This window comes from Sphingobium lactosutens (assembly GCF_013393185.1).
GTDB classification, from domain to species: Bacteria; Pseudomonadota; Alphaproteobacteria; order Sphingomonadales; family Sphingomonadaceae; genus Sphingobium; species Sphingobium lactosutens_A.
The window spans coordinates 115,343-340,366 of record NZ_QJQX01000052.1; the positions used below are offsets into that span (position 1 = coordinate 115,343).

The window sequence follows — 225,024 nt, forward strand, 5'->3', positions numbered from 1 at the left end:
GCCGACACCGTGTCCGTCCGTTTGGCGATGCCCTGCAACGGTGTGAACTTCGGCGCTATGGCCGATCGACAACTGCCTTGCGACACTGTGAACTTCTGCGCAAACGGGCATTTTTACGGCATCCAGTGACAGTGTGAACTTCGGGGGTGGAATGACGCAATCGGTCGGCAGCGATTATGTGATGGACGCACGGCGGGACCGGCTGGTCATCACCGCCTCGGCGCTGGGCACGGTGTTCGAATGGTATGATTTCTATATCTATGGCGTGCTTGCGCCGATCATCGGGCGCACCTTCTTCCCGACCGACAATCCGACCGTCGAACTGCTCTACACGCTGGCCGGGTTCGCCATCGGCTTCGCCTTCCGGCCGATCGGCGCGATGCTGTTCGGCTATCTGGGCGACAGGCTGGGACGAAAATATACCTTCCTTGCCACCATCATCCTGATGGGCGCGGCGACGGCGGGCGTGGGCCTCACCCCATCGGCGGCCAGCATCGGCATCGCGGCCCCGATCATCCTCATCCTGCTGCGGATCGCGCAGGGGCTGGCGCTCGGCGGCGAATATGGCGGCGCGGCCATCTATGTCGCCGAACATGCGCCGGCAGGAAAGCGTGGCTTCTATACCAGCTTCATCCAGGCGGGCGTGATCGGCGGCTTCATCCTGTCGCTGATCGTCGTGGTCGGCACGCAGTGGATCGTCGGCAAGGCGGTGTGGGACAGCTGGGGCTGGCGCATCCCCTTCATCCTGTCGCTGCTGCTGCTCGGCATATCGCTCTGGATGCGGTTGATGCTGCGCGAAAGCCCGGTCTTCACCGCGATGAAGGCCGCTGGAACGCAGGCGAAAAACCCGCTCAAGGAAGCCTTCACCGCGCCGGGCAACAAGCGGCGGATGTTCGTCGCCATGATCGGGATCGCGGCGGGCTTCACCGTCATCGCCTATACGGTGATGTTCCAGGCGCTCTATTTCCTCCAGAACGGCCTGCATGTCGCACCGGGCATGGCCCAGTTGCTGGTCGGCGGCAGCGCCTTCGCCGGGGTCGCCAGCTTCATCTTCTTCGGCTGGCTGTCCGACCGGGTGGGGCGCAAGAAGCCGATCGTCATCGGCTATGCACTGGTGCTGCTGCTGACCCTGCCGCTCTACCAATATATGGGCGGCACGGCGAACCCCGCCCTGCAGGAGGCCGCAGCCCGCGCCCCGGTGGTGGTAGCTGGCCCCGATTGCCATTTCGATCCCTTCGCCAAGGTGCAGGCCACATCCTGCGGCAAGTTGCTCGATCATTTGTCAAAGCGCGGCATCCCCTATGACAAGAAGGAAGCATCCGCTCCGGCCGTGGCGATCGGCGATATCGCGGTGCATGACCTGACGCCGCAGGGGCTGGACGCCGCCCTGGCGGCGGGCGGCTATGATTTCGGCGCGGTGACGCCGGACTGGCCACGCGCGCTGAAGCTGTTCGGCGCGCTCCTGCTGCTCTGGACGCTGTCGGGCGCGACCTATGGGCCGGTTGCGGCGTTGCTGTCCGAATATTTCCCCGCGCGCATCCGCTATTCCTCTCTCTCCATCCCCTATCATATCGGCACGGGCTATTTCGGCGGGTTCCTGCCGCTGGTCAGCCAGTATATCGTCGCGCGGACGGGCAATCCCTATGCTGGCCTGTGGTATACGCTGGCGGTGGTGGCGCTGGCGCTCGTCACCTGCCTGGTCGCGCTGCCGGAAACGAAGGATCGCCCCCTCGACGCCTGAGGCCGGGGGCGCTATCGGCACCGTCATGCACGGCTATATCGCTCCGCTGCGCCTGCGCCTGGATGGCGACGCGCTTGTGTCCAACTGGCGCTGGCTTGCGGCCATGAGCGGCGGCGCGGCCTGCGGCGCGGCGATCAAGGCGAACGGCTACGGACTGGGCGCGGTCGAGGTGATGACCCGGCTGTTGCGTGCGGGATGCCGCGATTTCTTCGTATCCAACTGGGGAGAGGCAGCGGCGGTCGAGCATCTTCTGGCGGATGGCATCAGCCTGTCGGTTCTGCATGGCGTGCGGCAGGAGGATATGGCGCAGGCGCTCGGTTCGCGCGCCCGGCCCGTATTGTGCACGCCCGAACAGGTGGCGCGCTGGCGCGCTGCGGGCGGCGGCCGATGCGATGTTATGATCGACACCGGCATGAACCGGCTCGGCCTCGACTGGCGCGGCGATGTGGTCTTTGCGGTCGAGGGCCTGGAAATGGCGACCCTGCTCAGCCATCTCGCCTCAGCCGACGAGGATACGATGCTCAACGCGGCACAGCTGGACCGCTTTCGTCAGATCCGCATTCGGGTATCAGCACCACGCTACAGTCTCGCCAACAGTGCAGGCATCTGTCTGGGAACGGATTTCGGGTTCGATCTGACCCGGCCCGGACTGGCGCTCTATGGCGGCATCCCTTCGCCCATCGCTGCGCAACATATTCGTCCGGTCGTCCAGCCTCAGGCCCAGATATTGCAACGCCGGCGCGTGCTCGCGGGCGACGCGATCGGCTACAATGCGACGCATGTTGCGGAAAAAGATCTGGAGATAGCGGTCCTCAATCTCGGCTATGCCGATGGTTATCTGCGCGGCTTTTCCGGACGGGGCGCCGCCTGCCGCGATGGCGCGCGCCTGCCCGTGCTGGGGCGGGTATCGATGGATCTGGTGGCGGTCGATGTCAGCGCTCGCCCTGACGTGGGTGAAGGCGAATGGCTCGACATCGCCTATGATCTTGGCGAAGCCTCCGCCGCGTCGGGCCTGTCGCAATATGAACTGATCACCGGCCTTGGCGCACGGTACGACCGGCTCTGGATCTGATACGGAAAAGGCCGCCGATCCTTCCGGACCGGCGGCCTTTCGTTCCATCAGCGCTGCATCAGCGCTCGATGCACATGGCGACACCCATGCCGCCGCCGATGCAGAGCGTGGCAAGACCCTTCTTCGCGTCGCGCTTGCCCATTTCGTAGAGCAGGGTGGTCAGGACGCGCGCGCCCGACGCGCCGATCGGATGACCGATGGCGATGGCGCCGCCATTGACGTTGACCTTTTCCGGATCCCAGCCCAGTTCCTGCCCGACCGACAGCGCCTGAGCGGCGAACGCTTCATTGGCCTCGATCAGGTCGAGATCGGCGACCGACCAGCCCGCCTTTTCCAGCGCTTTGCGGCTGGCCGGCGCCGGACCGATGCCCATGATCGACGGATCGACGCCGCAGGTCGCGAAGCCGGCGATCCGACCCAGCACGGTCGCGCCACGCTTGGCGGCGGCATCGGCGGTCATCAGCACCAGCGCGGCGGCGCCGTCATTGATGCCGCTCGCATTGCCGGCGGTGACGGAGCCGTCCTTCTTGAAGGCTGGGCGCAGTGCCTGCATGGCTTCGATCGTGGCGCCGGCACGGATATATTCGTCCTGGTCGACGATGGTGTCGCCCTTGCGCCCCTTGATCGTGACCGGCAGGATTTCGTCGGCGAAGCGGCCCGCGGCGCGCGCAGCTTCCGCCTTGTTCTGGCTTGCGACGGCAAAGGCGTCCTGCGCCTCGCGGCTGATCTGATATTTTTCCGCCAGATTTTCGGCGGTGATGCCCATATGATAATTGTTGAAGGCGTCGGTCAGGCCGTCATGGATCATCGTGTCGACCAAAGTCACCGGACCCATCTTCGCACCGGGGCGCAGCAGCTGGGCGTGGGGCGCCAGCGACATGCTTTCCTGGCCGCCGGCGACCATGATGCTGGCATCGCCCGCCCGGATCGCCTGAGCCGCCAAGGCGACGGCGCGCAGGCCCGAACCGCAAAGCTGGTTGAGGCCGATCGCGGTGCGTTCGACCGGAATGCCGGCATTGACCGCCGCCTGACGCGCGGGGTTCTGGCCCTGTCCGGCGGACAGTACCTGGCCGAGAATCACTTCATCCACTTCCTCCGGCGCGACGCCTGCCTGGGCAAGTGCGGCAAGGATCGCCTGACGACCAAGTTCATGCGCGGGAGTCGAACCGAAAGCGCCCAGAAAGCTGCCGACCGGCGTACGTTTGGCGGCGGTAATGACGATATCTGACAATGCCTTGATCCTCATTGGTGGTAGATGTTTTCTCGCAACCGCACATAGCATCAACCGCCATGGCTGGAAAGCCAAAGGGACAGCGGTTCCCACAGCATTTCGCGCGCGCGGCCGCCCACGACCATGCCGACATGACCAAGCGACAGACTGCGTTCTTCGCGCAAGCGAGGGCCGGCCGCGGCGGGCACGATGCGATCGCTGGTGGATACGACCGAGAGGCTGGGGCAATCGAGATCGTCAGGATTGACGACACGGCCGTCAATCCGCCACCGGCCGTGGCCGCTGTCGTTGGCGGCGTAGAAAGTTTCGAACAGGTCACGGCCCGCTGCGAAGGTCAGCGGCGCGCCACCATTGGCCCAGTCCTCCACCGCCAGAAAGGCGCGCTCAGCATCCGAACCCGCGTGCGCATCGGCGAAGGCGGCATATTTGCGAATGGTCCGCGCCGGGTCCATCGCCCAGAAGCCCGATTGCAGAACTTCCATCGGCACATAGCCGATGCGTTCGCACATGGCCCTGGCGCCTTGCCACAGGCTGCCGATCAGGTCGTGGTCGGCCGCGGGAAAGCCGTCGAACTGCCAGGGTGATGCGATGGTCGCGATCGCGGGGAATGCACGTATTGCCGCAGCGCCGAGCGCTAGGCTGCCACCCAGGCAATAGCCGACGAGGATCGGTGGCCGGCGCAGGGTGGAGAGCATCGGCAAAAGCCGCTCCGTCACATGGCCGTCAAGCCCGAGCTTCGCGTCTTCGGCCGTCGGCGCGCCCCAGTCGACCAGGTAGGCATCATGGCCTGCTGCGGCCATGTGGCGCAGCAAGGATCGGCTCTCGGAGAGGTTCAGCACCTGTGGCGGATTGATCAGCGAAGGGATGAAGACCACGGGGAAACGGGCATTTTCTGCGCCATGGTGCAGCAATCGTGCCGGTCCCGCGCTCGCCACGCAGCGCCCCTCCGGCGCGGGAGGCGGACGGATCGCCGCCTGATATTTGCGCAGGCCCAGGAAGGCTCGGCGGCGAAGTTCGGGATCGCCCTCGGTTTCGCGCCATAAAATATTGAGAAAAAGGGGTAAAGGCCGCGGCCCATGTTGCGGTGCGGCATCATCTTGTGCTAATGCGATATGTGCAGGTGTGGGAGAGGAATCCATGACCAAATCCAAGACCGTCAATGAATCAGAACCGGTCGTCATCAAGAAGTACGCCAACAGGCGGCTCTATAATACCGAAACTTCCAGCTACATCACGCTCGATCTGCTGTCGCAGATGACTCGCGAGGGGCGCGAGTTCGTCGTCGTCGACGCTAAGACGGGCGAAGATATCACGCACAATGTGCTGACCCAGATCATCATGGAAGAGGAACAGCGTGGCAAGAACATGCTGCCTGTCAATTTCCTTCGCCAGCTGATCGCCATGTACGGCGATTCGATGCAGTCGATGGTGCCGCAATATCTGGAAGCGTCGATGGACGCCTTCCGCAAGAACCAGCAGCAGTTTCAGGAAGCCATGAAGGGCGCGTTCGGTGGCGGCCCGCTGGCGGAGATCGCCAAGCGCAACATGCAGATGTTCGAGGCTGCGGCCAGCGCGTTCGGCACCGGCGTACCGGGCATGCCCGGCATGACGCCGCCCACGGCTCCGGCGACGTCGGAAGGCAGCAAGGATGAGGAGATCAACGATCTCAAGGCCCAGCTCGCTGCGCTCAATGCAAAGATCGACAAGCTGAGCTGATCCCATCATGGCAAAGGCTGATCGGCTGGAGCGCCTCGATATCCGCCGCGAGGAACTGGAGGGCGAATATCGGGACGCCCTGATCGCGGCGTTGCGCGTGACGGCGGGCGGCCGTTGGGGATTGTTTGGCCACCATAAGGATAAGGCGGCGATCGCCCGCACCGCGCCAACGATCGCCGCGCTGACCGAACTTGCGGACGAGATTGACGCGATGCGCGATACGCTTGGGCTGGAGCCTTTTTCGCTGCATGAGGATTTCATGGCGGCGCGCGGTCCCGCCGCTGCCGATGCGGTCGGCGAACCGAAACAGGCCCTGGCGTGGCTGGAGCGGCTGGACGCAACCGTCTGACTGCTCAAGGGGTCGACAGGCATGGCGCGTCTGGCCTATGGCGCGCCATTCTTCTTTTCGACTAGCCAAGGTCCGATACCCGTGAAGCACGCCCTCAATGTTACTCGCGAACAGGATTTCGCCGCCTGGTATCAGGCCGTCATCACCGAAGCCGACATGGCGGAAGAGAGCGGCGTGCGCGGCTGCATGGTCATCCGCCCCTGGGGCTATGGCATCTGGGAACGCATCCAGACGCTGCTCGATGCGCGGATCAAGCAGACCGGTCATGAGAATTGCTATTTCCCGCTCTTCATTCCGCTCAGCTATTTCGAGAAGGAAGCCGAGCATGTCGACGGCTTCGCCAAGGAAATGGCGGTCGTCACCCATCATCGCCTGATCCAGAAGGACGGCAAGATGGTGCCGGACCCCGAAGCGAAACTGGAAGAGCCGCTGGTCGTGCGCCCGACGTCGGAAACGGTGATCGGCGCGGCCTTCAGCCGATGGGTGCAGAGCTGGCGTGACCTGCCGGTGCTGATCAACCAATGGGCGAATGTCGTCCGCTGGGAAATGCGGACCCGCATGTTCCTGCGCACCAGCGAGTTCCTCTGGCAGGAAGGGCATACCGCTCACGCCACCGTCGACGAGGCGATGGAAGAGACGATGAAGATGCTGGAAGTCTATCGCAGCTTCGCCGAGGAATGCGTCGGCCTGCCGGTCGTCGCGGGCGAGAAGCCGGAGAATGAACGCTTTCCCGGCGCCGTCGCGACCTATTCGATCGAAGCGATGATGCAGGACGGCAAGGCGTTGCAGGCCGGCACCTCGCACTTCCTGGGCACGACCTTCAGCCAGGCGCAGAATATCAAGTTCCAGAATGCCGAAGGTAGCCAAGAACTGGCCCAGACGACCAGCTGGGGCATGTCGACCCGGATGATCGGCGGCCTGATCATGGTCCATGGTGACGATGACGGCCTGCGCGTGCCGCCGCGCGTCGCGCCCTATCAGGTCGTAGTCGTGCCGATGCTGCGCGATACCGACGAGGACGCCGCGATCGTCGATTATTGCACCGATCTGGTGAACCAGCTGAATGGCCTGGATGTGTTCCGCGAGCCGGTCCGTGCACTGCTCGACAAGCGCCCGGCCAAGGCCGCGAACAAGCGCTGGGGCTGGGTCAAGAAGGGTGCGCCGATCGTGATCGAGGTTGGCGGCCGCGATGTCGCCGGCGGCAATGTCTCGGTCATCCGTCGCGATCGCCTCTATCGCGAGGATGGCAAGCTCGACAGCCAGATTGTCGCCAAGGGCGATTTCGTCGCCGGCGCGGTCGCGATGCTGGAGGAAGTGCAAGCGTCGCTCTTCGCCGATGCGAAGGCGCGGCTGGACGGCAATATCGACAAGTCGATAGCCGATCTCGATGCGCTGAAGGCCTATTTCAACGCCAGCAAGAAACCGGGCTGGGCGCTGGTCCAGTGGGCGAAGCCGACCGGCGCGGAACTGGACAAGGTCGTGCAGTGGCTGAAGGGCGAGAAGCTGACCCTGCGCAACGTACCGACTGACGCGGAAGCGGCTGACGGCACCTGCATCTTCACCGGTGGGCAGGCCGTGGAGCGCGTGCTGGTCGGGCGGAGCTACTAAGTTCCGTTCGTTTCGAGCGAAGTCGAGAAACCCGTCTCGACTTCGCTCGAAAGAGTCAGTTACAGCACATATTTGCTGAGGTCGGTGTCGTGCGCCACCGCCGACAGTTGCTTGTCGACATAGGCCTGGTCGATCACCAGCGTTTCGCCGCGGCGATCCTCCGCCTCGAAGCTTACATCCTCCAGCAGCTTTTCCATCACCGTCTGGAGGCGGCGAGCGCCGATATTCTCGATCTCGCTATTCACTTCGGCAGCGATCTTCGCGACGGCGCGGATGCCGTCGGGCGTCAGGTCGATCGTGACTTCCTCGGTCGCCAGCAGCGCGCGATATTGCGCAACAAGGCTCGCCTTGGTGTCGGAGAGGATGGCGACGAAATCCTCCTCGGTCAGCGCCTTCAGCTCGACCCGGATCGGCAGGCGGCCTTGAAGCTCCGGCAGCAGGTCGCTGGGCTTGGCGACATGGAAGGCGCCCGACGCGATGAACAGGATATGGTCGGTCTTGAGCGGACCATATTTGGTCGAGACGGTCGTTCCCTCGATCAGCGGCAGCAGGTCGCGCTGCACGCCTTCGCGGCTGACGGAGCCACCGCGCACGTCACTGACGGCGATCTTGTCGATCTCGTCGAGGAAGACGATGCCATTCTGTTCGGCGCTGGTGATGGCGACGCGGGCGACGTCGTCCTGATCCAGGCGCTTGTCCTGCTCTTCCTCGACCAGCTTGTCCCAGGCGTCGGCGACGCGCATCTTGCGGCGCTTCTTCTGCTGCTGACCGAAGGCCTTCGACATCATGTCGCTCAGGTTGATCATGCCGACCTGGCCACCCATGCCGGGGATTTCCATCGGCATGGACGGGCTATCGGCGACCTCCACCTCGACCTCGACTTCGTTCATCTGGTCGTTTTCGATCTTCTGGCGGAAGGAGAGGCGCGTGGCCTCGCTCGCTTCCTTGCCAGTCAGCGCATCGAGCAGGCGGGCCATGGCGGCTTCGGACGCGGCCTCGCGCACAGCTTCGCGGCGACGGTCCTTCTCCAGACGCACTGCTTCCTCGACCAGATCACGGACGATCTGCTCCACGTCGCGGCCGACATAGCCGACCTCGGTGAACTTGGTGGCCTCAACCTTGACGAAGGGCGCATCGGCCAACTTGGCGAGGCGGCGGCTGATCTCGGTCTTGCCGCAGCCCGTCGGGCCGATCATCAGGATATTCTTGGGCGTCACCTCGTCGCGCAGGTCGGCGGACAGTCTTTGCCTTCTCCAACGATTCCGCAGCGCCACGGCGACCGCGCGCTTGGCGTCATGCTGGCCGATGATATGCGCGTCGAGCGCGGCGACGATGGCTTTAGGGGTCAGGTTGTCGTTCATGATCTTTTCTTGAAATCTCAGGAAGCGCTGTCGAGCGTTTCGATGGTGAGTTGATCGTTGGTGTAGACGCAAATGTCGGCCGCGACGCCCATCGCCTTGCGGGTGAGGGTTTCGGCGTCATTCTCATATTCCACCAGCGCACGCGCCGCGGCGAGAGCGAAATTACCGCCCGAACCAATCGCGGCCACGCCGCCAAGCGGCTCCAGCACGTCGCCATTGCCGGTGAGGATCAAGGTGACATCCTTGTCGGCGACGATCATCATCGCTTCCAGGTTGCGCAGATATTTGTCGGTGCGCCAGTCCTTGGCGAGCTCGACGGCGGCGCGCATCAACTGGCCGTTATGGCGCTCCAGCTTGGCTTCGAGCCGCTCGAACAAGGTAAAGGCGTCGGCGGTTGCGCCGGCAAAGCCGCCGATCACGGACCCGTCATGCAGGCGACGAACCTTGCGGGCATTGGGCTTCATCACTGTCTGGCCCATGGAAACCTGACCGTCGCCGGCAACGACGACCTTTCCATTCTTGCGGACGGACATGATGGTGGTGCCATGCCAGACCGGCATGGACGAACTGCGTTGGTCATTCATGGCGCGGCATATGGGACGCGTCATGGCGCGGTGCAAGTCGGGCTTTTGCGCGAGCCAGACCGTGTCATTTCTGGGGCAATATTCTTACAGTTTTATCAGGAACAAATTTCGGTCAATTGACATTGTGCATCGCACAACGAATGATCGAAGACCGGAAGGAGTTGCCATGTCTCTCAAGGCCAGAGCACAGGAAAAGGTCGAACGCGCGGGTATTTCCAATTACTCGTTCGATCAGGATGTGCTGGTCATGTGCGGCGTGCGCTACACCATCGAGACTTGCGATTGCGGCGAACCGGATTGTGACGGCGTCCGGCTGCGCAAGAATGCGACCGCGATCGGCCGCATCCTTCAATAACTCAGGAGAGGGGCGGAAAAGCCCGCCCCGACACCTGCCCTTAATGCATTGCATCCTTCCCGGCGCGACCCACCGATTCGATATCCCGGCCCACACCCTGCACCGTGTTGCAGGCGGCGAGGGCGGTAAGCAGCAGGCTTCCAATCACCAGAGCGATGGTTTGACGCATTTAGGCTATACTCCTGAACATTTGACGCGCTTTTATAGGCGTTGATCGGCGCGTCAGGAAAGCATTTTGCATCAAATCGAAGGACATGTGTTGACAGGCCGCCCAGCCGATGCCAAAGGCCGCCTCCTCCTTACAGGGGGCGCGTAGCTCAGCGGTAGAGCACACCCTTCACACGGGTGGGGTCACAGGTTCAATCCCTGTCGCGCCCACCATGACCTTCCGGTCATGGCAGGACATATTATTTCCCGGCATTGATCTTTTCCGTCGCCACGCGCTAAGCCTGGGCCATGAAGCGGTGCGTTCGCGCGCCGACCGGAAAGGACGAGCATGCCCCCCTATCTGAAGAGCAGCGCAGCCATCGGCGCGCTGTTGCTGATTTCCGCAACTTGCGCGCAGGCCCAGGAAAAGCTGACACTGGAGCGTGTCTTCGCCAGCCCCGATCTGGCCGGGCCGCAACCTCGGGCACTGAAGTTGTCGCCTGACGGTTCGCTGGTGACTTTGCTCAAGCCCCGCGCCGACGAGAAGGAGCGGCTCGACCTCTGGGCGATCGACAGCAAGACCGGCGCGGAGCGGATGCTGGTCGATTCGAAGAAGACCGGCAGCGGCGCGGAACTCAGCGAAGCGGAAAAGATGCAGCGCGAGCGCGATAGGAGCGTCGCAGGTAGCACCGGTATCACCAGCTATGACTGGTCGTCGGACGGCAAGTCCATCCTCGTGCCCGTCGATGGCGACCTCTATCTCGCGGCGCTGGATGGGAGGGTCACGCGCCTGACCGACACGCCGGATGGCGAACTCAACGGAGTAGTCAGCCCGAAAGGCGGGTTCGTATCCTTCGTGCGCGGCGGCAATCTCTTCACCCAGCCCATCGGTGGCGCGGAACGCCAGTTGACGCAGGGCGCCAGCGACACGATCAGTTGGGGCGTCGCGGAGTTTGTCGCGCAGGAGGAAATGGACCGCCGCACCGGCTATTGGTGGTCGCCGGATGACAGCCGCATCGCAGTCGCGCGTGTCGACGAAAGCCCGGTGGGCATCGTCACCCGCACCGCGATCGGCGGGGAGGGGACCAAGGTCTATCAGCAGCGCTACCCTGCCGCCGGCACGCTCAACGCCATCGTCGATCTCTATGTGATGAAGCCTGATGGTTCGGGACAGGTGAAGGTCGATCTGGGCACCGAGAAGGATATCTACCTCGCCCGCGTCGACTGGTCCAAGGACGGCAAGACGCTGTATGTCCAGCGCGAGAACCGGGACCAGAAGCGGCTCGACCTTCTGGCCGTAGATCCGGCGACCGGCAAGGCGAAGATCGCGCTGACAGAGACCGCGAAAAGCTGGATCAACCTTTCGAACAATTTCCATTCCTTGAAGGATGGCAGTTTTCTCTGGTGGTCGGAAAAGAGCGGCCATGGTCATCTCTATCGCGTGAATGGCGCCAAATGGACGGCGCTTACCAGCGGCGACTGGGACGTGCGCGATGTGGTCGGCGTCGATGAGGCCAAGCAACTGATCTATTTCACCGGCAATCGCGAAACGCCGCTGGAGCAGCAGCTTTACGTCTCGCCGCTGGGCAAGCCGGGGCCGGCAATGGCGCTCACCCAGAAAGGCTGGTGGAACGACGCGGTCATGGACGCCGCAGCGACCCGCGTCGTCGTCACTCGGCAGAACAGCGACCAGCCCAAGCAGGTCTATCTCGCCGACAACAGCGGCAAGCAGTTGCAGTGGCTTTCGGAAAATGCACTGACGGGCAGCCACCCCTATGCGCCCTATGTCGCCAGCCATGTAAAAACGACCTTCGGCACCGTAAAGGCATCGGACGGCACGACGCTCTATACCAAGATCATGACCCCGCCGATGGAACCGGGGAAGCGCTATCCGGTCTTCATGATCCATTATGGCGGTCCGGGCGGCGGGCGCCAGGTGACGAACACATGGAGCGGCGCGCTCAACCAGTATCTGGTGGATCGCGGCTGGATCGTCTTCGCCATCGACAATCGCGGCACGCCCGATCGCGGCAAGGCGTTCGAGGATCACCTCTATCGCGCCATGGGCACGGTGGAGGTCGAGGACCAGTTGAAGGGGGTCGAGTGGCTCAAGGCCCAGCCCTATGTCGATCCCAGGCGGATCGCGACCTATGGCTGGTCCTATGGCGGCTATATGTCGCTGAAGCTGCTGGAGAAGGCGCCGGGCGTCTTCGCCGCCGCCGTTTCCGGCGCGCCCGTGACCAGGTGGCAGCTTTACGACACCCATTATACCGAGCGCTATCTCGGCCAGCCGCAGGACAAGCCCAGCGCCTATCCGGCATCAGGCGCGGTGGACGAGTCGGTGAAGATCAGGGATCCGCTGCTGCTGATTCATGGCATGTCGGACGACAATGTCGTGTTCGACAATGCGACCGCGCTGATGGCCAGGATGCAGGGTGCGGCCGTGCCGTTCGAGATGATGGCCTATCCCGGCCAGACCCACCGCGTGGGCGGGCCGGGCATCAGCGTCCATCTTTGGCGGACGATCGAGGACTTCCTCGCCAAACGGGCCGGCGGCCCCGCCGCCGACTGACGGAGCAGCTATCGCCAGGCGTGGAAGATCGCCCGGCGATAGCGATCCTTCCTGCGGAAGGGCATGGCCCATCTGCGCCAGCCCTGATTGTCGAGCGCTTCCGGCACGACCTGGAAGCGCGAATAGCCAAAGCGTCGGCACATTTCGCGCAAGGCCAGAATATTGGGCGCCCAGAAATTGGTCGCATCCCGATCAAGCTCCAGCTCCGTGAAAAGGCGCATGGCGGGCACTGGCTCATGCCGCAAGGCAGTCACGGTTTCGATCGCCAGATGCTCCAGGCTCATCGCGGCGGCCGCCTGCAGCGTCCGATAGGGGTCGGTGACGTGGTAAAGAACGCCGAGCAGCAACACGGTGTCGAACTGGCCCAGTTTCTCTACCCGATGATCGGCGACATCCAGGTCGAGCGATCGGACCTTGGACCCGAAGCGGGCATGCGCATGGTTGAACCCGCTCTTGTCGCCCCAACCGGGCCCCGACCAGCAGAAATGGTCCGTCGCCAGCACCTCAGCCGCTCCGCGCCGTTCAGCTTCGAACGAGAAAAAGCCGTCCCATGCGCCGATGTCCAGGACCCGGCGGCCGGCCATCGGCATGGTGAAAATCTGATCCGCTTCCTCGCGCAGCGACTCCAGCGGCTTTATGCCGTCGACATATTCGCCATCGGGAAATTGGAAGCTGTGGAACCAGCGCTGGGGCAAGGGCGGCAGCGGCGTTGACTGCATCGACGTAAAATCCGGTGACAGGAGTGAAGCGGGAGAGGGCTGTTGCGGTGGATCGGCTATTTGCACGCTATCTGACGGACAAGCCCTTCTTTCTGGACAAACGCCGCAGTATCGCTATGGCGCGCACTCCGCAATATTGCATATGAGTGGAGAGTTTAGTCATGGGTTACAAGGTCGTCGTCGTTGGTGCCACCGGTAATGTGGGCCGCGAGATGCTGACCATTCTCGCCGAACGCGAGTTCCCGATTGACGAGATCGCGGCGGTTGCATCCGCCCGGTCGCATGGCACCGATGTCGACTTCGGTGACACAGGCAAGACGCTCAAATGCAAGAATATCGAACATTTCGACTTCACCGGCTGGGACATCGCCCTGTTCGCCGCAGGCTCCGGCCCCACGGCCGAGTATGCGCCCAAGGCGGCGGCGGCCGGCTGCGTCGTGATCGACAACAGCTCGCTGTATCGCATGGACCCGGACGTGCCGCTGGTCGTGCCCGAAGTGAACCCGGACGCGATCGACGGCTATAAGAAGAAGAACATCATCGCGAACCCTAACTGCTCGACCGCACAGATGGTCGTGGCTTTGAAGCCGCTGCATGATGCCGCGAAGATCAAGCGGGTCGTCGTCGCCACCTACCAGTCGGTGTCCGGCGCGGGCAAGGCGGGCATGGACGAGCTGTTCGAACAGTCGCGCAACATCTTCGTCGGCGATCCGGCCGAACCGAAGAAGTTCACCAAGCAGATCGCCTTCAACGTAATCCCGCATATCGACGTCTTCCTGGACGATGGCTCGACCAAGGAAGAATGGAAGATGGTAGCGGAAACCAAGAAGATCCTCGACCCTAAGGTGAAGGTCACGGCGACCTGCGTGCGCGTGCCCGTGTTCGTCGGCCATTCCGAGGCGCTCAACATCGAGTTCGAAAACGAGATTTCGGCCAAGGAAGCCCAGGACATCCTGCGTGAAGCGCCGGGCGTGATGCTCGTCGACAAGCGCGAGGATGGCGGTTACGTCACGCCGGTCGAATGCGTGGGTGACTATGCGACCTTCATCAGCCGCGTGCGTGAGGATTCGACCGTGGACAACGGCCTGTCGCTCTGGTGCGTCAGTGATAACCTGCGCAAGGGCGCGGCGCTGAACGCGGTGCAGATCGCCGAACTGCTGGGCCGTCGTCACCTCAAGAAGGGCTAAGTCGCCCGCATGACCTTCGGCGCTGTCGCGATGTGGAAAGCCATTCCGTTCGCGCAGCGCCGGATGATCTGGCTGTTGCTGGCCGCCATCGGCTTCGCCAATATCGCACAGCCCTATCCCGATCTCGCGCCGCTCCAGCATGGGCCGACGGTTGCGCTGATATTCGCGGCCCCGTGGCTGTTGCGGCGATGGCCACTTTCAACCTCCGCTTTTGCCTGTCTCTGGCTGTTCCTACTGCTCCACACGCTCGGTGCACGCTGGATATACAGCTATGTGCCCTATGACGATTGGGCGCGGACGATCAGCGGTCATGACATCTCCAGCCTTTTCGGCATGACGCGCAACGGCTTCGACCGACTGGTCCATTTCAGCTTCGGCGCGTTGCTGACCTTGCCAATTGCGGAATGCGCGCGCCGCCATGGCGGCCTGCCGTGGCCATGGAGCCTGACCTTCGCCTTTGCCGCTATCGGCCTCGGCAGCGCGGTCTACGAGATATTCGAATGGCTTCTGACGGTTGTCGCAGCCGGCGACACCGCCGACTATTATAATGGCCAGCAAGGCGACATCTGGGACGCGCAGAAGGATATGGCGATGGCGCAGATCGGATCGACGCTCGCTGTCATCGCACTCTTGCGCCGCAGGGGCTGACGCCATATCGGCAAGCCGTTCCCGCCAGACAAGGACTTGTCCGATGACCGACCTTCAGATCGAACGCCATGACATCCAGGGACGAGACGGGCTGCCCATCGCGGTGCATGTGGTCGGGCAGGGGCGCGACCTTGTCCTGATCCACGGCTATTTCTCCAATGCCTTCACCAACTGGATCCGCTACGGTCATGCCGCCCGACTGGTGGAGGCCGGATTCCGCCTGATCCTGCCGGACCTGCGCGGCCATGGTGAGAGCGCCAAGCCGCACAGCGCGACCGCCTATCCGCCCGACGCGCTGACCGACGACAATCTGGCGCTGGTCGAGCAGATGGGCCTCACCGACTATGATCTAGGCGGCTATTCGCTGGGTGCGCGCACCACGGTGCGGATGCTGGCGCGTGGGGCATCGCCGCGCCGCGTCATCCTGGCAGGCATGGGTTTGCGCGGGTTGGTGAAGACGCTGGACAAAGGCGGTTATTACAAGAATGTCCTGACCAACCTCGGCACGTTCGAGCGCGGCACGTCCGAATGGATGACCGAGGCTTTCCTCAAGACCACCAAGGGCGATCCGGTGGCGATGCTGCACATCCTCAATACCTTCGTCGACACCGATGAAGCGACGATCGCCGGCTTCCAGCAGCCGACCGAAGTAATCTGCGGGGCGGACGATCAGGATAATGGAATTGCGCAGGAGCTGGTCGAGATATTGCCTAACGGTCGGTATGTGGAGGTTCCCGGCAATCATATGAATGCCGTCACCCGCAAGGAACTGGGGCAAGCGATGGTCGATTTTCTGACCGCTTGACTGTATCGCCGGACCAAGCCACCTTCCCCTTATAACCGATAAGGGGAACCCCATGAAAATCGCTATCTCGCTGGCCGCTCTTGCGGCCGCCCTCGTTGCTTCGCCGGTGATGGCGCAGCAGGCGCCTGCTACCGCGCCGACCGCCGCTGACGCCGAAGCCTTCCTCACGAAGGCAGAGAAGAGCCTGTTCGACCAATCCATCATCAGTGGCCGCGCCGCGTGGATCAACGCGACCTATATCACCGACGATACGGACGCGATCGCCTCCTATTTCGGCGCGATCGATACCAAACAACGGGTCGACTATGCGCTGGAAGCCGCGAAATATGCTACCGCGCCGGGCCTGAGCGAGGAGACGAAGCGCCGGTTGACGCTGCTGCGCACCGCGCTGACGCTGCCCGCGCCGACCACGCCGGGCGCAGCCGAGGAACTCAACGACCTCGCGACCAAGCTGCAGTCCGCCTATGGCAAGGGCAAGGGCACGCTGAAGGGCCAACCGATCAACGGCAGCGACATCGAAGAGCAGATGGGGGAGAACCGCAACCCCGAAGAGCTGAAGGAAATGTGGGTCAGCTGGCACGACAATGTCGGCGCGCCGATGCGGCAGGACTATGCGAAGCTGGTGAGCATCGCCAATGCCGGCTCCAAAGAACTGGGCTTTGCCGACACCGGCGCAATGTGGCGGTCCAAATATGACATGCCGGCCGATGACTTCGCCAAGCTGACCGACAAGATCTGGGCCGAGGTGAAGCCGCTCTATGACGAGTTGCATTGCTACACCCGCACCAAACTCAACGAGACATATGGCGACGCGGTCCAGCCCAAAAACGGACCGATCCGCGCGGACCTGCTCGGCAATATGTGGGCGCAGGAATGGGGCAATATATACAAGATCGTTTCACCCGAAGGCGCGGGCGACCTGGGCTATGACGTAACCGACCTGCTCAAGGCCAAAGCTTATGATCCAGTCAAGATGGTGAAGGCGGGCGAGGGCTTCTACAGCTCGCTCGGTTTCGAGGCGTTGCCGCAAAGCTTCTGGGATCGCTCGCAAATCGTAAAGCCGCGTGATCGCGAGGTTGTGTGCCATGCCTCCGCCTGGGATCTGGACAACAAGAACGACATACGCATCAAGATGTGCACGAAGGTGAATGGCGACGATTTCGTCACGATCCATCATGAGCTGGGCCATAATTATTACCAGCGGGCCTACCAGATCCAGAAGCCGCTCTATCTGGATGGCGCCAATGACGGTTTCCATGAAGCCATCGGTGATTTCGTCGCGCTGTCGATCACGCCCGACTATCTGGTGAAGATCGGCCTGCTCGACCCCGCCAAGGTGCCGGGCACGGACAAGGATCTAGGCCTGCTGCTCCGCCAGGCGATGGACAAGGTCGCCTTCCTGCCCTTCGGCCTGCTGATCGACAAATGGCGCTGGGGCGTGTTCGACGGGTCGATCCCGGAAAACCAGTATGAAAAAAGCTGGACCGACCTGCGCCTGAAATATCAGGGCATCATCCCGCCGGTGTCCCGCGACGAGACGAAGTTCGACGCCGGCGGCAAATATCACATCCCGGGCAACACGCCCTATACGCGCTACTTCCTGGCGCGCGTGCTCCAGTTCCAATTTTACGAGGCGGCGTGCAAAAAGGCAGGCTGGAAAGGGCCGCTTCATCGCTGCTCCTTCTATGGAAACAAGGAAGTAGGCGCGAAGCTTAACGCGATGCTGGAGATGGGCGCGTCAAAGCCCTGGCCCGACGCGTTGCAGGCGTTCACCGGCAGCCGTGAAATGTCGGGCAAGGCGCTCGTCAATTACTTTGCTCCCCTGCAAAAGTGGTTGATTACGCAAAATAAAGGCAAGTCCTGCGGCTGGTAAAAGCGAGTAAATCTTGGTAAACGGCCGGCGCATGAATGTGTCGGCCGTTATTCTTTCCCTGTTGTTTGGAACAAGCGTCGTCATGGCCGTCGCCATGGCGGTCGCCTGGCTGCATTTCGGGCGCCAGAAGCATGTGCTGACCTGGACGGCGTCCTATGCCGTCGCCATGCTGCAATGGCTGGCCAATGCGGGCGGCTATTTCCTCCAGAGCCGTGCGCTGCTCATCCTTGCCGGGATCGGCCTGGTCAGCAGCGCCACGTTGCTGGCGATCGGCATCCGGCAACGGTCGGGCCAGACCGCATCGGTCCGGCTGTTCGCCATTCCGGCGCTCGTCGCCATCGTCGCGACCAGCATCGCCATTTCACCCATCGGCAGCCAGGCGATGCAGGGCATGATCATCCCCGCTTATGTCGGCGTCTTGATGGCGATCAGTGCGATATCGCTCTGGCCCCGCGACAGACGCTTCACGTCGCCGGAGGTCGCCTTTTTCGCATTGCTGGTTGCCTTCGCCCTGGGGCAAATGGCCCTGGCGGGGTCGGCCGTCCTGATCCGCGGGCCGGATGAAGGCAAGGAACTCTACCGCGCGATCCTTAGCCTGTTCATGCCGTCCATCTATGTCGGGACCGGGGTGGCGGCCATATTGGTCGTTGCGGGCGATCTGGCGCAACAATTGCGCCGGCAGATAAGGCATGACCCCCTGACCGAGGTGCTCAATCGCCGTGGGCTTGATGAGGCGGCCGAACGTGCCATAGCGCAGGCGCGCCGCCATCATCGCTCGCTTGCGCTTGTCGTCTGTGATCTGGATGGATTCAAATTGCTCAACGACAGCCATGGCCATATCGCCGGCGACCAGGCGCTGCATGGCTTCGCCCAACTCCTGACCCTTGCCGTGCGCAGGGGGGATATTGTCGGGCGCATGGGCGGCGACGAGTTCGGGTTGCTGCTGCACGACACCGATGCCGACATGGCGGCCGAGGTCATGGAACGGGTGCGCGTCGAAACCGGCCACCTGCTGCTCCCGCGCGTGCCCCATGCACGGCTTGAGGCCAGTTTCGGGGTCGCGGAACTGAGGGAAAGCGACGCCCGGCTGGAGGACATGGTCGCGCGCGCCGACGAGGCCCTCTACACCGCCAAGAAGGACGGCAAGAACCGGGTCAGCATCGCGCGATCCGCAGCCTGACCCGGCCTCTCCCTTACCGGAAGGGCGGTTCGTTGAATGCGCGCAGCTTCCGGCTGTGCAGCTTCGCACCTTCCTGACGCAGCAATTCGCAGGTCATGAGGCCGACGCGCAGATGGCCGGCGATAGCTTCCTCGTAGAAGCGGTTGGCCTGCCCCGGCAGTTTGAGTTCGCCATGGATCGGCTTGTCCGAAACGCAGAGCAGGGTGCCGTAGGGTACGCGGAAACGGTAGCCCTGGGCCGCGATGGTCGCCGATTCCATGTCGATGCCGACCGCCCGCGACAGGCTGAAGCGAAGCGCTGAGCTGGAATAGCGCAATTCCCAGTTTCGGTCGTCGGTCGTCACCACCGTCCCGGTGCGCAGGCGGCGCCTGAAATCCTCCGGATTATTGCCGCCCAATATGGATTCGGCCGCCGTCGCCATCGCGACCTGCACCTCCGCGATTGCCGGTACCGGAATCTCCGGGGGCAGCATGTCGTCCAGCACCTTGTCATCGCGTAAATAGGCATGGGCCAGCACATAGTCCCCGATCCGCTGGCTGGGACGCAAGCCGCCGCAATGGCCGATCATCAGCCAGGCTTCCGGGCGGACGACCGCAAGATGATCGCAGATCGTCTTGGCATTGGAGGGGCCGACGCCGATATTGACCAGGGTGATGCCGCTGCGATCGGGCGCGATCAGGTGATAGGCTGGCATCTGATGCTTGCGCCAGGCGCTGTCGGCGATCATCCCCGCCGGGTCCGCCGTCTCGGGCGTCACATAGACGCCGCCGGCGCCCGACAGGGCTGTGAAGCGGCTGCCTTCCCGCTGCAGTTCCGCGCAGGCCCAGGCAACGAATTCATCGACATAGCGGTGATAGTTGGTGAACAATATATAGCGCTGCACATGTTCGGCGGGGGTGCCGGTATAATGTTTCAGGCGCGCCAGCGAAAAATCGGTGCGCAGCCCGTCGAACAGCGCCAGGGGCCGGTCGCCGTCGGCATCGGGCATGAAAAGGCCATCCGCGATCTCATCGCCAATCTCGGCCAGTTCGGTCGCCGGGAAATAGCGGGCCAGTTCCGTTGGCGGGGTGCCGTCGAGCGCACTGATGTCCAGACCGTCCAGCACATAGGGGAAAGGGATCTGCTGATCGCTGAGGCCGGTTTCGACCTCCACGCCATAGTCGCGGACCAGAAGGTCGATCTGTTCCGCCAGATAGTCGGCGAACATGGCGGGCCGGGTCACGGTGGTGACGTAGCGGCCCGGCTTTGACAGGCGGGCGAAGGAACGGCCCGGGGGTGGAGCGTTGCTGTCGCTATGGTGGGTGATCCGCAATTCGGGATAGCAGAAGCGCCGCTCGGTGCGCGCCTCCGCCGGCGGGATGCTGCCATCACGGGCATAGGCCCGCATGGCATCGCGCAGATTTTCGATGGATTGCTGATAGATGCGGTCGAGTTGCGCGACCGTTGCGCTGCCGATGCTTTGTGTCATCGCCCCCTGTTACCGTCTTTGCGTGACGGAAGGAAGACGCTGAAAATGCTGCGCGCCGGATTTGCCGGTCCGGCGCGCAACAGCCGGCTCAGAGCTGTTCGAGCATATGGTCGGCCGAGGAAACCTTGAAGTCGCCCGGCGCCTCGACGTTCAGTTCGGCGACGACGCCATCCTTGACGACCATCGAAAAGCGCTGGCCGCGCGTGCCCAGGCCGAATTTGCTGCCATCCATGGTCAGGCCGACGGCCTGCGCGAAATCGGCATTGCCGTCCGCGAGCATCGTCACCTTGCCCTCGGCGCCGGCCGACTTGCCCCAGGCGCCCATGACGAAGGCGTCATTGACGGCGGTGCAGGCGATTTCATCGACACCCTTGGCCTTGAGCGCCTCCGCCTTCTCGATGAAGCCGGGCAGATGCTTGGCCGAGCAGGTCGGGGTAAATGCCCCCGGCACCGAGAAGATGGCGACGGTCTTGCCCGCGAAATAATCGTCCGAAGGAACGGCTTCGGGGCCATTCTCGGTCATCTTGGTGAAGGTGGTGCTGGGAAGGCGATCGCCCTTGGAAATGGTCATGACTTGTCTCCTGGCCTTTGACGCGCGGGAGGTCGGGCCTGGGGGACCGACTGTCAAGACGCTGGAGCCGGAATATGTCGCGGCGCCCCGTCGGTGCGGTCGCTCGTCCTTGGCAAGCCGTCATGGCTGTCTATATTCCCCTCATGACAGAGGCGCCTTTCTATGGCGGGCATTTCCTGCTCGCTCTCCCCGGCATGCAGGACATGCGGTTCGATCATTCCGTGATTGCGCTGTGCGTCCATGATGCGCAAGGCGCGCTGGGCATCGCCGTCGGCGAGGAAATGGAGGGCGTGCAGTTGCGCGACCTGCTCGAAAGCTTCGATATTGACGGCAGCCAGGTGCCGGACGTGCCGGTGCTGCGCGGCGGCCCGGTGGAACCACGGCGCGGTTTCGTGCTCCATTCGCTCGATTGGGGCGGGCAGGATATGGTCACGGTGGGCAACCGGTGGGGCCTGTCGGGATCGCTGGACATATTGAAGGCGATAGCACAGGGACGCGGCCCGGCCCGCTATCTGATCGCCCTGGGCTATGCCGGATGGGGGGCAGGACAGCTGGAGGAGGAGTTGACGGGCGAAAGCTGGTTCCTCGCCGATGGCGATCCGGAATTGCTGTTCGACACTCCGGCGCGGCGTAAATGGGCGGCGTCCTTTGCGGCGGCGGGAGTCGATTCGACTCACCTGGTCAGTGGCGCCGGCTCGGCCTGAAACACCCGATCCATTTTTTCCGGAAAACAGGATCATTTCGGTATCGCAACAAAGCTACCGATCGGCCGATTATTCCCTGAACGTAACTGAACCAAATGCGGTAAATTTCCGCTAACCATTCCCGTTTGGATAGTGGAAATTCCCCGGACATGATTGTCACCCTGGGGCAATTGAACGGGGGTTCTCATGAATAAGCTTGTGATCGCGGCGCTTGCCGCAACGATGCCGCTCGCCCCGGCGACGGCGTCGACCTGCTGGAACAATGCGGCCGCAGAAGCCGCACAGATCCGTAATTTCGAAGTGATGTTGATGGTGTCGGCGCTGCGGTGCCGCACGGGGGAAAATGATTTCCTGCCCGCCTATAACCGGTTCGTCCGGGAAAAGCGGGCGGCATTGCTGGAGGTCAATGAAGCGCTTCGGTTGCACTTCATCGATGCGGCGGGACCGGTGAAGGCGCTGGACGCCTATGATGATTATGTCATCAGCCTTTCGAACAGCTATGGCGCGGGAGTGAGCGGCCTGGCCTGCCGTGATCTGGAATCGCTGGCTATGGCCGCCACGGCCCTGCCGGCCGACCGGGCATCGCTGCTGAAGCTGACGGCGGCGGCCGGCATCGCACCGCGCCTGAACGGCGCACGCTGCGACGACGTCGTCCGCATCGCACAGGCCGCGACGGCACCGGCCTCTGCAGAACCGGCGCAAAATGTCGCGCTGGCGGCGCCGGCGACCACCACTGCGATCGCGCCAAAGGCGCCCACGGCCAAGGCCGGACCTGCGGATTAGGACATAAAGAAAACTTTATATTGTGTTGCCATCTCAGGCGGCGATTGGTAAAGCCCGACCATCGCCGCCGCTTGTATTTCATCGGCGGCTTGGCACATTCTAAGCTAACGGAGACACGCTCGTGGCCACCGCACCCGCCACCCAGGCGCAGGATTATGTGATCGCCGACATCGCCCTTGCCGGCTTTGGCCGCAAGGAAATCGAGATCGCCGAAACCGAAATGCCGGGCCTCATGGCCCTGCGCCAGGAATTCGGCGCCGCGCAGCCGCTCAAGGGCGCGCGCATCACCGGTTCGCTGCACATGACGATCCAGACCGCCGTTCTCATCGAGACGCTGGCCGATCTGGGCGCTGAAATCCGCTGGGCATCGTGCAACATCTTCTCGACCCAGGACCATGCCGCCGCCGCCATCGCCGCGCGCGGCATCCCCGTCTTCGCCGTCAAGGGCGAGACGCTGGAAGAATATTGGGACTATGTCATCCGTATCTTCGACTGGGGTGACACGACCTGCAACATGATCCTGGACGATGGCGGCGACGCCACCATGTTCGCCCTGTGGGGGGCGCGCGTCGAGGCAGGGGAGGAACTGTTCACCCCGACCAACGAGGAAGAGGAAATCTTCGTCGCCACGCTGAAGCGCTTCCTGGTCGAGCGTCCGGGCTACCTGACCCAGACCGTCGCCGCCATCAAGGGCGTGTCGGAAGAGACGACCACGGGCGTGCATCGCCTGTACGAACTCGCCAAGAAGGGTAAGCTGCCTTTCCCCGCGATCAACGTGAACGACAGCGTCACCAAGTCGAAGTTCGACAATCTCTACGGCTGCAAGGAATCGCTGGTCGACGCCATCCGTCGCGCCACCGACGTCATGCTGGCCGGCAAGGTCGCAGCCGTCGCCGGTTTCGGCGATGTCGGCAAAGGCTCGGCCGCTTCGCTCCGCAACGGCGGCGCCCGCGTCCTCGTGACCGAAGTCGATCCCATCTGCGCACTCCAGGCCGCGATGGAAGGCTATGAAGTCGTGACGATGGAAGAAGCCGCCAAGCGCGCCGACATCTTCGTCACCGCCACCGGCAATGCCGACGTCATCACGCTCGACCATATGCGCGAGATGAAGAATATGGCGATCGTCTGCAACATCGGCCACTTCGACAGCGAGATCCAGATCGCCGCCCTGTCGAACCTGAAGTGGACCGAGATCAAGCCGCAGGTCGACGAAGTCGAATTCGCCGACGGCAAGAAGATCATCGTGCTGGCCAAGGGCCGTCTGGTCAATCTGGGCTGCGCCACCGGCCACCCCAGCTTCGTCATGTCATCGTCCTTCACCAACCAGGTGCTGGCCCAGATCGAACTGTGGACCGGCGGCGAGAAATATCAGAATGAAGTCTATGTGCTGCCCAAGCATCTGGACGAGAAGGTCGCCGCGCTGCACCTCGAAAAGCTGGGCGTGAAGCTGAGCAAGCTGACCCAGAAGCAGGCCGACTATATCGGCGTCCCTGTCGAAGGGCCGTTCAAGCCGGATCATTACCGCTACTGAGGCGGAACGAAAAAGGGGGAAGGCGGCAACGCCTTCCCCCTTTTTCTTGGCGCTTTGCTGTCACAGACCGCAAATCTTTCTACAGCCCGCTTCCCGCTGCGCCCGACTTGCGATAGGTCGGTGCCGATTATGAACAGGGACGGGCAGGTTCAGCGGAAAAAGGGGACAGGCGCATGACGTCGTTGTCGCCCATCGCTGCCATCATATTGGGGGTCGTTCTGGCGGCCTGGCTGGGCGCCGCGATCTGGGCGCTGGTCAGCGGGCAGCGAATGCGCCGCGAAGGTACGCAGGCGCAAGGCAAGCTGGATCGGGTGACGGTCCTGCTGGCTTCGGCACCCGCCGCGCCCATCATTATCCATCCCGACGGACGGCTGGAAGCCGCAGATCGCCTCGCCAAATGGCTGGGCAAATCGCGCGTGCCGACCTTTGTGTCGGAACTGACCGCGCCCGACGGTGGCCTTGAACCCGATGATGCGGCGCTTCTGGCCAATGAAATCGCGTCGGCGCAGCGCGCCGGCAAGAGCTTCGCGCTGCCGGTGCGGGGGCTGGGATCGTCCCGCCTGCTGCTGGTACGCGGCGCTCCCGCGAATCCGGGCCTCGCGACCAGCGGTGGCGTCGTCCTTTGGATTTTCGACGCCACCGACAGCCAGAGCGAAATCCAGGCGCTCAAGACCCAGGTCGACCAGTTGCGCGATGCGCTGGAAGCGCTTGCCGGGCTGGTGGAAGCTGCGCCTTTTCCCATGTGGCACCGCACGCCCGACCTCCGATTGAGCCTCGTCAACAGCGCCTATGTCGGTGCCGTCGATGGACAGGATGCGCGCGATGTCATCATGCAGGGCATCGAACTGGTCGAATCGGTCGGCGGCGTACCGCCAGAGGCTGCGGCCGCCGATGCCATGGCTCGCGATGAACTGGTCGAGCGGATGGTCCCCGCCACGATCAAGGGTGAGCGCCGCACGATGCGCGTCGTTGACGTGCCGCTCGGCGATGCCGGAATCGCCGGCTATGCCGTCGACCAGCATGAACTGGAGCAGGCGCGTGTCGAACACCGGCGTCTGGAAGCGGCCCAGCGCGACCTGCTGGACCGTCTTTCCGCAGGGGTGGCGCAATTTGGCCCCGACCGCACATTGCGCTTTTGGAACCAGCCCTTCATCAGCCTGTTCGGGCTGCGCCAGGACGCACTAGCCGACACGCCCCTGTTCGAACGTGTCCTCGACCAGATGCGCGATGCCCGTCGTCTGCCGGAACATCGCGACTTTCCCGCCTGGCGGGGAGAACGCCGGAACTGGTTCCTCTCGCCCCAGCCGCTTGAGGAAAACTGGCTGTTGCAGGACGGCACCCATCTGCGCGTCTACGCCCAGCCGCTGCCCGACGGTGGCCTGCTGCTGATCTTCGAGGATCGCACCGAGCAGGTCCAGCTTTCGAGCGCGCGCGACACCTTGCTGCGGGTCCGTACCGCAACCTTCGACAATCTGTTCGAATCGATCGGGGTCTTTTCCGCCGACGGTCGCCTGCAAATGTGGAACAGCCGCTTCCGCGCCATATGGGGCGCGAATGAGGATATGCTGGCGACCCATCCCCGCATCGACGATCTGATGCGCGAGGTTCAGTCGCGCCTGACTAAGCCGCAGCAATCGAACCTGGTCCGCGAACTGGTCCGCACCGCCACGGTCGAGCGCAAGCAGCGGATGGGCCATGTCGGTTTTGCCGATGGACGCATCTTCGAATTCGCCGCCATCCCGCTGCCCGACGGCAATGCGCTCTTCACCATGCTCGACGTGACCGACAGCCGCCGGGTGGAGCAGGTACTGCGCGACCGAAACGAGGCGCTGGAGCAGGCGGACAAGATCAAGACCGCCTTCGTCACCAATATGAGCTATGAACTGCGCACGCCGCTGACGACGATCGCCGGCTTCGCCGAGATGATGAGCGCGGGCTATGCCGGCGAACTGAGCGATTCGGCCAAGGACTATGTCGACGGCATCCTGCAAAGCACCGGTCGGCTGTCGATGCTGATCGACAACGTGCTGGACCTGACCCAGGGGGAAGCGGGCACGTTGCCGATCGAGCGCGCGGTCGTCGATCTGGCCGCCATTTCCCAGGCCTGCGTCGATCGGCTCAGGACCGAAGCGGCGGCCAAGGGCATGGAATTTGCCATTCGGATCGAGCCTTCGCTGGGCAGCGTCCAGGGCGACGCGCGCCGGATCGGCCAGGCGATCGATCATCTGCTGGAAAATGCGCTGCGATATTGCGGCCGTGGCACCCGCATCCTGCTGCATGGCGACGGTAGCGCAGACCGTGTGCGCATCGTGATTTCGGACAATGGCCCGGGCATCCCGTCGGCCCAGCAGGCAGCCATTTTCGATCCGGTAGCCCGGGCCGAGCAGGCGCGGGCCGGCAGCAAGGCAGGCATCGGCCTGCCGCTCGCGCGCCAACTCGCCCAGGCCCATGGCGGCACGTTGCAGCTCATGTCGGAAAAGGGGCAGGGGACCATGGTCGTGATCGAGTTGCCGCGTGGCTGAGAGCGACATGCTGCTGGCGGACGAAGCCGCCATGTTCGATCTTGGCCGGCGGATCGCTGCCGACGTCCGCATCGGCGATGTGATCGCATTGGAAGGCGGCCTCGGCGCCGGGAAGACCACCCTTGCCCGCGCGATATTGGAGGCGTTGGGCCTGGAGGGAGAGGCGCCCAGCCCCAGCTTCGCCATCGTCCAGCCCTATGACGTGCCCGAGGTCCGCCTGCCTGTCGCCCATGTCGATCTCTATCGGCTGGATGATGCGGAGGAAGCGGAGGAACTGGCGCTGGGCGATTATCTGATGGACAGCCTGCTCATCATCGAATGGCCCGGCCGGCTGGGCGGCGCTTTATGGCCGCACAGCCTCCGCCTGCATATCACAATCGAACCGAATGGCGCGCGGCGCTTGACAGCAGACGTGCCGGAGGCTTGGACGGATCGATGGTCCCGACTATGATCCCGCCCGCTTCTGCCGCCGATTTCCTCGCCAAGGCCGGCTGGCCCGACGCCGCCGTCGTGCCGCTGGCAGGCGACGCCTCTTTCCGCCGCTATTTCCGGGTCGTCGACGGCGGTCGGCGCGCCGTCCTGATGGATGCGCCGCCACCGCATGAAGATCCGCGCCCCTTCATCGCCATAGCCGAGCATCTGGTCGCCGACGGTTTCGCGGCCCCCCGCATCCTGGCGCGCGACCTGAACGAAGGCCTCGTGCTGATCGAGGATTTCGGCGACGATCGGCTGAAGGAGCATGTCGAGGATCAGCCCGGCGAGGAACTGGCCGTCTATGGCCGAGCCATCGAGCTGCTGGCGGACCTGCACAAGCTGCCGGCGGCCGAACTCCCCCCCTATGATCGTGCCGTCTATCAGCGCGAAGTGGGGCTTGTGACCGAATGGTATTGTCCGGCCATCGGCCTGAAGGTCGATGAGGATGCCTATGTCCGCGCCTGGGATGAAGTGCTGCCGATCGCCGAGCAGTCGGCCAGCCCCATCGTCACGGTCCTGCGCGACTATCATGCCGAAAATATCATGCTGATCGACCGGCCAGAGGCAAGGGGCCTTGGCCTGCTCGACTTTCAGGATGCGCTGGCCGGTCATCCGGCCTATGACCTGGTGTCGCTGCTGCAGGACGCGCGGCGGGACGTTTCACCTGCGGTCGAAGCGGCGATGCTCGCTCACTACAAGGCGATCGCATCCCCGCCGGGCGATTTCGACGCCGCCTATGCCGTCCTTGGCGCACAGCGCAACGCGAAGATCATCGGTATCTTCACCCGCCTGTGGAAGCGGGACGGAAAGCCGCGCTATTTGTCCTATCTCCCGCGCATGTGGGGCCTGCTGGAGCGCGACCTTACCCATCCCGCTCTCGCGCCCGTGGCCCAATGGTTCGCCGCCAATATCCCCGCCGACAAGCGCCACAACGCGCTACAGGAGTTCGCCCCCGAATGATCGACACGGCGATGCTGATGGCCGCCGGCCTTGGCAAGCGAATGCGTCCGCTCACTGCGACCCGGCCCAAGCCGCTGGTCAAGGTCGCCGGCAAGCCGTTGATGGACCATGCGCTGGACCGGCTGGAAGCCGGCGGCATCCGCAAGGTCGTGGTCAACGTCCATTATCTTGCCGATACGGTCGAAGCGCATCTGCGCGCCCGCAAAGGGGGCATGGAATTCGTCATTTCCGACGAACGCGCCAAGCTGCTGGAGACAGGCGGCGGCCTCATAAAGGCGAAGCCGCTGCTCGGCGACCGGCCGATCGTCTGCGCCAACAGCGACAATCTCTGGATCGACGGACCGCAGGAAACGCTGGGCATGATGCAGCGGCTCTGGGATGAGGAGCGGATGGATGCGCTGCTGCTGCTGGTGCCGCTGGCGCGCGCCTATTGCCATAAGGGGCCGGGCGATTTCCACATGGACGCCAATGGCCGCCTGAGCCGTCGCAAGCCCGCCCATGTCGCGCCGTTCGTCTATACCGGCGTGCAGATCATATCCCCGTCGGTGCTGCGCGATCCGCCCTCGGACGTCTTCTCCACGAATGTCTTCTGGAACCGTGCTATCGAGGCCGGACGCCTCTATGGCGTTTCGCACCAGGGACTATGGTTCGACGTCGGCACGCCGCAGGCCATTCCCGTCGTGGAGGCGATCCTCACCCATGGGTGAGCGGACGCGGCCAGCGCTTTACACCATCCCGGCGCACCGCGCCTTCGCCGATGCGCTGGTGACGGGGCTGTTGGCGCTTCATGGCGAAGATGTCCGGTCGCTGGCGCAGGGCATGATCCTTTTGCCGAGCAATCGCGCCGTTCGCGCGGTGCGGGATGCTTTCGTCCGTCAGTCCAAGGGCGGCCTGCTGCTGCCCCGACTGGTGACGATCGGCGATCCCGACCTGGGCGAGCAGGTGGGCAGCGCGCTCGATCCTCTGGGGGAGGGCGATCCATTGCCGCCCGCCATTGCGCCCGTGCGTCGCCAGATGATCCTGGCGCGCATGGTGCAGGATGTGAAACCGGGAACCGACGCGGCGCTGGCGCTGCAACTGGGGCAGGCGCTGGGCAGCGTATTGGACCAGATGCAGGTGGCGCAGGTGCCGGTCGGCGCGTTGCGCAACCTTAACCTGTCGGCCGAATTGTCCAGCCATTGGCAGGCATCGCTCACCCTGTTTGAAATCCTCCTGTCGCGCTGGCCGGCGGAACTGGCGCGACTGGGCTGCATCGACCTGGCCGACCGGCGCAACCGCCTGTTTGATCGGCTCGCAGCGCGGTGGAAACAGGCGCAGCCGGCTGGCTTCGTGGCTGCGGCGGGCATTTCCACCACCGCGCCCGCCATCGTCCGGCTGTTGCGTTGCATCGCGGAAATGCCGCAGGGCATCGTCGTCTTCGCCAGTCTCGACCAGAATATGGACCAGGACGCCTGGGATGCGATCGGGCCTTTCGATCCGGACCCCGTGACCGGCCGCGTGCCCGCTCCGCACGAAACCCATCCCCAATATGCGCTCAAGCGCCTGCTGGACGGCATGAGCGTAACGCGCGAGGATGTGGCGCAATGGCGCTGGGGAAGCGAGCATGATGCGCGCGCCGTGCGCGGCCGTAACATCTCCAACGCCATGCTGCCGCCCCGTCTGACGGGCCGCTGGCGCGACCTCAAAACGGCGGACCGCTCGCTTTCCGGGGTTGAGGCGCTGGAGGTCGCGACCCCTGGAGAAGAGGCGCAGGCCATCGCCATCGCCCTGCGCGAGGCGCTGGAGACGCCTGAGCGGACGGCTGCGCTGGTTACGCCCGATCGGCAACTCGCCACCCGGGTGTCGGCGCACCTTCGGCGCTGGGGCATAGAGGCCGACGATTCCGCCGGCCTTCCTCTGTCGCGCCTGCCGCCCGGCACTTTGCTGATCGCCATGACAGAAGCGGTGGCGGAACGTTTTGCGCCGGTCGCTCTGCTGACCCTGCTCAAACATCCGTTGGTGATGCGCGGCGAAGGACGCCTTGCCTGGCTTGATGGCGTGCGCGGTCTGGACCTGCTGCTGCGTGGCCCCCGCCCGCAGGCAGGGCTGGTCGGCATCGACCTGCTGCTCAAACCGCGCGGGGACGATGATCGGCAGCGGCGACTGCGCGACGAAGTCCGCGCCTGGTGGCCGACAGCGCGCGCGCTGCTGGACCCGCTGGAGGAAGGCGCGCGCATCGCCGCCGATCTGGCCGGCCAACTGGCGATGATCCGCACCCAGGCCGGAGCCCTGTCCGGCGACATGGTCTGGTCGGGGCATCAGGGTCACGCCGCCGCCGATATCTTCACAGAAATGGAGGCCTTCGCGCTGGAAGGCCCACGGCAGGCGGACATACGCGCGCTGCCGCTCCTGCTCGAACATATGCTGGCAGGCTTCGCCGTGCGTCCTCCGCAGGGCGGGCATCCGCGCATCGCGATCCTCGGCCTGATCGAGGCGCGGCTGGCGCAGGCCGACCTCATGATTCTGGGCGGCCTGAATGAAGGGACATGGCCGGGCCTGCCGGCGCCCGATCCCTGGCTCGCGCCGCGCGTCCGCCGCGAACTCGGGCTGCCTGGGCTGGAAAGCCGCATCGGTCTTGCCGCGCATGATTTCGCCAGTGCGCTGGGTGCGCCCAATGTGCTCATCACCCGCGCCCGGCGCGGCAGCGGCGGTCCGGCGGTGGCGTCGCGCTTCTGGCTGCGGCTGAAGGCGATGGCGGGTGGGCAATGGAAGGTGGCGGATCGCTACGCCCGCCTGGCGCAGGCGATCGATCGGCCGCATGTCCACACGCCCGAACGGCGCCCGGCGCCGGTTCCGCCTTCGTCGGTCCGGCCAAAACTGATCCCCGTCACCGATGTCGATCGGCTGAAAGCCGATCCCTATGCCTTTTATGCCCGGCGTATCCTGCGGCTCGCCAGGCTCGATCCGGTCGATGCCGACGCCGGGCCGGCGTGGCGCGGCACCGCGGTGCATGAAATCCTCCAGCATTGGGCGGAGGAGAAGAGGTTCGATCCCACCGATCTGGAAGCACGCGCCAGGGCCATGTTCGAACGACCCGAAGTGCATCCGCTGCTCCGCGCCCTGTGGCAGCCCCGGCTGATGGAGGCGATCCGCTGGATCGCCGCCGAAGTGGTGAAGGACAAGGCCGCTGGCCGTACCATCCTCGCGGTCGAGCAGGAGGGACGGGCGGAGATTGCCGGCGTTACCCTGATGGGAAAGGCCGACCGCATCGATCGACTGACCGACGGGCGTATCGGCATCATCGATTACAAGACCGGCAAGCCACCGAGCGCACGGCAGGTCAAGGCGGGGTTCGCCCTGCAACTCGGCCTGCTGGGCATCATCGCCGAACTGGGCGGCTTCGACGGGCTGGGTTCCACACCCACGGCCGGCGATTTCGAATATTGGTCGCTCGCCAAGAAGGGCGATCAGTTCGGCTTTCGCGAAAGCCCGGTCGATCCGCTGGGCAAGCGCGACAAGATCGTGACCGATCGCTTCACCGCCCATGCCCATGAACTATTTGAGGGCGTGGCGAACGACTTTCTGCTCGGGTCAGCGCCCTTCCGCGCGGAGATCAATCCCGAAGTGGCCAATTATGGCGATTATGACCAGCTGATGCGGCTGGAGGAATGGTATGGCCGCGACGATGGCTGACAGGCCGCGCCCCTTGCAGAAGCTGCTCGGCGATCAGGCGCGCGCCGCTGCGCCCGCCGCCCATGTCTGGCTATCCGCCTCGGCCGGCACCGGCAAGACCCATGTGCTGACCGCGCGCGTCTTCCGCCTGCTGCTTCAGGGCGTGCGGCCGGAAAATATCCTGTGCCTGACCTTTACCAAGGCTGGCGCGGCCGAAATGGCCGATCGCATTCATGACCGGCTGGCTGGCTGGGTGCAACTGGACGGTCCGGCGCTCGCCGCCGACCTGATGGCGCTCGGCGAGGATATAGGCCCGCAGATGCAGGATAAGGCGCGGCGGCTCTTTGCCGAGGTGCTGGAGTCGACCGGTGGCGGCTTGCGTATCCAGACCATCCATGGTTTCTGCCAGCAATTGCTGGCCGCATTCCCGCTGGAGGCGGACCTTGCGCCAGGCTTCCGTCCGCTCGACCAGCGTGAACAGGCCAGTCTGGCGCGCGAGACGCTGGCCGACCTCGCCGTGCGGGCGCAGGAGCAGGGCGACGAGCGACTGATCGGCGCGCTCCAGGCGCTTAGCCTGCGATTGGGGGAGGGCGGCGCCGAACGGTTCCTATTGCGCTGCGCGGGGTCGGGCAGCGCGCTCGACACGCTGCCCGATTCCATATTGCCGTGGCTGGCGACACAATTCGATCTACCGGAAGGCGATATAGATCAATGGCTTGCTGAACAATGTTCCGACGATATGTTCGACATGCGGACGCTCGATGGCATCGTCCGCGCCAATATCGACTGGGGTAAGGGGCGCGGGCTTGAACGATGCGATCGTATCGCCACCTGGCGCGCTCTTGATCCGCAAGGCAGGGCCACCACCCTTGCCGACCTCCACCGCGCCTGGGCGAAGGCGGATGGCGACCTGGTCGACGCCAAGGGCTGGGTGCCGCCGATCGACGGCTATCTGGAGATGGCGTCGCGGCTCTACGATCGCTGCTGCGACCTGATCGCGGTCAAGCTGCGCGCCGACTATGCCGCATTGCTGGCGCAGGCGCTCCATGCCGGTCGCGCCTATGCCCGCGATTATGCGCAGGCCAAGGCGCTGGCGGGCGCGGTCGATTTTGACGATCTGATCGCCCGGACCGCGCGTCTGCTGGAGCAGGACGGCATCGCCGAATGGATCCGCTACAAGCTCGACCAGCGCATCGACCATATATTGGTGGATGAGGCGCAGGACACCAATGCCGCCCAATGGCGCATCGTGCGCACCCTGGCCGAGGAGTTTTTCGCCACGGAATGGGAACCGGGCCAGAAGGTACGGACCATCTTCACCGTGGGGGATTTCAAGCAGGCGATCTTCGGTTTCCAGGGCACCAGCCCGGAGAACTTCAGGGCAGCGCAGCTATTGTTCCAGCGTGACGCCGACCGATCGGGCCATGATTTCTTCAACCTCTCGCTCGACCAGAGCTTCCGGTCGACGCCTGCGGTCCTCGACGTGGTCGATCGCACCCTCTCGACCCTGCGCGCGGAGCGGCTGGGGCTGGGGCCGGGCGATGTACGGCATATCAGCGCCAACCGGCATCCGGGCGAAGTGCAACTCTGGAAGCCGGTCATCGCCAACCTCAATGAGGATGCGGAGGGCGAGGAGGATTGGGCGGCCGATCAGGAGCGCGTCCTTGCCGCCCGGATCGCGCGCCAGATCCGGCAATGGATCGACGATGGGCTGATGCTCGAAAGCCAGGGCCGCCCCGTGCGCGCAGGCGACATCATGATCCTGGTGCGCCGTCGCAGCGAACTGGCGCGGCTGATCGTCGCGCGGCTCTATGAGGAACAGGTGGCGGTGGCAGGGATCGACCGGCTCCGCCTGAATGCGCCGTTGGCGGTGCGTGATCTGCTGGCGGCGCTGCGCTTCGCGGTCCAGCCGGAGGATGAACTGAACCTCGCCGCGTTGCTGGTGTCGCCTCTGATCGGCTGGACGCAGGACGAATTGATGCAGCGGCTGATCGGTCGCAAGGCCGGTCTGTGGCGGCATCTCAACCAGATATTGACCGATGCCGAGCTTGCACCGCTGCGCGGACTGCTCGCCGCCGCCGATTTCACCACCCCCTATCGCTATCTGGAAGCGATCCTGTCCGGCCCGATCGACGGCCGCCGCCGTCTGGTGGAAAGATTGGGCATAGAGGCGGCGGACCCGATCGAGGAATTGCTCAACGCCGCGCTCGCCTTCGAAGGCGACGATCACCCTTCGCTCCAGCGCTTCATCGACTGGTTCGACCGGGGCGAGGTGGAGATCGTCCGCGATGCCGCCGCGCAGGGCGACATGTTGCGGCTGCTGACGGTCCATGGCGCAAAGGGCTTGCAGGCCCCCATCGTCATCCTCGCGGACGCTTGCATGGACCCGGACGCGGGCCAGCGGAACGATTCGCTCGAATGGAACGGCCTGCCGATCCTTGCCCCGCGCAAGGCCGAGCGGCAGGGACCGATCGGTGATGTGGCGGAAGAGGCCGCCGCGGAGGAGCGCCGCGAACATTGGCGCCTCCTCTATGTCGCGCTCACGCGCGCCGAGGAGAAGCTGATCGTGGCCGGCTCGCTGGGACCGCGCGCCAAGGGGGAGGTGAAACCCGAAAGCTGGTTCGCGGCGGTCGACGGCGCCATGCTCTCGCTCGGCACGGAGTGGGAGGCCGATCCGCTGTGGGGGGCGACGCGGCGCTGGCGCGGGACCGAACCGTTGCAGCCAAAGAAGGCTGGACAGGAAAAGGTCGAGGACCGCCCGACAATCGCGGAACCGGCCTGGCTGCGCGCCCCGGCGCCGGTCGAGGCGCGCCCGCCGCGCCCGCTTGCTCCATCCGCCCAGGTGGAAGATGACGTGCCCTATCCTCCGCCGACACCTGCCATGCGCGCGGCGGCCGAGCGCGGCCGCTGGCTCCATCGCCTGTTCGAGCGATTGCCCGATGTCCCGGCCGACCGACGCCGGGATGCCGCCGACCGTTGGCTGGTCGAGCAGGGCGCGGAGGATCGAGCGATCCGTCATGACGTCATCGAGCAGGCCCTCGCCGTGATCGACGCGCCTGCCTTCGCCGACCTGTTCGGTCCTGACGCGCTGGCCGAGGCGCCCATCGCCGCAGTCGTGGGCGAAGCGGTGATCGCCGGCACCGTCGACCGGCTTTGCATCGGCACGGATCGCATCCAGCTGGTCGATTTCAAGACCGGCCGCATGGCTCCCCGATCGCCGGACCATGTACCGGTCGCGCATGTGCGGCAGATCGCCGCCTATGTCGCCGCGCTTGAGGTCATCTTTCCCGGCCGGACGATCGAGGCGGGGCTGCTCTATACCAGCGGCCCGCACCTTGTCGTCATGCCGCCGCGCCTGCTGGCAACGCACAAGCCCGGCTTTGTGCCCACGCAGGAGAATTTGCCGCTCTGGCCCGTTGAGCCGGATGCGCACCCATCCTAGATATCGCCCAACATAAGGAGATCAAAGCAATGGCCACCAAGGCAGTTACCGATGTCAGCTTCAAGGCGGACGTGATCGATTCCGACAAGCCCGTGCTTGTCGATTTCTGGGCCGAATGGTGCGGCCCGTGCAAGATGATCGGCCCGGCCCTGGAGGAAATCTCCGAGGAACTGGCGGACAAGGTCACGATCGCCAAGATCAACATCGACGAAAATCCGGACGCGCCGGGTCAATATGGCGTGCGCGGCATCCCGACGATGATCCTGTTCAAGAATGGCGAAGTCAGCGCGACCAAGGTCGGCGCGGCCCCCAAGAGCGCGCTCAAGGGCTGGATCGAAAGCGTCCTGTAAAAGGGCAGGGCCGGCCACGAGCATTTTCAAGTTGACCGTTTACGGTCAACGGCTCGGAAAATGCGGCCCCAAAAGCAAGTGATGCGTTTTCACGTAATGTGAAAACGCATTACGTCAGCGGGATCATCACCGATCTGGCATAGGTCGGGCGTTCGCGCAGCCGGTCATACCAGGCGCGCACATGCGGCACGTCGGGTCGCTCCATATCCAGCGTGAAATAGGTATGGGCATAGACCCCCATCGGCACGTCCGAGACACCGAAATGGACACCTGAAAGCCAGGGTTGGACGGCAAGCGCCTGATCCAGGATCAGCATGGCTGCACCGGTGACCTGCGCGGACCTGGCGATGACTTGTCCATCCCGCTGTCCCGCTTCGCGACGCACAAGGTGCAGGAAGGCATCGCGCTGGGCGTCGGCGAAAGAAAATTGCCAGTCCATCCATTTGTCGGCCTGCGCCCGGATAACGGGATCATCGGGCCACATCTCAGCAGGCGCATAGCGGGCGGCGAGATACCGCAGGATGGCATTGGATTCCCACAACAGGACGTCGCCATCCTCGATCGTAGGGATCATCTGGTTGGGATTCTTGGCCCGATAGGCCGCGTCCATGCCGAACGTGCCGCCGACATCATGGCGGACGTGGGGCAGGGCGATCTCGTCGGCGAACCAGGCGACCTTCTTCACATTATGCGAGTTCAGTCGACCCCAGATCGTCAGCATGCCAGTCCCTTTCTATCCGAACAGCGTCGCCGCCGCCCTGTCCCAAAGACGCGGCGAGGACGCGCCCATCAATCCGCGGCGCAGATCGCCAACGACATAGGGCGATCCATCCGTCCGCTGACAGCAACCGCCCGCTTCGTTGACGAACAATGTACCGGCCGCATGATCCCAGGGCAGGGTTCGCGCGAACACCGACACGTCATTCTGGCCGAGTACCAGCCGCGGATATTGTTCGGCGGCACAACGGGGAATATCCACCAGCGTGAAGCTGGACTGCGACCGCCGCTGGATGTCGGCGCGATCTTCCGGCGACATGAAATAGACCGCCAGCGCCGCGATCGGCAGTTCGCCACCACTTTCGCGCGCCCGTACCTGCTCGCCATCGATATGACTGCCGCCGCCCAGCATAGCATGGCACAGCCGTCCGGTCAGCGGGTCCAATATCCAGCCGGCCAGCGTTGCGCCGCCGTCGACCAGCGCCACCATGATGCCGAAGGGCGGCTGACCCGACGCGAAATTGCCGGTGCCGTCGATCGGATCGACGATCCAGTTGAGGCCATCGCCTGCCCGTTCCAATATGCTGGGGTCGGCGGCGCAGGCTTCCTCGCCGATGATCCCGGCTTCCGGCAGGATAGCCGCAAGACCTTCCGCCAGGCGGAGTTCGCTCTCCTTGTCGGCGATGGTGACGAAGTCGTTGGCGGCCTTTTCGCTGACCTCGTCGGCGGCCAGATTGCGATATCGCGGCATCACGATATCGCGCCCCACCTGCCGCATCAGCGAGACGACGGGATCATGCAGTTCCAGCATCATCAGCTACGATAATCCGCGTTGATCGAGATATAGCCGTGAGTAAGGTCGCAGGTCCAGATGGTCGCGCGCCCTTCGCCCAGGCCCAGCTCGACGCCGATTAGGATATCCTGCCCCTTGAGGTGCGCCGCAACAGGCGCCTCATCATAACCCTCGACGGCGAGGCCGCCGGTTGCCACCTGCGTGGCGCCGAAACGGATGGACAGCTTGTCCCGATCCGCCGGTTCGCCCGCCTTGCCGATCGCCATGACTACACGGCCCCAATTGGCGTCTTCACCGGCAATGGCAGTCTTCACCAGCGGAGAGTTGGCGATCGACAAACCTATGCGATGGGCGCTTTCGTCGCTGGCGGCGCCTTCGACCGTGATCTCGATGAACTTGCTAGCCCCTTCGCCGTCGCGCACGACCAAATGCGACAGCTGGCGGCACAGGTCCGACAGGGCCGCATGGAAGGCATCGGCACCGGCATCGTCCATCGATGTGAGCGGCACGTTGCCCGCCTTGCCCGTGGCGAAGGCCAGCACCGTGTCGCTGGTCGACGTGTCGCTGTCGACGGTGATGCAGGAGAAGGTCCGCTTGTTCGCCGCGGACAGCATCTGTTGCAGCAGCGCCGGATCGATCGCGGCGTCGGTGAAGATATAGCCGAGCATCGTCGCCATGTCCGGCGCGATCATGCCCGATCCCTTGATGATGCCAACCAGTTCGACCCGGCTACCGCCGACCATGGCGGAAACATGTGCGCCCTTGGGATAGGTATCGGTGGTCCCGATCGTGATAGCGGCATCTTCCCAGCTACAGGGGAGGGCGGTGAACGCGGCTTCAAGACCCGATTCAGCCTTGTCGATCGGCAAGGGCACGCCGATCACGCCGGTCGAGGAGATAAAAATATCCGACGGCTGGCAGGACAGGTGATTGGCGACTTTGGCGGCGATCGCCTCGACCGCCGCGCGCCCGCGGTGGCCGGTGAAGGCGTTGGCGTTGCCGGCATTGACCACCAGCGCTCGCGCAGATCCCAGTGGGATCGCGTCGCGACACCATTCCACCTCGGGCGAAGGGCATTTGCTCTGGGTCGTTACGCCAGCCACTGCCGTGCCGGCATCCAGTTCCACATAGGTGAGGTCGCACCGCGTCCACGCCTTGTATCCGGCGCGGGCGGTGCGTAGCATCACGCCGTCAATGGAGGGCAGGTTCGGGAATGAGGCGGGTGCGAGGGGCGAGCGCTGGGTCATGGCGCGCGAAATGGGGCAAAATCGGGCAGGGGTCAATTGTTTCGACGGCGATGCTGGCCGCTTTGGGCACCAGCCTGTCTCCCGGCTCCGCTGCGCCGCTGGCCAAGCCGCATCCGGCCATTCCGCGCACCAGTCCGGGCGAATGGATCACCCCGGCCGATTATCCGATTTCGTCGGCCAGGCGCAAGGAAACCGGCGTCACCGGCATTCGCCTGACGATCGACACGGACGGTTTCGCGCAGGATTGCGTCGTCACTCAGGACAGCGGCAATGTCCTGCTGGATCAGACAAGTTGCGCAATCATACGCGCTCGCGCCTGGTTCCTGCCGGCAACCGACGACAATGGCGCGCCGATGGTGGGCCATTGGACGACGCGGATAACCTGGCGGCTGCCGGGCACCCCGGACGAGCATCAGAAGCCGGAGGAAGCGGAAGAAGTGGCGCAAGCGGAAGCGATGGAGCGGCAGCTTGAACGCTTCCAGCAAAGCTTCGAGAGCTTTTCGAGCGAAACCGCGTTCATCGTCCATGAAGACGGCCGGATAAGCGATTGCGAGCAGCGCTTCGTCGGGGCGATGGCGGCGCAGTTCACGCCCTTCCGCTGCAAGACCATGCCTCCGGCCGGAGTCCCCTTCAAGGATATGGACGGCATCGCCACGGCCAAGCGGGTCGTCATGCGCTACAGCATCGACATGACCGATCCCGGCACCGACGGATCAACGCCGGGCGAATGACCGCAGATAGAGCCGTCCAATCCCGTCAGGCATTTCCAGCGTGCGGTATCCTCGCCTGCGTGCATAATCGACCAGCCCATCGTCGGGCCGCATCGGCAATTTCCGCGTCCCGGCTTCATAGCCCGTGAGGATGGCATCGGGCGGATCGCGGTCCAGATCGCGCAACGTCGCCGGGATGATCACATGGACCTGCCGGGCCAGGCGTGGGCCGATCGTCCAGCCCGTGCGATAGGCGAAAGGACCGGGCGCAAAGCGCGGATCAAGCTTCAGCCCGCTCCCCAGAATCATGTGTGGCGACAGCGTTGCGACATCATCGCCTCCGCCCAGCGCCCGGACCTTCATTCCCGCCCAATGCGCGGCGCCTTCCGCCTCCAGCACCGGCGATCCGTTGCGCATCATCGATCCGACATGGCGGATCGCCGGCAGCAGGCCGGGAATGACGCTGAGGCACAGGAAAGCGACCAGCATGTGTCGGCGTGATGCGGTCCAGCAGCGCGCATCGTCGAACAGATAACCGAGCGCCAGCGCCATCGGCGGGAGCAGAGGCATAACATATTGGACCTGCGACGGCGTCGGCAGCGCCGCACCGATCAGCGCGCCCCCGGTCATCCAGATCGCCAGCCGCCGCCCGGGCGACCGCACCTGCCGGCGCGTGGCGATCCAGTTGGCGACCAGCAGGATCAGGGCGGCCAGCGCCGGGCCCTTCCACAGATATTTGAGCAGGTCGGTCAGCTTTTCGACGCTGCTCAGTTCGTCAAATGCCCCATTGGCCGCATACCAGGCGTGGGGCGCAGTCGCGCCATAGGTCAGCACCCCATAAAGAAAGGCATCGGGCGCGAGCACCCACACGACCAGCATCGGCGCCAGCCCCAGGGCCGCACCCGCGGCCAGCCAGCAGCCCCCACGCACGCCGCCACGCCCCCCGGTGCTGATGACGAAAAGGCCCGTCATCAGCCCGAGAGGGGCGAAATTCAGCTTCGTCGCGATCGCAAGGCCAAACAGCGATCCCGCCGCCAGCCAGTATCGCGGCGTGCAATGGCGCAGGGCCAGCAGGCTGGCGACCAGCCCCATGGACGACAGGAGCGTAGGCAGCATGTCGTTGCGCACCACGCTGCCGGTAAACTGGAAGGATGCAGTCGCGGCAACCAGCAGGGTGGCCACCACGGCGTTGCCGCGCGAAATGCCCGCGATCCGCTGCGCCATCCCTAGCGCCAGCAGGGTGCAAAGCCCCGTCGCCGCCGTCGCCAGGCGCATCGCAAGCACCATATGGCCGGGGAACAGCCATGCGAGCGGGGCATAGGCCCAGCTGTGCAGCGGCGGCTGGAGATAGAGGAAGTCGCGAAAGACCAGCAAATGACTGCTGAAATAGGCGCCCGCGACATATTGGCTTTCATCATGATCGAACGGCGTCGCAATGGCGGTCAGACCGAACCAGATGGTCAGCGCCATCGCCACAACGATGACTATGGCTATGGGCACGGCGCGGCCACGCGCCGGCGCCAGGACGGATTGCCGATACACTCTCTTTTGCGACCCCTGCTTTTGCTGCGCCCTTGTGGCGCAGCCGGCGCGAAGTGCCAATCCCCCGCGCCGTCCTTCCGCCGTCACCCGGCAAAACCACCTGCCGCAATATGATGACGGCTTTGCTACAGCCCCGATTAAGGCGCTGCTTGATTGACTAAAGGATGTGCCGTGCCTAAATCGCGGCGCATATCTGCGTGCAATCCTCGCAAGGGGAGGGTGCGCTTGTTTCCCAGGCCCCTATCGTCAGGAATTTGCATGTTCGGCGCACTCGCCAAGTCCATCTTCGGATCGTCCAACGAACGTTATGTGAAGTCGCTGGGCAAGATCGTCGACAAGATCGCCTCCTTCGAATCCGCGATCCAGGCGCTGAGCGATGAGGAACTGGTGGCGCAGACTGCCAGGTTCCGGGAACGGCTTGCTGCCGGCGAAACGCTGGACGACCTGCTGCCCGAAGCCTTCGCCACGGTGCGCGAAGCGTCGGTGCGTGTGCTGGGCATGCGCCATTTCGACGTGCAGATGGTGGGCGGCATCGTCCTCCATCGCGGCGAGATCGCCGAAATGCGCACGGGCGAGGGCAAGACGCTGGTCGCCACCGTCGCGACCTATCTCAACGCGCTGGAAGGGAAGGGCGTCCACGTCGTCACCGTAAACGACTATCTGGCCAGCCGCGACTGCGAATGGATGGGCCAGGTCTATCGCTTCCTCGGCCTCACCACCGGCGTGATCGTGCCGAACCTGTCGGAAGACCAGCGCCGCGAAGCCTATGATGCCGACGTCACCTATGCGACGAACAACGAACTCGGCTTCGACTATCTGCGCGACAATATGAAATATGACCGCGCCTCGATGGTCCAGCGGCCGTTCAACTATGCGATCGTCGACGAGGTGGACTCGATCCTGATCGACGAGGCGCGCACGCCGCTCATCATCTCCGGCCCGACCGACGACAAGTCGGAACTCTATGTCGCGGTCGATGCGATCGTGAAGCAGATCACCGAAGCCGACTATGAAAAGGACGAGAAGCAGCGCAGCGTCACGCTGACGGAAGACGGCACCGAGAAGATCGAGCGGCTGCTGGAGGCTGCCGGCCTGCTTCAGGGCGACAATCTCTACGATTTCGAGAACACCCAGGTCGTGCACCACGTCAATCAAGCGCTGCGCGCCGTGGTGATGTTCCGCCGCGACATCGATTATATCGTGAAGGACGGCAAGGTCGTCATCATCGACGAGTTCACCGGCCGCATGATGGATGGCCGCCGCTGGTCGGATGGCCTGCACCAGGCGGTGGAGGCCAAGGAAGGCGTCAATATCGAGCCGGAGAACCAGACGCTCGCCTCGATCACCTTCCAGAATTATTTCCGCATGTACCCGAAACTGGGCGGCATGACCGGCACGGCCGCGACCGAAGCGACCGAATTCTACGAAATCTACAAGATGAACGTCGTCACCATCCCGACGAACCGCCCCGTGCAGCGTGTCGACGAGGAAGATACGTTCTACAAGAATCTGGAAGACAAGTTCCGGGGCATCGCCAAGACGATCAAAGTCCATGCCGAGCAGGGGCAGCCGGTGCTGGTCGGCACCGTGTCGATCGAAAAGTCGGAAATGCTATCCGAATTCCTCAATCAGGAAGGCGTGAAGCATGCCGTGCTGAACGCCCGCTTCCATGAAAGCGAAGCGCATATCGTGGCGCAGGCGGGCCGCAAGGGCGCGGTAACGATCGCCACCAACATGGCTGGACGCGGTACCGACATCAAGCTGGGCGGCAATCTGGAAATGCGCGTCGAGGACGAACTGCGCGATGTTCCAGAAGGCCCGGAACGCGATGCCGCGATCGCCCGGATCGAGACGGAGATCGAGGCCGAGAAGCAGGAAGTGCTGGCCGCCGGTGGCCTGTTCGTCCTCGCGACCGAACGCCATGAAAGCCGCCGCATCGACAACCAGCTGCGCGGCCGTTCGGGCCGCCAGGGCGATCCCGGCCTTTCGCGCTTCTACCTCAGCCTCGACGATGACCTGATGCGCATCTTCGGCCCGGACACGATGTTCGCCAAGATGATCCGCTCCAACCTTGAGGATGGCGAAGCGCTGCCCCCATCCAAATGGCTGAGCAAGGCGATCGAGACCGCCCAGAAGAAGGTCGAGGCGCGCAACTACGACATCCGCAAGCAGGTCGTCGAATATGACGACGTGATGAACGACCAGCGCAAGGTCATCTACGAACAGCGTAGCGACATCATGGATGCCGACACGGTCGACGATGTCGTCACCGACATGCGCCGCGAGACGGTCAATGATCTGGTCGGCGCATCCTGCCCGCCCGGCACATATCCCGAGCAGTGGAACATGGAGCGCCTGAAGGCCCGCACCGCCGAAATCCTGGGCCTGGATCCTGATTTCGATGCATGGCTGGCCGAGGATGCGGTCGATCCCGAAATGATCGAGGAGCGCCTGGTCGCGCTGGCCGACGACGCCGTGGCCGAGAAGGTGAAGGAGGTCGAGGCAAATGACTGGCACATGATCGAGAAATCGATCCTGCTCCAGAGCCTGGATCATCACTGGAAGGAGCATCTGGCGACGCTCGACGCGCTGCGCCAGGTCGTACACCTGCGCGCCTATGCGCAGAAGACGCCGATCAACGAATATAAGCAGGAATCCTTCGCCCTGTTCGAACGGATGCTGGAAAATATCCGCGAGGATGTGACCGGCTCGATCGCGCGGGTGCAGTTCCGCATGGAGCAGCCGCCGTTGCAGGATTATGGCCTGCCCGTGCTGCCCGACTTCATCACCACGCATATCGATCCCTTCTCGGGCGAGGACAACAGCGCGGATATCGATGCGGGACAGTTGGGCGGCATCACCACCATGATTCCTCGCGCGCCGGTGGCCACTGCGCCGGCCGGTGAGTTCGCCAATCTAGACATCAGCCGCAATGCGCCATGCCCCTGCGGTTCGGGCCAGAAATACAAGCATTGCCACGGCGCGCTGGCCTGACCGGCGATCCCGATCCGATGATGGTGCCGGGCTGGTTAACCAGTCCCGGCAGCATTTCGGCAAGGTTGCGTTGTCATTCTGTTCCGTAATTCCGGGGGGCTAACCGGAGGAATGGAATGGAGCAGCTGGTCTATCGCGCGATCGCCGAAAAGCGGCGCGACCGGCGCTATCATGTCGATATCGAAGGCAGGCTGGTCGACGACGACGGGGTGACGCAAACCGTCGTGGTGCGCAATGTTTCGATCTACGGCGCGATGCTGTCGGGATTGACGCCCCCGCAAATAGGAGCACGGGTCGTTCTGATCCTGCCCTATCTGGAACGCGACGCCACGCTCATCTGGAGCCGGGGCGAACAATGCGGGCTGCTGTTCAACAGTCCCGTGGATCCGGTTGCCATCCTGGCCAATGCCGGACCGGTTTCGCAATCCATGACCGCGCCCGATCGGCGTATCCAGTAATCTGGCGGTAATCCGGCATCGGCTTGGCGAAGCCGACAATCCCGCTTGTCTGCCTGGCGGGGAAGGGTGTAAGCTGTGCCGACAGGCCATGAGGCGTTTCCTCATGCCGAGACGATGTTCAGGCTGGCCTGCGATAGGCTGCGTCAACATCGATCCCGACTGAGGATAGGATAAGCCAGCGTCCGACATGGCCGCGCTTCGTAAGGAGAGCGTCCATGGCTATTGCTCGTCCAGGACATGCGGCATCTGTCCGTGAGGATTATGAAATTCGCAGGATCGGACTGCACGATCTGCAGATCGCGCTGCGCCAGGGCTGGGAGGATTTCCTGGCCAAGCGAGGCGACCTCGTCTTCATCGGCTTCATTTATCCCGTCGTCATATTTTTCGCGATCCTTTCGGCCAGCCAGATGCCAGTGCTGCCGTTGCTGTTCCCGCTTCTCGCCGGATCGGTCCTGTTCGGGCCTGCCCTTGCCAGCGGTTTCTACGAACTCGCGCGGCGGCGTGAACTGGGCCTCGATTCCCGCTGGCGGCATTTCCTGGATGTGGTGAAGGGACCGGCATTCCCGGCCCTGTTCGACCTGACCAGCGTGACCGCGATGCTGTTCCTGGGCTGGATGACGGCGGCCTGGTTCATCTACTATTCGACAGTCGGCCAGCTCGGCTATGACGTGCTCGCGTCGCCAACTACCTTCCTTCAGGCCGTGTTCGGCACGAATGAGGGCTGGCAGATGATCGTCGTTGGCAATCTGGTCGGCCTGGGCTTTGCCATCGTGACGCTGGCGGTCAGCCTCGTGTCCTTCCCGATGATCATCGACAAGAAGGTCAATTGGGGCGTGGCGCTACGCACATCGTTCCGCGTCGCATGGAACAACCCGGTGGCGGTCGCCGCATGGGGTCTGATCGTCGTGGCGCTCCTGTTCCTGGGCGCGCTGCCGGGACTGGTCGGACTGGCGGTCGTTCTGCCGGTATTGGGCTACGCCACCTGGCATCTCTACACCCGCGCCGTCGTTCGTTGAGCCTGCTCGCCGGGTAAAGCATCATAGAGCCGTGAACGATCAGATCGAATCGTTCACGGCTCTATGGTCTTTTGATGACCGCATATTGCGAGCCGTCGGCTGTTCCAGCCGACTTCAGAATGCTCTGGAGCGCGCTGCGTTAAATCGAACGCAGGTCGCGCGCTCTAGTTATTTGTTATCGCATCGTTTTATGCGGAGCCAAAGGCCAGCGTAACTAAAAGTGGGAACCGGTTTTTAGCTACGCTGGCCTTCGGCTCCGCACGATGCTCTGGCTTTACCGGGCACTCTCGCTGCGCGCGGCAGGCTTTGGCGCTGGCGGCGGTGGCGCGCCATTGCCCAGAGTGGCGAGATATTTGATGACGGCCGCACGATCCTCCGGGCGGCGCAGACCGGCGAAGCTCATCTTCGTTCCCGGCACGTCGCGGGCAGGCGATGCTAGGAAGGCGAACAGGCTTTCATAGCTCCAATTGCCGCCATGCTCCTTCATTGCGGGCGAATAGGCAAAGCCGGCATGGGTCGCAACGGGGCGACCGACCACCCCCCAGAGATTGGGACCGATGCGATTGGGGCCGCCCTGATTCAGGTCATGGCAACTGAGGCACAATTGCGCCTTGGCCTTGCCCGCATTGGCGTCCGCGCCAGTGAGCAGCGTACCCAGATCCGCTTGAGGGGCAGCGGCGGCCCCTGCTGCCCCTGCTGCCGGCGCGGGCGCCTTGCCCTGCATGTCCTGACGATAGGCGATCAGCCTGTTGCCTTCGCCCGGCGCGAGGAGGCTTGCCGGCCAGTCCCGTTGCACGGCCGCCATGTCGACGCGGGGCGGCATCGCATCCGCGGGGGCATAGGCCAGTTTGCCCGGCTTGGCTTCGGGGTATAGCTGCCCCGCAAACCAGTTGAGGCTCCACAGCGCCCCGGCCGCCCCTGCCACGCACAGCCCCGTCGCCAGCCAACGCATCCGGTCCATGGCTCAGCCTCCCCCGCCCATGAAGATCGCGCGGGTCCAATAGGCATAGTCCGCCTCTATCGACATGATCCGCACCAGCACCAGCAGCACCAATGGCGGCACCAGTATCGCATAGATGAGCGACAGCCGCTCCCAGGCCAAATGCATGAAGATCGACAGGATCAGCCCAGCCTTCAGCAGCATGAACAGGATGATGAGCGTCCAGCGGACGATGCCCTGCACATGCATATAATCGACCAGATAGGACAGGGTGCTGAGCAGGAAGAGATAGCCCCAAACCTTGAGATAGAGGCTGATCGGATGCTGGCCATGCTCTTCCGCCTGCACTGGCTGGCCGTCGGGAGCGATCTGCGGAACAGGAATGTCATGCGGCATGGCGATCACCAGAGGTAGAAGAAGGCGAAGATGAAGACCCAGACAAGGTCGACGAAATGCCAGTAGAGGCCGGCGATCTCGACCGCGCTATAGTCGCCGGTCCGGTCATAATGGCCGCGCGCGACCTTCGACGCGATGATGAGCAGGAGGATGACGCCGCAACTGACATGCAGGCCGTGAAAGCCGGTGATCATGAAGAAGGTCGCGCCGAACTGCGGCGCGCCCATCGGGTTGCTCCAGGGGCGCACCCCTTCCTCGACGATCAGCTTGGTCCATTCGAACGCCTGCATGCCGACGAAGCTCGCGCCGAACAGGGCGGTTAGCAGCATCAGGATAGCGGTCTTCCGCCGGTCGCGGCGATAGCCGTAATTGACCGCCATCGCCATGGTGCCGCTGGAACTGATGAGTACGAAGGTCATGATCGCGATCAGGATCAGCGGGATTTTCTGCCCGCCGATCACCAGTGCGAACACCTCCGCCGTGTTGGGCCAGGGCAGGACGGCCGACGACCGGATGGTCATGTAGCCGGTCAGGAAACAGGAGAAGATGAAGGTGTCGGACAGCAGGAAAATCCACATCATCGCCTTACCCCAATGGGTATGGCGAAAGACTTCCTGATCGGCGGACCAGTCGGCCGCGATCTCGCGCAGGGTCGGGGCTATGACCTCCCTATCCCGTCTGTCCGACACCGTATGAGACATGGCGATATTGTCCCGTGCTGAAAAAGTTCATGTCGATACGAGCAGCCCGGCCAGCAGCAGCCAGACGAGCAGAAGGAAATGCCAATAGAGTGCACATAGACCGGTATGACGCAGGTTGCGGGCGACCAGCGCCCGGCCGGCGGCGACCAGTCCGCCGATGATGTGACAGCCATGGAGCGCGGTCAGCAGATAGAAGAAGGCGTTGGCCGGATTGGCGGACAGATAATAGCCCGCCGCCTGATAATGGCGCCAGAGCAACCATTGCCCGACGAGGAAGCCCAGCCCCAGCGCTGCCCCCGCAAACGACGCCTGCGCCGCCTGCCGCCGTTCGTCGCGCATGGCCGCGCGCCGGGCAACTTCCCAGGCCAGGCTGCTACCGATCAGGATCGCGCTGTTGATCCACAGCAGAGGCGGATCGGGCATCGGCACCCAGTCCTCGCCACTATGGCCCATGGCGGCATGCAGCCCCATGCGCATCAGATAGGCCGCCGTCAGCAGCGAGAACATCACCATCGCGACAGCGAAATAGACAATCAGGCCCACCGCGCCCGCCGACGGACGATCGGGGCGATTGTCTATTTCGCTGTCGCTCGAAGCATCCCAGCTTTTCTCGGTGAGGCGGGCAAGGATACTCATGCCCGCGGTTCCGTCTGGGGGATGAAGTCGCGTGGCGCCCCCGGCACGCTATAGTCATAGGCCCAGCGATAGACGACCGGCAGCTTCGCCCCCCAGTTGCCATGGGCCGGCGGTGTGTCGGGCGTCAGCCATTCCAGACTAGCCGCGCCCCAGGGATTGGGATCGGCTTTCGGCCCGCGGAACAGGCTCCAGATCATGTTGATGAAGAACAGCCCCTGCGCCGCGAACACGATCAGCGCCGCGATACTGATCCATTCATTGGCGAGGTGGACCGACTGAGGGATGAAGGCGGTTTCGCCCAGCGCATAATAGCGGCGGGGCACGCCCAATATGCCCAGATAATGCATCGGCAGGAAAATCGCATAGACGCCCAGGAAGGTGATCCAGAAATGGAGCTTGCCCAGCGTCTCGTTCCACATCCGCCCGAAAATCTTGGGATACCAGTGATAGATGGCGCCGAAGATCACCAACACCGGCGACACCCCCATGACCATATGGAAATGGGCGACGACGAAGAAAGTGTCGGACAGTGGCACGTCGACGCTGACATTGCCCAGAAACAGGCCCGACAGCCCGCCATGGATGAAGGTGAAGATGAAGGCGATGGCGAACAGCATCGGCACGCGCAGATGAATGTCGCCGCGCCACAGGGTCAGCAGCCAGTTATAGACCTTGATCGCGGTCGGGACGGCGATGACCAGTGTCGAGGTCGCAAAAAAGAACCCGAAATAGGGGTTCATCCCCGACACATACATATGGTGCGCCCAGACGACAAAGCTGAGCGCGCCGATGATGACGATCGCCCAGACCATCATGCGGTATCCGAAGATGTTGCGGCGGGCATGGACGCTGATGAGGTCGGACACGATGCCGAAAGCGGGCAGGGCGACGATATAGACTTCGGGATGGCCGAAGAACCAGAAGAGATGCTGGAACAGCAACGGACTGCCCCCTTCGGTCGGAGTGATGCGGCCCATCGACTGCATCGTCGGCATGAAGAAACTGGTGCCGGCCAGATGATCGAACAGCATCATGATCGCCGCGACGAACAGCGCTGGAAAGGCGAGCAGGCCCATGACCGAGGCGGTGAAGATGCCCCACACCGACAGCGGCATCCGCATCAGCGTCATGCCCTTCGTCCGCGCCTGAAGCACGGTCGTCACATAGTTGAGGCCGCCCATGGTGAAGGCCACGACGAAGATGGCGAGGCTGACGAGCATCGTGACGATGCCCCATTGATGCCCCGGCGTGCCTTCCGAGATGGCCTGCGGCGGATAGAGCGTCCATCCCGCGCCGGTCGGACCGCCCGGCACGAAGAACCCCGTCACCAGCACGATCACCGACAACAGATAGAGCCAGTAGCTGAGCATATTGACGAAGGGGAACACCATGTCCCGCGCGCCGATCATCAGCGGGATCAGATAGTTACCGAAGCCACCGAGCAGCAAGGCGGTCAGCAGATACACGACCATGATCATGCCGTGCATCGACACGAATTGCAGATAATTGTCCGGCTGGATCGCGGGAAAGCTCCCCGGAAAGCCGAGTTGCAGCCGCATCAACGCCGACAGGACCAGCGCCACCAGCCCGATCGAAATCGCAGTGCAGCTATATTGGATGGCGATGACCTTGTGATCCTGGCTCCAGACATATCGCGTGACCCAGCTATGGGGATGGTGCAGCGGGCGCAGATCGTCGGCCAGGGTGGTAGCCATTAGCGGGCGCTCCTGATGATGTCATTGGCAGTGGGGAATGCGGTGGCGATCGCCTGGCCCGGCACGGAGCAGGCACTGGCCCTGACCAGCATGGCGGAGAGCGCGGCGGGAGGTGCATCCGCCAATATCTGGCCGAAGCTCACCTGTTGCGCCTGCCAGTTCGCGAAGGCCTTGGGCGATTCCACCACCACCTTGCCACGCATCTCATGATGGCCGGTGCCGCACAGTTCGGCGCACAATATGTCGAACGTCCCGGTTTTCGTGGGCGTCATCCAGAAATAGGTGACGATGCCGGGCACCAGATCCATCTTGGCCCGAAATTCCGGCACGTAGAAATCGTGCAGCACATCCTTCGACCGCAGCACCATTTTCACCGGTTTGCCGATCGGCAGGTGAAGGTCGCCCGCCTCGACCAGCAGGTCGTCCCGCCCAAAGGGATCGAGCGGATCGAGGCCCAGCACATTGTCGGGCGTCACATATTTGACGGCCGCAGCGCCCAGCACGCCATCGGGGCCGGGATAGCGGAACGCCCATTGCCACTGCTGGCCGACCGCCTCGACGATGGCGGCCTCCTGCGGAACGGACACATATTTGGCCCATGCGACAAGGCCCGGCGCCAGCAGTCCCGCGACCGCGATCGCCGTCCAGATCGTCAACCGCTTTTCCAGAGAGCTGTTTTCCGGTTCATAATGCGCGCGATGTCCCGCGCGATGCCGATAGCGGATCAATACCCACGCGAGGAAGAGATTGAGCAGAACGAAAGCCGCGGCGCAGATCCACAAGGTCACATCAAGAGCCGAGTCGATCGAGCTCCAATTGGATGCGAGGGGCGTGCGCCACCAGGGACTGAACAGATGAAAGGCGACCGATCCAAACACCAGCAGAGCGATGGCGATCGCAATCGGCACAAGCCCTCTCCCATCGATAGTGAGCGCCTCGCAGCCAATTTGGTTCGGCTCTTCGAGTCGGCCCCGGAAATAACCGTGTCGGATATCTTATAGAAAAATACAGTGCCGTGATAGTGTTACACGTCACCTCGAAAGACGGAGACAAAGCCTTTCGCGCCTTGCCAGCCCCATGAATTACCGAGAAAGCGCATACGGATATTCCTCTACAACCGGTGCATTGACGATCCGGGTCGCAGGACTTTCATCATTCATGACATGCACAGGCGAGCCATCGTCGGCTGCCGCATGAATTGCGGAAAAGGACCACCAAAAAGAAGTACCCATTTTGGCAGGAGCCATAGCCCTTTTTCGAAACCGCTCGTTTGTGCCGAATTTTCCAGTTGTTGATCGAATCAACATTATTTAATGTTGATTCGATCAATAATGAAGGATTGTGATGGCTCAACGGGATCAGGCGGAAAATGTCGCGGCTTTGCGGGCGTTCAACCGGGTTTACACAAGCAAGCTCGGATTGCTGAACCGGCATCTCGACAACAGCCCCTTCACGCTGAGCGAGGCCCGCATTCTCTACGAGCTCGCCCATCGATCGGCCCCGACCGCGGCGGAGATCGCACGCGCTCTAGGTCTTGACCGTGGGCAAATCAGCCGGACGTTGAAGCGTTTCGCCGACCGCGGCCTTGTCGAGGCGCGAGACGATCCCAGACATGGACGTCACCAGCTTCTTTCCCTCACCCAGGACGGCAAAGCGGCTTTTGCGGCTCTGGAGGCCAATACACGTGAGGCGGTGGCGGGCCTGTTGACGACGCTGCCCCCTTTCCGGCAGCGCCGCCTTATCGCGGCGACTGAAGAGATCAGAGCGATTTTCGCAACGGACACGCTCCCGATCGTCCAGCTGCGCGGCCTCGAGCCCGGCGACATCGGACGGGTCACAGAGCGCCAGGCAATGCTCTATGCAGAGGAATATGGCTGGAACCGCGACTATGAAGCGCTGGCGGCCCGAATCCTTGCCGATTTCCATCAATCCTTCGATCCTGCCCGCGAAGCCGCCTGGATTGCGGAAATGGATGGCCGCATGGTCGGCTCGATCTTTCTCGTCCGGGGCAAAACGGCCGAGGTCGCCAAGTTGAGGCTGCTCTATGTAGAACCGGACGCGCGCGGCGCCGGCGTCGGCAAGATGCTGGTCGATGCCTGCGTCCAGCGCGCCAGAGACACGGGATATGCGCGGCTGGAGCTGTGGACCAATTCCGTGCTGACAGCGGCGCGCGGCCTTTATCAGCGTGCCGGCTTCCTGTTGGTCGATGAAGCGCCGCATCATTCCTTCGGTCATGATCTTGTCGGGCAGGTCTGGTCGCTCGACTTGTGACGATGCCAGCACCGGCCACCTGCCGCATCGAAGGCGGCACAAAAGGGCTGGCAATCGCCCATATGTCGCTGTAGGGCGACCTTCGCTTTGGACGGGTGGCCGAGTGGTTTAAGGCAGCGGTCTTGAAAACCGCCGTGGGTTTACGCTCACCGTGGGTTCGAATCCCACCCCGTCCGCCAAGGCGCAGTCGCATGTCGCTGCATCAGGACGCAAAATCTTGCGAAAGGCGCTAAATACAGCGATTCAGTTGTCGCAAGTTGTCGCAGCCGGTGGCAAGGAAACGCAGCCTTGGCGGGTGCACCCGCGGGGCACCAGCTTTCGATTTTGGGGTCATCGCCGGGTGCTTACCGATACTGCTTGCAAGAAGGCCGCGGCGACGGGGGAAGCCTATCGTCTCACGGATTCGTTGGGTCTCTTCCTGCATGTGACACCGAACGGTCATCGGTCATGGCGCATGGGATACTGGATCGCCAAGGTCAAAAAGCGTTTGGTTCTCGGCTCCTATCCGGAAATGTCGCTCAAGGAAGCCCGCGAAGCGCGGGACGAGGCACGGCGGCTGGTCGCAGCCGGAACGGATCCAGCAGTGGCAAAGAAGCAACGTGCGGCGGCGCAGCTGCTGGACGCGGTGGCGACATTCAAAGTGGTGGCCGAAAGCTGGCTGGACGATCAGCGCCCGCGCTGGAACGGAAAGCATGCGAAGAATGTGGCCGAGGCCTTGGCGCGGGATCTGTATCCGTATTTCGGCTCCGTGCCGATCCGCGAAGTGACAAAGCCGATGGTGGTCCAGCGGCTGAAGGCGATCGAGGCGCGGGGCGCGATCGAGACGGCGAAGCGTCATCGGCAGCGGATACAGGAAATTTTCGCGCACGCGGATGCATTGGGCTACGACGTGAAGGATCCTTCGGACGTCCGGAAGGCCTTGAAGCCGCTGGTGAAGAAGCACTGGCCCGCGCTGACGCAGATAGAGGAACTGCGGCGGATGCTGCTCACGGTCGAGGCGCTGCCATCGCATCCGGTCAGCAAGTTGGCTTCCCGCTTCATCGCTCTGACAGCCATGCGGCCAGGCGTGGTGCATGCGCTCCCGTGGACGGAGCTGCCGGCGGACGACGCGCCGGATCCGCAGTGGATCATCCCGGCCGAGCGGATGAAGCTGTCGCTCGAGCGAAAGCAACAGGATGTGTACGACCACGTCGTGCCGCTTTCGACGCAGGCGATGGAGATTCTCAGGACGTTACGCGTTTTGACCGGGCACGGGCCGCTCGCGTTCCCCAGTTCGCGCTCGATGCGCATGCCGATCAGCGATTCCACGGTTTCGAGGCTATATCGCGAAGCGGGATATCAGGGGCGGCATGTGCCGCACGGATGGCGCTCAAGCTTCTCGACCATCATGAACGAAATCGCGATGGTGGAAGAGCGTCCGGGCGATCGCGTCGTAATCGACATCATGCTTGCCCACATGCAGGAGGGCACCGAGCCAATCTACAACCGGGCGGCATACATGCCCCGGCGCCGCGAGATCGCGCAACGCTGGGCGAATATGCTGCTGGACGGCATGCCGCCGCCATCTGCGTTGCTGATGCTGCCCAGGCGCTGACGCGCCGGGAGGCGCACGCATGAGCGGAGCCTCCGATGCACGGGCAATTTCGCGGCAAACGCGGAAGCTGATCAAGGACGCCGGCGGCAGGCTTGGCGGCAAGCGCCGCGGTCACGATCCTGTATGGCGACACAGCTTCGACATCGATAGCCGGCAGGCCGACGTCTTCCGGCCGATCGCGGACGGCACCGTAGCTGGCGGTCTCGCCTGGGCTGACGACTATCTGCGCCTGGCCAAGGAATATGACGTCATTCACAAAAAGAAGGGCGAACGCAGTCCTTTGATGGCGAATGGTATCCGGGTACTGGAGGCGCTTCTCCGCAACTTCCTCGACTTCAAGACCGGCCAACTCGATCCGGCGATCACCGCGTTGATGAAAGTGACGGCGCTATCGAAGAATGCGGTAGTCGACTCGCTCAAACGCTTGAAGGACCATGGCTTTCTCGATTGGGTGCGCCGTAGCGAGAGAACGACCAATGTCGGGGAGGCCGGACCGCAGCGTCAACAGACGACGAACGCCTATCATTTCGACATCGGCCGGCTGGGGAGGGCGCTCGGCGATGCCGGGCGCGCCGTGCGTGCGCGCTTCCTGAACCTCAGGGAGGCCCGTCGTCGGCGCGCGGCACAAATCCCCCATCCTGCCCAGCTACAGCCCCACAGCGCCCCACAGCCGCAAACAAGCGGCGATCCAACCATGGAGGCGATCCTGAAACGGATCGAAGTCGGGTTAGAGGCGCGAGTTTAGAAATGGATATGTTCACCTTCACAGGGGTTTAAGAGGATAAGGTCAGCCTTCGGCTGGCGCTATTTGAGGCACTTACGAAGCACCCTTAGAAATGATTAAAGCCCACGGCGTCCTATCGCGCCGTAGGGGGCGGGGAGGCTGTGGCCTCCCCGCTTGGCTCCCCAGGGGGCCAAGAGGTTAGGATCGCCCGTCAGGGCAAAATCTCGGCTCCTGCGGCATCGTCGAGGGGAAAATTCGCGATGATGAGCTCACCGACCCGCTTGGCCTGGCCCGTTGCGCTGGTGGCAATGCTGTAACTGACATCGACCGTGCGCATCTGGAACCGCGAAAAGACGGCCCGCGCGCCGGGCGTGTCATTGATGGACAAAAGGAAATTGCCGCGGATGCCGGCGAGCTGGTCTGCCAGCTTTTCGAAATCGGCACGATCGAAAACCCCGGCGCCATAATCCCGCTCGCAATTCCAGTATGGCGGATCAAGATAGAAGAGCATGCCGGGCCGGTCGTATCGGCGAATGAAGTCGGCGAAGCTGAGCCGCTCGATGATGACCGGCTGCAACCGGTCGCGAATGGCCGCGAGCGTCGCGCGCAGCCGCGCGAGATTGAAGCGCGCCGGCGACCGGCTGTCGACGCCGAAACTTCGGCCGACGATCTTTCCGCCGAACGCCAGGCGCTGAAGATATAGGAAACGCGCCGCGCGCTCGATATCGGTCAGGCAGGCCGGGTCGATCGAGCGCTGCCGCTCGAACTCCTCGCGGCCGGCCAGCAGCCAATCCAGTTCATCGACCAACGCTTGATAGTGCCGGCGAACGACACGGAACAGCGTCGTCACATCGCCGGAGATATCGTTGATCGCTTCGAAGCGCGGCCGGGCCGCGCGTCGGAAGAATATTCCTCCCATGCCGACGAACGGCTCGGCATAGCCGTCATGGTCGACGGACTGGATGATGCCGCAGATCCGGCGGGCAAGATTGCGTTTGCCGCCGAGGTAGCCGGCGGCAGGGGAAACAGGTGCGATTTTCTCAAGGGTCATGGGTAGGCCTTCAGGCGGCCGCTCGATCGGCGGTCGGGTTCGGGCTCACAGGCCTCAGACAATTAAAGCTGCCGCAGCGCGGGCATTTGATCTCGATCGCCGCTGCGATCGCGCCAGGCGCGGACTTGAACAGAAGTTTACGGCAGGAAGCGCATTTCGTTGAAATACAAACAGAATCATTTGACGATTGCATGGAGGCACTCCACAAGCCCGCCACCCGTATGCGCGGGTGCGGGACGGCCAGTCGGCCAACTGTGTCGTGGCGAGCGTGTACCTCGTCGGTTTATCGGGTTGCAGCCCGGTAGCGGTCATCGGCCACCCACTGGACCGGCGTGGCGCGTAATGCCGCGAGCTGGCGCTGGACCTGATCGACATTGGCGGTGGGCACCTTGACCCGTACCGACATGGTGCGGGAAAATCCGCGCGGTACGACGGTAGTGACACCGAAATCGTCCGTCTCGCGCCGACTATAATCGACAATGCCGATCGTAGGCGCCGTTTCCGTCGCCCCGATCTCGATGACGGCGCCGCCGTCCAGGATTACCTTCATGCAGCGCGGCCCGCCACCGTGATGGCGTCGCCGCCGCTGTCGTTCGTCACATCCTCCAGCTTGCGCTTGATCGCCCCGGTGTTGCTCGCCGTCTGGGCATGGCCCGCATTATTATCGCTGCGCAGTTGGGCCACCTCATCACGCAACGCCTTGATCTCGACGGCCAGATTGTCGTTGGCAGACGTCGACGGCGCCGATGCCTGAACGGCCGTAGAGGCTGCAGTGAGGACCGTGCTGTCGGCCGCGCCGGCACTCGCGCCGTTGGCTGCCATGATGGAGGCATAGACCGATTCCAGCGTGGCGGCCGTCTGTGCCTTCACCCGGTCCAGTTCCTGCTTGCTCGTGGCCGCCAGGGCGGCAGCCTGAAGAAGCGATTGGGACAGGCCGGTCAACGACGACGCGGCATCCTGGTCGCCGCCCTTCTCCCTGAGCCTGTCGCCTGCGACAACGTGCGTGCTCATGCTGACGCGACGTCCAATGTGATGGCCTGCCACCCGGCCTGCGCGTCATCGCGCTGATACATGCGGATGTACCGCTTGGATCCAACGACGCGGATGCTGTCCCGGATGGCCTTCATGGCGTTCTGCCACCGCTGATCGGCGATATCGTATCGCAGCAGGGAGAAAAGCGCGCTCCTGTTCAGCCGGCCCTGACTATCGACGTCGAAAGCCCGGGTGATGATGGCTCGGATCTCGGTGCGGCTGTCAGCCGACCATTCCCGAAGGCATTCATCGACCAGGCCCTTGGCCACCTGAAGCTCGGGACCGAACAGGATATTGTCGGCGACGGCGACCTTGATCTGAAGCGTGCCGTCATAGGAGGTGAAGACCAGGTTGCCCTTCGCTCCACCACGCTGCGACTGATACTCCTGCTCGAGCAAGGCAACCAGCGCATCGACGTCATCGAAGCTGTGCTCCCGAAAGCGAGCAATCTGGGAGGAGAGGGGCAGGGCATGGCCAACGATCTTGCGGACCAGCTCATCCTGAAGCTTGTCGATCGTCTTGACGACATCGTCGGGGATCAGCCCGCCATCGCCGTTGGTCCAGTAGACCTTGCCATCGATCTCGCGCCGACCGGCGGGAACGCCTGCGGCCGGTCCGCTGGTTGACACAGCGCTGTCGCCTTTCGGGGAAGTGGCGCTCGCTGTGCCGGCGCATGGAACGTCGTTCATCACCGCGCGCGCCCGGCGATGCAGTGGGCCGACCGAGCAGCAGGGCCGACCGATTGGCCAGACTTGGCTTGGGCGACCAGGCTGCGCATCAGCCGCTTACTGACGCGCATTTCGCCATCGCCCGCCGCAAGGCCTTCCAGCTGGGCGATATCGGCCTCGCTCACGACGCGGCTGCCCTGCGTAAATCAACGACGCGCGGCCAGTGATAGCCGATCGGCTTATCGTCAGCGTCGAGAATGAGGCCGCCGCGCGGCACGCGCACAGGGTGCCACTGGCCCTGCGCATCCTTGGCGATGCTGAATGGCGTGCGGGCATAGCCGCGCGCCTTCAGCCCGCGGATTTCCATCCTGCGTGGCAAGCTGCTCAATGACGTCTCCTGAAAGCTCGGATCAGAACCAGACTCTGCCTTTGCCGCCCTCGGTCTCGATGCTGATCGGCGGGGCCGATGGCGTCTCGCGTCTAAAGGGCGCGATGATGGAGGCGGCTATGGCCAAGGCCCGTTCTTCGAAGTCGGCATAACGGTCGTCATGGCGGCCACGGGGAGGAAGACGGGCGTCGCGGATCAGCATGTCCAGCGCACGGCTGGCATCCTCAAGCCGATCGGCGATCGAAGGTTTGGGCATCGCAGAACCTCCATCATCGCAAAAGAGCCCGCCGAGTGGGGTCGGCGGGCTCCAGGCGCAGTTCATGCGGGGTCGGATTTGGCCGTTATGTGGCCACTTGGGCAGGCTCGTTTTTGTAACGCCCTCACTTTTTTATAGATGTGTCACTTAAATGTTGACGTGCAACCATGTGTCACTTATAAATGACACATGGAAACGAAGCAGACCCACGAATTTTCCGAATGGTTCGACGGCCTCCGTGATGTGAAGGCAAAGTCGAAGATTGCGGGTCGGATCGCGCGGGTGGAAATCGGCCTGATGGGCGATGTGAAGTCGGTGGGCGACGGCGTTTCAGAGATGCGGATCGACTATGGCCCCGGATACCGCCTCTATTTCACCCGAAGGGGCAAGCAATTGATCATCCTGTTGATCGGCGGAGACAAAGGTAGCCAGCAACGGGACATCGCAAAGGCAAAGGAAATGGCGGATCAGATTCCCTGACCCGCCGCTAAATGGAGGTTCAAATGGCTATCGAACTCAAGCCCTTTGACGGGGCAAAATATCTGACTGATCCGGAAGATCAGCAGGAGCTTCTGGACGACGCCATCGCCAGCGGCGACGTCCATATCGTTGCCAAGGCCATTGGCTACGTCGCGCGGGCGCGCGGAATGACGGAACTGGCGAACGAAACCGGCATTAAGCGTCAGGCGCTGTATCGTGCCTTCAGCGATCAGGGGAACCCCACGCTTGAAACGCTGCTGAAGGTGCTGCCTGCGTTGGGATTGCGGATGCGCGTGGAGCAGGCCGCCTGATACTTCCCGGGTGCGGGGCAGCGCTACAGCAGCCCCGCCTGCGCTGCGAGCAGATCCGCAGGGCTGACTTCCTTGCGCACGTCGCGATGGATCCGCGCCCAGTTGGCAAGTGCCTCGGTCAACGTCCGTCGCGCGCGGCGCGCATGCATCCCCTGTCCCTGCGCCGCGCGCGCCAGGCCCACATCGCGCACGATGATATCCAGGACAAGCGTGGCCGCCTTCGGGCCGATTGCGCTACGCCAGCGGCTATAGGCCATCTCGCGCCACACCGCGCCGAGTGCCTCGAAGAACGCATCGCCATGGCGGCTCGTATCGACGCGGGTTTCCATGCTTGCCGTCCGGACATTTACGTCGGCGCCGATCGCGTCGGCGACCGCGCGTATCTCCTCGGCCATCGCCAGCTCGTCGTCATCGAGATAGCCCGAACTGTGCAGGCGCGCGATCGCGCCGGCACGTCGGCGGCTATGCGCCTCGTGCGTTTCCGGCGTGCCTTCGCGTTTGTGCGACCAGCGCTTCAGCAGCGCTGCGCGTTGTTTCCGTAGAGCACGTTGCTCGCGATCGGTGCGGCGTCGTGCCAGTGCGGCACGCGTTTCGGTCGGAGACGGCATTTCGGCCGAATGGCCGTGAGGGACTGTGGCGGCCTCTGCCCTGATATCTTCACGAGGTGTCATGGTGGCGATCATGCGCGCGCGCGTGATCGCTGGGCAGGCTCGCTTTTGTAACGCTGCACCTGGTCAGCCGAATTTCACGCAAAGCCGGCCCTCGTGGTCGATATCGACCAGAGGGGGAGGGGGCGCGACCAGCTGGAGCCGCCCACGGTTCACTTCCCACCCCTCATTCTGCAGGAGCCGCAGCGCCTCCTCCTGCGTCTCGGCCGGTCGGATGCCGCGCGTCTGGCTCGGAACGCGATGGATCCGGCCTTCCCGCGCCAGCTTGCGGATGGCGTCCTGGACACGCGAGCGGTTCGTGCCGACGGCCGCTGCGATCTCGCTCAGCGACGGGCCGACGCCATGATGGGCGTAGAACTGGCGGATGAAGTCCAGAACCTGCAGCTTCCTCGACGCCATCTCGGGCGCGAGGCGCATCACCTCGATTACGACCCCCATAATGCCTCCCACTGACCAAAGTGGAACATATGGCGAAAAGCGTAAAAAATCCAGCTATCGGCGCTCGTTAGGCGGGCCGGCTGCCAACGTGGATTGTCGGATGCGCCCCATATCCACTATCGCAGATCCTCGACCGCTGATCGGATTACCTGCCATGAACTTCTCGCTGCCCCTGATCCTCTTCGCGCTGTTCCTTGGCCTTGGCTTCGCCCTGGTGAGGACGCCGATCGGCCGCGCCTGTCGCGGCCGATCGGCTATCTACTGGAGCGTCGCCTTCGCGATCGGCGCGCTGGGATCCACGCTCAGCTTTGGCGCGGTGCAGTTGTTGCGCTAAACCCTATGAAGAAAGCAGCAGCTCATCGACAGCCCGTCAGTGCAACTCATGCAACGGTCCAACCGACGCGGCGTAATCTTCTGGCACGTCGATTTCCATCTTCGACATAGCAGCGTCCCAAGACTTCTTGTTCTTTGATCGGGCAGCGATCAACGCCTGTGTGCGGTTCACCTCAAGAATGGCAAAAAACACGCGGCCAAGCGCCATCACCCTACCGATTAGTAAGGCGATGAGTAGGCACACGAAAATAAGGAATGCTTTTTGCGCCCACCACGGCGACGTCGTCACGAAACCTTCCTCACCTCCTCCGACTGACAGGGTTGCAAGCGCAGCTATCGATATAGCCGCTAAGGCGAAAGTGGTCACCAACACGCGCAAGATCATGTGCAGCTGCGCATACAGCTGATCTATTAAGTTGGGTGTCCGTTCCTCTGCCTTCATCGCATTGACGACGAGAGTCATGCTCGGAAAAATGCCAGTCGCGAGTAAGGCGATTGCCGGTACCAGCAAGCGGCCAACATCAACGGCGATCGGCGTAGGGACACACCAACCGATCATCACTGCAAGCAAACAAAGAAGGATGGTGAGCTTCACGCTGGACCCATGGAAATCTCGCCGTTCTGGTTCCACCTGTACAACTGATCGGTGATTTTTGCCAGCGCATCCTTAACATCCAGGACCGCGCCCCTTTGCTCAATTCGCGCGGGTTCAGACAACTGGATCATATTGCCCCGGCCTTTTTGCCCCTTCGCATCGAAGGCTAGCTGGTCGGGTGGCAGATTTCGGTAGGCATGATCTAGGGTGTCTACCGACAGTGGCTTGACCTTGTTTCCTTCCTTGATGAACACCTTGAAATCGCCTTCCAGTCTGCCGCCCGGTGGGACATCGTCCTCCACGGCCTGGATCGCGTCCTCTCCGAAACCCAAGAGCCGAAGCACATCCAGCACGGTACCGCCTTTCCCTTTCGCATGCTTACGCAGCTTAGATCCCGCCCCCTTATCGCGACCATTGGATTCGGCTTGGATTGTCATGGCCTTGGCGGCGCTTCGCTTCTTTCCATCCGTGACTTCTATCTTAGCGCTAAGCTCGATGCGGTCTTCCCCACCGATTATCGTCGTGACGTCCTTCAGCAACCAGGTCAGATAGCGTTCCAGCCATCGCGGAGTGACGGAATTCGAAGCAATGACGCCCAAATGGTCACCGATCACGACGAAATACAACGCACCTTCGACGGGCTTGTTCTTCCCATCCGTTTGGAATTGCTTGATGCTGAAACTCTTCTGCGTCGTGTCCAGCATTTCTTCGATAGCGGGAACGTCGAACCCTTTGCGATAAAGGATTAATTCGCCGCCAAAGGCATCCTTGGCGTCTTCTTCCCCAGTGAAATTGTTGAGCAGCGTGATCTGACCGTTCTGCTCAAGGTCTGCGATCCGCGCTCGCGCGCACTGCCCCACCACGTCGTCATTGCGATGGGCGCGAAGGGCGGCGCGCAATGCATCCAAAAGGGTTTCCCCATTCAATCCAGATATTTTCCGATGCAAGTAACGATACTGGATACTGCGAACGACTTTAGGCACGCACGACACTCCTCTGCGTTTTGATATACCTTGGCTTTATCGCGCTGCGCGAGCAGCATTGTCGGCCGCATTAAGTGCGGCATTCATTGCGTCGTCGGCCGCCTGTGATGCACGCTCGGCGGCGCTTTCCGTAGATCCAGCGCTTGCTTCCGCCGCCCCACGGTCGCGCGAAGCCCCGATGAAGCCAACCACGGCCAACGCCACCACACTGATCACGATAACCCAGGCCGCGATCGTCTTGTTGCGGGCGGCTTCCTCTGGGTCGGGGTGAATGTACGGGGGGATAGCCTGGACGGATTCGACCTGACCGATACCATCGCTCGCTTCGGTATCAACGGTGACGCTGGCACTGCCGGTCGCGCGGATGCGTTCCTCCAGCGTGCCTCCGACGAACAGCAGAATCCCTCCCAGGAACAACACGGATCCCGCATGGAGGGCCAACTCGCGGATCTGAGCGCGCGGTAGATTATATGTCTCCGTGAAGCGGCCCGATCCGATGACGGAACCGGTGTATGGCAGCGTCGTCATCTCTTCCTGGCTGATCGTCGACGGCAACACGAAAAGCGCGACTGCGGCAATGATGGCTCCCAGGGCTATCAAGCCCATACCCCAATTCTTCATCTATTCCCCCGTGATGACTTGAAAGTTTCAGGCGGCAGCAGCCTGAAATTCGTGACTGCAATGTTTGCAGACCAACGCGTCAGGCTTCACCAGTTCCGCGCAGCGTGGGCACTTCTTGCTGTCGCCGGACGCTATCTTGTTCGCGTCCGCTTTCTGCTCATTTCCCATGAAGAACGCAGCGATGATCCCGAAAGGCCCGAACAGAAGGCCAACGACGAACCCGATCGCACCGTTTCCGCCCTTGCTGGATGCAATCATCGCGGCGATGCCGCCGCAGATGAGCCAGATGATGACGAATTCCATAGCTATTCCCCCATTCGCAAAATCAGTCCGCGCCAGACCCATCGTCCGTCGAGTGCGTGTTGTTCACCATGCGTGTTGCAACCAGCAGCAGGGCTTCGCGGCCAACGTCGTCGAGTTTGCGAAATGCGTCCAAGAACGCGCTTTCCTGCTGGGAAAGCGCGTCACCGATCCGCTGACCTGTGACGATCCAGTACCAGTCTGCACCGGCTTCGCCGATTCGCAGCAGGTACTCGACTGAAGGCATGGTTCCGCCTTCATATCGGTTCTGGGTGTTGAGACTCACCTCTCCCAAAGCAGCCATTTCTGATTGCTTCAGGCCGAGATTTTGGCGCGCTTCGCGCAGGCGCGCGGTTAGATCACCAAAATTGGTTTCCATCGCTTGACTGATCACCACAATTGGTGCACCACTGCCTCCGGTTACAACAGTTTGGCACATTGCACATGTTTGGGGCCGGAGTCACATCTGCTGAAGGGCTGAAAGCGCGCGCGCTCGCTGCTCGCGAGCAATTTGCTGCGTCCGGCACGAACATCAGCGAATGGGCGCGGGAAAAAGGCTTCTCGGTAAGCCTTGTCCAGTCCGTCTTGAGCGGGAAGCGCGCCTGTCGTTATGGCGAATCGCACCGCATCGCCGTTGCATTGGGCATCAAGGAAAACGTCCCTCCGCCCGGCGTCGACCCGGCGGACAAGGGCGAGCGGCCGATCGGGCTTCGGGGATGATGATGCCATCGTCATATCCCAGCGCTATGGCCGCTGCATTGGCACGTAACGGACAATCCCTTGCGCTGCCTGCCCATATCGAGACCCCCGGCTTCTGCACTATGCGACCAAGCGCCGGGCATCCTGCCGCCACTGACGCATTGGCTTCGCGGCGTAGCGCGCCAGTGGCGGTTATTCTTTACCAAGGGCGGCCGGCCGCCCTGGACCTGCAGCAGCCTGGCCGGGCGCGCGGTCCATCCCATTTCAGCCTTCGGGTCGCACCAAGGTCGGGAGCCGGCAAATGACGAAGCTGCGTCCACCGATATCGATCGATGCCGCTCTCGCGCGCATCGCGGGCCAGTTGCCCGGCAGCTGGGCCGAGATGGCCAGCGTTACCGGCTACGCCGATCGGACGGTGCGCCGCTGGGGCGACTTCGACGCGGCCGTCGATGATATCGAGGCGCGCGACATTCCCATGCGCGCCGCCTGCAAGCTGGATATCGCTTATCAGGCGGCAGGCGGCATCGGCGCGCCAATTCTCGAAGCCTATGCCGATCTTGTGAAGGTCGCTGCCTCCGAAGCTTTCGCCTGCAAGCAGCAGCTGCTGGTGGCGACGATGGACTTCATGACCGAGAATCATGAGGCCGAGCAGGCGCTGCTGGAAGCGACCAGGCCCGACGCCGGCCCGGCCGAGATCGCCAACGCGAAGAAGCAGCTCCTCGACGTCCGCGAAGATGTCGACCAGTTGATCGCCGGCCTCGCTGGCAACCAACGCGCGCCGCCCTGATCCCGTGCAGGGGACGCCCGAACAATCCACCTCATTCGATCCGGCCAGCCTGTAGCGCGTGACGCGCCTTCGGGATGGCATTTTTGCTGCCCGAAGGATGCCAATCGCCATGACGCCCGGCACCTATCTGCAACTCCGCCGCAAGGCCGCCGGCCTGTCGATCGAAGACGTCGCCGGTGCGGTAAGAACCGTGCCGCATCTGGCTGAGATTGATCGCGCCGCTTTCATCCGCCTGATCGAGTCAGACATCGCTGCGCCCGTTTGGGACGTGATCGAAGCATTGTCCGGCGCGTTCGCGCTTGACCGCGACGTCGTCGATTTGCTTCGCCTGGCCCAGGACTTCCCACGCCATTTCAAGGCGATCGACTTGAGCCTGCCGCAGATCTGCAAGCAGTGCGGCTGTTCGGACTGCGATCCCTGCATCGTCAATGGTCGCAGCTGCGCCTGGTCGGCACCGGATCTTTGCAACGCTTGCTCCCCCTCGCTTCAGGAGGCTGCCCATGTCGCGTGAAGTCCTTCATCCGATCCATTGCCCTTGCTCCTGCTGCCGCCATCCGGCCGAGGAAGCGATCAGTCCGGATCAGGCTGCAATCATCCACGGCCTGGCGGCGGGCGTGCTGTTCGGCGGCGCTGTCGCCGCGATCCGCTACATCCCGGCCCTTGTCGACTGGCTGATGGCGGCATGAGCATCACGATCCTGCTCAGCGGCATCGGTATGCCGCCCGGCGACCTGCTCCCGCTCGATCATGTCGCAATCACCGACCATGGCACGGCCTGGCTCCCGGACGCGCATCGTCCGGGCGCGCGTCGGGAACTGCAACTATGCCATGGCCTGGGGATCGCATGGGCGCCTGCGGCAGAAGTCGGCCGCGTCATTCTCTACATGATCGGCGGCAATCCCATGCAGCCGACGGATGAAGCGCTCGCGATCGACATGCCGATCGGTGGCCTCGAAACCTACATCGCGGATCTCCAGTCGATCCTGCGCCAGGCAAAGGCCGGATGATGCGGTCGCAGCGCATCCTGACCAACGAGCAGCTGGACGAGATGGCTACGCTGCGCGAACGCGGCTGGTCCGCGCCGCGCATCGCCGCCCATTTCGCCGGCGAGGGTGCGCCTATCAGCAAGTCGACGGTTTACGGACAGTGCAAGCGCATTGGCGCCGACGTGCCAGCGCGTCTCCAGCACAAGACTTTCCAGCGCCGCGATCCATACTGGCGCGCGGGGCAGGCTGTTCGCCCCTGGTCCGCTGAAGAAGACGGGATGCTACTCGACCTGGAGCAGCGCGGCACGCGCATCAACGCGATCGCGCGTCAGCTCGGCCGCGCCAACAGCAGCGTGCGCGGCCGCCTTCTGACGCTCGCCCGCCGCGAAGCCCGGTCCGAGGGCACACGGCTGTGAAGGCCAACCCTGGACATCGGCCGAGCGACGCGGTGGGAAAGCGCGTGCGGGTATGGCTCGCCCATGGCGGGGAAGGGGCCACCTACCACGACGCACCTGCGGCTGGCTGGGCGGCGGACGATTGCAACTGGTCGATCCAGGGCTGGCCCTACGACATCGCCTTTTACGAGGTGCTTCGGTGAGCCGCGTCGGTCGCGCCTTTCCTGAAGCCGCGTCGCCCTGCACCTGTGCCGAGTGCCAGGCGCTCGATGCTGAATTTCCGGATGAGGGGCACCAACTCGCCCTGACGATCGCACGGGCGTCTGCGCCCGCCTCTATTCACCGTCTGCCGGCGGCTCCCCCCAATACAATCGCCCGGCAGGCGGTGACGGCTCCGCCCCCGGAGCCGCCCCGGCCGGCTGCTGCCCTGTGGCCGGCCGGGGATTCGCCCTCCATGCAGCGGAGAACGTCCATGTCCTTTACGACGATGACGATCGGCGATCTATGTGTTTCGCCGTACAATTGCCGAACCAACGAAGCCGATGCCAACGCCGTCGCCGGCATGGCGGAATCGCTCCTTAATCGCGGACAGCTCTACCCGTTGGTGGTGCATCCCATGCCCGGCACCAAAGGCAAGAAGCGTAAGTACGGCGCGCTCGCAGGAGGGCGCCGTTTTCGTGCTTTCACGCTGCTGGTGACCGAAGGCAAACTGCCGGCAGACCATCCGATCGACGTCATCGTGCGGGACATCACGGACGAAGGCGAATTGCGCGAGTTGAGTCTCGCCGAGAACCTGGTTCGCCGCGATCTGCGCCCATATGAGGTCTATGCTGCCGTCGCCCGCGCTCATGCGAAGGGGCGCTCGCTGAAGGAAATCGCCGAAACCAACGGCCAGACGATCGCCACCGTGCGTGGCTGGGCACGCCTCGGCGCGCTGCATCCGACGATCTTCGCCGCGCTTGAGGCCGGCAGTATCAGCCAGGACGAGGCGAAGGCCTTTGGCGCGACCGAACATCAGGATCTCCAGCTCAAGATCTTCGAGCAGCTGCAGCGATCGGGCGGAGCCACCAGCGCGGCCGGCATCCGCCGGCTTCTGAAGGTGGGCGACAGCGAACTGGCTACAATGCTCCGCTTCGTTGGCGAGGAAGCCTATGCGAAGGAAGGCGGCCGATACGAACTGGACCTGTTCGCTGACCAGGCCGACCAGCGCGGCCGCATCGAGGATGAAGGCCTGCTGATCAAGCTGGTCGAGGCGAAGCTGGAGCGCAACCGTGCGCTGCTTCGCCGACAGGTCCAGAACCACACCCCCGGCCGGGATTTGCGCTTCGAAGCCCGACCGCCGCGTGACGGCGAATTCGGCGGCATCGCTCGGGATCTCGAGATCAGCGTCGAGCCCGCCGACATCGACCCGCAGGACGTCGATCGCGCGGAGGTCGTCCACCAGGAAATGACCCGTCTGGAAAAGCTCGCGACTGATCTGCTGGCGGATCCGGACATCGATCAGGCGACGAAGGATGCCGGCATTGCCGATATCGATGTCGATTACGAGCCGCTCGAGACGGAATTGGCCGCGATCGACGAACGGCGTGCGCTGGCATTGCCAGAAGGCGAGATATTCGCGACGCTTGAGATCGAGCAGGACGGAAGTCTCGAACAGCGTTTCTGGTGGGCGACCCGCAAGGCGAAGCGCGTTGCGGCGCGCCCCGCCATACCGGCGCCAGTCTCGACCGGCCCGATCGCGAAGCGCGCGGCCGCTGCGGCGATGAGTGCTTTGATGCCCAAGCCTGCCGCTGGCGGCTCGGCGCTCGACAACAGCTATGGCTACGCCGAGCGGCAGAAGGCGGACGCCGCGATCAAGGATCAGTTCGGCCTGACGTCCGATGGCGTCCAGGTGATGCGCTGCCTGCGCCGCGAAGTCCTGCGTTGCGCGCTCCTCGATGACGCAGAGGCCGATGGCGTCTACGGCCGCGACTATGCGATCTGGGCGCTCCTGCGTTACGAGCTGGCTGGCGGCTATGGGTTCGAGGTAGGCGCCCGGCGCCTCGCGAGCGGCTATGAATCTTCGATCGAATATTCTGAAGGGGTTCAGTCCCATGTGAAGCGGTCGCTCGCTGGCATGCGTTGGCACAGAGAGACATCGGATCTTCGCGCCCATGAAAGCATGAGCGGCACTGATCTCGTCAGCGCCTTTCGCGCGTTTCACGCCGCAAGCGAGGAGTGGAAGAACAAGGCGGCAGCCTATCTGGCGGGGCTGGTACTGGAGCGCAGCCTCATTGCGCCGGGATATCAGATCCCGGTCCACGATCTGCTCGCTGAGCGCGTGAACCTGCGGGAAGCCGACATCCGCGCTTATGCGGAGCCGACCGAGGAGCTGGTAGACCTGTTGCCGAAGGCGCACCGCCTGGCGCTGGCCGAACCGCACGTCGATAAGATGGCGTTCGGCACCTGGGGCAAGTTGAAGGCGGGCGAGCTGACTGCGCCTGTCACCCGCGCGCTGCACAAGGCCAAGAATTGGGTGCACCCGTTGATGCGCTTCGATCGACCACCAGGTCGTTCGCCTGAAGCGCGGGAAGCGGCCGAATGATGACCAATCTCGAAACGGGCGCCCAATATGCCGACGCGCTGCGTCAGGCGGCACACCAACGCGGTGTGCCGCTTACCGCGTTTATTGCGCCGCTGACCGCCAGCCCGCGCAAATTCATGACGCAGCTGACGGAGGCCAGGGCGCCCCGGCCGCTGACGCGCAACCGGATCCGCGCGCTCCTGGACGAAACGACCATGCCCCGGCCGCGCGGGATCCGCCTCGTTGATGATGCGCCAAGGAAAGAGGCGATAGATAGTCCGCCTGCGCAAATCCCGGAGCGCGTCGATCGGGAACCGTGCCCACGGTGCGCGGTGCGGGCGGACGTTGGGTGTCGGCACCGGCCCTGGACGCTGAAGTCGGGCACGGGGAACCTCAATGGCCTGTGATCTCGTCCAGTTGCCGCGCGGCGGCACCGCGATCGTCTGCACGTCAGGGCCTCGGCCCCGCTGCGATTGCGGCCGGCCCGCGCCGTTTCTCTGCGACTGGAAAGTGCCCGCGCATCGCAGCGGTACATGCGACGAAAAGATCTGCGCGCGCTGCGCGCTCTCACCCGCAGAGGAAAAGCACCTCTGCCCAGCCCACGCAAAAGCGTTTCAGGAATGGAAGCGCGCGCGGGAAAACCAAAGGACGCACGCATGATGGACGCCACCAGTATCGCGCCTGGTGATCGCCTGCTCACCCTCCGTCAGGTTCGGGAAATCGTACCGAAGGACAAGGCCACGATCTATCGCTGGATAAAAACGGGGAATTTCCCTGCCGGCTATCAGATCGGCCCCGCCAGCGTCGCCTGGCTGCAGTCGGAGGTCACCGCCTGGATAGCCGAACGCCTCCGAAAGCCACCGACTTAGCGGGGGCATTATTGGGGGTCTCAAAGAGTTTCGGGGAAATAAAACTCATGTTTTTCAGCGCATCTACGGTCAATGTCGAATCCCACCCCGTCCGGGTCCATGCTTGCGCTGGCCCGCTATCCTGTTCAAAGTCGCGGAATTCGTTGTAACATACCCCGCCCGGCGGCCGTCAAATCGCGCAAGGCACGGTTCGTCGACTAATCGACAGTCCATGTCCAATAAGGGGGTTCCCCGCCTTGCACGGCCTGTGCCACAAAAGAGCCATGGGAGATTCTTTGCGCTCATCCGTCCTGTCATTGCTGCTTGGCCTGGCTTCCGTCACCGCGGGCAGTCTGGCTGTCGGCCCCGCCCAGGCTCAGGACGATGCCGGTTTTCAGGCCTATCTCGACAGCCTGCGGCCCAGGGCGCGCGCCTTGGGCATCCGCGACGCCACGCTGAACAGCGTGTTCCCGACGCTGACGCCCAACCCGCGCGTGGTTCAGCTCGACCAGAGCCAGCCGGGTGGGGGGGCTTATTCGCCCATTCCCAATTTCGAACCCTATCGCCGTCAGCATGTCGATGCGGCACGGATCGGCCGCGGCCGCACGGCCTATCAGGCGAACCGTGGGCGACTGGCGCGGATCGAGGCGGAAACCGGCGTGCCCGAAGAGATCATGGTGGCCATTTATGGGCATGAGACCAATTATGGGGCCTATACCGGCGATTTCGACCTGATCCGATCGCTCGCAACCCTGTCCTGGGAAGGGCGGCGGCGCACCCTGTTCGAACCGGAGCTGCTGGCGACGCTCAAGATGCTCGACAATGGCGTCCCGCGCAGCCGGCTGGTCGGCAGCTGGGCGGGCGCGACCGGCTATCCGCAATTCCTGCCCAGCGTCTATCTGCGCCTTGCGAAGGATGGCGATGGCGATGGGAAGGCGGATATATGGACCAGCGAAGCAGATGCGCTGGCCTCGATCGCCAATTATTTCGTCCATTCCGGCTGGCGGCGTGGCGAGCCGTGGGGCGTCGCCGTCGCCGTGCCGGCCGGCTTGAACCGCGCCGGCATCGCCGCGCGCACGACGCCCGCCCGCTGTCCACGCGTGTTCAACCGGCATAGCCGCTGGCTGACCATGGCCGAATGGCGCAAGCTGGGGCTGGTGCCTGCCGATGGCCGTTGGCCGGCCGACACTATGCTGGCGACGCTGCTGGAACCGGACGGGCCGAGCAAGACGGCCTATCTGCTGACCAGCAATTACCGGGCGATCCTCGATTATAATTGCTCCAACTTCTATGCCTTGTCGGTGGGATTGCTGGCGGATGCGGTCAAACAATAAGCTGCTGGCCAGCGCGGTTCTGATGCTGTCGATGATCGGCGGCGGGCTGCTCCATGCCCAGCCGGGCAAGACCGGCGCGGGCAGGGCTGGCCGCGGCATGGTCGCCGACGCGCCGGCCATGATCGGTCCACCCTATGCGATTGGCGGCGTCACCTACACGCCGACCGACCCGGCCGCGTACGACGAAGTCGGCTATGCCGGGCGATCCGACGAAGGCAGCCAGAATGGCGCCACCGCCAACGGCGAGCCGTTTGTAGCATCGGCGATCAGCGCCGCGCACAGGACGCTGCCGCTGCCCAGCTATGTCGAGGTGACGGCGCTGGACAGCGGCAAGACCATTTTGGTGCGCGCCAATGATCGTGGCCCGATGCGCAACGACCAGATCATTGCCCTGTCGCCGGGCGCCGCTGCGCAGCTGGGCGTCAGCGGCGCGGGCGTGGTGCCGGTGCGGGTTCGGCGGGTCAATCCACCCGAGCAGGAACGGGCTGTGCTTCGAGCCCATGGCAGAGCGGCGGAGCGACTGGAAACCCCGGCAGCCTTGCTCAAGGTGTTGAGGGAGAAGCTGCCGCACGCCGGACCGGAGGCTGCGCCGGCTCTTTCAGCCAGGGCGAAGACTGCGATTGCACCCACGAAGTCGGCCCCTGCGATCAGGCCGGGCGCCGATTTCGATCAGGCCACCGTGCCCGCGCCGTCAAGGCCAGCGCCCTCACGACCCGCAGCGAAACCAGCCCCTGCGGCGACCACAGCAGCCCCGGCCAGGGGCGGCTATGTCGTGCAGGTGGGCGCTTTTTCGACCCAGGCCCGTGCCGAGACCCTCGCCAAAAGCATAGGCGCCCATGTCGAACCGGGCGGCGCCATGTGGCGCGTGCGCTTCGGCCCTTATCCGACGCAGCAGGCTGCACAGGCCGGTGTCCGCGCTGCGGCGACCAAGGGCTTTGAGAATGCGCGTATCATGGCTAATGACGCGCGATAGAAATCGTGGTCCGAGAGCGATTCCATCCTAGCCGAAGGCAGTTTCCGATGAAGAAAAGCGTTGCAGTCCTCCTCGCCGCCGGGCTGCTGGCCCAGCCGCTGATCGCGGCCGCGCCGCCCTATACCAGCGAAGCGCCGATCGCCTATATGAAGGATCTGTCGTCGGGCGCGGTGCTCTACGACAAGGGCGGCGAAACACGCATGCCGCCGGCATCGATGGCGAAGATGATGACGGCGCATGTCGCCTTCCGCCTGATCCAGAAGGGTGAACTGAAGCTCGACACCAAGTTCACCGTGCGCCCGGAAACCTGGAAGCAGTGGCATGGCCCGCAGGCCGGATCGACGATGTTCCTGTCGGTCGGCGAGCAGGTGTCGGTCGAAAACCTGCTGCACGGCATCGTCACCCTGTCCGGCAATGACGCCTGCGTCGTGCTGGCAGAGGGCATTGCCGGCACCGAACAGGCCTTCGTCGCCCTGATGAATGAAGAAGCCAAGCGCCTTGGCCTCAACAACAGCCATTTCGGCACCAGCAATGGCTGGCCGGATGAAGGCGTCACCTATGTCACCGCCGAGGATCTGGCGAAGCTGGCGCAGGCGACGGTCGAGGAAACGCCCGATCTCTATAAGCGCTTCTACGCCACCCGTTCCTTCACCTGGGGCAAGACCATGGGCGGGTCTGACATCAACCAGGGGAACCGGAACCCGATCCTGGGCAAGATCGCCGGCGCCGATGGCCTGAAGACCGGCCATACCGAGGAAGCCGGTTTCGGCTTCACCGGTTCAGCCGAGCAGGATGGCCGCCGTCTGGTGATGGTGGTAGCCGGCCTGACCAGTTCCAACCAGCGTATCGCAGAATCCGTGCGCTTCATGGACTGGGGCTTCAAGGCGTGGAAGGCCCAGCCGCTGTTCAAGAAGGGCCAGACCGTCGAGACGGCGGAGGTCCAGCTGGGCAGCGCGACCAGCGTGCCGCTGGTCGCGCCGCAGAATATGGCCGTCACCCTGCCGCGCACGGCATCGGCCAAGGTTCAGGTGAAGGTCGCCTACACCGGTCCGATCAAGGCGCCGATCGCCAAGGGCCAGCAGATCGCTCAGCTCATCATCCAGACGCCCGACACGCCGCCGCAGATCATGCCGCTGGTGGCTGGCGAGGATATCGCCGAGGCAGGCATTTTCGGCCGCCTGTGGAACGGCATGAAGTCGCTGTTCGGGTGAGTCCCGGCCGTTTCATCACGCTGGAAGGCGGGGAGGGGGCCGGCAAGTCGACGCAGTTGCGCGCGCTCGCCGCCGCATTGCGCGCGCGCGCGATCGACGTCGTCGAAACGCGCGAACCGGGCGGGAGCGAGGGTGCGGAGGCGATCCGCGCGCTGCTGCTGACGGGCCGCGCCGATCGCTGGAGTCCCCGCGCCGAGGCCCTGCTGTTCGCGGCGGCGCGCGCGGATCATATCGAAAAGACGATCCGACCGGCGCTGAAACGGGGCGCCTGGGTGCTGTCAGACCGCTTTCTGGATTCGAGCCGCGCCTATCAGGGGCAGGGCGAGCTGACCGACGCCGACATAATGACACTGCATCGGATTGGCAGCGCAGGCTATCTGCCCGATCGGACCTTGCTGCTGACGCTCCCCGAGGAAGAGGCGACGGGCCGGGCAAAGGCGCGCGACGGTGACGTTTCCGACCGGATCGGCGGCCGCGCCAGCGACTTTCATCGGGCCGTGGCCAATGCCTTCACCCGCTTCGCGCGGGACGAGACCGATCGTGTCCACGCCGTCGACGCCTCTGGCCCGGCCGAGGTCGTGACGGTCAGGCTGCTAGAAGCGATCGAAGACCTGCTGCCATGACGCTGCTTCTGAGCCATGATGCGCAGGCCCGAACATTGATGGCCGCGGCGCAGGGCGGGCGGATGCACCATGGCTGGATCCTCGCTGGGCCGAAGGGGATCGGCAAGGGCAGCTTCGCACGCGCGCTGGCGATGCGGTTGCTGGCCGATGCCGCCGGCCCCGCGATCGAGGGGGAGGGGCTTGCCGTTCCGGAAAGCCACCCGACCCGCCGCCTGATCGAAGCGGCCGCCCATCCCGACTATGCCGAACTGGCGCCGCTGGAAAAGGATGGCGTCACCGCCCGCAATATCAGCGTGGATCAGGTGCGTGGCCTGCAACGGCTGATCCAGTCGGCGCCGTCATTGTCTTCGCGCCGTGTCGTGGTGATCGACAGTGCCGACGATCTGGAGCGCGGCGCGGCCAATGCGCTGCTCAAGACATTGGAAGAGCCGCCGGCCGACATGCTGTTCCTGCTGGTCAGCCATGCGCCGGGACGCCTGCTTCCGACGATCCGCTCGCGCTGCCGCACGCTGCGCTTCGATCCGCTGGACGATGCGACGATGCGCGCCGCACTGCGCGTTGTCGACGACAAATTGTCGCCGCAGGAGATGGACGCGCTGGTGCGGGCAGGGGAGGGATCGCCCGGACAGGCACTGCGCTATGCCGGCCTCAACCTCTCGGAGATCGAGCAGACGCTGAACAGCCTCGCGGCGCAGGGCGACCCCGGCAATCGCCAGCGCCTTGCCCTTGCCAAGGCGCTGGCGCTCAAATCCGCCAAGCCGCGCTATGAGGCATTTCTGGAGCGCGCACCCGCCTTCATCGCCCAGACGGCACGGGTGCGGCAGGGGCCAGCACTGGGGCAGGCGCTGGATCATTGGGAACAGGCTCGACATCTGGCGGGCGGGGCGATCATCCTGTCGCTCGATCCGGCAGCGGTGGTGTTTGAACTCGCCGGGCATGTCGCGGCATTGGCGCCTGTCGCCTGAAAAGCGGCTTTGCGGCAGGAACAACTGGCGCTAGGGATGGCGCCATGTCCAAGCCCTTCACCATCACCACCGCCATTTCCTATCCCAACGGCCGTCCGCATATCGGCCACGCCTATGAGGTGATCGCCACCGACGCGGTCGCCCGTTTCCAGCGCATGATGGGCCGCGATGTCTTCTTCCAGACCGGCACCGACGAACATGGCTTGAAGATGGCCCAAACGGCGCGCGGCCGCGGTATCGAACCGCGCGAATTGGCGGACGAAATGTCATCCTATTTCAAGGATATGAACGACAATCTGAATGTCAGCTATGATCGTTTCATCCGCACCAGCGAACCGGATCATCATCGTGCCAGCCAAGCCATCTGGCAGGCGATGGAGGCCAATGGCGACCTCTATCTTGGCCGCTATGAAGGCTGGTATTCGGTCCGCGACGAGGCCTTTTACGACGAGAAGGAAATCACCGAAGGGGAAGGGGGCATAAAGCTCTCGCCGCAGGGTACGCCGGTCGAATGGACCGTCGAGGAAAGCTGGTTCTTCCGGCTGTCAGCTTATCAAGACCGGCTGCTGGACCTCTACAACAGCCAGCCCGACTTCATCCAGCCCGACAGCCGACGCAACGAGATCATGCGCTTCGTCGAGGGCGGCCTGAGTGACCTCAGTGTCTCGCGCACCAGCTTCGACTGGGGCGTGAAGGTGCCGGGATCGGAAGGCCATGTCATGTATGTGTGGGTCGACGCGCTCACCAATTATCTCACCGGCTGCGGCTATCCCGACGATGCCGATCGGCTGGCCCGCTATTGGGCCGAGGGCGGCGACATCACGCACATCATCGGTAAGGATATCGTGCGTTTTCATACAGTTTACTGGCCGGCTTTCCTGATGAGCGCAAAGCTGCCCCTGCCCAGGCAGGTCTTCGGCCACGGCTTCCTGCTCAATCGCGGCGAGAAAATGTCCAAGTCGCTGGGCAATGTTGCCGACCCGATGGAACTGGCCGAGAAATTCGGCGTCGACCAGTTACGCTATTTCCTGCTGTCCGAAGTGACCTTCGGCAATGACGGCAGCTATAGCGCAGAGGCGATCGTCGCCCGGTCCAACAGCGACTTGGCCAACAGCTTCGGCAATCTGGCGCAGCGGACGCTGAGCTTCATCGCCAAGAATCTGGAAGGCCGACTGCCCGAACCGGCGCCGCAGGATGTCGACACTGATCTGCTCAAGACCATTGCCGAAGCCGCCCAGACCTTCCAAACCGCGATGGCCGATCTCGCCCCTTCGGCCGCGATCGAGGCGTGGATGCGGGCGGTCTTCGCCTGCAATGCCTATATCGATGCGCAGGCGCCCTGGGCCTTGCGCAAGACCGATCCGGCGCGGATGGAAGCCGTGCTGGCAACTCTCTACGAAGCGATCGCCAGCCTCGCGATCATGATCCAGCCGATCATCCCGGCGAGTGCGACGGCGTTGCTCGATCAGATGGGCCTTGGCGTGGAACAGCGCGGCTATGCTGTCATCGGCAGTGATTTCTACGTCGCCCTGCGCGCCTCCGGTTTCACGCTCAGCCCGCCCAGGCCGCTCTTCCCGCGTCTGGAAATGCCGGAAGCAGAGGCCTGACGCCATGCTGATCGACAGCCATTGTCATTTGAATTACAAAGGCCTGATCGAGGATCAGGCCAATATACTTGAACGATCGCGGGCCGCCGGCGTCGGCCTGATGCTAAATATCGCGACGCGCGAAAGCGAATGGGACGCCGTGCTCGACACTGCCGTCCGCGAACCGGATGTCTGGGCGACGGTCGGCATCCACCCGCATGAGGCCGACGAGCATCCCCATGTCGACACGGCCAAGCTGGTCGAGCGCGCCGCGCACCCGCGCGTCGTCGGCATCGGCGAAACCGGCCTCGATTATTATTACGACCATAGCGACCGCGATCGGCAGCAGAAAAGCTTCCGTTCTCACATCGCCGCTTGCCGCGAAACCGGCCTGCCGCTGATCGTCCACACTCGCGATGCAGAGGAAGACACGCTGGCAATCATGCGCGACGAGATGGGGAAGGGCGCCTATGGCGGCGTCATCCATTGCTTCACCGCCAGCGGCGCCTTCGCCGATGCGGCGATGGAATTGGGCTTCTACATCAGCATTTCCGGCATCGTGACCTTCAAGAGCGCCAGGGATTTGCAGGAGACGGCAGCGCGCCTGCCGCTCGACCGATTATTGGTGGAAACCGACTCGCCCTTCCTCGCGCCGGCGCCGCATCGCGGCAAGCCGTGCGAGCCGGCTTATGTCGCCGACACCGCCAAATTCCTCGCCAGCCTGCGGGGGGAAAGCGTCGAACAGCTGGCGGCTGCGACATCCGCCAATTTCCGCACGCTCTTTTCCAAGGTCGCATGAGCCTGAAACTCACGATCTTGGGCAGCGGCACCTCTTCGGGTGTGCCCAGGATCGGCAATGACTGGGGCGACTGCGACCCGACCGAACCGAGGAACCGGCGCACCCGCGTCTCGATCCTGATCGAAAGCCCGACCACCCGCATATTGATCGACACGTCGCCCGACCTGCGCGCGCAATTGCTGGCGGCGGATGTCATCCAGATCGACGCCATCCTGTGGACCCATGACCATGCCGATCACAGCCACGGCATCGACGATGTGCGGCAGCTCTTTCATCATCGCCGTACGCCAGTGCCCGGTTATGCGCGCGCGCAGACGCTGAAGCTGCTCCAGCGGCGTTTCACCTATGCGTTCGAGGGCGCGAACGGCTATCATCCGACGATCGACGCGCATGTCCTGCCCGATGGGCTGCGGATCGGCGACATCGATATCGCCTGCGTGGATCAGCCCCATGGCGATATCTGGTCCACGGGCTTCCGCTTCAGCCATGATGGTCATAATGTCGGCTATGCGACTGATTTTCATGCCATGACGCCGGACATGCTGGCGCTATATCATGGCCTGGACATCTGGGTTGTCGATGCCTTGCGGGAAAAGCCGCATCCGACCCATCCGCACCTGGCGCTGACGCTGGAGGCGATCGCCGCCGCCTTGCCGGGCCGTGCGATCCTGACGCACATGGACCAGAGCATGGATTATGCGACCTTGCTCCGCACCCTCCCCAAGGGCGTGGAGCCGGGCTATGACGGTATGATAGTGGAATTGGGCACAAGCGAGCAGGGGGTTTGATGGACGGCACGGATCAGACGGCATCCACCATCTGGTATGTGCTCGCGATCATGCTGGTCGCCTCCTCACTGATTGGCCGGCGTCTGGCCTGGGGCGCTATATTGCGGATGGCGTTGCTCTGGGTCGCGATCTTCGCCGGGCTGCTGGGCATCTTCAAATTCGCGCAGAACGAGGGGTATCTGACCGGTCGCTGGGCGGAGCAGGGGGGTGTCGCAGCCCCCGACGAAGCGCCGTCCTCGCTCCCGGCCGCGCGGACCGAAGGACAGGCGCTGCGTATCCCGGTCGCGCCCGACGGACATTATTGGGTGGAAGGCACGATCAACGGCACGCCCGCGCGTTTCCTGATCGACAGCGGCGCGACCTTCACGGCTCTGTCCGAAACCACCGCGCGCGCCGCCGGCCTGAACTATGACATCGGCTCGCCGGGCGTCATCATGTCGACCGCCAATGGCAAGGTCGAGGCACGGCGCTCCAGCATCTCGACGCTCGCGATCGGACCGATCCGGGCCAGCGACCTGCCGGTCGTCGTCTCACCAGCATTTGGTGAGGTCAATGTGATCGGCATGAACATGTTGTCCCGCCTGAAAAGCTGGGGCGTGCAGAATGCCGAGATGGTGCTGGCGCCATGACGTCACCGGCAGGACAGGGTGCCCCGACGCAGGCGCAGCGGCTCAAGGCGATCATCGGTGGGTCCACCGGCAATCTGGTCGAATGGTATGACTGGTATGCCTATGCCGCCTTCACCCTCTATTTCGCGCCCCATTTCTTCCCGAGCGAAGACCGCACGGCGCAATTGTTGAGCGCGGCGGGCATCTTCGCGGTGGGCTTCCTGATGCGGCCGATCGGTGCCTGGCTGATGGGCGTCTATGCCGACCGCCATGGTCGAAAGAGCGGCCTGACCCTGTCGGTAGCGCTGATGTGCGCCGGGTCGCTGCTGATCGGGATCACGCCCGGCTATGAGACGATCGGAGTCGCGGCGCCGCTGCTGCTGGTGCTGGCGCGGCTGATGCAGGGGCTGTCGATCGGCGGCGAATATGGCGCGAGCGCCACCTATCTTTCGGAAATGGCGGGCAAGAGCCGGCGCGGCTTCTACTCCAGCTTCCAATATGTCACGCTGATTGCGGGGCAGCTTGTCGCGATATGCGTCCTGCTGCTGCTTCAGGCGACGCTCACCGAGGCGCAACTTGATGCCTGGGGCTGGCGTATTCCCTTCTTCATCGGTGGCGCACTGGCGGTCATCGTCTTCTGGCTGCGGCGCGGCCTTGCCGAGACGCAGAGCTTTGCCGTGGCCAAGGCGCAGGGCGCGCCCAAATCCGGTTTCGTCGAACTGATTACCAATCATCCGCGCGAAACACTGACAGTGATGCTGCTGACGGCCGGCGGCACGATCGCCTTCTATGCCTACAGCATCTACATGCAGAAATTCCTGGTCAATACGAGCGGCCTCAGCCGGGAAACCGCGTCGCAGATCAATGCCGTAACGTTGTTCCTGTTCATGCTGTTGCAGCCCGTCGCAGGTGCGTTGTCCGACCGGATTGGGCGCAAGCAGCTTATGGTCGGCTTCGGCGTTCTAGGTATGTTCTGCACCTATCCGATCTTCGCGACGCTCGCAACCACCAAGGATCCGCTGGTCGCCGGATTGCTGGTGATGGTGGGCCTGGTGATCGTGACCGGCTACACGTCGATCAACGCCGTGGTGAAGGCCGAACTGTTTCCGGCGCATATCCGCGCGCTGGGCGTGGCGCTGCCTTATGCGCTCGCCAATACCTTGTTCGGCGGGACAGCGGAATTTGTCGCGCTCTGGTTCAAGCAGGCCGGGATCGAGCAGGCTTTCTATATCTATGTGACGGTGATGATCGCGATCTCGCTGATCGTGTATGTGAAGATGCGCGACACGGCGCAGCACAGCCTGATCCGCGAGGATTGAAGGCGCGCGGCTGTGAAACCGACAGCGATCTGGACAATCCCATCGGGGTTTGATGCGCGGTTGGGATGATGGGTGGATTTAACATAATATATATTATCGATCATTTCAATTGGCGGATGATCGCTGCTTATCTGGACACCCCCGGCGGCGGCGAACCGGACTCCATCGCAATGATCGGCGCATAAAAGGCATCGCTTCGTTCGATCTGCGCCCATGCGGGGTTCAGGCCGGCGAAGGTTCCAAACGCCGTCCGCGCTTGCGACAGGTCGCCCATGGTCAGGCTCAACCGGGCAATACGTCGCCATATGCGGTCCCAGTGCGGCGCGAGTTCGGCAGCTTTCGCCATCTGCTGCCCGGCTTTTGCCTTGTCCCCCTGGCGCCATGCCCGTTCGGCCTGGCCAAGCGCCTCATTGGCGCGTTGCATCCCGAATAATTGCCGAAGATCGGCCAGCGGCGTCGCGGATGCATCGACACGCAGATCGATATCCTGCCAACCACCTTCGACCGTGCGGACCAGCAGCGCGGCGGACAGGCGACCGCTGGTCTGGCCGCCTGCAGCCTCGCCAGCCTCAATGGCCGCCATCAACCGGTCCGCAAGCGGCCCCTTGCCGGTCAGGAAGCGATCCCGCATGGCCGTCAGCACCTGCGCGCCCGCCAGACCGTTTCCCTGGATGCTATAACCATCCCCCGTCAGGACGCCGGCCCATGCAGCCTGCTGCGCCATGACACCGCTATAGGCGGCGCCTCGGCCGCGGGCAGCGACCAGACCAACCTGCCGATAGCCTATGTCCTGATCCTCGAAATTTCCATCCGCGGCGAGCACCGCCTTCAGCGCATCGTCCGCCGATCGTCCGTCCTTCAACTGCCGAAACGCCTCTGTCGCATGGCCGGGGTTGGTTTCGAACTGGCTGGCTATCGCTCCGACGCCCGCCTGCGCATCGATGACGCTGGCACCGACCGCCAGATTGTTCGTGGCGACCGCCGCGCCGCACGACTGTTCCGCATCGCAGGCGATGATAGAGAAAGTCGCGAGAGCCTGCGTCGGCATCGCCATCGCCGCCACCCAGACAGCCCCGATCCACGGCTTCATATCGTCCCCCTTCCCGATTCCCTGCGCCGCCACCTTATGGCCTGTCCTCGCACGGAAAAGCCCCTATCGTCATTCAGGCTGGCCTTGCCCTTGCCCAGCGCCTATCCGCTTGGCGGTCCGTCCATCATGTGAAGGTTCCCATGCCCAAAGCCAGCCCCGCCGACATCATGCCGCTTGCCAACGTCATGGCGCGGTTGCGCGACCCGGATACGGGCTGCCCGTGGGATATTGAACAGGATTTCGCCTCGATCGCCCCCTATACGATCGAGGAAGCCTATGAGGTGGCCGACGCGATCGAGCGGAACGATATGGCGGGGCTTCGCGACGAACTGGGCGACCTGCTGCTTCAAGTCGCGTTCCACAGCCGCATGGCGGAACAAGCCGGTCATTTCGCCCTGCAGGATGTGATCGACGGCATCACCCGGAAGATGATCCGCCGCCATCCCCATGTGTTCGGCGAGGGCGCACGGCGGGAGGATGGCCATGCCCAGTGGGAGGTCATCAAGGCGGCCGAGCGCGCCGAAAAGGAGCCGGACCCCAGCGCGCTGGCCGGGGTTGCGATCGCCCTGCCCGCGCTGTTGCGCGCGGAGAAACTGCAGAATCGGGCGGCGCGGGTCGGCTTCGACTGGCCCGACACAGTGGGTGTCTTCGACAAGATCGCCGAGGAACTGGCCGAGGTGCAGGACGCGCAGGATCAGGACGCACGCGAGGAAGAAGTCGGCGACCTGCTCTTTGTGGTGGTCAACCTCGCACGCCATCTCAGGGTCGACCCGGAAGTTGCGCTGCGCAAGGCGAGCGCCAAGTTCGATCGTCGGTTTCGAACCATGGAAGATCTGGCCGGGAACGGCTTCCCTGCCCTTTCGCTCGAGGAAAAGGAATTGCTGTGGCAGCAGGCGAAGCAGCGGGAAAGAGGGGCATGATCGGGCGCCTTCGCTCAGTCATCCGATAATCGTGCCGTGCCGGCGACGGTCCGCCCCCGGCAGCACATCAATCCGCCCGTTGCGTGGAAACGGGATGGAGCGGTGCGCCGGTCGCCTCGAAGGCCGAGATATTGGCGATCGTCGTTTCTGCGATCGCCGCCAAAGCCTCGCGCGTGAAGAAGGCCTGATGCCCGGTGATGAGGACATTGGGGAAGGTCAGCAGCCGGGCGAAGACATCGTCCTGGATCGGCTGATCCGACAGGTCGGCGAAGAAAAGCCCTTCCTCCTCTTCATAGACGTCAAGCCCGACATAGCCGATGCGGCCGCTTTTCAGCCCCTCGATCAGCGCGCGCGTGTCGACCACTGCGCCGCGACTGGTGTTGATGAGCATCACCTCCGGCTTCATGCGGGCAATGGCCTTTGCATCGACCAGATGGCGGGTGTCGGGCGTGAGCGGACAATGGAGCGAAATGATATCCGATTGCTCCAGCAGTTCTGGCCAACCCACATAGCGCCCGCCGACAGCGGCCAGTCCCGCTTCGTCGGGAAAGGGATCATACGCGATCACCCTGCAGTCGAAGCCGCGCATGATGCGCGCGACATTGAGGCCGATCTTGCCGGTGCCGACGATGCCGACCGTCCGCCCGCGCAGATCGAAACCGAGCAGACCATCCAGCGCGAAATTGCCTTCGCGAACACGGGCATAGGCCTTGTGGATCTTGCGGTTGAGGGTCAGGATCATCGCCACCGTATGTTCGGCAATGGCATCGGGGGAATAGGCGGGGACGCGTCCGACGCTGATATCAAGGTCGGCTGCGGCGGCCAGATCAACATGGTTGAACCCCGCGCTGCGCAGCGCCACCAGACGCACGCCCTGCCCGGCCAGTATTTCCAGCGTCGCGCGGTCGAGCCGATCATTGACGAAGGCGCAGATCGCCTCATGCCCCGCCGCCAGCGGCGCCGACCGGCCATCGAGGCGCGTTTCCAGATAGGTCAGTTCATGCACGCCGCCCGCCGCTTCATTGGCGGCATCGAAGAAGCGACGGTCAAAGGGATGCGTACTGAAAACAGCGACTTTCATGGCGAGGCTCCCATGGATCGGTAGAGAAACTAGCCAATATGCTATCGCCGTCAGTTCCCGCCGCGCTTGGTGAAGCGCGCAAAGGCCGCGTCGGAAAGGCGTACCTCGACGCGCGTCTCTTCGCCCTCCACCATGGTTGCAAGCACCTCGCCATGCTCGTGCAGCCAGGCGATTGCCGCGCCATCCGACACCGGCACGCGCAGGCCGTAGATTTTGGCGCCACGGGTCATGCGGTCGCTGACCGCCCGCTGCAATCCTTCCACGCCCTCGCCCGTCAAGGCGGACAGGATCACCACATCGTCGCGGCGCGCAGCCTGCTCCCGAACCAGCGCCGCGTCCTCCTCGCCCAGCAGGTCGAGCTTGTTCCACGCCTCGATGATCGGCGGCGGTTCCGGATCGCCTTCCCCCCGGTCGAGCGCCGCTTCTCCCGCAACGCCCAGTTCGCCGAGCACGTCCAGCACGTCGTCGCGCTGCGCTTCAGTATCGGGATGGGCGATATCGCGGACATGGACGATGAGGTCGGCCGACAGCACCTCTTCCAGCGTCGCGCGGAAGGCGGCGATCAGTTGCGTCGGCAGGTCGGACACGAAGCCGACCGTATCCGACAGGATCGCCTTGTCCAGTCCGGGCAGCACGATCTGGCGCATGGTGGGATCGAGCGTCGCGAAGAGCAGATCCTCCGCCATGACGGTCGCGCCGGTCAGGCGGTTGAACAGTGTGGACTTGCCGGCATTGGTATAGCCCACCAACGCGATTACCGGCCAGGGCGCGCGCTGGCGCCGGGCGCGGTGCAGGCCGCGGGTGCGCGTCACCTGATCCAGCTCGCGGCGGATCTTCGCCATGCGATCGCGGATCATACGACGGTCCGCCTCGATCTGGGTTTCACCGGGACCGCCCAGGAAGCCGAAGCCGCCGCGCTGCCGCTCAAGGTGGGTCCAGCTGCGCACCAGTCGCCCGGCCTGATAGTCCAGATGCGCCAGCTCGACCTGAAGGCGGCCTTCATTGGTCGCCGCCCGCTCGCCGAAGATTTCCAGAATCAGGCCGGTCCGGTCGATGACCTTGGCCTCACACGCCTTCTCCAGATTGCTCTGCTGGACCGGCGACAGGCTGTTGTCGACGATGACCAGTTCGGCCTCTTCCTGTTTGACGAGGGTTGCGATCTGGTCGACCTGCCCGCTGCCGAACAGGGTCGCGGGCTTGCGGTCGCGCACGCGAAAGGCCTGCGCCGCGCGCACATCGATGCCGATGGCGAGCGCCAACCCGCGTGCCTCTTCCAGCCGCGCATCGCTGTCGCGGCGGTCTGCACCATGGGTTTCGGCATGAACGACGACGGCGCGCGCCCCGCGCGCCACTTCATCATCGGAGTCGCGGTTGAATATGGCCATGTCGGCTTAAAGCATCTCGCCGCGTGCCGGTCCACTGCAACGGAACCGGCACGTGGCGTGAAGGATCAATCGTCCTGCTCGTTTTCGCCGGTCAGGTCGAGCGCGTGGAGCGGCTGGACCGTCGAGATGGCGTGCTTGTAGACGAGCTGCACCATGCCGTCGCGTTCGAGCAGCATGCAGAAGAGGTCGAAGGCGGCGATTTCACCCTGAAGCATGACGCCGTTCACCAGGAACATCGTGACCGGGCTGCCCGACTTGCGAACCGCGGACAGGAAGATTTCCTGAAGCAGCTTCGCCTTGCCATTGCCGTCGCCCGACTTGCGCAGGTCGGTCAGATCCATCGACTGGGCCGGCATCACCGTCGAAATGGCATGCTTGTACACCAGCTGCGACTGGCCATCACGGCGCAGCAGCACGGAGAAATTGTCGAACCAGGTGATGATGCCCTGCAACTTGACGCCCTTGACCAGGAACATGGTCACTGGGGTCTTGCTCTTGCGCAGGCTGTTCAGGAAAATATCCTGAAGATTATTCACTTTATCGGCCATGGTCTTTGCCAGTCCTTTTCTTGGCGGGACGTTACCCGCTCTCGCACCCTAAGCAGAGTGTCTTGCTGCCCCCGCGCACCGGGGGACGGCGCAGTTCTACCGCAAATGCGAAGAGGCGTCCATGGTCGAGATGCGCTTCGGCCAAATTCCGCAACGCATTGGCCAAGAACGTCCTATTCCTTACCCTCGGTGATACCGAGCAGCTTCAATTTGCGGTGCAGCGCCGATCGTTCCATGCCGATGAAGGTCGCCGTCCGCGAGATATTGCCGGAGAAGCGGCGGATCTGGATACGCAGATATTCGCGCTCGAAACTTTCCCTGGCCTCACGCAGCGGTGCGCCCATGATCGCGGACTGGCCGATCCCCTCGCCGCCGCCGCCGCTCGTCAGTTCCGATGGCAGCATGTCGAGTTCGATGCGGCCGATCCGGTCGCCCGGTGCCAGGATCATAGTCCGCTCGATGACGTTGCGCAGTTGCCGCACATTGCCCGGCCATTCATTGGCCTGGAGCGCCGCCATGGCGTCGCTCGCAATGTCGGGCGGCGGCACGCGCCGGTCGGCGGCGAAGCGCGCCAGATAATGTTCCACCAGGGGCGGAATATCATCGCGCCGCTCCGACAGCGGCGGAATGGCCAGGGGCACGACGTTGAGCCGGTAGAAAAGATCTTCCCGGAAACGCCGCTCCTCGATCTCGTTCGCCAGATCGCGCGCGGTCGAGGAAATGACCCGCACATCGACCTTCACCTGCCGCTGACCACCCACGCGGGTGAAGCTCTGGTCGGTGAGGACGCGCAGGATCTTGCCCTGCGTCGTCAGCGGCATGTCGGCAATCTCGTCCAGATACAGCGTTCCGCCGTGCGACTGCTCCAGAAAACCGGGGCGGACCATGCCGCTCTGATCTTCCAGACCGAACAGTTCCTCTTCGACGCGATCGGGATCCATCCGGGCGGCGGCGACGATGATGAAGGGCGAATCGGCCCGCCCGCTCCAGCTGTGCAGCATGCGCGCGGCGACTTCCTTGCCGACGCCCGCCGGGCCGGAGATCAGCACCCGGCTCCCTGTGCCCGCGACCTTCTTGATCGTGGCGCGCACGCCGTTGATCGCGGCAGACGTGCCGGTCAGTTCATCATCCTGCCCGAAGCGAGCGCGCAGAACCTGGTTTTCCCGCCGCAGTCTTTCGGTTTCGGTCGCCCGCGCCACCAGATGGAGCAGCCGGTCCGCCTCGAACGGCTTTTCGATGAAGTCCGCCGCGCCCTTGCGGATCGCCGCCACGGCCGTATCGATATTGCCATGGCCGGAGATCATCAGCACGGGGATGCTGGGATCACGACGCTTGATCTCGTCCAGCAGTTCCAGACCGTCCATGCGCGATCCCTGCAGCCAGACATCGAGCAGCACGAGCGAGGGGCGGCGCGAATCGAGCGCGTCGATCGCGCTGTCGCTGTGGGCGGCGGTGCGGGTGGTGAAGCCTTCGTCTTCCAGAACACCCGCGACCAGATCGCGAATATCCTCTTCATCGTCCACAATCAGAATATCAAGCGCCATTGGCCGTCACTTTTCCTTTAGGCAGGGCTACGACCTGTCCATCTTCCAGTTTTTCCAGCGCACCCGCGGCGAACCGCAATGTCACGCACGCACCGCCCCCTTCGGCATCGTCGAAGCGGATCTCCCCCAGATGCTCCTCGACAATCTTCTTGACGATGGCGAGGCCAAGACCCGTCCCCTTGGACCGCGTCGTCATATAAGGTTCCAATATCCGCTCGCGCTCGGGCGGCAGGCCGATGCCATCGTCCCGCACGCGGATCAGCAGGTCGTCGCCATCCTGCATCAGCTGCATACGGACATGGCCGCGCGGCCCTCCTTCAGCCGGAACCGATTTCGGTTCAATGGCTTCGACCGCATTTTTGACAATATTCGTCAATGCCTGACCGAGTTGCCGCCGGTCGCAGACCAGTTCCATGGCGTCGTCGTCAGCGGCATATTCGAACCGGATATCGGGATGCGCCACCTCATGCAGGAACAGCGCATGGCGGGCGATGTCGCCGATCGCCTCACGCCGGAACACGGGTTTGGGCATGCGCGCAAAGGAGGAAAATTCATCGACGATGCGGCGCAGGTCGCCCACCTGGCGCACGATCGTGCCGGTCAGGCGCGTGAATGTCGCCTTGTCGCTGGTCACTTCGTCGGCATAACGGCGCTGGAGGCGTTCGGCTGCAAGCTGAATGGGCGTCAGCGGGTTCTTGATCTCATGCGCGATCCGGCGCGCCACGTCGGACCAGGCGGCGCGACGCTGGTCGGACAATTGCTGGGTGATGTCGTCGAAGGTCAGGATATGGCGCGACGCATCCTGCGACAGCTTGACCGCCAGCGTGCGCAGGTCGCCATGCGCCCGCACCTGCACGATCCCCGCATCTTCATCCGACTCCACAAATTCGGCCAGTTCGGGCGACACTTCCCCCAGCGGCCGGCCGACCGGATCATCGCCCTCCTCGACCAAAATCGCGGCGGCCGAACTGTTAAGCAGCAGGATTTCGCCTTCCAGATCGACCGACAGCACGCCCGCGCTGACGCCCGACAGGATCGCCTCGATAAAGGCGCGGCGTTCGTCCAGCTGGCTGTTCGCCGCCACCAGCGCACCGGTCTGCGCCTCCAGCCGCTGGGTCATGCGGTTGAAGGCCGCCGCCAGCGTGCCGATCTCGTCCCGGCTCTGCGGGCTGGTGACACGCGCCGACAGGTCGCCGGCGGTGATCCGCCGAGCCGCCGTCACCAGTTCATTGACCGGCCGCACCATCCAGTCGGCCACGGCCAGCGCGATATAGACGGCGATGCCGACCAGCAACAACGATCCCACAAACAGGGCGATGTTGAACCGCAACTGGAGCGCGCGGGACTGGGCCGAGAAGAGGTCATAGTCGGCCAGCACCTTCTGCGCCTGCGTCACATTACTGAAGGAGGAGGTGCCGGCATTGCGGGTGGCGTAGAGATAGATTTTCGAATTGGGGTAGAGCAGCGTCACCGCCTCGACCTGATTGGGCCGGGCCTGCACCACGATATCCTCGCCTGCCGCCAGCCGCTTCACCACCTGCGCCGAGAGCATTTCCGACGCTGGCCGGTTTTCCGGGTCGACGGTGGCCGCCGTCCGGGCAATGCCGTCCTTGCCCACCTCGATGATCGCGGACCGGTTCAGCTTCCGGGTGACGACCTGATAGATATAGCCTTCGGCAAAGCGCGGGCTGGAGACTTCCGACTGGTTCAGATAATCGCGCAGATCGCCTGCCATCGTCACCGTCTCGTCGCGCACTTCACGCAGATTCTGCTCATAATAGCCGCGCGCCAGGTCGCTCGCATTTTGCAGCATGCCGCGGGCGCTGTCCGAGAACCAGAATTGCACGCCATATTGGAACAGTAGCGACGCGAAGATCACGACCAGCAGCATCGGCACGCTGGCGACGATCGAGAACATCGCCACCAGGCGAACGTGCAACTGGCCGTCACTGCCGATCGCGGACTGGGCGGCGCGGCGCTTGGCCACCCGTCGGCCCAGCAACATGAGAAGGGCGATGGCAGGAACCAGATTCGCCACCAGCAGCAGGGCGACGATCGGCGGGGTCAGCAATGTGTATGAGTCGCGGCTGCCCGACAGAAGATGATAGGTCAGCCCTGCCATGCCCAGGAAAAGGGCCAGCGTCACGCCTTCCACCAGCGCAGCCAGACGTCCCTTGCGCAGGAATGGCGGCAAATGCCTCCGCCATGCGGAGGCCCGCCTGCGAAGGGTGGTCGCGTCGTTCATAGTGGCTTTGTTACAACAAGCCCGTGCCCGTTCAAACACAGTATTTGGAACAATGCATGTCGCTGGTCGACGCAGACCGTCGGTTCGTCCTGATATGCCACTGAAATTTCGTTAATCGCCCAGCCGCAACTGAAGCGGATCCAGGCCGTAATCGGTCAGCTTCTTGCGCAGCGTATTGCGATTGATGCCAAGCAGCGACGCGGCGCGAATCTGATTGCCATCGACGCTGGACAGAACTTCCTCCAGCAATATCGGCTCGATCACCGCCAGCAGGTCGTCATGCAGGCTACGCTGAGGCTGGCCGATGCCCACCCCCAACTGCCGCTTGGCCCAATCGCGCACGGCATGGACCAGATGGTCGGAGGGCGCGACGTAGTCGGCGGGGACGGCGTCCATCGGCAGCATATTCCGCAAAATCTCGGCGGTGATGACATTTTCGCGGCTGAGGACCGACAGGCGCTGCATCATATTCTGCAGTTCGCGCACATTGCCGGGCCAGTGCCATGCCATCAGCAACTGCGCCGCGTCGTCCGACAGCGTCTTGCGCGGCAAGCCTTCCTGCGCCGCCCGCTCCATGAAATGGCGGGCGAGCAGGATCACATCCTCACGCCGTTCGCGCAGCGCCGGCAGGGCGATCGGCACGACATTCAGGCGATAATAGAGATCCTGACGGAAGCGACCTTCGTCGATCAGCTGCGGCAGATCCTTGTTGGTCGCCGCGATGATGCGGACATTGACCCGCACCGGCTTCGATCCGCCGACCGTCGTCACCTCGCCCGACTGGAGCACGCGCAGCAGCCGCGTCTGCGCCTCCATCGGCATGTCGCCAATCTCGTCGAGGAACAGCGTCCCGCCCTGCGCCTGCTCGAACTTGCCGGCCGTCCGCGCATGGGCGCCGGTGAAGGCGCCCTTCTCATAACCAAACAGTTCTGCCTCGATCAGTTCGCGCGGAATGGCGGCCATGTTGATCGGCACGAAGGGCTTGGTGCGCCGCTGGCCCAGACTGTGGATCGCCTCCGCCACCAGTTCCTTGCCGGTGCCCGACTCGCCCAGCACCAGGATGGACAGATCGTTGGACAGGACGCGGGCGATGGTCCGATAGACTTCCTGCATCGCCGGCGAGCGGCCGACCAGCGGCAGCCCGTCATGCGGAAGGCCCGCTTCCTCGGTTTCCTCCGCACTGTCCCGCGTACCGAGCGCATCGGCGACCGCGCGGGTCAGTTCGTTGAGGTCGAAGGGCTTTGGCAAATATTCGAACGCGCCCTTCTCGGTGGCGCGGATCGCCGTGTTCAGCGTATTCTGCGCCGACAGGATGATGATGTTGAGGTCCGGCCGCGTCGCCAGAATGTCGGCCACGCCGTCCAGTCCGTCGCCGTCCGGCAGCATGACGTCAGTGATCAGCACATCGGGCGCGAAACTTTCCATCAGCGCGGTGCGCTCGCGGATCGAGGCGGCGGTCTTGACCTTGTGCCCCTGCCGTCGCAGCGCTTCACCGACCACCACGCAGATGGCGGGATCGTCGTCGACCACCAGGACGGTGCCGGTTGCCGCCATCACGCCATGCTCATCGGCAGCAGGATACGGAAGGTCGACTCGCCCGCTTCCACGTCCCGCGAATATTGGACGAAGCCGCTCATGTCGCGGACCAGCTTGTCCACCAGCGCCAGGCCAAGCCCCTGCCCGTCCCGCTTGCCGGTGATGAAGGGATTGAACAGATGGTCGAGAATATGTTCGGGCACGCCGGGTCCATTGTCGATGACGAGGATTTCGATCGGCAGCACCGCGCTGCCCTTGCCGTCGCCGACCACCACCGAAACACCGTGGCGGAAGGCCGTCTCTACCCGGATGCGCGGCTTGGCGACATATTCCAGCGCCTCTGCAGCATTTTTGAGCAGGTTGATCATCACCTGCACCAGCGCATCGTCATTGATGTTGGCAAATGGCAAGGATGGATCATAATGCTTTATGATCTTTATATGTTTTGCAAAACCCGCCGCCGCGATCCCCGCCGCCCGGTCGATCAGCGGATAGATGTTGCCGGCATGGCATTCCAGCGTCCGATCGGTGGTAAAATCCTGCATCCGGTCGATCAGCGCCGCGATCCGGTCCACCTCGTTACAGATCAACTGGGTCAGCGCCGCATCCCGCCCGCCATGGCTGGATTCCAGCAATTGCGCTGCCCCGCGGATGCCCGACAACGGGTTCTTGATCTCATGCGCAAGGATCGCCGCCGCGCCCATGGCGGACCGCGCGCCGCCCGCGGAACCGCGATGCCCGATCTTGCGCGCCTGGCTCTGGGCATGGAGCGACACGACCCGCCAGCCCTCATGATCGACGATCGGCGCGATCATCAGGTCGACCTCCATCTCGGCGGTGCGACCGGCATGAACCTTGATGTCATAGGCCGCGATCGGCTTGTTGCTGTGCCAGATATCGAAGCGCGCGCCCGCTTCGGCAATGCGGATGGTGCGCGCGATGTCACTGCCGATAATCGCCGAACGCGCCATGTTGAGCAGGGTTTCGGCCCGGACATTGGCGTCGGCGATGCTGTTGTCCGGCTTCACGACCAGAGTCGCGACCGGCAGGGCCGTCATCTGTTCGCCCAGCGATGGTCCGTCCTGCTGCACCCGAAGCGGCGGAACGGACGTCAGCGTGCCGTTCATGCGGCCCTGCGCAGCTCCGCCGGATCGGCGCCGCTGGCGATCAGCGGCTCGTAGAAACGGGCGAGCATGTCCAGCACCGTCTTCGCGTCCGGCTGCTGGTTCACGGCATGGCGGAATTCGGCCGAGCCGGGCAGCCCCTTGGTATACCAGCCGATATGCTTGCGGGCCATGTTGACACCCGTATAGTTATCATAATGGTCGAGCATTGCATGATAATGCTCTATAATGACACAATATTGTTCTTCGAGCGAAGGGTCAGCGACGCGCGTCCCGTCGGTCAGCCAGGCCATGACCTGACCGATCAGCCAAGGCCGACCATAGGCGCCGCGCCCGATCATCACGCCATCCGCACCGCTCTGCGCCAGCGCGGTATCGGCATCCTCGATCGAACAGATATCACCATTGACGATAACCGGCAGTTTCACGGCGTCCTTGACCGAACGAACAAACGCCCAGTCGGCGCTGCCCTTGTACATCTGGCAACGGGTGCGGCCATGGACCGTGATAAGCTTAGCGCCCAGATCCTCGGCGATATGGGCGAGTTCGGGGGCATTGAGGCTCGAATGGTCCCAGCCCATGCGCATCTTGACCGTCACCGGCACATCGACCGCCTCGACCGTCGCCTTGATGAGCGAGGCGGCCAGCGGCAGGTCGCGCATCAGCGCGCTGCCTGCGTCGCCATTGACGACCTTCTTTACCGGGCACCCCATGTTGATGTCGATGATCGCCGCGCCGCGATCGGCGTTCAGCTTGGCGGCCTCGGCCATTTCCGTCGGCGAGCAGCCGGCAAGCTGCATCGACACCGGCTCTTCCAGCGGATGCCAGGCGGCCTTCTGCAAGGACTGGCGCGTTTCCCGAATCATTGCCGCCGACGCGATCATCTCCGTCACATTGAGGCCCGATCCGTAGCGGCGGACCAAGGTGCGGAACGGCATGTCGGTGACGCCGGTCATCGGCGCCAGCACGACCGGCATGTCGATGGTCACGAGACCGATGGAAATGGGAGAAAGTTTGCGCATAACCTGATTTGGAAAACTGCCTAAAAAACAGGCAGCCCTTAGCGGAATTCGCCGGAAACGGCAAGCAGAGCGCGCCCGCCCTTTCAGTCCGCCCCTTCTGCCGCTATGCGCGCTGCCATGACAGCAAGCAGCAAGACCGTCGCCCTGCTCGTGGCCGCCGGCCAGGGAAGCCGGGCGGGTGGCGACAATCCCAAGCAATTCAGGCCGATAGCGGGCAAGGCGGTTCTCGCCCACGCCCATGACGCATTGGCCGCCCATGACGGGATAGACGCCATTCATGTCGTTCTGGGCGACGGACAGGAAGACACGGCCCGCGCCCTGCTCGGCTCGCGCGCCATAGCCTCCTTCGTCACCGGCGCGGACAGTCGGCGCGGTTCGGTCCGCGCAGGGCTGGAGGCGATCGCCGCCGCCGGTGGCGCGGACATCATACTGATCCATGACGCCGCCCGCCCTTTCCTGCCCGGCGCGGTGATCGACCGCTTGCTGGGTGCGCTGGAGCAATGCCATGGCTCCATTCCCACCCTGCCCGTCGCCGATACGCTGGTGCGCGGCGTGGACGGCGCGATGGGCGATAACGTCGATCGCGCCCACCTGTATCGCGTCCAGACGCCGCAGGCCTTTCGCTTCGATACCATATTGGCGGCCCATCGCGCCTGGGATGACGCGCAGGAAGCCACCGACGATGCCCAGATCCTCAAGGGCTGGGGCCATGACGTCATACTGGTGCAAGGCGATGAAAGGCTTGAGAAATTGACTTACAAGCAGGATTTCGCCCGCGCCGAAGCGCAAGTGGCGACGCCGCGCACCATGCGCGTCGGCATGGGCTATGACGTCCATCGTCTTGCGCCGAATGAGGAACTCTGGCTGGGCGGCGTGCTGGTCCCGCATGATCGCGGGCTTGCCGGCCATAGCGACGCCGACGTGGCGCTCCATGCGATCGTCGATGCGATGCTCGGCGCGCTGGCCGAAGGCGACATAGGCAGCCATTTCCCGCCATCCGATCCGCAATGGCGCGGCGCCTCGTCCGACCGTTTCCTCGCCTATGCGCGCGATCGGGTGACGGCGCGCGACGGCCTGATCGAGCATGTCGACCTGACTATCATCTGCGAAGCCCCCAAGATCGGCCCGCATCGCGATGCCATGCGCGCCCGGATCGCCGGGATACTGGCCGTCCCGCTCGACCGGGTCAGTGTCAAGGCGACCACGACCGAGCGCCTCGGTTTCGCCGGCCGCCGCGAAGGCATTGCCGCACAGGCGGTTGCCACCCTGTCCCTCCCCGCGCTATCCTGATTTTATGCCCGATACCGTCCTCCCGGCCCAACTGGTCGAACTCGCCGAAAAGGTCATCATCGCCAACCGTCGCGCCGGGCGCACGGTTGCGGTCGCGGAAAGCTGCACCGGGGGCCTCGTCTCCGCCGCGCTCACCGAGATAGCCGGCTCCTCCGACGTGTTCGAAGCCGGTTTCATTACTTATTCCAATGATATGAAGGCGGAACTTCTGAAGGTTTCGCATGACGTGCTGGACACGTTCGGCGCCGTGTCCATCGCCACGGCCTGGGCCATGGCGCAGGGCGCGCTGAACAAGAGCCATGCCCATGTCGCGGTCGCCATCACCGGCATCGCGGGGCCGGGCGGCGGCAGCGAGCAGAAGCCGGTCGGCACGGTCGTCTTCGCCCGCGCCGAACGCGGCGCCAGCCCCGACAAGGTCGTAGCCGACATGCATCATTTCGCGGATAATGGCCGCGGCGGCGTCCGCCTTCAGGCGGCGCTGTGCGCGCTCGAACTGCTGCTGCCCGAAGGCGCGTAAAGCTCTGCCGCGCGCGTCTCGAACGCGCCGATCATCTTGCGCAGCGCCTTGTCGAAGAACTGGCCGGCCAGCATTTCGAACAGCCGGTTCTTGAACTCGAACTCCACCTCGAAATCGACCAGCACCCCGCCCTGCCCGTCATCGCGGAAGTTCCACTCATTGTGGAGATGCTTGAGCGGACCATCGAGATAGTCGACGCGGACATGGTCCGGGCGATGCTTGTGCACGCGCGACGTGAAGCTTTCCTTGATCCCCTTGAAGCCGACGATCATGTCCGCGACCATTTCCGACTCGTTGTCGGATCGTACGCGGATCGCGCTCACCCATGGCAGGAATTCGGGATAGGCCGCGACGTTCGACACCAGGTCGAACATCTGCGTCGGCGTGTAGGGAAGCTGGCGCGTCTCATTATGCTTGGGCATCGAAAGTTCAGGCCTTCGCGATCGCCGCCTTGGCCAGCTTCGCTTCGCGCGCGGCCTTCATCTCGGCGAAATCCTTGCCGGCATGATAGCTGGAGCGCGTCAGCGGGCTGGACGCCACCTGCAGGAAGCCCTTGGCCCGCGCGATCGCCGCATAGGCGTTGAACGCCGCCGGGGTGACGAATTCCATCACCTTGGCGTGCTTGGGCGTGGGCTGGAGATATTGGCCCATGGTCAGGAAGTCGATGTCGGCCGACCGCATGTCGTCCATCACCTGGTGGACCTCCAGACGCTCCTCGCCCAGGCCCAGCATGATGCCCGACTTGGTGAAGATCGACGGATCGAGCTTCTTCACCGACTCGAGCAGACGCAGCGACGCATAATAGCGCGCGCCGGGCCGGATGGTGGGGTACAGGCGCGGAACGGTTTCCAGATTATGGTTGTAGACGTCCGGGCGGGCGGCGACGATCATCTCGACCGCGCGTTCGTGCTTGTTGCGGAAGTCCGGCGTCAATATCTCGATTGTCGTGTTTGGCGTCGTGCGGCGCAGCGCCTCGATCACCTTCACGAACTGAGTCGCGCCGCCATCGGGCAGGTCGTCGCGGTCGACCGAGGTGATGACGATATGCTCCAGCCCCATTTCCGCGCAGGCATCAGCCAGATTCTGCGGCTCATTGGGATCGACCTTGCGCGGCATGCCGGTCTTGACGTTGCAGAAGGCGCAGGCGCGGGTGCAGACATCGCCCAGGATCATCACCGTGGCATGCTTCTTGGTCCAGCACTCGCCGATATTCGGACAGGCCGCTTCCTCGCACACCGTATTGAGTCCCTTGTCCCGCATCAGCTTGCGCGTCTCGTGATAGGCCGGGCTGGTCGGCGCCTTGACGCGAATCCAGTCGGGCTTGCGCGCACGTTCTGCGCCATTGGCAGGCTTTTCGGGCGTGGGGATCGGGCTGATGTCGTTCATGCGCCCCAGATAGCGATGCTTGGGGAGACTTGCCAGTCCTGACTTTGTGCGGCACATCTCCCGCCCATGACCGACTTTGCCGACATGCTTCAGGGCTATCGCCGCTTCCGCAACACCGGGTGGAGCCAGCAGCGGGAGCGATGGGACGAACTCAACGAAGGGCAAAGTCCGAAGGTGATGGTGATCGCCTGCTCGGACAGCCGAGTCGATCCGACCCAGATTTTCGACACCAGCCCCGGCGAGATTTTCGTCGTGCGCAATGTAGCCGCCCTCGTCCCGCCGTTCGAAACCAATCCCGGCTGGCACGGCGTGTCGGCTGCGCTGGAGTTCGCCGTGCAGGTGCTCAAGGTCGGCGAGATCGTCGTCATGGGCCATGGCAAATGCGGTGGTTGCAAGGCGGCGCTCAGCCAGGATCTGAAGGACGCGCCTCCGGGCGAAGGCGGCTTCATCCATAACTGGATCGAACTGCTGGACGGTGCGCGCGAGGTCGTGGTCGAGCGTTATGGCGATCAGCGCGACCGTGATGTGGAGCGCGCCATGGAGCAGGAAGGCGTCAAGGTCAGCCTCGCCAACCTGCGCAGCTTCCCCTGCGTCCGTTCCAAGGAAAAGAGCGGCGAACTGAAGCTGGTCGGCAGCTTCTTCGCGATCGCCGACGGGCAGCTCCATGTTCTGGACGAGGAAACGGGCGCCTTCTCGCCCGCCTGATACGGAGACGAGCCGATGGCGACACCGCAGGAAGGCCGCGGCAACATCGCCCTGCTGATCGATGCGGACAATGCGTCGGCGGCGCATTTCGACTCGGTGATGACCGTGCTGGCGGAGCTGGGCACGGTCAATATCCGTCGCGCCTATGGCAACTGGAGCAAGGCGACGCTCAAGGCCTGGGCCGCGCTGTCCATCACACAGGCGATCGAGCCGCAGCAGCAGTTCGACCTGACCAAGGGCAAGAACGCCACCGACATGAAGATGACCATCGACGCGATGGACCTTCTTGCGAGCGGGCGCGTCGACGGCTTCGGCCTCATGTCCAGCGACAGCGACTTCACCCCGCTCGTCACCCGCATCCGACAGGACGGCATCCCGGTCTATGGCTTCGGCACGGCCAACACGCCCGAAGGTTTCCGCCGCGCCTGCACGCGCTTCATAGACGTCGCCGCGCTGGAATCGGCCGAAGTGCCGGTAAAGAAGCCCGCCACGAAGAAAATAACCAAATCCGCTCCGGCCAATCCGGCGCCGGAAGAAAGCGACGATGGCAAGGCCAAGCCGGTCGATCCAGAAGTCGTGAAGCTGCTGATCGACGCCTATGACGCCGTGAAACGCGATGAACAGGGCTTCGCCGCGCTCGGCAGCGTCGGCCAGCTGGCCGGCAACCGCTCCAGCTTCGACACGCGCAACTATGGGTACAAGCGGCTGTCCGATCTGGTCCGCGCCATCCCCAATTTCGCCGTCGAAGTGCGCGAAGGCGGCCAGACCTGGATCAAGCGCGTCCGCTGATGCCGGTCATCGCCCGCCATCTGATGATCCATGGCCGCGTCCAGGGCGTCTGGTACCGCGCCTGGACGGTCGAAACGGCGCGGGATCTGGGATTGGCCGGCTGGGTCCGCAACCGGATGGACGGCAGCGTGGAGGCGCTGGTGCAGGGCGAAGAAGCAGCCGTGGACCGCTTCATCGCGCTGGCCCGTGAGGGGTCGCCAGCCGCACAGGTAAGCCGGATCGACGCGACGGAAACGCCGCTGGAGCCGCTGGGCGTGTTCGAGAAGCGACCGATTTAGATACGGCCGTTACCGCAGCACATCGCTATCCCGACACCCAAATCGCCACCACTCCCATCCCTCCCCACTTCCCCCCACGCCCATCCCGCGCTAAAGCCCTGTTCCCATGATCCTCGTCATCGACAATTATGACAGCTTCACCTGGAACCTGGTCCATTATCTGATGGAACTGGGCGCGCAGGTGGAGGTCGTCCGTAACGACGCCATCTCCGCCGGTCAGGCGCTGTCCAGCGGGGCGAAGGCCTTCCTGCTTTCGCCTGGTCCCTGCACCCCCAACGAAGCGGGCGTCAGCCTGGATCTGGTCGCCGCCTGCGCCGATGCCGGCGCGCCGCTGCTGGGCGTGTGCCTCGGTCATCAGGCGATCGGCCAGCATTTCGGCGGCAAGGTGGTACGCGGCGGCCTGATGCACGGGAAGACCTCGCCGGTCAGCCATGACGGCACCGGCCTGTTCGCTGGCTTGCCGTCGCCCTTCACCGCGACCCGCTATCACTCGCTGATCGTGGAAGACATTCCCGAAACGCTAGTCGTCAACGCCACCAGCGAGGATGGCTCCGTCATGGGCTTCCGCCATGCGACCCTGCCGATCCATTCAGTGCAGTTCCACCCGGAAAGCATCGCCACCGAATATGGCCATGACATGCTCGCGAACTTCATGGCGCTGGCCGGCCTGCCGGTCCGCGAACGCGAAGCCGCCTGAGGCTGTCCTATCCGAACCAGCCGGGCTATACTCGCCCGGCTACTTTGCGGATATTACGGCAACAGGAAATCATATTTCAAAATCTGCGGGAAATGTGCGAAGTTGAGCGCGATCGCCCCCTCGACACTGCCGCCCACGGAAGACTAAGGCAGGCGCGATGACCAGCCTGCCCGATCCTTCCGCACCGCTCTCCGGCGAAGCCGCCGCCCAGGCCTTCGACCTGCTGTTCGACGGCGACCTCAGCGATGACGCCATCGCCGCCTTCCTCGTCACCATGGCCCGTCGCGGCGAAACCGCAACCGAGATCGCCGCCGCCGCCCGCGCCATGCGGGCGCGCATGATCCCCGTCAGCGCACCCGAAGGCGCGATCGACGTGTGCGGCACCGGGGGCGACGGCCACCACACCCTCAATGTCTCGACCGCCGTCAGCCTCGTGGTCGCCGCCGCCGGCGTGCCCGTCGCCAAGCATGGCAACCGCGCGGCCTCTTCCAAGGCCGGCGCCGCCGACACGCTAGAAGCGCTGGGCCTCAACCTCGACAAGGCCGCCGCCACGGCGGAAGCGACCCTTGCCGACCTCGGCATCTGCTTCCTCTTCGCGCAAAATTATCACCCTGCGCTCAAGCGCCTCGGCCCCATCCGCAAGGCGATCGGCGAACGCACCATCTTCAACCTGATGGGACCGCTCGCCAATCCCGCCAATGTCCGCCGCCAGCTCGTCGGCATCGCCCGCCCAGCCTATGTCCCCATTTATGCCGAGGCGCTGGCCGAACTCGGCGTCGATCGCGCCATGATCATCTCCGGCGACGAAGGGCTGGACGAACTCTCGCTCGCCGGCGGCAACGACATGGCGGAGGTGAAGGGCCATGAACTGGTCGCCATGCACCGCCTGACCGCCGCCGAACTCGGCCTGTCCACCCATCCGGTCGAGGCCATCCGGGGCGGCGACGCGACTCACAACGCGGCTGCGCTGCGCGCCCTGCTTCAGGGCGAGCCGGGGCCGTATCGCGACGCGGTCCTGCTCAATGCCGCCGCAGCCCTTGTCGTGGCCGACCATGTTACCGATCTCCGCGAAGGCGTGGAGGAAGCTGCCGAAACCATCGACCGCGGCCTTGCCAACGCTCTTCTGAATTGCTGGATTGCCTACTCATGACCAACAAGCTGATCGAAATCTGCGACTTCAAGCGCGAGGATGTCGCCCGCCGCAAGGCTGCGAACAGCGTCGCATCGCTCCACGCCCGCGCCAGCGAGCAGACGCCGCCGCGCGGCTTCCGCAAGGCGCTGGACGATGCCGCCCGTTCGGGCTTCGGCCTGATCGCGGAGGTGAAGAAGGCCAGCCCCTCCAAAGGTCTGATCCGTGCGGATTTCGATCCGCCTGCCCATGCGGTGGCCTATGCCGCCGGCGGCGCGGCCTGCCTCTCCGTTCTTACCGACGAACCCTATTTTCAGGGCCATGACGATTATCTGATGGCCGCCCGATCCGCCTGCGCCCTGCCGGTGCTGCGCAAGGATTTCCTGGTCGATCCCTGGCAGGTGCTGGAAAGCCGCGCGCTGGGCGCTGACGCCATCCTCATCATCGTCGCCGCACTGGACGACGAGCAGATGCAGGAGATTGAGGATGCCGCGCTCGGCCTTGGCATGGACGCGCTGATCGAAGTGCATGACGAAAGCGAACTGGAACGCGCACTAAAGCTGCGCTCGCGCCTGATCGGCGTCAATAATCGCGATCTGCGCGATTTCAGCGTCGATTTCGCCCGCACCTATGAACTGGTCGGCAAGGCGCCCGAAGGCTGCACCTTCGTCGCCGAAAGCGGCCTCACCAGCCATGCCGACCTCACCGCCATGGCTGACCATGGCGTGCGTTGCTTCCTGGTCGGCGAGACGCTGATGCGGCAGGCCGATGTGGAGGCCGCGACCCGCAACCTCCTGACCGGCGCATGACCGGCCTCACCCATCTCGACGAGGATGGCGCGGCGCGCATGGTCGATGTCTCCGCCAAGGCGGTGACTGCCCGCGAAGCCGTCGCTTCCGGACGGATCGGGATGAGCGAGGAGGCTGCGAAGGCCATAGCCGACGGTCTGGTCAAGAAAGGCGATGTGCTTGCGGTGGCGCGAGTGGCGGGCATCATGGCCGCCAAGCGCACCGCCGACCTCATCCCGCTCTGCCATCCGATCGCGCTCAGCGCGGTAACGGTGGACTTCGACCTGGGCGAGAGCGGCGTCACCGTCACCGCCACCGCCCGCACCGCCGGGCAGACGGGCGTCGAGATGGAAGCGCTGACCGCAGCTTCGGTCACCCTGCTCACCATCTACGACATGGCCAAGGCGCTGGATAAGGGGATGGTGATCGACAATGTCCGACTGATCGCCAAGACCGGCGGCAAGTCGGGCGACTGGCGAGCCCCATGAGCCTGCTGCCGGTCGCCGAAGCGCAGGCGCGCCTCTTCGCCCTGGCGCAGCGCCTGCCGGCCGAAACCGTGCCGATCGGTCAGGCCGTCGGCCGCTGGCTGGCAAAGGACATAGTCGCGCTGCGCGACCAGCCCTGGGCCGACCTGTCCGCCATGGACGGCTATGCGGTCCGTGCGGCCGAATATCCCGGCCCCTGGCACGTCGGCGGCGAAAGTGCAGCCGGCGCGGCCGACCTGTCGCCGCTCCCGCCCGGCGAAGCCGTCCGCATCTTCACCGGCGCGCCGCTTCCCCCCGGCGCCGACACGATCCTGATCCAGGAAAATGCCACGCGCGAGGGCGACCGGCTGACCGCCAGCGCCGATCCGCTCCCGGCCGGGCGTCACATCCGTACCGCCGCGTCGGATTTCGCGCGCGACGCCGTGCTGCTGAAGGCGGGCACGCACCTTGGCCCGGCCCAGATAGCGCTTGCCGTGCTGGCGGGCCATGGCGAATTGCCGGTCTGCGCCAAACCGAAGATCGCCCTTCTCTCCACCGGTAACGAACTGGTCACCCCCGGCACGCCCACGCGTCCCGGCTATCTCCCCTCCTCCAACGCACCGATGCTGGCCGCCATGCTGGCCGCCCTGCCTTGCGACGTGATCGACCTCGGCATTGTGCCGGACGATCTCGACGCCATGGTCGCCGCGCTGGAACAGGGACGCCAAGCCGACATCATCGTCTCGACCGGCGGCGCCTCGGTCGGCGACCATGATCTCGTCCGCCCCGCCTTCACCAAGGCCGGCGGCTCGCTCGATTTCTGGAAGATCAGGATGCGTCCCGGCAAGCCGCTGATGGCCGGGCGCCTGCACGAGTCGCTGTTCCTTGGCCTGCCCGGCAATCCGGTATCGGCCTTCGTCACCGGCACGCTCTTTCTGCTGCCGCTCGTCCGCCACCTGTGCGGCGCGACTGATCCATTGCCCACCACGGGCGAAGCAACGCTGGCGTCCGCTCTCCCCGCCACGGCCGAGCGCGACGATTATCTGCGCGCCTACAGAAGAGATGGAGGAATCGTCTCCGTCACCTCGCAGGACAGCGCCGCCACCGCCGCGATGGCCATGGCCGATTGCCTGATCCTGCGTCCAGCCGGATCGCCTCCGGCCACGCCGGGCGATCGCGTCACCATCATCCCATTGCCCTGACTTTCGGCCCCATGAAAAAGGGGCCGTCGTGCGGCCCCTTTTCCGTCAACAATATCGGGACGCTCAGCGTTGCTGCTTGTTGCCCGGCGCCTTGTCCTGACGACGTTCGTCGCCCATCTGGCCCTGCTTGTTTTCCTGCTGCTGCTGACGATCGCGCTGCCCCGCGTCGCCTTGCTGGTCGCGACGCTGGTTCTTGTCCTGATCACTCTGGTTGGGCATTGTTTCTCTCCTGTCACCCAAAATGGACGACAGCGATAAAACCCGTTTTAACCATGTCCGTTCCTTCCGATGCGACCAGCCGTTCGGCGCTTGACTAATCCCGATGTGTTTCCTATGCGTTCCTCATACGTTCCATGGAGGACCGCAGCGATGTTGACGCCAAAGCAGCAGGAATTGCTGAGCTTCATTCAGACCCGTCTGGAGGAGGGCGGCGTATCCCCCTCATTTGAGGAAATGAAGGATGCGCTCGACCTGCGTTCCAAGTCCGGCATCCATCGCCTGATCAACGCGCTGGAAGAACGCGGGTTCATCCGCCGCCTACCCAATCGCGCCCGCGCGCTGGAGGTGTTGAAGCTTCCCGACGCCATGCACCGCGCACCCGCGCCGGTTATCGCGCCGCAGCCCAAGATCGCGCCGCCGTCGCTTCCGATCGCGGCCAATGACGTGATCGAAATCCCGCTGCACGGCCGCATTGCCGCCGGCGTCCCGATCGAGGCGATGGAGGGGCATAATATGCTCTCCGTTCCGGCCGCCTTGCTGGGTGCGGGCGATCATTATGCCCTGGAAGTCTCAGGCGATTCGATGATGGAAGCGGGCATTCTCGACGGCGACTTCGCCCTGATCCAGCGCACTGACGTCGCGCGCGAAGGCCAGATCGTCGTCGCCCTGATCGACGAGGCCGAGGCCACGCTCAAATATTTCCGCCGCGAAGGCAGCAAGGTTCGGCTCGACCCGGCCAACGCCGCCTATGAACCGCAAATCTACGATCCGCGTCAGGTCCGTATTCAGGGTAAGCTGGCCGGTCTGCTGCGCCGGTATAACTGAGCTTTTCCCAGCCTTGAGCGCGCTATCCAGGGATGCGCGTCACCGGGGCTGAGAACGGTGTGAACTTCGCCATTTTTGAGCGTGATGGACAGGCCGCCGGTGCGCTTCAGCAGCCGGCGGTCGATCTTCATCCAGCGCGGGCGGCACCAGCCCGGCAGCCCGCGATCGCTGATGACGATGTCCGCCGCTGCACAATCCCGCATGAAGTCGCGCCGCGCGATCAGCGCGTCGCTCCGGGTGAAGAGCAGCCGCCAATTGCGTCCCGTTCCGTCCTTCACCGCGACAGCACAAAGGTCCGTAGAACATCGGGCGTCCGGCAACGCGGCGATCGCCTCCAATTCGCCATCATAGCCGGCGCTCTCGGACAGCACGTCACGCACATAATCACCGGCCCGGTCCCGCAATATCGCCATCCCCTTGCCCGTCCGCACCGCCACATGCCGGCCATCGCCAGTCACGAGAATATCCGGCGGCGATGCGGCAAAAGTCATGAATATACCGATCACCGCCGGCGCCAGTCCCAGCCATCGGACCGATGATCGCCAGAGGAGGCACCAGAGCAGGCCAAGCATCGCGAAACCGAACAGCCCCGCGCCCATGGTCGGCGCCAGCAACGACGCCATCGGACTGGCCGCCACACCATGAGCGATGAGCAGCAGGAAATTGAGCGCCTGCTCCGTCAGCCACCAGGCCGGCCAGCCCAGCCCGACCATGTCCAGCAGCAGCGCCAACGCCTCCAGCGGCATGACGATGAAGGTGGTGAGGGGGATCGCGATCAGATTGGCGAAAGCGCCAAGCAACCCCGCCTTGTGGAAATGGAACAGCGCAATCGGCATCAGCACCAGTTCGACCGCGATGCCTGTCGCCAGCATCACCACCAGCGCTCGTCCCAGCTTGCGAATCCCCCCTTCATCCCTTGCTGCCGCGAAGGCCTTAAAATGCGGATGTTCAGCCAACGCCACCAGCGCGGTCACGGCGGCGAAGCTCATCTGGAAACTCGGCCCCGCCACCGCCTCCGGCCACAGCAGCAGGACGACCAACGCACCCGTCGCCACCAACCGCAACGTGACCGCGTCCCGCCCCATCGCCAGCCCACCCAGCACCAGCAGCGCGGCAACGCAGGACCGCACAGTCGGCACCTCCGCCCCCGTCAGCAATGTATAGCCGATCCCCGCCAACGCCCCGCCCGTCGCCGCGATCAGCATCAAGGGCCATCCCAGCGCAGCCCGCTGGCTGAGAGCCATCGCCCGCATCAGCAAGAATATCACCGCCCCGATCAGCGCAGTCACATGCAACCCGCTGATCGACAACAGGTGCGCCAGACCGCTCCGCCGCATTGCTTCGGCATCGGCTTCGGGAATTGCTCCCTGGTCCCCGGTCGCCAGCGCGGCGGCGATCCCTTCGGCCGGGCCGTCGACACGCGCCAATATATGTCCGAACAGCCGCGCCCGCAGTGGCGGCGGAGAGGTCGATGGCTGGAGCACCTCCACCGGCTTCAACGCCTTGCCCGTCGCGCCAATCCCCTGGAAATAGGCGCGCGCGGCGAAGTCATAGCCGCCCGGCACGCTCGGCGGCGCGGGCGGCATCAATCGCACGCGAAACCGGATGCGGGCGCCGTCCCCCAACCCCTCTGGCACATCCGCATCGGCGATATTCACTCGTACCATCCCGGGCAAATCCGGCGCATCGACCGGCTTAAGCATCACGCGCACCATGGTCTGTGCGGGAACAGGGCGCACCGCCGTCACATCGCCCGTCATATGAACGAAAGTCGCCCGAACCAGCGGCGTTTCGCCCAGCAAGACCGCCTTGCCCCAGACCAGCAGGCAGCCGATGCAAGCCAATATTGCGCCCGCAACAATCATCCGCCGAAGCCGTCCGCCCACCGGCAGCATCGCGCCGATACAGGCCATTGCCAGCGCCACGCAGCAAAAGGCGAGCCAACTCATGGCATGAGGAAGAACAAACCAGGCCGCGATGCCTGCGCCGAGCGCAATCGGCACCCAAAGGCCTAGCTGTTCACGCTCGCGTTCCAGCCAGCTTTCAACGGCTTCCAGACCCTTCCGGACGAACGCCAGCGGCCTCACACCAAGGGAGGTTTGTCGTGGCTCGAAAGCCATGCTAGGGGGCGTCGGATTCATGGGTCAGCTAAGGCGAATGTCAAAGAATATGGCGGCAAGTGCAACGGGAATGAACAAGCAGGTGGTGACCCGTTTCGCCCCGTCCCCAACGGGGTTCCTGCATATTGGCGGCGCCCGCACGGCGTTATTCAACTGGCTGTTCGCACGCCATCATGGCGGCAAGTTCCTGCTCCGTGTCGAGGATACCGATCGCGCCCGTTCCACAGAGGAAGCCGTGGCCGCGATCTTCGACGGTCTGGAATGGCTGGGCCTGGGCGGTGACGAACCGGCCGTTTTCCAGTTCGCGCGTACGCCGCGCCACGCCGAAGTCGCCAACCAGCTGCTCGAAGCCGGTCATGCCTATCGCTGCTACGCCACGCCCGAAGAACTGGCGGAACTGCGCGAACAGCAGCGCGCCGCCAAGCAGCCGATGCGCTATGACGGCCGCTGGCGCGACCGTTCGCCGGAGGAAGCACCCGCCGGCACGCCCTTCGTCATCCGTATCAAGGCGCCGCGCGAAGGCGAAACGGTGATCGAGGATGCCGTGCAGGGCCGCGTCGTCGTGCAGAATGCGGAGCTGGACGACATGATCCTGCTGCGTTCCGACGGCACGCCGACCTATATGCTGGCCGTGGTGGTCGACGATCATGACATGGGCGTTACCCATGTCATCCGCGGCGACGACCATCTCAACAACGCCTTCCGCCAGTTGGCCATCATCAAGGCCATGGCCAAGATAGAGGGGGACTGGGAAGAACCCATCTACGCCCATATCCCGCTGATCCATGGCTCCGATGGCGCGAAGCTGTCCAAGCGCCACGGCGCGCTGGGCGTCGACGCCTATCGCGACGAGATGGGCATGCTGCCCGAGGCGGTCCTGAACTATCTGCTTCGGCTGGGCTGGGGCCATGGCGACGAGGAAATCATCTCCATCGCCCGCGCGATCGAATTGTTCGATATCGGCGGCGTGGGTCGCTCGCCCTCGCGCTTCGACATCAAGAAGCTGGAAAATCTGAACGGCCATTATGTGCGCGAAGCAGACGACTCGCGGCTCGCGACTCTGGTCGCGCCGCGCGTCGCGGAACGGCTTGAAAAGGTTTTACCTGAAAACGGGTTGGACATTTTGACCCAGGCCATGGCTTCGCTGAAGCCAAGGGCCAAAACCCTCAATGAAATTGCGGAAGGGGCCGAGTTTTTGTTCAAAACTTGTCCGCTCGATTTTGACGAAAAGGCCTCCGCTCTGCTAGACGAACCCGCGCGCGCTCTGCTGATAAAGACAGCCGACGCTCTCCAGCCCGTCCAGTCCTGGACGGTCGAAGCGATCGAAGAAGTGATACGCCGCGTGGCAGAGGATGCCGGCCTGGGACTGGGCAAGGTGGCGCAACCGCTGCGTGCGGCGCTCACCGGCCGAACGACCTCGCCAGGTATTTTTGATGTCCTCTTCCTGATCGGGAAAGAGGAGAGCTTGGAACGGCTGGCCGCTGCAGGGCACGCAACGGCCGGTTGATGACAGTCAAGGAGAACAACATGTCGGATAATAAAGCCAATTTGACCATCGGGGGAGCGAGCAACGATTACGCCATCATGGATGGCACGGTCGGTCCTCAGGTCATCGACGTTCGCAAGCTCTACGCCCAGACCGGCATGTTCACCTACGATCCGGGTTTCACCTCGACCGCCAGCTGCGATTCCGGGCTGACATACATTGATGGTGACGCGGGCGTGCTGCTGCATCGCGGCTATCCGATCGGCCAGCTGGCCGAGCAGTCGAGCTTCATGGAAGTCTGCTACCTGCTGCTGAACGGCGAACTGCCGTCGAAGAAGGAACTGGCCGACTTCGTCAACACGATCACGCGCCACACGATGGTGCATGAGCAGCTGACCACCTTCTTCCGTGGTTTCCGCCGTGACGCCCACCCGATGGCGATCATGTGCGGCGTCGTCGGCGCCCTGTCGGCCTTCTATCACGACTCGACCGACATCAACGATCCGGAACAGCGCAAGATCGCCAGCCACCGCCTGATCGCCAAGATGCCGACGATCGCGGCCATGGCCTATAAATATTCGGTCGGTCAGCCCTTCGTCTATCCGCGCAACGACCTGAGCTACACCGCCAATTTCCTGCGTATGACGTTCTCGGTCCCCGCCGAGGAATATGAGCCGGATCCGGTGATCGTGGACGCGATGGACAAGATCTTCATCCTCCATGCCGACCATGAGCAGAATGCCTCGACCTCGACCGTGCGCCTGGCCGGTTCGTCGGGCGCCAACCCGTTCGCCTGCATCGCCGCCGGCATCGCCTGCCTCTGGGGTCCGGCGCATGGCGGCGCGAACGAAGCCGCGCTCAACATGCTGCGCGAGATCGGCACCGTCGACAAGATTCCGGAATATATCGCCCGCGCCAAGAACAAGGACGATCCGTTCCGCCTGATGGGCTTTGGCCACCGCGTCTACAAGAATTACGATCCGCGCGCGACTGTGATGCAGAAGACCGCGAAGGACGTTCTCGCCAAGCTCGGTGTCAGCGACCCGATCTTCGACGTGGCGAAGGAACTGGAGCAGATCGCGCTCAACGATCCTTATTTCATCGAGAAGAAGCTCTACCCGAATGTCGACTTCTATTCGGGCGTGATCCTTTCGGCCATCGGCTTCCCGACCGAGATGTTCACCGTGCTCTTCGCCCTCGCCCGCACCGTCGGCTGGGTCGCACAGTGGAACGAAATGATCTCCGACCCAGCCCAGAAGATCGGCCGCCCGCGTCAGCTCTATACCGGCCCGACCGAGCGCGACTATGTCCCCGTCGAAAAGCGCTGATCTGAACTGACATCGCCGGAAAGAAGGACGGCGCCCCTTGCCAGGGGCGCCGTTTCTGTTGAGGTCGTGGTGAAGGGAAAGCCTATCCCAGCGCCGGCAGCGACAGGATGAAGCGCGCCCCTTCGCCTGCTTCTCCACCGATACGGATGTCGCCTCCCATGGCCCGCGCGAGGCGACGGGAAATATAGAGGCCAAGGCCGCTCCCGCTGGCATCGTCACGGCCAAGCCGCTCGAACTTTTCGAATATCCGCTCCCGATCGGCAGGCTCTATCCCTGCGCCCTGGTCGATCACCATGATGCGCGCCTCGCCATGGCCCTGCTCCGTCACGATGCGAACCGTGCTGCCCTCCGACGAGTAGCGCACGGCGTTGCCGACCAGATTCACCAATATCTGCAATATCCGGCGAAACTCTCCGATAGCGTTCACGGCGCAGTCGGTTTCCGGTGCAAGAATGCTGATCTGACGGTCGAGCGCCTTCACGCCCAATAGTCCAGCGGCGCGGCGGCCCAGATCTGCCAGATCGACTTCCTCCGCCACTACCGAAAAATCGGGCCGGTCAATCGCCTGCAAATCCGCCAGATCGTCGACCAGCGCCATCAGGTGGCGGCCCGCCGAAGCGATATCCTGCGCATAATCCGCATAGTCTGGACGCAGCGGCCCATCCAATTGCGCACCGATGGTATCGGCATTGGCAATGATCCGTCCCAGCGGCTGGCGCAGCGACCGGTCGAGCCGTTTGCTGAAATCGGCAGGATAGAGCGTGACCGCGCTCTCCGATCGGAATGGCGCAACCACCGCCTGTTCCACCGGCAACGCCGCGCCCCGATAGCCGATGAGCTGACCGGCCATGTCGAACAACGGGAAGGCGGACAGGCGGAACAGATGGGTGTCGTCGCCCACCAGCGCGGCAAGCTGATCGCGGAAAGCGCGCCGCTGGGCGAGGCCGCGCAGCATGGCCATGTCGCCTTCCTTGTCCGACCTGAGATCGAAAAAGGCGGAAAAGGGCGTGCCGGGTACGGGTGCATCGGCTGGCAGTGCGCCATGGACATCATCGCCGGCCAATATCATCTGGAAGCGAAGCTGGGTGTCGATCTGCCAGATCCAGCCTTCCGCAAGGGCGGCGATATCGGATTCTCGGGCGGCGGGATCCGTCGGCATCGCCGCCGGGGATCGCTCGCGCCAGTCGATGACGGACAGAGCCATGCCGCTCCCCTCTGGCCGTGCGCGCACCCACATGTCGATGTCGCCCCGTTCGGCCGCGGCCACGACAGGACGCGATATGGTGACACCCAATCGCTGGGACAGGCGTATGATCGCTGCGATCTGGGGCACGGCGATCGGCGTGCCGAGATCGCCCCCGGCCTCCCGCTGCAACGCCAGAAGCGGGGCGTCCGCGCTCGCCAAACGGCCGTCCGGGAACAACGAGGCGCGTAGAACGGCGGGATGGGCCGGAATATTCATGCAGCCATGACGCCGATAAGATGGTCGAGCTTTGCCCGGAAGGAGGCAGGCGTCCGTAACGCGTCGATGATGGCGTCTGCCTCATCTTCGCTCACACCCTGATAGCGTTCCGCTTCAGCGATGACGAAACTGTCGGTCAGCCAGGGACGAACCGGCCTCAATGCCAGCAGCAATTGGCGATAGTCCGCGTCGGATCCGCCCAACGCGCGGCACAACGCTCCCAGCTGCGTCAGGGGGGCCATCACCAATATGTCAATGACCTGGATGATCGTCAGCCATTGCCGACGGGCGGCCAGGGCCGCGAACGGCAGGAACCGTCGTCCGCTCAGCCCGGCACCGAGCGGATCGGACGCATCGGCCGACCCGCCCATCTGCCGCACCAGTCTTTCGGCGGCGACCAACGGGCTGCAATTGCCGTCATGATCGGCGATCAGCCGATTGCCGGCTCGTTCGAATGCGGCCAGCATCCTGTCCGCACGGCCCGGCGCACCCCGTCGCGCCGCAGCAGCCAGGCAGGCCGACGTCGTCCAGACCATCTCGGCAAAATAGTCCGCAGGGACATCGGGGCGCATCGCCTGATCTTCGCCGCCCAACGCCATCCAGCGGCCTTCCGCCAAAGCAAGGATGGCAAAGGCGTCCACCAAGGCGGGGTCTTCGGCAGGCGATCCATCTGCCGCCGCCTCCCCATATTCGGCGTCCGCCTGTCCGAACTGGCGCAGCATCAGGCTGACAGCGGCGCGCAGCTGCATATGCGCCAACAATGCCGGACTGAGCAAAGTGGGCTGCTGGCAGATCGTTGGCCAGCACAGCGGGCCGGGACAATGAAGCAGGGCTTCGGCAACCTCAGGCGATTGGTCGAGTGCAACGCGCAGGGCGGTTTCGATCGCTGTGAAACATCCGCCCAGATGGCGGCGCGTTTCAGCGATCAGGGATTCATGACGTGATCGCGCAGTAGGAAAGAAGAACGCCAGGTCAACGGCATGGCCGACAGGCATGGCGGACATACCCGCCATGACCCGCGCCATCGGCCAGCTATCCGCCGCTGTCGATCCGGCAAGGGGCGTAAAGGCGCTCATCCGATACAGCATAGTCGCACGTCGTTAAAATGCACTAAACCTTGGGCGCAGATTCTGGCCTGCACTGCATCGAAACCGGACATTTCTCGCGTGCATTTTTCTTGCGGTCGGACTGTGTGGCGCAGCTTCGCGGCTAGCTGCGCTGACGCAGGATGATCGCGCCGACGGAACCGATGACGGCAAGCATGGCGATGCGGAAAGCCTCACCCAGCAATCCCACCAGCCCCGCCAGGACGAGCAGCAGCAATATGGTGCCCGGCGTGACGATCATCCAGGGCCGGGCATGACCCGTCAGCCGCCATCGATCAGCGACCATGACGATCGCCAGCAGCAGAACGAGGTCCATGGCCTGCGTCGTCCCGCCGGCGATCACCAATGCCGCCAGGATCGTCAGTGGCGTGACGAAGGCGAACCAACCCTGCGGCGGCGCGCGCAACGCCAGTTCATCCAGTCGATCGGCCGTTTCCGCAAGCAACAGGGCAAGCAGCAGCAGGGCAAATCCCGTCAGCGTCCAGAGCAGTTCAATCGGCACCAGCGCAATCGCGCCCAGGACCATGCCGGCAATCCGCACCTGCATGGCAGGCACCTGCATCCGCATCAGCCCCGGGCCGATCATCCGCGCCAGCGGTGCCAGAAGAAGATGTTCGATGCCACCACGCGACCGGCCCTTGACCGCGCCTGCCGCCGTCACCGCCTGCGCGACGAGATCCGCCTGTTCCTGGCTCTCCACCATGGCGACCCGGCCTTCGAGCAGGTCATCCTGTGGCACGGTGATCCGGCGTGCGCCTTTCTGCACCGCCGCACGGACGAGGGTCAGCGCCAGATCCCAGTCGCCGATCATGTCGAGTGTGCCGAATAACAGGGCCGGGCTGAAGCGGGCGATACCGGCCCAACGCTGCCCCGCATCGATTCGCTCGAACGGGGCGCTGGCCCGGCTGTCGTCCGTGACCAGCAGGGCGTCGCCATCCGCCTGACCCAGGCCATCGACATGTCCCTGCGCGATGATCGCGCCATCGGCGACCAGTAGCACGTCCGCATCCCGCGGCGCGTCGCGCACCATCGTGACCATGTCGCGAATCAGGGCAACGGCGATGCCGTCCGCGCTCAACCGGTCGACGGCCTGAGACAAGGCCGGCGTGATCACGCTGACCATGATCAGGATGCGGTCGGCGCCGGCGCGAACCGCCTGGCGCGCCTGATATTCCACCAGCGTCTGGCCCGCAAAATGCAGGCTCGCGCGCAGGCCGGCAGACGAATCGGCCGTCATCCGGCTGGCACTCAGAATAGCGGCAAAGCTCATATTGTTACGCAATCGACCCGTTCATAGTGCGGGCGACCTTTTCGCAAGGCCGACAGCCGGAAGCAAGCTGCCCGTGCGCCGATAATTCAGTCCTGCTCCAACGCCGCAAGCGCAGCCTGAAGACGCCGCAAGACGCGCGGATCACCCGGCGCGGCTTCCGCGGCCTCGTCCGCCAGCGCGATGAGCGACGTCAGGCCGAAGCTGGCCGCCAGCCCCTTCAGACGCCACGCCGCCAGATGCCAGTTCGCGTCGCAACGCGCCCGGCCCAACAGGTCGATCTGCCGCGCGGCGCTTTCCATGAAGGCCACGCGCAGGTCGGCAATCAAGGCGTGATCGTCGCCAACGGCGGCGGCAAGGGCGGCATCAAGGGCGCCAGGATCATAGGACATGGCGACCAACGCTATCGGAGTTGCGTTAAGTTTTGGTAACGGGGCATTTGCCTGTGCGTAAAAGCTGCTAGGATGGCGGGATGACAGGGGGCAGCACAATCGTCGAGTTCTGGCGCGACGACCACATCGCGAAGAACAATCATGCGCAGGCGGACGATATTTTGCTTTTAAAACAGGCCGTTCTCGAAATCGAAGAAGATGATTCGAGCGAAGGTGCCGGTGATGGCTGGGTGAAGCGGCTGCGCATCGCCCTGGGGCTGGTCGCGCTTGGATGGGTTGGGTTCGCGCTCTGGGCGATGATCCGTTCGGGCGACTTGCGCGACGGGCCATCGGCCTGGGCCGGCGCTGTCGCCACCATAGCGGTGCCACTGGTGTTGCTGGGCATGTTCTACCTGCTGCTGGTCCGCAACAGCCGCACCGAATCGCGCCGCTATCTCGATACCGCCAGGGCGCTGCGGACGGAGGCCGACCTGCTCGACCTTCGGCTGGGGCGGATCACCGCGCAGCTCGAATCCGCGCGCCAGACCATGCAGGACCAGGCAGAGCTGCTCGACAGCTATGGCGCGGCCGCCAGCAGCAATATGGAAGCGTCGGCGGAACTGATCGCGGGCCGCGCGCAGACGACGGCGGACCGGGCGGAAGCCGCTGAACAGGCAGGCGCTGCGCTGGTCGCGCGCATGGACGCCCTGATCCGCGCGATCCCCGAGCTGGAGGATCGCACCGGTCGCATGGCGGCTCAGATCATGGATAACGGCCATGCCCTGGCAGAACGGATCGACACGCTGGAAGCGCGACTGCATGCCCTGACCGAAGTGTCGGACGAAGCCCGCGCCCGTACCCTCGCCGCGACCAAGAGCCTGACCAGCCAGCTTGGGCAGTTGCAGGACGCGACCCGCACCGCCTCCGAAGAAGTGACCGGCCTTGCTGAAATCGCCGCTGGACGGATCGAGACCACCTCGCTCGGCGCACGTCAGATGATGGAGCGCAGCCGCCAGGATCTGGAGAATCACTCCTCCGCCCTCGCCGCCTTGATCGAGGCCGCCCAGGCAGGCCTGTCGAACACCAGCGACAGCGTCCGAACCGCCTTGGCCCGCGACCTCGACAGCGCGCAGGCCGAGATGGATGGCCGCATGGAACGGCTTCTTGCCACGGTCCGTGAAACCATGGCCAGCACCGACGAAAGCCTGTCGCGCCGCGCCGATACGCTTCAGGCGCTGGTCGCCGCAGCACAGGCCGGCATTGGCCGCACCAGCGACGAAGCGAGCGCGCGGCTCGCGCAGGACATGGACGCGATCGAGACCGATCTGCGCAAGCGGCTCGACGCCGCACTGGACCGGGCGGAAGAGGCGTTGGCCCTGACCGATGGCGGCCTCACCAGCCAGTCCGAGGCGCTGGAGGCCTTGATCGCCCGCTCGCGCGCCCATCTGGACGCCATCGGCGCCAATACCGTCGCTGGCCTATCCGACATGATCGGCGATGTCGAAGGCCGCCTGCACCAGATCAACGACCTGATGGAAGGCCAGCGCACGCTGATGTCCGGCCTGCATAGCGGGCTGCATGAAACCGTCGCTTCGACCGAGAACCGATTCGCGGCCCTGGAAGACAATGCTCTGGCGCGCAGCGAACGACTGACCAAGGCGCTTTCCCATCTGACGGCAGAGACCCAGCGGATCGACAATGCGCTGGCGGCCGGCGGCATGACCGCCGAAAAGCTGATCGGCAGTGCCGAGACCCTTCTCGTCGCGCTGGATTCGAGCGTGCGCGAACTGGACGAAACCTATCCCGCCGCGCTCCAACGCTTCGATGGCCGACTGGAACAGAGCCGCGCCCTGGTTGGCAGTGCGACGCCGGAGATGGAGCATCTGGAAGCGATTTCGCAGGCGCTTGTCGGCCGGGCCGAGGAAGCCGAATCGATGCTTCGCGGCCAGGGCAGCCGCCTGACCGAATGGCTCGAAAGCACGCAGGGCGGACTGGAAGCCAATCGCGAACTGGTCGACCGTCTGCGCGCCGCGCTCGACGCCGCGCATCAGGATGCTGCGCGCATCACCGAAGGGGCCGGGCCGCTGCTGGTGACGGCACTGCTTCGCGTCAAGGACACGGCAGACCAGGCGGCCGAACGTGCGCGCCAGGCCTTGGGCCGCGCCATTCCCGATGCCGCCCAGCAATTGGCGGATGCCAGCGAACAGGCGTTGCAGGCCGCAATCGGCGATAAGGTCGAGGCCCAGATCGAGCATATCGCGCAGGTCGCGGAAGAAGCGGTGAAGGCGGCGCATCAGGCGTCGGAGCGGCTGACCCGCCAGTTGCTGACCATTGCCGACACCAGCGCCAGCGTCGAACAGCGGATCGAGGAAGGCCAGCGGGCGGCGGAGGATCGCGACCGCGACCATTTCGCTCGCCGCTCCGCCTTGCTGATCGAATCGCTCAACAGCACCGCGATCGATGTCGCCAAGATCCTGTCCAACGATGTCACCGATTCGGCCTGGTCCGCCTATCTCAAGGGCGACCGCGGCGTGTTCACCCGTCGAGCGGTCAAGCTACTGGATGCCGGTGAGTCTCGCGAAATCGCACTGCATTATGATAATGATGCCGAATTCCGCGATCATGTGAACCGCTATATCCATGATTTCGAGGCGATGTTGCGGATCATATTGTCGGCCCGCGACGGCAATGCGCTGGGCGTCGCGATCCTGTCGTCCGACATGGGCAAGCTCTATGTAGCCCTTGCCCAGGCGATCGAGCGGTTGCGGCAATAGGCCCTTCGGGCCTCAGCCTATATCCTTGCGGAAATACACCACGCGCTCGGTTTCGGCGAAACCGAGCGCTGCATGGAAAGCATGGCTCGCGCCGTTCGTAATGTCCGCATCGGACGCCATTTCGATACAGCCACGCGCGCGCCCCCAATCCCTGATCGCATCGGCCAGGGCACGGGCAGCGCCCCTGCGCCGCGCCGACGGCTCCACGAAAATGCCCTCCAGGAAAACCACCGGACTGGTATCGCATCCATTGACATAATCGTGGCGCAGCGCGGCCTCGGCAAAGCCGATCGCTTCGCCAGCATCATCGAAGGCCAGAAAGGCGACTTGATCGTCGCTGCCTTTCAGTTGCGCCAGGATGTCGTCGCGATGTTCGGGCAGCGATGCGTCCGGCCAGAGTTCGGCGCGCAGGAAAGCCCAGCGTTCGACATGGGACGTGCCCGCCCGGACGATGCGCGGGCCGCCGTCCGTCATGATCCGGCGTGGTAGCCGGGAAGCATGTCGATCGTCACCCAGCCCTGAACATAATTGGCATAATAAAGGCCGAAGATGAGCAGCGACAGCAATGTCGCGCGCAGAGCGACACGCCCTGGCCGGAAATTGCTCGGCGCGCTGTCCGCTTGCCCCTTGAGGAGAACCTCACCCGTCTCATCCGGCGTACGGAGTCCGAAGGGGAGCATGATGAAGGCGCTGACGACCCACATCAGGAAATAAATGGCAAATATCGCATACCAGTTCATTCTTGCCTGATTAGAATCTTTCCACGCCGGATGAAACATCCGAAGGCGTGGAAATCATCGGCACAGGCAAGGAAATTCATGATCCGGCCTTTTGGACCAGATCAGGCGCGGATGAGAAGTACGTCCACCAAGGGCTTCTTGCCGGTCCAGCGGGTCGCGGTGCGACGCACGGCGAGGCGAACGCGCTCACGCAGCGCCTCTTCCTCCTGCGATCCCTTGGGCACCACGGCTGCCGCTTCCTCGGCCGCTTCAGCCAGAAAGGCCGCCTTGTCCTCTTCCACCGGCACACCCTGGGTCCGCAACGCCGGTTCGCCGATCAGCTTGCCCTTGCGATCGAGCGCCACCGCGACGCTAATCTGACCATGCAAGCCCAGCTTGCGCCGTTCGTTCATGGTTGACCCGTCGGCGGGCAGGATGACATCTCCGTCCAGCACCAGTCGGCCGGTATCCTCCTGCCCGACAATCTCCGGCGCGCCGGGAGCAAGGCGGAGCAGATCGCCATTGGACTGCACCGGGGCATGGCGGATGCCGCTGGCAAGGCCAAGCCGCGCCTGTTCCGCCATATGGCGACGCTCGCCATGGACAGGGAGCAGTATCTCCGGCCGGATCCAGCGATACATGGCCTCCAGTTCGGGACGCCCCGGATGGCCCGAGACATGGACCTCCGCCTGGCGATCCGTCACCATCAGTATCCCGGCGGTCGCTAGCGCATTCTGGATGCGGCCGATCGCAATCTCGTTGCCGGGAATCTGCTTGGACGAGAAGACGACCATATCGCCTTCCGCCAGTTTGATCGGATGGCTGTCGAACGCGATGCGCGACAGCGCCGCGCGCGCTTCGCCCTGGCCGCCGGTGGCGATGATCATCACCTCGCTGCGAGGCAGCGCCATGGCGTCGTCCCAGTCGATCGTCGGGGGGAAATCCTTGAGATACCCCGCCGCCTTCGCCGTCGTGATGATGCGGTCGAGCGAGCGCCCCGCCACGCACAGCTTGCGCCCGGTCGCCATCGCCACTTCGCCCAGCGTCTGCACGCGCGCGGCGTTCGACGCGAAGGTCGTGACCAGTACCCGCCCCTCGGCGCCGGAGATGGTCTGCATCAGTCCCTCGCGCACATCGCCTTCGGAGCCGCTGGCCTGCGGATTGAACACATTGGTACTGTCGCACACCAGCGCCAGCACGCCCTCGTCCCCAATCTCGATAAGTTCCTCCGGCGTGGAGGGCTGGCCGAGCAGCGGCCGCTCGTCCAGCTTCCAGTCGCCGGTATGGAAGATGCGGCCATAGGGCGTGTCGATCAGGACGGCATTGCCCTCCGGGATCGAATGCGCGAGCGGCACATAGCGGAAACCGAACGGGCCAAGGTTGAAGCTGCCCTCATTCTCGATGACGTGAAGCTTGACTTCCTTGGTCAGTCCTTCCTCCTCCAGCTTCAACCGGATCAGCCCCGCCGTGAAGGGCGTGGCATAAAGTGGAACACCAAGGTCCGCGGCCAAATAAGGGATGGCGCCGATATGATCCTCATGCCCATGGGTCAACACGATGCCGAGCAGGTCGTCGCGCCGGTCTTCGATAAAGCTCAGGTCCGGCAGGATCAGTTCCACGCCGGGATAGGCCGGATCGGCAAAGGTGAGGCCGAGATCGACCATCACCCACTTGCCCTGGCAGCCATAGAGATTGACGTTCATGCCGATCTCGCCTGACCCGCCCAGGGCCAGGAAGAGCAGCTCATCCTTGGGTGTCATTCTGTTTTCAAACTCCGTTCGTACAATAGCGCCAACCCCTGAATGGTGAGGTCCGGCGCGATCGCATCGAAAATATCGCTATTGTCATTGAAGAGGACCGCTAGCCCTCCCGTCGAAATCACCTTGGCGGGGCGGCCGATCTCAGCGCGGATGCGCGCGACCAGCCCTTCCATCATCGCTACATAGCCCCAGAAGACGCCGATCTGCATCGCGTCGACCGTGGTCCGCCCGATCACCGACCGGCTCTCCGGCGGCTCGATCGCGATCTTGGGCAGCTTCGCCGCCGCCGCAACCAGTGCGTCCAGAGACAGGTTGATGCCGGGCGCGATGATCCCACCCTTGTAGGCGCCGCTGTAATCGACCACGTCGAAGGTCGTTGCCGTCCCGAAATCGATGACGATCAGGTCGTCATGATAAAGATGGTGGGCGGCGATCGCATTTACAACCCGATCCGCCCCGACCGAGGCGGGTTCGGCGACATCCAGTTCGATACCCCAATCCACCGGCGCCTGACCGGCCACCAATGCCGTCGTCTTGAAATATTTATCTGCCAAGACCTGCAGATTATGGAGCGCGCGCGGCACGACGGTGGCGATGATCACGGATTCGACGTCCGCCATCGCATAGCCTTCGAGTTGCAACAACTGGTGCAGCCAGACGGCATATTCATCGGCGGTACGACGCGGATCGGTCGCGATCCGCCAGCGCGTGCGGATATCCCCGCCCTCCAGCAGGGCGAAAACGACATTGGTGTTGCCCGCGTCGATCGCGAGAAGCATGGCCCGTCCCTCAGGTCAGAATGATGTCGCCGGCGTGAATGGCACGGCTCTGCCCATTCGCCAAGCGCAGGATCAGCATGCCCTGGCGGTCGAGCGTATCAAATGCCCCTTCCACGACCGCGCCATCGGGCTGGACGACGCGCATCGGCGTTCCGGTCGGATGGGCATTGAGCAGCCAGTGATTGCGGACCGGGTCCAGCCCCTGCGCCCGCCAGATCGACAGCCAATGGGCGAAAAGCTGCGCCAGTCGTCCGAGCAGGGCGCCGGCTTCCGCATCGGCCGCTCCCTGCGCGACAAGGCTTGTGACCGGGCGATCGAGGCCCGTCGGAAAATGGGTGACGTTGATGCCGATGCCGATGACGATGGCGTCGCCGACACGCTCCAGCAGGATGCCCGCTATCTTGGCGCCATCGACCAATATGTCGTTGGGCCATTTGATCCGTGCCTGCCCCGCGCAGAGCGGTGCGACCAGCGCATGGACGGCGTTGGCGGCCACCAGCGCCAGCGTATGGGGAAGCGGATCGTTCGGCCCGATCCGCACCAGCGTGGAGCAGTAGAGATTGCCGGTCGGGCTTTCCCAGGCGCGGCCCATGCGCCCCCTGCCCCCGGTCTGGCGGCCAGCACGCAGCCAGCTGCCCTCGGGCGTGCCCTGCTCCGCCAACGCCAGCATGTCGGCGTTGGTGGAGCCGGTTTCCTCGACGAAGCGAAGGAGAGTCAGAAGAGCGACGCCGCAGCGGCGGCGCTCGCCTGATCCAGTACGGGGTTGAGCAGATAACCCAACACGATCACCACGGCGCAGGCCGTCAGGATGATATTCTCGACCGGGCCGCCCTTCGCCTCATAGGCAACGATCGGTTCATCGAAATACATCGTCTTGATGATCTTCAGATAATAGAAGGCGCCGATCACCGACATGGCGATGCCGAAGGCCGCCAGCAGCGTCAGGTTCGCGGCGACCGCGGCGTCGAACACCAGGAACTTCGCCCAGAAGCCGAAGAGCGGCGGGATACCGGCCATCGAGAACATGAAAATGGCGAGCGCAGCGGCCAGGCCCTTGCGCGACTGCGACAGGCCGGAGAGGCTGGCGATCGTTTCGACCGGATTGCCGTCCGCGTCACGCATCTGAAGAATGCAGGCGAAGGCGCCGACCGTCATCAGCACATAAATGGCCATGTAGCTCATCGTGCCCGCGACGCCGGCCGGCGTGCCCGCGGCAAGGCCGATCAGCGCGAAGCCGACATTGTTGATCGACGAATAGGCCATCAGGCGCTTGATGTTGGTCTGGCCGATGGCGGCGACCGCACCGAACAGGATCGAGGCAAGCGCCACGAAGATCACGATCTGCTGCCAGTCCAGACCCGCCGGCCCCAGTGCTTCGATCGCAACGCGAACGGTGAGCGCGATGGCCGCGACCTTCGGCGCGCTGCCGAAAAAGGCCGTGACCGGCGTGGGCGCGCCTTCATAGACGTCAGGCGTCCACATGTGGAACGGCACCGCGCTGATCTTGAACGCCAGACCGCAGAGCAGGAAGACCATGCCGAACAGTTCGCCGTTCGACACGCCGTCGCCCATGGCGACCGCGATACCGTCGAACGCCGTAGTGCCGGTGAAGCCGTAGAGCAGCGCCGAACCATAGAGCAGGATGCCGCTCGCCAGCGAACCGAGCACGAAATATTTCAGGCCCGCTTCGGACGAACGCTCGTCCTGACGCATGAAGCTCGCCAGCACATAGGAGGCAAGGCTGTTCATCTCCAAGCCGACATAGAGCGTCAGCAGGTCGCCCGCCGACACCATCATGCCCATGCCGATGGCGGCGAACAGGATCAGCACCGCATATTCCGGGCGCGGCTTGCCGCCGACCGAGAAGAAGCGCGGAGCCAGCAGGATCGCGGCGGCCGCCGCGCCATAGATCAACGCCTTGGCGAAGACCGAAAAGGCGTCTGCACGGTAGAGGCCGTCAAAGGCATCCGGGCCATGGGCGAGCGAGCAGGACAGCGCCACGCCCGCGATTGCCAGCGTCACCACCGACAGCCAGTTGACGACGCGGGCCGAGCCGTCGCCGGCATAGGCCGCGACGAGCATCAGGATCAGCCCGCCCGCCGTCAGGATGAGTTCCGGCAGGACCGCCAGAAGGGAAGCGGTTTCAATCATCAGTGCGCCTCCCCGTGCGCGGATGCTTCTTCATGGTGGCCCTCGCTTGGCTGCTTGGGCGCACCCATCTTGATCTTGGAGTCTCCTGCCGGAGCGGCAGGGGCGAGGCGCGCTTCAAGCGCGCGGATGTCGGCCCGCATCGGGGCGAGGAAGCTCTCTGGATAGACGCCCATCCAGAGGACCGCCGCCGCGATCGGCGCCAGCAGCGCCACTTCGCGCACCGACAGGTCGGGCATGGCCGCCGCGTCGGCATTCTTCTGTTCGCCGTAGCAGATACGACGATAGAGGTAGAGCATATAGGCCGCGCCCAGGATGATGCCCGTGGTGCAGACCAGCGCCACCCAGCTCGACGCCTGGTAGATGCCCATCAGCGACAGGAATTCACCGACGAAGTTGCTGGTGCCCGGCAGGCCGACCGACGCCATGGTGAACAGCATGAACAGCACGGCATATTTCGGCATGTTGATGCTGAGGCCGCCATAGCGGTTGATCTCGCGGGTGTGCAGGCGATCATAGATCACGCCGACGCACAGGAAGAGCGCGCCCGACACCAAGCCGTGGCCCAGCATGACCATCATCGCGCCTTCGATGCCGGCCTGGTTGAAGGCGAACAGGCCGACGGTGACGATCGCCATGTGCGCGACCGACGAATAGGCGATCAGCTTCTTCATGTCCGACTGAACGAGGGCCACGAGGCTGGTATAAACTACCGCGACCATCGACAGGCCCCAGACCAGCGGCGCAAGCTGCGCAGAGGCTTCCGGGAACATCGGCAGCGAGAAGCGGATGAAGCCATAGCCACCCATCTTCAGCAGCACGCCCGCCAAAATGACCGAACCGGCCGTCGGCGCCTGAACGTGCGCGTCGGGCAGCCAGGTGTGGACCGGCCACATCGGCATCTTCACCGCGAAACTCGCAAAGAAGGCCAGGAACAGCCAGGTCTGGACATGCGGATCGAAATTATAGGTCATCAGCGCCGGAATTTCGGTCGTGCCCGCTTCATGCACCATCCACATCATCGCGATCAGCATCAGCACCGAGCCGAGCAGCGTGTACAGGAAGAACTTGTACGAAGCGTAGATACGGTCCGCGCCACCCCAGATACCGATGATAAGATACATCGGGATCAGGCCGGCTTCGAACATAATATAGAAGAGGTAGAGATCCTGCGCCGTGAAGACGCCGATCATCAGCACCTCCATGAACAGGAACGCCGCCATATACTCACCGACGCGCTTCTGGATCGCCTGCCAGCTGGCGCCGATACAGATCGGCATCAGGAAGACGGTGAGCGCGATCAGCATCAGAGCGATGCCGTCGATGCCCAGCGCCCAGGCAAAGCGCCCGAAGATCGGATGATATTCCTGGAACTGCCATTGCAGCCCGCCCTGGTCGAAATTCGCCCAGAGCGCGATGCCGAGCACCAGATCCACCAGGGTGGCGATCAGTGCGATCCAGCGCGCGCTGTTGGCGCCCGCGAAGAGACAGGCGATGGCCCCCGCCATCGGCACTGCCATCATCAGGGAAAGGATGGGGAAGCCGTCCATTATCGTGTCATCGCCCAGGTTGCAGCCGCGGCGAGCCCGATGAGCATCACCAGCGCGTAGGTGTAGAGGTAGCCGGACTGAAGCCGACGGGTGATCTTGTTGCCCTGCACGACCAGAGCGGCCAGGCCGTTCGGCCCGAAGCGGTCGATGAAGCCGACGTCACCGAACTTCCAGAAGAAGCGGCCGATGGCGAAGGCGGGCTTGACGAACAGGAAGTGATACAGCTCGTCGAAATACCACTTGTTCAGCAGGAACTGGTACAGCGCACCGAAGGTCGCGACGAAGCGCTTCGGCCAGTCGGTGAACTTGATATAGCTCAACCAGGCAATGACCAGGCCGGTCAGCATCACGGTGAACGGACCGAACTTGACCCAGGTCGGCACTTCGTGCGCGGCGTGCATCAGGTGACTGTCGAACGCCAGGGCGTTCTTCCAGAATTCGATGCCGCCTTCCGAACCGATGAACTGGTCGTGGAACAGGAAGCCGGCGAAGACCGCGCCCAGGCTCAGCACCACCAGCGGGGTGAGCATGACCCAGGGGCTTTCATGCGGGTGATAGCCCGCCGTGCCGGTCTGTTCCTGGCCGTGATGACCATGATCGTCATGCGCGTGGGCATGGGCGTCATGGCCATGGCCGTCGCCTTCCTCGTCCGCGCCTTCATGATGGCCATGGACCGCATGCTGGATATGCTCCGAAGCGGCCCAGCGCGGCTTGCCGAAGAAGGTCAGGAAAACCAGGCGCCAGCTGTAGAAGCTGGTCAGCAGCGCAGCAAACACGCCCACGAAATAGGCGCCAATGCCCACGCCGCCCGAAGCATAGGCCGCTTCGAGAATGCCGTCCTTCGAATAGAAGCCCGCGAAGCCGACGCCGACGAGCGGCAGGCCGACACCGGTGATGGCCAGCGTACCCAGCGTCATCGTCCAGAAGGTGATCGGGATCTCCTTCCGCAGCGCGCCATAGTAACGCATGTCCTGCTCATGGTGCATCGCATGGATGACCGATCCGGCGCCCAGGAACAACAGCGCCTTGAAGAAGGCGTGGGTGAAGAGGTGGAACATCGCCGCGCCATAGGCGCCGACACCCGCCGCGAAGAACATATAGCCCAGCTGCGAACAGGTCGAATAGGCGATGACGCGCTTGATGTCGGTCTGCACCGTGCCGACGGTCGCGGCGAACAAGCAGGTCGCGGCGCCGACATAGGTGACGACGGTCAGCGCCGTTTCCGACGTTTCGAACATCGGCGACAGGCGGCACACCATGAACACGCCGGCAGTCACCATGGTCGCCGCGTGGATCAGCGCCGACACAGGCGTCGGGCCTTCCATCGCGTCCGGCAGCCAGGTGTGGAGGCCAAGCTGCGCCGACTTGCCCATCGCGCCGATGAACAGCAGCAGGCAGAGGACGGTCATCGTGTCGAAGCGGTAGCCAAGGAAGCCGATGGTCGAACCGGCCATGGCGGGTGCGGCCGCCAGGATTTCCGGAATCGAGATGGTGTTGAACACCAGATAGGTGCCGAAAATGCCCATCATGAAGCCAAGGTCGCCGACGCGATTGACGACGAACGCCTTGATCGCGGCCGCGTTGGCCGACGGCTTACGGAACCAGAAGCCGATCAGCAGATAGGAGGCCAGACCCACGCCTTCCCAGCCGAAGAACATCTGCAGCAGGTTGTTCGCCGTCACGAGCATCAGCATCGCGAAGGTGAACAGCGACAGATAGGCGAAGAAGCGCGGCTGATCCGGCTCTTCGTCCATATAGCCCCAGCTGTAGAGGTGGACGAGGCTCGACACGCTGGTGATGACCACCAGCATGACCGCGGTCATCGTGTCGACGCGCAGCGCCCACTGGGCATCGAAGCTGCCCGTCTGGATCCAGGTGAACAGGGGCGCGACGAAGGGTTCGGCATGTCCGGTCAGGAAGGAGATGAAGATCGGCCAGCTCATTGCGCAGGAGGCAAAGAGCGCACCGGTCGTGACGATTTTCGCGGGCAATTTGCCAAGGGCCTTGTTGCCAAGACCGGCGATGGCAGCAGCCAGCAGCGGGAGAAGGACGATAAGCTGGATCATGGGGTCAGTCTCAGCCCTTCATCCGGTTGACATCGTCGACGGCGATGGTGCCGCGACCACGGAAGTAAATGACGAGGATGGCAAGGCCGATAGCCGCCTCACCCGCCGCGACGGTCAGCACGAACATCGAGAAAACCTGGCCCACAAGATCGCCCAGGAAGGCGCTGAAGGCGACGAGGTTGATGTTCACGCTCAAAAGGATCAGCTCGATCGCCATCAGGATGATGATGACATTCTTCCGGTTGATGAAGATGCCCAGCACCCCCATCACGAAGAGGATGGCGCTGACCACCATATAATGTTGAAGGCCGATCACAGCTCCACCCCCTGCCCCACGGGCTGATTGATGTTGCGCACGGCGTCCTGCGGACGACGGCGGTTCTGCTTGGCGACATTCTGGCCACGGACGCCGCCCCGGGCACGATGGGTCAGCACGATGGCGCCGATCATCGCGACCAGCAGGACGATGCCCGCCGCTTCGAAGAGGAAAATGTAGCGGGTGTAAAGCAGCCCGCCGATCGCCTGGATGTTGGACAGTTCCGGGTTCACCGGGCCGGCGCGCTGCGCCAGTTCGATGGGACCAGCGCTCCACAGGCCGATGCCCAGGATGATTTCCGCCAGCAGCACCGCCGCGATCAGCAGGCCAAAGGGCAGGTAGCTGACGAAACCGGCGCGCAGTTCGGCGAAGTCGATGTCGAGCATCATGACGACGAACAGGAACAGCACCGCGACCGCGCCGACATAGACGATGACAAGCAGCATCGCGATGAATTCGGCGCCGAGCAGGATCATCAGACCGGCAGCGTTGAAGAAGGCCAGGATCAGCCAGAGGACCGAATGGACCGGGTTGCGCGACAATATCGTGAGCGCGCCGCTGCTCACCACCAGGATGGCGAACAAATAGAAGGCGATAACGTGGATCACAGGATCATATTCCCCTTGACGCCGGCGGCTTAACGATAGGGTGCGTCGGCGGCAAGGTTAGCGGCGATAGCCCGCTCCCACTTGTCACCGTTTTCCAGGAGCTTGGCCTTGTCGTAGATCAGCTCCTCGCGGGTTTCGGTCGCGAATTCGAAATTCGGTCCCTCGACGATCGCATCGACCGGGCAGGCTTCCTGACAGAAGCCGCAATAGATGCACTTGGTCATGTCGATGTCGTAGCGCGTGGTGCGGCGGCTGCCATCGTCGCGCGGCTGCGCCTCGATGGTGATCGCCTGCGCCGGACAAATGGCCTCGCACAGCTTGCACGCGATGCAGCGTTCTTCCCCGTTGGGATAGCGGCGCAGCGCATGTTCACCACGAAAACGCGGCGAAATCGGGTTCTTCTCATAGGGATAGTTGATGGTCGCCTTGGGCTTGAAGAAATACTTCAAGGTCAGCCAGTGCGCCTTCACGAACTCCCAGAGGGTGAAGCTCTTGACGTAGTAACCGAGGCTCATTGTGCGCCTCCATAGCGCGTCAGCATGAGGAAGCCCGACACCAGGAAGACGAAGAAGAGCGAGGTCGGCAGGAAGATTTTCCAGCCCAGCCGCATCAGCTGGTCATAACGGTAGCGGGGCACCGTCGCCTTCACCCAGGAGAAGACGAAGAAGAAGAAGAGAATCTTGGCGAACAGCCAGATGATGCCCGGCACATAATAGAGCGGCGCCCAGTCGACCGGAGGCAGATAACCGCCCCAGAAGAGGATCGCGTTCAATGCGCACATCAGGATGACGTTCGCATATTCGCCCAGCCAGAACAGCGCGAAGGCCATCGACGAATATTCGGTCTGGTAACCCGCGACGAGTTCGGATTCCGCCTCGGTCAGGTCGAAGGGCGCGCGCGCCGTTTCCGCCATGGCCGAAATCAGGAACATGATCGCCATCGGGAAGAGCAGCGGGTTGAAGCCGTTGCCGTTCAGGAAGCCGTAATAGGCCTTCTGGCTTTCCACGATCTGGGTCAGGTTGAAGCTGCCCGCCCACAGGACGACGGTGATCAGGATGAAGCCGATCGAGACTTCATAGCTGATCATCTGCGCCGAAGCGCGGATCGCCGAGTAGAAGGGATATTTGGAGTTGGACGCCCAGCCCGACAGCACGACGCCATAGACGCCCAGCGAGCTGATCGCGAGGATGTAGAGCAGGCCGACATTAATGTTGGCCAGCACCACGCCCACCTGGAACGGCACGACGGCCCAGGCCATCAGCGCCACGGTGAAGGTGATGATCGGCGCGATTAGGAAAAGCGTCTTGTTCGCGGCCGACGGGATGATGGTTTCCTGAAGGAAGACCTTCAAACCGTCCGCAAACGACTGAAGCAAGCCGAAGGGGCCGACGACGTTGGGACCACGGCGCAGCGCCATCGCCGCCCAGATCTTGCGGTCGGCATAGATGATCATCGCCACGGCCAGCATGACGGGCAGACAGATCACCAAAATGCCGATGACGGTGGAAAGAAGCCAGGCGCCTTCGAACGGCAGGCCCAGGCCTTGGAAGAATGCGGTCACTCTGCGGCCTCCGCGAACTCAACGCCATGGATCAGCTCGGCCGAACATTGCTGCATCGTCGGGCTGGCGCGGCAAATGGCATTGGTGAGGTAGAAATCCTTGATCGGCGAACCGAATTCGCCGGTCGCGCCGGTCGGCAACGAGGGAACGGACCAACCGTAATCGGCCAGACCTTCGACGCCCAGCGCCGGAATCGCCTCGACCATTTCGGCGCGCAGCTGTTCGAAGCTGTCGAACGACAGCTTCGCGCCCAGCGCTTCGGAAAGCGCGCGCAGGATCGACCAGTCCTCGCGGGCATCGCCCGGCGCGAACACGGCCTTTTCACCGAACTGCACGCGGCCTTCCAGATTGACGTAGGTGCCCGCCTTTTCGGCATAGCTTGCGCCCGGCAGGATCACGTCGGCCGCATGCGCGCCCTTGTCACCATGATGGCCGACATAGAGTTTGAAGCTGCCTTCGAACGCCGCATAATCGACTTCGTCCGCGCCCAGCGAGATCAGCAGCTTCGGCGCGGCCTGCGCCACAGCCTTGATGCCGCCGTTGGTCGCATAGCCCAGCATCAGGCCGCCCATGCGGGCCGCCGCGAAGTGCAGGACGTTATAGCCGTTCCAGCCATCCTTGATCAGGCCCAGCGTCTCGACCAGCGCCAGCGTGTCGCCATGCGCGCCATCCTTGGCCAGCACGCCACCGCCGACGATCATCGCCGGACGGGCAGCGCCCTTGAAGGCTTCGATCACGACGTCCGGCAGCTTGGCCAGCAGCGAGGCATCATTGCCCAGCCATTCGACCTTGTAGGTCAGGTCGATTTCCGGGCCGAGGCCGAAGACCTTCGCGCCCTTCTTGATCGCCTTGCGGATGCGGGTGTTCACCAGCGGCGCTTCCCAGCGCAAATTGGTGCCGACTAGCAGAATGACGTCAGCGGTTTCAAGGTCCGCGAGCGGGGTGTTGAACACCACCGACGACAGGCTCGACACATCGTAGGACAGGCCGGTCTGACGGCCTTCCAACATCGTGCCGCCCAGCTTTTCGACCAGCGCCCTGCCCGCGAACATGGTTTCGCAGTCGAGCAGGTCGCCCGCGATCGCGGCGACGCTGCCGCCATGCTGGACAGCAGCGACGACCGCGAAAGCTTCCGCCCAGGTCGCCGGAACCAGCTTGCCATCCTTGCGGACGAACGGCTTGTCGAGGCGCTTGCGGACCAGACCGTCGACATTGTGCCGGGTCTTGTCGCTCGCCCACTCCTCGTTCACATCGTCATTGATGCGCGGCACGGCGCGCAGCACCTGACGACCACGGCTATCGAGGCGGATGTTCGTGCCGAGCGCATCCATCACGTCGATGGCGTGGGTCTTCTTGAGTTCCCAAGGACGCGCTTCGAAGGCGTAGGGCTTGGACGTCAGCGCGCCGACCGGGCAGAGGTCGACCACATTGCCCGACAGCTCGCTCTTGGCGGCATGTTCGAGATAGGTGGTGATCTGCATATTCTCGCCGCGATAGATGGCGCCGATTTCCGGCACGCCCGCGACTTCCTCCGCAAAGCGCACGCAACGGGTGCACTGGATGCAGCGGGTCATGACCGTCTTGACGATCGGACCCATATTCTTCTCGGTGACGGCGCGCTTGTTTTCGTCATAGCGCGACGAACCACGGCCATAGGCAACCGACTGGTCCTGAAGGTCGCACTCGCCGCCCTGATCGCAGATCGGGCAATCCAGCGGGTGGTTGATGAGCAGGAACTCCATCACACCTTCGCGGGCCTTCTTGACCATTTCGCTGTCGGTGCGGATTTCCTGACCTTCGGTGGCCGGCAGCGCGCAGGACGCCTGCGGCTTGGGCGGTCCGGGCTTCACCTCGACCAGGCACATGCGGCAATTGCCCGCGATGGAAAGGCGCTCATGATAGCAGAAACGGGGGATTTCCTTCCCCGCCTGCTCGCAAGCCTGGAGGACTGTGGCGCCCGCCGGGACTTCGAGTTCTACGCCGTCTACTTTGACCTTCGGCATGGTTACTCCGCTGCCTCCATGACGGGGGCACTACCCTTGTTCTCGTTGATCCGACGCTCGATTTCCGGCCGGAAGTGCCGGATCAGCCCCTGGATCGGCCATGCCGCCGCGTCACCGAGCGCGCAGATGGTGTGGCCTTCAACCTGCTTGGTCACTTGGAACAGCATGTCGATTTCGCTCTGGTCGGCGTCGCCGGTGCGCAGGCGTTCCATCACGCGCCACATCCAGCCGGTGCCTTCGCGGCACGGCGTGCACTGGCCGCAGCTCTCATGCTTGTAGAAGTAGGAGAGACGCGAAATGGCGCGGACGATGTCGGTCGACTTGTCCATGACGATAACGGCGGCGGTGCCGAGACCGGAGCCAAGCGCACGCAGGCCGTCAAAGTCCATCGGCGCGTCCATGATTTCCTTCGCAGGAACCAGAGGCACCGAAGACCCGCCCGGAATGACCGCCAGCAGATTGTCCCAGCCGCCCCGGATGCCGCCACAATGACGGTCGATCAGTTCGCGGAACGGGATCGACATCGATTCCTCGACGACGCAGGGCTTGTTCACATGGCCGCTAATCTGGAACAGCTTGGTGCCGCGATTATTCTCGCGACCGAAGCTGTTGAACCATGCCGCGCCGCGACGCAGGATCGTCGGGCTGACCGCAATCGATTCCACATTGTTCACGGTGGTCGGGCAGCCATAGAGGCCCGCACCCGCCGGGAATGGCGGCTTCAGGCGGGGCTGGCCCTTCTTGCCCTCGATGCTTTCTATCTGGGCGGTTTCCTCGCCGCAGATATAGGCGCCCGCGCCGCGATGGACGAATACGTCGAAATCATAGCCCGAACCGCAGGCATTCTTGCCGATAAAGCCCTTTTCATAGGCCTGCTCGACGGCGGCGAAGAGCACCTTCGCCTCATAGATGAACTCGCCGCGGATATAGATGTAGGCGGCGCGCGCCCGCATTGCGAAACCGGCAATCAGCGCGCCTTCGATCAGCTTGTGCGGATCGTGGCGGATGATTTCGCGGTCCTTGCACGAACCCGGTTCGGATTCGTCGGCGTTGATGACCAGGAAGCTCGGACGGCCGTCCTTGCTTTCCTTGGGCATGAAGCTCCACTTCATGCCGGTCGGGAAGCCTGCGCCGCCACGGCCGCGCAGGTTCGACGCCTTGATGGTGTCGATGATCGCGTCCTGGCCGATTTCCATCAGCTTCTTGGTATTGTCCCAATCGCCGCGCTTCATGGCGGCGTCGATGCCCCAATCCTGGAAGCCGTGAACGTTGGTGAAGATGCGGTCCTTGTCGGCCAGCGGGCCGACGAACGGGGCCGGTGCAGCGGGTGCGTCGCTCATGCCCAATCCCCCCGATAGTCGTGATTTTCGGTGACCATCTCCTTCAGAGTGGTCGGGCCACCTTCGGGCGCGCTCGTTTGACGGTCGATCTGCGGGCCGATCTTGGGCTGGCCGCCGGCAGCCAGCGTCTCCAGGATGGCGACGGTGCTGTCATAGGTCAGATCTTCGAAATTATCGTCGTTGATCTGGACCATCGGCGCATTGGCGCAGGCGCCAAGGCACTCGACTTCGGTCAGGGTGAACAGGCCGTCGGGGGTCGTGCCGCCCTTGACCAGACCCTTGTTCTTGCACGCGGCGAAGACATCGTCCGAACCGCGCAGCATGCACGGCGTCGTGCCGCACACCTGCACATGGTAACGGCCGACCGGCGCGAGATTGTACATGGTATAGAAGGTCGCGACTTCATAGACGCGCATGTACGGCATATCGAGCTGACGCCCGATATATTCCATCACCGGCACGGGCAGCCAGCCATTGGTCTGCGTTTCCGCACCGACCTGACGCTGGGCAAGGTCGAGCAGCGGCATCACCGCCGACTGCTGGCGACCGGCGGGATAGCGCGCGATGACCTTTTTGGCCTGTTCGGCATTTTCGGCGGTCCACTCGAACGCGCCCCAGCGCGCACGGGTTTCGGCCTCATCGGGGATATGAACTGCGTCAGCCATTATCGGTCACATTCTCCGAACACGATGTCCATCGCGCCCAGTACAGCGGTGGTGTCGGCGAGCATGTGGCCCTTCATCATGAAGTCCATAGCTTGCAGATGCGAGAAGGCGGTCGGGCGGATCTTGCAGCGATAGGGCTTGTTGCTGCCGTCGCTGACCAGATAGACGCCGAATTCGCCCTTGGGGCTTTCGGTCGCCACATAGACTTCGCCAGCCGGGACGTGGAAGCCCTCGGTATAGAGCTTGAAGTGGTGGATCAGCGCTTCCATCGACCGCTTCATCTCGCCGCGCTTGGGCGGCACCACCTTGCGATCGAAGCTCGCGATCGGCCCTTCGGGCATCTCGTTCAGGCACTGCTTCATGATGCGCGCGGACTGGCGCACTTCCTCGACGCGGACCATGAACCGGTCGTAGCAGTCATATTGCGTGCCGACCGGAATGTCGAAGTCCATGCGGTCGTAGACGTCGTAAGGCTGCGCCTTGCGGATGTCCCAGGCGATGCCCGAACCGCGCAGCATGGGACCGGAGAAGCCCCACTTCAGCGCATCTTCCTTGCTTACGACCGAGATATCGACATTGCGCTGCTTGAAGATGCGGTTGTCGACCACCAGGCTCATCGCATCCTCGAACAGGCGCGGCAGGCGGGTGTCGAGCCATTCGGCAATGTCGGTCAGCAGCTTCAAGGGCACGTCCTGATGCACACCGCCCGGCCGGAAATAGGCCGAGTGCATACGGGCGCCGGATGCGCGTTCGAAGAAGTTGAGGCAGTCCTCGCGGATTTCGAACAGCCACAGGTTCGGCGTCATCGCGCCGACGTCCATGACGTGTGATCCGAGGTTCAGCATGTGATTGCAGATGCGGGTCAGTTCCGCAAAGAACACGCGCAGATATTGCGCGCGCAGCGGCACTTCCAGGTTCAGCAGCTTTTCGACCGCCAGAACATAGCTATGCTCCATGCCGAGCGGCGAACAATAGTCCAGCCGGTCGAAATAGGGCAGCGCCTGCATGTAGGTCTTATATTCGATCAGCTTCTCGGTGCCGCGATGCAGCAGGCCGACATGCGGGTCGCAGCGCTCGACGATTTCGCCGTCCAGTTCCATGACCAGACGCAAAACGCCGTGCGCAGCGGGGTGTTGCGGACCGAAGTTAATCGTATAGTTCTGGATTTCCGTGTCGCCGAACGTCGGGTCCGCCGCGTCGGTCACATGGTCCAGCTTTTCCAGATAGTCGGACATCAGGCCTTACCTTCGGGCTTTGCAGCCCCCTTGCCTTCATCGGTGGCGGCGGCGGGCTTGGCCGGCGCGTCGGCGGACTTTTCTTCCGCCTTCTTGTTGGCGGCATCGCCAGCACCGGTGTCGGCCTTGCTTTCGGTCGCCTTGGGGGTCGATGCTGTCGGGGGAGCAGCGGCGGGCGCAGCAGCCGCAGCGGCCTTCTCGTCGCCGGGCAGCACATATTGCGCGCCTTCCCATGGCGACATGAAGTCGAAACTGCGGAAATCCTGCGCCAGCTTCACCGGCTCATAGACGACGCGCTTATCTTCTTCGGAATAACGCAGCTCGACATAGCCGGTCAGCGGGAAGTCCTTACGCTGCGGATGCCCCTTGAAGCCATAGTCCGTTAGGATGCGACGCAGGTCGGTATTGCCTTCGAACACGACGCCATACATGTCGAACACCTCGCGCTCCAACCAGCCGGCGACCGGCCAGAGGTGCGTGACGGTCGGAACGGGCGTATCTTCGTCGGTCGACACCTTCACGCGGACGCGATGGTTCCGCGTGACGCTGAGCAAATGGTAGCAAACCTCGAACCGGTCCGGACGCTCCGGATAGTCGACGCCGGCGATTTCCATCAACTGCTGGTAATGGCCCATGTCGCGCAGCGCGACCATGGCGTTGGCCAGGTCTTCGCGCACGACGGTGAAGCTCAGTTCGTCGGCATGGTCGACGGTTTCGACCAGCATGGAACCCAGCAGGGCGCCGATTTCCTCGGCAATACCTTCGGGGTTCACGATCTTGGGTGCGGAATGGGCCATATTAACGCTCGATCGTCCCGATCCGGCGGATCTTCCGCTGAAGCTGCATGATGCCATAGAGCAGAGCCTCGGCGGTCGGCGGGCAACCCGGAACATAGATGTCGACCGGCACGATGCGGTCGCAGCCACGGACTACCGAATAGCTGTAGTGGTAGTAACCACCGCCATTCGCGCAGCTGCCCATCGAAATCACATATTTCGGGTTGGACATCTGGTCGTAGACCTTGCGGAGCGCCGGGGCCATCTTGTTGCACAGCGTGCCGGCGACGATCATCACGTCCGACTGGCGCGGAGACGCGCGCGGCGCGGCGCCGAAACGCTCCATGTCGTAGCGGGGCATGTTGACGTGGATCATTTCCACGGCGCAACAGGCAAGGCCGAAGGTCATCCACCAGAGCGAGCCGGTGCGCGCCCACTGGAACAGTTCCTCGGTCGAGGTGATCAGGAAGCCTTTGTCATTCACTTCGCTGTTCAGCGAGTCAAAGAAGGCTTGGTCGGGCTGCGTCCCCACCGGCGGCATGGCGCCGGGGATGGGGCTGGTCAGTTCTACTCCCAATCGAGTGCTCCCTTCTTCCACGCATAGACGAGGCCGAGCACCAGCTCCGCTATGAAGATCATCATCGTCGCCCAGCCGGCCCAGCCGATCTGTTCGAGGCTTACAGCCCAGGGAAAGAGGAACGCCGCTTCCAGATCGAAAATGATGAACAGGATGGCGACGAGGTAGAAACGCACATCGAACTGGCTGCGCGGCTCTTCAAATGCGGGGAAACCGCATTCATATTCGGAGAGCTTGGCAGGGTCGGGCTTGTGCGCACCGGTGAGACGGCCAACCAGCATCGGCAGAAAGACGAAGGTGCCGGAAAGCAGCAAGGCGATCCCGAGAAAAATCAGGATCGGCAGATATTGGGCGAGATCGACCAATGGAATCCCCTGGGCGAAAATTGTATCTTGGGGCGCGCTTTAGGCCTGCTGCATATGCGAAGCAAGGGGCCAAGGCTGTGAGAATGAATCGCAAAAAGGCCAAGCCCTTGAAGAGCTTGGCCTCATTGGACTTTAGCGCAATGCGCCAGCAACAAGCTTGTGCAATTTGCTGTGAATTGCGTCGTTTCCGGCAATGACTTCCTTGCGTTCGATCGCCTGGTCGCCGCCGCGGAAGTCGCTGGCGAAGCCGCCCGCTTCACGAACCAGCAACAGGCCGGCCGCAACGTCCCAGGGCTGAAGACCGCTTTCCCAATAGCCGTCGTAACGGCCGGACGCGACATGGGCGAGGTCGAGCGACGCAGCGCCGAAACGGCGGATGCCGGCGACGGAGGGCGCGACCGCGCCAAAGATCCGAGTCCATTCCGCCATATTGCCATGGCCCATGAACGGGATGCCGGTGGCGATCACGCAATCGGCAAGGTCGCGGCGGGCGGAGACACGCAGGCGCTGGTCATGACGCCAGGCGCCCCGACTCTTTTCCGCCCAATAGCTTTCGTCGGTGACGGGCTGGTAGATGAGGCCTGTGGTCACTTCGCGCTTCGACCCGCCGAACAGCGGCTCCTCGACCGCGATCGAGATGGCGAAGTGCGGAATGCCGTGCAGGAAGTTGGTGGTGCCGTCGAGCGGATCGATGATCCAGCGCGGCTTGGTGGGATCGCCGGCGATCTCGCCACCCTCCTCCAGCAGGAAGCCCCAGTCGGGACGCGCCTTCTGCAATTCTTCGACCAGGGTCTTTTCCGCCTGCTGGTCGGCCTTGGACACGAAGTCGGCCGGCCCCTTGCGGCTGACCTGAAGATGCTCGACTTCGCCGAAATCGCGGCGAAGCTTCGAGCCTGCCTTGCGGGCGGCGCGTTCCATGACGGTGAGAAGGCCGGAGTGCGATACCATAGTTTTTCTCCGCCGCTCCCAGCGGGAACGGCCTGGTTGGTTATTTCTTCGGGGCGGGCTTGGCGGCTGGCTTGCCGGCGGCGGCGGCAGGGCGATAGCCACAGGTGCCGGCGATCACCGCCAGCATCTGCGACGCGTCCTTGCGATCGACCTTGCCGGCATTGGCGGCAATCACCTTGTCCGCTTCAGCGCTGATCTCGCCAATCGAATTGGAATAGAGGCAGTCGAACAAGGCGTTCTTGACCGGCTGTTCGACTTCGTTCGACTGCAACGCGGTCATGACGATGCGCAGCACATAGGCCGCGCTGTCGAGCTGCGCCTTGGTCGGCGCGGCTCGCGTCGTTTGCGCGCTGGCGCAAGCGGGGAGCGCAACCGGCAAGGCGCCGATCGCGAAGATGGCGGCCAATGCCGTGCTGCGCCCTTGCCCCATCAGTCGGCCCGCTTCACATATTCGCGCTCGTACACGTCCACCACGATGCGGGTGCCGGTGACGATGTGCGGCGGAACCATGACGCGCACGCCATTGTCGAGGATGGCGGGCTTGTAGCTGGCCGAGGCGGTCTGGCCCTTCACCACGGCGTCAGCCTCCACAACCGTCGCTTCGATAGTTTCGGGCAGTTGAACGCTGATCGGGCGTTCTTCATACATTTCGAGAACGACCATCATACCGTCCTGAAGGAAGGCGGAGGCGTCGCCGATCAGATCCTGGGCCAGGTTGATCTGCTCGTAGGTTTCGGTGTCCATGAACACCAGCATGTCGCCTTCGGCGTAGAGATACTGGAAATCCTTGGTGTCGAGGCGGATACGCTCGACCGTTTCGGCCGACCGGAAACGGACGTTGTTCTTGCGGCCGTCGATCAGGTTCTTGAGTTCCACCTGCATATAGGCGCCGCCCTTGCCGGGCTGCGTGTGCTGGATCTTCACGGCGCGCCACAGGCTGCCGTCATACTCGATGTTGTTGCCGGGACGAATCTCGACGCCGCTGATCTTCATGGGAAGAGCCTGCCTATATGTCTGAATGTGGAAAAGAGCCGGCCTCTGGGAGGCTGGGCGCGCCTTTACAGCGGGACGACCCGAAGGGCAAGGGGGAGCCGGTTCCGCCCTTAACTTCGCACTTTTCCCGCTGATGCTGAAATCATATTTCCTATGTAGGAAATTTTCGAGCGATCCTGCGATGACATTAGCATAAGTTTCGGTCTGTAGGACAGGTCAATGCTGGGCCAACAGCGGATAGGGATTGACCGCCCGCCCGCCATGCCATGGCTCACCCGGCTGCATGACGTGCACCGCGAAATGGAGATGGGGCGCGGACGGATCGGCATTGCCGGCGCTGCCGACCGTCGCGATCTGCTGCCCACGATGTAGCGCCTGCCCCTCGCGCAGACCCGGCGTATAGCCGTCGAGATGCGCATAATAATAGACGAACCGACCATCGGTCGATCGCTGATAGAGCGTGCGCCCTCCCTCCGCGCTCCAGTACAGCTTTTCCACCCGACCGTCGGCGGCGGCCAGCACCGCCCTGCCCCGCGCCGCCATGATGTCGATCGCATCGTGGGGTCGTGAACCTCCGGCGCGCGGCTGCGTGAAGGTGTCGGTCAGTGCTGAGGCGGGCACGCCTTCGACAGGAATCAGCAGGACACCGTTGTCTGCGGGCACCACAGCCTTCGACACCGATGGCGCGTCCGCCGGAACGATCCGTACGCAATAATGCGCGAAGGCGACGCAGAGCAGCAGCGCGAGCGCAATGCCGCCCCACAACCTCATGCCTGAAACTTCGCCTTGACCCCGCTCTTGACCATCTGCGCCAGGCGCGCCGCATCCCAGTTGGTCAGGCGGATGCAGCCGTGGCTTTCGGTGCGGCCGATCAGTTGCGGCTCCGGCGTCCCGTGTATGCCGTAATGATCCTTCGACAGGTCGATCCATACGACGCCGACGGGGCCGTTGGGGCCGGGCTTCAGCACCGCCTTTTCATCCTTGGACGACGCGTCCCAGAAGAGGTTTGGATTATAATGGAAATCGGGGTTGCGGCTGACGCCTTTGATCGTCCATTCGCCAAGCGGCAGCGGATCATGTTGCGACCCGGTCGTCACCGGGAACTGCGCGATCATCCGGTTTTCGGCATTGAAGACCTTGAGAAGGCCTTCGGACTTGTCGACGACGATATGGTCGGCCTGCGACTGATCCTTGGCGACGCCGAGGCTGGCGAGCGTTTCGCCCCAGCCGCGCTCGTCGCCCTCTATAGTGGCGACCGGCTGATTGTCGATCGCAGGCACGCGAACGGTCATGCCTGCGCCGATTTTCGTGTTCGGCGGGTTCAGGGTCATCAGCGCGTCAGGCGTGGTGTGGAAGCGTTCGGTGAGCTTTTCCAAAAGATTGCGGTAGGTCAGCGCCGGCAGGCTGGCCTGCTCGTTCAGCCCCCTGGGGATATTGAAGAAGGGACCGCGCGCGAAACCGTCCGGTATCTTCACCAGCCAGGTGGTCGGCCGCGCCTCTCCCTCCAGCAGCATTGCGCTGGTTTTCCGATCAAATTCGCCGGTGACGGGGAGATCATGCGCCTCCTGAAAGCCACGCAGCGCCGCCTTGTAGCTCATCCCGTCCTTGCCATCGATCACACCCGGCGAGAAACCCCAGCGATCGAGCGCGACCTGCGCCTGCAATATTGGACTGGCCTGCCAGGCATTCTGCTCCGGCACGACCTGAAACGCATAGTCGGCGTTGCGATCCGGCTGCCCGGCGGCGGCATTGTCGGGTTGGGCCGCGGTGTTCGCGGGCTGGCTCTCATTGGCGTCGGTGACGGCCACATTGCAGGCGCTGCACAAAAGCAGGGCGAGAAGCAGATGATTTCGCAAGGCAATCCTCTCCATATCGATGGGAGGACAACGCGCGAACGGGCAGAAAGCTGCCGCAGGATCAGCGCAAGGCCGCCAGCCCGGATCGCAACGCCCCGGCATCGGTCAAACCGGCGTCGATCTCGCCATGGACGGCGATCCAGATCGGCATGGCGCTTGCCAATCGCTGCCGTCCCGCCTCGGTCAGGACGAGGCGGCGAACCCGTCGATCATCGGAATCAGCCTCCGTCCGCACCAGCCCGTCCCGCTCCAGCGGCTTCAGATTGGCGGTCAGCGTCGTACGATCCATCGCCAGCAAGTGCGCCACCGACCCGACTGAGGGCGGCTGCGGCCGGTTGAGCGCGTTCAGCAGCGAAAATTGCCCGCTGGTCAGGCCCAGCGACCGGAACGCTTCGTCAAAGCGGCGCGACAGGGATCGCGCGGCACGCTGTGTCGCCAGACACAGGCAATGATCGCGTACGAACAGGGTCTGATCGGTGGAAACGAGCACTTTTGACATGCTTCATATATGTTGATATCAACTTATTAAGTCAAGAGTCGCGAGAGGAACCTGACCATGCCCATCGATCCCCAATCCGATATCGAGATTACCGGCTTTGCCTGGGTGCCCGATTTCGCGCGCGGTTTCGTGCGCGACCTGCGCCCGCGCTGGGCCTGCGAGGAAGCGGGCCTCTCCTATCGCGAAAGGCTGATCGATTTCGACACGGCCAAAGGCGCGGACTATCGCCGCGAGCAGCCCTTTGGTCAGGTGCCCGCCTATCGCGATGCCGAGGTGCAGATGTTCGAAAGCGGCGCGATGGTGCTGCGCATCGCCGAGCGATCGGAAACGCTGATGCCGCGCGATGCGGCGGGCCGATGCCGCGTGCTGACCTGGGTGACGGCGGCGCTCAACAGCGTCGAACCGTTCGTGTTCGACCTCGTCAATATCGACACCTTCAACAAGGACGCAGAATGGGCGCGGCTGCGCCGCCCGCAGGTGATCGAGACGCTGCGCGGCCGGCTGGGCAGCTTGTCGGACTGGCTGGGCGACAAAGAGTATATGGAGGGCGGCTTCACCGCCGCCGACATCATCATGGCGACGGTGCTGCGCGAAGTGTCCGACGACGCGCTGATGGCCGAGTTCCCGAACCTGCTTGCCTATCGCACCCGCTGTATCGAGCGGCCTGCCTTCCAGCGGGCGCTGGACGCGCAACTGGCGTCCTTCGCGCCCGATCCGGTTACTGCTTAACCGCCCAGAACCGCAGCGAAGGCGGCGACGCCCGCCTTCGGCCCTTCGGGATGGTTCCACACCGCCCCGCTCACCGCGAGGAAATCCGCGCCCGCCTCCACCAAAGGCGCGGCATTGTCGGCGGTGATGCCGCCGATCGCGACGCAGGGCAGTTCGAACAGCGTCGTCCACCAGCCCAGGATCGACGGATCGGGATGATGCGTCGTTTCCTTGGTCGTGGTGGGATAGAAAGCGCCGAACGCCACATAGTCGGCCCCCGCCTCCCCCGCTTCCATCGCCAGATGGCGGCTGTCATGGCAGGTGATGCCGATCTGGACCTTCGGCCCCAGCAGCTTGCGTGCTGCCCTGGGATCGCCGTCGCCCTGCCCCAGATGCACGCCATCCGCGCCCAGCCGGTGCGCAAGTTCCGCGCTGTCGTTGATGATGAAGGCGACCTCGCGCTCTGCGCACAGTTTCTGGAGCGGCGCGGCGGCAGCGGCGATAGCCTCCTCGTCCAGCCCCTTGAGCCGCAACTGGAAGGCCGCGACCTTCCCGCCATCGAAGGCGGCGGCAAGCTGCTCGATAAAGGCTTCGTCGATGGTCGGCGGAGAAATCAGGTATAGCTGGCAGGCGGGGCGGAAGCCCTGTTCGAACTGGTCGGCGAATTGCGGATCGAGCGCCAGCTCTTCTTCGGTAAAGTCGGTCATGCGCGCCTTATAACTGCTCCGTCGCGCTCGCCAAGGGCGACTGGCGGCCTGCATGCGTCGCTGATAGACGAAGCCATTCAGAACAGGGGAAAATCACCATGCGTCATGCCTTGGCTATCATCATACTCCTTTCCGGCGCGCCGCTGCTGGCGAAGGAAACGGAACGTCCGCGCGCGCGGGAAGCCGGGGTGACGGTCGGCATTCTCCAGCCCGGCCCGCTCAATGCCATTACCGACGTCGCGGGGGTGAAGGTCGGGCAGGTCACGCTCCCGCGCAGCCATGACGTCAATACCGGCGTCACCGCGATCCTGCCCCATGGCGGCAACCTGTTCCGGGACAAGGTTCCGGCGGGCTTCGTCGCCTATAACGCGTTCGGCAAGTTCATGGGATCGACGCAGGTCGCCGAACTGGGCGAGGTCGAAACACCGATCCTGCTGACCAACACGCTGAACGTCGCGGAAGCCGGCGCGGCCTCGGTCGAATGGACGCTGGCCCAGCCGGGCAATGAGGAGGTGCGATCGGTCAATGCCGTGGTCGGCGAGACGAATGACGGGATGTTGAACGACATTCGCGGCCGTCATGTGAGCATCGCCGACGCCCGTCGCGCGATCGAAAGCGCGAAGGCCGGCCCGGTCGAGGAAGGCGTGGTCGGCGCAGGCACCGGCACAATGGCATTTGGCTTCAAGGCCGGGATCGGCACATCGTCGCGCAAGCTGCCGGCGTCGCTGGGCGGCTGGATCGTCGGCGTGTTGGTGCAGGCCAATTATGGTGGCGTGCTGACGATCGCTGGCGTGCCGGTCGGCGTGAAGCTCGGCCGCTACGATTATCGGCAGCAGGTCGAGGAAAAGAAGGCGGACGGGTCGGTCGTGATCGTCATCGCCACCGATGCGCCCCTGTCCGACCGCAACCTGCGCCGCGTGGCCGAGCGGGCCTTTGGCGGTATTGCCCGGACCGGCTCCAGCTTTTCCAACGGATCGGGCGATTATGCCCTCGCCTTCTCGACCAGCGAAGCGGTGCGACGGACGGCGGTGAAGCGGGACAGAGTGGCGGCGGTCGAGGATCTGGCCAATGACCGCATGTCCCCGCTGTTCCAGGCAGTGATCGAGGCGACCGAGGAAGCGGTGCTGAACGCCCTGTTCAAGGCGCAGACGGTGGACGGCCATCGCGGCACGGCGGAAGCTCTACCGCTCGACAAGGTGCTGCCGATGCTGAAGGGGCGGTAAAGCGCCGCGTTCGAAAAAAAGGGCCGGGCGGATCGCGCCGCCCGGCCTTTTCTGCATCAGGCGTAGATCAGGCCGCGACCGGCTGCTTGGCGACCGAGGCGCCGTGGATCTCGTCGATCGCTTCGCCCAGAGAGGCGTTGAATTCCTCGTCGGTCATCTGATGGCGCAGGTCGTTCAGCAGTGCGCGGCTGAAGCTGGCGATGATGCCGCGATTCTTCGCCAGTTCGGCGCAGGCTTCGGTGCGGCTGAAGCCACCCGACAGCGCTACGACGCGCAGCACCTTGGGATGGTCGACCAACGGGTCGAACAGGCCCGGCTTGGCAGGCAGCGAAAGCTTGAGCATCACCTGCTCGCCTTCGGGCAGTGCGTCCAGATTCTTGAGGATTTCCTGAAGCAGGATTGCATCGGCTTCGGCCCGCTCGGGCGACTTGATGTTCACTTCCGGCTCGATGATCGGCATCAGGCCGCCGGCCAGCACCTGGCGGCCGACTTCGAACTGCTGCGCGACGACGGCGGCAATGCCCTCGGCATTGGCGAGGTTGACGACCGAACGCTCCTTGGTGCCGAACACGCCCAGCCCCTTGGCGCGGGCGAGCAGCGCGTCGAGGCCCGGATTGGGCTTCATCAGTTGCACGCCATTGGCTTCGTCCTCAAGACCCTTGTCGATCTTGATGAAGGGCACGACGCCGCGCTCGATCAGCGCCGTCGGGGTCGGCTTGCCGTCGACGGCGCCGTCCATGGTGCGCTCGAACAGGATCGCGCCCAGCACCTTGTCGCCGGTGAAGGGCGGCGCGGTGATCACGCGGCTGCGCATCGCATGGATCAGGCCGAACATTTCCTCTTCGGTCGACCAGGCGCTTTCGTCTACGCCATAGCCCTTGAGCGCCTTCGGCGTCGAACCGCCGCTCTGGTCGAGCGCGGCGATGAAGCCGTTCCCGTCGGCGATCTTCTGCTTCATGGTCTGATCCAGCATCTGCACATACCTTCCCTTGGGCGCGCCGCCCCTCCGGCAGCGCGAATAAGACTGTTGGCAGGCGCTCCATCGCCTGCCCGCCGGGTGCGGCGTCGGCATCATGATCGCCGATCTTCGGGCTGTTAGCCAGTCCCATGCCGCACCGCAAGAAGCGCAACCCCTGCACCCGACAGAATTACGCCATTATCGCTGGCGTGTCGGTGAGTTGCGGCTATCCCGCGACAGGGGGAAGGATGACGAGGCATCGGGGCGATGGCATTCCCCAATTACCATCGGATTCGGTTGACGCACTGCACAAGAAAACTTCCGAAGGCGGTTGAAAGGTTCGGCTCCGCAACCCATTAGGCTCGGCATGACTGCCGTAGCCCTTGCACCCGACCGCGCCGACCTGTCCCGTGGTGCCATCCTCTTGATGGCCATCGCCTGCGGGGTGATGGTCGCCAATCTCTATTATGCCCAGACGCTAATCGACGTGATCGGGCCGGAGATCGGCATGTCGGCGGGGGTCGCCGGCCTTATCACTACGCTGACGCAGCTTGGTTATGGCGTCGGCCTCTTCCTCGTCGTTCCGGTCGCCGATCTGTTCGAAAACCGGCGGATCGTGCTGACATCGATCGTCGCGACCATCATCGGCTGCATCGCCATCGCCCTGTCCGACGGACCGACCAGCTTTCTGGTGGCGTCGATCCTGACCGGCGTCGGCGCGACTGGAGCGCAGGTTCTCGTCCCCCTCGCCTCGCACCTGGCCGCGCCCGAAAAGCAGGGGCGCGTCGTCGGCACAGTGATGAGCGGCCTGTTGTTCGGCATCATGCTGTCTCGTCCAGTAGCCAACTTTCTTGCAGGATCAGTAGGATGGCGGACGACCTTCATCCTGTCTGCGATCGTCATGGCGATCGTCGGCATCGCGCTGCTGATCGCCTGTCCCCAGCGCCGGCCCAAGGGCGGCATGCATTATGGCGAGGTGCTGGCATCCACCTTCTCGCAACTAGTGAAGCATCGCGTTGTGCGCATGCGCGCCTTCTACCAGGCGTCGATGTTCGCCGCCTTCAACCTGTTCTGGACCGCCGCGCCGCTGGCATTGATCCATGAATTTCATCTCGGCCATGCCGGCATCGGCGCCTTCGCGCTGGCGGGCGCGGGCGGGGCGCTGGTGGCGCCGATCGCCGGCTGGATGGCCGATCGCCGCCTGACGCGACCGGCTTCGCTGATCGGGCTGGCGGGGCTGACGCTCGGCTTCCTGCTGGCAGACTGGACGGTCGCGGCGGGCAGCCTGATCGGTTTCACCATCATGGCGGTGCTGATCGACGGCGCAGTGCAGATGAGCCAGATCACCGGGCAGAAGCTGATCTTCTCGCTCGATCCGCACGCCCGCGGCCGCATCAACGCCGCCTATGTAACGGTGATGTTCATCGTCGGCGCCATGGGATCGGTGATCGGGTCGGCAACCTATGAAGCGGGCGGCTGGACCGCGAGCGCACTGGCTGGGGCCGCGATCGGCAGCGTCGCCACCATCGCCTTCCTGCTGTTCGACCGGGGCGCCAGCGCACCGCGCTGACCCCCCGGGTCGTCATACGTTCAGCCGATCAGCGCCTTCACGCCGGGCAGTTCCTTGCCTTCCATCCATTCGAGGAAGGCGCCACCGGCGGTAGAGACGAAGCTGAAATCGGCAGCGACGCCCGCATGGTTGAGCGCCGCGACGGTGTCGCCACCGCCCGCGACCGAGGTCAGCTGGCCTTCCTTGGTCAAAGCTGCCGCCGTCTTGGCGAGAGCCACCGTGGCCGTGTCGAACGGTGCGATTTCGAACGCGCCGAGCGGCCCGTTCCACACCAGCGTGCGGCAGTTCTTGAGCGCATCGCCCAGTGCCTCGACAGCGGCGGGACCGACGTCCAGGATCATCTCGTCCTCAGCCACCTCATGCACGTTGCAGGTGCGGACCGACGGCGGGTTGGCGGCAAATTCCTTGGCCACGACCACGTCATAGGGGAGATGGATGATGCAGCCGGCGGCTTCCGCCTTGTCGAAAATCGCTTCGGCCGTATCGCTCAGATCCTTTTCGCACAGCGATTTGCCGACATCGACGCCGCGGGCATAGAGGAAGGTGTTCGCCATGCCGCCGCCGATGATCAGATGATCGACCTTGGCGACGAGGTTGTTGAGCACGTCGAGCTTGGTCGACACCTTCGCGCCGCCCACGACAGCCGCAACCGGCTTCACCGGTTCGCCCAGCGCCGCCTGCAGCGCGTCCAGCTCCTTTTCCATCGAGCGGCCGGCAAAGGAAGGCAGCTTGCGCGCCAGACCTTCGGTCGAGGCGTGCGCGCGGTGCGCGGCGGAAAAGGCGTCGTTGACGTACATGTCGCCGATCGCGGCCATCGCCTCGACCAGCGCCGGATCATTCTTTTCCTCACCGGCGTGGAAACGGGTATTTTCGAGGATGGCGATGTCGCCGTTACGCATCACCTTGATGCCGTCGACGGCGGCTTCGCCCTGGCAGTCGGGAATGAACTGCACGTCGCGGCCCAGCACCTGGGTCAGCGGGCGGGTAATCTTCGACAGCGAGAATTCCGGGTTCTTCTGCCCATTGGGGCGACCGAAATGGGCGAGGATCAGCACCTTGGCGCCACGATCGGCCAGTTCCAGCACGGTCGGCATCGCAGCGCGCAGGCGGGTGTCGTCGCTGACCGAGCCATCCTGCATCGGCACGTTCAGGTCTTCGCGCACCAGCACAACCTTGCCGGCGATGTCGCCCATGTCGTCGAGGGTCTTGAAGGGCTTGGTCATGTCTTTTCCCCTGATCCTAACAAACGTCATCCCAGCGAAGGCTGGGATCCCTCTCCCTTTCCCACGGCGAGGAAGAAAGCGAGATCCCAGCTTTCGCTGGGATGACGGAAAAAGAGGGACAGGTCGCCCTGTCCCCCGAACATATTACAGGAACTTCGCCACGACACCCGTGGTGTCGATCATGCGGTTCGAGAAACCCCATTCATTGTCGTACCAGCTGAGCACGCGGACGAGGTTGCCCTCAATCACGGCCGTTTCCAGGCTGTCGACGGTCGAGCTGCGCGCGTCGCCATTATAGTCGATCGACACCAGCGGCTCGTCCGAATAGCCGAGCACGCCCTTGAGCGGGCCGGCTTCCGAAGCGGCCTTGAGCAGGCCGTTCACTTCTTCGACGCTGGTTTCGCGGCTGGGGATGAACTTCAGGTCGACGACCGAGACGTTCGGGGTCGGCACGCGGACCGACGAGCCGTCCAGCTTGCCCTTCAGCGCGGGCAGAACTTCACCCACGGCGCGAGCGGCGCCGGTGGTGGTCGGAATCATCGACAGGGCAGCGGCGCGGGCGCGGCGCATGTCCTTGTGGATCTGGTCCAGCGTGTTCTGGTCGTTGGTGTAGCTGTGGATCGTGGTCATGAAGCCGCGCTCGATGCCGATCGCGTCATGCAGGACCTTCGCCAGCGGGGCGAGGCAGTTGGTGGTGCAGCTGGCGTTCGAGATGACGATGTCATCGGCGGTCAGCGTGTCATGGTTGACGCCGAACACGACCGTCTTGTCGACATTGGTGCCGGGCGCAGAGATGACGACGCGCTTGGCGCCGGCGGTCAGGTGGGCGCTGGCCTTGTCCTTCGTGGTGAAGATGCCGGTGCATTCCAGGGCGATTTCGACGCCCAGTTCCGCGTGCGGCAGGTTTGCGGGGTCGCGCTCCGCCGTCACCTTGATCTTCTTGCCGTCGACGACCAGGAAATCACCGTCGACGCTGACATCGCCGGCCCAGTTGCCATGGACCGAATCCCGCTTGAACAGCAGGGCGTTGGCTTGAGCATCGCCCAGATCGTTGATGCTGACCAGTTCCAGGTCATGGTCGGTACGCGACAGGATTGCGCGCGCCACCAGGCGACCGATACGTCCGAAACCGTTAATTGCTACCTTCGTTGCCACTGCACTAGCCTCCTGGGTTCTGTTTGTCGGTTAGGAATTGAGGGCGGCCGCAACCTGCGGCGCGATCTTGGCGGCGGTCAGGCCGAAATGGTCGTAGAGCGCTTCCGCCGGGGCCGACGCGCCGAAGCTGTCGATGCCAAAGCGCAGGCCGTCGAGGCCGGTATAGCGCTCCCAGCCGAAGGTCGTGCCTGCCTCGATCGAGACGCGCAGCACGTCGGCGGGCAGGATGTCGGCCTTGTAGTCGGCATCCTGCGCATCGAAATGGGCGAAGCTGGGCATGGAAACAACGTCGGCGCCGATGCCCTGCTCTTCCAGAGCCTTGGCGGTGGCGACGGCGATCTCGACTTCCGAACCGGTGGCGATCAGCACGACCTTGCGCGCGGCGGTCGCCGCGACCAGGCGATAGGCGCCCTTGGCCGAAAGATTTTCGCTCTTCTGCGTGCGCAGCTGCGGCAGGTTCTGACGGGTCAGCGCCAGCACCGACGGGCCGGTCGCATCCTTGAGCGCCAGTTCCCAGCATTCCGCCGTCTCTACGATGTCGGCCGGGCGATAGACGTCGAGGTTCGGGATCATGCGCAGCGACATGACATGTTCGATCGGCTGGTGGGTCGGGCCGTCCTCACCCAGACCGATCGAATCGTGGGTCAGGACGTGGATCACGCGCTGCTGCTGGAGCGCCGCGAGGCGGATGCCGCCGCGCATATAGTCGGAGAAGACCAGGAAGGTGCCGCCATAGGGGATGACGCCGCCATGCAGCGCCATGCCGTTCATGGCGCAGGCCATGCCGAATTCGCGGATGCCGTAATAGACATAGCGACCCGAATAGTCGTCCTTGGTCAGCGGGCCGGTCGACTTGGTCTTGGTGTTGTTCGAACCGGTAAGGTCGGCCGAACCGCCCAGCGTTTCGGGCAGCAGATCGTTGATCGCGCCCAGCGCCAGTTCGCTAGCCTTGCGGGTAGCGACCTTCTGGGGGTTGGCGATCAGCGTGTCGATATAGGCGTCGAGCGAGAAGTCCGCGGGCAGTTCACCCGCCATGCGACGAGAAAATTCCACGCCCTTTTCGTTGCTTGCAAGGCGACCTTCCCAAGTAGCGCGAACGTCGCGCCCCTTGGCGCCGATCGCCTTCCATGCGTCGGCGATCTCCGCCGGGACGACGAAGGGTTCGGCGGTCCAGCCAAGAAATTCGCGGGCGGCGGCGACTTCGGCCTCGCCCAGCGCAGAGCCGTGCACGCCCGAGGTGCCTGCCTTGTTCGGCGCGCCATAGCCGATCTTGGTGGCGCAGGCGACGATCGAGGGGCGCGGATCGGCAACCGCTTCGGCCAGCGCGCGACGGACGTCGGCCACGTCATGGCCGTCGCACGACACGACATGCCAGCCAGTCGCGGCATAACGGGCCAGCACATCTTCGCTGCTCGACAAGTCGACCGCGCCGTCGATGGTGATCTTGTTATCGTCCCACAGCACGATCAGGCGGCCGAGGTTCAGATGGCCGGCAAGGCCGATCGCCTCATGGTTGATGCCTTCCATCAGGCAGCCGTCGCCGGCGATCACCCAGGTGCGGTGATCGACCAGATCGTCGCCGAACTGCGCGTTCAGGTGACGCTCGGCAATCGCCATGCCCACGGCGGTGGCAAGGCCCGAACCCAGCGGGCCGGTGGTCGCTTCGACGCCTGCCAGCTCGAAATTCTCCGGGTGGCCCGCGCAGGGGCTGTGCAACTGGCGGAAGTTGGCGATGTCCTCAATCGTCGGCTTGGCATAGCCGGTCAGGTGCAGCAGCGAATAGATCAGCATCGATCCATGGCCCGCCGACAGGACGAAACGGTCGCGGTCGGCCCATTTGGGCTGGGTCGGATCGAACTTCAGATAATCACCGAACAGGACGGTCGCCACATCGGCCATGCCCATCGGCATGCCCGGATGGCCGCTGTTGGCGGCCTGCACGGCGTCCATGGACAGCGCCCGGATGGCGTTGGCGAGCGACTTTTCGGAAACGGTCATCTTGGGCGGGCGTCTTTCCTGAGCAGGCGTAAGGACGGCCCGCACGCTGGCGGGCGAGTCGAGTTGGGCCTCCTTTGTCGCGTCAAGCCCCATGCGTCAACCATCGCAGGGGGCAAAGCCGCGCCGAACCGCCCGATCCCGGCTTTCACGCGTGCTCGCCTTTCGCTATGGGTGAGTCATGGCTAGCGAGCGCATGATGCAGGCGATCGGCACGCTGGAGCGTGCGGTCGGCCGGCTCGAACAGGAAGTGGCCGACATCGTCGCGGCCGCCCGATCCCCCTCCACACCCGGCATAGACGTGCCTGCGGCCCATGCGGCGCTGCGGTCGCTGGACGATTTGATCGAGGATCTGAAGGGGCGAACCCATGGCTGACACCACATTGCACATTGCCGGTCGCCAATATGACATCGTCGTTCGCGACGGAGAGGAACAGCATCTCGCCCGCCTCGCCAAGATGATCGAGGAAAAAGCGCGCGTGGCGCAACGCTCCACCCCCGGCCTTACCGAAGTGCGCACCTTGCTGTTCGCCGCCCTCTTCCTGGCCGACGAACTCAACGACCGGCGGCGCGAACTGGCCGGCCGGCAGGAGGCGCTGGCGCTGGAGGCCGATGACGAGGCAGCGGTCCGCGCGATTGAAGCTCTCGCCGCGCGGATAGAAAAGCTGCGCGACGGGCTTGCCGCACCCGCCGCGAGCGCCTAGATTAGCGGTGACGGGCACTGCGCGGCACGAGCTTTAGCGAACATCCCTGAGGCGATAATCACATCCAAGGGGGCTGTCCCTGGCCGGACCCTGGTCCGAACTACATGGTCCCCACCTGACGTTGAGGCGTCAGAGGATTTTCCAGCAAACGACCGAGGCGGTCCCGTCACCCTCCTCCGCCTTCCAGCCACCTGAATAGGGTCATGATGAGCGACGACATGCTGGCCGCCGACAAGACGACATTGCGCGCCCTTGCCCGGGACAGGCGACGGAATTTCGTCGCCACGATCGATCCGCTGGCACACCGGCTGGCGTTCAAGATGATCCCCTCTCCCCTCGCCCGCCATCTGGAACCGGCGAAGGTTGTCGCGCTCTATATGGGCCTGGATGAAGAAGCGCCCGCCCAGCGGCTGGCGGCGCAATTGCAGGCGATGGGCAAGATTGTCGCCCTGCCGCGCGTGCTCGATCGCCTCGGCAGCATGGATTTCCTCGAATGGCAACCGGAGGACCAGCTCGTCCCCGGCCCTTTCCGCACCAGCCATCCCGAACCGAAAGGCGCGCCGGTCCTCCCCGACGCCATCATCGCGCCGCTGGTCGGCTTCGACCGCGGGATGAACCGGCTGGGCCAGGGCGGCGGCTATTATGACCGCGCCTTCGCCCGCTTTCCCGATGCGCTCCGTGTCGGCCTCGCCTGGTCGGCGCAGGAAATCGACGCAGTGCCGGTCGATCCCTGGGATCTGCCGCTGCATGCCATCCTGACCGAGGTCGAACTAATCGAGGGGCCGGAACTGTGAGCATCGACCCGCGCCATTATCACCAGCCCAGCTGGCGCAAGCCCGTGGGTATGCTGACGATCATCGGCCTGATCCTGCTCTGGGCGGTGCTGGTCGCCAGCCTGTCCGGCCCGATCGGCGCGTTGCCGATGTGGGTGCAGGTTCCCGTCTATGGGGTGTCGGGGATCGTCTGGATCTGGCTATTGCCGCTCCGCCGGCTGCTGGTCTGGATGGAAACGGGGCGCTGGCGGCGCGGTTAGTCCGTGACAATTTCCGGGCGAATCATTATTGATCCGTTGAGTTAGCGTAACGGAGCACCGGCATCGGCCCGGCCTTCCGCGCTACCGGACGGAGTGCGACGCCATGACGATCGTGCCATCGCTGTCCCCAACGCGCCTGACGCGCGCCTTTGCCGTCCCTGCCATTCTTCCCTTCCCCCGATCGAGCGGCGCCACCCCGCTTCGCATGTCTTCGCCGTTGGTGGCTTGGACCCACTGGTACAGGAGACGGTGATGGTTGGATTGGGCAAGCGGCTCTTCGCTGAAACATTGGGAACATTCTGGCTGGTGTTCGGCGGCTGCGGCAGCGCGGTGCTGGCCGCCGCCTTTCCGGACGTCGGCATCGGCCTGCTGGGCGTCAGCCTGGCGTTCGGACTGACGGTGCTGACCATGGCCTATTCGATCGGCCATATTTCGGGCTGCCACCTGAACCCGGCGGTCACGGTCGGCCTTTGGGCAGGCGGCCGCTTTCCGGTGCGCGACATAGCACCTTATATCGTCGCGCAGGTGGTGGGCGCGGTGGTAGCGGCGGCTTTGCTGTTGTTCATCGCCAGCGGCCATCCCGATTTCGCACTGGCGGACAATGGGCTGGCGGTCAACGGCTATGGCGTGCAGTCGCCGGGCGGCTACACGCTGGCATCCGGGCTGGCGATCGAACTGGTCCTCACCTTCGGTTTCCTGTCGGTGATTCTCGGCGCAACCGACACACGGGCGCCGGTCGGCTTCGCGCCGATCGCGATCGGGCTGGCGCTGACCCTCATTCACCTGATCAGCATTCCCGTGACCAATACATCGGTCAATCCGGCGCGCAGCACGGGACCGGCGCTGCTGGTCGGCGGCCTGGCGATGCAACAGCTCTGGCTCTTCTGGATTGCGCCGATCCTGGGCGCGCTCATCGCAGGCGGGGTCTATCGCTGGCTGGCCACCGAACCGCTGCCACCTGCCGTGACTGGCGGAGAGCTATAGGGAAGCCATGGGGCTGGCGTCCTTCGGGACGCTGGCCGACAAAATGAATATATCGGGGAAATTCACCTTCCGGTCGGGGAAGGTGGCGCGAGTGACGGGGCTCGAACCCGCGACCTCCGGCGTGACAGGCCGGCACTCTAACCAACTGAGCTACACCCGCGCAGGGCGTGCGACCTGTTCGGCCCAAAGGCCACCGGCGGCTGCAAATCCGGTGAAATTCACCTTCCGGTCAAGGAAGGTGGCGCGAGTGACGGGGCTCGAACCCGCGACCTCCGGCGTGACAGGCCGGCACTCTAACCAACTGAGCTACACCCGCGCAGGGTGGCATCTTTCGTGACACGAACGTCACCAGACGATGCATATCTTCTACACCATTCCCACCTTCCTGCAAGGAAAGTGGCGCGAGTGACGGGGCTCGAACCCGCGACCTCCGGCGTGACAGGCCGGCACTCTAACCAACTGAGCTACACCCGCGTTTGGTGTGGAAGCGCCGTCTATGAGCGTCCGCCGATGCTGTCAACCGTCCGCAACATCAGTTTCATCTTTCTCGTCATTTTCTTTGCGGCGCGACACGGTCAGCGTCCCCTGCTCGAACAGGAAACCGGCAATATCCGGCGTTCCCGCCGCCGAGATCACGGTCTGGAGGATGATGAGCAAGGGCACGGCCAGCAGCGCGCCCGGCGTTCCCCACACCCATCCCCAGAAGGTCAGCGACACGAGAATCAGCAGCGGGTTCATCGTCAGCCGCCGGCCGAGCAGCAGCGGCGTGATGACATTGGCCTCCACCAGATGGAAACCGACCTGAAGCCCGGCAGGCAACAGCGCGACATAGACGTCGTCGAACACCATCAGGCCGCCCAGACCCAGCAGCACTGCCGCCAGCATCGGCCCGAAATAGGGAATGAAGTTCAGCAGGGCGACGATGCCGCCCCACATCAGCGGCGACGGCATGCCGATCACCCAGAGCGCGATCGCAACCGCCAGCCCCAGGCACAGGTTGATGGTGGCGATGGTGATGACATAGGCCGACGTCGCGTCGACCACATTCTGGATCACCCGCGCCACCGCCATCGCCCCGTCGAAACTGCCACGACTGTTGATCGTGCGGCGGCGCAGCTTGGTCCAGCCGGCGAGGAAGAAATAGATGATGAGCAGCGCGAACACCATCTGGATGATCGCGGACGGCGCGGATGTCGCTGCGAATTGCAGCAGCGACCGGGGCGCTTCCACCGCCGCCGTCTGCGCCGCCGCGACCGGCCCTGTCGCCAGCATCTGCACGGTTTCGTCGACGAAGCGCTGAAGATTGGAATAGAAGTCGATGAGCGGCGCCAGGTTCGTCTGGATCTGCGGCAGCCGCTGGGGCAGGATGCGGAACCAGTCGGTCGCCGGCACCACGATCAGCACCAGCGCGGTATTGGCGACCAGCAGAAAACCGACCACGGCAATCAACGCCGCCAGGCCCGACGGCAATCCACGCCGTTCCATCCATTCGAGCAGCGGCACCAGCGCGATCGCGATCACCAGCGCGGCGGTCAGCGGCAGGAAGAATTCCGCCCCGGCCCGCAAGGCGAACGGCAGCGCAAGGATCAGCCCGATTCCCGACGTCAGCGCGATCGACGCCAGCAGACGATCGCGCCGCCGATTGATTTCCTGCTGTTCCGCCGGTGTCACGCCTGATTCTCTTCGCCCGCTCAATATCTTCCCGATGTGCGCCGGGCGATGGACGGCGTCAATTTACAATGCTCGTCACGGCTTTTGTCGTCGGCCACAGGGAAAACAGGGGCTTAACCAATTGTTCGGTATCCGCCGCTATGCCACAGGTTGGGGATATGAACCGGGGCAGACAATGAAGGCACGGACGGGGGTACGTACTGGGGCATGGCTGGGCGCGATCGCCAGCCTCGGCGCAACTAGCTCCGTGACGGCGCAACAGCCGCTGCGGCTCGACACCCAGATGTTCGTCGAGCGAACCACCACCGACCTCAATGGTCGTCCGCGCCGTGTGCTCGCCAGCGCGAATCGCCTCCAGCCCGGCGACCAGCTGATCGTACTGCTCAACTGGCGTAATGAGGGGAGCATGCCGCTCCGCGACGCCGCCGTCACCCGCGCCCTGCCGCGCGGGCAGGAACTGGACCTCGACGATCCCGCCATGCAGATCTCGGTCGATGGCGGCGCGCATTGGGGCCGGCTCGATCAGTTCATACTGCCGACGCCGCTCGGCGGTACCCGCCGGGCCGTCGCTTCCGACGTCACCCATGTCCGCTGGACGCTGCCCGACGCCGCGGCAGGCCAGACGGGCCGCATCAGTTATCGCGCGACCATCCGATAGAAGGCTGCCCGATAGAAGGTTGCTTGAGTTCCCCCCTTCGCCTCCGTACATGAAGCCCCCAATACGGAGACTTGCCATGCCCAAAGCCGGCGAACTGACCTATCTTGCCAATCTGGGCGAAGGCGGGCGCGAACATTCCCTGGAAAAGCCCTTTTCCGACCCGTCCTGCGGCATCGCGCTGGCATCGATCGGCTTCATCATGACCCTGCTGCCGCCTCCCCCCGCCCGGATACTGGATCTGGGATGCGGCGGCGGCTGGACCAGCATATTCTTCGCCAAGCGCGGCTATGAGGTAGTCGGACAGGATATCGCGCCGGACATGATCGATCTTGCCCGCGAAAATTGCGCGCGGCACGGGTTATCCGCCCGCCTATCCTTCCTGTGTGGTGACTTCGAGTCGCTCGATCTGGATGGCAGCTTCGATGCGGCCATCTTCTTCGATTCCCTGCATCATGCCGAAGATGAATTGCTGGCGATAGGATCGGCCTACAAGGCGCTCAAGCCCGGCGGAGCGCTCATTACTCACGAACCCGGCGAAGGTCATGCCACCGCGCCGGAATCGATCGAGGCGATGCGCATCTACGGCGTCACCGAGCGCGATATGCCGCCCCACCTCATCATGCGACGCGGCAAGGAAGTCGGCTTCACCGACGCACGCATCCTGCCGATCCCGCACTATCTTCACGACCTCTTTTACGCGGGCCGCAAATATCCAAGGCGCCTGCTAAGCAAGCGCCGTTGGAATAGCGCCAAACGCGTGTTGAAGATGCTTTTCCGGCCCGATCCGAGCCTTAGCTCTATCGTCGTCATGACGAAATGAAGCAACCGGTCGGGATTCCGCCCCGCCCTATCAGTCCACGAACAGGAAGGCCGGCGCTTCCAGCAGCTTCCTTACCGCCTGCACAAAGCTGGCCGCATCCCAGCCGTCGACCACGCGATGGTCGCAACTGATCGACAGGTTCATCAGTTTCGCCGCGACGATCTCCTTACCTCGGAAGACCGGGCGCTCGATCACGCGATTTGGGCCGATGATCGCCACTTCGGGCCGATTGATGACCGGCGTGGTGGCGATGCCGCCAAGCGGACCGAGCGACGTCAGGGTCAGCGTCGAACCGCTGAGTTCTTCGGACTTCGCCTTGCCGGTGCGCGCGGCATCGGCGAGGCGGCGGATCTCGCCCGCCAACTGCCAGACGTTGCGATCCTGCGCGTCGCGGATCACCGGCACCATCAGCCCGGCATCGGTCTGGGTCGCCATGCCCAGATGCACCGATCCGTGGCGCGTAACCACGCCCACCTCGTCATCATAACGGGCGTTGAGCATCGGAAAGTCAGGCAGCGCCTTGCACAGCGCGACGATCAGCAGCGGCAACATGGTGAGCTTGGGCCGATCGCCCCGGCCGGCGTTGAGCTGCTCGCGCAGTTCCTCCAGCGCGGTGACGTCGATTTCCTCGACATAGGTGAAGTGCGGGATATGCCGCTTGGACGCGGCCATATTCTCGGCGATGCGGCGGCGCATGCCGATGACCTTGACCTGCTCGTCCGCGCGCTTGCCGGAGCGGCCGGCCGGACGATAGCCCTGGCCCGAACCATAAAGCAGATAGGCGTCAAGATCGGCATGGCGAATGCGGTCTGCCGTCGGCTTCACCTGCGCGAGGTCGATGCCCAGTTCCTTCGCCCGCGCGCGGACGGCGGGGGACGCGAGGATGGCCTGCCCCTTCGCTTCATGTTGCTGCGAAAGCTGGAACTCAGCATCGACGGGTTCGGTGCTTACAGGAGTGCTGGCCTCGTTCTGCGCAGGCGCAATCTGCTCGATCACCGCCTCACCCGGCACTTCCGCCTCGATCGCGGCCTTGGACGGCGGCGGAGCATCGGCGACAGGGGCCACCTCAGCCTCGCCCTCAACCTCGATCTCGACAAGCATCGAACCGATCGGCACCTGATCGCCCGGTTCGCCCGCGAGGCGCATCACCTTGCCCGCAACCGGGCTTTCCATCTCGACCGTCGCCTTGTCGGTCATCATATCGGCGATCGGCTGGTCCTCCTCGACCCGGTCGCCGACCTTGACGTGCCAGCCGACAATCTCGGCTTCCGAAATGCCTTCGCCGATGTCCGGCAGCTTGAACGTGAAAAGGGCCATTTTCTTAGCTCCGTTCGTGTCGAGCGAAGTCGAGACACGATGATTAACCTGCGCTTCCGTTTCTCGACTTCGCTCGAAACGAACGGAAGAATAGAAGGATGTCAGTCCTTCAGAATTTTGTTGATGGCTTCGCGGATGCGCACCGGGCCGGGGAAATAGGCCCATTCCAGACTGTGCGGATAGGGCGTGTCGAAGCCGGTGCAGCGCTCGATCGGTGCTTCGAGATAATAGAAGCAGCGCTCCTGCACCAGCGACAGCAGTTCCGCGCCGAAACCGCTGGTCCGCGTCGCTTCATGTACGATCAGGCAACGGCCGGTCTTCTTCACCGACGCCTCGATCGTGTCGATGTCGAGCGGCACCAGACTGCGCAGATCGACGATTTCCGCGTCGATGCCCAGAGCGGCGACGGTATTCTCCACGACATGGACCATCGTGCCGTAGCAGAGGATGGTGAGCGCCTCGCCCGCCCGCGCGATCCGCGCCTTGCCCAGCGGGATGCGATAATAGCCGGTGGGCACTTGTGCCGCCTCGTGCCCCGCCCAACTCTTGGCCGGCGTATCATAATGGCCGTCGAAAGGGCCGTTATAGATGCGTTTCGGCTCGAAGAAGATAGTCGGGTCATTATCCTCGATCGCGGCGATCAGCAGCCCCTTGGCATCATAGGGCGTCGACGGGATCACAGTCTTGACCCCAGACACATGGGTGAAGATGCCTTCGGGCGACTGGCTGTGGGTCTGGCCACCGAAGATACCGCCGCCGAAGGGCGAACGGACCGTCATCGGCGCGATGAACTCGCCCGCGGACCGGTAGCGCAGCCGCGCCGCCTCGCTCACCAGCTGGTCGAGCGCGGGATAGATATAGTCGGCGAACTGGATTTCAGGCACCGGCCGCAATCCATAGGCGCCCATGCCCACCGCCACGCCGATGATCCCACATTCGGTGATCGGCGTGTCGAACACGCGGTTCTTGCCATATTTCTGCTGAAGGCCTGCGGTCGCGCGGAACACGCCGCCGAAATAGCCGACATCCTCGCCCATCACGACCACGCTGGGGTCGCGTTCCATCATTACGTCCATGGCGCTGTTGATCGCCTGGATCATGTTCATCTGCGCGACGTCGTCGCGCGCTTGCGTCAGCGTCTCGCTCACGACTTTTGATTCGATCGCTTCGCTCACAGGCCGGCTGCCTTCCATTCGTCCAGCATCTGCTGCTGCTGTTCCCGCAGGTGCCAGGGCATCTCCTCGAACACTTCCTCGAACATGCTCTCCATCGGATGATGCAGACCGTGGCCAAGAATGCCGTTCTTTTCGGCCGCACGCGCGGCGTCGCGGACCATTTCGGCCAATTCCTGGTCCATCGTCGCGTGGCGTTCCTCGTCCCAGATTCCCAAGCCGATGCAATGCTGCTTCAGCCGCGCGATCGGATCGCCGAGCGGCCATTTGCTGCTCTCTTCGGCCGAGCGATAGGCACTGGGATCGTCGGACGTGCTGTGCCCTTCGACGCGATAGGTGAAATGCTCGATCAGCGTCGGGCCTGCATTGGCCCGCGCCCGGTCGGCGGCCCAGCGCGTCGCGGCATAGACGGCAAGGATGTCATTGCCATCGACCCGCAGGCCGGCAATGCCATAGCCCACGGCGCGTGCGGCGAAGGTCGTCGCCTCCGCTCCAGCAAATCCTGAAAAGCTGCTGATAGCCCACTGATTATTCACCACATTCATGATGACTGGTGCGCGATAGACGCTGGCGAAGGTACAAGCCGAATGGAAATCGCCCTCCGCCGTAGACCCCTCGCCACACCAGGTCGCCGCGATGCGCGTATCACCCTTGGCCGCGCTCGCCATCGCCCAGCCGACCGCCTGCGGATACTGCGTCGTCAGGTTGCCCGAAATCGAGAAGAAGCCCGCCTCGCGTGCCGAATACATGATCGGCAGCTGGCGACCTTTCAACCGGTCGCCCTTGTTGGAATAGATCTGGTTCATCATGTCGACGATGGGCCAGTCGCGCGCGATCAAAATGCCCTGCTGGCGATAGCTGGGAAAGCACATGTCATCGCGGGACAGCGCCAGCGCCGCACCGATCGACACCGCTTCCTCGCCGGTCGACTTCATGTAGAAGCTGGTCTTGCCCTGCCGCTGTGCGCGGAACATACGCGCGTCGAAGGCGCGGGTCAGCGCCATGGTGCGCAGCATCCGCAGCAGCGTCTCCGGCGGCAGTTTGGGGTTCCAGGGACCCACCGCCTGCCCATCCTCGTCCAGCACGCGCACCAGGCCATAGGCCATGTCCCGCATGTCGGAAGGCTGGCTCGCCTCATCCGGGCGCGGCTGCGCGCCGGCCGGCGGAATGTCGAAATGGGTGAAGTCCGCGCTCTCGCCGGGCCGCGCGGGCGGTTCGGGCACATGCAGGCGCAAGGGCGGGAGATTGCGTCCCGCCTGCCCTTCAGCGCCCGCGAATCCTGGGGAATCGCTCATCCTGCCTCCTATGGTCGTTGCAATAATATTGCTTTGAGCAGATACTATCTTTCAACGCCACAAAAGGCAAGCCTTACTGACCCATTTTCCTTTCCACTATCCTTCGCTGTCCGATCAGACAGCGACAGGCGCGGAAATATGGGCCTGCGGCGCGTAATCCAGCACCTCGAAATCCTCGATCGCATAGTCGAAAATACTCGAAGGCCGGCGATTGATCCGCAATTTTGGTGTGCCGGACGGAATACGGCTCATCTGCTCCTCCACCAGATCGGCATGGTTGAGGTAAAGATGGACGTCGCCGCCCTGCCAGACGACATCGCCCGGCTCCAGATCGGTCTGCTGCGCCAGCATCCGGGTGATCATCGACAGGCCGAAGATGTTGAAGGCAAAGCCCAAACCGAGATCGCAACTGCGCTGGAACAACAGGCCGTTTAATTTTCCGTCCGCCACCTGGAACTGGTAGGTCATGTGACAGGGGGGCAGCGCCATCTGCGGCACCTGCGCGACGTTCCAGCCGGTGAAGAGCAGGCGACGCGATCCCGGCGTCCGCCGAATCGATTCGACGAGTTCGGCGATCTGGTTTTGCCCCTTGTCTGCCTTGCGATAGAGGCCATCGCCCGCCGGCTCATAGAGCGGCCAGTTCACCCATTGCGCGCCATAGACCGGCCCGAGGTCGCCCCATTGCCGCGCGAAAGCCTCGTCCGCTATGACCCGCGCCTCGAAACTGTCGCGATCGATGTCCTCGCCGGTCGCCTTGCGATAGCTGTCGAGCGGCCAGTCCGTCCAGATATGCACGCCCTGCCGCACCAATTCGCGGATATTGGTGTCGCCGGTCAGGAACCACAGCATCTCGCGCGCCGCGACCTTCCAATAGACGCGCTTGGTCGTCAGCAAAGGCACCGCATCGTCCGCCAGCGAGAATCGCATCGTCGCCCCCAGCACGGACCGCGTGCCGACACCGGTGCGGTCGACCCGCTCGTCCCCATGGGTCCAGATATGGCGCATCAGGTCCAGATATTGCTGCTCATAATGGGGGGCGGCGGAAGAAGGCATGTCGGTCAAGGCGTGGTCCTGCGGTAGCGAGTCCGGATGCGCCGGCTGTAGCCCAGCAGGAGAGGCGCGCCAATCTTGTCATAATGGAGCGATCTTGCGAGGAACGACACCATAATGGAGCGGCTTGCACCTCCCCGTGCGCTAGCCGCTCCCGCAGGATCGCAGCATGAGCGCCGACGCCGGACCGATCCTTGCGATTCTCGACCAGCATTGGCGGCCGCGCATGTTCCTGCCGCTGCGGCAGGACTGGCATCAGCTTCTGCGCCATTTGCTGGCGGATGAGGGAAGCTGGGTCGCACTGATCCAGCATCGCCGGCAGGAGGAAACGCCCCTGCCCCGACCGGCGGACATCGCCCTCACCCGCGCGCTGACCCGCAGCCTGCGCCCGCTGGACCTGCGCCTGGCCGACCATGTCATCCACGCCGGAACTGCCCGTTTCAGCTTCCGCGGCGCGGGCCTTTTATAGCTTATGCAAAAAAAGCGTCATTGACGCTTGCCAGCCCTGAAACCCCTCTCTATAGGCGCACTCCTGCCTTACGGGGCCGCCCACAAAGCGGCTTCGGCATCGGTCGGGGAATAGCTCAGCCTGGTAGAGCACTGTCTTCGGGAGGCAGGGGCCGGAGGTTCGAATCCTCTTTCCCCGACCAACTTCTTCTTATTGAGATGAAGCGATTTTTCGAGCGGAGCGGCATCAGCCGCCTCCGCCGATTTCGCATGCGCGCGCGGTGCGCTCGGCCAGAATTTTTCGACAGATGTCATCTGTCGAAACTATGCGCCGCCTTCTTGCGCGATCGTAAAAGATATTTGACCCCACCAGACCGGGCGGCAATGATCCGCCTTATCAAGCCGATACGGCGGACCGCCGCATCTCATATAGCATCAGACCCGGATCATTCGGGCACAGTCAGGCAGGAGACGAACCGTGCATAGACGCGATTTTCTGGCGTTAGGCGCCGCAGGCATGGGTGGCCTCGTCCTTCCCGCCATGTTCGGCAGGGCCATTGCCGCCGAGGAATTGAACAGCGCCATCGACGTGGCGGTGAAGAAGAGCCTTGCCGACGCCGCCATGAACGCGGCCAAAAGCGCGGGCGCCAGCTATTGCGACGTACGCGTCGGCCGTTACCTGCGCCAGTTCGTCATCACGCGTGAGCGCAATGTCGAGAATATCGTCAACACCGAATCGTCCGGTGTCGGCATCCGCGTCATCGCCAATGGCGCCTGGGGTTTCGCCGCCACCAATGAAATGACCGCCGACGCCGTGGCCAAGGCCGCACAACAGGCGGTCGCCATCGCCAAGGCCAACGCCCCGGCCCAGACCGCCCCGGTCGAACTTGCCCCGGCGAGGGGCGTGGGCGAAGTCAGCTGGAAGACACCGATCGTCAAGAACGCCATGGCGGTGCCGATCAAGGATAAGGTCGCGCTGCTGATGGACGTCAATGCCGCCGCGATGGATGCGGGCGCGGACTTCATCAATTCCATCCTGTTCCTGGTCAACGAGCAGAAATATTTCGCCAGCACCGACGGCAGCTATATCGATCAGGACGTCCACCGCATCTGGGCGCCGACCACCATCACGGCGGTCGACAAGACCAGCGGCAAGTTCCGCACCCGCGAAGGCCTGTCGTCGCCCATGGGGCTGGGCTTCGAATATCTGGACGGCGCGGCCAGCGGCAAGACCGTCCTGCCAAATGGCGTGGTCGTCTATGGCAACAGCTATGACATGAAGGAAGACGCAATCGCCGCCGCCAAGCAGGCGCGGGCCAAGATCAAGGCGCCGTCGGTCAAACCCGGCAAATATGACCTGGTCCTCGACCCGTCGCACACCTGGCTCACCATCCATGAATCGGTCGGCCACCCGCTCGAACTGGACCGCGTGCTCGGCTATGAAGCCAATTATGCCGGCACCAGCTTCGCCACGATGGACAAGCTGGAAAGCCATTTCCAATATGGCAGCGCCAATGTAAACATCGTCGCCGACAAGACCCAGCCGGGCAGCCTGGGCGCGGTTGCCTATGACGATGAAGGCATCAAGACCAAGAAATGGGATCTGATCCGCGACGGCAAGCTCGTCGGCTATCAGGCGATCCGCGATCAGGCCCATATCGAGGGCAAGAAGGAATCAGACGGCTGCGCCTATGCCGACAGCTGGTCCAATGTGCAGTTCCAGCGCATGGCCAATGTGTCGCTCGAACCCGGAAAGGCCAAGAAGAGCGTAGCGGACATGATCGCGGGTGTCGAGGACGGCATCTACATCATCGGCGACGGCAGCTTTTCTATCGACCAGCAGCGCTACAACGCCCAGTTCGGCGGCCAGCTCTTCTACGAGATCAAGAACGGCAAGATCACCCAGCAGATCGAGGATGTCGCCTACCAGATCCGTACCCCGGAATTCTGGAACGCCTGCGTCGGCGTTTGCGACGCCAGCGACTATCGCCTCGGCGGCTCCTTCTTCGACGGCAAGGGCCAGCCTCCGCAGGTGTCGGCTGTGTCGCACGGTAGCTCGACCGCGCGCTTCAACGGCATCAACGTCATCAACACCGCGCGTTCGCTCGGCTGACGTTCAAAGGGAGAAAAGACAATGAGCATCCTTACCGAAGCGCAATCCAAGGCCATCCTGACCAAGGTCGTCGCCCTGTCCAAGGCCGACGAGTGCACCGCGCAACTGACCGGCAAGATCCAGGGTAATATCCGCTTTGCCCGCAACAATGTGTCCACCGCCGGCCTGACCGACGACATCGAGCTGGCCGTGCAGGTCGCCTATGGCAAGAAGGTCGGCACCGCGACCATCAACCAGTTCGACGACGCGTCGCTGGAACGTGTTGTTCGCCGCGCCGAAACGCTGGCGCAACTCGCGCCGGACAATCCGGAGTTCATGCCGGCGGTCGAAAAGCAGAGCTACAAACCCAGCCCGACCTTTGCCCAATCTACCGCCGACATCACGCCCGACTATCGCGCGCAGGTCGCCGCCACTTCGATCAACGCCTGCAAGACGCAGAAGCTGATCGCGGCGGGCTATCTGGAGGATAATCAGAGCTTCACCGCGATCGCCAACAGCAAGGGCAATTTCGGTTATCAGCGCTCGACCATGCTCGATTACACCTGCACTGTCCGGACCGAGGATGGCCGCGGGTCGGGCTGGGTCGGCACCGACACGCAGGACGCCGCCCGCTTCAAGGCAGACAGCGATATCCAGATCGCCATGCGCAAGGCGTCGGCCTCGTCCGAAGCCAAGGCGCTGGAGCCGGGCAAATATACCGTGATCCTGGAGCCGATGGCCGCCGCGGGCCTGATCGGCTTCATGTTCTACTTCTTCGGCGCGCGCGAGGCTGACGAAGGCCGCAGCTTCCTGTCCAAGAAGGGCGGCGGCAACAAACTGGGCGAACAGGTGTTCGGCCCGCAGGTCAATTTCTACACCGATCCCTGGGACCCGGTCGCGCCCTGCGAGCCGTGGGACGAGGACGGCCTGGCCCGCCAGCGCATGGACATGGTGAAGGCCGGCAAGATCACCAACCTCAACTACAGCCGTTATTGGGCGCAGAAGCAAGGCAAGCCCGCCGCCGGGCAGATGGGCAACATCCTGATGACGGGCGGCACCAAGTCGACCGCCGATCTCGTCCGCTCGACCGAACGCGGCGTGCTCGTCACCCGCACCTGGTATATCCGCATGGTCGATCCGCAGACCGTGCTGCTGACCGGCCTGACCCGCGACGGCACCTTCTATATCGAAAACGGGCAGATCAAATATCCGATCAAGAATTTCCGGTTCAACGAAAGCCCGGTCATCATGCTCAATAATGTCGAGGAACTGGGCAAGCCGGTCCGCGTGCCGCCGGACGAAGTGTCGATGAACATCGTCGTGCCGCCGATGAAGCTGCGCGACTTCACCTTCACCTCGCTGTCGGACGCGGTGTGACGCCGATCCTATCTGCATGACACGCGGCGAGTTTCTTCGGTTGATGGCGGGTGGTCTGGCTGGCGCAATGCTGGCCCGGCCGCTCGCCGCAGGAGCAGCGACATCGGGGGGCTATGATTTCTGGTTCACGCGCCTGCGCTATGACTCAGGCGACTGGGACGTGGACCAGCGCACGCCGTCCAACATCATCACCTCGCTGATCGACTACACGACCCTGCGCGTCGATCCGAAGGAGCATGTCATCGCCCTTTCGGACCCGAAGATGCTGACTGCGCCCTTCTGCTACATGGCCGGGCACAAGCTGGTGGAGTTTTCGCCCGCCGAACGGCGCAATTTCGAACGCTATGTCCGCAATGGCGGCTTCGTCATGGTGGATGATTGCAACCATGACATAGACGGCCTGTTCGCCCGCTCGTTCGAGGCGCAAATGGCCAAGATTTTCGGCCAGAAGGCCTTGAAGGAACTGCCCAAGAACCATGGTCTCTATCGCAGCTTCTTCAAGTTCGACGGTCCGCCCAATACCGGGCTGGAGCTGAACGGCTGGGGCGACGATCTCGTCCATGACTATTTGAAGGGCATAGAGGTGAACGGGCGGCTGGGCCTTCTCTACAGCAACAAGGATTATGGCTGCGAATGGGATTATGACTGGCGCAACAAGCGCTTCCTGGCCGAGGACAATACGAAGTTCGCGGTCAATATCGTGATGTACGCGCTGTCGGTGTGATCCGCGCTCATCCTCCTATTCCAGCCTTTCGTCCAGCAAGGGACATGACATGACCAACCTCACCGAAGCCGACATCCAGACCCGCCTTGGCGCGCTGACCCAGTTGCGCGCCGCGATCGGCCAGGCCATCGTTGGGCAGGGCGAAGTCGTGGAGCAACTGCTGATCGGCCTGCTCGCGGGCGGCCATTGCCTGCTGGAGGGCGTTCCCGGTCTCGGCAAGACCCTGCTCGTCCGCTCGCTCGGCGAAGCACTGAAGCTGGACTTCCGCCGCGTCCAGTTCACGCCCGACCTGATGCCCAGCGACATTCTCGGCACCGAATTGCTGGAGGAGGATCATGGCACCGGCCATCGCAGCTTCCGCTTCCAGCAGGGGCCGGTCTTCACCAACCTGCTGCTCGCCGACGAACTGAACCGCACCCCGCCCAAGACGCAGGCGGCGCTGCTGGAGGCGATGCAGGAAAAGACGGTCAGCTATGCGGGCGTCACCCATGTCCTGCCCGCGCCCTTCTTCGTGCTGGCGACGCAGAACCCGCTGGAGCAGGCCGGCACCTACCCCCTGCCCGAAGCCCAGCTCGACCGCTTCCTCCTCCATATCCGCGTCGACTACCCGACCGAGGCGGAGGAGCGCGCCATCCTCGCCCAGACCACCGGCTCCAAGCCGGCCGCCGTCCCCGCGGTGATGCAGGGCGAGGAAGTGCTGGCGCTGCAAACCCTCGTCCGCGACGTGCATTTCAGCGACGACCTGCTCGACTGGGTGACGCGCATCGTCCGCACCAGCCGCCCCGGCGACGGCGCACCAGACGATATCCGTAAATATGTGAAATGGGGCGCCGGTCCCCGCGCCGGTCAGTCACTGATCCTTGCGTCAAAGGCGCGCGCCCTGCTCCACGGCCGCCTCGCCGCCACGCGCGACGACATCGCCGCGCTCGCCGTGCCGGTGATGCGCCATCGCCTGCTCCTCTCCTTCGCCGCCGAAGCCGAAGGCCGCAGCGCCGATGACGTGGTCGCCGCGCTGGTCCGCGCCGTCCCGCTCGCCTAATCCTTCGCGATGGCCGACCTCCTTCCTCCCGACGTGCGCAGCCGCCTCCGCGGCCTCCGCCTCGTCACGCGCCGGGCAGTGGGGTCGCATGGCATCGGCCTGCACCAAAGCCATAGCCGGGGCGCGGGGCTGGAGTTCGCCCAATATCGCGCCTATGAGCCTGGCGACGAACTGCGCCAGATCGACTGGAAACTCTACGCCCGGTCGGACAAATTCTTCGTGCGGGAGGCCGAACGCGAAAGCCCGGTCGCCGTCTGGATCTTGATCGACGCCAGCGCCTCCATGGGCCAGTCCGACGCGACGCGCCCCGATTACAGCCGCCTCGACGCTGCCAAGGCCATCGCCGCCGCCATCGCCGAACTCGCCATGAAGCAGGGCGACCGCTTCGGCTTCATGGCGCTGGGCGACGGCGGCCTCGCGCTGCTGCCGCCCGCCACGGGTCTGCGCCAGCGCGACCGGATGCTGCTGGAACTGCTGCACGTCCAGACCGCGCGCGGCTTCGCCCCCCAAAGCCATCTGGGTCCGGTCTGGGAGCGGATCGGCGCGCATGACCTCGTCATCCTGCTGTCCGACTGTTTCGACGAAGGCGCGGTGGCGCTGGCGGAGAAGCTCGCCGCAGCGGGACGCGAAACCCTGGTGATCGAGATGCTGACCGTCGCCGAACGGGATTTCCCCTTCGACGGCGGCTTTCGCTTCCGCGACCCCGAAACCGGCGAGGAATTGCTGGCCGACGGCGCAGCCTTGCGCGCCGAATTTCTCGCCCGCTTTGCCGAGGCGCGTGAAGCGCTCCACGCCCGTCTGGAGGCGATCGGCATCCGCCACGCCGCCCACGTCCTTGACGAACCGGTGGACCTCCCCCTGCGTCGCCTGTTCGCGGCCCATGGCGCGGCGGAATATAGTTGAGCATGGCGCTGCTTTTCCCGGCGGCGCTGGCCGCGCTAGCGGCGCTGATCATGCCGCTCATCCTCCATATCGCGCGCAAGAGCCAACAGCAGCCGACCGACTTTGCCGCGCTGCGCTGGCTACGCTCGCGCCCCAGGCCCCGCTCGCGCCTGCGCTTCGACGAGTGGCCGCTGCTGCTGCTTCGTCTCGCGCTGCTGGCGCTGGCCGCGCTATGGCTCGCCCAGCCCGTCCTGTTCGGTGCAGGCGACGACCGACCTTATGTGGCGGTAGTGCCGGCTGTTCAGGTCGCCCCCGCCACACTCGGCGACGCGCGCATCCACTGGCTCGCCCCCGGCTTCCCCAAGATCGACCAGCCCCGGCCTGACGGCCCGCTGCCCGTCGCCAGCCTGATCCGCCAGCTCGACGCCGAACTCCCGGCAAAGACGCCGCTCACCATCGTCGCCCCGACCATTCTCGAAGGCGCAGACGCCGACCGCCTGCGCCTGTCGCGCAAGGTGACGTGGCGCATTGCTCCCGGTGAGATGGCGGCTTCGGTGAACAAACCCGCGCCGCCGCCCATCCTTTCCATCCGCCATGACGAGGCCCATCGCGATGCAGTGCGCTATATCCGGGCCGCCGCACTGGCATGGCAATCTGCGAAAGCCGACAGCGAAATAGACAATCGCGGGACCGATGCGCCGCTGCCCGAAAAGGGGCGCCTCCTTGTCTGGCTGGCTGGCGGCACCTTGCCCGATAGCGTCATCGACTGGACGAAGCAGGGCGGCACCCTGCTCGTCGCCAGCGATGCGCACCTGCCGGTCGAAGAGGCGGCGCAACCGCTCTGGCGCGATGCGGAGGGCAAGCCGCTCGTCGAGGCGCTTTCTCTGGGCAAGGGCAGACTGATCCGCTTCACCCGCCCGCTTGTCCCATCGCAAATGCCCGAACTGCTGGAAGCCGATTTCCCTGACAGGCTGCGCGCGCTGATCGTCGCCCAGCCAGCGCCTTCCCGTGTTGCCGCCGCCGATTATGCCCCGCTTCCCGGCGGCCGCGCCTATGACCAGCCGCCGCAGCAACTTCGTAACTGGCTTGCCCTGCTGATCGCGTTGCTGCTCTTCGCCGAACGCTGGCTCGCCACCCGTCGCAGCCGGAGCATCGCGCCATGAGCGCCGACGCCCTGCGCACCCACTGGACCACGCCCGCCCGCCACCGCCGCATCGCGGACACGCTGGCGCTGGGCCTGCCGCTGGCCCTTGCCGCCGCCGCGATCGGCTGGCGACTGGCTGGTCCGGCAGTTGCTGGGCTGCTTGCGATTGTCGTGTTCGCTGTCGCCCTCATCGTCGCTCGCCAACGCGCAGCGCGCCACGACCTGCCCTGGCTGATCCGCAGCCTCGACGCGACGCGCCCTGAACTGGAGGACAGCAGCGCCCTCCTCTTCGCCGACGACGCACCGCTCTCCCCACTCCAGTCGCTCCAGCGCACCCGCATCGCCACGCGCCTCGATCAGGCCAGCCCGCACGATCTCACCCCAGGCTGGTCGAAGCGTCTGTTCCTGATCCTGAGCGTCCTTGCCGTCGCGCTGATCGCCGCCGCCCTTCTGTGGCCCCGCGCAGGGGAAGGCCCACCGACCCTCGCCCCAAGCGACGAAGGCCTGCCTGCCCGTCCGGGCATCCCCAGCCTCGTCGGGCAAAATCTCCGTATCGTCCCGCCCGCCTATACCGGCCTGCCGGTGCGAGACTCCGCTTCGCTGGACGCCCGCGTGCCGCAGGGATCGCGCCTCGAATGGACGCTCCGCTTCGATCCGCAGGCGAGTGCACCCAGGTTGCTGATGCTCGCTGGCCAGCCGCTCGCTTTGCGCCAGGAAGGTGCGAACTGGATCGCCACCCACACCGCCGACGCCGCCTTCCTCTACCGCGTCGATCCCGCCTCCAGGCGCGGCGCAACGCCGCGACTCCATAGGGTCGACGCCATCGCCGACGCCCCGCCGCAGGTAAAGCCGCTCACCGACAGCCTGACTATGATCAAGCCCGGTCAGCGCAGCTGGACTCCCGCCTTCGCCGCCACCGACGATTATGGCGTCGCCGCCACCGCCCGCCTGCGCGTCACGCTGGCAATCGGGGAGGGCGAGAATGTGACCTTCAGCGAGCGCGAAATCCCCGTGACCGGCACTGGTCCAGCCCGCAACCGCCGCTTCGCCCCGCGCCTCGACTTCCCGACCTTCGGCTTTGCCGCCGGCGGCGACATGGTGGTGCAGCTCATCGTCCGCGACAATCGCGCGCCCGGCCCGCAGGAGGTGCGCGGCCCCAGCCTGATCCTGCGCTGGCCGTCGCCGAAGCAGCCTGAAAGCAGCGGCCTCACCGGCATGGTCAACACCACCCTGCCCGCCTATTTCCGCAGCCAGCGTCAGATCATCATCGACATCGAAAAGCTGCTCAGGCAGAAGCGCACCCTCGCCCCGGACCGCACTCTTGCACGCTCCGCGTCGATCGGCGGCGACCAGCAGATTTTGCGCGGCCGCTACAGCCAGTTCCTCGGCGGCGAGAGCGAAGGCCAGCCCGAACTCCCCACCGCCGATGCGGATGGGCATAGCGAAAATGACGGCCATGACCATGGTCCGCCGGTGTCGACACCCAATGTTTTCGGCGAAAAGGAGGATGTGCTGGCGGAATTCGGCCATCCGCACGACGAAAGCCCTGCCTCCAGCCTTGATCCCGAAACCCGCGCGATCCTGAAACAGGCGGTGGACGAAATGTGGCAGTCCGAACGGGAACTCAAGACCGGGCATCCGGACACGGCGCTACCCTATGCCTATAAGGCGTTGCGCTTCATCAAGGAGGTGCAGCAGGCGACCCGCATCTTCCTGTCGCGCGTCGGGCCGGAACTGCCGCCGATCGACGCCAGCCGCCGCATGACCGGCAAGCGCGAAGGGCTGGCCAGCCGCCAGCTGGACATCACACCGGTCAAGCGACAGGACGGCCCTGCCGCCGCGGCATGGCGCGCATTGGGAGCGGGACCGGACGCGATCCGCGGCCCGATCGACCTTGCGCCGCTGGAAGGCTGGGTCCGCGCCAATGCCGGCCGCCTGCCCGATGCGCTGGCGCTGAGCGGCGCGATCGACGCCGTTCGTCGCGATCCTGCCTGCGCATCGTGCCGGGCGAAGCTGCGCGCGCAGCTCTGGACCGCCATGGAGCGGCCGCTCGGCCAGCCAGCCCGCCGCCGTCCGGCCGACGCTACGGGTACGCGCTATCTCCGCGCGATCGAGGGAGGCGGGTCATGATCGTCGCCGCTCTGCTCATCCTTGCCATATTGCTGGCCGCGATCCGCCTCATAATCTGGCACCGCGCCGCCGGGGAACAGGCCTCGCCGCTGCGCCTGACGCTCCTCCTGCTGCTCCAGCCGATCTGCGCCGGGCTGCTCCTTCTCGGCCTCTTCCCGCCCGCGACCATCGGTGGCAGCGGCACGTTGCGCATCGCGACGGCCGGGACGCCCCGCCTCGCCGCCGGCGGGACGCCGCTGATCATCTTGCCCGAAGCCGGCACTATCCCTGGCGAAGCGGCACCCGACCTCGCCACCGCGCTGCGCCGCCATCCCGCCGCCAACAGGATCGAGATCATCGGCCGGGGCCTCACGCCCCGCGATCTGGATGCGGCGCGCAGCGTCGCCGTCCGCTTTGCCCCGCCTCAGCCGCCCAAGGGACTCACCGATCTGGCACCGCCCGTGCCGACCGCACCGGGCGCGAGCTTCACCGCTGGCGCGACGCTTGCTGGTCTGCCCCATGCGACTGTCGAGCTGCTCGACCCCGCCGGCCGCATCACCGACAGCGCAACGCCTGACCCCGATGGTCATGTCCGCCTGACCGGCACCAGCCGCACCACCGGCACCGCCGACTTCACCCTGCGCGTCCGCGATGGCAACCGCACCATCGAACAGGCCGGCGTCCCCGTCGTCACACAGGACAGTGCCAGGCCGCGCCTGTTGATCCTCGCCGGCGCACCGGGCCCAGAGGTCAAATATCTGCGTCGCTGGGCCACCGACGCAGGCTTTGCCGTCTCCACCCAAATGAGCGCAGGCGGCGGCATTCAGTTGGGCGACGCACCCGTGTCGATCGACGGCGCGACCCTACGCCGCTTCGACGCCGTGCTGGTCGATGATCGCAGCTGGGCCGCGCTCGGCGGCGGGCGCGGCGCGTTGCTTGGCGCGGTGCGCGACGGCCTTGGCCTCATCCTGCGCGCCAGCGGCCCGCTCGACGGCGCGACCCGCGGCCAGTGGCAGGCGCTCGGCTTCACGCTCAAGGGGGGGAATGATCTCGCCCCGCTCGCCCTGCCCAAGCCGCCCGTCGTCGCCATCGCCCGCACCCGGCAGGGCATAACCGATGCCGACCGCCCCGACGACATGGCGCTCCCCGACGAGATGCTCCCCGAAGTCACCCGTCTCGCCGCCGCGCCTGCGGGCCACGATACGGTGACGCTGCTACAGGATGCCGGTGGCACGACGCTCGCGGCATGGCGGGCGTTGGGCATGGGCCGGATCGCGCTCTTCACCGGCGTGGACAGCTATGCGCTGACGCTGACCGGCCACCAACCCCTCTACGATCAATGGTGGCGCAGTCTCCTTGGCGCTGTCGGCCGCCCCGCACCCGCGCCCGCGCACATCGACGGCATCCACTGGGCAGGCGAACGCATGACGCTCTGCGGCCTCACCGGCGATGCCCAGGCCATCCGCCCCGACGGCAGCCCCGCCCGCCTGATCCCCGTCAATGGCTGCGCGGCGTTCTGGCCCGCCAACGCCGGCTGGCACATTTTGCGCGGGAAGGACGGCATCACGCCTTTCCACGTCCAGCCCGCAGGCGCGCTTCCCGCCGTGCGCGCCGCCCGCGATCGCGCCGCGACGCTGATGCTGCGCGGAGACGCCCCGGCGACAGCGCAAGGCGAACCACGCCCCGGCCCGTCCTGGCCCTGGCTGCTCGGCTGGCTCCTTGCCAGCGCCCTGCTCTGGGGACTGGAACGCAGCCGGATCGGCCGCTGTCAGTCGGCCCTGTAAGCCATGTAGAAGTCACGCAGCGCCCGCGCATCGTGCAGGGCGTTGTGCGGCACCCGGCTGTTCGCGGCTGCGCTGAAGCCCGCCGCGTTGATCAGTTCCAGCCGCAGCCCGAAATCGACGCCTGCCATCTGCCCCGGTCCCTTCACCAGCAGCGCGCAGAAATGGGCCAGATCCTCCGGCCAGTCGGCGATGATCACCGGATCGCTGTCCCCCGCCAGATAGGCGGCGACCATATCCGCGCCTTCCTCGCGCCCCAGTTCATGGTCGATCCCCGGCGGCACATGGCGCAAATAGGGGATGACGTTGCTGGCGACCCATGGCTCGATCTCGCCCGGCAGCGGCAGTGAGAAATACAGTTCCTGGTCCCCATCTTCAGGCACCAGGGCCACGCTGATCAGCGTCCCGCCAAAGCCATTGAATTCGGTATCGAGAAAATAGCGCATGAAGAAATAGGCTGCCTGTCCAGATTCGGGTCGCGGTCGGCGGGCCGATAGCATCCCCCGGGCGGATCGGCCAAGCGTCGGCCGATGCGCGCGACCGCCTGTAGCATTTGCGCGACGGAAGCCAAGCTGCCATGCGCCACATTGCCGATGGTTTATGTATGAAGGGGCAATATGACGCCGCGCGAATATCTGGGGTCCGCCGCCGTGCCGGGTGGGCAGGAACTGAAACTCTACCGGCGTGGCGGCGATTATATGATCGTCCTCGACCGCAATGAATTGATGAGCAGCCGCATGAGCGGATCGGAAAAGCAGCTCGCGCTGATGACGATCGAGCGGCTGAAGGGGCGCAAGGCGCCGCACCTGCTGATCGGCGGCTATGGCATGGGCTTTACCCTGCGCGCGGCGCTGGGCGCTCTTGACGCATCGGCGCAGATTACCGTCGCCGAACTGGTCCCCGAGATCATCGAATGGGCGCGCGGCCCGATGACGGAACTGGCCGACGGTTGCCTGGACGACTCGCGCGTGCGGCTCGTGCTGGACGATGTCGTCCATGTGATCGCGGCGGGCCATGGCAGCTATGACGCTATCCTGCTCGACGTCGACAATGGCCCGGACGGCCTGACCGCCGCCGCCAATGACCGGCTCTACAATGGCAAGGGACTGGACGCCGCCCGCGCCGCATTGAAGCCAGGCGGCATCCTCGCCGTCTGGTCCGCCGGTTCCGACGATGCCTTTACCCGCCGCCTGCGCAGCGCCGGCTTTCTGGTCGAGGAAGTCGCCGTGCGCGCCCGCGACAATGGCAAGGGGCCGCGCCATGTCATCTGGTTTGCACAAAAGCGCTGAACATGCTGCACTGCGACAATGCGTCCAACCGGGCGCCGTGAGATTTCCACCGACACGCTCTTTCAAAAGGATGCCGGAGTGATCCAGACCATCACCACCACCCCCTTCACCGACCAGAAGCCCGGCACGTCCGGCCTGCGCAAGAAGGTGCGGGTGTTCGCCCAGCCCCATTATGCCGAGAATTTCATCCAGTCGGTGTTCGACAGTCTGGAAGGGTTCGCGGGCAAGACGCTGGTGGTGGGCGGCGACGGCCGCTATCTCAACCGTGAAGTCATCCAGACCGTGCTGAAAATGGCGGCGGCCAATGGCTTCGGTCGCGTGCTGGTGGGGGCCGGCGGCATCCTGTCCACCCCCGCAGCCTCGCACCTGATCCGGTCGTCGGGCGCGTTCGGCGGCCTCGTCCTCTCTGCCAGCCACAATCCCGGCGGCCCGGACGAGGATTTCGGCATCAAATATAATATCGGCAATGGCGGCCCGGCGCCGGAGAAGGTGACGGACGCGATCAACGCCCGCACGCTGACGATCGACAGCTACCGGACGCTGGACGCCGCCGATGTCGACATCGACACCATCGGCACCAGCCAGCTCGGCGACATGATCGTCGAGGTGGTCGATCCCGTGCTTCTCTATGCCGAGTTGATGGAAAGCCTGTTCGATTTCGCCGCGATCCGCGCGATGATCGCCGGCGGCTTCACCCTCGCCTTCGACAGCATGAGCGCCGTGACCGGTCCCTATGCGACGGAGATTTTCGAAAAGCGCCTCGGCGCGCCCGCCGGCACCGTGATGAACGGTATCCCGCTCCCGGATTTCGGCCATCATCATCCCGACCCGAACCTGGTCCACGCCAGGGATCTCTACGACCGGCTGATGGCCCCCGACGCGCCCGATTTCGGCGCGGCGTCGGACGGCGACGGAGACCGCAACCTCATCATCGGCCGCCATTGCTATGTCACCCCCTCGGACTCGCTGGCGGTGCTGGCGGCCAACGCCCATCTTGCACCCGGCTATGCATCGGGCCTCCAGGGCATTGCCCGCTCCATGCCGACCAGCGGCGCGGCCGACAGGGTTGCCGAAAAGCTCGGCCTGCCGCTCTACGAAACACCGACCGGCTGGAAATTCTTCGGCAACCTGCTGGACGCCGGCATGGCGACCATCTGCGGTGAGGAAAGCGCCGGCACCGGCTCCGACCATGTGCGCGAGAAGGACGGCATCTGGGCCGTGCTGCTCTGGCTCAACATCCTCGCCGCCCGGCAACAGAGCGTCGCGGCCATCATGGCCGATCACTGGGCGACCTATGGCCGCAATTACTATGCCCGCCACGATTATGAAGCCATCGCCAAGGACAAGGCCGATGCGCTGATGGCAGCACTGCGCGGCAAACTCGACAGCCTGCCCGGCACGTCGAACAGCGGCGGCACGGTGAAGAGCGCCGACGATTTCGCCTATACCGATCCGACCGACCAATCGGTCAGCCGCAATCAAGGCGTGCGCATCCTGTTCGAGGATGGATCGCGCGTCGTCTTCCGCCTGTCGGGCACCGGCACCGAAGGCGCAACGCTGCGCGTCTATATCGAGCGTTATGTCGGCCCGGACGGCGACCTTGCCCTCGAAACCGCGACCGCGCTTGCCCCGCTGATCGCCGCCGCGCAGGAGGTTGCCGATATCCGCGGCTTTACCGGAATGGACCAGCCCAGCGTCATCACCTGAGAGGCTTCTACATCCGTTCGTTTCGAGCGTGTCGAGAAACGAGATGAATGCGCTATCCGCTTCTCGACTTAGCTCGAAGCGAACGGGAACTATGGCATTTCACGCAATCCTCGCTTGCGCTGGACACAAACTAACATCCTAGAAACAGGATAGAAACGCACGCATCCTAGAAAGGACAGGTCGCCGCATCCGTCGGCGCCTGTCCTTTTCCATTTTCAGGGAACCTCATGCGCCGCCTCGCTCTTTGCCTGTCAGCCTGCCTCACCTTGCTCTCCGCCCCGGCGCATGCCTCCACCAGCGAGGATGAGCAATTCTGGCTCAACCTGACCGCCATGGGATCGATAAAGGACGAGCTGGTCTATTTCGCAGAGGTACAGCCGCGCGTCGGCGACGGCATCTCGCGCGTCGATCAAGCGCTGTTCCGCGGCGCGCTTGGCTGGAAATTCTCGCCCTCGCTCACCCTCTATCAGGGTTTCGCCCATGTCGTCGTACCGATCGAGGGCGGCAAGGACGTGAATGAGGAACGCAGCTTTCAGCAACTCAGCTGGACATTGGGCAAGCCCTGGGGCGGCGAGCTATCCTCGCGCACGCGGCTCGAACAGCGCTGGCGATCGGATGGCGACGACATGGGCTGGCGGGTTCGCGAGATGATCCGTTACGAAAAGCCGCTGAAGGCGAACAGCGATGCCGTGAACGCACTGGTCTATGCCGAGGGTTTCGCCGCGCTCAACGATACCGACTGGGGGGCGCGCAGCGGCTTCGACCAATTGCGCAGCTTCGTCGGCGCGGAACTGGGCCTGCCCGGCGCGTCGACAGTGGAGGTCGGCTATCTGAACCAGCTGATCAACCAGCGCGCCGGTAACACGCGCGTCAACCATGTCGCGTCGGTGACGTTGTTCTTCCGGCACTGAAGTGATTTCGAGTGAAATGGAACATTTCACGACTCGGAAATCACGGAAAACAAAAGAAAATAGCGTTTATCCTAATTCAATTTGGACAGGATAAGCTCTGAAACCGGAAGCGATCAGGCCCCGATCATCGACGGGGCCTGACGAAAATCCTAGCTCTATGCGTCTTTTGATTACCGCATATTGGGAGCCGTCGGCTGTGCCAACCGACTTCAGAATGCTTCAGGCCCGCGCGAACAGCCCTTCGACGAGGCCCTGAAACAGGCGCTTGCCGTCGGTCGAGCCATGGGCGGCTTCGATCACGCGCTCGGGGTGCGGCATCATGCCCAGCACATTGCCTGCCTCGTTGAGGATGCCGGCGATGTTGCGGGCCGAACCGTTGACGCTCTCCGCATAGCGCAGCGCGACGCGGCCTTCGCCTTCCAGCCGGTCGAGCGTGGCGTCGTCGGCAAAATAATTGCCGTCATGATGCGCGACCGGATAGGAGATCGCTTCACCCGCTTCATAGTGGCTGGTGAAAGCGCTCTGGGCGTTCTCGACCGTCAGGGCGACGTCGCGGCAGACGAAATGACCGCCAGCATTGCGCAGCAGCGCGCCGGGCAGCAGACCGCTTTCGGTCAGCACCTGGAATCCGTTGCAGATGCCCAGCACATAGGCGCCACGGTCGGCAGCCTTCGCCACCGCCTGCATCACCGGCGACCGCGCGGCCATCGCGCCGGACCGCAGATAGTCGCCATAGGAAAAGCCGCCCGGCACGCCGATCAGGTCGATGTCGTCGGGCAGTTCGGTGTCGCGATGCCAGATCATGGCAGGCCTGGTGCCGGTCGCAGCCTCGAACGCCACCGCCAGGTCGCGGTCGCAATTGCTGCCCGGAAAGACGATGACGGCGCTCTTCATGGCTCAGGCCACCTTTTCGATGCGGTAGTTTTCGATCACCGTGTTGGCCAGCAGCTTGCGGCACATGGCGTCGATATCCTCGTCGCTGGTGCCGTCGGCCAGATCCAGTTCGATCAGCTTGCCGGCGCGCACGTCATTGACGCCGCTGAAACCCAGGCCATCGAGCGCGTGCTGGATCGCCCGGCCCTGCGGATCGAGGACACCGCCCTTGAGGGTGACGAAGATGCGGGCTTTCATGGGGTGCGGACTCCTTGGAATCGACGAATGCCGCGCTTCATGCGCGGGGGATGGCGTTGCCGCACCCCCTAGGCGCGACGGGCCGAGGAGGCAAGCCATTATGAGTTTCTTAGCGACCATCGGGCTATTGTGACCGGACGGTTGGGGGAGCGTACGCAATATGTCCGGGCTGGCATTGGCAATGTTTGTCGCGCTGTTCGCCTGGGGACCGCAGATCGTCGGCTATGAGGATCCCCATGGGAAGGTCCAGCTCGCCTTGCTGGCGACCTTCTGTTTCGGCTTGCTGATCGGCTACCGATCCAGCTGACGCGCGCTGGGCGCACGAATCCTGGTAGCAACAGTATCGGGCAGCAGCGGGCCAACATTGATTCGTCGTCGCGATATGATGCGTCCGCCCCGCTTGGCCATGCATCCTCCCGGCGATCCGGGGCGAAAGAAACATCCCGGAAAACAGCGCTCCGCGCCGCCTGCTCCACCGCCATATGATAAAAAAAGGGCCGATCCGTGAGGACCAGCCCTGAAAGTTTTTAGGAGAGGATGCCTGAAAGGCCTGCCTCCTATGAAATGTTAGCGCCACCATCGCAAGTGCGAAATAGCGGCCCGCGGTTGCAAAGATTGCAACCGCGTTTCGCTTCGATGTCGTTATCGGGTCAGTTTCTTGTAGGCCAGACGGGTCGGACGGTCGGCCGCATCGCCCAGGCGACGGCGCTTGTCCTCTTCATAAGCCTCGAAATTGCCCTCGAACCATTCGACATGGCTATCGCCCTCGAACGCGAGGATATGCGTGGCGAGACGATCGAGGAAAAAGCGATCGTGGCTGATGACCACGGCGCAGCCCGCGAAATTTTCGATCGCTTCTTCGAGCGCCGCCAGCGTTTCGACGTCGAGGTCGTTGGTCGGTTCGTCGAGCAGCAGCACGTTGCCGCCGCGCTTCAGCATCTTTGCGATGTGGACGCGATTGCGCTCACCGCCCGACAGCTTGCCAACATTCTTCTGCTGGTCCTGACCCTTGAAGTTGAAGGCGCCGACATAGGCACGGGTCGACATGTCATGGCCGTTGACCTTGACATAATCGAGACCGTCCGAGACTTCTTCCCAGACATTCTTCGACGCGTCGAGATGGTCGCGGCTCTGGTCGACGAAGCCGAGGCGCACGGTGGTACCGATATCGATTTCACCCGAATCCGGCTTCTCCTGGCCAGTGATAAGCTTGAACAGCGTGGACTTGCCCGCGCCGTTCGGCCCGATCACGCCGACGATGCCGCCCGGCGGCAGCAGGAAGGACAGATCCTCGAACAGCAGCTTGTCGCCAAATGCCTTCGAGATGCCCTTGAACTCGATCACCTTGCCGCCCAGACGCTCGGGCACCTGGATGACGATCTGCGCCTTGCCGGGCGTGCGGTTATTCTGGCCGGCGACCAGTTCCTCGAACTTCTTGATACGCGCCTTGGACTTGGTCTGGCGGCCCTTGGTGCCGGCCCGGATCCATTCCAGTTCGTCGTTGATCGCCTTCTGGCGGCCGGTCGCCTCGCGGTCTTCCTGTTCCAGACGCTTGGCCTTCTTCTCCAGATAGGTGGAGTAGTTGCCTTCGTAGGGGAAATATTTTCCGCGATCGAGTTCCAGGATCCAGCCGACCACATTGTCCAGGAAGTAGCGATCGTGGGTGATCATCAGCACCGACCCCGCATATTCCTTCAGGTGGTTTTCCAGCCAGGTGACGCTTTCTGCGTCAAGATGGTTGGTCGGTTCGTCGAGCAGCAGGATGTCGGGCTTCTGGATCAACAGGCGCGTGAGCGCGATGCGGCGCTTTTCACCGCCCGACAGGCTTTCGACCGACCAGTCGGACGGGGGGCAGCGCAGCGCTTCCATCGCGATTTCGAGCTGGTTGTCGAGCGTCCAGCCGTCGACCGCGTCGATCTGTTCCTGGAGCGTGCCCATTTCCTCCATGAGGGCGTCGAAATCGGCGTCCTCCGGCGGATCGGCCATGATCATGCTGATCTCGTTGAAACGGTCCATCTTGTCCGCGATCTCGCGCGCGCCGTCCTTGACGTTTTCAAGGACAGTCTTGTTCGGATCGAGCTGCGGCTCCTGCGGCAGATAGCCGACCGTGATATTCTCGCCCGGCCAGGCCTCACCGGAAAAATCGGTGTCGATGCCGGCCATGATCTTCATCAGGGTCGATTTACCGGCGCCGTTGGGGCCGACGATGCCGATCTTGGAACCGCGATAGAATTGCAGGTTGATGTTGCCCAACACCGGCTTCGCCGCGCCGGGAAAGGTCTTGGTCATGCTCTTCATGACATAGGCATATTGCGAGGAAGCGGACATGGGTTCGCGCAGCTCCGAAAAATCAGACGTTGGAATTTGGGGCGGAGTTAGCGGACGCGGAAGCCATTGGCAAATGGGGGATCGCTCGATAAGCCTTCACTCATGCACAAAATCCGATCGGGCCAGCTTGCCGCCCTGCTTCTTGGCAGCATCCTCACCGCCAACGCCGTCCACGCGGCCCCTGCCGACAGCGGCACGATTCGGGAAGCGGCGCTCAAGGATGATGTCGCCTGGGACTTTACCGAAGGGCTGACGACCGAAATCGGCCCGCGCCCCGCCGGCACGCCACAGGAAGCCCGCGCCCGCGACTGGGCGGTGGCTAAGCTCAAGGCGCTCGGTTTCTCCAACGTGCGCGCCGAACCTTATATGATGCCGGTCTGGGTGCGCGGCAGGGACGAAGCCCGCATCCTCTCCCCCTTCCCGCAAAATCTGGTGCTGGCCGCGCTCGGCAACAGCGGATCGACCAGCGACAAGGGGATCGAAGGCGAAGTCGTCTATTTCCCCAGCATCGCCGATCTGGAGGCCGCGCCCGAAGCGAGCCTCAAGGGCAAGATCGCCTTTGTCGACCATGGCATGAAGGCGACACAGGACGGCTCTTCCTATGGCTATTTCGGCGCGGCGCGGCGGCAGGGGCCGAGCATCGCGTCGAAAAAGGGCGCCATCGCCATCCTCATCCGCTCGATCGGCACCGATCATCATCGTGTGCCGCACACCGGGGTCCTGATGTGGGCGGACGGGGTGACGCCGATTCCGGCAGCGGCGCTGACGGTGCCTGATGCAGAACAGCTCGCCCGCATCGTAAAGCGCGGCCAGCCGGTGAAACTGCACCTCACCCTGACCTCGAAGATGCTGAAGGACCAGCCTTCCGGCAACGTGATCGCCGAAATCCCCGGCAGCGATCCGGCGGCGGGCGTGGTCGTAGCGGCGTGCCATCTCGACAGCTGGGATCAGGGCACCGGCGCAATCGATGACGCGACCGGCTGTGCGATCGCCGCCGCCTCCGCACTTCACGTCGCCAAGGTCGGCCAGCCCCGCCGCACCATCCGCGTGCTGATGGCGGGCGCTGAGGAAGTAGGCGGCGACGGCGCACGCGCTTATTATAAGGCGCACGGGTCGGAGAAGCATGCGCTGGCGATCGAATCGGATTTCGGCGCCGACCGGATCTGGCGCGTCGATTTCAAATTACCCAGGGGGCATGAGGCACTGTCCAAGCGCATCGCGGATGCCCTTGCTCCACTCGGCGTGGGGGCCAGCACGCAGGAAGCGGGCGGCGGCGCCGACATCGCGCCTCTGGTAAAGGCCGGCGTTCCTGTCATCGATCTGCAACAGGACGGCACACGCTATTTCGACCTGCACCACACGCCCGACGATACGCTGGACAAGGTCGATCCCGAGCAATTGCGGCAGAATGTCGCCGCTTGGGCCGTGACGCTGGACATTGTCGCAAACGCCTCAGAAACAATGAGCGCTAACTGAACTTTTATAGTAGACAACCGCCCGTCGCGTGATTCTGCCGCTTCACCGACGCAGAAAAGCATTGATTTGTGCAGCGCACACGTTAATGCGGGTCGCTCGCGTAGGGTCACATTTGTAACGTGCCAGACGCGGCATAATGCTATGGGAGCCGTACACAATGAAGAAGATCGCTGTTGTTTTCGCTTCGGCCAGCCTGATGGCCCTCGCCGCTTGCGGTGAGAAGCCGGCCAACGAGACCGCGAACGCTTCGAACGCCGTCGTCGAGAACGTCGTCGAAAACGCCGTCAACGCTGCGGACAACGCCGCGAACGCTGCCGACAACGCCGCGAACGCCGCGAACGCCGCGAACGTTGCTGAGAACGCCGCGAACGCGAAGTAATCTTCGCATTAGCGAGATTCGAAGGGCGGGCCCGAAAGGGCTCGCCCTTTTTCGTGCCCGCTCGATTGGCGCCACCGCGCCGGAACATCGCACCACCGACATGTGTTTCTCTTCCAACGAAAAAGGAGAGACATGATGGGCAAGGGCATATTGCTGTGGCTGCTGGGCGTGCCGATCCCCATCATTCTGCTCTTATGGCTGTTCTTCCACTGATCGGCGATCACGTAGCCGGTTTGCCCCGCCAGTAATAGCGCGCCGGACAATTGACAGGCCGAAGAAGGACATCGTCCGCGAGCGTTTCGCGGTTCCCCTACCCCGTCCCGATTCGTTTGGTCATTCTCTACCGCGAACGCTCTTTTCGCTTGCGCTTTATCGGCGCAGAAAGCTAAGGGCTGCGGGCGTCGGGGAGTAGCGCAGTCTGGTAGCGCGCCTGCTTTGGGAGCAGGATGTCGCAGGTTCGAATCCTGTCTCCCCGACCACTCACTTCATCAGTTGAGCGGCGATCAGCCAGCCGGGACAGGCGGCCAGCGCCAGAAATGTGCCGAGCGGCACGCGCGCCATTCTTTTCCGCGCCTTGCCCGTCGCCAGCACGACCGCCAGTCCGACACCCGATGCGATCAGCAGGATGAAGGGCAAGGCCTGCCATCCGAACCATGCGCCGAGCGCGCCGAGCAGCTTGGCATCGCCCAGCCCCAGCCCCTCGCGTCCGCGCAGCACCCGGTAAGTCAGCGCGATCGCCAGCAGCACGCCATAGCCGGCTGCCGCCCCGATGATACGATCGGGGAGCAGGATATCGGTCGCCCAGAGGCCGAGGGTTAAGCCCAGAAAGGCCAGCGGCAGCGTCAGCGCGTCCGGCAACCAGAAATGGCGCCAGTCCAGAACCGCGAGCGTCAGCAACAACCACCCCAGCAGCATCCAGCCGATGCCGCCCAGATCAGGCCGGAAGCCCAGCGCGAGCGCGCCGATGATCGCGCAGCCCGCTTCCACCCGCCCATGCAGCGGGTCGATCCGCGCCCCACAGGTGCGGCACCGCCCGTGGCTCAGCATCGCACTGAGCATCGGCACGAGATCGCGCGGCGTCAGCACCCGGCCACAGCCGTCGCAGGCGGAGCGTCCCCGCATGACGCTGCGTCCCTGCGGCCAACGCAGGATCAGGGTCGCAAGGAAGCTGCCGAGAATCGCGCCAGCCAGCGCGCCGACGATCGCCGCAGCGGGCTGGATCACAATGTGCCTTCGACCTTCAGCACCTGGGCGTTGCCGATGCCGGCAAAACCCGCCTGCCCCAGGGCGCCGGTGAGGGCGGGGTCCGCCGTCTCCACACGCATTTCCGCGACATAGCGACCCGATCGCCAGATGCGCAGATTGATCTTCTCAAGGCCCGACTGACTGACCAGCGGCAGCAGCAGCGCATCCCCGTCGCAGGCAACCGCACCCGAAAGGCCCTGGGACAGGTTCAGGCCAGGAAATTGCCCGGCCATCCTCGCCCGCACGCGCCCTTCGGCATGACCACAGCGATCGCCACTATAATAGGCGCTGACATCTTCCAGAATCAGGCTGGCCACCGGCAGCGGCGCGAAGCTGCGCCCCAGCGGTACGGCGCCGGACACATCGTCCACGCCGATGCGGCCGAAACCGACCGTCAGCGCGCCCTTGATATCGTCGGTCACGCCCCGCGCGCGGACGACATCGAAGCGGGCGCGGCCCATCAGCAGCGAGATCGGCGATAGCCCCGCCCGCACGCTGCCCATCGGCATGTTGCCCAGCATCAACTGGTCGATCCGGCCGCTCCACACCGTGCCGCGCACTTCACGCGCAGCGACGCCCAGCCGCTCCAGCCCGGCAAGGCCGAGCGCCACGCGCATCGGGAAGAAGAGCAGCAGGCCCGAAAGCAGAACCAGAATCAGCGCGATCCGGCTGCGGCGCGACAGGTGAAGGCCCATCATTGCCCTTCCCCCCGCACCAGCACCGCCTGCACCGACACGCTGCCCGCAGTGGGCGACGGTCGCGCGCTCATCGTCTCGACGCGCACGCCCTGCGCCTCCAACTGCGACAGCCAGGAAAGGAGCGCGATCGGCCGGACCGAGGCGATGGCGATGTCCATCCGGTCATTGCCCTGCGCCTGCGCCCGCTCCAGCGTCAGCCCGGCCTCGCCCGCGCCCTGCCCGACAAACTGGTCGAGCGGCACGGCGGGGCCGCTCGACGCCGGTGTGCGCGGCAGCGATTTCAACTGCTTCACCGCTGATCGGACGGCAGCATTGCGGTCGGTCGCCTCGATCAGCGCCTCGCGCGCATTTTTCTGCGCCCTGCCGAGCGGCATGGCGACGCCGAACCAGAGCATCACCCCGGCCAGCAGCGCGAACATCACGCCCAGCATATATTGTTCGCGGGTGGAGCGCTCCGCCCAATAGGTGGCTATCCGTTCCATCATGACCGCACCGTGATATCCGCCAGCGTCCGCCCGCCCGGATCCTGGGACGGGGTCGCCGTAATCGTGAAGCCGGCGGCCTGGAGCGCCAGCAGGACTATGTTGATGTCATCCGCCTTGGCCGCGGCCAGCGTCGCGCGGACCATGCCGTCGGGATCGCGCGACAGGCTGGTCAGCGCCACGCCCGGCGCATCCTGCATTGCCGCGAGCAGGCCGGACACCGGCGCGGTAAAGGCACGACCGCCCGCACCGCGCGCGGCCAATTGCCCTTCCATCTCCACCTGCGCCTGCGCTGCGTCGCTGGCGTTGGGCAGAACCTGCTGCGCCAGCGCCAAGCTGTCACGGTCGAGCCGGCTCGCCTCCATATTCTGGCGAACGATCGTGACCAGCGCGATCAGCAGGCTGGCCAATAATATCAGCCCAGTCCACAGCGCGATGCGACCGAGCGCCTGCTTGTCGACGGCGCGGCGTACCCGCTTGGCAAAATCGCCCTGCCGCATGTCGAGCGCCGGCTTGTCCAGCGCTGCAATGGCGCGACCTTCGATCATACCCGATGCGACATCGACGATGGCCGCGCCGCCGATCAATTCGGGCAGTGCCATGTCGGCCGTCAGGGCGATGTCTTCGCCACGCAGAACCCTGTCCCCGGCGATGATGCCGCGACTGAAGCCAGTGTCCGGCTCCGGCAGCAGCAAAGCCGCCGGAACGATGATATCCGGGTCCAGCCCATGATGCTGCGCCCAGAGCAGCCAATGCTGCATATCGGCGCGACTGGCGACCGCCACCAGATGGGGCTTTGCCGGATCGTCATTTTCGTCGGTGGCCGCGAACAGCTGGTCGGCCGGCAACAGACCCGCCGCGAGCGCCGAAAGACGCGATGCCGCCCGCCCCTGCCGCACCGGCAGTTCGGGATGAACGATCCAGTGCAGCGTCACCAGCGCGGCCGGCGTCACCATCAGCACGCGCGCCTGCTCCGGCAACGCGGCGATCCCGCAGGCGGCGAGCCAGTTGGTGCCTTCGCCCGACTGGACGAGCGCGCCATCGATCACGCGCATCCAGCGCGCGGGCGCCTGCTCCATTTCCGGCAGGAAGATGATCAGCGCGTCGCGACTGCTCATGCGCCCGCGCCCCAGTTGCGCCGCACCAATATCGCCTTGCCTTGCCGCGCGTCGATCAGCGCTCGCTCCGCCAGTTGCGTTCCCCCCACGTCCACCGAAACGTCCACTCCGAAAAATCCAGTCGTCAATTTCACCTGCTCCGACACCTCGGTCATCGGCGACAAGCCGGCCAGCGAAGGCAAGGCCCAGAATTGCGTCGTGCTGCCGTAGCCGTCCGCCGGTCGCTGCGCCAGCAATTGCCGCGCCTGCGCGATGCTCAATTGCTCCGGCAGCAGCATGGCGAACAGCGGCGCCTGCCCCGGCAGCAGCGTATTGATGTTGATCGGCGACAGATCCGTGACCGGCAGCGCGCAAATCCACGGCTTCACCAGGTCGTAGATGGCGGGCGTGATGCCCGCGACCGCCCGCAACTCGCTTGCGTCGATCATCAGCCGGTTGGCGGCGCGATAGGGGCGCTCGCCCTTGGCGTAATAATCATCTTCCGCGCCGCCCGGCTGCGGGACGCTGTCGCTGTCGATCCAGTCGGCAAGGCTCGCGGACGCCGCCTGCGCCTGTCGCGCATCGACGCCCAGAAGCTGGAGCAGCGCCTGAAATTGCGAGACGCCTATGGGACGCACCTTGAGCGCCGCCTCGCTCTCGCCACTGACGACGCTGTTGAGGTTGAAACAGTTGCCCGCATCCGTGACCCGCGCGGTCGCGACGCCGCCGGGCACCGGGATGGCCTGAGGCGCGCCCAGCCATCCGCCGGCCAGCGTCGTCCTGGCCGGATTGGACGCGACCAGATCGCCGATCCGCAGCCGCGCGATTTCGGTCCCGGCGTCGGCATAGGCGCGCGCCTGATCGACCGCGCCACCATTGCCCGTCATCCGCGTCGCCAGCGCCAGCCGCTCCAGCGCGCCGGCAGCGACCACCGCCATCACCGCCACCAGCAGCAGCACAGTCAGCAGCGCCGCGCCCTGCTCGCTCGATTTGCGCGAATCAGGCACCGATCGTGCCCCCTGCATCGGGCGCCTGTTCCACCGGTCCGGGCGCCACGAGAAAACGCAGCGTGACAGGCGGTTCCCCCTTGCGCGTCACGGTCAGCTCCACCGCCTTGGGCAGCAGGTCCGGCTGGCTCGGCGTCCATTCCTCTCGCCATTCGCCCTGCGCATCCCGGAAGCGCAACTTCGCCGCCTCGACATTTTCGAGCAGCCCCGCCGGATCGTCGCCGGCCGCCCCGTCCAGTTGCGCATAGGTCCGCCGCTCCAGCCGCCCCTGCCGCACCCAATATTCGACCTTCTGCAAGGAAGGACGCGGCAGGTCGCCCAGATTGTCCCAGCCACCGCGCACGAACTGCATCACCGGCTGATCCTCGCCGCCGTCATGCGCCCAAAAGGCGGGCGCCAGCGTTCCCGCCTCGGTCCGGGTGATGCGCGGCACCGCTTGCCCCAGATCTCCTGCAAGCGCACCGCCCGCGCGCTGCACCGCGGCCATGTCGTCCAGCCGCGCCTTGACCTGCGCCTGCGCCGACACGCTGTTGCCCAGCAACAGCACGCCCGCCGCCGCGAGCATGGCGAAGATCATCAGCGCGACGAGCAGCTCGATCAACGTGAAGCCCTGTTGGGCGGAACGCTCGAAAGACCTGAAGCCCTGTTGGACGGCAGGCGTGCAGGTCTGTTCGCCGCCTCCGTTCGTTTCGAGCGAAGTCGAGAAACGGTCGGAGCGGCGCCCTCCGCTTCTCTCCACGCTCGAAGCGAACGGCTGGTGCGGATTGGCACGGCCCATCATTCCGTCACCCGCACAAAACTCAGCACGACCGGCGAAGCGCCCGGCTGGCCGTCGACGGTCAGATCGACCTGCAACAACCGCTTGTCGTCGGTCGCCCGGACGGTGCGGCTCCAGTGCCAGCGCCGCCCGCCATTCTCGACCTCGCCATCCTCTTCGCCGATCGAGGGCGGTGCGGGGTCGGTCTGCGTCTCGACCATTAGGTTGCGCGCCACGATCTGGCCCATCGCCTTGCTGTCGAGATCGGCCGCCGTGTGGAGCGTCACCCCCTGCAAGCGGACAAGCGCCAGCGCGGCAAGGCTGAACACCGCCAGCGCGACCAGCATTTCGAGCAGCGTGAAGCCGTGTTCGGCGGAACGCCCAGCATCACAAGCCGTGAAGCCTTCCTGTCGCTGACCATCCTTAGCCACCGACCATGACCTTCCCCGCCATGTCGACGGTAACGGACACGCGCTCGCCTTCGCGGGCGAGGGTCACGGTCAGAGGATCGGTCGGCAGGCCGGTGCCATCGAAGGCGATCTGCTGGCGGCCATCCTTGCCGACCAGCGCCCGCGTGCCGCCCTTCCAGTTGGCGGTGACGAAGGGCTTTTCCTCCAGCGGCGTCCACTGACTGCCCTCGCGGCGCTGGAAGCCATAGCCGGAGGCCGATACCCACAGACCCATCGGGCGCGCGGTGACGACCGCTTCGTCGCGCGCGGCGGCGACGCGCGCGGCGAAGCGGTCGGCATCCTCGATCACCCGGCCGCGCGGGTCGGGAATCGCCAGGACCACGGCAGCCGAAATGAAGCCGATGATCGTCAGCACGACCATCAGCTCGATCAGGGTGAACCCATTTCCTTTCGGAGATGGGTCAGAGTTCGCTGGAGAAGATATCGGCATTCTCATTCTCGCCACCCGGCTGGCCGTCGGCGCCCAGCGAGCTGATGTCGAACGCGCCCCGGCGACCCGGCACGCTGTAGAGATAGGCGCGGCCCCACGGATCCTGCGGCAACTTCTTGATATAGCCGCCGCGACGATAGCGCTGCGGCTGCGCCAGCGAGGCGGGCGGGTTCAGTAGCGCCTGAAGGCCATCGGTCGCCGACGGGTAGGTCAGATTGTCGAGTCGATATTGCTCCAGCGCCTGCTCGATGGTCGAGATATCGGCCTTGGCCTTCTCGACGCGGGCGGTGTCGGTCGCCGGGATGACGTTGATCGCCACGATCGTCGCCAGCAGGCCGATGATGACGATGACGACCATCAGCTCGACCAGCGTAAAGCCGTGTTCGGCGGATCGCTTAGAAGAGATGAGGCCGTGTTCGGCGGAACGCCTCAATTCTTTGTCGTCATTCCCGCGAAGGCGGGGGAGTATCTTGCGCATATTCACTCCTTCAAGCCCCGGTAAGGCTTTGCAACTGCAGGATCGGCAGCAGGATGGACAGGATGATGACGGCGACGATGCCGCCCATCAGTATGATGATGACCGGCTCCAGCATCGCCAGCGCGGCGGAGGTGAAGCTGTCAAATTCGCGCTCCAGATAATCGGCGGCGCGTTCCAGCATCGTGTCGAGCCGCCCAGCGCTCTCCCCGCTCGCCGCCAGATAGACCAGCAGTGGCGGAAACACGCCAGCGCGACGCAGCGCGGCGGACAGGCTGCCGCCGCCCCGGATCGCCTCGACAATCTCGTCCGACGCCTTGCGCAACACGCGGTTGTGCACGGTGTTGGCCGTCAGCGACAACCCTTCCATCAGCGGCAGACGGCTCGCGATCATGGTGGACAGCGTGCGCGCCATCCGCGCCGCGTGCAGGTCGCGGATCAGCCGTCCCAGCAGCGGCAGCCCCAGCAGCATCGCATCGAAGCGATATCGGAAGCTTTCCACCTTCAGCGCCCGCCAGAAACCGACGCCGGCCAGCCCCATCAGGGTCAGCAGCAGCCACCAATAGCCGGCAAGGAAAGCGGATATCGCCATCACCAGCCGCGTCAGAAAGGGCAGTTCCTGCCCGACCGTATCGAATTGCTCGACCACCTTGGGCACGACGAAGATCATCAGCGCCGCGACCACGAATATGGCGAAGGTCGCCAGCACCGAGGGGTAGGCGATGGCGGTCAACACCTTCGACCGCATCACCGCCTGCCGCTCCATCAGGTCGGAAAGCCGCTCCATGATGGTCGGCAGGCTGCCCGAGCTTTCGCCGGCGGAAATCATGGCGCGATAGAGCGCAGGGAAACTCTTCGGCTCCGCGCCCAGCGCATCGGCCAGCCGCCGCCCTTCCAGCACGCCGGAATGCACCTTGCCCACAATGGCGCGGACATGTTGCTGCTCGCTCTGCTTGCCGATGGTGCGCAGCGATTCCTCCAGCGGGCTGACCTGGATCAGCGTGGAAAGCTGGCGGGTGAAGAGTGTCAGTTCTTTCGCGGAAAGGCGTGGGCTTCGCAGCGACAGCCCCGCCCGCCTGCGCGCCGCCTGAACCGCGCCCGGCTCCAGCCGCACGACAAAGAGCTTGCGCGCGTCCAGCCTGGCGCGCGCGTCGTCGATCGTATCGGCCTTGACCGCCCCCTTGCGCTCCTTGCCCGCCGGGTCGATGGCGACATAGTCGAACTCAGCCATCGGCGATGGTTTCCACCTCTGTCGCGTCGCGCCGCGATACACGGATCGCTTCTTCCGCCGTCGTCTGGCCATCGCGCACCAGCGCCCGCGCAGCCGACCCCAGGTTGGGCGCGTTCAGGAAGGCATGGCGCGCGATCAGCGATTCATCGCCGCCGTCGTTGATCAGGCGGCGGATGGTGTCATCGACGCGGATCGCCTCGAACACACCGATACGCCCCTTGTAGCCGCTGCCGTTGCACTCGTCGCAGCCGCGCGCCTTGTAGATGATCGTGCCCGGATCGAAGCCCAGCAGCGCGCTCGCCGACTTGTCCGCCTGCACCGGCTCACGGCAATGCTGGCAAAGGCGACGAACGAGGCGCTGAGCGATGACCGCGCGCAAGGTCGAGGCGAGCAGGAACGGCTCCACGCGCATGTCGCGCATACGGGTGATCGCCCCCACCGCGTCATTGGTGTGGACGGTCGACAGCACGAGATGCCCCGTCAGCGACGCCTGCACCGCGATCTCCGCCGTTTCGCGGTCGCGAATTTCGCCGACCATCACGACGTCGGGATCCTGGCGCAGGATGGCGCGCAGCCCCGCCGCGAAGGTCAGCCCGACCTTGGCATTGACCTGCGTCTGGCCGACGCCCTCGATCGCATATTCGACCGGATCTTCAACGGTCAGGATGTTGCGCGACCCGTCGTTCAGGGTGCGCAGGCCCGCATAGAGCGTGGTCGTCTTGCCCGAACCGGTCGGCCCGGTGACTAGGATGATGCCATTGGGTTCGCTCAGACCCTCGCGGAAGATCCGGTCCGGCGCGCCGGTCATGCCCAGCAGGTCGAGCGTGATGCCCGCATTCTCCTTGTCCAGGATACGCAGCACCACCCGCTCGCCCGCCCGGCTCGGCAGGGTCGACACACGGACATCGAGCAGCTTGCCACCCAGCGTCAGGCCGATACGCCCATCCTGCGGCACTCGCCGCTCGGCAATGTCGAGGCGCGCCATCACCTTGATGCGGCTGACCACCACGGGCGCGACATGGGGCGGCATCCGCAGCGTCTCGCGCAACACGCCATCCACGCGCATGCGCACGATCAGGCCCGTCTCATAAGGCTCGATATGGATATCCGACACGCCCTGCCGCGCGGCCTCGGCGATGATGCCGTTGATCAGGCGGATCGCCGGCGCATCATCGGCGCTGTCGAGCAGGTCGTCGGCGGTCGGAATGTCGGCGGCCAATATGTCCAGTTCGTCAGCACCGACCTCCAGCGATCCCGCCATGGCCGCCGCGCTGCCCTCCATCGCATAATGGTCGGACAGGTGCCGGTCGAACTGCGCCGCCTCGACAAAGCGCACCTCGAAGCTGCGCGCCAGATGCCGCCTTACCTCCAGCAGCACGCGGGGATTGCTTCCCTCGCGCACGGCGATGGTCAGCCGGTCGCCTTCGGGCGGCAGCAGCACCACGCCATGCTTACGCGCGAAACTGTAGGGGATGTCGATCGGACGCGGCGGGACAACGGGAGAAATGACGTCACCCTGATCCGTGTCGCTCACTTCTTCTCTCCGCTTGCGGGGATTTCGACGGGCCGCACCACGCCGCTCGACTGGCGGACGGTCGGCTCGATGACTTGCGGCTCGGCAGCCGCGGCGGGCTGCACCACCGCGTCGCCCGGCTGCGGCGCGGCGATCGGCGGCGTCGCGCCCATATAGTCGCGCACCAGTTCGTCGATCGTCGGCTCGGCCTCGGGATCACGCTGCAACTGCATGCCGCGAATATAGCCATAGCGCTGCTGCGTCAGCTTCTGCGCATCTTCCTTCGACCGCAGGATGGTCGGCCGGATGAAGACCATCAGGTTGGTCTTGGTCCGGCTCTTGCTGCGCGACTTGAACAGTTCGCCAAGGCCCGGAATGTCGGACAGCAGCGGGATGCGCTCGATCGTCTTGCGCTCATTGTCGTCGAGCAGCCCGCCCAGCGCCAATATCTCGCCATCGTCGACCGTCACGGTCGTCTCGATCTCGCGCTTGTTGATGATGAGGTCGCTGTTGCTGTTGCTCACCGGCCCGGCGACGCTCGACACTTCCTGCTTCAGGAACAGCTTGATGGCGCCTCCGGTGTTGATCTGCGGCTTCACCTCCAGCTTGATGCCGACATCTTGCCGCTGGACGGTGCGGAACTGGTTGTCGAAATTCTGGCTCAGCGCCTCGCCGGTGGTGATCGGCACCTGCTGGCCGACCAGGATCGACGCCTTCTGGTTATCCAGCGTCATGACCGACGGCGTGGAGAGCAAGTTGCTTTCCGTGTCCGATTTCACCGCATTGATGATCGCGCCGAAAATGCCGTTGCCGCCAATGCTGCCGCCCAGCCCAGCAATCGCGCCGGTCGCGCTTTGCAGGCTGCTGACCGCCGCCTGCTGGAGCGTGCTCGCCAGATCGCTGTTGGTCTGCGTCTCGGTCGTGGTGGTGGAGCCGTCTGCCGCGACGACCGTCGTCTTGGTCGTACCCAGCCGATCGGCCGCCACCGCGCCCGCCAGCGTCAGCAGATTGGGCGAGGCGTTGCTGTAGTTGGTCGCGGCAAAGCCCGTCGACGTGCTGCCGATCAGGAATTGCACGCCCAGCTTCTTGGCGGCCGCGTCGCTGATCTCGACGATGATCGCCTCCACCAGCACCTGCTCGCGGCGGGTGTCGATCTGGCGGATCGTCTCGCCCAACATGCGTTGCACGTCGCTATTGGCGGCGACGATGATCGCGTTCGCCCCCTCATAGCGAGTGACGATCGCCGGCCCGCGCGTCGAAATGCCGCTGCCCGACGAAGAGGCGGAGGAAGCCGCCGCCACCGGCGCAGCGGCTTGCGATGCCGGGGCGCCACCCTGCCCGCCTGCCGCCGGCGTGGAAGACGTTACCGGCTGGCTGCTCGACTGGCCGATCAGTTGCTGCAACACCGGCAGCAGCTTTTCCGCATCGGCATGTTCCAGCCAGTAGACGCGGATTTCCGTGCCGCTCGCCGCCTGCCGGTCCAGTTCGCGCGCCATGTTCGCCAGCCGCGCCACCGTATTGGCGTCACCGCGGATCGCGACCGAATTGCTGCTGTCGATCGGCACCACCGTCGCGGCCGACGGCGCGGCATTCTCGCCGCCGCCGCTCGCCACCAGCGCCTGGAGCGACGTCGCGATCTCGCGTGCGCCGGCATTTTTCAGGCTGACCATCTGCGTCGCCGAGGTGTCGCGATCGATCCGCGCGATCACCTGCCGGATGCGGGCGATATTATCGGCATAGTCAGCCACGACCACGCTGTTGCCGGCCCGGTTCGCGGTGACGGAACCGTCCTTGCTCACCAGCGGGCGCAGCGTTTCCAGCGCGCTCGCCGCGTCGATCGAGCGCAGGCGGAAGACTTCGGTGACGAAGCTGTTGCGGTTCGCCGCCCGGCCGACCCCGCTCGGCTGACCCGCCGCGCCGTCGGCCGGCTGGATGCGATAGGCGCCGCCCGGCGCCGGCACCGCGACCAGCCCGTTGGCGCGCAGGGTCGAGAGGAAAATCTCGAAATATTCGGATCGCGACAGCGGCCGGTCGGTCACGACCGACACCTTCCCCTGCACCCGATTGTCGATGATGAAGGTGCGCCCGGTAACGCGCGCGGCATCTTGGATAAAGGCGCGGATGTCGGCGTCGCGGACGTTCAGCGTCTGCTGCGCCTGCACCGGCGTCGCGATCGGCGCGGCAAGGGCAAGGGCAAGAGCGGCGGAGAGGAGAAATTTGCGGGTCATTGGCCTTGCACTATGATGTTGACGGAGGCGACGGCGGCGCCACGCTCGACGGTAAGGGACATGCGCGCGCCCGGCGCGATCTTGTTCTGGATGGCCTGGAGATTGGCGACAGGCTGGCCATCGACCTGGGTGATGACGTCGCCCGGCTTGAACCCGGCGCTGGCGAAGGCCGGCCCCCTGGACATGACGGCCAGCCCGGTGATCCGCCCATTCTGCATCCGCGGCGCGAAGCCGATATCGCGCTTCAGGCTATCTGCCGTGGGCGAATCCATGCCGGGCGGAGTCGCCGGAGGCGGCGGCGCGGCGCTTTGCCAGCCTTCGCCCGATGCCGGCGCAGGCGCCGCCGCGTCCGGCGCAGGCGTGGACTGGTCGAGGAAGACCTGCTCTTCCGCTCCGCCCCGGTCGATCGTGACATGGTCGAAGGCGACGGCCTTCAGCACCACGCCGGGCAGGATTTCGTCCCCCACCGCAAAGCTGTTCTGCACGCCATCGGGCGTCGCCATGATCGCCGATCCCAGACCCGATCCTTCATTGAGCCGGATGCCATAGACGGTCAGCGCCAGCGACGTGACGACCCCGCCGCCCTGCTGCTGCGGGGCGCCCGTGCGGAAGAAGGGATCGAAGCTGGCGAACAGGGCCTGCCGGGCGCTGGGCGAGAGGATCTGCGCCTGCCGCCCTTCCCACGGACCGAAGCTGCCGACCGGTGTCAGCACCACCCATATGAGCCGCACGATCTGCAACGCCAGCAGCGCCAGCAGCAGCCGCTCGCCCAGCTTCAGCCAGTCGATCGACGGCACGCCGCCTTTCCAACCCCGGACCTTGTCGCCGAACGGCACGCGCATCTACGGATAGCCCCCTTTGAGTTCCCGCCCGCCTGCTAGGCAACTCTTCTTACTCCGAAATGACATTTATGTGACCATTATATGACATGGCACGCAAGTGGGGGAGGATGCTTGCATTTCGCGGCGTCACGGCTAGCAAGACGGCGAATATGTCCGTGCCGCGCCGCCTTCCGCGAGGTCCATCATGTCCCTTATTGCCGATAATCCCTGTGCCAGCGACGCCGATCCGGCGTGGATCGCCGCCCATCCGCGCGTCCAGAAAGTGCCCAGCCGCGACCTGACGCTGTTCATCCAGCGGCATTTCCTGTCCGCCGAAGAGTGCGCCTTATTGGTCGAACGGATCGATGCGGATCGTCGCCCCTCCACGATCGCCGACGCCAATGGCGACGGCTATTTCCGCACCAGCGAGACATGCGATCTTGATCCGGCCGATCCCTTCATCGCCACGATCGACGCCAAACTCTCCGCCTTTGCCGGCATCGCCCCCGTTCATGGCGAACCGATTCAGGGCCAGCGCTACGGCGTCGGGCAGGAATTCAAGGCGCATACCGATTATTTCGATCCCAAGGGCGCGGATTACGCCAGATATTGCGCGGTCGCGGGCAACCGCACTTGGACGCTGATGGTCTATCTCAATGCGCCGGCGGCGGGCGGCGCGACGCGCTTCACCAGCATCGGCAAGACCGTCCAGCCCGAAGCGGGCAAGCTGCTCGCCTGGAACAATCGCATTGCGCCGGGCGAACCCAATCCCGCTAGCCTCCACCACGGCATGAAGGTCCGCAGCGGGGTCAAGCATGTCATCACCAAATGGTATCGGGAAAAGCCCTGGGGCTGACCATCCGGCTCAATCCCAATATTTGCGCGTTTCGGCCAGTTCCGCATGGGCGTCAGCCGCACCGGCAATCAGTTTCTTCTCCCGCTTCAGGCCAAGCGGCGTATCCGCCGCCAGTCCGTGCCGCGCCAGCAGGCCCGGCGCATTCGCCAGGTCGTTGAGGTCGCCCAGCCGCTCCTGCAATGTCGTCAGCGCGCCGACCAGCTTGCGCTGGCGGCGACGCTGAGCCGGCTTCTGGAAAAGATCGGCAAAGAATTCCGACCCATAGCGTAGTTTCTTCGCATCCTTTCGAATCTGGTGCCGGGCGTCGTCGGACAGCTTCGCCATGGCCCGCCCACCCCGCCTGATCTTCCTGCGCAGGCGCCCAAGTCGCCCGGCGGCGAAATCCGTCGCCAATTCGTCCGCCGCGCCGCCGCATCCGGCTCCCACCGCCAGCCATTCGGTCAGGTCGAGCAGCAGCATCCGCACCCGTGCCGAATGCAGCCATTCGCCCACCCGCCTGTGCGCCGCCCCATACGCATCGGCCAGGAACAGCCGGGCCGCATCGTCCACCCGCGCCGCCAGCACGTCCAGATCGCGCGCCTCGCCCAGCATGCCGGCCAGCCACCGCAATTCCGCCTGGAAACGCAATATGTCGACTTCAAGCAGGATTGGCTTGAACAGGCTCAGCGCCGACCGCAGCCGCCGCACTGCGACCCGCGCCTGATGCAGCGCCTTGGGGTCATATTGTTCCAGCAGCAGCATCTCGTTCAGGCGATACTGGCGCAGACAGGCCTGGCCGATCCGCAGAAACGCCTCGCCCGCCTTCATCGCCGGATCGAGCCGCACCCGTTCCGCCTTGAACCCGGCGGGGATGGCGGACCGCAGCCGATAGCCGCGTTCGGACTTGGTCAACATGCCGGGGCGGACCGGCACCTCGCCGTCGATGCGGCGGGCCAGGGTGAACAAGGTTGCGGGCGGCCCGTCGACCAGTTCCAGTTCGATCTCGCAAAGCGGCGCCTCGCGCTCGCCGGCGCGCACGACTCCCCGGTCGAGCACCAGTTCGACGCGCCCCGCCCCATCGGCAATCAGCCAGCGGCTCCGCTCGACATCCACCTCGAACACAGGCTCGACCTGCTCCATCGCCTCGCCCAGCATGGCGGCAAGCGGCGTCCGGGGGTCGGGTTGCGGCGTCGTTCCGCGCACCGGCATTTCCCATTCCTGCCGCGCGAACAGCCCCGCCGATCCCCCGTCATCGGCCTTGATCGTCTGGATGCGGCGCTTGCCGGACTTGCGGATGCGCAGGCTCACTCCCTCATCCGCCAGACGGCCATCGGGCGTGTCGAAATAGATGGACTGCAGCCGGGTCACATCCTCCCGTTCCGGCAGGGCGTCCCAATGGGCGAAATGCCCGGCCGCCACGTCCGTCAGGTCCAGCTTCAGTTCGACTTCGCGTCCCATGCGTCCCTCCGTGCGTCAACGGGCGACGCCGGGCTTTAGCATGAAGCGTCGGGGAAGGACATTGCCCGTCAGGACCAACGAAAAAGGGCGCTCGAAACAGCGCCCTTTTCCTCTTTCGTCTGACAGATCGATCAGTGTCTGTTTGGAAATCCGGCAGCAGCCGGATTTACCGCACCGGCCCGCTCCCCCACCCGGCTACCCAACGGCAGTATTCTATGGGTGGCCGGGTGGGGGAGCGGGCCGGTGCCGCGATGAAAATGCGATTTCTCGCATTTTCCAAACGGACTCTCAGAAGGTGGTCGACAGCGAGAAGTTCAGCGTGGTGCCATAACGATAGGCGTTATAGATCACCGTATAGTCGCCGTTCGACTGCGTTTCCTTGTAATTATTTCCAAGGATGTTGCGTGCCTCGAACTTGGCTTCGAACTGGCGCCCCGCCACCTTGACGCCCTGGCGCGCCACGAAGTCCAGGTTCACGCCGGGATATTCATACACGTCCGGCTGGTTCTGGTTGGCAAGGCCACGGCTGGTTACGCGCTTGCTGGCATAGGACAGGATGAAGGTCTGCTGCGACAGATTTTCCTGATCTTCCAGGCCAAGCTGGAAGTTGACCAGATGGTCCGACTGGCCGGTCAGCGACGCGCCGTTCCGGAAATAGTCGGTCGCCAGCGTCGAGGATGCACCGAATACCGACACCTGATCATCCGCGCCCACCTTCAGCTTGGACTTGGTGTAGGTATAGTTGGCGATCGTGACCAGGCGGCGCGTGGCGAAGAAATCGCTGCCCGAGAAGCCGGACAGATCGAAATATTTCTGCACCTCGGCTTCACCACCATAGAGATTCGCCTTCGGTGCATTGGCGAAGCTGGTGATGAAATTGTCGCCGTTCAGCGTAATGTAGGTTTCGATCGGCTTGTCGATCTTCTTGAAGAAGCCCGCGATCGAGAAGCGCTGATCGCGACCGAAATACCATTCATAGCGCGCTTCCGCGTTGAACAGTTCGCTATCCTGCAGATAAGGGTTGCCCTGATAGCGGCGGTTCGTGTCCGGGTCGAAGTAGAACTGATAGATGAGTTCGCGGAACTGCGGCCGCGCGATCGTCTTCGACGCGTTCAGGCGGATCTGCATATTTTCCTGCAGCTGCCAGGTCAGCGTCGCGGCGGGCAGCCAATAGTCATTGTCCAGCATGGTCGATGCGGTGCTGGCGCCCGGCGTGTTGAACACCTGCAGCGGCGACACCTCCAGCTTGGCCGTTTCATAGCGGACGCCCGCATCGATCGACACTTCCGGCGTTACCTGCAGGTTCACCTTGCCATAGCCGGCATGGTTCTTGAGCGTCGCGCGGAAGGCGGGATTGCCTTCGTTCGTCTCGATCACGCCGATGTTGAAATAATCGACGATGTTCGGCGCCAGCAGCAGGTCGGGCCGCAGCACGCCCACGCCTTCGGGCATATCGCTCGACGCGCGGAACTGGAAGTCGCGGCGCGAGCTGGTGCGATTGGTGTCGGTATAGGCATAGCCCGCCGTCAGCCCCAGCGAGGGCGACGGACGCCAGGTCAGGTCGATGCCGCCCGACCACAGGTCTTCGTTCAGATCCGAATAGCTCGCTGTCGCCGTCTGGCCGGTATTGCCGTTCAGGCGGTTGACGAACAGGTCGCCATAGGGGTCCGCGTCCGAATTGGTGCGGATATATTCGAACGAGATTTCGTCCGGCGCCTCACGCTGCGAATTGGCGTAGCCGCCACGCACGTCCAGGCTGAATGCCGGGCCGAGCTTGAACTCGCCCACGAACTGGGTGTCGATCAGCTGGCGCTCATACCAGGCCGTATCCTGCTCCATGATGTCGGAGGTCGGCTGAGTCTGGGTGTTGCCGATGCCCAGGCGCGTATGCTTGAGCGTGTCGCGGATATAGAGGTTGGTCCAGCGCAGCTTGTTGCCGCCGAACTCCAGCCCCAGGCCCAGCAGGCCGTTGACGATGATGCGATTGTCGGTCGTGACGCGCTGGAAATCCGAATTCAGCGCCGACAGGTCGGGCGTGATCGAATTCTGCTGGCGCTGGTCGCGAACGATCCACTTGTTGCTGTAGCCCGCCGTCGCAATCAGGCCCAGCGTCGACCCGCCCAGATCGAACGAAGTGCCGCCCGAAACGGTCGCCGAATAATTGGGATCGAGATCGGTGATGCGCTGGACGGTCGAGTTGCTGAAGCGCACCATCTGGCCCGCCAGGGCGACGGAGTCGACATTACCGGAGCTGATCCGCTCGCCGCTCTTGAAGAAGGCGCTCAGCGCCGGCGGCAGGTCGCGGCTGCCATTGTCGAAGCCGGTCCAGTCGCTCTTGCTGCCATAATAGCTGTAGCCGAGCTGATAGGTGCTTTCGGTGTTCGCGCCAATGCCGCCGCTGATCGTCAGGAAGCTTTCGGCCGGCACGGCGTTGGTCGTCAGGTTGATGACGCCGCCGCCGAATTCGCCCGGATAGTTGGGCGAATAGCTTTTCTGGACCATCGAGGAGGATACGATGTTGGTCGGGAACAGGTCCAGCGGCACGACGCGCTTGAGCGGCTCGGGGCTGGGCAGCGGCGAACCGTTGAGCAGCGCGAGCGAATAGCGATCGCCAAGGCCGCGCACATAGACGAAGCCGTTGCCGACCACAGAAAGGCCGGTGACGCGACCCAGAGCGCCGGCGATATTGCCGTCGCCGGTACGCGCGATGTCCGCGGAGGACAGGATCGACACGACCGCGGGCGTATTCTTCTGGATATTGGCGCTGCCGCGACGGCCGGTGACGATGATGTCGGCACCGGGAATCGAAACGTCGGGCGCCGCGTCGTCCCGGGCGGCAGAACGGCCGGTCCGGGCGACCGGGTCAGCGGCAACCTGCGGATCGCTGGTCGTGGCATCGGCAGGCGCGGTCGTTTCCTGCGCGAGCGCGGCCGGCGCGACCAAAGCGGAAGAAAGGAGCAGCAGGCCCGCGAACTTGAGCGGCGTCGCCATCAAATGTCCCCTAAAGATAGTCATTGCGCATTTCGGGGCGGGATGCAGCCGGTCAGGCCGCATCCCGCCCCGTCTCAGGTCGATCCGATCTTAGACCGGGATCGAGGTGCAGGCGCGACGGGCGGTGCTGGTGCTGTCGAACGGCGCATAGGCCGAGTTGCAGGTCCAGCCCGCGAACCAGGTGTCGTTCGAGTCCTTCACCGCACCGACATAGGTGGTGGTGTCGAAGAAGGCATCCAGCGTCTTGGCGTCGAAGGCGGTGACGCCGGTCGTTTCGTTCGCGCCGTTGATGAAGGTGGCGGTCAGCGAAGCAGTGTAGGCGTCGTTATTGTTGTTGCCCGTGAACAGCGTGGCGATATCCGCGACGCTGTAGGCGATGCCGCTGGTGCCCGACGCGATATATTTGGTCGCATTGCACTGCATCAGGACCGAACGGGCCGTCAGCGTGGCGCGGTTCGCGGCGCTGCCGGTGCCGTGCAGGCGGACGCACTCATTATTCGGCGACACCACGATGCCGTTGACCAGCGTCAGGTCCGAATTGCCGCGGTTCAGGATCGACGCCTGGTCGTTGGCTTCATTGTTGCTGCTGACCTGCGGCTGGATCGCGGTGAAGTTCGCCACGATCGTCTTCTGACGCGGCGTGTCGCTTTCCAGGCCATTGCTGTCGATTTCCATCAGCGCGTCGCCTTGGCCCGGGCGCTGCACGATCAGGACATATTGGAAACGACCCTGGATACCGGTGTCGGCGTCAAGGCTGTCGTCGTCCGAGCCGGCCGCGATATAGTGCTTCATGCGCACGGTGCCGCCGAAGAATTCAGCGCCGTCGTCCGAGCTGTTGAAGCTCTGGATATAGTCCAACGTGGTGCCGGAGCCGATCGATTCGCCGGTCAGCGCCTGCAGTTCGGTGTTGGCGCCCAGCACATAGCCCGAATAGCGAATCTGCACATATTTCATCGTGCCGGCATTGTAGGCGTCGTCGCGACCACCGAAGTTCGCTGGATCGGCCGAACCTTCGGTCTGGCGCTCGCAGGTGTCGGCAGCGACCGAACCGCTGTTGCAATCGGTGGTGCGCGCACGGCCCATCAGCACGACGCCGCCCCACTGGCCCATCGAGGTTTCCGACGCGATGCCCTTGATATTGTCGCTGCTGGTGAAGATGATCGGGGCGGAGGCGGTGCCCGTGGCGTTGATCTTGTTGCCGCGATTCACGGCCAGCCAGGACGTGCCGGTGCCGCCATACAGGACAACGCCCGGTTCGATCGTCAGCGTGACGTTGGTGTCGGCGGTCAGCTGGCCACCGGTCAGCGTGAAGCCGTTGGCGGCGGTGCAGCCAACGGTCGAGCTGGTGACGGGCGCCGAGGTGGTCGGGGCGGAGAAGCCGCTGTCGCAACCCACGTCGACGCGGCCCTTCAGCTGATAGACCAGTCCGGCGATCTTGGGCAGCGTGATGCTCTTGGCGATGATCGACGGCAGCGTGCAGACGCGCCACGTATCGCCCGAGGAGTTGCTGATCGTGCCTTCGTCGGTCAGGCCCTTGGGATCGGCGATCGTCGGGCAACCGCCGGCGGCCGTGATTGCAGTCGGCGTCGGCGTGGGCGTGGGGGTCGGCGTGGGCGTCGGCGTCGGGTTGATGATGACATTGCCGCCGGTACCGGGCGAAGCGATGTCGTCCGCGCCGCAGGCGCTCAGCGCCATGCAGGCGCAGCCCGCCATCAGGATGGTGTGAATGCGATTATTCTTGGCCATGTCGTCTCCGCTCCGGGCATCGCCCGTATTGTTGGTAGGCGGAGCGCAGGGGAAAACTCGAATCGGACAACGCCCCCTGTCGCCCTCTGCGCGGCAGTTAGGCGGGGGAAATGACATGATCGTTCCGCTTTGATGACGGTTCGGCGACTCAAAAATGACAGTTAAAAGACAGAGGGCATGACAATGGTCATGATGGCAAAGGGGATAACAACCATATGAAAGGGCGCCGCCCCTGCGGACGACGCCCCTCACTCCCTGCACCCTGGATTTTACCCTGTTCGGATTGAATCAGGATAAACGCTATTGTCTTTTGCCTTCCGTGATTTCCGAGCCGTGAAATGGCATTTCACGCGAAATCACTTCAGCCTTGCAAATCGACTCAGCGCGACGCGTAAACGGGCGCCTTCAACCGGCCCAGCGCCCGCTGTGCGATCGATCGCGACGATTCCTGCGTGCCGTTGGCCAGCAGCAGCGTCTCTTCCGGCGCGAAACTGGCGGCGCGGTACGCGGCCCGCGCGCGCTCCATGCGCCCCGCACCGGCATAGGCATTGCCAAGATTGATGAGGCGGGCCGGATCATTCTCGCCATTCAGACGCATCAGCTGCAACTTGCCGATCGCGTCGTTGAACTGCCCCTTGATCAGGGCGTCGGCGGCCAGGCTGCCATCGGGCAGGGCGACCACGACCATGTCGTCGGAGGCCGCCTGCGCCGTCATCGGCACGGCAGCAGCCATTGCCAGACCCAAAATCGCGACGGCCATCTTCATCTCTTTTCTCCAAAAAAACCTTCTACAATAGCGATTACTATTTCACTTTGATGACATGCATGCAAGGCGCGACAAAGGTCGGCTTTTGATAAATCTTTACTTATAAATCAGTATGTTATTAGTTTTCCATCAAACTGTCATAAAAGTGAAATCAAATCGACAGGGTGGAATTGGACTTTCCGCGAATCAGCAGAGGAGCGACGGCAACCGCTAGCGCCCACCCTTCCAGGCCGCATGACAGCGGCGCGCGTCGGGCACGACATGAAGGTCGATGGCGCCAGCGCCTCGACGGAATGCAGAACGGATGTGGAAAGGTCCGGAGGCTTCTGTTGCCCGGCGCCTCCGGGGGCCGCTGAATTCCCTTCTGTTGCCCGGTGGGTTCAACCGCGCTATTTTAGAGTAATGTCAGGCCGTGAGGCCCTCAATTACGCTGCAATGGCGAGTGCTTCGTTATCGTTGGCACTTGTGAGTTTTGCACAGTTTAACGGCTTACACGGGCCGGGTAAAAATATCGCCTTTGAACACACGTCGATCCTAGTTCGGCCCCATCAGAAACCCCGCCTCAAAGGCGGGATATGTGGTGGAACCGCCGGGTACTGCCCCCGGGTCCGCTGCGTCTATTACTCGACACAATTTATCACCATAGCCGGGCGAACCCGGCACCCCCTATATGGAGCGGTGCGGTCCATTTATCAAGCCACTCGCGTCAAAGAGGGGAAGTCGACATGTGCATCATGGCCATGGCATGGGACACGCATCCGCGCTGGCGGCTCATCCTGATCGGCAATCGCGACGAATATCATGCCCGCCCGGCCGCGCCGCTGGCCCGCTGGACCGATCGCCCAGGCCTGATCGCCGGGCGCGACCTGCAATCGGGCGGGACGTGGCTCGGCGTATCCGAAGCCGGCCGCGCCGCGATCGTCACCAATTTGCGTGGCTATGGCCGCCCGCAACCCGACCGTGCCTCGCGTGGGGCGCTGGTGACGGATCTGCTCGCGGGCGACGGCGCCCATGCCGATGTCGCGCGGGCGGCGTTCGACGATTTCAATCCGTTCAACCTGATCCTCGTCGAACGCGACCGCGCCCATTTCCTGACCAACCGCCCGGAACCGTGGCGCACGGCGCTGACGCCCGGCCTCTACGGCCTCTCCAACGGTACGCTCGACGCGCCCTGGCCCAAGACGCTCGCGCTCAAGGCCAGCCTGCTCGCCTGGCTGACCGAGGAGGCGCAAGATCCCGCGCGCCTGCTCACAGCGCTTCGCCTGGAAAGCCTGCCCGACGCCGGCATCGCCCCCGCCATTCCCTCCGACGCCCCGGACGAAGCCGCCGCCTCCCCCATCTTCATCCGCAATCCGCTCTACGGCACTCGGTGCAGCACCATCGTGGCGATCGACCGGGATGGACAGGGACGGATCATCGAACGCCGCTTCGACGCAAACGCCGACAGGACGGGCGAGAGCGAGGAGCATTTCCGCTGGTAAAGCGCCGCGACCGTCAACGGCCAAATTCCGTCATCCCAGCGAAAGCTGGGATGACGGCCAAGAAGAACAGCCGTCAGTCCGCGATCCACCCCCACTCCGCCATTCTCATCCGCGCGTATATCCCCTAAGCGCGCTCCATGAGCCCCGACTATCTCTACATCGCCTGCGCGATCGTCGCCGTCGTCATTTCCGGCCTCGCCAAGGGCGGGTTCGCGGGCGTGGGGGCGCTGGCCATGCCGATCATGGCGCTGGGCGTCGATCCGGTGCGCGGAGCGGCCATCCTGCTGCCGATCCTGATCCTGCAGGATGCAGTCAGCGTCTGGGCGTTCCGCAAAAGCTGGGACGGCCATGTCCTGCGGGTCATGCTGCCCGGCATGGCCGCTGGCGTAGGCCTTGGCTATGTCTTCGCGGCGCAGGTGTCGGAAAGCGCGGTGCTGGGTGCGCTGGGCGCGATATCGGTGATTTTCGGGCTGCAACGGCTCTGGGTCGAACGGGGCGGCGCGATCATACTGCCGTCCAATTCGCCCGCATGGGTCGGCACGCTGTTCGGCGTCGCCAGCGGCTTCACCAGCCAGATCGCCCATGCCGGATCGCCGCCCTTCCAGATGTGGGTGCTGCCCCGCAAGCTGCCGCGCGACATGCTGGTCGGGACCACGGCTGTCGCCTTCGCCGTCATGAACTGGATCAAGGTGCCCGCCTATGCGGCGCTGGGCCAGTTCACGCGTGCGAACCTGACGGCGACGGCGATGCTGGTGCCGGTAGCGATCGCCGCGACCTTCGCCGGGGTGGCGCTGGTGCGGCGAGTCGATGCGGCGCGTTTCTACACGCTCATCTATGTGCTGATGGTGTTGCTCGGCCTCAAGCTGGTGGCCGATGCGCTGATGGCTTGAGCCATAACCAACCTACTTCCGTTCGCTGCGAGCGAAGTTGAGTGTAAAAAAAGGCCGGCGCTGAGGCCGGCCTTTTCGCTTATTCCTTCTCGCGCTTCTTGCGATGCGTGTCGAGGTCGAGGACGGTGGTGTCCAGCCCCTCGGGCAGCAGCCCCAGGCGACGCGCCACTTCCTGATAAGCCTCGACTTCACCGCCCAGGTCGCGGCGGAACCGGTCCTTGTCCAGCTTTTCGCCGGTGTTCATGTCCCACAGGCGGCAACCGTCCGGGCTGATCTCGTCGGCCAGGATGACGCGGCTGTAATCGCCGTCATAAAGCCGGCCGAACTCCAGCTTGAAGTCGATCAGGCGGATACCGATGCCGGCGAACAGGCCGCACATGAAGTCGTTGATGCGGATCGCCATGTCGGCGATGTCGTGCATCTCTTCCTGCGTGGCCCAACCGAAGCAGGCGATATGCTCTTCGGACACCAGCGGGTCGCCCAGCGCATCGTCCTTGTAGCAATATTCGATCAGCGTGCGGGGCAGCTGCGTGCCTTCCTCAATGCCCAGCTTCTTGCTGAGCGAACCGGCGGCGACGTTGCGCACGACGACCTCGATCGGCACGATCTCGACCTGGCGGACCAGCTGCTCGCGCATGTTGAGGCGGCGGATGAAGTGGGTCGGCACGCCGATCTGGCCGAGCAGGGTGAAGATATGCTCGGAAATACGGTTGTTGAGCACGCCCTTGCCGGAAATCGTGCCCTTCTTCTGCGCGTTGAAGGCGGTGGCGTCATCCTTGAAATATTGGATGATCGTGCCGGGTTCCGGGCCTTCGTAAAGGATCTTTGCCTTGCCTTCGTAGATCTGGCGGCGACGGGCCATGCGCGTTCCTGACTTTTTCCAAAAACAGTTCACCCCGGCAAACGCGAATCGGAAGGGATAAGCGGGTGCCGGGGCTGCTCGGGCGGCCCATAGAACAAAGTCGGCTGGGGTGCAATTGGATGGGTGGGCGCACGGTCATGCCGCCCGCCCGTCGCCCTCCATCACCACCGACTCATCCAGAAAGTCCAGAAACGCCCGCACCCGCGCCGCGGACCGGTCTTCCGCCGCATAGAGGGCGTGGATATCCTCGCCGTCGCCGGGATTATAGTCCGCCAATATCTCGACCAGCCGCCCGGCCTTCACATCGCTTTCGACATGGAAATAGCCGTGCCGGGCGATGCCGCAGCCAGCGACCGCCATCTGCCTGACCACCTCGCCCGAATTGCCGAAGAATTTGCCCTCCACCGGCCGCTGCACCACGCGCTTGCCGATGCGGAAGGGCCAGCCGTCGACCGACCGGCGGAAACTGAAGCGCAGACAGTCATGTCCGTCCAGATCGTCGGGCGTTTGCGGTGTCCCGCGCCGCGCCAGATAGTCGGGGCTGGCCACCAGCGCCATGCGGCTACGCCCCAGCTTCTTCGCGCGCAGGCTGGTGTCGCGCAGCGGCCCGATGCGGATGGCGATGTCGGCCCGCTCGCCCACCAGATCGACGATCGTGTCCGACAGCGTCAGGTCGACCGTCACCGCCGGATAACGCTCCGCAAAGCACGGCAGGATCGGGATCAGCCGCTCGACCCCGAAGGAAGGCGACGCATTGACCCGCAGCAGCCCGCGCGGCTCGTTACGGTCCTGCCCCAAGCTGATCTCGACATCCATCATGTCGCCGATCAGCACCGCCATCCGGTCGCGATAGGCCTGCCCTTCCCGCGTCAGCGCCAGCGCGCGGGTCGACCGGCGGAACAGCAGCACGCCCAGCCGCTGCTCCAGCCGCGCGATCGACCGGCTGACCGCCGACGGTGTCAGCCGCAGCGCCTTGGCCGCCGCCGCGAAGCTCCCCTCGCCCGCGACCATCAGGAACGTCTCTATGTCGCCGAAACGATTATCCATGATTTATTTTCACTTCTGAAGTGATGGAGTGCGATCTAATCATCAATCGCGCAAATGCTATCTGATTGTCCAGTTCGCTGTCTATTTTTACAAGGGAGCATCCCATGGACCTGAAACTCACCGGCAAGAGCGCCATCGTCACCGGATCCACCGCCGGCATCGGCCTCGCCATCGCCAGACGCCTTGCGCAGGAGGGCGTCACCGTCACCATCACCGGCCGCAGCCAGGCCAAGCTGGACGCCGCCGCCGCCGAAATCGGCTTGCCCGTCAACGCCGTCCTCGCCGATCCCGCCACCGCGCAGGGCGCCGCCGAACTGATCGCCGCGGTACCCACAACCGACATATTGGTGAACAATCTCGGCATCTACGAAGCCAGGGATTTCGCCGACATCAGCGATGAGGACTGGCATCGCCTGTTCGAGGTCAACGTCGTCAGCGGCGCGCGCCTGTCCCGCCATTATTTCCCGAAGATGCTGGAGCGCAATTGGGGCCGGGTGATCTTCATCGCCAGCGAGAGCGGCCTGCTCCCGCCTGCCGAAATGATCCATTACGGCATGACCAAGTCGGCCCAGCTCTCCATCTCTCGCGGCCTCGCCGAACATACGCGCGGCACCGGCGTCACGGTCAACAGCGTCCTTCCCGGCCCGACGCGATCGGAAGGGATCGTCGACTTCATCCGCTCCGTCGTCGACAACAAGGAAGCGCCCGAAGCCGAACGCGAGGCGGAATTCTTCACCAGGCTGCGCCCGCTTTCGCTGATCAAGCGCCTGATCGAGGCGGACGAGGTCGGCGCGATGGTCGCCTATCTCGCCAGCCCGCTCGCCGCCGCCACCAATGGCGCCGCGCTGCGGGTCGAAGGCGGCATGGTGCCGACGATCGCGTAATCCGATACCGGAGATATTCACGATCCTCCTTACGGAAACTGGCCCTGTCGCTCGTCTCATGCCTCCACTAGGATGATGCGATGAGCGACACGGACAGCCTTTCCCCGATCGAGGACGCCATGAACCGGGACGGCTACGCCCGCCTGCCCGGCGCGGAGCTGCTGGACCAGCTCGGTATATCGCCGACGGACTGGGACGCGTTTGCCCGAAGCTGGGACGATCTTGGCCCCGATCTCTACATGGCCGATGGTGGACGCTACCGCCGCCGCCGCCACGCGACTTTCCGCTGCACATCGGGCCAGTTCGTCCGCCAGCCGCACCAGCCCCATTATCAGAGCCGCGACTATAATGTGTTGAACGGCGACGTGCAGCGCTGGTTCGATCCGGTCGAGGATGCAACCATCGCCATGCCCGCCATGCAGGCGATCCTTGCCTTTTGCGCCGACAGCTTCGATCCCGCCCGCAAGGGCGACTGGCACGTCGAACTCCACCAGTTCCGCATCGAGACGAAGCCCGGCGAAAATGGCCGCCCGACGCCGGAAGGCATGCACCGCGACGGCGTCGACCGGGTGATGGTGATGCTGGTCGAGCGCCGCAACGTGCGCGAAGGCGTTACCCGCATCGGCGCGCCCGACGGCACACCGCTCGGCGAGTTCACGCTGGTCCAGCCGGGCGACACGATGCTGATCGACGACCACCGCATCCTGCACGGCGTGACCGAAATCCACCCGCTCGTGCCCACGCGCCCCGCCTGGCGCGACGCGCTGGTGGTGACGTTCGTGGCGAACAGCTAAACTAAAGGTCCGTTCGGTTCGAGCCCTTCGACTGCCTGCTTGCAGCAGGCGCTCAGGATAAACCTCATCCGCTTTGCGGATGAGGTCGAGAACCGGCTAGCGCAGCGCTTCCCGCTTCTCGACACGCTCGAAGCGAACGGATGTCACTTAAGAAGAACCAGCTCCTCTGCCATACTCGGATGCAGCGCGACGGTGTCGTCGAAATCCTGCTTGGTCAGGCCCGCCTTCACCGCGATGGCCGCCGCCTGCAAAATCTCCGGCGCATCCGGCCCGATCATGTGCAGCCCCACGACCTTGTTGGTCGTCGCGTCCACGACCATCTTGTAGAGCGACCGTTCGTCCCGCCCGGCCAGCACATTCTTCATCGGCCGGAAGTCGGAGGTATAGACCTTCACGGTGCCATATTGGTTCTTCGCCTGCGCTTCGGTCAGGCCCACGCCGGCGAGCGGCGGATGGCTGAAGACGGCCGACGGCACACAGGCATAGTCGACCTTGCGCTTGTCGCCACCGAACACGTTGTCGGCGAACGCATGGCCTTCGCGAATGGCGATCGGGGTGAGTTGCAGCCGGTCGGTGACGTCGCCCACTGCATAGATGCTCTGGCACGTCGTCTGGCTATAGTCGTCGACCCGGATCGCGCCCTTCTCGTCCAGTTCGACATCGGCCGTCTCCAGCCCCAGCCCATCGGTCATCGGCTTGCGCCCGGTGGCGAACAGCACCACGTCCGCCGCGACCGGATCGCCATCCTTGAAACGGACGCAGAGCGTGCCGTCCTCATTCTTCTCGATCCGCTCCATCTGCGCATTGAAGCGGAAATTGATCCCCTTGGTCATGGAGATCTGGAGCAGCCGGTCGCGTATCTGCGCGTCATAGCCCCGCAGCAGGTCGCTGCCGCGATTGACCATCGTCACATGGCTGCCGAGCTGGTGGAAGATGCCGGCAAATTCATTGGCGATATAGCCGCCGCCAACGATCACGATCCGCTTGGGGCATTCGTTCAGATGGAACACCTCGTTGGACGTGATGCCATGTTCCGCGCCCTCCACTTCGGGGATCAGCGGCCAGGCGCCAGTGGCGACCAGGATCGTCTTCGCCGTTACCTCACGCCCGCCGGCCAGCTTCACGCTGTGCGGCCCGGTGATCGTCGCCCGCTCGCGGATCACCTCCACCTTGTGGCTGCTGAGCGTATTGCCGTAGAGTCCCTCCAGCCGATCGACCTCCGCCAGCACATTGTCGCGCAGCGTCGTCCATTCGAAACCGCAATCCGGCACATTCCAGCCAAAGCGACGCGCGTCCTTCAGATCCTCGGCGAAATGCGCGCCATAGATGAGCAGCTTCTTGGGTACGCAGCCCCGGATGACGCAGGTGCCCCCGACCCGATATTCCTCCGCCACCGCAACCTTCGCGCCATGCGCCGCCGCAACGCGCGACGCCCGCACGCCGCCCGAACCGGCGCCAATGACGAAAAGGTCGAAATCAAACTCGCTCATGCCTGCCTCCGCTCGGCGCATCGCGCGGGAAAACGGGAACCGGTTTTCCGCCCAAGCGATGCGCCATCAAAAACTTGACGCGGGATATGGCGGCTAGGGCGTGGAGTTACAAATGGGATTTTTTCTACCAGTTCCCTTCACTTCGAGCATGTCGAAAAGCGGTAAGCTTTGCGCTCCCGTTTCTCGACATGCTCGAAACGAACGGCTGTCGTGGTTATTCCCCGCCCAGCGCGATGTCGATCAGCGCCATGGTCGACGGATCGAAGCCGGTCGGACCATTCGCCTCGATCGACTTGGCGATTTCCTTGCCCAGTTCGACGCCGAACTGGTCGAAGGGGTTGATGCCCATCAGCACGGCATTGGCGAAGGTGCGATGTTCGTAGAAGGCGATCAGCGCGCCGACCACTTCGGGGGTCACGTCATCGACCAGGATGGTGGTCGACGGCCGGTTGCCCGGATAGGCGCGCGCCGGGTCCGCCGCATTCTCCTTGCCGCGCATCAGTGCAGCGCCCTGCGCGAAGCAGTTGACCAGCAGCGCGCGGTGATGCGCCGCGTCCAGCACATGGCCCGGCTCGATCGAGGCGATGAACTCGACCGGGGTCAGGATCGTCCCCTGATGCAGCAGCTGGAACACCGCATGCTGCGCATCGGTGCCCACGCCGCCCCAGGTGATCGGCGCGGTCGGTCCGTCGACCGGCGTGCCGTCCCGCTTCACGCTCTTGCCATTGCTCTCCATTTCCAACTGCTGGAGGTAGGAAGGCAGCAGCTTCAGCCGCTCGTCATAGGCGAATAGCGCGCGCGTCTGGCAGCCCAGCACCCGCGTATAATATTGGTCGACAAAGGCCGCGATCAGCGGCGCATTTTCGCTTGGGGGAGACAGGCGGAAATGCCGGTCCATCGCCGCCGCGCCCTCCAGCAGGCTCTCGAACGCGTCCCAGCCCAGCGACAGCGCCGCCGGGAAGCCGATCGAGGACCAGAGCGAATAACGCCCGCCCACCGACTCCGCAAACGGCAGGATGCGGGTTTCGTCCACGCCCCATTCGATCGCCTTGTCGGGCGAGGCCGTCAGCGCGATGACGCGGCCATAGGGATCCTCTACGCCCGCCTCGACCATCCAGTTGATCGCGCTCGCCGCGTTCAGCATCGTCTCGGTCGTGGTGAAGGTCTTCGACGCCACGGCGATCAGCGTATAGTTGGGATCGAAGCTGTCGAGCGCCCGTTCCAGCGCGGTGCCGTCGACATTGGACACGATCGCCACGTCGTAGCGGATGCCCTCGCCATCCAGCGCGTCGATGATGAGGTCCGGTCCCAGCGCCGACCCGCCGATGCCGATATGCAGGATATGGCGAATCTCGCCCAGCGCGCCCGCCTCGATCGCGTCGATCAGCGCGCGCATCCGTTGATGCAGCATCTTGGCCTGCGCGACGCTCTGCGCATTGCCCTCGCCCCGCTCGGCGGGATGTTCGGCAGCGCGGCCTTCGGTGTTATTCACCGCCTCACCCGCGAACAGCGCGTCGCGCTGCGCGGCAAAGCCCTGTTCCTCGGCCAGCTTCAGGAAGCCGGCCATCAGGTCATCGGTCAGATGGGTCTTGGACCAGTCGAACCGGATCGGTCCCTGGCTCAGCACCAGCTTGGACAGGCGGTCGGGATCGGTGGTAAAAATGGATTTGAGGTCTGCTTGCGGAAGCGCGGCGATGGACGCCAAGGGACCTGGCAGTGCAGGGCTGGTCATGCAATATCCTCTTATGACGTTGGTCGAGATCGACGCTGCACCGGTCGATTCTCCCTCTGCTTAGACAGGTCCGCGGTGCAATGCACCATCCACCGTGCTTGACGCGGCCTTTAGGACACCGCAAAAGCCGCGACGGCCCCTTTTCGGGGCGAAACGAAGGAAAAGACGAACACGCATGAGCGCAAAATCCGAAACGCGGGACTTCCTCTGGTTTCTCGCCAAGCTGGGCCTGTTCGTCTTCATCCTGCGCAGCTTCATCATCTCGCCCTTCAACATCCCGTCGGAATCGATGCAGCCGCGCCTGCTGATCGGCGATTATCTGCTGGTCGCCAAATGGCCTTATGGCTATTCGCGCTATTCGCTGCCCTTCGGTATCCCGCTGATCCCCGGCCGTATCCTGGCCTCCACGCCTGAACGGGGTGACGTCGTCGTGTTCAAGGCGCCGCCCAGCCAGAAGAACGACTATATCAAGCGCGTCATCGGCCTGCCCGGTGACATGATCGCGGTGCGCGGCGGGACCGTCTATCTGAACGGCCAGGCCATTCCCAAGCAGAAAGTCGCCGACCTGGTCATTCCGGTGACGCCCAACATGGTCGACGCCGCCGCAAAGGAAGGCAGCGCCTCCCCCTGCTATCGCCCGGAGTTCGAGGAACCCGCGTCCGGCGGCGGCAAGCAGTGCCGTTACCCGCAGTTCCGCGAGACGCTGCCGGGCGGCAAGAGCTACAATGTGCTCGACCTGCTGCCCGACGGTGCGGCGGACGATCGCGACACGGTGCTGGTGCCCGAAGGCCATCTGTTCATGATGGGCGACAATCGCGATCGCAGCGCCGACAGCCGCTTCCCGGCCGTAGAAGGCGGCGGCATCGGCCTCGTCCCCGAAAAGAATCTCGTCGGCAAAGCGATGATCTCGGTCTTTTCGACCGACGGCAGCGCCAACTGGCTGCTCCCCTGGACCTGGTTCACCGCCGCGCGCTGGAGCCGGATCGGAGAGGGCTTTTGACGTTGAGTGCGCATCGGCCGGACACCGACGGCTGGCTGAAGGAACTGATCGGCCGCGCCCCGAAGAACCGGGCCGCGTTCGAACAGGCGCTGACCCATGGCAGCGCCAAGGCGGTCAATTATGAGCGGCTGGAATTTCTGGGCGACCGTATCCTGGGTCTGCTGATCGGCGAATGGGTCTATGAACGCTTCACCGAAGAGCCGGAGGGCAAGTTGTCCCGGCGCTACAATGCGCTGGTGTCGGGCGAAACCTGCGCGGAAATCGCGCGCGGGGCCGGCGTGCCCAAGCATCTGATCCTGGGCAAGCAGGCACGCGACGACGGCGCGGCCGACAGCGACAATGTGCTGGGCGACGTGATGGAGGCGCTGATCGGCGCGCTCTATCTGGAGGCGGGGCTGGAGGAAGCGCGCGCGCTCGTCCGCCGGCTCTGGGGCAACCGGGTCGACACCCAGACCAGCGCCCCGCGCCACCCCAAATCCTACCTCCAGGAATGGGCCGCCGCGAACAAGCGCAAGCCCCCGGAATATGTGCTGACCGACCGCTCCGGCCCGCAACATTCGCTGCGCTTCACCGTAACCGTCTCGATCAAGGGCGCAGGCGAAGCGAGCGCGACCGGCGGGTCGAAGCAGGAAGCGGAAACCGCAGCGGCCAAGGCGCTGCTGGAGAAACTCGCAGGCTAAGCGAAATTTATGCTATGGCGCGATCCTGCATTTCGCGGGCTGGCCGCGCATTTGAACGGATGGAATGAATTTGACGGTTGATATGGAATCCCAGCGCTGCGGCGTCGTCGCGATCGTGGGTGCGCCCAATGCGGGCAAATCGACGCTGGTGAACGCGCTGGTGGGGCAGAAGGTGGCGATCACCAGCCCCAAGGCGCAAACCACGCGCACACGCGTCATGGGCGTCGCGATCGAGGGCGACGCGCAGCTCGTGCTCGTCGACACGCCCGGCATCTTCGCGCCCCGTCGCCGGCTCGACCGCGCAATGGTGCAGGCCGCCTGGGGCGGCGCGCAGGGGTCCGACCTCATCGCCCTGATCGTCGACGGCAAGGCCGGCCTTGGCCCCAAGATGGAGCCGATCATCGAGGCTTTGGTCCATCGCCCCGAACGCAAGTGGCTGATCCTCAACAAGGTCGATATCGCCATCAAGGAAAAGCTGCTGGTCCACACCCAGAAACTGTATGAGCGCGTCGGTTTCGAGGAGACCTTCTTCATCTCCGCCCAGACCGGCGACGGCCTTGCCGAACTGAAGACCGCCTTTGCGAACGCCATGCCCGAAGGCCCGTGGCACTTCCCCGAAGATCAGGTGTCCGACGCCACCGACCGGATGCTGGCGGCGGAAATCACGCGCGAACAGCTCTATCACCAACTGCACGCCGAACTCCCCTATGCCGCTGCGGTCGATACCGAGCAGTATAAGGAACGCGACGACGGATCGGTCGAGATCCACCAGCAGATCCTCGTCGCCCGTCCGACCCAGCGCGCGATCGTTCTGGGCAAGGGCGGCCAGCGCCTCAAGGAAATCGGCTCCAAGGCCCGCGCCGAACTGGCCAACCTCTTGGGCGTCAAGGTCCACCTCTACCTGCACGTCAAGGTGAAGGAAGACTGGGAAGACGACCGCTTCATCTACCGCGACATCGGCCTCGACTGGGTGGACTGATCCTGCCCAGACGGAATGAACGGGAGGGCGATACATTCCCCTCCCGAAACATTCCGGCATGTCCCGTCGTTGAGCCACCATGTTCAAGACGATCATCGTGGCCGCCCGGGACCGAGACCGGCTGGCCGACATCACCGCCATCGCCACCCGCTTCGGCCTCGACATGCTGCTCGCCCGGCTGGGGCTGGCGAAGAGCGAGGGCACGGAAACCGGCGACCCGCCCGACCTCCCCACCCGCACCCGTCAGGCGCTCGAAGCGCTCGGCCCGACCTATGTGAAGCTCGGCCAGATCCTCGCCACCCGCGCCGACCTGCTCCCCGAACCCTGGATCACCGAGTTCGAGAAGCTGCACAGCAGCGCTCCGACACTCCCCTTCGAAACCCTTCGCCCGCGTCTCGAAGAAGCGCTTGGCGAGCCGCCCGAAACCGCCTTCGCCCGTTTCGATCCGGTGCCGCTCGCCGCGGCCTCCATGGCGCAGGTCCACCGCGCCAAGCTGCATGACGGGCGCGAGGTGGTCGTGAAGATCCGCCGCCCCGGCATCCGCAAGACAATGCAGGCGGACCTGCGCCTCATCACCCACCTCGCCGGCATCGTGGAAGCCAGCAGCCGCGAAGCCCGCCGCTTCCAGCCGCAGGCGCTGGTAAAGCAACTGCTCGACACGGTGCTGGAGGAACTGGATTTCACCAATGAAGGCCGCAACGCCGACCGGCTGCGCGAAGACCTCGCCGCCAACCCCGGTGTCGTCGTGCCGGTGATCCACTGGCGCTTCAGCAGCGAAACCGTTCTCGTCATTGACTATGTGGAGGGCATCCCGCCACGCGATGGCGACATGTTGCGCGCCGCCGGCATCGATCCCGCCACCATCGCCGACCTTGGCGCCGCGCTCGTCCTCGACATGGTGCTGGTCAATGGCCGCTTCCATGGCGACCCGCATCCCGGCAATCTGCTCTGCCTGCCCGGCAACCGCCTTGCCCTGCTCGACCTCGGCCTCATCGGCCATGTCAGCGCGCGGCGGCAGCAGGAATTTCTGGCCTTCATCCTCTCCCTCCGCTCAGGTGACGCGCAGACACTGGCCGACACGCTTATCATCTGGTCGCAGGGCAGCACGCCCAGCCGCGATCGCATCCTCTCCGCCGCCGAACAACTGGTCGCCCGCCATGGCAGCGGTCCATTGGTGCTGGGGCAACTGGTCGCCGATTTCTTCCCGCTGCTGCGCAAGGAAGGATTGGTGCTGCCGCCCGACCTCGCCCTCATCTTCAAGGCTCTCATTACCATGGACGGCGTGCTGGGCGCGATCCAGCCGGGATTCGACCTGTCCGACGCGTTGCAAAAGGCGCGCGGACGGCTCGTGATGAACCGCATCGCGGCGGCTCATTCGCCAGAGAAGACGGTCGCGCTGCTGCTGGAACTCTCCCGCATTAGCGACGAAGCGCCGCGTCTGCTCCGGGCGCTTACGCGCAAGCTGGAGCAACAGGATGCTCCCCATGGATTTTCGGATGCGGCCGTGCTGAAAGCGGCGAAGTGGCTGGCAGGGGCAATGGTGGCCACCGGGATCATCATCGCCGGCGCACTCATGCTGACCTGATCAACACCGTTCGCTTCGAGCGAAGTCGAGAAGCAGGCCAGCGATCCGCTTTGCGCTCCTCGACACGCTCGAAACGAACGAAATATTACTCCGCCGCCTCAGCCTTCTTCTTGGCGGGCGCCTTCTTGGCGGCGGGCTTCTTCGCAGCCGCCTCCTTCTTGGGTGCGGCTTTCTTCTTCGCCGGCGCCTTCTTGCCCTTCTTGGCAGGCGCTGCCGCTGCCCGCGCGTCGATCAGTTGCGCGGCCTCTTCCAGCGTCAGCGCGTCCTGCTCGATCGTCTTGGGAAGGGTCGCGTTGGTCGTGCCGTCGGTGACATAGGGACCATAGCGGCCCGCCATCAGCTTGATCTCCGCCTCGGTGCGCGGATGCTTGCCCAGCACCTTGAGCGGCTCGCGCGAGGAAGAACCGCGCCCGCCCTTGTTCGCGGCATCGGCCAGTTTCGCAACCGCCATGTTCATGCCGACCTCGAAAATCTCCGCAGTCGAAGACAGGCGGCCATATTTGCCGTCATGCAGCAGATAGGGACCGAAGCGGCCGATATTGGCGACGATCGGCAGGCCCGTCTCCGGGTGAAGGCCGACTTCGCGCGGCAGGCTGAGCAGCTTGATCGCCCAGTCGAGAGTCATTTCGCCATCGGGCAGATCCTTGGGGATCGACCCGCGCTTGGCCTCCTTGCCCTCACCCATCTCGATATAGGGACCGAAGCGCCCGGATTTCCTGACGATATCCTGCCCGGTCTCGGGATGCTGGCCCAGTATTTCCGGCCCCGTATCCTCGCCATCCTTGCCGCCCGGCTGGCCGAACTTGCGGGTATATTTGCACTCCGGATAGTTGGAGCAGGCGACGAATGCGCCGAAGCGACCGCCACGGAGCGCCAATTGCCCGTCGCCGCACATCGGGCAGGCACGCGGATTGCTGCCGTCCGCCTTGGGTGGGAACAGCATCGGCTCCAGAAACTTGTCCAGCTCCGCCGTGATGTCGGACGGCTTCTGCTCCATCACCTCGGCGGTCTTGGGCTTGAAGTCCTTCCAGAAGGCTTCCAGCACTTCCTGCCACTGGGCGCGGCCGCCGGAAATCTCGTCCAGCTCATCCTCAAGCCCGGCCGTGAAGTCGTAGGAGACATAGCGCTCGAAGAAACGCTCCAGGAAGGCCGTCACCAGCCGCCCGCTCTCCTCGGCGAAGAAGCGGTTCTTCTCCACCCGCACATAGTCGCGGTCCTTGAGCACCTGCAACGTCGAGGCATAGGTGGACGGACGCCCGATCCCCAGCTCCTCCAGCTTCTTCACCAGCGAGGCTTCGGAATAGCGCGGCGGCGGCTGGGTGAAATGCTGCTCGGCCGTCACCTTCTTCTTGGCCGGTGCGTCGCCCTGCGCCATGCGTGGCAGGATCTTGCTGTCGTCGTCGTCGCTGTCGTCGCGGCCTTCTTCATAAAGGGCGAGGAAGCCGGGGAACATCACCACCTGCCCGGTGGCGCGCAGGGCGTGCTGGCCGGTGCCGTCGACCAGATCGATCGTCGTGCGCTCCAGCCGCGCCGACGCCATCTGGCTTGCCAGCGCGCGCTTGAAGATCAGATCGTAGAGGCGCGCATGATCGCCGCCGCCCACCTTGTCGCGGCTAAATTCGGTCGGACGGATGGCTTCGTGCGCTTCCTGCGCATTCTTGGCCTTGGTCTGATACTGGCGCGGCTTTTCGGGCAGATAGCCGCCGTCATAGCGCTCCGCGATCGCCTTGCGCGCGGCGGAAATGGCGCTGCCGTCCATCTGCACGCCGTCGGTACGCATATAGGTGATCGCGCCGTCCTCATAGAGTTGCTGCGCGATCCGCATCGTGTGGCTGGCCGAAAAGCCCAGCTTGCGCGCGGCTTCCTGCTGGAGCGTCGAGGTGGTGAAGGGCGGCGGGGGATTGCGGGTGAGCGGCTTCGTCTCGACCTTGTCGACGGTGAAGCGGCCGGCCTCCACGTCCGCCTTCGCGGCCATGGCGTCGCCTTCCTTGCCGATGGTCAGGCGGTCGATCTTCTCGCCCTTCCAGCGGACGAGGCGCGCGGTGAAGCCCTGCCCGCCCTGCTCCATCTCGGCCGCGACCGACCAATATTCCTGCGGGGTAAAGCTTTCGATCTCGCGCTCGCGCTCCACCACCAGGCGCAGCGCGACCGACTGCACGCGGCCCGCCGACTTGGCGCCGGGCAGCTTGCGCCACAGCACCGGCGACAGGGTGAAGCCCACCAGATAGTCGAGCGCGCGGCGCGCCCGATAGGCGTCGATCAGATCCTCGTCCAGCGCGCGCGGCTTGGCCATCGCGTCCAGCACCGCCGCCTTGGTGATCGCATTGAACGTCACCCGATCGACCGTCTGCGGCAGCGCCTTCTTGGCGCGCAGCACTTCCTGCACATGCCAGCTGATCGCTTCCCCTTCGCGATCAGGGTCAGTCGCCAGGATCAGTCGCGTCGCCTTCTTCGCCTCGTCGGCGATGGCCTTTAGCTGCTTGCCCTTGTCGCCATAATTTTCCCACGACATGGCAAAGCCCGCATCGGGATCAACCGACCCGTCCTTGGCCGGCAGGTCGCGGATGTGACCGTAGCTGGCGAGGACATGAAAATCGCCGCCCAGATATTTCTCGATGGTCTTCGCCTTGGCCGGCGATTCGACGATGACAAGCTGCATTCAGGCCCCGATTTGGAAATCTCTCACGTACACGCGCGAGTGTGGATGGTCATAATTGGTCGCGTCAAGCTGTGGCCGATGTAGGCAAGAGGCAGCGCCGGCGCCAGTGATTTGCTCATCTCGCGCTCACCCGCCCCCCGGCCAGGCGATCCAGCCGGTCCGCAAGCTCCAGTTCCAGCAGCACCGTCTGCACCACGGCAGGCGACAGGCCTGACAGGCGGATGATCTCGTCCACCGGCACCGGCGCCGGTCCCAGCAGCCCGATCACCGCCGCGCGATCCTGCGCCGCAACGTCGCTCGACACCGGCTCGCCGATGAAGTCGAAGCTGCCCTGCCGAACCATCCGCGGATCGAAGCCGCCGATCGCCTCCATGATATCCGCGCCATTCTGGACCAGTATAGCGCCCTCGCGGATAACTCTATAAACAGTTGCACACCCCGTTAACGGATTGTCGTTACGGAGAAAATATGACGCTGCCTGCATGGATTTACGCCCGCTTTTCCACGATGGAGCAAAGCAAGGGGCATTCGTTAAAACGCCAAATCAACGAGGGCCGGGCCTTCATCGAAAAGATGGGCTGGGAGCATTCCGACCAGCGAGAAATCGTTGATGAGGGCAAGTCTGCATATCACGGTGCTAACCGCTCAGAAGGCTCTCTGCTATACGAATTTGAGCAGAAAGCGCGCAAAGGCCATTTCAGCAATGGCGCTGTCCTCGCTGTCGAGAACCTCGACCGCTTAACCCGGCAGGGCTACGAGGAAGCCATAGACCTGCTGCGCTTGTTCACGACGAGCGGCGTCACAGTTGCGACGTGGCACGACAATCAGATTTACAAAGCCGGTGAGCGAATCGACATGATGAAGGTCATGTCGGTGATCCTGAAAGCCGAACTTGCCCGCGAGGAAAGCGAGAAGAAGAGCCTCCGCACCCGCGCCAGTTGGACCAACAAAATCGACGCAGCGATCAACGGCGACCGCCGTGCGATGACCAAAATCCTGCCAGCGTGGCTACAGCGCAACGATGACACCATGCAGATGGAAGTCATCGAGTACCGCGCCGGTGTCGTAAACGAGATTTATGATTGGTACATCAGCGGGCGCGGCCTGCCTTGGATCGTGCAACGTTTGAATGAACGCCGGGAAGCGTCCTGGGCTTATGGTGTGAAGGATCGAGGTCAGGGCTGGAACACTGCATACCTGCACAAAATCCTGACGAATCGGTCTGTAATCGGTGAGTTTGAACCAATGAGCCGCCCGCGTTCTGCGCTGCACGAAATGACCAAGGGCATCGTCGTGCAGAACTTCTACCCGCAGATCGTCACAGCCGACAAATTCCATCGCGTCCAGCAACTCAGAGCGCAGCGCGTCAAATGGGGCGGCCAAGCGACCAAGACCATGAACAACCTGCTGTCGGGCATTGCAAAATGCGCCACTTGTGGCGGCTCAATGTATTTTGAAAGCCAGCAGAAGGCAGGTCGTCGCACCAATCACAAGTTGCTCGACGGTTCACCCTCAACCTATGTCGCGAAGACTGACCGCAGCTATTTCCGATGCAACAGCGCTCGTCGCGGCCATACATGCACCAACAAAACCCGCATCCGGTACGAGACGCTTGAGCAAGCAATCCTGAATTGCATGTTCGATCTCGCGATGAAGGACACAACGTTTAAGCCAAGCGATGAAGAGGCCAAGCTGACCATCGCTATTGCCGAACTGTCCCGATCCGTTGACACCAAGCGGGAGCAGATGCAGCGAGGGTCCGAAAATCTCCTTGAGGTGTTCAGCAAGTCCCTTGCCCAGCGCGTTGCCCAGCTTGAGGCCGAAGTCGAAACCGATACTGTCCAGCTTGAAGCCCTCAACCGGCAACTGGAACTTGCGCGTGGTGCGCTTCGCCCCGAAGAGGATACCGACCTACTTCTAGCTGCCCGAACGGCACTCGAAAGCGAGGACAAGGACGAGCGCTATCTGGCCCGCGTCCAAACCCACCAGAGCTTATCCCGTCTGATCGACCAGATGTATTGCAACAGCCGTGCAGAGACGAACATCACGCTTCACAACAGCGACGTTCATATCTTCGTCGACTATGAGGGGCGCACCGTTGTGGTCACGCATGAAGGTCCTGACGGCCAGCTTGAATGGCACCCTGACCAAGAGGCGGCTGAGTAAGCCCCTATAAACGTCTCTGAGAAGCGCTCAACGAGAAAGCCCCCAGCGTATAGCTAGGGGCTTCTTGCTATCAGGACGGGCTTCCTACGCGCCCTATGACGCTGTTTTAGCAGCGCGGCAGTTCAAAGATCGCTGAACCGACCTCAAGCCGGAAGTGCGACTTGTGACGCTCGCAGTAAACACGCGCATCATCGAATGAAAAAGCAAAGCAGTCATCCTCATAGTCGGGATTGCAGTCCAGCGTCTCTACGAAGTTAGCAAGGGCGTTTAGGTCGATCTGCATAACGTGTCTCCTTCCCCATTGTCCTGTTTCCAGTCCGGGCAAAGGGCGAGCAAAGAATGCTCTCAAAATCATATCTTTTCACAAGTGTGGATCACCAGTCGGCACAACTCCAGAAAACGTATCTGAGTGAGCAATCAGCGGTTGCCCAGAGTTTCAGCAGGCTATTGATAGAGTGTTGGCAACAACAAAGGAGTGGCCAACAAATGAACATTAAAAAGCATCCCGAATTTGAAAACCCCACGACCATCGGCGGCAAAAAGACCGCAGTGTTTGCAGGTGACACCAGCGTTTGGCTGCTCATCGAAAGCACCGAAGATGATGAAGAGGCTTTCGAGTTTAACGGGACGTGGTGGAAAAAGGCGCTGCCCGACAACTAACTTAAAGAAGCGTTAAAATGCCGCCCCGGAAAGCAATTTCCGGGGCTTTTCAGCCACTTCTTGACTTTCCGATGCAACGGCTAAACGAGTGGGGCCGAACGACCGGAGGACATATGGGCAGACGCATTGAGATACGCTTGCTGGACGGGTTGCCGGAGCATCTACAAGAGACGATCCTGACGAGCAGCACGCTACGGACTGTCCGACCAAACAAGGTCTTAGAGAACCGGGTTGGCGAGGCTGCGCTTGCGTGGCTCAGGGAGCGCGCAGTCGGGCAGGAATATATCAGCTTTGCGTTTTACAAATGGCCGCCCAACGGCCCTGCGCATTACGGCTTATTATGGGCCTACAATCCCCGCACCGATCGGACATTCCGCTTGCCCTTCTCCGAGACAGCGGGCGAGACGGAAAACATTGCAAGCTGGGACGAGGCGGAAATTGAACTGCACCTGTTCAGCCTCAAACAATTCGGCCAGCCCAGCGCGGTCTAGCTTGCCCTGATTTGCCTATGGTGTTCGGTAGCCTTGTGCCGAAACATCATAGGAGATTGGCACAATGGAATGGTTAGCAGTTTTCACGCCGGATGCGGCGCAGCGCCTTGCCGAAAATCACAAAGAGCAACAGCCCCTCAAAGGCACTCGCGGCGAACGCGACTTCGAACCAGTATGCAAACTGTTCCTGCCATGGGCAGCAGCGACCTGGCTCCTGACGGAACTTGATGATGACGGCCTTGCTTTCGGGCTGTCCGATCTAGGTTTCGGAACCCCGGAACTCGGCTACATAAGCATGGATGAGGTCTATAGCGTTCAAGGGCCGGGAGGCTTGCGCGTCGAGCAGGACTTGCACTGGACGGCCAAACATACGCTGTCCGAGTATGCAGCTAAAGCGCGCAGCGCCGGACGCATAACCGCGTAAATACGGAGCAATCTGTTTTTCGTCATGTAGCTGATTGCTAGGGGAAGCCGGGTGACACAACGTTGCCCGGCTTTCTCCATGGCTGGGCAATAGCCACAAAAAAGCCCCGCCGTTTCCGGCAGGGCTTTTGCTGTTACGGGCTGCTTACTTTGCGGCAGCTTTGGTCTTGGCCATCGAGGCCGAACGCAACCGCACCTGCGCTTCCTTCTCGTCCAACTGCGCTTTGAAGCTGCCCTTCTCCACGTCCGCCTTGATCGCGGTCAGCACCTCAACGAACTGCGCCTTCGGGACGACGACCTTCGTTTCCTCACCGACCAGCTTGAGCGGGCTGTTGGCGTAGCGGATTGTGAAAGCAACGTTTTCGCCCTTCACCTCGAACCAGCGGCGGCCTTCCGTGCGGGGAGCCTTGAACAATTCGATCTGCTTGTCGATTGCCGCTGCAACGACTTCCGATGCCGACTTAGGAATACGCGGGCCACCGCCCTTCGCGAAGTCCGCATACTCGTTGACCGACTTGACTGCTTTTTTCCAATCGAACGCCATTCTACATACTCCTGCTTTGCAGCCCTGTGCTGCCGTTTTCCTATCAATAGCCGTTGCCCTAACAGGGCAACCACTAATTTCCTATTATGCAAACAAAGCTCTGCGCATCATTGCATCGGTGACACCGACATAGCTTTGTGTGGTCGCTATGCTGCTATGCCCAAGCACCTTACTAACAACAGCAATGTTGACATTGTTATCGACCATTCGGGTAGCCATCGTTCGGCGACCGCTATAGCAGCTACCTTGCACACCAGCCATTCGATAAATGCGGCGCATAGCTTCGGAAATACCGTTTGCGGTAAACGCATCACCAGCACCATTTCGGAACACCCTGCCCCGCTCTCCCTGCATATGATCGTGCAGAGCAGTGAGGATTTCAGCATCGACGGGAATTGAACGTCCCTGCTTGCGCTTGGAATGACCTAGCGGGATGCGGAGTTCATCGTTGATGAACCAGTTGGTTTCCAAACCTGCGATTTCCATCGGGCGCAAGCCCAGCTTCTTCGTCAGCAGTAGCATCAAGCGATACATTGCGGGACGGTTCATCTGTGCTGCGAAGTCGAACAGCTTATCAAACTGCTGATCGTTGAGGATAGTAGCGCGCATTTCCGATCTCCGTTGTTGCCTCACTTTCCTGTTTCCAGAGTGAATGCAGGGCAACCGAAACCGGACCTCCCCAACCAGAATGCGACGACCTGTTGCTTGATAAATATCCGTGACGAAAAACAACAATTGCAGGTGAAGCAATGCAAACGACCTACACCATCAAAACCAAAATGCCGTTTCCAACTGTTGGAATGCGCGTAACCAGCAGCATCCTTGTCAGCTACCAAAAGGATTGCACTGTTGAAATCGACACCGTGAGGACCAAGGCTTGGCTCGGTGACGTAGCGGCGTTGGTACGTCATCCATCGGTGCTGTTCGCCACCATGATCGAAGGCGAATTCCAGATTTCCCTCACGGACGAAGCAGCCGCTAAAGAATTCCACGCAAAGTGGGGTGGTGCGGCATGAGCAACACCAACTCTCCGTCCATTTTCACTGTCAATGTGGGTCAACTTACCATCGGTAGCTGGCTAAGCGCCTTCCCCGCTTCGATCTACGACGACAATATGAATTGCCAATCCTTCACGCTTGAAGAGCGCCTAATGCACGACACAACATTGTTCGTGTTCAAGGGCCGCCCATCGGAAGAAGATCAGGAAGCCATTATCGAGTTTGCCGATTTCCACGGCATGGCGGTCGTCCTCGACGGACGCGCAGTAACGCTAATCACGGACCAGCCAAGGATTGCAACGCTGTTCAAGCTGACCTTCGGGGGTGATGTATGAGCATCGAACAGCGAATTGCCGACCTCGAAATGCGCATCATGGAATTTGCCGGGCAACTTGGCGAATTGGAACACAGCGTCATACAGGCGGAAGAGGCCATGCACGACAGCCGACGCTCCACCACCGACGGCCTCGCTTGGCTATCGAGCGAGGTATCCGACGCCAGAAGCGAGATTGCAGACCTAGTTGCAAACCTGCATCTGAAAAGGGCCGATGACGAACATTTCGTCTCATTGACCTTTGAGGCCGACGACACGCAACGCGCTTTCGCGGTTAGGCGCTGGCTGCGTCAGACCATGCCTAACCGCTATGACATTATGCAAACGGGTGGCCAGTTTCTCGTCTGCTTCGATCAGCAGTCGGATGCTGTGATGTTCAAGCTGACCTTCGGAGGTGACGCATGAGGAACGGTCGCGACATTTTCATCAACGTCCTTTTCAGCCTCCAAGAGGTTCAATCTATCCACGACGAGATAAACCGCGTCGCCAAAGCCAGCGGCATTTGTCTCAGCGATGGCATTGTTGGAAACGCTGCCCGAACCGCTGTCATGCGTCGTTACCGAGATTGGTTTGAAGCGCAAAGCGAAGAACTACGCAAAGAGCCTATGGTTGATACAGAGTGGGCAGGGATTAAGATGAGGACTGGCGGCAATTTGATCCCGGTAGAGAACTTATATCGGTCGTCAGAAATTCTATTTTCATCTGAAGAAGATGGTGTTGACGGATTTTTAGTCACGCTGTGCTTCCCAGAATGGGCAAATGACCTCGCATTGCTCTTCAAGCTAACTTGGGAGACAGTGCGATGACAGTCACGCTAGAAACCCTGCGCGCAGACTTTGAAAACCATCGCCTGTTTGCCGAGAACGACCCGCTAGAAATTCGTTGGATAGCCCTTGAAGAAGCATGGGCTGAAGGGCATCGCTTCCCTCCCCGCACGGCGGGATTTGTTGGTTTGATCTACATAATCGCGCGCGACTACGACTTCAAAGCAGCAATGGCCTACAAGCTGTCAGACGGTGCAATCGACCCAAGGGTTAGCAACGCGGCCTGTTGACGCCCTAGCAGCGCTCTATCATGTTCGATCTGCCGTTTGAGGGGGACGACATGGCAACACGCATTCTTGCAGTTCTGATCTATTACATCGGCGGCATTGCCGTATGTGTTGGCCTGGGGGTCAGCTTCGGGCTTCGGGGTGATCCGCGTTGGTACGCTTTCATCGCGCCCGCTTTCCTTGTTATCTGCCTGCTCGGCATCAGAGGGCCAGATGCTCCCATGCCACCGACGAGAGCCGCACTTTTGATCGGCGGGCTTGGCCTAATCGGCGCTATCGTAGGATATATGTTCGGACCCGCTCTGGTCGTTTGAATGCTTCAATGAGCGCCATAGACGCTCACTGTGATAGCAAGACGCCCCTTCCGCTAGTCGTGGGTCCCCTGTCGCTCCAGCTAACTACTGGATGCCTAGAAAGCCGAACCCTAATCGCATCATCCCACCCTGCAATCAGCAAGGCTGTGAAAAACTCGCCTTTGCGCGAGGCATGTGTCAGTCGCATTATGACCGCGCCCGATGGGCATCGCGACATGGAGGTTGGGAACGTCCCCGTCAAAGGTCGCTCCTGCATACGCGCAGCGACGGCTATGTCCTGCGATATGCCCCTGAACACGCACTAGCGATGTCGCAGGGATACGTTCTGGAGCATCGCTATCAGGCATATGAGAAATATGGTGCCGGTCAGCAGACCTGTCATTGGTGCAAAAAGGCCATCGAATGGGCGGAGTTGCACGTCGATCACGTCGATTGGGATCGAGGAAACAATGCGCCTGACAATGTTGTTACAAGCTGCGCGACCTGCAACATCGTGAGGGTGAAGCCGCAGACCAATCCCGCGCCACCGGCTGCACCTACCCCCTCCACGAAACTGACAGCCCTAGTTGCCCGCTACAGGGATTGATAAATATCGGTGCAGAAGGCCGCTGCACATTCATGTTTAGGTCCGTTTGTCGCGGGATCGTTCAGGCCATTCCTGCGCTCAAGGGCATCCCCGAATTATTAGGTGGCCGAAGAGCGTTAACGCGGAGCAGCGTGAGCCGTAAGGGGTAAGTGCCGTCTAAGGAATGGAAAGACAAAAAAGCCCCGGAAGCAACTCCGGGGCTTTTGCATGACTACGCTTGCTGGACTGCCTCACACACCTCCGCAGATATATGCGGCGTAAACTCCAACAAGAGCGATGACAATGACCTCAGACTTAGACCATGGACGGAAGTTCTCAAACATACCTGCATCTCCTTCCAAGAAGATATGCAGCCATTGAGTTCAAAGGGCAGCCTAAGAGTTCACATAAGTAGCAGAAAACCTGAGGACACTTATGGCTCGCAAAACCGTAATCACAGATGAAAGCCGCGCAACGTTTGCTGAACTAGCTGCACAGGGCTTGAGCAACAGCAAGATCAGCGCAGCTATGGGCATTTCTCTGCATGTCGTGAGAAAATACCGCGCCGATCATGACACCAATGTTGCGATCGACCGCGTGAGGCTCACAGAGACAATGCCGCAACAGCTTATTGCCCTAGCGAATGCCATGGTCATATTGAGCGATGCAGTGGCAGCAAGCCGCGCCGATGTGGCCGATCTAACGGTCATCGGGAGGAAAATGCTAAAGGCAATGAAGCGCCTCCAGGTCGAGAACAAAAACCTACGCGCCACCCGAAAAGATGCTCGCGCACAAGTGAGGGAACTGCGTCACCAGCTATGGAAAGTCAGGGGCTACTAAAGCCCCGCAGGACTACCGGGCGGCATCTCCATCAACTCGATCTTATGGATGTGCATTTTCGGATAGTGCCGCTTCATCATCGGCATAAAATCCTCACAAAGCTGCACAACCATATCCACATTCAGCTTAGCCAGATAGCGGGCCTGACGCATCGCCATCGCCGTAGGAACGACATAGGGGAATATCGACAGCCTTTGCGCCTCTGTTAGCCCGACTGAGCCGACTTGCCCGCTGGCTTGCTCTGGTGGAGGTAGCCGCGCAAGCACATCGTCTCGACGTTTCCCGTACTCGACAAACGAACCTCTGATGGTTTCATTCCGCGCCACACATTCCGCGAAATTCATAAGGAAGTTCTCTTCCTTCACAAGCATCAACAAGTTCTGTTCCGCGTCAGATAGCTCGCGAACCATGGTCCGATCATATCCGATGACACCAGCCTGACTGCCGCAAATCACAAACGGATCATCCTCCGCAAGCAATTCATCAATCGGCAAGCTCTTCTGGTTTAAGTCGCGCAAAGTGGTCCGCGCCTCACTGGCCAACGTCGATAGCTTAAACCCTATCTGATATATCTGGCCCTGTGTCTTTTCCCGGTCATCCTTCCGATGCTTCTTTTCGACAAGGAAGTAACCGAACAAAGCAGCAATGACCGCCAGCAGCGATCCAATACCAGAAACCCAATCGGCAAGAGAACCGCCCTCGTCCTTAGCTTCTGCATCTTGACCATGCGGGATAGCGAACAACGGACATTCATCACGGCCCATCTGGTTCGTAGAGGAATACCAAAGAACGTCTGTAGCGATCCCTCTCCCAGTAAAGTAGCGGCACACAAGCGATGCCTGATCCTGCTTGCCCACATCGCCAAAGCCGGGAACGATATATGTCTGGCGTGGATGCACCAATGTTGATCCGACCAGCAACCGCTTACCCGATATCAGCAGAGAGCCTTCCGTTACGACAAACAATGATGCAACAGCAGCCGCAGCCCATACCCACTTGCGACGATACCACTTAACGGACATGCCAATCCCCCTATAAGGACGGCGTAAGGCAGCGGATTATCGGACGCAATTGGAAATGCAGGGTCGCATAGAGCGAGCAAAGAAAGACAAAGCGAAAGCCGCTTACACAAGTGTGAAAGCCGTTGATGGCTGATGGTATGAGTGAGCGGTAGGATTAGATTGGGGCCACACCTGAATCCAGAAATCTACCAGAAAATCTGCTGCTACAGTGGTGATCTACCCTATCCGCACTCTGGATCGCACCATGTAGGCACCATGCCTATCGAGGTTGCGAACTCTGGATTGCGGTGTATCTGTTATCGGGTCCATCCTTGGGCATCGTCCACCCATTCGCACTCCGACTATTTGTTTGTATGTCCAACCTGTCTAGATACAAAGAAATATCTTCACACTTGTGGAAATATATTTTCAGGTATCTGCCATGAGGTATGGATAATACACCAAAACCATACCAGTCCTGCTCTGTTGTTGCCCTTTGGTATTGTGGTGCTAACGTGTGATAGTCGAGGTATGAATGGGATAACCCTGTTGAAAGGCTGTGGATAAATGCAGTCAAGAGCAAAGGTAGGTTGACAGGATCGTGATGCGACACCCGAGGGGGTAGCTTACAGACGGTAGAAGGTGAGAGTAGTTCGCAGGGGTTACCCCACTCAACACACGACCTCGATTTTTGAGTTAAGCACAATGCGATCAAAAATGGGGTTTAGGTTTTCAACTGCCTAGTCATATCCAGCCCGTTCAGATACGTCGTCATGATGACGAATCGTGACCGCTCCGCTCGACTTGCAGCAATTAAACTGCCCGCTCTGAAAGACCTAATCGAGCGGATGCGAGCTACCTCCGATACATCCAAAGCCGTTTTCACGCTTGCTGAACTTCTTGCCGAGCAGCATCGTCGCGAGCCTGTCGGCTTTTTACCCACGGTGGAAACAGCACAGACGATCATACGTCTCGTTCGAGAAAGTCCAACTGGGCTAACCACGTACGGTGCAATTTGGAACGCTTTTCGCCCTGACGAGCCTTGGCACATGCACACCTCGCGGCAACAGGTGAACAATGCACTCGACCGTGTGAACTTTTACTGCATCCGCCATGGACTTCCCCAGATCGTGACGCTCGTGGTAAACGGCACGGAGAAGGCGCTGACTGATCAAGCCAAATCCAACATCTTCAACGCTTCTCGAGAGCGAGGCATGGATGTGGGACTAGATCGTGACGCCTTCATCGATAAACATCAGGAAATGTCACGCGCCATTGCATTGGAAACGCTACCAGCAGCAGACTTTTAAGTCTAGCCACTCAACACACGAATGTCAAAACTGAGTACAGTTCACCTTACTGCTTACTCTTTCCAATTGTCTTCAACCGTTCTGGCACCTTGACCACCTTTTTAGGTCGCTTGATATCTCCAAGATACAGATAGGGCTTAATCGCGTCGCTCAGCGGGTCGAGAAGATCATACATCAACAGCACCGCGTCACCCACACGCGCCGCAGCATCGTGGTTGCCACCAGAGGCAGCGATCCGCAGGTTTACGACAACCTTCGCTTGATCGTCTATGGCCTTCGCCGCTGCTGCTACTTCAGTCCCAAACAGCCAACGGGCTTCACCCAGCAGCACACCCATTTCAAACAAGCCAGTCGGTGCAATCGTATCGGTTTTTCTATCCCCGATAATCTGCCCCATCTGCTCATCCCACTTCTTTACAGCATCCCTGAAGCCTTTCTGCCATGTCAGTCTGCGATCGATCAGAGAGACGAATAGTGTCTGCTGCTGGACGCTTAATTGTCCCTTCGTCACCTGTCTGGTGAGCATTATGCCGAACAGGCCAAGCAGCCCTGTAACCAGTGCGGGTTGAATTGGAGCAATAGCGGCTGACACAGCCGATATTGCGGTGACAATGGGTTCGATAATGGTCATGCTGCCTAAATGGTCGAACTCACCATGACTTCAAGACCCAAGTAGAAATTGTTTCACCTGTAGGTCAGGTCAATAGTTATTAGTCGGTCTAGTAAATACCGGCATGGCACAAAACAAAACACCGCCACCGCCAACTCAGAAGCAAGTTGATAAGCATTGGGGGCAGCAGGAACGAGC

231 protein-coding genes, 7 tRNA genes, 1 other RNA gene and 1 pseudogene (2 of these 240 only partly in view) are annotated in these 225,024 nt (G+C 63.7%); 119 read left to right on the forward strand and 121 right to left on the reverse strand.

The features are described from left to right. The 3 genes in view from DM806_RS12565 to alr are tightly spaced (at most 25 nt apart) and all read left to right on the forward strand, a layout consistent with a single transcriptional unit that may run on beyond the window. Positions 1-129, forward strand: partial view of a hypothetical protein gene (locus DM806_RS12565; RefSeq protein ID WP_179043534.1) — the 3' portion only. Its footprint begins 78 nt before the window's first position; 129 of the gene's 207 nt are visible here — the last part of the coding sequence; its start codon lies off the left edge, out of view; it ends in the stop codon at positions 127-129. Positions 130-151: 22 nt separating this feature from the next. Then, complete coding sequence (locus tag DM806_RS12570) at positions 152-1,741, forward strand: MFS transporter (protein WP_179043535.1); 1,590 nt, start codon at positions 152-154, stop codon at positions 1,739-1,741. Positions 1,742-1,766: 25 nt separating this feature from the next. After that, positions 1,767-2,813 carry an alanine racemase gene (gene alr / locus DM806_RS12575; protein WP_179043536.1) on the forward strand — a complete coding sequence of 349 codons (1,047 nt, stop codon included), beginning with the start codon at positions 1,767-1,769 and terminating at the stop codon, positions 2,811-2,813. Between the two features lie 58 nt (positions 2,814-2,871). On the opposite strand, the gene DM806_RS12580 is transcribed toward alr, so the two are convergent. Then, positions 2,872-4,044 carry an acetyl-CoA C-acetyltransferase gene (locus tag DM806_RS12580; protein ID WP_179043537.1) on the reverse strand — a complete coding sequence of 391 codons (1,173 nt, stop codon included), beginning with the start codon at positions 4,042-4,044 and terminating at the stop codon, positions 2,872-2,874. A 50-nt stretch (positions 4,045-4,094) separates the two neighbouring features. Further along, positions 4,095-5,183, reverse strand: a complete 1,089-nt coding sequence (locus DM806_RS12585) for an alpha/beta hydrolase (protein WP_179043538.1) — start codon at positions 5,181-5,183, stop codon at positions 4,095-4,097. Between DM806_RS12585 and phaR the strand changes: the two genes are divergently transcribed. The 3 genes from phaR to proS all read left to right on the forward strand — a co-directional run bounded on the left by phaR (position 5,182) and on the right by proS (position 7,717). After that, complete coding sequence (phaR, locus tag DM806_RS12590) at positions 5,182-5,760, forward strand: polyhydroxyalkanoate synthesis repressor PhaR (protein ID WP_179043539.1); 579 nt, start codon at positions 5,182-5,184, stop codon at positions 5,758-5,760. The two genes, DM806_RS12585 and phaR, sit on opposite strands and share 2 nt — an antisense overlap. Before the next feature lie 7 nt (positions 5,761-5,767). Next, entirely contained in the window at positions 5,768-6,109 is a 342-nt protein-coding gene (locus tag DM806_RS12595) for a hypothetical protein (protein WP_179043540.1), read from the forward strand. 81 nt (positions 6,110-6,190) lie between these two features. Further along, positions 6,191-7,717: a proline--tRNA ligase gene (proS, locus tag DM806_RS12600; protein WP_179043770.1), complete on the forward strand. Its 1,527-nt coding sequence runs from the start codon at positions 6,191-6,193 to the stop codon at positions 7,715-7,717. 59 nt (positions 7,718-7,776) lie between these two features. Here the strand turns inward: proS and hslU are convergent, their stop codons facing one another. Together hslU and hslV are read right to left on the reverse strand one after the other, a co-directional pair. After that, positions 7,777-9,078, reverse strand: a complete 1,302-nt coding sequence (gene hslU, locus DM806_RS12605; protein ID WP_179043541.1) for an ATP-dependent protease ATPase subunit HslU — start codon at positions 9,076-9,078, stop codon at positions 7,777-7,779. A 17-nt stretch (positions 9,079-9,095) separates the two neighbouring features. Continuing rightward, the gene (gene hslV / locus DM806_RS12610) at positions 9,096-9,662 is read right to left on the reverse strand and encodes an ATP-dependent protease subunit HslV (RefSeq protein WP_306294764.1); all 567 of its coding nucleotides are present in this window, start codon (positions 9,660-9,662) and stop codon (positions 9,096-9,098) included. A gap of 166 nt (positions 9,663-9,828) precedes the next feature. Between hslV and DM806_RS12615 the strand changes: the two genes are divergently transcribed. Further along, on the forward strand, positions 9,829-10,017 hold the full coding sequence (locus DM806_RS12615; protein ID WP_179043542.1) for a hypothetical protein: 189 nt from the start codon (positions 9,829-9,831) through the stop codon (positions 10,015-10,017). 40 nt (positions 10,018-10,057) lie between these two features. Here the strand turns inward: DM806_RS12615 and DM806_RS12620 are convergent, their stop codons facing one another. Beyond that, positions 10,058-10,186 carry an entericidin A/B family lipoprotein gene (locus DM806_RS12620; RefSeq protein ID WP_179043543.1) on the reverse strand — a complete coding sequence of 43 codons (129 nt, stop codon included), beginning with the start codon at positions 10,184-10,186 and terminating at the stop codon, positions 10,058-10,060. A 137-nt stretch (positions 10,187-10,323) separates the two neighbouring features. Between DM806_RS12620 and DM806_RS12625 the strand changes: the two genes are divergently transcribed. Next, positions 10,324-10,398, forward strand: a tRNA-Val gene (locus DM806_RS12625). 115 nt (positions 10,399-10,513) lie between these two features. Further along, entirely contained in the window at positions 10,514-12,736 is a 2,223-nt protein-coding gene (locus tag DM806_RS12630) for a S9 family peptidase (protein ID WP_179043544.1), read from the forward strand. Between the two features lie 8 nt (positions 12,737-12,744). Here the strand turns inward: DM806_RS12630 and DM806_RS12635 are convergent, their stop codons facing one another. Beyond that, positions 12,745-13,455, reverse strand: coding sequence for a class I SAM-dependent methyltransferase (locus tag DM806_RS12635; RefSeq protein WP_179043545.1), 711 nt, complete (start codon positions 13,453-13,455; stop codon positions 12,745-12,747). 161 nt (positions 13,456-13,616) lie between these two features. On the opposite strand from DM806_RS12635, the gene DM806_RS12640 reads away from it, so the two are divergent. The 5 genes from DM806_RS12640 (at position 13,617) to DM806_RS12660 (ending at position 19,148) form a co-directional block, all read left to right on the forward strand. Next, on the forward strand, positions 13,617-14,642 hold the full coding sequence (locus tag DM806_RS12640) for an aspartate-semialdehyde dehydrogenase (RefSeq protein ID WP_179043546.1): 1,026 nt from the start codon (positions 13,617-13,619) through the stop codon (positions 14,640-14,642). Between the two features lie 9 nt (positions 14,643-14,651). Then, complete coding sequence (locus tag DM806_RS12645; protein ID WP_179043547.1) at positions 14,652-15,290, forward strand: DUF2238 domain-containing protein; 639 nt, start codon at positions 14,652-14,654, stop codon at positions 15,288-15,290. 43 nt (positions 15,291-15,333) lie between these two features. After that, positions 15,334-16,095, forward strand: coding sequence for an alpha/beta fold hydrolase (locus DM806_RS12650; RefSeq protein WP_179043548.1), 762 nt, complete (start codon positions 15,334-15,336; stop codon positions 16,093-16,095). 52 nt (positions 16,096-16,147) lie between these two features. Further along, positions 16,148-17,968 (forward strand): M2 family metallopeptidase, encoded by a 1,821-nt coding sequence (locus DM806_RS12655; protein ID WP_179043549.1) that lies wholly within the window; start codon positions 16,148-16,150, stop codon positions 17,966-17,968. An 82-nt stretch (positions 17,969-18,050) separates the two neighbouring features. Next, entirely contained in the window at positions 18,051-19,148 is a 1,098-nt protein-coding gene (locus tag DM806_RS12660) for a GGDEF domain-containing protein (RefSeq protein WP_256869288.1), read from the forward strand. A 13-nt stretch (positions 19,149-19,161) separates the two neighbouring features. Here DM806_RS12660 and DM806_RS12665 read toward each other — a convergent pair whose 3' ends face one another. Next, positions 19,162-20,616 carry an AMP nucleosidase gene (locus tag DM806_RS12665; protein ID WP_179043550.1) on the reverse strand — a complete coding sequence of 485 codons (1,455 nt, stop codon included), beginning with the start codon at positions 20,614-20,616 and terminating at the stop codon, positions 19,162-19,164. Between the two features lie 88 nt (positions 20,617-20,704). Further along, positions 20,705-21,187 carry a peroxiredoxin gene (locus DM806_RS12670; protein WP_179043551.1) on the reverse strand — a complete coding sequence of 161 codons (483 nt, stop codon included), beginning with the start codon at positions 21,185-21,187 and terminating at the stop codon, positions 20,705-20,707. 122 nt (positions 21,188-21,309) lie between these two features. Here DM806_RS12670 and DM806_RS12675 point away from each other — a divergent pair, with 122 nt between their 5' ends. From DM806_RS12675 to trxA, 10 genes are all read left to right on the forward strand, one after another. Continuing rightward, complete coding sequence (locus DM806_RS12675; protein ID WP_372859535.1) at positions 21,310-21,891, forward strand: YqgE/AlgH family protein; 582 nt, start codon at positions 21,310-21,312, stop codon at positions 21,889-21,891. A gap of 186 nt (positions 21,892-22,077) precedes the next feature. Continuing rightward, positions 22,078-22,674 (forward strand): hypothetical protein, encoded by a 597-nt coding sequence (locus tag DM806_RS12680; RefSeq protein ID WP_256869290.1) that lies wholly within the window; start codon positions 22,078-22,080, stop codon positions 22,672-22,674. A 121-nt stretch (positions 22,675-22,795) separates the two neighbouring features. After that, on the forward strand, positions 22,796-24,205 hold the full coding sequence (gene ahcY, locus DM806_RS12685) for an adenosylhomocysteinase (RefSeq protein WP_179043552.1): 1,410 nt from the start codon (positions 22,796-22,798) through the stop codon (positions 24,203-24,205). 173 nt (positions 24,206-24,378) lie between these two features. Beyond that, positions 24,379-26,727 carry a sensor histidine kinase gene (locus tag DM806_RS12690; RefSeq protein WP_179043553.1) on the forward strand — a complete coding sequence of 783 codons (2,349 nt, stop codon included), beginning with the start codon at positions 24,379-24,381 and terminating at the stop codon, positions 26,725-26,727. Between the two features lie 7 nt (positions 26,728-26,734). Continuing rightward, complete coding sequence (gene tsaE, locus DM806_RS12695; protein ID WP_218647487.1) at positions 26,735-27,178, forward strand: tRNA (adenosine(37)-N6)-threonylcarbamoyltransferase complex ATPase subunit type 1 TsaE; 444 nt, start codon at positions 26,735-26,737, stop codon at positions 27,176-27,178. Further along, positions 27,175-28,161 carry an aminoglycoside phosphotransferase family protein gene (locus DM806_RS12700; RefSeq protein ID WP_179043774.1) on the forward strand — a complete coding sequence of 329 codons (987 nt, stop codon included), beginning with the start codon at positions 27,175-27,177 and terminating at the stop codon, positions 28,159-28,161. The genes tsaE and DM806_RS12700 overlap by 4 nt, the downstream gene beginning before the upstream one ends. Further along, on the forward strand, positions 28,158-28,868 hold the full coding sequence (locus DM806_RS12705) for a nucleotidyltransferase family protein (RefSeq protein ID WP_179043555.1): 711 nt from the start codon (positions 28,158-28,160) through the stop codon (positions 28,866-28,868). The genes DM806_RS12700 and DM806_RS12705 overlap by 4 nt, the downstream gene beginning before the upstream one ends. Beyond that, positions 28,861-31,833 carry a double-strand break repair protein AddB gene (gene addB / locus DM806_RS12710; protein ID WP_179043556.1) on the forward strand — a complete coding sequence of 991 codons (2,973 nt, stop codon included), beginning with the start codon at positions 28,861-28,863 and terminating at the stop codon, positions 31,831-31,833. The genes DM806_RS12705 and addB overlap by 8 nt, the downstream gene beginning before the upstream one ends. Further along, the gene (gene addA / locus DM806_RS12715) at positions 31,814-35,254 is read left to right on the forward strand and encodes a double-strand break repair helicase AddA (RefSeq protein WP_179043557.1); all 3,441 of its coding nucleotides are present in this window, start codon (positions 31,814-31,816) and stop codon (positions 35,252-35,254) included. Before addB ends, addA begins: the two co-directional genes overlap by 20 nt. A 29-nt stretch (positions 35,255-35,283) precedes the next feature. Beyond that, positions 35,284-35,604, forward strand: coding sequence for a thioredoxin TrxA (gene trxA, locus DM806_RS12720; protein WP_066859441.1), 321 nt, complete (start codon positions 35,284-35,286; stop codon positions 35,602-35,604). A gap of 109 nt (positions 35,605-35,713) precedes the next feature. Here the strand turns inward: trxA and DM806_RS12725 are convergent, their stop codons facing one another. From DM806_RS12725 to argJ, 3 genes are read right to left on the reverse strand one after another with little or no spacing between them, the layout of a single operon-like run. Further along, positions 35,714-36,325 carry a glutathione S-transferase family protein gene (locus DM806_RS12725; RefSeq protein ID WP_179043558.1) on the reverse strand — a complete coding sequence of 204 codons (612 nt, stop codon included), beginning with the start codon at positions 36,323-36,325 and terminating at the stop codon, positions 35,714-35,716. A gap of 12 nt (positions 36,326-36,337) precedes the next feature. Next, complete coding sequence (locus tag DM806_RS12730) at positions 36,338-37,135, reverse strand: inositol monophosphatase family protein (RefSeq protein ID WP_179043559.1); 798 nt, start codon at positions 37,133-37,135, stop codon at positions 36,338-36,340. Beyond that, positions 37,135-38,361, reverse strand: coding sequence for a bifunctional glutamate N-acetyltransferase/amino-acid acetyltransferase ArgJ (gene argJ / locus DM806_RS12735; protein ID WP_179043560.1), 1,227 nt, complete (start codon positions 38,359-38,361; stop codon positions 37,135-37,137). The genes DM806_RS12730 and argJ overlap by 1 nt, the downstream gene beginning before the upstream one ends. Before the next feature lie 50 nt (positions 38,362-38,411). Here argJ and DM806_RS12740 point away from each other — a divergent pair, with 50 nt between their 5' ends. After that, positions 38,412-39,092 carry an energy transducer TonB gene (locus DM806_RS12740; protein ID WP_179043561.1) on the forward strand — a complete coding sequence of 227 codons (681 nt, stop codon included), beginning with the start codon at positions 38,412-38,414 and terminating at the stop codon, positions 39,090-39,092. On the opposite strand, the gene DM806_RS12745 is transcribed toward DM806_RS12740, so the two are convergent. Next, entirely contained in the window at positions 39,075-40,613 is a 1,539-nt protein-coding gene (locus DM806_RS12745) for an ArnT family glycosyltransferase (RefSeq protein WP_372859519.1), read from the reverse strand. The two genes, DM806_RS12740 and DM806_RS12745, sit on opposite strands and share 18 nt — an antisense overlap. Positions 40,614-40,871: 258 nt before the next feature. On the opposite strand from DM806_RS12745, the gene secA reads away from it, so the two are divergent. The 3 genes from secA (at position 40,872) to DM806_RS12760 (ending at position 45,081) form a co-directional block, all read left to right on the forward strand. Next, positions 40,872-43,607, forward strand: coding sequence for a preprotein translocase subunit SecA (gene secA / locus DM806_RS12750; protein ID WP_179043562.1), 2,736 nt, complete (start codon positions 40,872-40,874; stop codon positions 43,605-43,607). A 116-nt stretch (positions 43,608-43,723) separates the two neighbouring features. Then, on the forward strand, positions 43,724-44,065 hold the full coding sequence (locus tag DM806_RS12755; RefSeq protein WP_179043563.1) for a PilZ domain-containing protein: 342 nt from the start codon (positions 43,724-43,726) through the stop codon (positions 44,063-44,065). Between the two features lie 215 nt (positions 44,066-44,280). Beyond that, positions 44,281-45,081, forward strand: coding sequence for a DUF2189 domain-containing protein (locus DM806_RS12760; RefSeq protein WP_179043564.1), 801 nt, complete (start codon positions 44,281-44,283; stop codon positions 45,079-45,081). A gap of 274 nt (positions 45,082-45,355) precedes the next feature. Here the strand turns inward: DM806_RS12760 and DM806_RS12765 are convergent, their stop codons facing one another. The 6 genes from DM806_RS12765 to DM806_RS12790 are packed head-to-tail and all read right to left on the reverse strand — an operon-like array spanning position 45,356 to position 50,377. Continuing rightward, positions 45,356-46,042 carry a c-type cytochrome gene (locus DM806_RS12765; protein ID WP_179043565.1) on the reverse strand — a complete coding sequence of 229 codons (687 nt, stop codon included), beginning with the start codon at positions 46,040-46,042 and terminating at the stop codon, positions 45,356-45,358. A 3-nt stretch (positions 46,043-46,045) separates the two neighbouring features. Next, positions 46,046-46,417, reverse strand: a complete 372-nt coding sequence (locus tag DM806_RS12770; protein WP_256869292.1) for a cytochrome C oxidase subunit IV family protein — start codon at positions 46,415-46,417, stop codon at positions 46,046-46,048. Positions 46,418-46,422: 5 nt separating this feature from the next. After that, entirely contained in the window at positions 46,423-47,118 is a 696-nt protein-coding gene (locus DM806_RS12775) for a heme-copper oxidase subunit III family protein (protein ID WP_179043566.1), read from the reverse strand. A 27-nt stretch (positions 47,119-47,145) separates the two neighbouring features. Next, positions 47,146-47,754 carry a cytochrome c oxidase subunit 3 gene (locus tag DM806_RS12780; RefSeq protein ID WP_179043567.1) on the reverse strand — a complete coding sequence of 203 codons (609 nt, stop codon included), beginning with the start codon at positions 47,752-47,754 and terminating at the stop codon, positions 47,146-47,148. Then, positions 47,751-49,469, reverse strand: a complete 1,719-nt coding sequence (locus tag DM806_RS12785; RefSeq protein WP_179043568.1) for a cytochrome c oxidase subunit I — start codon at positions 49,467-49,469, stop codon at positions 47,751-47,753. The genes DM806_RS12780 and DM806_RS12785 overlap by 4 nt, the downstream gene beginning before the upstream one ends. Next, on the reverse strand, positions 49,469-50,377 hold the full coding sequence (locus tag DM806_RS12790) for a cytochrome c oxidase subunit II (RefSeq protein ID WP_179043569.1): 909 nt from the start codon (positions 50,375-50,377) through the stop codon (positions 49,469-49,471). The genes DM806_RS12785 and DM806_RS12790 overlap by 1 nt, the downstream gene beginning before the upstream one ends. A gap of 436 nt (positions 50,378-50,813) precedes the next feature. Here DM806_RS12790 and DM806_RS12795 point away from each other — a divergent pair, with 436 nt between their 5' ends. The 4 genes from DM806_RS12795 to DM806_RS12810 all read left to right on the forward strand — a co-directional run bounded on the left by DM806_RS12795 (position 50,814) and on the right by DM806_RS12810 (position 54,079). Beyond that, complete coding sequence (locus DM806_RS12795; RefSeq protein ID WP_179043570.1) at positions 50,814-51,740, forward strand: bifunctional helix-turn-helix transcriptional regulator/GNAT family N-acetyltransferase; 927 nt, start codon at positions 50,814-50,816, stop codon at positions 51,738-51,740. 89 nt (positions 51,741-51,829) lie between these two features. Then, positions 51,830-51,919, forward strand: a tRNA-Ser gene (locus tag DM806_RS12800). A 38-nt stretch (positions 51,920-51,957) separates the two neighbouring features. Beyond that, on the forward strand, positions 51,958-53,334 hold the full coding sequence (locus DM806_RS12805) for a tyrosine-type recombinase/integrase (protein WP_256869293.1): 1,377 nt from the start codon (positions 51,958-51,960) through the stop codon (positions 53,332-53,334). A gap of 19 nt (positions 53,335-53,353) precedes the next feature. Next, positions 53,354-54,079, forward strand: coding sequence for a hypothetical protein (locus DM806_RS12810; protein WP_179043571.1), 726 nt, complete (start codon positions 53,354-53,356; stop codon positions 54,077-54,079). A 190-nt stretch (positions 54,080-54,269) separates the two neighbouring features. On the opposite strand, the gene DM806_RS12815 is transcribed toward DM806_RS12810, so the two are convergent. The 8 genes from DM806_RS12815 to DM806_RS12850 form a co-directional block, all read right to left on the reverse strand. Then, on the reverse strand, positions 54,270-55,109 hold the full coding sequence (locus DM806_RS12815) for a DNA adenine methylase (RefSeq protein ID WP_179043572.1): 840 nt from the start codon (positions 55,107-55,109) through the stop codon (positions 54,270-54,272). 10 nt (positions 55,110-55,119) lie between these two features. Further along, positions 55,120-55,302: a Com family DNA-binding transcriptional regulator gene (locus DM806_RS27815; RefSeq protein WP_179043573.1), complete on the reverse strand. Its 183-nt coding sequence runs from the start codon at positions 55,300-55,302 to the stop codon at positions 55,120-55,122. A 90-nt stretch (positions 55,303-55,392) separates the two neighbouring features. Next, entirely contained in the window at positions 55,393-55,659 is a 267-nt protein-coding gene (locus DM806_RS12825) for a hypothetical protein (RefSeq protein WP_179043574.1), read from the reverse strand. Continuing rightward, positions 55,656-56,120 (reverse strand): hypothetical protein, encoded by a 465-nt coding sequence (locus tag DM806_RS12830; RefSeq protein WP_179043575.1) that lies wholly within the window; start codon positions 56,118-56,120, stop codon positions 55,656-55,658. The genes DM806_RS12825 and DM806_RS12830 overlap by 4 nt, the downstream gene beginning before the upstream one ends. Then, on the reverse strand, positions 56,117-56,770 hold the full coding sequence (locus tag DM806_RS12835; protein ID WP_372859521.1) for a DUF3164 family protein: 654 nt from the start codon (positions 56,768-56,770) through the stop codon (positions 56,117-56,119). Before DM806_RS12835 ends, DM806_RS12830 begins: the two co-directional genes overlap by 4 nt. Positions 56,771-56,829: 59 nt before the next feature. Beyond that, positions 56,830-56,994: a hypothetical protein gene (locus tag DM806_RS12840; protein ID WP_179043577.1), complete on the reverse strand. Its 165-nt coding sequence runs from the start codon at positions 56,992-56,994 to the stop codon at positions 56,830-56,832. Further along, positions 56,991-57,197, reverse strand: a complete 207-nt coding sequence (locus DM806_RS12845; RefSeq protein WP_179043578.1) for a hypothetical protein — start codon at positions 57,195-57,197, stop codon at positions 56,991-56,993. The genes DM806_RS12840 and DM806_RS12845 overlap by 4 nt, the downstream gene beginning before the upstream one ends. A 22-nt stretch (positions 57,198-57,219) precedes the next feature. Continuing rightward, the gene (locus tag DM806_RS12850) at positions 57,220-57,453 is read right to left on the reverse strand and encodes a hypothetical protein (RefSeq protein ID WP_179043579.1); all 234 of its coding nucleotides are present in this window, start codon (positions 57,451-57,453) and stop codon (positions 57,220-57,222) included. Between the two features lie 189 nt (positions 57,454-57,642). On the opposite strand from DM806_RS12850, the gene DM806_RS12855 reads away from it, so the two are divergent. Both DM806_RS12855 and DM806_RS12860 read left to right on the forward strand, forming a co-directional pair. Continuing rightward, positions 57,643-57,933 carry a type II toxin-antitoxin system RelE/ParE family toxin gene (locus tag DM806_RS12855; protein WP_179043580.1) on the forward strand — a complete coding sequence of 97 codons (291 nt, stop codon included), beginning with the start codon at positions 57,643-57,645 and terminating at the stop codon, positions 57,931-57,933. Positions 57,934-57,956: 23 nt separating this feature from the next. Further along, positions 57,957-58,244: an addiction module antidote protein gene (locus tag DM806_RS12860; protein ID WP_179043581.1), complete on the forward strand. Its 288-nt coding sequence runs from the start codon at positions 57,957-57,959 to the stop codon at positions 58,242-58,244. A 23-nt stretch (positions 58,245-58,267) separates the two neighbouring features. On the opposite strand, the gene DM806_RS12865 is transcribed toward DM806_RS12860, so the two are convergent. After that, the gene (locus DM806_RS12865) at positions 58,268-58,927 is read right to left on the reverse strand and encodes a hypothetical protein (RefSeq protein WP_256869294.1); all 660 of its coding nucleotides are present in this window, start codon (positions 58,925-58,927) and stop codon (positions 58,268-58,270) included. Positions 58,928-58,978: 51 nt separating this feature from the next. Further along, a complete protein-coding gene (locus tag DM806_RS12870; protein WP_179043582.1) occupies positions 58,979-59,350 on the reverse strand; it encodes a LexA family protein in 372 nt (123 codons plus the stop codon). 154 nt (positions 59,351-59,504) lie between these two features. On the opposite strand from DM806_RS12870, the gene DM806_RS12875 reads away from it, so the two are divergent. Continuing rightward, positions 59,505-59,684, forward strand: a complete 180-nt coding sequence (locus DM806_RS12875; protein WP_179043583.1) for a hypothetical protein — start codon at positions 59,505-59,507, stop codon at positions 59,682-59,684. Positions 59,685-59,720: 36 nt separating this feature from the next. Here DM806_RS12875 and DM806_RS12880 read toward each other — a convergent pair whose 3' ends face one another. Genes DM806_RS12880 through DM806_RS12900 form a run of 5 tightly spaced genes read right to left on the reverse strand, consistent with a single transcriptional unit; the run spans position 59,721 to position 62,561 of the window. Then, complete coding sequence (locus DM806_RS12880) at positions 59,721-60,278, reverse strand: hypothetical protein (protein WP_179043584.1); 558 nt, start codon at positions 60,276-60,278, stop codon at positions 59,721-59,723. Beyond that, a complete protein-coding gene (locus DM806_RS12885) occupies positions 60,275-61,261 on the reverse strand; it encodes a hypothetical protein (protein ID WP_179043585.1) in 987 nt (328 codons plus the stop codon). Before DM806_RS12885 ends, DM806_RS12880 begins: the two co-directional genes overlap by 4 nt. Before the next feature lie 36 nt (positions 61,262-61,297). Beyond that, the gene (locus DM806_RS12890; protein ID WP_179043586.1) at positions 61,298-61,882 is read right to left on the reverse strand and encodes a hypothetical protein; all 585 of its coding nucleotides are present in this window, start codon (positions 61,880-61,882) and stop codon (positions 61,298-61,300) included. Positions 61,883-61,909: 27 nt separating this feature from the next. After that, the gene (locus tag DM806_RS12895) at positions 61,910-62,185 is read right to left on the reverse strand and encodes a zinc ribbon domain-containing protein (RefSeq protein ID WP_179043587.1); all 276 of its coding nucleotides are present in this window, start codon (positions 62,183-62,185) and stop codon (positions 61,910-61,912) included. A gap of 22 nt (positions 62,186-62,207) precedes the next feature. Then, entirely contained in the window at positions 62,208-62,561 is a 354-nt protein-coding gene (locus DM806_RS12900; RefSeq protein ID WP_179043588.1) for a helix-turn-helix domain-containing protein, read from the reverse strand. A gap of 65 nt (positions 62,562-62,626) precedes the next feature. On the opposite strand from DM806_RS12900, the gene DM806_RS12905 reads away from it, so the two are divergent. The 20 genes from DM806_RS12905 to DM806_RS13000 all read left to right on the forward strand — a co-directional run bounded on the left by DM806_RS12905 (position 62,627) and on the right by DM806_RS13000 (position 78,665). Further along, positions 62,627-62,902 (forward strand): DNA-binding protein, encoded by a 276-nt coding sequence (locus DM806_RS12905; RefSeq protein ID WP_179043589.1) that lies wholly within the window; start codon positions 62,627-62,629, stop codon positions 62,900-62,902. Positions 62,903-63,182: 280 nt separating this feature from the next. Continuing rightward, entirely contained in the window at positions 63,183-63,668 is a 486-nt protein-coding gene (locus DM806_RS12910; protein ID WP_179043590.1) for a hypothetical protein, read from the forward strand. Between the two features lie 109 nt (positions 63,669-63,777). Then, positions 63,778-64,179, forward strand: a complete 402-nt coding sequence (locus DM806_RS12915) for a helix-turn-helix domain-containing protein (protein WP_179043591.1) — start codon at positions 63,778-63,780, stop codon at positions 64,177-64,179. Continuing rightward, a complete protein-coding gene (locus DM806_RS12920; RefSeq protein ID WP_179043592.1) occupies positions 64,169-64,354 on the forward strand; it encodes a hypothetical protein in 186 nt (61 codons plus the stop codon). Before DM806_RS12915 ends, DM806_RS12920 begins: the two co-directional genes overlap by 11 nt. Then, on the forward strand, positions 64,351-64,674 hold the full coding sequence (locus DM806_RS12925; RefSeq protein WP_179043593.1) for a hypothetical protein: 324 nt from the start codon (positions 64,351-64,353) through the stop codon (positions 64,672-64,674). Before DM806_RS12920 ends, DM806_RS12925 begins: the two co-directional genes overlap by 4 nt. After that, entirely contained in the window at positions 64,671-65,069 is a 399-nt protein-coding gene (locus tag DM806_RS12930) for a hypothetical protein (protein ID WP_179043594.1), read from the forward strand. Before DM806_RS12925 ends, DM806_RS12930 begins: the two co-directional genes overlap by 4 nt. Further along, positions 65,066-65,251, forward strand: a complete 186-nt coding sequence (locus DM806_RS12935; RefSeq protein ID WP_179043595.1) for a hypothetical protein — start codon at positions 65,066-65,068, stop codon at positions 65,249-65,251. Before DM806_RS12930 ends, DM806_RS12935 begins: the two co-directional genes overlap by 4 nt. 269 nt (positions 65,252-65,520) lie before the next feature. Next, a complete protein-coding gene (locus DM806_RS12940) occupies positions 65,521-67,632 on the forward strand; it encodes a ParB/RepB/Spo0J family partition protein (RefSeq protein ID WP_179043596.1) in 2,112 nt (703 codons plus the stop codon). Further along, positions 67,629-68,018 (forward strand): hypothetical protein, encoded by a 390-nt coding sequence (locus DM806_RS12945; protein ID WP_179043597.1) that lies wholly within the window; start codon positions 67,629-67,631, stop codon positions 68,016-68,018. The genes DM806_RS12940 and DM806_RS12945 overlap by 4 nt, the downstream gene beginning before the upstream one ends. A 249-nt stretch (positions 68,019-68,267) precedes the next feature. Next, positions 68,268-68,480, forward strand: coding sequence for a helix-turn-helix transcriptional regulator (locus DM806_RS12950; RefSeq protein WP_256869297.1), 213 nt, complete (start codon positions 68,268-68,270; stop codon positions 68,478-68,480). A gap of 263 nt (positions 68,481-68,743) precedes the next feature. Then, positions 68,744-69,793 (forward strand): lytic murein transglycosylase, encoded by a 1,050-nt coding sequence (locus DM806_RS12955; protein WP_179043598.1) that lies wholly within the window; start codon positions 68,744-68,746, stop codon positions 69,791-69,793. Then, complete coding sequence (locus tag DM806_RS12960) at positions 69,777-70,766, forward strand: septal ring lytic transglycosylase RlpA family protein (RefSeq protein ID WP_179043599.1); 990 nt, start codon at positions 69,777-69,779, stop codon at positions 70,764-70,766. Before DM806_RS12955 ends, DM806_RS12960 begins: the two co-directional genes overlap by 17 nt. Positions 70,767-70,813: 47 nt before the next feature. Beyond that, on the forward strand, positions 70,814-71,977 hold the full coding sequence (locus DM806_RS12965) for a D-alanyl-D-alanine carboxypeptidase family protein (RefSeq protein WP_179043600.1): 1,164 nt from the start codon (positions 70,814-70,816) through the stop codon (positions 71,975-71,977). Further along, entirely contained in the window at positions 71,974-72,600 is a 627-nt protein-coding gene (tmk, locus tag DM806_RS12970; protein WP_179043601.1) for a dTMP kinase, read from the forward strand. The genes DM806_RS12965 and tmk overlap by 4 nt, the downstream gene beginning before the upstream one ends. Beyond that, a complete protein-coding gene (locus DM806_RS12975) occupies positions 72,597-73,565 on the forward strand; it encodes an AAA family ATPase (protein WP_179043602.1) in 969 nt (322 codons plus the stop codon). The genes tmk and DM806_RS12975 overlap by 4 nt, the downstream gene beginning before the upstream one ends. 44 nt (positions 73,566-73,609) lie before the next feature. Then, positions 73,610-75,172, forward strand: coding sequence for a methionine--tRNA ligase (gene metG / locus DM806_RS12980; protein ID WP_179043603.1), 1,563 nt, complete (start codon positions 73,610-73,612; stop codon positions 75,170-75,172). 4 nt (positions 75,173-75,176) lie between these two features. Continuing rightward, entirely contained in the window at positions 75,177-75,950 is a 774-nt protein-coding gene (locus DM806_RS12985) for a TatD family hydrolase (protein WP_179043604.1), read from the forward strand. Beyond that, on the forward strand, positions 75,947-76,738 hold the full coding sequence (locus tag DM806_RS12990; protein ID WP_179043605.1) for an MBL fold metallo-hydrolase: 792 nt from the start codon (positions 75,947-75,949) through the stop codon (positions 76,736-76,738). Before DM806_RS12985 ends, DM806_RS12990 begins: the two co-directional genes overlap by 4 nt. Then, positions 76,738-77,367, forward strand: a complete 630-nt coding sequence (locus DM806_RS12995; protein ID WP_179043606.1) for a retropepsin-like aspartic protease family protein — start codon at positions 76,738-76,740, stop codon at positions 77,365-77,367. The genes DM806_RS12990 and DM806_RS12995 overlap by 1 nt, the downstream gene beginning before the upstream one ends. Next, on the forward strand, positions 77,364-78,665 hold the full coding sequence (locus DM806_RS13000) for an MFS transporter (RefSeq protein ID WP_179043607.1): 1,302 nt from the start codon (positions 77,364-77,366) through the stop codon (positions 78,663-78,665). Before DM806_RS12995 ends, DM806_RS13000 begins: the two co-directional genes overlap by 4 nt. Before the next feature lie 127 nt (positions 78,666-78,792). On the opposite strand, the gene DM806_RS13005 is transcribed toward DM806_RS13000, so the two are convergent. After that, the gene (locus tag DM806_RS13005; protein ID WP_179043608.1) at positions 78,793-79,755 is read right to left on the reverse strand and encodes a DUF1028 domain-containing protein; all 963 of its coding nucleotides are present in this window, start codon (positions 79,753-79,755) and stop codon (positions 78,793-78,795) included. 140 nt (positions 79,756-79,895) lie between these two features. Here DM806_RS13005 and mazG point away from each other — a divergent pair, with 140 nt between their 5' ends. Next, positions 79,896-80,675, forward strand: coding sequence for a nucleoside triphosphate pyrophosphohydrolase (gene mazG, locus DM806_RS13010; RefSeq protein WP_179043609.1), 780 nt, complete (start codon positions 79,896-79,898; stop codon positions 80,673-80,675). A 67-nt stretch (positions 80,676-80,742) separates the two neighbouring features. Here the strand turns inward: mazG and DM806_RS13015 are convergent, their stop codons facing one another. The 8 genes from DM806_RS13015 to dusB form a co-directional block, all read right to left on the reverse strand. Then, a complete protein-coding gene (locus DM806_RS13015; protein ID WP_179043610.1) occupies positions 80,743-81,756 on the reverse strand; it encodes a 2-hydroxyacid dehydrogenase in 1,014 nt (337 codons plus the stop codon). A gap of 50 nt (positions 81,757-81,806) precedes the next feature. Next, positions 81,807-83,141 carry a GTPase HflX gene (gene hflX / locus DM806_RS13020; protein ID WP_179043611.1) on the reverse strand — a complete coding sequence of 445 codons (1,335 nt, stop codon included), beginning with the start codon at positions 83,139-83,141 and terminating at the stop codon, positions 81,807-81,809. A 65-nt stretch (positions 83,142-83,206) separates the two neighbouring features. Next, positions 83,207-83,701, reverse strand: coding sequence for an RNA chaperone Hfq (hfq, locus tag DM806_RS13025; RefSeq protein WP_179043780.1), 495 nt, complete (start codon positions 83,699-83,701; stop codon positions 83,207-83,209). Positions 83,702-83,862: 161 nt separating this feature from the next. Beyond that, positions 83,863-85,233 carry a nitrogen assimilation response regulator NtrX gene (gene ntrX / locus DM806_RS13030; protein ID WP_179043612.1) on the reverse strand — a complete coding sequence of 457 codons (1,371 nt, stop codon included), beginning with the start codon at positions 85,231-85,233 and terminating at the stop codon, positions 83,863-83,865. Then, a complete protein-coding gene (locus DM806_RS13035; RefSeq protein ID WP_179043613.1) occupies positions 85,223-87,478 on the reverse strand; it encodes a sensor histidine kinase in 2,256 nt (751 codons plus the stop codon). Before DM806_RS13035 ends, ntrX begins: the two co-directional genes overlap by 11 nt. Before the next feature lie 111 nt (positions 87,479-87,589). After that, positions 87,590-89,032 (reverse strand): nitrogen regulation protein NR(I), encoded by a 1,443-nt coding sequence (gene ntrC / locus DM806_RS13040; RefSeq protein WP_179043781.1) that lies wholly within the window; start codon positions 89,030-89,032, stop codon positions 87,590-87,592. Next, positions 89,032-90,141, reverse strand: coding sequence for a two-component system sensor histidine kinase NtrB (locus DM806_RS13045; RefSeq protein WP_179043614.1), 1,110 nt, complete (start codon positions 90,139-90,141; stop codon positions 89,032-89,034). Before DM806_RS13045 ends, ntrC begins: the two co-directional genes overlap by 1 nt. Beyond that, entirely contained in the window at positions 90,138-91,160 is a 1,023-nt protein-coding gene (dusB, locus tag DM806_RS13050) for a tRNA dihydrouridine synthase DusB (RefSeq protein ID WP_179043615.1), read from the reverse strand. Before dusB ends, DM806_RS13045 begins: the two co-directional genes overlap by 4 nt. Before the next feature lie 105 nt (positions 91,161-91,265). Here dusB and DM806_RS13055 point away from each other — a divergent pair, with 105 nt between their 5' ends. Next, the gene (locus DM806_RS13055) at positions 91,266-92,450 is read left to right on the forward strand and encodes a bifunctional 2-C-methyl-D-erythritol 4-phosphate cytidylyltransferase/2-C-methyl-D-erythritol 2,4-cyclodiphosphate synthase (RefSeq protein WP_179043616.1); all 1,185 of its coding nucleotides are present in this window, start codon (positions 91,266-91,268) and stop codon (positions 92,448-92,450) included. A gap of 4 nt (positions 92,451-92,454) precedes the next feature. After that, a complete protein-coding gene (locus DM806_RS13060) occupies positions 92,455-92,967 on the forward strand; it encodes a CinA family protein (RefSeq protein ID WP_179043617.1) in 513 nt (170 codons plus the stop codon). On the opposite strand, the gene DM806_RS13065 is transcribed toward DM806_RS13060, so the two are convergent. Both DM806_RS13065 and lipA read right to left on the reverse strand, forming a co-directional pair. Then, positions 92,919-93,389, reverse strand: coding sequence for a type II toxin-antitoxin system RatA family toxin (locus tag DM806_RS13065; RefSeq protein ID WP_179043618.1), 471 nt, complete (start codon positions 93,387-93,389; stop codon positions 92,919-92,921). The genes DM806_RS13060 and DM806_RS13065 overlap by 49 nt on opposite strands. A gap of 7 nt (positions 93,390-93,396) precedes the next feature. Next, positions 93,397-94,410 carry a lipoyl synthase gene (lipA, locus tag DM806_RS13070; protein ID WP_179043619.1) on the reverse strand — a complete coding sequence of 338 codons (1,014 nt, stop codon included), beginning with the start codon at positions 94,408-94,410 and terminating at the stop codon, positions 93,397-93,399. Between the two features lie 9 nt (positions 94,411-94,419). Here lipA and DM806_RS13075 point away from each other — a divergent pair, with 9 nt between their 5' ends. The 8 genes from DM806_RS13075 (at position 94,420) to DM806_RS13110 (ending at position 100,405) form a co-directional block, all read left to right on the forward strand. Beyond that, a complete protein-coding gene (locus DM806_RS13075) occupies positions 94,420-95,058 on the forward strand; it encodes a carbonic anhydrase (RefSeq protein WP_179043620.1) in 639 nt (212 codons plus the stop codon). Positions 95,059-95,073: 15 nt separating this feature from the next. Further along, positions 95,074-95,847, forward strand: coding sequence for an NYN domain-containing protein (locus tag DM806_RS13080; RefSeq protein ID WP_179043621.1), 774 nt, complete (start codon positions 95,074-95,076; stop codon positions 95,845-95,847). Next, positions 95,847-96,125: an acylphosphatase gene (locus tag DM806_RS13085; protein ID WP_179043622.1), complete on the forward strand. Its 279-nt coding sequence runs from the start codon at positions 95,847-95,849 to the stop codon at positions 96,123-96,125. Before DM806_RS13080 ends, DM806_RS13085 begins: the two co-directional genes overlap by 1 nt. A gap of 106 nt (positions 96,126-96,231) precedes the next feature. Further along, entirely contained in the window at positions 96,232-96,822 is a 591-nt protein-coding gene (locus tag DM806_RS13090; RefSeq protein ID WP_179043623.1) for an anthranilate synthase component II, read from the forward strand. Between the two features lie 157 nt (positions 96,823-96,979). Continuing rightward, positions 96,980-97,972, forward strand: coding sequence for an anthranilate phosphoribosyltransferase (trpD, locus tag DM806_RS13095; protein WP_179043624.1), 993 nt, complete (start codon positions 96,980-96,982; stop codon positions 97,970-97,972). Then, positions 97,969-98,760 carry an indole-3-glycerol phosphate synthase TrpC gene (gene trpC / locus DM806_RS13100; protein ID WP_179043625.1) on the forward strand — a complete coding sequence of 264 codons (792 nt, stop codon included), beginning with the start codon at positions 97,969-97,971 and terminating at the stop codon, positions 98,758-98,760. The genes trpD and trpC overlap by 4 nt, the downstream gene beginning before the upstream one ends. Next, the gene (gene moaC, locus DM806_RS13105) at positions 98,757-99,227 is read left to right on the forward strand and encodes a cyclic pyranopterin monophosphate synthase MoaC (RefSeq protein ID WP_179043626.1); all 471 of its coding nucleotides are present in this window, start codon (positions 98,757-98,759) and stop codon (positions 99,225-99,227) included. Before trpC ends, moaC begins: the two co-directional genes overlap by 4 nt. Then, the gene (locus DM806_RS13110) at positions 99,224-100,405 is read left to right on the forward strand and encodes a molybdopterin molybdotransferase MoeA (protein WP_179043627.1); all 1,182 of its coding nucleotides are present in this window, start codon (positions 99,224-99,226) and stop codon (positions 100,403-100,405) included. Before moaC ends, DM806_RS13110 begins: the two co-directional genes overlap by 4 nt. Before the next feature lie 63 nt (positions 100,406-100,468). On the opposite strand, the gene DM806_RS13115 is transcribed toward DM806_RS13110, so the two are convergent. Beyond that, on the reverse strand, positions 100,469-100,624 hold the full coding sequence (locus DM806_RS13115) for a hypothetical protein (protein ID WP_179043628.1): 156 nt from the start codon (positions 100,622-100,624) through the stop codon (positions 100,469-100,471). A gap of 150 nt (positions 100,625-100,774) precedes the next feature. Between DM806_RS13115 and lexA the strand changes: the two genes are divergently transcribed. Further along, positions 100,775-101,449, forward strand: coding sequence for a transcriptional repressor LexA (gene lexA, locus DM806_RS13120; protein ID WP_179043629.1), 675 nt, complete (start codon positions 100,775-100,777; stop codon positions 101,447-101,449). On the opposite strand, the gene DM806_RS13125 is transcribed toward lexA, so the two are convergent. Beyond that, the gene (locus DM806_RS13125) at positions 101,410-103,569 is read right to left on the reverse strand and encodes a ComEC/Rec2 family competence protein (protein WP_179043630.1); all 2,160 of its coding nucleotides are present in this window, start codon (positions 103,567-103,569) and stop codon (positions 101,410-101,412) included. The genes lexA and DM806_RS13125 overlap by 40 nt on opposite strands. 70 nt (positions 103,570-103,639) lie before the next feature. Here DM806_RS13125 and gltX point away from each other — a divergent pair, with 70 nt between their 5' ends. Then, positions 103,640-105,076 (forward strand): glutamate--tRNA ligase, encoded by a 1,437-nt coding sequence (gene gltX / locus DM806_RS13130; RefSeq protein ID WP_179043782.1) that lies wholly within the window; start codon positions 103,640-103,642, stop codon positions 105,074-105,076. 20 nt (positions 105,077-105,096) lie between these two features. After that, positions 105,097-106,383 (forward strand): citrate synthase, encoded by a 1,287-nt coding sequence (locus DM806_RS13135; protein WP_179043631.1) that lies wholly within the window; start codon positions 105,097-105,099, stop codon positions 106,381-106,383. A gap of 82 nt (positions 106,384-106,465) precedes the next feature. Here DM806_RS13135 and DM806_RS13140 read toward each other — a convergent pair whose 3' ends face one another. From DM806_RS13140 to DM806_RS13155, 4 genes are all read right to left on the reverse strand, one after another. After that, positions 106,466-107,845: a sensor histidine kinase gene (locus DM806_RS13140; protein ID WP_179043632.1), complete on the reverse strand. Its 1,380-nt coding sequence runs from the start codon at positions 107,843-107,845 to the stop codon at positions 106,466-106,468. Beyond that, positions 107,842-108,921, reverse strand: coding sequence for a hypothetical protein (locus tag DM806_RS13145; RefSeq protein ID WP_179043633.1), 1,080 nt, complete (start codon positions 108,919-108,921; stop codon positions 107,842-107,844). Before DM806_RS13145 ends, DM806_RS13140 begins: the two co-directional genes overlap by 4 nt. A 133-nt stretch (positions 108,922-109,054) precedes the next feature. Further along, the gene (locus DM806_RS13150; protein ID WP_179043634.1) at positions 109,055-110,221 is read right to left on the reverse strand and encodes a hypothetical protein; all 1,167 of its coding nucleotides are present in this window, start codon (positions 110,219-110,221) and stop codon (positions 109,055-109,057) included. Positions 110,222-110,307: 86 nt separating this feature from the next. Continuing rightward, on the reverse strand, positions 110,308-110,610 hold the full coding sequence (locus DM806_RS13155; protein WP_179043635.1) for an Hpt domain-containing protein: 303 nt from the start codon (positions 110,608-110,610) through the stop codon (positions 110,308-110,310). A gap of 80 nt (positions 110,611-110,690) precedes the next feature. On the opposite strand from DM806_RS13155, the gene DM806_RS13160 reads away from it, so the two are divergent. Continuing rightward, positions 110,691-113,363 (forward strand): hypothetical protein, encoded by a 2,673-nt coding sequence (locus tag DM806_RS13160; RefSeq protein WP_179043636.1) that lies wholly within the window; start codon positions 110,691-110,693, stop codon positions 113,361-113,363. Between the two features lie 12 nt (positions 113,364-113,375). On the opposite strand, the gene aac(6') is transcribed toward DM806_RS13160, so the two are convergent. The 25 genes from aac(6') to DM806_RS13285 form a co-directional block, all read right to left on the reverse strand. Then, positions 113,376-113,837: an aminoglycoside 6'-N-acetyltransferase gene (gene aac(6') / locus DM806_RS13165; protein ID WP_179043637.1), complete on the reverse strand. Its 462-nt coding sequence runs from the start codon at positions 113,835-113,837 to the stop codon at positions 113,376-113,378. Further along, complete coding sequence (locus DM806_RS13170; RefSeq protein WP_179043638.1) at positions 113,834-114,103, reverse strand: DUF1467 family protein; 270 nt, start codon at positions 114,101-114,103, stop codon at positions 113,834-113,836. Before DM806_RS13170 ends, aac(6') begins: the two co-directional genes overlap by 4 nt. Positions 114,104-114,204: 101 nt before the next feature. Continuing rightward, entirely contained in the window at positions 114,205-115,842 is a 1,638-nt protein-coding gene (locus tag DM806_RS13175) for a ribonuclease J (RefSeq protein WP_179043639.1), read from the reverse strand. Then, the gene (locus tag DM806_RS13180) at positions 115,839-116,621 is read right to left on the reverse strand and encodes a type III pantothenate kinase (RefSeq protein WP_179043640.1); all 783 of its coding nucleotides are present in this window, start codon (positions 116,619-116,621) and stop codon (positions 115,839-115,841) included. The genes DM806_RS13175 and DM806_RS13180 overlap by 4 nt, the downstream gene beginning before the upstream one ends. A gap of 10 nt (positions 116,622-116,631) precedes the next feature. Beyond that, positions 116,632-117,339: a biotin--[acetyl-CoA-carboxylase] ligase gene (locus tag DM806_RS13185; protein WP_256869306.1), complete on the reverse strand. Its 708-nt coding sequence runs from the start codon at positions 117,337-117,339 to the stop codon at positions 116,632-116,634. Then, entirely contained in the window at positions 117,336-118,772 is a 1,437-nt protein-coding gene (nuoN, locus tag DM806_RS13190; protein WP_179043642.1) for an NADH-quinone oxidoreductase subunit NuoN, read from the reverse strand. The genes DM806_RS13185 and nuoN overlap by 4 nt, the downstream gene beginning before the upstream one ends. Beyond that, positions 118,772-120,319 carry an NADH-quinone oxidoreductase subunit M gene (locus tag DM806_RS13195; protein WP_179043643.1) on the reverse strand — a complete coding sequence of 516 codons (1,548 nt, stop codon included), beginning with the start codon at positions 120,317-120,319 and terminating at the stop codon, positions 118,772-118,774. Before DM806_RS13195 ends, nuoN begins: the two co-directional genes overlap by 1 nt. Continuing rightward, positions 120,319-122,385, reverse strand: a complete 2,067-nt coding sequence (gene nuoL / locus DM806_RS13200) for an NADH-quinone oxidoreductase subunit L (protein WP_179043644.1) — start codon at positions 122,383-122,385, stop codon at positions 120,319-120,321. Before nuoL ends, DM806_RS13195 begins: the two co-directional genes overlap by 1 nt. A 10-nt stretch (positions 122,386-122,395) precedes the next feature. After that, positions 122,396-122,701, reverse strand: coding sequence for an NADH-quinone oxidoreductase subunit NuoK (gene nuoK, locus DM806_RS13205; protein WP_004211745.1), 306 nt, complete (start codon positions 122,699-122,701; stop codon positions 122,396-122,398). After that, positions 122,698-123,309: an NADH-quinone oxidoreductase subunit J gene (locus DM806_RS13210; RefSeq protein WP_179043645.1), complete on the reverse strand. Its 612-nt coding sequence runs from the start codon at positions 123,307-123,309 to the stop codon at positions 122,698-122,700. The genes nuoK and DM806_RS13210 overlap by 4 nt, the downstream gene beginning before the upstream one ends. A gap of 29 nt (positions 123,310-123,338) precedes the next feature. Beyond that, positions 123,339-123,824: an NADH-quinone oxidoreductase subunit NuoI gene (gene nuoI, locus DM806_RS13215; RefSeq protein WP_004211738.1), complete on the reverse strand. Its 486-nt coding sequence runs from the start codon at positions 123,822-123,824 to the stop codon at positions 123,339-123,341. Then, complete coding sequence (nuoH, locus tag DM806_RS13220; RefSeq protein WP_179043646.1) at positions 123,821-124,870, reverse strand: NADH-quinone oxidoreductase subunit NuoH; 1,050 nt, start codon at positions 124,868-124,870, stop codon at positions 123,821-123,823. Before nuoH ends, nuoI begins: the two co-directional genes overlap by 4 nt. Then, positions 124,867-126,873 (reverse strand): NADH-quinone oxidoreductase subunit NuoG, encoded by a 2,007-nt coding sequence (gene nuoG / locus DM806_RS13225; RefSeq protein WP_179043647.1) that lies wholly within the window; start codon positions 126,871-126,873, stop codon positions 124,867-124,869. The genes nuoH and nuoG overlap by 4 nt, the downstream gene beginning before the upstream one ends. Positions 126,874-126,875: 2 nt before the next feature. Beyond that, positions 126,876-128,213, reverse strand: coding sequence for an NADH-quinone oxidoreductase subunit NuoF (gene nuoF / locus DM806_RS13230; protein ID WP_179043648.1), 1,338 nt, complete (start codon positions 128,211-128,213; stop codon positions 126,876-126,878). Then, positions 128,210-128,878 (reverse strand): complex I 24 kDa subunit family protein, encoded by a 669-nt coding sequence (locus DM806_RS13235; RefSeq protein ID WP_179043649.1) that lies wholly within the window; start codon positions 128,876-128,878, stop codon positions 128,210-128,212. Before DM806_RS13235 ends, nuoF begins: the two co-directional genes overlap by 4 nt. Then, on the reverse strand, positions 128,878-130,113 hold the full coding sequence (locus tag DM806_RS13240; protein ID WP_179043650.1) for an NADH-quinone oxidoreductase subunit D: 1,236 nt from the start codon (positions 130,111-130,113) through the stop codon (positions 128,878-128,880). Before DM806_RS13240 ends, DM806_RS13235 begins: the two co-directional genes overlap by 1 nt. Next, positions 130,113-130,910 carry an NADH-quinone oxidoreductase subunit C gene (locus tag DM806_RS13245; RefSeq protein WP_179043651.1) on the reverse strand — a complete coding sequence of 266 codons (798 nt, stop codon included), beginning with the start codon at positions 130,908-130,910 and terminating at the stop codon, positions 130,113-130,115. The genes DM806_RS13240 and DM806_RS13245 overlap by 1 nt, the downstream gene beginning before the upstream one ends. A 1-nt stretch (position 130,911) precedes the next feature. Then, a complete protein-coding gene (locus DM806_RS13250) occupies positions 130,912-131,466 on the reverse strand; it encodes a NuoB/complex I 20 kDa subunit family protein (RefSeq protein ID WP_372859523.1) in 555 nt (184 codons plus the stop codon). Then, positions 131,457-131,831, reverse strand: coding sequence for an NADH-quinone oxidoreductase subunit A (locus DM806_RS13255; protein ID WP_179043652.1), 375 nt, complete (start codon positions 131,829-131,831; stop codon positions 131,457-131,459). Before DM806_RS13255 ends, DM806_RS13250 begins: the two co-directional genes overlap by 10 nt. 132 nt (positions 131,832-131,963) lie before the next feature. Next, complete coding sequence (locus DM806_RS13260; RefSeq protein WP_179043653.1) at positions 131,964-132,779, reverse strand: inositol monophosphatase family protein; 816 nt, start codon at positions 132,777-132,779, stop codon at positions 131,964-131,966. A gap of 40 nt (positions 132,780-132,819) precedes the next feature. Next, positions 132,820-133,209 carry a hypothetical protein gene (locus DM806_RS13265; RefSeq protein WP_179043654.1) on the reverse strand — a complete coding sequence of 130 codons (390 nt, stop codon included), beginning with the start codon at positions 133,207-133,209 and terminating at the stop codon, positions 132,820-132,822. Further along, complete coding sequence (gene efp, locus DM806_RS13270; RefSeq protein WP_066855666.1) at positions 133,209-133,772, reverse strand: elongation factor P; 564 nt, start codon at positions 133,770-133,772, stop codon at positions 133,209-133,211. The genes DM806_RS13265 and efp overlap by 1 nt, the downstream gene beginning before the upstream one ends. 216 nt (positions 133,773-133,988) lie before the next feature. Next, positions 133,989-134,543 carry a M23 family metallopeptidase gene (locus DM806_RS13275; protein WP_179043655.1) on the reverse strand — a complete coding sequence of 185 codons (555 nt, stop codon included), beginning with the start codon at positions 134,541-134,543 and terminating at the stop codon, positions 133,989-133,991. After that, entirely contained in the window at positions 134,540-135,628 is a 1,089-nt protein-coding gene (locus DM806_RS13280; RefSeq protein WP_256869299.1) for a L,D-transpeptidase family protein, read from the reverse strand. The genes DM806_RS13275 and DM806_RS13280 overlap by 4 nt, the downstream gene beginning before the upstream one ends. Before the next feature lie 61 nt (positions 135,629-135,689). Further along, positions 135,690-136,127 carry a MarR family winged helix-turn-helix transcriptional regulator gene (locus DM806_RS13285; RefSeq protein ID WP_179043657.1) on the reverse strand — a complete coding sequence of 146 codons (438 nt, stop codon included), beginning with the start codon at positions 136,125-136,127 and terminating at the stop codon, positions 135,690-135,692. 57 nt (positions 136,128-136,184) lie between these two features. On the opposite strand from DM806_RS13285, the gene DM806_RS13290 reads away from it, so the two are divergent. Continuing rightward, positions 136,185-136,856 carry a glutathione S-transferase family protein gene (locus DM806_RS13290; RefSeq protein ID WP_179043658.1) on the forward strand — a complete coding sequence of 224 codons (672 nt, stop codon included), beginning with the start codon at positions 136,185-136,187 and terminating at the stop codon, positions 136,854-136,856. Here the strand turns inward: DM806_RS13290 and thiE are convergent. Beyond that, complete coding sequence (gene thiE, locus DM806_RS13295) at positions 136,853-137,542, reverse strand: thiamine phosphate synthase (protein WP_179043659.1); 690 nt, start codon at positions 137,540-137,542, stop codon at positions 136,853-136,855. The two genes, DM806_RS13290 and thiE, sit on opposite strands and share 4 nt — an antisense overlap. A 98-nt stretch (positions 137,543-137,640) precedes the next feature. On the opposite strand from thiE, the gene DM806_RS13300 reads away from it, so the two are divergent. Further along, positions 137,641-138,765, forward strand: coding sequence for a DmpA family aminopeptidase (locus tag DM806_RS13300; RefSeq protein WP_179043660.1), 1,125 nt, complete (start codon positions 137,641-137,643; stop codon positions 138,763-138,765). A gap of 67 nt (positions 138,766-138,832) precedes the next feature. Here the strand turns inward: DM806_RS13300 and DM806_RS13305 are convergent, their stop codons facing one another. Further along, on the reverse strand, positions 138,833-139,738 hold the full coding sequence (locus tag DM806_RS13305; protein ID WP_179043783.1) for a fructose bisphosphate aldolase: 906 nt from the start codon (positions 139,736-139,738) through the stop codon (positions 138,833-138,835). A gap of 352 nt (positions 139,739-140,090) precedes the next feature. Here DM806_RS13305 and DM806_RS13310 point away from each other — a divergent pair, with 352 nt between their 5' ends. Next, on the forward strand, positions 140,091-141,293 hold the full coding sequence (locus tag DM806_RS13310) for an MFS transporter (protein WP_179043661.1): 1,203 nt from the start codon (positions 140,091-140,093) through the stop codon (positions 141,291-141,293). Positions 141,294-141,313: 20 nt separating this feature from the next. Here DM806_RS13310 and DM806_RS13315 read toward each other — a convergent pair whose 3' ends face one another. From DM806_RS13315 to tkt, 3 genes are all read right to left on the reverse strand, one after another. Next, entirely contained in the window at positions 141,314-142,516 is a 1,203-nt protein-coding gene (locus tag DM806_RS13315) for a phosphoglycerate kinase (protein WP_179043662.1), read from the reverse strand. Between the two features lie 144 nt (positions 142,517-142,660). Next, positions 142,661-143,671 (reverse strand): type I glyceraldehyde-3-phosphate dehydrogenase, encoded by a 1,011-nt coding sequence (gene gap, locus DM806_RS13320; RefSeq protein ID WP_179043663.1) that lies wholly within the window; start codon positions 143,669-143,671, stop codon positions 142,661-142,663. 30 nt (positions 143,672-143,701) lie between these two features. After that, complete coding sequence (tkt, locus tag DM806_RS13325) at positions 143,702-145,669, reverse strand: transketolase (protein WP_179043664.1); 1,968 nt, start codon at positions 145,667-145,669, stop codon at positions 143,702-143,704. Positions 145,670-145,847: 178 nt separating this feature from the next. On the opposite strand from tkt, the gene DM806_RS13330 reads away from it, so the two are divergent. From DM806_RS13330 to aqpZ, 5 genes are all read left to right on the forward strand, one after another. Continuing rightward, positions 145,848-146,042: a hypothetical protein gene (locus tag DM806_RS13330; protein WP_256869300.1), complete on the forward strand. Its 195-nt coding sequence runs from the start codon at positions 145,848-145,850 to the stop codon at positions 146,040-146,042. Beyond that, positions 146,035-146,370 (forward strand): cell division protein ZapA, encoded by a 336-nt coding sequence (locus DM806_RS13335; protein WP_179043665.1) that lies wholly within the window; start codon positions 146,035-146,037, stop codon positions 146,368-146,370. Before DM806_RS13330 ends, DM806_RS13335 begins: the two co-directional genes overlap by 8 nt. Before the next feature lie 206 nt (positions 146,371-146,576). Continuing rightward, entirely contained in the window at positions 146,577-147,164 is a 588-nt protein-coding gene (locus DM806_RS13340) for a 5-formyltetrahydrofolate cyclo-ligase (RefSeq protein WP_179043666.1), read from the forward strand. Continuing rightward, on the forward strand, positions 147,161-147,403 hold the full coding sequence (locus DM806_RS27280; protein ID WP_179043667.1) for a DUF2842 domain-containing protein: 243 nt from the start codon (positions 147,161-147,163) through the stop codon (positions 147,401-147,403). The genes DM806_RS13340 and DM806_RS27280 overlap by 4 nt, the downstream gene beginning before the upstream one ends. 252 nt (positions 147,404-147,655) lie before the next feature. Then, positions 147,656-148,387: an aquaporin Z gene (aqpZ, locus tag DM806_RS13350; RefSeq protein WP_179043668.1), complete on the forward strand. Its 732-nt coding sequence runs from the start codon at positions 147,656-147,658 to the stop codon at positions 148,385-148,387. An 83-nt stretch (positions 148,388-148,470) separates the two neighbouring features. On the opposite strand, the gene DM806_RS13355 is transcribed toward aqpZ, so the two are convergent. The 4 genes from DM806_RS13355 to DM806_RS13370 form a co-directional block, all read right to left on the reverse strand. Then, positions 148,471-148,547 (reverse strand) — tRNA-Asp (locus tag DM806_RS13355). A gap of 79 nt (positions 148,548-148,626) precedes the next feature. Beyond that, positions 148,627-148,703, reverse strand: a tRNA-Asp gene (locus DM806_RS13360). 81 nt (positions 148,704-148,784) lie between these two features. Then, positions 148,785-148,861, reverse strand: a tRNA-Asp gene (locus DM806_RS13365). 42 nt (positions 148,862-148,903) lie between these two features. Further along, complete coding sequence (locus DM806_RS13370) at positions 148,904-150,058, reverse strand: AI-2E family transporter (RefSeq protein ID WP_179043669.1); 1,155 nt, start codon at positions 150,056-150,058, stop codon at positions 148,904-148,906. Positions 150,059-150,233: 175 nt separating this feature from the next. Here DM806_RS13370 and DM806_RS13375 point away from each other — a divergent pair, with 175 nt between their 5' ends. Next, positions 150,234-150,716 carry a hypothetical protein gene (locus tag DM806_RS13375; protein ID WP_179043670.1) on the forward strand — a complete coding sequence of 161 codons (483 nt, stop codon included), beginning with the start codon at positions 150,234-150,236 and terminating at the stop codon, positions 150,714-150,716. A 76-nt stretch (positions 150,717-150,792) separates the two neighbouring features. Continuing rightward, complete coding sequence (locus DM806_RS13380) at positions 150,793-151,536, forward strand: class I SAM-dependent methyltransferase (RefSeq protein WP_179043671.1); 744 nt, start codon at positions 150,793-150,795, stop codon at positions 151,534-151,536. Positions 151,537-151,566: 30 nt separating this feature from the next. Here DM806_RS13380 and DM806_RS13385 read toward each other — a convergent pair whose 3' ends face one another. The 4 genes from DM806_RS13385 to thyA all read right to left on the reverse strand — a co-directional run bounded on the left by DM806_RS13385 (position 151,567) and on the right by thyA (position 156,373). After that, a complete protein-coding gene (locus DM806_RS13385) occupies positions 151,567-152,853 on the reverse strand; it encodes a dihydrolipoamide acetyltransferase family protein (protein ID WP_179043672.1) in 1,287 nt (428 codons plus the stop codon). Between the two features lie 101 nt (positions 152,854-152,954). Then, the gene (locus tag DM806_RS13390; RefSeq protein ID WP_179043785.1) at positions 152,955-153,959 is read right to left on the reverse strand and encodes an alpha-ketoacid dehydrogenase subunit beta; all 1,005 of its coding nucleotides are present in this window, start codon (positions 153,957-153,959) and stop codon (positions 152,955-152,957) included. Positions 153,960-154,024: 65 nt separating this feature from the next. Beyond that, on the reverse strand, positions 154,025-155,320 hold the full coding sequence (locus DM806_RS13395; protein ID WP_179043673.1) for a 3-methyl-2-oxobutanoate dehydrogenase (2-methylpropanoyl-transferring) subunit alpha: 1,296 nt from the start codon (positions 155,318-155,320) through the stop codon (positions 154,025-154,027). Positions 155,321-155,434: 114 nt separating this feature from the next. After that, on the reverse strand, positions 155,435-156,373 hold the full coding sequence (gene thyA / locus DM806_RS13400; protein WP_179043786.1) for a thymidylate synthase: 939 nt from the start codon (positions 156,371-156,373) through the stop codon (positions 155,435-155,437). 166 nt (positions 156,374-156,539) lie between these two features. Between thyA and DM806_RS13405 the strand changes: the two genes are divergently transcribed. The 10 genes from DM806_RS13405 (at position 156,540) to DM806_RS13450 (ending at position 167,968) form a co-directional block, all read left to right on the forward strand. Beyond that, on the forward strand, positions 156,540-156,839 hold the full coding sequence (locus tag DM806_RS13405; RefSeq protein WP_179043674.1) for a JAB domain-containing protein: 300 nt from the start codon (positions 156,540-156,542) through the stop codon (positions 156,837-156,839). A 104-nt stretch (positions 156,840-156,943) separates the two neighbouring features. After that, positions 156,944-157,020: transfer RNA gene (locus DM806_RS13410), tRNA-Pro, on the forward strand. 275 nt (positions 157,021-157,295) lie between these two features. Further along, positions 157,296-158,930 carry a TldD/PmbA family protein gene (locus DM806_RS13415; RefSeq protein WP_179043675.1) on the forward strand — a complete coding sequence of 545 codons (1,635 nt, stop codon included), beginning with the start codon at positions 157,296-157,298 and terminating at the stop codon, positions 158,928-158,930. A 21-nt stretch (positions 158,931-158,951) separates the two neighbouring features. Beyond that, on the forward strand, positions 158,952-160,286 hold the full coding sequence (locus DM806_RS13420; protein ID WP_179043676.1) for a TldD/PmbA family protein: 1,335 nt from the start codon (positions 158,952-158,954) through the stop codon (positions 160,284-160,286). A 16-nt stretch (positions 160,287-160,302) separates the two neighbouring features. After that, positions 160,303-161,010 (forward strand): DUF4159 domain-containing protein, encoded by a 708-nt coding sequence (locus DM806_RS13425; protein WP_179043677.1) that lies wholly within the window; start codon positions 160,303-160,305, stop codon positions 161,008-161,010. A 49-nt stretch (positions 161,011-161,059) separates the two neighbouring features. Continuing rightward, positions 161,060-162,049 (forward strand): AAA family ATPase, encoded by a 990-nt coding sequence (locus DM806_RS13430; RefSeq protein ID WP_179043678.1) that lies wholly within the window; start codon positions 161,060-161,062, stop codon positions 162,047-162,049. A 9-nt stretch (positions 162,050-162,058) separates the two neighbouring features. After that, complete coding sequence (locus DM806_RS13435; protein WP_179043679.1) at positions 162,059-162,952, forward strand: DUF58 domain-containing protein; 894 nt, start codon at positions 162,059-162,061, stop codon at positions 162,950-162,952. 2 nt (positions 162,953-162,954) lie between these two features. Then, a complete protein-coding gene (locus DM806_RS13440; RefSeq protein WP_256869301.1) occupies positions 162,955-164,094 on the forward strand; it encodes a BatA domain-containing protein in 1,140 nt (379 codons plus the stop codon). Next, entirely contained in the window at positions 164,091-166,205 is a 2,115-nt protein-coding gene (locus tag DM806_RS13445; protein WP_179043681.1) for a DUF4175 family protein, read from the forward strand. The genes DM806_RS13440 and DM806_RS13445 overlap by 4 nt, the downstream gene beginning before the upstream one ends. Beyond that, positions 166,202-167,968 carry a carboxypeptidase regulatory-like domain-containing protein gene (locus DM806_RS13450; RefSeq protein ID WP_179043682.1) on the forward strand — a complete coding sequence of 589 codons (1,767 nt, stop codon included), beginning with the start codon at positions 166,202-166,204 and terminating at the stop codon, positions 167,966-167,968. Before DM806_RS13445 ends, DM806_RS13450 begins: the two co-directional genes overlap by 4 nt. Here DM806_RS13450 and DM806_RS13455 read toward each other — a convergent pair. After that, positions 167,953-168,411 (reverse strand): hypothetical protein, encoded by a 459-nt coding sequence (locus tag DM806_RS13455; RefSeq protein WP_179043683.1) that lies wholly within the window; start codon positions 168,409-168,411, stop codon positions 167,953-167,955. The two genes, DM806_RS13450 and DM806_RS13455, sit on opposite strands and share 16 nt — an antisense overlap. A 171-nt stretch (positions 168,412-168,582) precedes the next feature. Between DM806_RS13455 and DM806_RS13460 the strand changes: the two genes are divergently transcribed. The 3 genes from DM806_RS13460 (at position 168,583) to DM806_RS13470 (ending at position 171,872) form a co-directional block, all read left to right on the forward strand. Continuing rightward, positions 168,583-169,254 carry a spermidine synthase gene (locus DM806_RS13460; protein WP_179043684.1) on the forward strand — a complete coding sequence of 224 codons (672 nt, stop codon included), beginning with the start codon at positions 168,583-168,585 and terminating at the stop codon, positions 169,252-169,254. 78 nt (positions 169,255-169,332) lie between these two features. Then, complete coding sequence (locus tag DM806_RS13465) at positions 169,333-170,961, forward strand: alpha-D-glucose phosphate-specific phosphoglucomutase (RefSeq protein ID WP_179043685.1); 1,629 nt, start codon at positions 169,333-169,335, stop codon at positions 170,959-170,961. A gap of 227 nt (positions 170,962-171,188) precedes the next feature. Further along, positions 171,189-171,872, forward strand: a complete 684-nt coding sequence (locus DM806_RS13470; RefSeq protein WP_179043686.1) for a DUF2490 domain-containing protein — start codon at positions 171,189-171,191, stop codon at positions 171,870-171,872. 219 nt (positions 171,873-172,091) lie between these two features. On the opposite strand, the gene purQ is transcribed toward DM806_RS13470, so the two are convergent. Together purQ and purS are read right to left on the reverse strand one after the other, a co-directional pair. Continuing rightward, positions 172,092-172,766 (reverse strand): phosphoribosylformylglycinamidine synthase subunit PurQ, encoded by a 675-nt coding sequence (gene purQ / locus DM806_RS13475; RefSeq protein ID WP_179043687.1) that lies wholly within the window; start codon positions 172,764-172,766, stop codon positions 172,092-172,094. 3 nt (positions 172,767-172,769) lie between these two features. Then, a complete protein-coding gene (gene purS, locus DM806_RS13480; RefSeq protein WP_179043688.1) occupies positions 172,770-173,003 on the reverse strand; it encodes a phosphoribosylformylglycinamidine synthase subunit PurS in 234 nt (77 codons plus the stop codon). A gap of 160 nt (positions 173,004-173,163) precedes the next feature. Here purS and DM806_RS13485 point away from each other — a divergent pair, with 160 nt between their 5' ends. Beyond that, entirely contained in the window at positions 173,164-173,310 is a 147-nt protein-coding gene (locus DM806_RS13485; RefSeq protein WP_179043689.1) for a hypothetical protein, read from the forward strand. 335 nt (positions 173,311-173,645) lie between these two features. On the opposite strand, the gene ettA is transcribed toward DM806_RS13485, so the two are convergent. After that, complete coding sequence (gene ettA / locus DM806_RS13490; protein ID WP_179043690.1) at positions 173,646-175,331, reverse strand: energy-dependent translational throttle protein EttA; 1,686 nt, start codon at positions 175,329-175,331, stop codon at positions 173,646-173,648. Positions 175,332-175,433: 102 nt separating this feature from the next. On the opposite strand from ettA, the gene DM806_RS13495 reads away from it, so the two are divergent. The 3 genes from DM806_RS13495 to DM806_RS13505 all read left to right on the forward strand — a co-directional run bounded on the left by DM806_RS13495 (position 175,434) and on the right by DM806_RS13505 (position 177,665). Then, entirely contained in the window at positions 175,434-176,807 is a 1,374-nt protein-coding gene (locus tag DM806_RS13495; protein WP_179043691.1) for a M20/M25/M40 family metallo-hydrolase, read from the forward strand. A 157-nt stretch (positions 176,808-176,964) separates the two neighbouring features. Then, positions 176,965-177,186, forward strand: coding sequence for a hypothetical protein (locus DM806_RS13500; protein WP_179043692.1), 222 nt, complete (start codon positions 176,965-176,967; stop codon positions 177,184-177,186). Between the two features lie 402 nt (positions 177,187-177,588). Next, positions 177,589-177,665 (forward strand) — tRNA-Pro (locus tag DM806_RS13505). Position 177,666: 1 nt separating this feature from the next. Here DM806_RS13505 and DM806_RS13510 read toward each other — a convergent pair. From DM806_RS13510 to DM806_RS13570, 13 genes are read right to left on the reverse strand one after another with little or no spacing between them, the layout of a single operon-like run. Further along, positions 177,667-178,410 (reverse strand): prepilin peptidase, encoded by a 744-nt coding sequence (locus DM806_RS13510; protein ID WP_179043693.1) that lies wholly within the window; start codon positions 178,408-178,410, stop codon positions 177,667-177,669. After that, positions 178,407-179,129, reverse strand: coding sequence for a type II secretion system protein N (gene gspN / locus DM806_RS13515; protein WP_179043694.1), 723 nt, complete (start codon positions 179,127-179,129; stop codon positions 178,407-178,409). Before gspN ends, DM806_RS13510 begins: the two co-directional genes overlap by 4 nt. Further along, positions 179,126-179,614: a type II secretion system protein GspM gene (gene gspM / locus DM806_RS13520; RefSeq protein ID WP_179043695.1), complete on the reverse strand. Its 489-nt coding sequence runs from the start codon at positions 179,612-179,614 to the stop codon at positions 179,126-179,128. The genes gspN and gspM overlap by 4 nt, the downstream gene beginning before the upstream one ends. After that, complete coding sequence (gene gspL / locus DM806_RS13525; protein WP_179043696.1) at positions 179,611-180,729, reverse strand: type II secretion system protein GspL; 1,119 nt, start codon at positions 180,727-180,729, stop codon at positions 179,611-179,613. The genes gspM and gspL overlap by 4 nt, the downstream gene beginning before the upstream one ends. Beyond that, positions 180,726-181,733: a type II secretion system minor pseudopilin GspK gene (gene gspK / locus DM806_RS13530; RefSeq protein ID WP_218647485.1), complete on the reverse strand. Its 1,008-nt coding sequence runs from the start codon at positions 181,731-181,733 to the stop codon at positions 180,726-180,728. The genes gspL and gspK overlap by 4 nt, the downstream gene beginning before the upstream one ends. After that, positions 181,708-182,496 (reverse strand): type II secretion system minor pseudopilin GspJ, encoded by a 789-nt coding sequence (gene gspJ / locus DM806_RS13535; protein WP_179043698.1) that lies wholly within the window; start codon positions 182,494-182,496, stop codon positions 181,708-181,710. Before gspJ ends, gspK begins: the two co-directional genes overlap by 26 nt. Further along, positions 182,493-182,903, reverse strand: coding sequence for a type II secretion system minor pseudopilin GspI (gene gspI / locus DM806_RS13540; protein WP_179043699.1), 411 nt, complete (start codon positions 182,901-182,903; stop codon positions 182,493-182,495). The genes gspJ and gspI overlap by 4 nt, the downstream gene beginning before the upstream one ends. Continuing rightward, the gene (locus DM806_RS13545; RefSeq protein ID WP_256869302.1) at positions 182,896-183,372 is read right to left on the reverse strand and encodes a GspH/FimT family pseudopilin; all 477 of its coding nucleotides are present in this window, start codon (positions 183,370-183,372) and stop codon (positions 182,896-182,898) included. The genes gspI and DM806_RS13545 overlap by 8 nt, the downstream gene beginning before the upstream one ends. Continuing rightward, positions 183,344-183,850: a type II secretion system major pseudopilin GspG gene (gene gspG, locus DM806_RS13550; protein WP_179043700.1), complete on the reverse strand. Its 507-nt coding sequence runs from the start codon at positions 183,848-183,850 to the stop codon at positions 183,344-183,346. Before gspG ends, DM806_RS13545 begins: the two co-directional genes overlap by 29 nt. 10 nt (positions 183,851-183,860) lie before the next feature. Continuing rightward, complete coding sequence (gene gspF, locus DM806_RS13555) at positions 183,861-185,078, reverse strand: type II secretion system inner membrane protein GspF (RefSeq protein WP_179043701.1); 1,218 nt, start codon at positions 185,076-185,078, stop codon at positions 183,861-183,863. After that, positions 185,071-186,612: a type II secretion system ATPase GspE gene (gspE, locus tag DM806_RS13560; RefSeq protein ID WP_179043702.1), complete on the reverse strand. Its 1,542-nt coding sequence runs from the start codon at positions 186,610-186,612 to the stop codon at positions 185,071-185,073. The genes gspF and gspE overlap by 8 nt, the downstream gene beginning before the upstream one ends. Beyond that, positions 186,609-188,819, reverse strand: a complete 2,211-nt coding sequence (gene gspD, locus DM806_RS13565) for a type II secretion system secretin GspD (RefSeq protein WP_179043703.1) — start codon at positions 188,817-188,819, stop codon at positions 186,609-186,611. The genes gspE and gspD overlap by 4 nt, the downstream gene beginning before the upstream one ends. Beyond that, positions 188,816-189,661 (reverse strand): type II secretion system protein N, encoded by an 846-nt coding sequence (locus tag DM806_RS13570; RefSeq protein ID WP_179043704.1) that lies wholly within the window; start codon positions 189,659-189,661, stop codon positions 188,816-188,818. The genes gspD and DM806_RS13570 overlap by 4 nt, the downstream gene beginning before the upstream one ends. A 184-nt stretch (positions 189,662-189,845) precedes the next feature. On the opposite strand from DM806_RS13570, the gene DM806_RS13575 reads away from it, so the two are divergent. Next, positions 189,846-190,496 (forward strand): prolyl hydroxylase family protein, encoded by a 651-nt coding sequence (locus DM806_RS13575; RefSeq protein WP_179043705.1) that lies wholly within the window; start codon positions 189,846-189,848, stop codon positions 190,494-190,496. A gap of 9 nt (positions 190,497-190,505) precedes the next feature. Here the strand turns inward: DM806_RS13575 and DM806_RS13580 are convergent, their stop codons facing one another. From DM806_RS13580 to ssrA, 5 genes are all read right to left on the reverse strand, one after another. Next, positions 190,506-191,933: a CYTH and CHAD domain-containing protein gene (locus tag DM806_RS13580; RefSeq protein WP_179043706.1), complete on the reverse strand. Its 1,428-nt coding sequence runs from the start codon at positions 191,931-191,933 to the stop codon at positions 190,506-190,508. Between the two features lie 288 nt (positions 191,934-192,221). Beyond that, complete coding sequence (locus DM806_RS13585; RefSeq protein WP_179043707.1) at positions 192,222-194,924, reverse strand: TonB-dependent receptor domain-containing protein; 2,703 nt, start codon at positions 194,922-194,924, stop codon at positions 192,222-192,224. A 90-nt stretch (positions 194,925-195,014) separates the two neighbouring features. Next, positions 195,015-196,670 carry a hypothetical protein gene (locus tag DM806_RS13590; protein WP_179043708.1) on the reverse strand — a complete coding sequence of 552 codons (1,656 nt, stop codon included), beginning with the start codon at positions 196,668-196,670 and terminating at the stop codon, positions 195,015-195,017. Between the two features lie 379 nt (positions 196,671-197,049). Beyond that, entirely contained in the window at positions 197,050-197,436 is a 387-nt protein-coding gene (locus DM806_RS13595) for a tetratricopeptide repeat protein (protein ID WP_179043709.1), read from the reverse strand. 353 nt (positions 197,437-197,789) lie between these two features. Next, positions 197,790-198,136: a transfer-messenger RNA gene (gene ssrA / locus DM806_RS13600) on the reverse strand. Positions 198,137-198,161: 25 nt separating this feature from the next. On the opposite strand from ssrA, the gene DM806_RS13605 reads away from it, so the two are divergent. Then, the gene (locus tag DM806_RS13605) at positions 198,162-198,917 is read left to right on the forward strand and encodes an NRDE family protein (protein ID WP_179043710.1); all 756 of its coding nucleotides are present in this window, start codon (positions 198,162-198,164) and stop codon (positions 198,915-198,917) included. Positions 198,918-199,054: 137 nt separating this feature from the next. Continuing rightward, on the forward strand, positions 199,055-199,807 hold the full coding sequence (locus DM806_RS13610) for a sulfite exporter TauE/SafE family protein (RefSeq protein ID WP_179043711.1): 753 nt from the start codon (positions 199,055-199,057) through the stop codon (positions 199,805-199,807). Between the two features lie 79 nt (positions 199,808-199,886). Here the strand turns inward: DM806_RS13610 and purC are convergent, their stop codons facing one another. Together purC and DM806_RS13620 are read right to left on the reverse strand one after the other, a co-directional pair. Further along, complete coding sequence (gene purC / locus DM806_RS13615) at positions 199,887-200,669, reverse strand: phosphoribosylaminoimidazolesuccinocarboxamide synthase (RefSeq protein WP_179043712.1); 783 nt, start codon at positions 200,667-200,669, stop codon at positions 199,887-199,889. 135 nt (positions 200,670-200,804) lie between these two features. Next, positions 200,805-201,716, reverse strand: a complete 912-nt coding sequence (locus tag DM806_RS13620) for a LysR family transcriptional regulator (RefSeq protein ID WP_179043713.1) — start codon at positions 201,714-201,716, stop codon at positions 200,805-200,807. 104 nt (positions 201,717-201,820) lie between these two features. Between DM806_RS13620 and DM806_RS13625 the strand changes: the two genes are divergently transcribed. Together DM806_RS13625 and DM806_RS13630 are read left to right on the forward strand one after the other, a co-directional pair. After that, positions 201,821-202,600: an SDR family NAD(P)-dependent oxidoreductase gene (locus DM806_RS13625; RefSeq protein WP_179043714.1), complete on the forward strand. Its 780-nt coding sequence runs from the start codon at positions 201,821-201,823 to the stop codon at positions 202,598-202,600. An 80-nt stretch (positions 202,601-202,680) separates the two neighbouring features. Then, the gene (locus tag DM806_RS13630; protein WP_179043715.1) at positions 202,681-203,394 is read left to right on the forward strand and encodes a 2OG-Fe dioxygenase family protein; all 714 of its coding nucleotides are present in this window, start codon (positions 202,681-202,683) and stop codon (positions 203,392-203,394) included. Positions 203,395-203,537: 143 nt separating this feature from the next. Here DM806_RS13630 and gorA read toward each other — a convergent pair whose 3' ends face one another. Beyond that, entirely contained in the window at positions 203,538-204,884 is a 1,347-nt protein-coding gene (gene gorA, locus DM806_RS13635; RefSeq protein ID WP_179043716.1) for a glutathione-disulfide reductase, read from the reverse strand. Positions 204,885-205,098: 214 nt separating this feature from the next. Continuing rightward, positions 205,099-206,616: a glucose-6-phosphate isomerase gene (gene pgi / locus DM806_RS13640; protein ID WP_179043717.1), complete on the reverse strand. Its 1,518-nt coding sequence runs from the start codon at positions 206,614-206,616 to the stop codon at positions 205,099-205,101. Positions 206,617-206,791: 175 nt separating this feature from the next. Between pgi and lepB the strand changes: the two genes are divergently transcribed. The 4 genes from lepB to DM806_RS13660 all read left to right on the forward strand — a co-directional run bounded on the left by lepB (position 206,792) and on the right by DM806_RS13660 (position 210,860). Continuing rightward, a complete protein-coding gene (lepB, locus tag DM806_RS13645) occupies positions 206,792-207,616 on the forward strand; it encodes a signal peptidase I (protein ID WP_179043718.1) in 825 nt (274 codons plus the stop codon). Then, positions 207,613-208,296, forward strand: coding sequence for a ribonuclease III (rnc, locus tag DM806_RS13650; RefSeq protein WP_179043719.1), 684 nt, complete (start codon positions 207,613-207,615; stop codon positions 208,294-208,296). The genes lepB and rnc overlap by 4 nt, the downstream gene beginning before the upstream one ends. 64 nt (positions 208,297-208,360) lie before the next feature. Beyond that, positions 208,361-209,275, forward strand: coding sequence for a GTPase Era (era, locus tag DM806_RS13655; RefSeq protein ID WP_372859532.1), 915 nt, complete (start codon positions 208,361-208,363; stop codon positions 209,273-209,275). Positions 209,276-209,354: 79 nt separating this feature from the next. Further along, a complete protein-coding gene (locus tag DM806_RS13660; RefSeq protein ID WP_179043721.1) occupies positions 209,355-210,860 on the forward strand; it encodes an ABC1 kinase family protein in 1,506 nt (501 codons plus the stop codon). Between the two features lie 85 nt (positions 210,861-210,945). On the opposite strand, the gene topA is transcribed toward DM806_RS13660, so the two are convergent. Both topA and DM806_RS13670 read right to left on the reverse strand, forming a co-directional pair. Continuing rightward, positions 210,946-213,519, reverse strand: a complete 2,574-nt coding sequence (gene topA / locus DM806_RS13665; protein WP_179043722.1) for a type I DNA topoisomerase — start codon at positions 213,517-213,519, stop codon at positions 210,946-210,948. A 115-nt stretch (positions 213,520-213,634) separates the two neighbouring features. Further along, positions 213,635-213,940 (reverse strand): annotated as a pseudogene (locus DM806_RS13670) (DNA-processing protein DprA); the annotation flags it as partial. Between the two features lie 47 nt (positions 213,941-213,987). Here DM806_RS13670 and DM806_RS13675 point away from each other — a divergent pair. After that, entirely contained in the window at positions 213,988-215,685 is a 1,698-nt protein-coding gene (locus DM806_RS13675) for a recombinase family protein (RefSeq protein ID WP_179043723.1), read from the forward strand. Between the two features lie 106 nt (positions 215,686-215,791). Here DM806_RS13675 and DM806_RS13680 read toward each other — a convergent pair whose 3' ends face one another. Then, the gene (locus tag DM806_RS13680; RefSeq protein ID WP_179043724.1) at positions 215,792-215,968 is read right to left on the reverse strand and encodes a hypothetical protein; all 177 of its coding nucleotides are present in this window, start codon (positions 215,966-215,968) and stop codon (positions 215,792-215,794) included. A 203-nt stretch (positions 215,969-216,171) separates the two neighbouring features. On the opposite strand from DM806_RS13680, the gene DM806_RS13685 reads away from it, so the two are divergent. The 3 genes from DM806_RS13685 to DM806_RS13695 all read left to right on the forward strand — a co-directional run bounded on the left by DM806_RS13685 (position 216,172) and on the right by DM806_RS13695 (position 217,260). Further along, the gene (locus tag DM806_RS13685; RefSeq protein ID WP_179043725.1) at positions 216,172-216,345 is read left to right on the forward strand and encodes a hypothetical protein; all 174 of its coding nucleotides are present in this window, start codon (positions 216,172-216,174) and stop codon (positions 216,343-216,345) included. A gap of 113 nt (positions 216,346-216,458) precedes the next feature. Further along, positions 216,459-216,836, forward strand: coding sequence for a hypothetical protein (locus DM806_RS13690; RefSeq protein WP_179043726.1), 378 nt, complete (start codon positions 216,459-216,461; stop codon positions 216,834-216,836). A 64-nt stretch (positions 216,837-216,900) separates the two neighbouring features. Beyond that, positions 216,901-217,260, forward strand: coding sequence for a DUF2958 domain-containing protein (locus DM806_RS13695; protein WP_179043727.1), 360 nt, complete (start codon positions 216,901-216,903; stop codon positions 217,258-217,260). Between the two features lie 144 nt (positions 217,261-217,404). Here DM806_RS13695 and DM806_RS13700 read toward each other — a convergent pair whose 3' ends face one another. Both DM806_RS13700 and DM806_RS13705 read right to left on the reverse strand, forming a co-directional pair. Beyond that, positions 217,405-217,803 (reverse strand): hypothetical protein, encoded by a 399-nt coding sequence (locus DM806_RS13700; protein ID WP_179043728.1) that lies wholly within the window; start codon positions 217,801-217,803, stop codon positions 217,405-217,407. Positions 217,804-217,887: 84 nt separating this feature from the next. Continuing rightward, entirely contained in the window at positions 217,888-218,412 is a 525-nt protein-coding gene (locus DM806_RS13705) for a tyrosine-type recombinase/integrase (protein ID WP_179043729.1), read from the reverse strand. A 140-nt stretch (positions 218,413-218,552) separates the two neighbouring features. Between DM806_RS13705 and DM806_RS13710 the strand changes: the two genes are divergently transcribed. From DM806_RS13710 to DM806_RS13740, 7 genes are all read left to right on the forward strand, one after another. Further along, on the forward strand, positions 218,553-218,819 hold the full coding sequence (locus tag DM806_RS13710; protein ID WP_179043730.1) for a hypothetical protein: 267 nt from the start codon (positions 218,553-218,555) through the stop codon (positions 218,817-218,819). Beyond that, positions 218,816-219,136, forward strand: a complete 321-nt coding sequence (locus DM806_RS13715; RefSeq protein WP_179043731.1) for a hypothetical protein — start codon at positions 218,816-218,818, stop codon at positions 219,134-219,136. Before DM806_RS13710 ends, DM806_RS13715 begins: the two co-directional genes overlap by 4 nt. Next, positions 219,133-219,540, forward strand: a complete 408-nt coding sequence (locus tag DM806_RS13720; protein ID WP_179043732.1) for a hypothetical protein — start codon at positions 219,133-219,135, stop codon at positions 219,538-219,540. Before DM806_RS13715 ends, DM806_RS13720 begins: the two co-directional genes overlap by 4 nt. Beyond that, positions 219,537-219,941 (forward strand): hypothetical protein, encoded by a 405-nt coding sequence (locus DM806_RS13725; RefSeq protein ID WP_179043733.1) that lies wholly within the window; start codon positions 219,537-219,539, stop codon positions 219,939-219,941. Before DM806_RS13720 ends, DM806_RS13725 begins: the two co-directional genes overlap by 4 nt. Then, a complete protein-coding gene (locus DM806_RS13730) occupies positions 219,938-220,189 on the forward strand; it encodes a hypothetical protein (protein WP_179043734.1) in 252 nt (83 codons plus the stop codon). The genes DM806_RS13725 and DM806_RS13730 overlap by 4 nt, the downstream gene beginning before the upstream one ends. 20 nt (positions 220,190-220,209) lie before the next feature. Continuing rightward, the gene (locus tag DM806_RS13735; protein ID WP_179043735.1) at positions 220,210-220,500 is read left to right on the forward strand and encodes a hypothetical protein; all 291 of its coding nucleotides are present in this window, start codon (positions 220,210-220,212) and stop codon (positions 220,498-220,500) included. A 1,000-nt stretch (positions 220,501-221,500) separates the two neighbouring features. Then, on the forward strand, positions 221,501-221,905 hold the full coding sequence (locus tag DM806_RS13740; protein WP_179043736.1) for a hypothetical protein: 405 nt from the start codon (positions 221,501-221,503) through the stop codon (positions 221,903-221,905). Here the strand turns inward: DM806_RS13740 and DM806_RS13745 are convergent. Continuing rightward, positions 221,902-222,927 carry a hypothetical protein gene (locus DM806_RS13745; RefSeq protein ID WP_179043737.1) on the reverse strand — a complete coding sequence of 342 codons (1,026 nt, stop codon included), beginning with the start codon at positions 222,925-222,927 and terminating at the stop codon, positions 221,902-221,904. The two genes, DM806_RS13740 and DM806_RS13745, sit on opposite strands and share 4 nt — an antisense overlap. A 752-nt stretch (positions 222,928-223,679) precedes the next feature. Between DM806_RS13745 and DM806_RS13750 the strand changes: the two genes are divergently transcribed. Next, positions 223,680-224,216 (forward strand): hypothetical protein, encoded by a 537-nt coding sequence (locus DM806_RS13750; protein WP_179043738.1) that lies wholly within the window; start codon positions 223,680-223,682, stop codon positions 224,214-224,216. A gap of 46 nt (positions 224,217-224,262) precedes the next feature. Here the strand turns inward: DM806_RS13750 and DM806_RS13755 are convergent, their stop codons facing one another. After that, entirely contained in the window at positions 224,263-224,847 is a 585-nt protein-coding gene (locus DM806_RS13755) for a hypothetical protein (RefSeq protein ID WP_179043739.1), read from the reverse strand. 103 nt (positions 224,848-224,950) lie between these two features. On the opposite strand from DM806_RS13755, the gene DM806_RS13760 reads away from it, so the two are divergent. After that, a protein-coding gene (locus DM806_RS13760) for a hypothetical protein (RefSeq protein ID WP_179043740.1) crosses the window boundary here: on the forward strand, positions 224,951-225,024 show its start. The gene runs 463 nt beyond the window's last position; only the first 74 of its 537 coding nucleotides appear in the window; it begins with the start codon at positions 224,951-224,953; the stop codon falls past the right edge of the window.

Coding starts and splice junctions, on each gene's coding strand:
- DM806_RS12775 (WP_179043566.1), bottom strand. CDS start 47,118: ATGTCTCATACGGTGTCGGACAGACGGGATAGGGAGGTCATAGCCCCG.
- DM806_RS13440 (WP_256869301.1), top strand. CDS start 162,955: ATGGCGCTGCTTTTCCCGGCGGCGCTGGCCGCGCTAGCGGCGCTGATC.
- DM806_RS13425 (WP_179043677.1), top strand. CDS start 160,303: ATGACACGCGGCGAGTTTCTTCGGTTGATGGCGGGTGGTCTGGCTGGC.
- DM806_RS12960 (WP_179043599.1), top strand. CDS start 69,777: ATGCGGTCAAACAATAAGCTGCTGGCCAGCGCGGTTCTGATGCTGTCG.
- DM806_RS13500 (WP_179043692.1), top strand. CDS start 176,965: ATGAAGAAGATCGCTGTTGTTTTCGCTTCGGCCAGCCTGATGGCCCTC.
- gspK (WP_218647485.1), bottom strand. CDS start 181,733: ATGCAGGGGGCACGATCGGTGCCTGATTCGCGCAAATCGAGCGAGCAG.
- DM806_RS13585 (WP_179043707.1), bottom strand. CDS start 194,924: ATGGCGACGCCGCTCAAGTTCGCGGGCCTGCTGCTCCTTTCTTCCGCT.
- DM806_RS13195 (WP_179043643.1), bottom strand. CDS start 120,319: ATGGACGGCTTCCCCATCCTTTCCCTGATGATGGCAGTGCCGATGGCG.
- DM806_RS13745 (WP_179043737.1), bottom strand. CDS start 222,927: ATGTCCGTTAAGTGGTATCGTCGCAAGTGGGTATGGGCTGCGGCTGCT.
- gspN (WP_179043694.1), bottom strand. CDS start 179,129: ATGATGGGCCTTCACCTGTCGCGCCGCAGCCGGATCGCGCTGATTCTG.
- DM806_RS13260 (WP_179043653.1), bottom strand. CDS start 132,779: ATGGTATCGCACTCCGGCCTTCTCACCGTCATGGAACGCGCCGCCCGC.
- DM806_RS13160 (WP_179043636.1), top strand. CDS start 110,691: ATGACAGGGGGCAGCACAATCGTCGAGTTCTGGCGCGACGACCACATC.
- DM806_RS13715 (WP_179043731.1), top strand. CDS start 218,816: ATGAGCAACACCAACTCTCCGTCCATTTTCACTGTCAATGTGGGTCAA.
- DM806_RS13155 (WP_179043635.1), bottom strand. CDS start 110,610: ATGTCCTATGATCCTGGCGCCCTTGATGCCGCCCTTGCCGCCGCCGTT.
- addB (WP_179043556.1), top strand. CDS start 28,861: ATGGGTGAGCGGACGCGGCCAGCGCTTTACACCATCCCGGCGCACCGC.
- gspM (WP_179043695.1), bottom strand. CDS start 179,614: ATGATGGAACGGATAGCCACCTATTGGGCGGAGCGCTCCACCCGCGAA.
- DM806_RS12890 (WP_179043586.1), bottom strand. CDS start 61,882: ATGAAGAATTGGGGTATGGGCTTGATAGCCCTGGGAGCCATCATTGCC.
- DM806_RS12585 (WP_179043538.1), bottom strand. CDS start 5,183: ATGGATTCCTCTCCCACACCTGCACATATCGCATTAGCACAAGATGAT.
- alr (WP_179043536.1), top strand. CDS start 1,767: ATGCACGGCTATATCGCTCCGCTGCGCCTGCGCCTGGATGGCGACGCG.
- DM806_RS12955 (WP_179043598.1), top strand. CDS start 68,744: ATGGGAGATTCTTTGCGCTCATCCGTCCTGTCATTGCTGCTTGGCCTG.
- DM806_RS13150 (WP_179043634.1), bottom strand. CDS start 110,221: ATGAGCTTTGCCGCTATTCTGAGTGCCAGCCGGATGACGGCCGATTCG.
- addA (WP_179043557.1), top strand. CDS start 31,814: ATGGCCGCGACGATGGCTGACAGGCCGCGCCCCTTGCAGAAGCTGCTC.
- DM806_RS12925 (WP_179043593.1), top strand. CDS start 64,351: ATGAGCATCACGATCCTGCTCAGCGGCATCGGTATGCCGCCCGGCGAC.
- trxA (WP_066859441.1), top strand. CDS start 35,284: ATGGCCACCAAGGCAGTTACCGATGTCAGCTTCAAGGCGGACGTGATC.
- thiE (WP_179043659.1), bottom strand. CDS start 137,542: ATGACCGACTTTACCGAAGAAGAGCTGGCGCTCGATCCGCAATTCGCC.
- DM806_RS13080 (WP_179043621.1), top strand. CDS start 95,074: ATGGCGACACCGCAGGAAGGCCGCGGCAACATCGCCCTGCTGATCGAT.
- DM806_RS13620 (WP_179043713.1), bottom strand. CDS start 201,716: ATGGATAATCGTTTCGGCGACATAGAGACGTTCCTGATGGTCGCGGGC.
- DM806_RS13090 (WP_179043623.1), top strand. CDS start 96,232: ATGATCCTCGTCATCGACAATTATGACAGCTTCACCTGGAACCTGGTC.
- DM806_RS12990 (WP_179043605.1), top strand. CDS start 75,947: ATGAGCCTGAAACTCACGATCTTGGGCAGCGGCACCTCTTCGGGTGTG.
- DM806_RS12965 (WP_179043600.1), top strand. CDS start 70,814: ATGAAGAAAAGCGTTGCAGTCCTCCTCGCCGCCGGGCTGCTGGCCCAG.
- metG (WP_179043603.1), top strand. CDS start 73,610: ATGTCCAAGCCCTTCACCATCACCACCGCCATTTCCTATCCCAACGGC.
- DM806_RS12765 (WP_179043565.1), bottom strand. CDS start 46,042: ATGGACCGGATGCGTTGGCTGGCGACGGGGCTGTGCGTGGCAGGGGCG.
- DM806_RS12630 (WP_179043544.1), top strand. CDS start 10,514: ATGCCCCCCTATCTGAAGAGCAGCGCAGCCATCGGCGCGCTGTTGCTG.
- DM806_RS13315 (WP_179043662.1), bottom strand. CDS start 142,516: ATGACCAAGCCCTTCAAGACCCTCGACGACATGGGCGACATCGCCGGC.
- gorA (WP_179043716.1), bottom strand. CDS start 204,884: ATGAGCGAGTTTGATTTCGACCTTTTCGTCATTGGCGCCGGTTCGGGC.
- DM806_RS13145 (WP_179043633.1), bottom strand. CDS start 108,921: ATGAGCGCCTTTACGCCCCTTGCCGGATCGACAGCGGCGGATAGCTGG.
- lexA (WP_179043629.1), top strand. CDS start 100,775: ATGTTGACGCCAAAGCAGCAGGAATTGCTGAGCTTCATTCAGACCCGT.
- DM806_RS13595 (WP_179043709.1), bottom strand. CDS start 197,436: ATGAAGATGGCCGTCGCGATTTTGGGTCTGGCAATGGCTGCTGCCGTG.
- efp (WP_066855666.1), bottom strand. CDS start 133,772: ATGAAGATCAGCGGCGTCGAGATTCGTCCCGGCAACAACATCGAGTAT.
- DM806_RS13660 (WP_179043721.1), top strand. CDS start 209,355: ATGTTCAAGACGATCATCGTGGCCGCCCGGGACCGAGACCGGCTGGCC.
- DM806_RS12920 (WP_179043592.1), top strand. CDS start 64,169: ATGTCGCGTGAAGTCCTTCATCCGATCCATTGCCCTTGCTCCTGCTGC.
- argJ (WP_179043560.1), bottom strand. CDS start 38,361: ATGACCCAGCGCTCGCCCCTCGCACCCGCCTCATTCCCGAACCTGCCC.
- DM806_RS13605 (WP_179043710.1), top strand. CDS start 198,162: ATGTGCATCATGGCCATGGCATGGGACACGCATCCGCGCTGGCGGCTC.
- DM806_RS12860 (WP_179043581.1), top strand. CDS start 57,957: ATGGCTATCGAACTCAAGCCCTTTGACGGGGCAAAATATCTGACTGAT.
- DM806_RS27815 (WP_179043573.1), bottom strand. CDS start 55,302: ATGCAATCGTCAAATGATTCTGTTTGTATTTCAACGAAATGCGCTTCC.
- DM806_RS12635 (WP_179043545.1), bottom strand. CDS start 13,455: ATGCAGTCAACGCCGCTGCCGCCCTTGCCCCAGCGCTGGTTCCACAGC.
- DM806_RS13060 (WP_179043617.1), top strand. CDS start 92,455: ATGCCCGATACCGTCCTCCCGGCCCAACTGGTCGAACTCGCCGAAAAG.
- DM806_RS13580 (WP_179043706.1), bottom strand. CDS start 191,933: ATGGGACGCGAAGTCGAACTGAAGCTGGACCTGACGGACGTGGCGGCC.
- DM806_RS13390 (WP_179043785.1), bottom strand. CDS start 153,959: ATGAACATGATCCAGGCGATCAACAGCGCCATGGACGTAATGATGGAA.
- gspL (WP_179043696.1), bottom strand. CDS start 180,729: ATGAGCAGTCGCGACGCGCTGATCATCTTCCTGCCGGAAATGGAGCAG.
- DM806_RS13140 (WP_179043632.1), bottom strand. CDS start 107,845: ATGAATATTCCGGCCCATCCCGCCGTTCTACGCGCCTCGTTGTTCCCG.
- DM806_RS12865 (WP_256869294.1), bottom strand. CDS start 58,927: ATGATCGCCACCATGACACCTCGTGAAGATATCAGGGCAGAGGCCGCC.
- DM806_RS13625 (WP_179043714.1), top strand. CDS start 201,821: ATGGACCTGAAACTCACCGGCAAGAGCGCCATCGTCACCGGATCCACC.
- mazG (WP_179043609.1), top strand. CDS start 79,896: ATGCCCAAAGCCAGCCCCGCCGACATCATGCCGCTTGCCAACGTCATG.
- DM806_RS13135 (WP_179043631.1), top strand. CDS start 105,097: ATGTCGGATAATAAAGCCAATTTGACCATCGGGGGAGCGAGCAACGAT.
- DM806_RS12620 (WP_179043543.1), bottom strand. CDS start 10,186: ATGCGTCAAACCATCGCTCTGGTGATTGGAAGCCTGCTGCTTACCGCC.
- DM806_RS13405 (WP_179043674.1), top strand. CDS start 156,540: ATGAGCGCCGACGCCGGACCGATCCTTGCGATTCTCGACCAGCATTGG.
- DM806_RS13730 (WP_179043734.1), top strand. CDS start 219,938: ATGACAGTCACGCTAGAAACCCTGCGCGCAGACTTTGAAAACCATCGC.
- DM806_RS12910 (WP_179043590.1), top strand. CDS start 63,183: ATGACGAAGCTGCGTCCACCGATATCGATCGATGCCGCTCTCGCGCGC.
- DM806_RS13545 (WP_256869302.1), bottom strand. CDS start 183,372: ATGCCGATATCTTCTCCAGCGAACTCTGACCCATCTCCGAAAGGAAAT.
- lipA (WP_179043619.1), bottom strand. CDS start 94,410: ATGTGCCGCACAAAGTCAGGACTGGCAAGTCTCCCCAAGCATCGCTAT.
- DM806_RS13445 (WP_179043681.1), top strand. CDS start 164,091: ATGAGCGCCGACGCCCTGCGCACCCACTGGACCACGCCCGCCCGCCAC.
- DM806_RS13075 (WP_179043620.1), top strand. CDS start 94,420: ATGACCGACTTTGCCGACATGCTTCAGGGCTATCGCCGCTTCCGCAAC.
- DM806_RS12650 (WP_179043548.1), top strand. CDS start 15,334: ATGACCGACCTTCAGATCGAACGCCATGACATCCAGGGACGAGACGGG.
- ettA (WP_179043690.1), bottom strand. CDS start 175,331: ATGTCCGCTTCCTCGCAATATGCCTATGTCATGAAGAGCATGACCAAG.
- era (WP_372859532.1), top strand. CDS start 208,361: ATGAATTTGACGGTTGATATGGAATCCCAGCGCTGCGGCGTCGTCGCG.
- gspJ (WP_179043698.1), bottom strand. CDS start 182,496: ATGATGGGCCGTGCCAATCCGCACCAGCCGTTCGCTTCGAGCGTGGAG.
- DM806_RS12690 (WP_179043553.1), top strand. CDS start 24,379: ATGACGTCGTTGTCGCCCATCGCTGCCATCATATTGGGGGTCGTTCTG.
- DM806_RS13015 (WP_179043610.1), bottom strand. CDS start 81,756: ATGAAAGTCGCTGTTTTCAGTACGCATCCCTTTGACCGTCGCTTCTTC.
- DM806_RS13340 (WP_179043666.1), top strand. CDS start 146,577: ATGAGCGACGACATGCTGGCCGCCGACAAGACGACATTGCGCGCCCTT.
- DM806_RS12905 (WP_179043589.1), top strand. CDS start 62,627: ATGTTTGGGGCCGGAGTCACATCTGCTGAAGGGCTGAAAGCGCGCGCG.
- DM806_RS13300 (WP_179043660.1), top strand. CDS start 137,641: ATGCGTCATGCCTTGGCTATCATCATACTCCTTTCCGGCGCGCCGCTG.
- DM806_RS12995 (WP_179043606.1), top strand. CDS start 76,738: ATGGACGGCACGGATCAGACGGCATCCACCATCTGGTATGTGCTCGCG.
- DM806_RS13675 (WP_179043723.1), top strand. CDS start 213,988: ATGACGCTGCCTGCATGGATTTACGCCCGCTTTTCCACGATGGAGCAA.
- DM806_RS13045 (WP_179043614.1), bottom strand. CDS start 90,141: ATGAACGGCACGCTGACGTCCGTTCCGCCGCTTCGGGTGCAGCAGGAC.
- hslU (WP_179043541.1), bottom strand. CDS start 9,078: ATGAACGACAACCTGACCCCTAAAGCCATCGTCGCCGCGCTCGACGCG.
- moaC (WP_179043626.1), top strand. CDS start 98,757: ATGACCGGCCTCACCCATCTCGACGAGGATGGCGCGGCGCGCATGGTC.
- DM806_RS13275 (WP_179043655.1), bottom strand. CDS start 134,543: ATGAGGTTGTGGGGCGGCATTGCGCTCGCGCTGCTGCTCTGCGTCGCC.
- DM806_RS13435 (WP_179043679.1), top strand. CDS start 162,059: ATGGCCGACCTCCTTCCTCCCGACGTGCGCAGCCGCCTCCGCGGCCTC.
- DM806_RS12730 (WP_179043559.1), bottom strand. CDS start 37,135: ATGATGCTGGAACTGCATGATCCCGTCGTCTCGCTGATGCGGCAGGTG.
- DM806_RS13125 (WP_179043630.1), bottom strand. CDS start 103,569: ATGGCTTTCGAGCCACGACAAACCTCCCTTGGTGTGAGGCCGCTGGCG.
- DM806_RS13725 (WP_179043733.1), top strand. CDS start 219,537: ATGAGGAACGGTCGCGACATTTTCATCAACGTCCTTTTCAGCCTCCAA.
- DM806_RS13430 (WP_179043678.1), top strand. CDS start 161,060: ATGACCAACCTCACCGAAGCCGACATCCAGACCCGCCTTGGCGCGCTG.
- DM806_RS13705 (WP_179043729.1), bottom strand. CDS start 218,412: ATGCGCGCTACTATCCTCAACGATCAGCAGTTTGATAAGCTGTTCGAC.
- DM806_RS13055 (WP_179043616.1), top strand. CDS start 91,266: ATGCGCGCTGCCATGACAGCAAGCAGCAAGACCGTCGCCCTGCTCGTG.
- DM806_RS13285 (WP_179043657.1), bottom strand. CDS start 136,127: ATGTCAAAAGTGCTCGTTTCCACCGATCAGACCCTGTTCGTACGCGAT.
- DM806_RS12700 (WP_179043774.1), top strand. CDS start 27,175: ATGATCCCGCCCGCTTCTGCCGCCGATTTCCTCGCCAAGGCCGGCTGG.
- gspF (WP_179043701.1), bottom strand. CDS start 185,078: ATGGCTGAGTTCGACTATGTCGCCATCGACCCGGCGGGCAAGGAGCGC.
- DM806_RS13330 (WP_256869300.1), top strand. CDS start 145,848: ATGGCTAGCGAGCGCATGATGCAGGCGATCGGCACGCTGGAGCGTGCG.
- DM806_RS13470 (WP_179043686.1), top strand. CDS start 171,189: ATGCGCCGCCTCGCTCTTTGCCTGTCAGCCTGCCTCACCTTGCTCTCC.
- DM806_RS12950 (WP_256869297.1), top strand. CDS start 68,268: ATGATGGACGCCACCAGTATCGCGCCTGGTGATCGCCTGCTCACCCTC.
- DM806_RS13395 (WP_179043673.1), bottom strand. CDS start 155,320: ATGAGCGATTCCCCAGGATTCGCGGGCGCTGAAGGGCAGGCGGGACGC.
- DM806_RS13310 (WP_179043661.1), top strand. CDS start 140,091: ATGACTGCCGTAGCCCTTGCACCCGACCGCGCCGACCTGTCCCGTGGT.
- DM806_RS13735 (WP_179043735.1), top strand. CDS start 220,210: ATGTTCGATCTGCCGTTTGAGGGGGACGACATGGCAACACGCATTCTT.
- gspD (WP_179043703.1), bottom strand. CDS start 188,819: ATGACCCGCAAATTTCTCCTCTCCGCCGCTCTTGCCCTTGCCCTTGCC.
- DM806_RS12795 (WP_179043570.1), top strand. CDS start 50,814: ATGGCTCAACGGGATCAGGCGGAAAATGTCGCGGCTTTGCGGGCGTTC.
- DM806_RS12595 (WP_179043540.1), top strand. CDS start 5,768: ATGGCAAAGGCTGATCGGCTGGAGCGCCTCGATATCCGCCGCGAGGAA.
- DM806_RS13175 (WP_179043639.1), bottom strand. CDS start 115,842: ATGACACCCAAGGATGAGCTGCTCTTCCTGGCCCTGGGCGGGTCAGGC.
- DM806_RS13460 (WP_179043684.1), top strand. CDS start 168,583: ATGACGCCGCGCGAATATCTGGGGTCCGCCGCCGTGCCGGGTGGGCAG.
- DM806_RS12875 (WP_179043583.1), top strand. CDS start 59,505: ATGAACTTCTCGCTGCCCCTGATCCTCTTCGCGCTGTTCCTTGGCCTT.
- DM806_RS12760 (WP_179043564.1), top strand. CDS start 44,281: ATGGCTATTGCTCGTCCAGGACATGCGGCATCTGTCCGTGAGGATTAT.
- DM806_RS13485 (WP_179043689.1), top strand. CDS start 173,164: ATGTCCGGGCTGGCATTGGCAATGTTTGTCGCGCTGTTCGCCTGGGGA.
- DM806_RS13630 (WP_179043715.1), top strand. CDS start 202,681: ATGAGCGACACGGACAGCCTTTCCCCGATCGAGGACGCCATGAACCGG.
- DM806_RS13575 (WP_179043705.1), top strand. CDS start 189,846: ATGTCCCTTATTGCCGATAATCCCTGTGCCAGCGACGCCGATCCGGCG.
- phaR (WP_179043539.1), top strand. CDS start 5,182: ATGACCAAATCCAAGACCGTCAATGAATCAGAACCGGTCGTCATCAAG.
- DM806_RS12915 (WP_179043591.1), top strand. CDS start 63,778: ATGACGCCCGGCACCTATCTGCAACTCCGCCGCAAGGCCGCCGGCCTG.
- DM806_RS12855 (WP_179043580.1), top strand. CDS start 57,643: ATGGAAACGAAGCAGACCCACGAATTTTCCGAATGGTTCGACGGCCTC.
- purS (WP_179043688.1), bottom strand. CDS start 173,003: ATGAAAGCCCGCATCTTCGTCACCCTCAAGGGCGGTGTCCTCGATCCG.
- DM806_RS12945 (WP_179043597.1), top strand. CDS start 67,629: ATGATGACCAATCTCGAAACGGGCGCCCAATATGCCGACGCGCTGCGT.
- pgi (WP_179043717.1), bottom strand. CDS start 206,616: ATGACCAGCCCTGCACTGCCAGGTCCCTTGGCGTCCATCGCCGCGCTT.
- nuoF (WP_179043648.1), bottom strand. CDS start 128,213: ATGAGCGACGCACCCGCTGCACCGGCCCCGTTCGTCGGCCCGCTGGCC.
- gspG (WP_179043700.1), bottom strand. CDS start 183,850: ATGCGCAAGATACTCCCCCGCCTTCGCGGGAATGACGACAAAGAATTG.
- DM806_RS12900 (WP_179043588.1), bottom strand. CDS start 62,561: ATGGAAACCAATTTTGGTGATCTAACCGCGCGCCTGCGCGAAGCGCGC.
- DM806_RS13455 (WP_179043683.1), bottom strand. CDS start 168,411: ATGCGCTATTTTCTCGATACCGAATTCAATGGCTTTGGCGGGACGCTG.
- DM806_RS12675 (WP_372859535.1), top strand. CDS start 21,310: ATGGCTGTCTATATTCCCCTCATGACAGAGGCGCCTTTCTATGGCGGG.
- DM806_RS13235 (WP_179043649.1), bottom strand. CDS start 128,878: ATGGCTGACGCAGTTCATATCCCCGATGAGGCCGAAACCCGTGCGCGC.
- purQ (WP_179043687.1), bottom strand. CDS start 172,766: ATGAAGAGCGCCGTCATCGTCTTTCCGGGCAGCAATTGCGACCGCGAC.
- DM806_RS13695 (WP_179043727.1), top strand. CDS start 216,901: ATGGAATGGTTAGCAGTTTTCACGCCGGATGCGGCGCAGCGCCTTGCC.
- gltX (WP_179043782.1), top strand. CDS start 103,640: ATGAACAAGCAGGTGGTGACCCGTTTCGCCCCGTCCCCAACGGGGTTC.
- DM806_RS12570 (WP_179043535.1), top strand. CDS start 152: ATGACGCAATCGGTCGGCAGCGATTATGTGATGGACGCACGGCGGGAC.
- DM806_RS13755 (WP_179043739.1), bottom strand. CDS start 224,847: ATGACCATTATCGAACCCATTGTCACCGCAATATCGGCTGTGTCAGCC.
- DM806_RS13690 (WP_179043726.1), top strand. CDS start 216,459: ATGGGCAGACGCATTGAGATACGCTTGCTGGACGGGTTGCCGGAGCAT.
- DM806_RS12815 (WP_179043572.1), bottom strand. CDS start 55,109: ATGACCCTTGAGAAAATCGCACCTGTTTCCCCTGCCGCCGGCTACCTC.
- trpD (WP_179043624.1), top strand. CDS start 96,980: ATGACCAGCCTGCCCGATCCTTCCGCACCGCTCTCCGGCGAAGCCGCC.
- DM806_RS12755 (WP_179043563.1), top strand. CDS start 43,724: ATGGAGCAGCTGGTCTATCGCGCGATCGCCGAAAAGCGGCGCGACCGG.
- DM806_RS13110 (WP_179043627.1), top strand. CDS start 99,224: ATGAGCCTGCTGCCGGTCGCCGAAGCGCAGGCGCGCCTCTTCGCCCTG.
- DM806_RS12810 (WP_179043571.1), top strand. CDS start 53,354: ATGAGCGGAGCCTCCGATGCACGGGCAATTTCGCGGCAAACGCGGAAG.
- DM806_RS12640 (WP_179043546.1), top strand. CDS start 13,617: ATGGGTTACAAGGTCGTCGTCGTTGGTGCCACCGGTAATGTGGGCCGC.
- DM806_RS12770 (WP_256869292.1), bottom strand. CDS start 46,417: ATGCCGCATGACATTCCTGTTCCGCAGATCGCTCCCGACGGCCAGCCA.
- DM806_RS13035 (WP_179043613.1), bottom strand. CDS start 87,478: ATGAACGACGCGACCACCCTTCGCAGGCGGGCCTCCGCATGGCGGAGG.
- tsaE (WP_218647487.1), top strand. CDS start 26,735: ATGCTGCTGGCGGACGAAGCCGCCATGTTCGATCTTGGCCGGCGGATC.
- lepB (WP_179043718.1), top strand. CDS start 206,792: ATGAGCGCAAAATCCGAAACGCGGGACTTCCTCTGGTTTCTCGCCAAG.
- purC (WP_179043712.1), bottom strand. CDS start 200,669: ATGGCCCGTCGCCGCCAGATCTACGAAGGCAAGGCAAAGATCCTTTAC.
- DM806_RS12705 (WP_179043555.1), top strand. CDS start 28,158: ATGATCGACACGGCGATGCTGATGGCCGCCGGCCTTGGCAAGCGAATG.
- DM806_RS13750 (WP_179043738.1), top strand. CDS start 223,680: ATGATGACGAATCGTGACCGCTCCGCTCGACTTGCAGCAATTAAACTG.
- trpC (WP_179043625.1), top strand. CDS start 97,969: ATGACCAACAAGCTGATCGAAATCTGCGACTTCAAGCGCGAGGATGTC.
- DM806_RS13685 (WP_179043725.1), top strand. CDS start 216,172: ATGAACATTAAAAAGCATCCCGAATTTGAAAACCCCACGACCATCGGC.
- DM806_RS13115 (WP_179043628.1), bottom strand. CDS start 100,624: ATGCCCAACCAGAGTGATCAGGACAAGAACCAGCGTCGCGACCAGCAA.
- DM806_RS12680 (WP_256869290.1), top strand. CDS start 22,078: ATGAATAAGCTTGTGATCGCGGCGCTTGCCGCAACGATGCCGCTCGCC.
- DM806_RS12870 (WP_179043582.1), bottom strand. CDS start 59,350: ATGGGGGTCGTAATCGAGGTGATGCGCCTCGCGCCCGAGATGGCGTCG.
- DM806_RS13240 (WP_179043650.1), bottom strand. CDS start 130,113: ATGTCCGACTATCTGGAAAAGCTGGACCATGTGACCGACGCGGCGGAC.
- DM806_RS12930 (WP_179043594.1), top strand. CDS start 64,671: ATGATGCGGTCGCAGCGCATCCTGACCAACGAGCAGCTGGACGAGATG.
- hslV (WP_306294764.1), bottom strand. CDS start 9,662: ATGAATGACCAACGCAGTTCGTCCATGCCGGTCTGGCATGGCACCACC.
- DM806_RS12725 (WP_179043558.1), bottom strand. CDS start 36,325: ATGCTGACGATCTGGGGTCGACTGAACTCGCATAATGTGAAGAAGGTC.
- DM806_RS13610 (WP_179043711.1), top strand. CDS start 199,055: ATGAGCCCCGACTATCTCTACATCGCCTGCGCGATCGTCGCCGTCGTC.
- DM806_RS13740 (WP_179043736.1), top strand. CDS start 221,501: ATGGCTCGCAAAACCGTAATCACAGATGAAAGCCGCGCAACGTTTGCT.
- DM806_RS12655 (WP_179043549.1), top strand. CDS start 16,148: ATGAAAATCGCTATCTCGCTGGCCGCTCTTGCGGCCGCCCTCGTTGCT.
- nuoG (WP_179043647.1), bottom strand. CDS start 126,873: ATGCCGAAGGTCAAAGTAGACGGCGTAGAACTCGAAGTCCCGGCGGGC.
- DM806_RS13680 (WP_179043724.1), bottom strand. CDS start 215,968: ATGCAGATCGACCTAAACGCCCTTGCTAACTTCGTAGAGACGCTGGAC.
- DM806_RS13170 (WP_179043638.1), bottom strand. CDS start 114,103: ATGAACTGGTATGCGATATTTGCCATTTATTTCCTGATGTGGGTCGTC.
- DM806_RS12830 (WP_179043575.1), bottom strand. CDS start 56,120: ATGAGCACGCACGTTGTCGCAGGCGACAGGCTCAGGGAGAAGGGCGGC.
- DM806_RS12670 (WP_179043551.1), bottom strand. CDS start 21,187: ATGACCATTTCCAAGGGCGATCGCCTTCCCAGCACCACCTTCACCAAG.
- hflX (WP_179043611.1), bottom strand. CDS start 83,141: ATGGCCATATTCAACCGCGACTCCGATGATGAAGTGGCGCGCGGGGCG.
- aqpZ (WP_179043668.1), top strand. CDS start 147,656: ATGGTTGGATTGGGCAAGCGGCTCTTCGCTGAAACATTGGGAACATTC.
- DM806_RS12895 (WP_179043587.1), bottom strand. CDS start 62,185: ATGGAATTCGTCATCATCTGGCTCATCTGCGGCGGCATCGCCGCGATG.
- DM806_RS12665 (WP_179043550.1), bottom strand. CDS start 20,616: ATGACACAAAGCATCGGCAGCGCAACGGTCGCGCAACTCGACCGCATC.
- nuoL (WP_179043644.1), bottom strand. CDS start 122,385: ATGATCCAGCTTATCGTCCTTCTCCCGCTGCTGGCTGCTGCCATCGCC.
- DM806_RS12645 (WP_179043547.1), top strand. CDS start 14,652: ATGACCTTCGGCGCTGTCGCGATGTGGAAAGCCATTCCGTTCGCGCAG.
- ntrC (WP_179043781.1), bottom strand. CDS start 89,032: ATGGCGGCAACCGGCACCGTCCTGGTGGTCGACGACGATCCCGCCATC.
- DM806_RS13495 (WP_179043691.1), top strand. CDS start 175,434: ATGCACAAAATCCGATCGGGCCAGCTTGCCGCCCTGCTTCTTGGCAGC.
- DM806_RS12985 (WP_179043604.1), top strand. CDS start 75,177: ATGCTGATCGACAGCCATTGTCATTTGAATTACAAAGGCCTGATCGAG.
- DM806_RS12785 (WP_179043568.1), bottom strand. CDS start 49,469: ATGGCTACCACCCTGGCCGACGATCTGCGCCCGCTGCACCATCCCCAT.
- DM806_RS13180 (WP_179043640.1), bottom strand. CDS start 116,621: ATGCTTCTCGCGATCGACGCGGGCAACACCAATGTCGTTTTCGCCCTG.
- DM806_RS12940 (WP_179043596.1), top strand. CDS start 65,521: ATGTCCTTTACGACGATGACGATCGGCGATCTATGTGTTTCGCCGTAC.
- DM806_RS13000 (WP_179043607.1), top strand. CDS start 77,364: ATGACGTCACCGGCAGGACAGGGTGCCCCGACGCAGGCGCAGCGGCTC.
- DM806_RS13290 (WP_179043658.1), top strand. CDS start 136,185: ATGCCCATCGATCCCCAATCCGATATCGAGATTACCGGCTTTGCCTGG.
- DM806_RS13380 (WP_179043671.1), top strand. CDS start 150,793: ATGCCCAAAGCCGGCGAACTGACCTATCTTGCCAATCTGGGCGAAGGC.
- DM806_RS13375 (WP_179043670.1), top strand. CDS start 150,234: ATGAAGGCACGGACGGGGGTACGTACTGGGGCATGGCTGGGCGCGATC.
- DM806_RS12850 (WP_179043579.1), bottom strand. CDS start 57,453: ATGCCCAAACCTTCGATCGCCGATCGGCTTGAGGATGCCAGCCGTGCG.
- nuoI (WP_004211738.1), bottom strand. CDS start 123,824: ATGAGCCTCGGTTACTACGTCAAGAGCTTCACCCTCTGGGAGTTCGTG.
- DM806_RS12740 (WP_179043561.1), top strand. CDS start 38,412: ATGCTGGCCGCTTTGGGCACCAGCCTGTCTCCCGGCTCCGCTGCGCCG.
- ntrX (WP_179043612.1), bottom strand. CDS start 85,233: ATGGCGCTTGATATTCTGATTGTGGACGATGAAGAGGATATTCGCGAT.
- DM806_RS13065 (WP_179043618.1), bottom strand. CDS start 93,389: ATGCCCAAGCATAATGAGACGCGCCAGCTTCCCTACACGCCGACGCAG.
- DM806_RS13450 (WP_179043682.1), top strand. CDS start 166,202: ATGATCGTCGCCGCTCTGCTCATCCTTGCCATATTGCTGGCCGCGATC.
- dusB (WP_179043615.1), bottom strand. CDS start 91,160: ATGCGCAAACTTTCTCCCATTTCCATCGGTCTCGTGACCATCGACATG.
- secA (WP_179043562.1), top strand. CDS start 40,872: ATGTTCGGCGCACTCGCCAAGTCCATCTTCGGATCGTCCAACGAACGT.
- DM806_RS13265 (WP_179043654.1), bottom strand. CDS start 133,209: ATGGGGCAAGGGCGCAGCACGGCATTGGCCGCCATCTTCGCGATCGGC.
- DM806_RS12975 (WP_179043602.1), top strand. CDS start 72,597: ATGACGCTGCTTCTGAGCCATGATGCGCAGGCCCGAACATTGATGGCC.
- topA (WP_179043722.1), bottom strand. CDS start 213,519: ATGCAGCTTGTCATCGTCGAATCGCCGGCCAAGGCGAAGACCATCGAG.
- DM806_RS13710 (WP_179043730.1), top strand. CDS start 218,553: ATGCAAACGACCTACACCATCAAAACCAAAATGCCGTTTCCAACTGTT.
- DM806_RS12660 (WP_256869288.1), top strand. CDS start 18,051: ATGGCCGTCGCCATGGCGGTCGCCTGGCTGCATTTCGGGCGCCAGAAG.
- DM806_RS13335 (WP_179043665.1), top strand. CDS start 146,035: ATGGCTGACACCACATTGCACATTGCCGGTCGCCAATATGACATCGTC.
- DM806_RS13245 (WP_179043651.1), bottom strand. CDS start 130,910: ATGGCCCATTCCGCACCCAAGATCGTGAACCCCGAAGGTATTGCCGAG.
- DM806_RS13005 (WP_179043608.1), bottom strand. CDS start 79,755: ATGAAGCCGTGGATCGGGGCTGTCTGGGTGGCGGCGATGGCGATGCCG.
- DM806_RS13700 (WP_179043728.1), bottom strand. CDS start 217,803: ATGGCGTTCGATTGGAAAAAAGCAGTCAAGTCGGTCAACGAGTATGCG.
- nuoN (WP_179043642.1), bottom strand. CDS start 118,772: ATGATTGAAACCGCTTCCCTTCTGGCGGTCCTGCCGGAACTCATCCTG.
- tkt (WP_179043664.1), bottom strand. CDS start 145,669: ATGACCGTTTCCGAAAAGTCGCTCGCCAACGCCATCCGGGCGCTGTCC.
- thyA (WP_179043786.1), bottom strand. CDS start 156,373: ATGCCTTCTTCCGCCGCCCCCCATTATGAGCAGCAATATCTGGACCTG.
- DM806_RS13570 (WP_179043704.1), bottom strand. CDS start 189,661: ATGCGCGTGCCGTTCGGCGACAAGGTCCGGGGTTGGAAAGGCGGCGTG.
- DM806_RS13420 (WP_179043676.1), top strand. CDS start 158,952: ATGAGCATCCTTACCGAAGCGCAATCCAAGGCCATCCTGACCAAGGTC.
- DM806_RS13085 (WP_179043622.1), top strand. CDS start 95,847: ATGCCGGTCATCGCCCGCCATCTGATGATCCATGGCCGCGTCCAGGGC.
- DM806_RS12825 (WP_179043574.1), bottom strand. CDS start 55,659: ATGAAGGTAATCCTGGACGGCGGCGCCGTCATCGAGATCGGGGCGACG.
- DM806_RS12615 (WP_179043542.1), top strand. CDS start 9,829: ATGTCTCTCAAGGCCAGAGCACAGGAAAAGGTCGAACGCGCGGGTATT.
- DM806_RS13305 (WP_179043783.1), bottom strand. CDS start 139,738: ATGCTGGATCAGACCATGAAGCAGAAGATCGCCGACGGGAACGGCTTC.
- DM806_RS13720 (WP_179043732.1), top strand. CDS start 219,133: ATGAGCATCGAACAGCGAATTGCCGACCTCGAAATGCGCATCATGGAA.
- DM806_RS12780 (WP_179043567.1), bottom strand. CDS start 47,754: ATGAGTATCCTTGCCCGCCTCACCGAGAAAAGCTGGGATGCTTCGAGC.
- DM806_RS13590 (WP_179043708.1), bottom strand. CDS start 196,670: ATGGCCAAGAATAATCGCATTCACACCATCCTGATGGCGGGCTGCGCC.
- DM806_RS13385 (WP_179043672.1), bottom strand. CDS start 152,853: ATGGCCCTTTTCACGTTCAAGCTGCCGGACATCGGCGAAGGCATTTCG.